This window comes from Cochleicola gelatinilyticus (assembly GCF_001637325.1).
Lineage (GTDB): Bacteria > Bacteroidota > Bacteroidia > Flavobacteriales > Flavobacteriaceae > Cochleicola > Cochleicola gelatinilyticus.
Genome location: NZ_LRXL01000012.1, coordinates 1 through 188392 on the forward strand (window position 1 = coordinate 1; position 188392 = coordinate 188392).

154 protein-coding genes, 2 tRNA genes and 2 pseudogenes are annotated in these 188392 nt (G+C 36.2%); 86 read left to right on the top strand and 72 right to left on the bottom strand.

Annotation, left to right across the window (positions count from 1 at the left end):
- The 11 genes from ULVI_RS00995 to ULVI_RS01045 form a co-directional block, all read left to right on the top strand.
- The coding region (locus tag ULVI_RS00995) for an HNH endonuclease (protein ID WP_068588567.1) at window positions 1-1006 on the top strand (1006 nt) is incomplete at its 5' end.
- 224 nt (window positions 1007-1230) lie between these two features.
- Window positions 1231-1794: a hypothetical protein gene (locus ULVI_RS01000; protein WP_068588570.1), complete on the top strand. Its 564-nt coding sequence runs from the start codon at window positions 1231-1233 to the stop codon at window positions 1792-1794.
- A gap of 312 nt (window positions 1795-2106) precedes the next feature.
- The gene (locus ULVI_RS01005) at window positions 2107-2673 is read left to right on the top strand and encodes a Crp/Fnr family transcriptional regulator (RefSeq protein WP_068588574.1); all 567 of its coding nucleotides are present in this window, start codon (window positions 2107-2109) and stop codon (window positions 2671-2673) included.
- An 83-nt stretch (window positions 2674-2756) separates the two neighbouring features.
- Complete coding sequence (locus ULVI_RS01010; protein ID WP_068588577.1) at window positions 2757-3680, top strand: SDR family NAD(P)-dependent oxidoreductase; 924 nt, start codon at window positions 2757-2759, stop codon at window positions 3678-3680.
- A 227-nt stretch (window positions 3681-3907) separates the two neighbouring features.
- Window positions 3908-4186 carry a hypothetical protein gene (locus ULVI_RS01015; protein ID WP_317039812.1) on the top strand — a complete coding sequence of 93 codons (279 nt, stop codon included), beginning with the start codon at window positions 3908-3910 and terminating at the stop codon, window positions 4184-4186.
- Between the two features lie 379 nt (window positions 4187-4565).
- Window positions 4566-5348, top strand: coding sequence for a hypothetical protein (locus tag ULVI_RS01020; protein WP_068588581.1), 783 nt, complete (start codon window positions 4566-4568; stop codon window positions 5346-5348).
- A 681-nt stretch (window positions 5349-6029) separates the two neighbouring features.
- Window positions 6030-6416: a hypothetical protein gene (locus ULVI_RS01025; RefSeq protein ID WP_068588584.1), complete on the top strand. Its 387-nt coding sequence runs from the start codon at window positions 6030-6032 to the stop codon at window positions 6414-6416.
- 98 nt (window positions 6417-6514) lie between these two features.
- Window positions 6515-7816 carry a hypothetical protein gene (locus ULVI_RS01030; RefSeq protein ID WP_068588585.1) on the top strand — a complete coding sequence of 434 codons (1302 nt, stop codon included), beginning with the start codon at window positions 6515-6517 and terminating at the stop codon, window positions 7814-7816.
- A gap of 2 nt (window positions 7817-7818) precedes the next feature.
- On the top strand, window positions 7819-8769 hold the full coding sequence (locus ULVI_RS01035) for an outer membrane protein assembly factor BamD (RefSeq protein ID WP_068588586.1): 951 nt from the start codon (window positions 7819-7821) through the stop codon (window positions 8767-8769).
- A gap of 303 nt (window positions 8770-9072) precedes the next feature.
- A complete protein-coding gene (locus ULVI_RS01040) occupies window positions 9073-10170 on the top strand; it encodes a hypothetical protein (protein WP_068588587.1) in 1098 nt (365 codons plus the stop codon).
- Between the two features lie 212 nt (window positions 10171-10382).
- Window positions 10383-11183 carry a putative capsular polysaccharide synthesis family protein gene (locus ULVI_RS01045; protein ID WP_068588588.1) on the top strand — a complete coding sequence of 267 codons (801 nt, stop codon included), beginning with the start codon at window positions 10383-10385 and terminating at the stop codon, window positions 11181-11183.
- Between the two features lie 63 nt (window positions 11184-11246).
- Here ULVI_RS01045 and ULVI_RS01050 read toward each other — a convergent pair whose 3' ends face one another.
- The 4 genes from ULVI_RS01050 to ULVI_RS01065 form a co-directional block, all read right to left on the bottom strand.
- Window positions 11247-11660, bottom strand: a complete 414-nt coding sequence (locus ULVI_RS01050; RefSeq protein WP_068588590.1) for a response regulator — start codon at window positions 11658-11660, stop codon at window positions 11247-11249.
- Window positions 11644-12771 carry a sensor histidine kinase gene (locus ULVI_RS01055; RefSeq protein WP_068588593.1) on the bottom strand — a complete coding sequence of 376 codons (1128 nt, stop codon included), beginning with the start codon at window positions 12769-12771 and terminating at the stop codon, window positions 11644-11646. Before ULVI_RS01055 ends, ULVI_RS01050 begins: the two co-directional genes overlap by 17 nt.
- An 85-nt stretch (window positions 12772-12856) precedes the next feature.
- Entirely contained in the window at window positions 12857-15232 is a 2376-nt protein-coding gene (locus ULVI_RS01060) for a PAS domain-containing protein (RefSeq protein ID WP_068588597.1), read from the bottom strand.
- 1124 nt (window positions 15233-16356) lie between these two features.
- On the bottom strand, window positions 16357-17064 hold the full coding sequence (locus ULVI_RS01065; RefSeq protein WP_068588603.1) for a DUF2490 domain-containing protein: 708 nt from the start codon (window positions 17062-17064) through the stop codon (window positions 16357-16359).
- A gap of 433 nt (window positions 17065-17497) precedes the next feature.
- On the opposite strand from ULVI_RS01065, the gene ULVI_RS01070 reads away from it, so the two are divergent.
- A complete protein-coding gene (locus tag ULVI_RS01070; RefSeq protein ID WP_068588606.1) occupies window positions 17498-18499 on the top strand; it encodes an alpha/beta fold hydrolase in 1002 nt (333 codons plus the stop codon).
- A 57-nt stretch (window positions 18500-18556) separates the two neighbouring features.
- Here the strand turns inward: ULVI_RS01070 and ULVI_RS01075 are convergent, their stop codons facing one another.
- The gene (locus tag ULVI_RS01075; protein WP_068588609.1) at window positions 18557-20035 is read right to left on the bottom strand and encodes a helix-turn-helix domain-containing protein; all 1479 of its coding nucleotides are present in this window, start codon (window positions 20033-20035) and stop codon (window positions 18557-18559) included.
- A gap of 126 nt (window positions 20036-20161) precedes the next feature.
- Between ULVI_RS01075 and aceB the strand changes: the two genes are divergently transcribed.
- From aceB to ULVI_RS01100, 5 genes are all read left to right on the top strand, one after another.
- Window positions 20162-21757, top strand: coding sequence for a malate synthase A (aceB, locus tag ULVI_RS01080; RefSeq protein ID WP_068588613.1), 1596 nt, complete (start codon window positions 20162-20164; stop codon window positions 21755-21757).
- Window positions 21758-21884: 127 nt separating this feature from the next.
- Window positions 21885-23492, top strand: a complete 1608-nt coding sequence (locus ULVI_RS01085; protein WP_068588616.1) for an isocitrate lyase — start codon at window positions 21885-21887, stop codon at window positions 23490-23492.
- Window positions 23493-23626: 134 nt separating this feature from the next.
- Window positions 23627-24802: a pyridoxal-phosphate-dependent aminotransferase family protein gene (locus ULVI_RS01090; protein WP_068588618.1), complete on the top strand. Its 1176-nt coding sequence runs from the start codon at window positions 23627-23629 to the stop codon at window positions 24800-24802.
- 129 nt (window positions 24803-24931) lie between these two features.
- Window positions 24932-25693 (top strand): SDR family NAD(P)-dependent oxidoreductase, encoded by a 762-nt coding sequence (locus tag ULVI_RS01095; RefSeq protein WP_068588621.1) that lies wholly within the window; start codon window positions 24932-24934, stop codon window positions 25691-25693.
- Between the two features lie 12 nt (window positions 25694-25705).
- Window positions 25706-26620: a helix-turn-helix domain-containing protein gene (locus ULVI_RS01100; RefSeq protein ID WP_068588624.1), complete on the top strand. Its 915-nt coding sequence runs from the start codon at window positions 25706-25708 to the stop codon at window positions 26618-26620.
- Between the two features lie 113 nt (window positions 26621-26733).
- Here ULVI_RS01100 and ULVI_RS01105 read toward each other — a convergent pair whose 3' ends face one another.
- Entirely contained in the window at window positions 26734-27108 is a 375-nt protein-coding gene (locus tag ULVI_RS01105; protein ID WP_068588626.1) for a SpoIIAA family protein, read from the bottom strand.
- Window positions 27109-27436: 328 nt separating this feature from the next.
- Here ULVI_RS01105 and ULVI_RS01110 point away from each other — a divergent pair, with 328 nt between their 5' ends.
- The 11 genes from ULVI_RS01110 (at window position 27437) to ULVI_RS01155 (ending at window position 40722) form a co-directional block, all read left to right on the top strand.
- Window positions 27437-27808, top strand: a complete 372-nt coding sequence (locus ULVI_RS01110; protein ID WP_068588629.1) for a VOC family protein — start codon at window positions 27437-27439, stop codon at window positions 27806-27808.
- Between the two features lie 72 nt (window positions 27809-27880).
- Window positions 27881-28198: a DUF6660 family protein gene (locus tag ULVI_RS15755; RefSeq protein ID WP_082830750.1), complete on the top strand. Its 318-nt coding sequence runs from the start codon at window positions 27881-27883 to the stop codon at window positions 28196-28198.
- Between the two features lie 138 nt (window positions 28199-28336).
- Entirely contained in the window at window positions 28337-32734 is a 4398-nt protein-coding gene (locus tag ULVI_RS01115) for a CusA/CzcA family heavy metal efflux RND transporter (RefSeq protein ID WP_068588631.1), read from the top strand.
- A gap of 1 nt (window position 32735) precedes the next feature.
- Window positions 32736-33938, top strand: coding sequence for an efflux RND transporter periplasmic adaptor subunit (locus tag ULVI_RS01120; RefSeq protein WP_068588634.1), 1203 nt, complete (start codon window positions 32736-32738; stop codon window positions 33936-33938).
- Between the two features lie 15 nt (window positions 33939-33953).
- A complete protein-coding gene (locus ULVI_RS01125) occupies window positions 33954-34370 on the top strand; it encodes a Fur family transcriptional regulator (RefSeq protein WP_068588637.1) in 417 nt (138 codons plus the stop codon).
- 135 nt (window positions 34371-34505) lie between these two features.
- On the top strand, window positions 34506-36470 hold the full coding sequence (locus ULVI_RS01130) for a heavy metal translocating P-type ATPase (RefSeq protein ID WP_082830751.1): 1965 nt from the start codon (window positions 34506-34508) through the stop codon (window positions 36468-36470).
- 333 nt (window positions 36471-36803) lie between these two features.
- The gene (locus tag ULVI_RS01135; RefSeq protein ID WP_068588640.1) at window positions 36804-37430 is read left to right on the top strand and encodes a Crp/Fnr family transcriptional regulator; all 627 of its coding nucleotides are present in this window, start codon (window positions 36804-36806) and stop codon (window positions 37428-37430) included.
- A gap of 59 nt (window positions 37431-37489) precedes the next feature.
- Window positions 37490-38290: a sulfite exporter TauE/SafE family protein gene (locus ULVI_RS01140; RefSeq protein ID WP_068588644.1), complete on the top strand. Its 801-nt coding sequence runs from the start codon at window positions 37490-37492 to the stop codon at window positions 38288-38290.
- Window positions 38291-38340: 50 nt separating this feature from the next.
- The gene (locus tag ULVI_RS01145; RefSeq protein ID WP_068588646.1) at window positions 38341-39672 is read left to right on the top strand and encodes an MBL fold metallo-hydrolase; all 1332 of its coding nucleotides are present in this window, start codon (window positions 38341-38343) and stop codon (window positions 39670-39672) included.
- 75 nt (window positions 39673-39747) lie between these two features.
- Entirely contained in the window at window positions 39748-40305 is a 558-nt protein-coding gene (locus ULVI_RS01150; RefSeq protein ID WP_068588649.1) for a YeeE/YedE family protein, read from the top strand.
- Window positions 40306-40308: 3 nt separating this feature from the next.
- Entirely contained in the window at window positions 40309-40722 is a 414-nt protein-coding gene (locus ULVI_RS01155) for a DUF6691 family protein (protein WP_068588652.1), read from the top strand.
- Window positions 40723-40866: 144 nt separating this feature from the next.
- Here ULVI_RS01155 and ULVI_RS01160 read toward each other — a convergent pair.
- Window positions 40867-40940 (bottom strand) — tRNA-Pro (locus tag ULVI_RS01160).
- Window positions 40941-41139: 199 nt separating this feature from the next.
- Here ULVI_RS01160 and ULVI_RS01165 point away from each other — a divergent pair.
- On the top strand, window positions 41140-44787 hold the full coding sequence (locus ULVI_RS01165) for a ShlB/FhaC/HecB family hemolysin secretion/activation protein (protein ID WP_068588653.1): 3648 nt from the start codon (window positions 41140-41142) through the stop codon (window positions 44785-44787).
- A 110-nt stretch (window positions 44788-44897) separates the two neighbouring features.
- Here ULVI_RS01165 and ULVI_RS01170 read toward each other — a convergent pair whose 3' ends face one another.
- The 6 genes from ULVI_RS01170 to ULVI_RS01190 form a co-directional block, all read right to left on the bottom strand.
- Window positions 44898-46439: an acyl-CoA carboxylase subunit beta gene (locus ULVI_RS01170; protein WP_068588656.1), complete on the bottom strand. Its 1542-nt coding sequence runs from the start codon at window positions 46437-46439 to the stop codon at window positions 44898-44900.
- Between the two features lie 10 nt (window positions 46440-46449).
- On the bottom strand, window positions 46450-47889 hold the full coding sequence (accC, locus tag ULVI_RS01175) for an acetyl-CoA carboxylase biotin carboxylase subunit (protein ID WP_068588979.1): 1440 nt from the start codon (window positions 47887-47889) through the stop codon (window positions 46450-46452).
- Window positions 47889-48377: an acetyl-CoA carboxylase biotin carboxyl carrier protein subunit gene (locus tag ULVI_RS01180; protein WP_068588658.1), complete on the bottom strand. Its 489-nt coding sequence runs from the start codon at window positions 48375-48377 to the stop codon at window positions 47889-47891. The genes accC and ULVI_RS01180 overlap by 1 nt, the downstream gene beginning before the upstream one ends.
- Before the next feature lie 289 nt (window positions 48378-48666).
- Window positions 48667-48909 carry a GIY-YIG nuclease family protein gene (locus ULVI_RS15260; RefSeq protein WP_082830752.1) on the bottom strand — a complete coding sequence of 81 codons (243 nt, stop codon included), beginning with the start codon at window positions 48907-48909 and terminating at the stop codon, window positions 48667-48669.
- A gap of 39 nt (window positions 48910-48948) precedes the next feature.
- Window positions 48949-49024: transfer RNA gene (locus tag ULVI_RS01185), tRNA-Pro, on the bottom strand.
- Window positions 49025-49126: 102 nt separating this feature from the next.
- The gene (locus ULVI_RS01190) at window positions 49127-54712 is read right to left on the bottom strand and encodes a CHAT domain-containing protein (RefSeq protein WP_068588661.1); all 5586 of its coding nucleotides are present in this window, start codon (window positions 54710-54712) and stop codon (window positions 49127-49129) included.
- Window positions 54713-55212: 500 nt separating this feature from the next.
- Here ULVI_RS01190 and ULVI_RS01195 point away from each other — a divergent pair, with 500 nt between their 5' ends.
- The 15 genes from ULVI_RS01195 (at window position 55213) to ULVI_RS01265 (ending at window position 68472) form a co-directional block, all read left to right on the top strand.
- Window positions 55213-56331, top strand: coding sequence for a PQQ-dependent sugar dehydrogenase (locus ULVI_RS01195; RefSeq protein WP_068588665.1), 1119 nt, complete (start codon window positions 55213-55215; stop codon window positions 56329-56331).
- Window positions 56332-56360: 29 nt separating this feature from the next.
- Complete coding sequence (locus ULVI_RS01200; protein WP_068588668.1) at window positions 56361-56810, top strand: c-type cytochrome; 450 nt, start codon at window positions 56361-56363, stop codon at window positions 56808-56810.
- A 146-nt stretch (window positions 56811-56956) separates the two neighbouring features.
- On the top strand, window positions 56957-57577 hold the full coding sequence (udk, locus tag ULVI_RS01205; RefSeq protein ID WP_068588670.1) for a uridine kinase: 621 nt from the start codon (window positions 56957-56959) through the stop codon (window positions 57575-57577).
- The gene (locus tag ULVI_RS01210; protein WP_068588672.1) at window positions 57574-57900 is read left to right on the top strand and encodes an FtsB family cell division protein; all 327 of its coding nucleotides are present in this window, start codon (window positions 57574-57576) and stop codon (window positions 57898-57900) included. The genes udk and ULVI_RS01210 overlap by 4 nt, the downstream gene beginning before the upstream one ends.
- 2 nt (window positions 57901-57902) lie before the next feature.
- Entirely contained in the window at window positions 57903-59279 is a 1377-nt protein-coding gene (locus tag ULVI_RS01215) for a methylmalonyl-CoA mutase subunit beta (protein WP_068588982.1), read from the top strand.
- Window positions 59276-59458, top strand: a complete 183-nt coding sequence (locus ULVI_RS01220) for a hypothetical protein (RefSeq protein ID WP_068588674.1) — start codon at window positions 59276-59278, stop codon at window positions 59456-59458. The genes ULVI_RS01215 and ULVI_RS01220 overlap by 4 nt, the downstream gene beginning before the upstream one ends.
- A gap of 10 nt (window positions 59459-59468) precedes the next feature.
- Window positions 59469-59930, top strand: coding sequence for a hypothetical protein (locus ULVI_RS01225; protein ID WP_068588677.1), 462 nt, complete (start codon window positions 59469-59471; stop codon window positions 59928-59930).
- Window positions 59927-62074: a methylmalonyl-CoA mutase gene (gene scpA, locus ULVI_RS01230; protein ID WP_068588680.1), complete on the top strand. Its 2148-nt coding sequence runs from the start codon at window positions 59927-59929 to the stop codon at window positions 62072-62074. Before ULVI_RS01225 ends, scpA begins: the two co-directional genes overlap by 4 nt.
- Before the next feature lie 75 nt (window positions 62075-62149).
- The gene (locus ULVI_RS01235; RefSeq protein ID WP_068588683.1) at window positions 62150-63028 is read left to right on the top strand and encodes an SDR family oxidoreductase; all 879 of its coding nucleotides are present in this window, start codon (window positions 62150-62152) and stop codon (window positions 63026-63028) included.
- Between the two features lie 134 nt (window positions 63029-63162).
- Window positions 63163-63924 (top strand): ParA family protein, encoded by a 762-nt coding sequence (locus ULVI_RS01240; RefSeq protein WP_068588686.1) that lies wholly within the window; start codon window positions 63163-63165, stop codon window positions 63922-63924.
- Window positions 63925-63932: 8 nt separating this feature from the next.
- A complete protein-coding gene (locus ULVI_RS01245) occupies window positions 63933-64835 on the top strand; it encodes a ParB/RepB/Spo0J family partition protein (RefSeq protein WP_068588689.1) in 903 nt (300 codons plus the stop codon).
- A 16-nt stretch (window positions 64836-64851) separates the two neighbouring features.
- Window positions 64852-65406, top strand: a complete 555-nt coding sequence (locus ULVI_RS01250; protein ID WP_241780941.1) for a DUF5683 domain-containing protein — start codon at window positions 64852-64854, stop codon at window positions 65404-65406.
- Entirely contained in the window at window positions 65403-66110 is a 708-nt protein-coding gene (dapB, locus tag ULVI_RS01255) for a 4-hydroxy-tetrahydrodipicolinate reductase (protein WP_068588696.1), read from the top strand. Before ULVI_RS01250 ends, dapB begins: the two co-directional genes overlap by 4 nt.
- A gap of 106 nt (window positions 66111-66216) precedes the next feature.
- A complete protein-coding gene (gene lepB, locus ULVI_RS01260; RefSeq protein WP_068588699.1) occupies window positions 66217-67782 on the top strand; it encodes a signal peptidase I in 1566 nt (521 codons plus the stop codon).
- A 66-nt stretch (window positions 67783-67848) separates the two neighbouring features.
- Complete coding sequence (locus ULVI_RS01265) at window positions 67849-68472, top strand: WbqC family protein (protein WP_068588702.1); 624 nt, start codon at window positions 67849-67851, stop codon at window positions 68470-68472.
- Window positions 68473-68507: 35 nt separating this feature from the next.
- On the opposite strand, the gene ULVI_RS01270 is transcribed toward ULVI_RS01265, so the two are convergent.
- From ULVI_RS01270 to ULVI_RS01300, 7 genes are all read right to left on the bottom strand, one after another.
- Window positions 68508-69560 carry an endonuclease/exonuclease/phosphatase family protein gene (locus ULVI_RS01270; protein WP_068588705.1) on the bottom strand — a complete coding sequence of 351 codons (1053 nt, stop codon included), beginning with the start codon at window positions 69558-69560 and terminating at the stop codon, window positions 68508-68510.
- A 20-nt stretch (window positions 69561-69580) separates the two neighbouring features.
- Window positions 69581-70456 carry a rhomboid family intramembrane serine protease gene (locus tag ULVI_RS01275; RefSeq protein WP_068588709.1) on the bottom strand — a complete coding sequence of 292 codons (876 nt, stop codon included), beginning with the start codon at window positions 70454-70456 and terminating at the stop codon, window positions 69581-69583.
- 3 nt (window positions 70457-70459) lie between these two features.
- Window positions 70460-71212 (bottom strand): rhomboid family intramembrane serine protease, encoded by a 753-nt coding sequence (locus ULVI_RS01280; protein ID WP_068588711.1) that lies wholly within the window; start codon window positions 71210-71212, stop codon window positions 70460-70462.
- 5 nt (window positions 71213-71217) lie between these two features.
- Window positions 71218-73110, bottom strand: a complete 1893-nt coding sequence (gene mutL, locus ULVI_RS01285; RefSeq protein ID WP_068588714.1) for a DNA mismatch repair endonuclease MutL — start codon at window positions 73108-73110, stop codon at window positions 71218-71220.
- Complete coding sequence (locus tag ULVI_RS01290) at window positions 73110-73400, bottom strand: riboflavin synthase subunit beta (protein WP_068588717.1); 291 nt, start codon at window positions 73398-73400, stop codon at window positions 73110-73112. Before ULVI_RS01290 ends, mutL begins: the two co-directional genes overlap by 1 nt.
- A gap of 228 nt (window positions 73401-73628) precedes the next feature.
- Window positions 73629-74126: a 6,7-dimethyl-8-ribityllumazine synthase gene (gene ribH / locus ULVI_RS01295; protein ID WP_068588720.1), complete on the bottom strand. Its 498-nt coding sequence runs from the start codon at window positions 74124-74126 to the stop codon at window positions 73629-73631.
- A 29-nt stretch (window positions 74127-74155) separates the two neighbouring features.
- Window positions 74156-74920 (bottom strand): tetratricopeptide repeat protein, encoded by a 765-nt coding sequence (locus ULVI_RS01300; protein WP_068588723.1) that lies wholly within the window; start codon window positions 74918-74920, stop codon window positions 74156-74158.
- Between the two features lie 148 nt (window positions 74921-75068).
- Here ULVI_RS01300 and recF point away from each other — a divergent pair, with 148 nt between their 5' ends.
- Entirely contained in the window at window positions 75069-76148 is a 1080-nt protein-coding gene (gene recF, locus ULVI_RS01305) for a DNA replication/repair protein RecF (RefSeq protein ID WP_068588726.1), read from the top strand.
- A 57-nt stretch (window positions 76149-76205) separates the two neighbouring features.
- On the opposite strand, the gene ULVI_RS01310 is transcribed toward recF, so the two are convergent.
- Window positions 76206-77312: a glycosyltransferase family 4 protein gene (locus ULVI_RS01310; RefSeq protein WP_068588729.1), complete on the bottom strand. Its 1107-nt coding sequence runs from the start codon at window positions 77310-77312 to the stop codon at window positions 76206-76208.
- Window positions 77313-77536: 224 nt separating this feature from the next.
- Here ULVI_RS01310 and ULVI_RS01315 point away from each other — a divergent pair, with 224 nt between their 5' ends.
- The 13 genes from ULVI_RS01315 (at window position 77537) to ULVI_RS01375 (ending at window position 91656) form a co-directional block, all read left to right on the top strand.
- A complete protein-coding gene (locus ULVI_RS01315) occupies window positions 77537-78097 on the top strand; it encodes an L-threonylcarbamoyladenylate synthase (RefSeq protein ID WP_068588733.1) in 561 nt (186 codons plus the stop codon).
- A 141-nt stretch (window positions 78098-78238) separates the two neighbouring features.
- On the top strand, window positions 78239-79669 hold the full coding sequence (locus tag ULVI_RS01320) for a CCA tRNA nucleotidyltransferase (RefSeq protein ID WP_068588737.1): 1431 nt from the start codon (window positions 78239-78241) through the stop codon (window positions 79667-79669).
- Between the two features lie 28 nt (window positions 79670-79697).
- Window positions 79698-80711, top strand: a complete 1014-nt coding sequence (locus ULVI_RS01325) for a COX15/CtaA family protein (RefSeq protein ID WP_068588740.1) — start codon at window positions 79698-79700, stop codon at window positions 80709-80711.
- Window positions 80712-80796: 85 nt separating this feature from the next.
- Window positions 80797-81312 carry an IS1096 element passenger TnpR family protein gene (locus ULVI_RS01330; protein ID WP_068588742.1) on the top strand — a complete coding sequence of 172 codons (516 nt, stop codon included), beginning with the start codon at window positions 80797-80799 and terminating at the stop codon, window positions 81310-81312.
- Window positions 81313-81990, top strand: coding sequence for a hypothetical protein (locus ULVI_RS01335; RefSeq protein WP_068588744.1), 678 nt, complete (start codon window positions 81313-81315; stop codon window positions 81988-81990).
- Window positions 81987-83045, top strand: a complete 1059-nt coding sequence (locus ULVI_RS01340; protein WP_068588747.1) for a nucleoid-associated protein — start codon at window positions 81987-81989, stop codon at window positions 83043-83045. Before ULVI_RS01335 ends, ULVI_RS01340 begins: the two co-directional genes overlap by 4 nt.
- A gap of 211 nt (window positions 83046-83256) precedes the next feature.
- Complete coding sequence (locus ULVI_RS01345) at window positions 83257-83745, top strand: DUF6624 domain-containing protein (RefSeq protein WP_197463465.1); 489 nt, start codon at window positions 83257-83259, stop codon at window positions 83743-83745.
- Window positions 83746-83867: 122 nt separating this feature from the next.
- Window positions 83868-84767: an ABC transporter ATP-binding protein gene (locus ULVI_RS01350; RefSeq protein WP_068588750.1), complete on the top strand. Its 900-nt coding sequence runs from the start codon at window positions 83868-83870 to the stop codon at window positions 84765-84767.
- A 4-nt stretch (window positions 84768-84771) separates the two neighbouring features.
- A complete protein-coding gene (locus ULVI_RS01355) occupies window positions 84772-85608 on the top strand; it encodes an ABC transporter permease (RefSeq protein WP_068588753.1) in 837 nt (278 codons plus the stop codon).
- Between the two features lie 76 nt (window positions 85609-85684).
- The gene (locus tag ULVI_RS01360; protein ID WP_068588756.1) at window positions 85685-88120 is read left to right on the top strand and encodes a T9SS type B sorting domain-containing protein; all 2436 of its coding nucleotides are present in this window, start codon (window positions 85685-85687) and stop codon (window positions 88118-88120) included.
- Window positions 88121-88153: 33 nt separating this feature from the next.
- Window positions 88154-88840, top strand: coding sequence for a hypothetical protein (locus tag ULVI_RS01365; RefSeq protein ID WP_068588759.1), 687 nt, complete (start codon window positions 88154-88156; stop codon window positions 88838-88840).
- Between the two features lie 107 nt (window positions 88841-88947).
- Window positions 88948-90948 (top strand): excinuclease ABC subunit UvrB, encoded by a 2001-nt coding sequence (gene uvrB / locus ULVI_RS01370; protein ID WP_068588985.1) that lies wholly within the window; start codon window positions 88948-88950, stop codon window positions 90946-90948.
- Between the two features lie 111 nt (window positions 90949-91059).
- Window positions 91060-91656: a hypothetical protein gene (locus ULVI_RS01375; protein ID WP_068588988.1), complete on the top strand. Its 597-nt coding sequence runs from the start codon at window positions 91060-91062 to the stop codon at window positions 91654-91656.
- Between the two features lie 83 nt (window positions 91657-91739).
- Here ULVI_RS01375 and ULVI_RS01380 read toward each other — a convergent pair whose 3' ends face one another.
- Entirely contained in the window at window positions 91740-93257 is a 1518-nt protein-coding gene (locus tag ULVI_RS01380; RefSeq protein ID WP_068588762.1) for a GH3 family domain-containing protein, read from the bottom strand.
- A 105-nt stretch (window positions 93258-93362) separates the two neighbouring features.
- Between ULVI_RS01380 and rluF the strand changes: the two genes are divergently transcribed.
- Together rluF and ULVI_RS01390 are read left to right on the top strand one after the other, a co-directional pair.
- On the top strand, window positions 93363-94151 hold the full coding sequence (gene rluF, locus ULVI_RS01385; protein WP_068588765.1) for a 23S rRNA pseudouridine(2604) synthase RluF: 789 nt from the start codon (window positions 93363-93365) through the stop codon (window positions 94149-94151).
- Between the two features lie 564 nt (window positions 94152-94715).
- On the top strand, window positions 94716-96005 hold the full coding sequence (locus tag ULVI_RS01390; protein WP_068588770.1) for a DUF2254 domain-containing protein: 1290 nt from the start codon (window positions 94716-94718) through the stop codon (window positions 96003-96005).
- Here ULVI_RS01390 and ULVI_RS01395 read toward each other — a convergent pair.
- Both ULVI_RS01395 and sucC read right to left on the bottom strand, forming a co-directional pair.
- Window positions 96002-96400, bottom strand: coding sequence for a tellurite resistance TerB family protein (locus ULVI_RS01395; protein WP_068588773.1), 399 nt, complete (start codon window positions 96398-96400; stop codon window positions 96002-96004). The two genes, ULVI_RS01390 and ULVI_RS01395, sit on opposite strands and share 4 nt — an antisense overlap.
- 248 nt (window positions 96401-96648) lie before the next feature.
- Window positions 96649-97839 carry an ADP-forming succinate--CoA ligase subunit beta gene (gene sucC / locus ULVI_RS01400; protein WP_068588776.1) on the bottom strand — a complete coding sequence of 397 codons (1191 nt, stop codon included), beginning with the start codon at window positions 97837-97839 and terminating at the stop codon, window positions 96649-96651.
- 363 nt (window positions 97840-98202) lie between these two features.
- Here sucC and ULVI_RS01405 point away from each other — a divergent pair, with 363 nt between their 5' ends.
- From ULVI_RS01405 to ULVI_RS01420, 4 genes are all read left to right on the top strand, one after another.
- Window positions 98203-100032 carry a PAS domain-containing sensor histidine kinase gene (locus tag ULVI_RS01405; RefSeq protein ID WP_197463466.1) on the top strand — a complete coding sequence of 610 codons (1830 nt, stop codon included), beginning with the start codon at window positions 98203-98205 and terminating at the stop codon, window positions 100030-100032.
- A gap of 5 nt (window positions 100033-100037) precedes the next feature.
- The gene (locus tag ULVI_RS01410; RefSeq protein ID WP_068588781.1) at window positions 100038-100454 is read left to right on the top strand and encodes a response regulator; all 417 of its coding nucleotides are present in this window, start codon (window positions 100038-100040) and stop codon (window positions 100452-100454) included.
- Between the two features lie 116 nt (window positions 100455-100570).
- Window positions 100571-101782 (top strand): diaminopimelate decarboxylase, encoded by a 1212-nt coding sequence (lysA, locus tag ULVI_RS01415; RefSeq protein ID WP_068588784.1) that lies wholly within the window; start codon window positions 100571-100573, stop codon window positions 101780-101782.
- An 89-nt stretch (window positions 101783-101871) separates the two neighbouring features.
- Entirely contained in the window at window positions 101872-102063 is a 192-nt protein-coding gene (locus ULVI_RS01420; RefSeq protein ID WP_068588787.1) for a cold-shock protein, read from the top strand.
- A 532-nt stretch (window positions 102064-102595) separates the two neighbouring features.
- On the opposite strand, the gene ULVI_RS01425 is transcribed toward ULVI_RS01420, so the two are convergent.
- The 11 genes from ULVI_RS01425 to guaA all read right to left on the bottom strand — a co-directional run bounded on the left by ULVI_RS01425 (window position 102596) and on the right by guaA (window position 115991).
- Complete coding sequence (locus ULVI_RS01425; RefSeq protein ID WP_068588790.1) at window positions 102596-103537, bottom strand: NAD(P)H-dependent flavin oxidoreductase; 942 nt, start codon at window positions 103535-103537, stop codon at window positions 102596-102598.
- Window positions 103537-105165, bottom strand: coding sequence for a S8 family serine peptidase (locus ULVI_RS01430; RefSeq protein ID WP_068588792.1), 1629 nt, complete (start codon window positions 105163-105165; stop codon window positions 103537-103539). The genes ULVI_RS01425 and ULVI_RS01430 overlap by 1 nt, the downstream gene beginning before the upstream one ends.
- Before the next feature lie 19 nt (window positions 105166-105184).
- Window positions 105185-106372 carry a tRNA 2-thiouridine(34) synthase MnmA gene (gene mnmA, locus ULVI_RS01435; protein WP_068588794.1) on the bottom strand — a complete coding sequence of 396 codons (1188 nt, stop codon included), beginning with the start codon at window positions 106370-106372 and terminating at the stop codon, window positions 105185-105187.
- Between the two features lie 116 nt (window positions 106373-106488).
- Window positions 106489-107184: a toxin-antitoxin system YwqK family antitoxin gene (locus ULVI_RS01440; RefSeq protein ID WP_068588991.1), complete on the bottom strand. Its 696-nt coding sequence runs from the start codon at window positions 107182-107184 to the stop codon at window positions 106489-106491.
- 119 nt (window positions 107185-107303) lie between these two features.
- On the bottom strand, window positions 107304-109178 hold the full coding sequence (gene yidC, locus ULVI_RS01445; protein ID WP_068588797.1) for a membrane protein insertase YidC: 1875 nt from the start codon (window positions 109176-109178) through the stop codon (window positions 107304-107306).
- A gap of 162 nt (window positions 109179-109340) precedes the next feature.
- Window positions 109341-110957, bottom strand: coding sequence for a CTP synthase (locus ULVI_RS01450; RefSeq protein ID WP_068588801.1), 1617 nt, complete (start codon window positions 110955-110957; stop codon window positions 109341-109343).
- A 177-nt stretch (window positions 110958-111134) separates the two neighbouring features.
- Window positions 111135-111386: a DUF3820 family protein gene (locus ULVI_RS01455; RefSeq protein ID WP_241780942.1), complete on the bottom strand. Its 252-nt coding sequence runs from the start codon at window positions 111384-111386 to the stop codon at window positions 111135-111137.
- The gene (locus tag ULVI_RS01460; protein WP_068588804.1) at window positions 111370-111909 is read right to left on the bottom strand and encodes a DUF922 domain-containing protein; all 540 of its coding nucleotides are present in this window, start codon (window positions 111907-111909) and stop codon (window positions 111370-111372) included. The genes ULVI_RS01455 and ULVI_RS01460 overlap by 17 nt, the downstream gene beginning before the upstream one ends.
- Before the next feature lie 101 nt (window positions 111910-112010).
- Window positions 112011-112415 carry an OsmC family protein gene (locus ULVI_RS01465; protein ID WP_068588806.1) on the bottom strand — a complete coding sequence of 135 codons (405 nt, stop codon included), beginning with the start codon at window positions 112413-112415 and terminating at the stop codon, window positions 112011-112013.
- Window positions 112412-114352, bottom strand: coding sequence for a LysM peptidoglycan-binding domain-containing protein (locus ULVI_RS01470; RefSeq protein ID WP_068588809.1), 1941 nt, complete (start codon window positions 114350-114352; stop codon window positions 112412-112414). Before ULVI_RS01470 ends, ULVI_RS01465 begins: the two co-directional genes overlap by 4 nt.
- Window positions 114353-114461: 109 nt before the next feature.
- Window positions 114462-115991 (bottom strand): glutamine-hydrolyzing GMP synthase, encoded by a 1530-nt coding sequence (gene guaA, locus ULVI_RS01475; RefSeq protein WP_068588813.1) that lies wholly within the window; start codon window positions 115989-115991, stop codon window positions 114462-114464.
- A gap of 186 nt (window positions 115992-116177) precedes the next feature.
- Here guaA and ULVI_RS01480 point away from each other — a divergent pair, with 186 nt between their 5' ends.
- Entirely contained in the window at window positions 116178-118010 is a 1833-nt protein-coding gene (locus ULVI_RS01480; RefSeq protein ID WP_068588816.1) for a flavohemoglobin expression-modulating QEGLA motif protein, read from the top strand.
- Window positions 118011-118013: 3 nt separating this feature from the next.
- Entirely contained in the window at window positions 118014-119057 is a 1044-nt protein-coding gene (locus ULVI_RS01485; protein WP_068588820.1) for a glutathione synthetase, read from the top strand.
- 61 nt (window positions 119058-119118) lie between these two features.
- On the opposite strand, the gene bshC is transcribed toward ULVI_RS01485, so the two are convergent.
- On the bottom strand, window positions 119119-120714 hold the full coding sequence (gene bshC, locus ULVI_RS01490) for a bacillithiol biosynthesis cysteine-adding enzyme BshC (RefSeq protein WP_068588824.1): 1596 nt from the start codon (window positions 120712-120714) through the stop codon (window positions 119119-119121).
- A 196-nt stretch (window positions 120715-120910) separates the two neighbouring features.
- Between bshC and ULVI_RS01495 the strand changes: the two genes are divergently transcribed.
- Entirely contained in the window at window positions 120911-123400 is a 2490-nt protein-coding gene (locus ULVI_RS01495) for a M14 family zinc carboxypeptidase (protein WP_068588827.1), read from the top strand.
- A gap of 16 nt (window positions 123401-123416) precedes the next feature.
- Here the strand turns inward: ULVI_RS01495 and ULVI_RS01500 are convergent, their stop codons facing one another.
- The 13 genes from ULVI_RS01500 to ULVI_RS01560 form a co-directional block, all read right to left on the bottom strand.
- Complete coding sequence (locus ULVI_RS01500) at window positions 123417-124445, bottom strand: helix-turn-helix domain-containing protein (RefSeq protein ID WP_068588830.1); 1029 nt, start codon at window positions 124443-124445, stop codon at window positions 123417-123419.
- A 187-nt stretch (window positions 124446-124632) separates the two neighbouring features.
- Window positions 124633-125865, bottom strand: coding sequence for a glycosyltransferase family 4 protein (locus ULVI_RS01505; RefSeq protein WP_068588832.1), 1233 nt, complete (start codon window positions 125863-125865; stop codon window positions 124633-124635).
- Window positions 125866-125887: 22 nt separating this feature from the next.
- Window positions 125888-127141: a hypothetical protein gene (locus tag ULVI_RS01510; protein WP_068588835.1), complete on the bottom strand. Its 1254-nt coding sequence runs from the start codon at window positions 127139-127141 to the stop codon at window positions 125888-125890.
- A 15-nt stretch (window positions 127142-127156) separates the two neighbouring features.
- A complete protein-coding gene (gene rimO / locus ULVI_RS01515; RefSeq protein ID WP_068588838.1) occupies window positions 127157-128458 on the bottom strand; it encodes a 30S ribosomal protein S12 methylthiotransferase RimO in 1302 nt (433 codons plus the stop codon).
- A gap of 85 nt (window positions 128459-128543) precedes the next feature.
- On the bottom strand, window positions 128544-129131 hold the full coding sequence (locus ULVI_RS01520; RefSeq protein ID WP_068588840.1) for an SET domain-containing protein: 588 nt from the start codon (window positions 129129-129131) through the stop codon (window positions 128544-128546).
- Between the two features lie 101 nt (window positions 129132-129232).
- Window positions 129233-130186 (bottom strand): signal recognition particle-docking protein FtsY, encoded by a 954-nt coding sequence (gene ftsY / locus ULVI_RS01525; protein ID WP_068588843.1) that lies wholly within the window; start codon window positions 130184-130186, stop codon window positions 129233-129235.
- Between the two features lie 182 nt (window positions 130187-130368).
- The gene (locus ULVI_RS15265) at window positions 130369-130521 is read right to left on the bottom strand and encodes a DUF4295 domain-containing protein (RefSeq protein ID WP_082830754.1); all 153 of its coding nucleotides are present in this window, start codon (window positions 130519-130521) and stop codon (window positions 130369-130371) included.
- Between the two features lie 9 nt (window positions 130522-130530).
- Window positions 130531-130713: a 50S ribosomal protein L33 gene (gene rpmG, locus ULVI_RS01535; RefSeq protein ID WP_045081706.1), complete on the bottom strand. Its 183-nt coding sequence runs from the start codon at window positions 130711-130713 to the stop codon at window positions 130531-130533.
- 26 nt (window positions 130714-130739) lie between these two features.
- Window positions 130740-130979, bottom strand: a complete 240-nt coding sequence (rpmB, locus tag ULVI_RS01540) for a 50S ribosomal protein L28 (protein WP_068588851.1) — start codon at window positions 130977-130979, stop codon at window positions 130740-130742.
- Between the two features lie 78 nt (window positions 130980-131057).
- Window positions 131058-132305, bottom strand: a complete 1248-nt coding sequence (locus ULVI_RS01545; protein WP_068588855.1) for a competence/damage-inducible protein A — start codon at window positions 132303-132305, stop codon at window positions 131058-131060.
- Window positions 132306-132308: 3 nt separating this feature from the next.
- Window positions 132309-132647: an Hpt domain-containing protein gene (locus ULVI_RS01550; RefSeq protein ID WP_068588859.1), complete on the bottom strand. Its 339-nt coding sequence runs from the start codon at window positions 132645-132647 to the stop codon at window positions 132309-132311.
- Window positions 132648-133259 (bottom strand): fumarylacetoacetate hydrolase family protein, encoded by a 612-nt coding sequence (locus ULVI_RS01555; RefSeq protein WP_068588862.1) that lies wholly within the window; start codon window positions 133257-133259, stop codon window positions 132648-132650.
- Between the two features lie 67 nt (window positions 133260-133326).
- On the bottom strand, window positions 133327-134100 hold the full coding sequence (locus tag ULVI_RS01560; RefSeq protein ID WP_068588865.1) for a 3'-5' exonuclease: 774 nt from the start codon (window positions 134098-134100) through the stop codon (window positions 133327-133329).
- A gap of 50 nt (window positions 134101-134150) precedes the next feature.
- Between ULVI_RS01560 and ULVI_RS01565 the strand changes: the two genes are divergently transcribed.
- Window positions 134151-134765, top strand: a complete 615-nt coding sequence (locus ULVI_RS01565; RefSeq protein ID WP_068588869.1) for a glutaredoxin family protein — start codon at window positions 134151-134153, stop codon at window positions 134763-134765.
- 54 nt (window positions 134766-134819) lie between these two features.
- Here the strand turns inward: ULVI_RS01565 and ULVI_RS01570 are convergent, their stop codons facing one another.
- The 7 genes and pseudogenes from ULVI_RS01570 to ULVI_RS01595 all read right to left on the bottom strand — a co-directional run bounded on the left by ULVI_RS01570 (window position 134820) and on the right by ULVI_RS01595 (window position 143721).
- Window positions 134820-136121, bottom strand: coding sequence for a hypothetical protein (locus tag ULVI_RS01570; RefSeq protein ID WP_068588872.1), 1302 nt, complete (start codon window positions 136119-136121; stop codon window positions 134820-134822).
- Between the two features lie 134 nt (window positions 136122-136255).
- A pseudogene (locus tag ULVI_RS15270) lies at window positions 136256-136432 on the bottom strand (2-oxo acid dehydrogenase subunit E2); the annotation flags it as partial.
- A 64-nt stretch (window positions 136433-136496) separates the two neighbouring features.
- Window positions 136497-137801, bottom strand: coding sequence for a hypothetical protein (locus tag ULVI_RS01575; RefSeq protein ID WP_068588875.1), 1305 nt, complete (start codon window positions 137799-137801; stop codon window positions 136497-136499).
- Window positions 137802-137940: 139 nt separating this feature from the next.
- Entirely contained in the window at window positions 137941-139281 is a 1341-nt protein-coding gene (locus ULVI_RS01580) for a dihydrolipoamide acetyltransferase family protein (protein ID WP_068588879.1), read from the bottom strand.
- 112 nt (window positions 139282-139393) lie between these two features.
- Entirely contained in the window at window positions 139394-140521 is a 1128-nt protein-coding gene (locus ULVI_RS01585; protein ID WP_068588883.1) for a glycosyltransferase family 2 protein, read from the bottom strand.
- A gap of 3 nt (window positions 140522-140524) precedes the next feature.
- Window positions 140525-141145 carry a recombination mediator RecR gene (gene recR / locus ULVI_RS01590; RefSeq protein WP_068588886.1) on the bottom strand — a complete coding sequence of 207 codons (621 nt, stop codon included), beginning with the start codon at window positions 141143-141145 and terminating at the stop codon, window positions 140525-140527.
- An 86-nt stretch (window positions 141146-141231) separates the two neighbouring features.
- Complete coding sequence (locus ULVI_RS01595) at window positions 141232-143721, bottom strand: T9SS type A sorting domain-containing protein (RefSeq protein WP_068588889.1); 2490 nt, start codon at window positions 143719-143721, stop codon at window positions 141232-141234.
- A gap of 123 nt (window positions 143722-143844) precedes the next feature.
- Here ULVI_RS01595 and ULVI_RS01600 point away from each other — a divergent pair, with 123 nt between their 5' ends.
- Window positions 143845-145290, top strand: a complete 1446-nt coding sequence (locus tag ULVI_RS01600) for a sodium:solute symporter (protein WP_068588892.1) — start codon at window positions 143845-143847, stop codon at window positions 145288-145290.
- Here the strand turns inward: ULVI_RS01600 and ULVI_RS01605 are convergent.
- Together ULVI_RS01605 and ULVI_RS01610 are read right to left on the bottom strand one after the other, a co-directional pair.
- Entirely contained in the window at window positions 145261-145623 is a 363-nt protein-coding gene (locus tag ULVI_RS01605; RefSeq protein ID WP_068588895.1) for a CoA-binding protein, read from the bottom strand. The two genes, ULVI_RS01600 and ULVI_RS01605, sit on opposite strands and share 30 nt — an antisense overlap.
- Before the next feature lie 427 nt (window positions 145624-146050).
- Entirely contained in the window at window positions 146051-147058 is a 1008-nt protein-coding gene (locus ULVI_RS01610; RefSeq protein WP_068588898.1) for a 3-oxoacyl-ACP synthase III family protein, read from the bottom strand.
- 144 nt (window positions 147059-147202) lie between these two features.
- On the opposite strand from ULVI_RS01610, the pseudogene ULVI_RS01615 reads away from it, so the two are divergent.
- Window positions 147203-149678, top strand: a pseudogene (locus ULVI_RS01615) (alpha/beta hydrolase family protein).
- Window positions 149679-149690: 12 nt separating this feature from the next.
- Window positions 149691-150584 (top strand): hypothetical protein, encoded by an 894-nt coding sequence (locus tag ULVI_RS01620; protein WP_068588901.1) that lies wholly within the window; start codon window positions 149691-149693, stop codon window positions 150582-150584.
- Here ULVI_RS01620 and ULVI_RS15375 read toward each other — a convergent pair.
- The 3 genes from ULVI_RS15375 to ULVI_RS01630 all read right to left on the bottom strand — a co-directional run bounded on the left by ULVI_RS15375 (window position 150573) and on the right by ULVI_RS01630 (window position 152826).
- Complete coding sequence (locus ULVI_RS15375) at window positions 150573-150737, bottom strand: hypothetical protein (protein WP_157632544.1); 165 nt, start codon at window positions 150735-150737, stop codon at window positions 150573-150575. The genes ULVI_RS01620 and ULVI_RS15375 overlap by 12 nt on opposite strands.
- Window positions 150738-150827: 90 nt before the next feature.
- Complete coding sequence (locus tag ULVI_RS01625; protein WP_068588904.1) at window positions 150828-152132, bottom strand: ABC1 kinase family protein; 1305 nt, start codon at window positions 152130-152132, stop codon at window positions 150828-150830.
- Window positions 152133-152157: 25 nt separating this feature from the next.
- Window positions 152158-152826, bottom strand: coding sequence for a TetR family transcriptional regulator C-terminal domain-containing protein (locus tag ULVI_RS01630; protein WP_068588907.1), 669 nt, complete (start codon window positions 152824-152826; stop codon window positions 152158-152160).
- A 224-nt stretch (window positions 152827-153050) separates the two neighbouring features.
- On the opposite strand from ULVI_RS01630, the gene htpG reads away from it, so the two are divergent.
- From htpG to ULVI_RS01665, 7 genes are all read left to right on the top strand, one after another.
- Window positions 153051-154940: a molecular chaperone HtpG gene (gene htpG, locus ULVI_RS01635; RefSeq protein ID WP_068588910.1), complete on the top strand. Its 1890-nt coding sequence runs from the start codon at window positions 153051-153053 to the stop codon at window positions 154938-154940.
- A gap of 226 nt (window positions 154941-155166) precedes the next feature.
- Window positions 155167-158988: a M36 family metallopeptidase gene (locus tag ULVI_RS01640; RefSeq protein ID WP_068588912.1), complete on the top strand. Its 3822-nt coding sequence runs from the start codon at window positions 155167-155169 to the stop codon at window positions 158986-158988.
- Window positions 158989-159529: 541 nt separating this feature from the next.
- A complete protein-coding gene (locus ULVI_RS01645; RefSeq protein WP_068588915.1) occupies window positions 159530-160042 on the top strand; it encodes a phage tail protein in 513 nt (170 codons plus the stop codon).
- A 184-nt stretch (window positions 160043-160226) separates the two neighbouring features.
- Window positions 160227-165605, top strand: a complete 5379-nt coding sequence (locus ULVI_RS01650) for a T9SS type A sorting domain-containing protein (RefSeq protein ID WP_082830756.1) — start codon at window positions 160227-160229, stop codon at window positions 165603-165605.
- A 137-nt stretch (window positions 165606-165742) separates the two neighbouring features.
- Window positions 165743-166582 carry a DUF6503 family protein gene (locus ULVI_RS01655; RefSeq protein WP_068588920.1) on the top strand — a complete coding sequence of 280 codons (840 nt, stop codon included), beginning with the start codon at window positions 165743-165745 and terminating at the stop codon, window positions 166580-166582.
- Window positions 166582-166932: a DoxX family protein gene (locus ULVI_RS01660; RefSeq protein WP_068588922.1), complete on the top strand. Its 351-nt coding sequence runs from the start codon at window positions 166582-166584 to the stop codon at window positions 166930-166932. Before ULVI_RS01655 ends, ULVI_RS01660 begins: the two co-directional genes overlap by 1 nt.
- Before the next feature lies 1 nt (window position 166933).
- Window positions 166934-167545 (top strand): alpha-ketoglutarate-dependent dioxygenase AlkB family protein, encoded by a 612-nt coding sequence (locus ULVI_RS01665; protein ID WP_068588924.1) that lies wholly within the window; start codon window positions 166934-166936, stop codon window positions 167543-167545.
- Here the strand turns inward: ULVI_RS01665 and ULVI_RS01670 are convergent.
- On the bottom strand, window positions 167537-167935 hold the full coding sequence (locus tag ULVI_RS01670; RefSeq protein WP_068588927.1) for a hypothetical protein: 399 nt from the start codon (window positions 167933-167935) through the stop codon (window positions 167537-167539). The genes ULVI_RS01665 and ULVI_RS01670 overlap by 9 nt on opposite strands.
- Before the next feature lie 246 nt (window positions 167936-168181).
- Window positions 168182-168961, bottom strand: coding sequence for a S1/P1 nuclease (locus ULVI_RS01675; RefSeq protein ID WP_068588930.1), 780 nt, complete (start codon window positions 168959-168961; stop codon window positions 168182-168184).
- Window positions 168962-169088: 127 nt separating this feature from the next.
- Here ULVI_RS01675 and ULVI_RS01680 point away from each other — a divergent pair, with 127 nt between their 5' ends.
- From ULVI_RS01680 to ULVI_RS01710, 8 genes are all read left to right on the top strand, one after another.
- Window positions 169089-169949 (top strand): SPFH domain-containing protein, encoded by an 861-nt coding sequence (locus ULVI_RS01680; RefSeq protein ID WP_068588935.1) that lies wholly within the window; start codon window positions 169089-169091, stop codon window positions 169947-169949.
- A gap of 2 nt (window positions 169950-169951) precedes the next feature.
- Window positions 169952-170455, top strand: a complete 504-nt coding sequence (locus ULVI_RS15630; RefSeq protein ID WP_068588938.1) for a hypothetical protein — start codon at window positions 169952-169954, stop codon at window positions 170453-170455.
- 58 nt (window positions 170456-170513) lie between these two features.
- Complete coding sequence (locus tag ULVI_RS01690; RefSeq protein ID WP_068588940.1) at window positions 170514-171443, top strand: alpha/beta hydrolase; 930 nt, start codon at window positions 170514-170516, stop codon at window positions 171441-171443.
- Window position 171444: 1 nt separating this feature from the next.
- Window positions 171445-171606, top strand: a complete 162-nt coding sequence (locus ULVI_RS15275; RefSeq protein ID WP_082830757.1) for an Arc family DNA-binding protein — start codon at window positions 171445-171447, stop codon at window positions 171604-171606.
- Window positions 171607-171651: 45 nt separating this feature from the next.
- The gene (locus tag ULVI_RS01695; protein WP_068588943.1) at window positions 171652-172176 is read left to right on the top strand and encodes a hypothetical protein; all 525 of its coding nucleotides are present in this window, start codon (window positions 171652-171654) and stop codon (window positions 172174-172176) included.
- Window positions 172177-172287: 111 nt separating this feature from the next.
- Window positions 172288-173625 carry a DUF819 family protein gene (locus ULVI_RS01700; protein WP_068588946.1) on the top strand — a complete coding sequence of 446 codons (1338 nt, stop codon included), beginning with the start codon at window positions 172288-172290 and terminating at the stop codon, window positions 173623-173625.
- Window positions 173626-173720: 95 nt separating this feature from the next.
- Window positions 173721-174413, top strand: coding sequence for a DUF4369 domain-containing protein (locus ULVI_RS01705; protein WP_068588949.1), 693 nt, complete (start codon window positions 173721-173723; stop codon window positions 174411-174413).
- A gap of 10 nt (window positions 174414-174423) precedes the next feature.
- Window positions 174424-174885 carry a hypothetical protein gene (locus ULVI_RS01710; RefSeq protein WP_068588951.1) on the top strand — a complete coding sequence of 154 codons (462 nt, stop codon included), beginning with the start codon at window positions 174424-174426 and terminating at the stop codon, window positions 174883-174885.
- Between the two features lie 49 nt (window positions 174886-174934).
- Here ULVI_RS01710 and ULVI_RS01715 read toward each other — a convergent pair whose 3' ends face one another.
- From ULVI_RS01715 to ULVI_RS01755, 9 genes are all read right to left on the bottom strand, one after another.
- Window positions 174935-175201 (bottom strand): hypothetical protein, encoded by a 267-nt coding sequence (locus ULVI_RS01715; protein WP_068588954.1) that lies wholly within the window; start codon window positions 175199-175201, stop codon window positions 174935-174937.
- A gap of 69 nt (window positions 175202-175270) precedes the next feature.
- Window positions 175271-176248 (bottom strand): type I phosphomannose isomerase catalytic subunit, encoded by a 978-nt coding sequence (locus ULVI_RS01720; protein WP_068588957.1) that lies wholly within the window; start codon window positions 176246-176248, stop codon window positions 175271-175273.
- Window positions 176248-176685, bottom strand: a complete 438-nt coding sequence (locus ULVI_RS01725; protein WP_068588959.1) for a peroxiredoxin — start codon at window positions 176683-176685, stop codon at window positions 176248-176250. Before ULVI_RS01725 ends, ULVI_RS01720 begins: the two co-directional genes overlap by 1 nt.
- Before the next feature lie 4 nt (window positions 176686-176689).
- Entirely contained in the window at window positions 176690-177097 is a 408-nt protein-coding gene (locus ULVI_RS01730) for a 6-pyruvoyl trahydropterin synthase family protein (protein WP_068588962.1), read from the bottom strand.
- Window positions 177094-177612, bottom strand: a complete 519-nt coding sequence (gene idi / locus ULVI_RS01735; protein WP_068588966.1) for an isopentenyl-diphosphate Delta-isomerase — start codon at window positions 177610-177612, stop codon at window positions 177094-177096. The genes ULVI_RS01730 and idi overlap by 4 nt, the downstream gene beginning before the upstream one ends.
- A gap of 104 nt (window positions 177613-177716) precedes the next feature.
- Window positions 177717-179645: an OmpA family protein gene (locus ULVI_RS01740; protein WP_068588996.1), complete on the bottom strand. Its 1929-nt coding sequence runs from the start codon at window positions 179643-179645 to the stop codon at window positions 177717-177719.
- A 264-nt stretch (window positions 179646-179909) separates the two neighbouring features.
- Complete coding sequence (locus ULVI_RS01745) at window positions 179910-181931, bottom strand: OmpA family protein (RefSeq protein WP_068588969.1); 2022 nt, start codon at window positions 181929-181931, stop codon at window positions 179910-179912.
- 12 nt (window positions 181932-181943) lie between these two features.
- Window positions 181944-182894 carry a PorP/SprF family type IX secretion system membrane protein gene (locus ULVI_RS01750; protein ID WP_068588972.1) on the bottom strand — a complete coding sequence of 317 codons (951 nt, stop codon included), beginning with the start codon at window positions 182892-182894 and terminating at the stop codon, window positions 181944-181946.
- A gap of 53 nt (window positions 182895-182947) precedes the next feature.
- On the bottom strand, window positions 182948-188392 hold a 5445-nt coding region (locus tag ULVI_RS01755; RefSeq protein ID WP_157632545.1), incomplete at its 5' end, for an Ig-like domain-containing protein.

A 188392-nucleotide genomic window follows, 5' to 3' on the forward strand; every position in this document is an offset into this window, starting at 1 on the left:
CTTATGCAAACCGTTGGCAATAATTAAAAAAATTTTAATGCTCGATATTAAGGTTGTTTTACCAACATTTGAAAAATCGCCTCTCCACGAAGCCTATTCTATATCGAAAGTACTTTCAGCTAAGCGAAGTAAAAAAGTGATCCTAGGGAAAAAAAAGGATAAAGTTTGCCGGTTTTGTAGTATGAATGAAAGTCAAACTTCGTTCAAAAATTTAGCTCATCTAATTCCTGAGTTTATGGGAAACAAAACTTTGTTTTCAAATTATGAATGTGACAATTGTAATAACTATTTTGGTAATCTCGAAACTTCACTCTCTGGTTTAGGTGGAGTGTTCAATTCTCTAGCAACACTCAAAGGAAAAAAGGGATTCCCCAAGTTTAAGGACAACTCTGATGAAATAGAAATATTTGCAAGGTCTATTAAAGATATTGTAATTCGTTTTAATAATCCGGAAAAAAAATCCAGAAGTATTCAAAGAGATACAAATAATAAATTATATCATTTTAATATTCAGCAACCTTCCTATATACCGCAAAATGCATTTAAATCACTAATGAAAATCGGTGTCGGGATGATGCCAGAAACTGAATTCAATGATTACAAAAATACAATGGCTTGGCTATTAGATGGAAATAGTGTTGATCAAACCAATAATCCATTGTTTCAAGTATATCGAAAATTAGGAGGTGAAAGAAGATTTCTTCAACCTTGGGCAATTTTGTTCAAGAAAAGAGAATTTAATAATAATTACTTATATCCAAAACATACATTGGTCATTTTTTATGGAATTCTAACATATCAAATTTTTATACCAACTGTCGAGGACAAAGATTTATTATTCAATCAAAATGAAATGATACTGCCGATATCAAAATATCTCGTAGAGTTGAAAAGGAATGACAAAGTAAATAATACAGCTCATGTTGTCCCAATTAATCTTGGCTCAAATTTGAAATTTCGACCAAAACGGATAGAGTTTAGTTCACATTTTCGTACACATGAATAAAATTAACTATTGCCAACAACGGGTATAAGTAATACGGGTGCTCTAGTTTATTCGAAAGTTTCGGTATATTTGGTACGACCGCCAAATCTTCTGATTTGGCTTTTTGAGAAAATAAAATGTAAAAAGAAAAACACAAGATTTGGCTATAGGCTAGACAGAGAGCAAGGTAACTTCCCTCCCGCACTACTCATACCCAAACCGTTGTGCGCAAGCTAAAAAAAACAATGAATATTAATAAAAAATGGTGGAAAGATTTTTATGCTCAACAAGCGCTTTGGTTCGGAATGGCTTGTATTGGTTGTGCTTTCTATTTTTTTGCGCCAACTTTATTCACAACAGAAAAATCTCTGATTGAACGAAACGGCGAAATTGAATTCGTTGAGACTTATTACAATCAAGTAAGTTCAAGAGGACATAAGAGCATAAAATCGGAATTAAGGTTTGCTATTAAAAATGATAATAAAAAATACGGTGTATTTAAAAATATCCAGCAAAGTAGAAGAAATGAAAATTATGAACGTATAAAAAACGAACTGAATAAATCAGGGAAAGTTGCGGTTTGGGTTAAAGAAAATGAACAATCATATGTCGAACCAAAAGTATTCCGAATTGCAAATGGGCAAAACGAAATTTTATATGATATGGACGATGTGAAATCCGAATTAAAATTCCTTTTTCCATTTTTATTAATATTAGGTGTTTTTGGAATTGGACTTTACTTTAATCATAAATATCCAACTCGTATGAAAAGCCTGATTGGAAAAAAGCCAGCGCACAACAAAGTATAAAAACAATAGGGCATTTAGCTGCTTAACCAAATGGTTCGGGTTTATTTGCAAAGTCGCCAAATTTTTAAATTTGGCTTATTGAGAGAAAAAAATAATAAGAAAAATTAAAAAATTCGGCTTGTGTTCAACCGAATGGTTTGCGCTCATTTTCAGCCCTACTGTTCTTATACAGAGCCGTTGCCCACAATTAAAAAAAGGGTCAATCTATTTCAGTATAATACAAAACGTACAAATAATTATAATACAAAAATCGATCAACTTTTTTGCCATTTGACAAATTCCGAATAAAATGCAATGACAACCTTTGTGACTATGGACAAATTAATAAACTATCTGTTGGAATTTGGGCAGTTAAATCAACAGCAAATTGACTTGATAAAAAGAAAAGCACAGGTATTGGTGTTGAAAAAAGGGAATTACTTTTCCGAAGCAGGAAAAATTCCAAAACAAGTAGCTTTTATTGAAGAAGGTATTTTACGGGTATGTTACTATAACAGCAAAAGTGATGAAATCACCAAATACTTTGTTGATGAAAACAATTTTGCAGTGGATATAAACAGCTTCAATCAAAAAATTCCCTCTTCAGAATATGTACAGGCTTTAACAGATTGTTCACTACTTGTATTTTCTACAGAATCACTCAACGATTTGTCAGCTACTATCATTCAGTGGGACAGCATTATCTATAAAATAACAGAAAAAGCATTGGTTGAAAAGGTTAATAAACTAAGTCCAATGTTAGCCGAAGATGCTACAACAAGGTATCTTAGTTTTTTAGAAAAGTTTCCGAATTTAGCCAACAGAATACCGCTTTCCTATCTCGCCTCTTATTTAGGAATCACGCAATCATCGTTAAGCAGGATTCGAAAAAGCATCTGAATTCATTATTTGCCAAATGGCAAAAGTTTTTGCTTTTGAAGTGCTGAACTTTGCTTCAGCATTTTAATAGAAAACAAAAAAGTATGGATTCAATTATTATTACAGGAGCAACCAGTGGAATTGGTTTTGAGTGTGCTTTACAAATGGCTCAAATTGCCAAAAACGAACTAATTATCATTCCTGCCAGAAATATTGGAGCAGGAAAAGACATAATAGAAAAAATAAAAGATAAGACAGGTCATAAAAACCTAAAATGCTTGGAATTGGATTTGGCTTCTTTAGAATCTATACGAAAGTTTTCAGAATCATTTGCCAAAGAAAAAAACAACTCCATTTCTATCTTGATAAATAATGCAGGAGTACAGAATATTGGCGAAACACAATATACGGCCGATGGATTTGAGCAAACATTTGGTGTAAATCATCTTGGTTCGTTTGCCTTGACTATTCAATTGCTACCCTTTATCAAAAATGAAGGCCACATAATATTCACATCTAGCGAAACACACGACCCAGCACTCAAAAAACCAATAGAACCACCAGTTTATACCAGTGTTCAAGAGCTTGCTTTCCCAAAAGACACTTCCGAAAAACCTAACATAGTTGGACAAAGAAGGTATTCTACTTCAAAATTGTGTAACATAATGACTACTTATGAATTACAAGAGCGATTAAAAAAAACAAACATTAGGGTAAATGCCTATGACCCAGGAATGACACCAGGAACAGGACTTGCCAAAACTTATTCACCTGTTATGCGATTTTTATGGAAAAATGTATTCCCTGTTTTGACCTTATTAAAAAGCAACATACACACACCAACTCAAGCAGGAAGAAATTTAGCAAACCTAGCGTATTCTGAAAATTACAAAGACTTGGAGGGAATTTATTTCTCGGATGGGAAAGTTGTTAAAACATCTATTGATTCTTATAACAAGGTTTTTCAAAAAAGTCTGTGGAATGATAGCCTGGAATTGACAAAAACCACATTTAACAAAATAACATAAAGGAACTTCTGAAAAAAATGGCAGCAGGTAACAATGTATAAAAATAATATCGGCTTTGGTGCTTAATCAAAGTCGCTTTTTTATATTTACTGTCGGTTCTACAGTAGAAGGTTAGCGATTCTAAATCCGCTACTATTCTTATACTAAACGTAAGTGGTGATTTTTAAAGATATCTAGAATTAAATAAATGAATAAGAACGAATTAACAACTTTTTTTTGAAAGAGACTTGAACAAATTAATTACTGAAATAGAACTATACAAAAAAGAAGAAAATATTTGGCGAGTAGAAAAAGGTGTTTCTAATTCTGCAGGAAATTTAACGCTACATTTAATTGGTAACTTACACACATTTATTGGAAAAGAAATTGGTAAAACAAACTATGTTAGAAATAGAGAACTTGAATTTACTCAAAAAAATGTTCCAAGAAAAGAGTTGATCGAAAGTATAAATGACACAATAGAAATGGTTAAAAATCACTTAATTCTATTACAAACGAAGAATTAAAAAAAGATTATCCAATTTTAAAGTTTCCTAAAGTAGAAACAAATGAATATTTACTAGTTCATTTGATAAACCATTTAACTTATCATCTTGGACAAATAAATTATCATAGAAGGCTAATAGAGGAATAAAAACTTCCACTAACATGGTATAAAAATCATGGCTCTTGCAATAATAGTTTAATATTCTCTGCAAATAATTAACTATATTGGTATCTGACAATTTCGTGGAGGCTTGCCTTTCTGAGACTCACGCATCGTCGAATAATTTGGTGCCGAGGCAAAGGCTAAAGTTCAAGCTGCTTCAAGCCGCACGCTGCGCCAAGCACCACGATTGTTATACTTAACCGTTGTATTTAATTTTACCGGCCTATCCAGAAATCATGGAAATACAGTATAAAAAATGGTTTGAATTAAGAATATTTCATCAATACTATAATGATGGTAAGATTCCAATATCTTTAGTTCCTACACAAGAATCTACTATAATAATGCAAAAAAATAAAATTCTTATAAGTAAAAGCGAGGGGCTATTTGAATTTTATATTGGGTTGGATTCTGTCAATTTAGACCATGCTTCTCTAATTCAAAATATAGAAGATATCGAGTTCAAGATTATAATAGATCATCATTCATTTTTCTATTACACAGATTTGTCAACAAAAAATTCAGAAGAATATTTCTTATTCCGAAATATAGTAAGCACACCTGATTTAATAAAGGAAAAATATTCTTCTGAAACTCTAGTAGAACAACTTGAAGAGAACGTTATAGGGATGCTTCAAATTAATGTTAAAAATTTACAAACGGACTATCTAACTTTATCATTTGAAGCACGGAAAGTCTTTTTCGAATATCAAGTTATAATTCCAACTCACCACAATTGGGAAATTATTGATTTAAAGGTATTGGGTTATCAGAATGAAAAATATTATGGCCCTATTGAAAAATTGATTGATGGTGTTCAAAAGGCCCATGTCTTTATAAGTACTGAAACGTTACCTCTTAGTCAAGACTATCCTGTACCTGCTGAGTTAATTTTGCAATATAAACACGGTTCCTCTGATATAAAAGAATTGAACATGCAACTGCCAAATGCTTCATTCAACAACTTACATTATAATGATGATGACCAACCAGTTTATTCTGCGATTATATACGTCTAGTAGTTACCTATAAAACAATCAAAGCAGTATTACATACACTTAACTATCATTAAGAACATATACAATTCATTCTGCAAAGCGTTTATCATAAAAATTAGATGACATTAATCTTGATCACTTACGATGATAAAGAAACTGTAGCTTCGCTCAAAAGACGGACGAACAACCCATATGGTTTCGCTGTCTGAGTAAAACAATTTTTATACAAACCCCTTCGCAATAATTTAAACAGTGTACTTTCCTAAATTTGAGAGCCCTTTTGGAATTAATAAAGTTTTGTCCAAATTGTAACGAATATATTTTGGTACTGCTCTAGGGGTTGGGTATAATTTTGTAAATCAATTCAGAGTAAATGCCCGATCATTTTGCAGAATTAATCTAAAAGTCCGTACCTGTTAACACGCTATGAGTCATATACAAACATGTTGGCAATAAATAAAGTTAGGTTAAATATCGAAAAGTTTGTCTTTGGCACAGCAACCGTAGCTGGCATCGCATTTCCCTATCCTTAAATACGGAAATTCAGCACTAAAAAAAGCTACATCAAAAAAAGTAGAAGATTATACATTTGAAAGTGAGGTTTTAAATCCGCATATAATCAATTTCAAAAAACTTAAGGACAGCTTGTGGGTAATAAAGGTTAAGAGCTTTTTCTACCCAAGAAGCGCGTCTGGACAAACTATGACTACCTACGATTTTGATTTTACCATTGAAAATAATTTTCTTAATATTAAACTCTCAAATATTGAACAAGAATATATTTCCGTAAAAATTCATAGAAATTATAATTTTATTTTGAGCAATTTTAATATAACCATAAGTACATTAGTTAGGGAGCATTTGAAGGAAAATGAAACTGTACAGGAAGAAAAAATGATAGATTTAGGAGCATCAACTATCAATATATATAATAGAAGTTTGCAAGCAAAAAAAGTAGAAGCAAAAAATGAAGCACAATTTTTTATACCGTCATTGACCAAAGAAGTTCAAAATATAAAAAGTCATTTCGTAAATAGTAAAATTAAAGGTACGACCAGCAGTATTTTAAATGAATTCTTACAAACATAATCTGAAACAAACGAAAGTCTTTTAAACAAGATATTCATTAAAGAAAATAAGGCTGATGAAGAATAGCACTATCGCTATTTTAATCTAAAAACCCAATTATGAAAATTAAAAGCTTATTATTATTCTTATCATTAATTTCAGTTTCTGCTTTTTCACAAGACAAAACAATAGCATATCGCAACGCAGATAATGAGTTTATAGGTAAATTTTCCAGTAAAGAAAACACGGCACCACTTCCTCCACCAAGCGAGACATTTCACTTTCTTAAAAGCTATTCGTTAAATATTAGATGGCGTACGTATATGGGCGAACCACTAGAGCGATATAAATTTAATTGGGAGCGCAGTGACGGCTACACTATTAAGGTTGATGGAATTAAGAGGTCGATAAAAAGCGAAGATTTAAAAGAGTATCCAGATTTATTGAAACGTTTCGAAGAAATCAGGCCTACACGAGTAGATTTAAAATTGTATGGTACTGCTGGTGGTCGTACTAAAGATGAATTGGGAGCTTTTAGTGTAGGTAAAATAACGATCCCTAGCGAACAGACTGTTAATTTTGTATCATACACTTATATTGTTAAAGATGATGACCTACTTATTGGTCGTTCTGGGTATTCAAGATCGCAATGGGTAGATAGTGCTCCCGAAACTTGGAATGAATTTTTAAATTGGACAGGTGGTTTTAAATCCTTTAATATACCTACAAACGAATTTAAAAGGTTACCAAGTGAAGACCAATCCAAGCGAATTAAAGATATAAAGTCTATCTGGAAACAAATTAATGCCATACAAATGCAGGGTGAGATTGAGAACATAGAATGGCCAGAGCTGGAAATGATAAATATCATTAAAACCTACGACCGCTATAAAAACAAAAAAAAATCAAAAAAAACTGAAAGTGATGATGATTTTTGGAACGGAGAAGATGAGAAGGTCACAAAAAAAACTGAAAATGATGATTTTTGGAGTGGTGAATCTAAAAAAAATACGACAGTTGATTTTTGGAGTGGAAAAGGGTCTACAGAGGAAGAAGTCAATGTCCAAAAAAGTATAGCGACTGCAACAGGAAACCAGTACATAGGTCAAAAAGAAGTATTAACTAAAAGAATTACTATTTCGTACTATGACCACGGTGAAATAGATGGTGACAGAATAAATATAAAACATAATGGAAAAACGAAAGCTAATAATGTTACTCTCAGATCTTACGATGAAAATTTAAGTTTAGATTTAGAGGAAGGAGTAAATAGAATAAGTTTTGAAGCGTTAAATCAAGGAAGCGCAGGACAAAATACAGCTTCATTCACCGTTTATGATGCGAATAAAAACGTATTGTATACTAACGAATGGAAAATAAATACAGGATTCAAAGGCACATTATTATTAATTAAACTATAAAGATGAAAAGAATTATAATACTTATTACAGTAATGCTATTTTCTATGCTAAATCTTGCTGCTCAGAGCAAAAATGACCAAGCAAAAGCGTATTATATAGAGGCTGAAAAAAATTATGGATTAGAAAACTATCAATCTGCATTAAATAATTTAAGTAAGGTTGAAGAAATATTGGGCAGTACCAACGCTCGTGTTATAGCTCTCAAAGTAAAATCTTACTTTGAGATGGGAGATTTTAATAACGCCAAGAAAAATCTCAATAAATTTTCTAATTACAGTTCTTCAGAAGCATTAAAAAATGAGATTTTGTCTTACATAGTAAAAATCGAAACTAAATTAGAAGAAGCTAAAATAAATGCTGAACGAGAAAGAAACGAAGATGAAAAAAACTACTTAAGGGCTAAGACTACGCATACTATAGAATCATACAATACGTACTTAAATAATCCTAAAAATTCCATTTATCGCTCTGAAGCAAAAAAAATTCTAGATGAAGATGAAGGTTTTAAGCAAATTCGCTTGGCTAAAAAACAATTAGCAACACCCGAAGGTTTAACTGTTTTTTACTTTAAAGAAAAAACATATCCATCGCCTACAGATTTTGAATTTTTAAAAACTTCTAATATTTTAAAATTAGGAAAATATGAAAATTACAGGCAAGGAAGAATATACGAAGTTCACCAAATTCATTTGAGCGAATTAAACACAATAAAAATTTACAAGGAAGATAATTTTTTTGGTATAAAATTATATGGTGGGGTGGATAGAATAGGATATAAAATTAAGAAAAAAGGAAAGGTCTTCGATTTTAAATATCGCTTAAATTCAGATTCAGAAAAATATTATACTTTTTCTCTCAGCTTTAAAAGTTTAGAAAGTCTTAATCAATTTATTGAAGGTTTCAAAGCGTATTTAAACAACCAAGGATATAAACCAAGGTTTACTAATGAATAAGTGTTTATCCTAAGTATTTATGTCAATTTAAAAAAAATCAACGAATAAGTTAAAATCACTAAGGCATATAATTTAGATAAAACTAGAGAGATTTTTCAGAAAAAAATAAAAACCTCTTTTGTGGCAGACAGGATAATAAAGTCAAAAATCGTTTGCCAACAGCGACCACTTGAAGGAATAGACTCAAATAGTTTATTTGATGACGTGGAAGATTATATTAAAAACAATACTAAGAAGTATAAAAACTCTAAACTAAAAAAACCTTCAACAATAGGCGTTAAAGGGTGAATTGTATTAATAACTATGAAATTTTTAAACTTACTTGGAATATTATTTATAACAATCACAACTCAGGCTCAACAGCTTAAAATAAATCCCGAACTTATTGCACAAAGCGTAGAAGAGGTTGTATTGCCAGTTTCAGAAGATGCGTATGTCCTTGTAAAAGATAGTATAGCCTATGCCTATAAGATAGATGCTGTATTGCCCTATAAAAAACAAAATCTTAAAAATAGTTACATTTTAGATGTTGTAAATAACAGGGTATACTCCTTAGCATTAGTTTCTAAGAAGGTCGATCAGGTAGATGAGTTTTTAAATACAACAACGCTTGTTTATTACAAATATGAATTTAATTACTGCGAGATTGAAAGTGCTAAGACAACTACATTGATGAATACCTATGGTTATTTTATTCCAAAAATAGTTGTTTCAGAATTTGCTCCATTTAACGGCACATTGAACGCAGATGATTTATATACGACAAGTATTTATGAATCATCAGATCATTTAGCACTACCTTCACATTACTTGAGAATTGATAAAAATAATGTATTAGCAGTTCTTAACAATGGATATCTTGTACTGTCTGAAGCAAAGAACCACAAGGTAGCTCAAAAAAAATATTGGGGAAATTTTAATGGAACTCTAAGCTTACAACGTAGTGTGAAAATTGGGGATTTTGCACGTATTACATTTCAACGCTATAGGGAAGATATAGATGATTTGGAAACGTTTTGGAGTATATTAGATCTTAAGAAACAAATCTTTGTACCTATAAATTTAGAGCAATTTTACAGTAATCTAGAAAATATTGAGGAGCAGGATATCAGCTTGCTAAATAGCACACCCTTATTTTATAAGGCTTTAAACAGTACAAATATTAGAATGTTTGTCCTGCCAGACAACAATTATGTTTGGGTAAACGACCAGTCTTATTATTACGGTTCCAAAGAGCTCTCTAAATATGCTATTTTAAAAAAAGATGTCATAAACTATAACCTTAACGTGCACACACACATTTACGACCATCCCGCTCGTATATTGAGAGCCATTGCACCACAAGAAACTGAAAAAATTAAAGCATTCTCTAAGTCTTATGAATTAAAAAAAAGACAGTAAAAATTAATCTATATATTACTATAAACCATTGAAGTGTAGATTCCAGAAATAGCTTAACTAAAAATTTAATCTTTTAGGACTATACGTGAATAAAGACAAAAAACAACTCTGCTGAAAAACTTTCTACAATAAAGTAAGTTTCAATTAAAGATTTTAATGGAGGAAATGAACCTATAGTTGCGTATTTTGCTACCCTTTAAATTTAGAATTATATGATTACCAAAAAACAATTAAAGAATAAGGTAAAGCAAATTCCTTTTGTTCAAAAAATATTGTTTCAAAGAAATAAAAAACGTTTCCAATTAAATTTCAAAAAAGAAGTATATAAAAACCCGCCGGCATATATTTTTCAAATGGGAAAGGTGGGCTCTAGTTCTGCTTTTCATTCAATAAAAAACCAATATCATGGTATGTGCATACGCTCCCACTGGTTTTCAGATAAGGAATCCGATTTACATGTAAAGGCATTGTATAATTTGTATCAAAAAGAAAAGTTTCCAATTAAAATTATTTCAATGGTAAGAGAGCCAATCTCAAGAAATATTTCTGCATTTTTCCAAAACTTTGAGCGCGATACTGGAACTAAATACAAAGATCATAATTTTTCATTACAGCAATTACAAGAATTATTTTTGAAAAACTACAAACATGAAATGCCTTTAACCTGGCTCGATGATACTATAAAAGCGATCTTCGGAATCGATGTTTATGAAATGCCGTTCCCAGAATCTGGATATAAAACCTACCAAAATGGTCCTATCGAATTATTGCTTTATAAACATGATGTTGATGATGCAACCAAAGAAAAAATTATATCTGATTATCTTCAAATTCCAAATTTTAAGCTGTCAAATATTAATATGGGAGCTGCTAAAGAATATGCTGTTACCTATAAAGAATTTATAAATTTAAAAATGCCTCACTCCTACTTAGATGCTATGTTAAATTCAAAATATACCAAACATTTCTATACCAGTGACATATATAAAATTCGGCAAAAGTGGTCGAGTTAATAGTAGGTAATAGTGTGTATATAGCTAAGCAAAAAAATATAACACGGAACTTAAATTCTGAAACTAACTTATATTCCTTCGAAAAGATTCTACAATTTCTACAAGTTCCCCAGGTTCTATTGGTTTTATAATATAATCAGAAATTTCGGAAATCATTTCAGCTCTACGTATATCGCTCGGATCTACTGAAGAAGAAACCATATAAATTAATATCTTCTTTCCTACTCTAGGCTTCAGCTTTATGTATTCTTCCATAAATTGGAACCCATCCATGATTGGCATATTGATATCTAACAATATTATATCGGGAAGATCCTTAGTATTATCGATATTCTTAATGAAAAAATCTAATGCTTCTTCTCCATCTGAAAAAATTAAAATTTCATTCGCTAAGTCATACACTTTTATAGTTTTAGAAATAGTAAATTGATAAATCTTATCATCATCAATAACGCAAATGTTATAAAGGTTCTTCATGCCTATTTTCATTAAAAATTACTGTAAAGACACTCCCTTTGTTAACTTCACTCGTTGCGTAAATTTTTCCACCCATCGATTCGATCTGTACCTTTGTTAAATACAGCCCTACTCCTTTAGCCTCTGGGTGTCTATGGAATGTTTTGTTTAAACCAAATAATTTATGACCATGCTTTTTTAAATCGATTCCCAATCCATTATCTTGAAATGTTAGTTTAATTTTACCATCGATAATTTCTGTCTTGATGTGTACTTCTGGGGCTCTATTTGGAGACCGATATTTAACAGCATTTGATACTAAGTTAAGAAAAATACTCTCTAAATATGTTTTATCATATTTAATTTTAGGTGTTTTTGAAAAATCACTAGTAATGATCGCATTTGTACCTGAAATTTTTTGTGAGATTATTTCTTTTGTTTTCCTTAGAATATGATCAAATTCTAAAATTTCAAGCTCTTTCTCACATTCCTTCTTTGTTTTTAAAGCTTCAATTAATGTATTTAAAGTAGTTGTAAGGTGGCTAATAACAGTTTCAAACTTTTCGAATAATTCTTCCCTCTCTTCTTCCGTTTCAGAAATTCTATACAAATGAAGCAACGCATTTAGATTACTAACTGGTGAACGCAAATTATGAGAAGATATATGAGCAAAATCTTCGAGCTGCTTGTTTTGTCCAGATAAATGCTGTGTTAGTACTATTAAATTTTCTTTAGCTTGAATGATTTTTTGCTCTGAAGCTTTTTGTTCTGTGATATCCTGACATGTACCTATTATATCAATTATATCACCAAATTCATTTACATTAATATTGGCTCTAACGCGAACAATTTTTACGGTTCCGTCTTGTAATTTAATACGGTGTACCAAATCTTCAAACTTATTATTTTTTAGGGTATTCTGCTGATGTAATTTTACTCTTTCAATATCTTCTGGATGAACGTGCTCAAGGTAGGTATTAAACGTTACCTCAGTGTTTTCTTCAAGGCCCATGATGCGGTAAAAATTAGCAGACCATTTTACAGTTTTTGTAATAACATTGGTTTGCCAATTCCCAGTCATAGTAATCTTCTCCGCAAAATTTAATAAGTATTTTTTTTTGCAACAATTCATGCTTAGCTAATTTTTGGACTGTAATATCACGAATCGCAGCTGAAACCAATATACCTTCTTCTGTTTGAAGGGGACTTAGACTTATTTAAACCGGAATTTCCAATCCTTCTTTGCTTAATCCAAAGAGTTCCCTTTCAACACCTACGGCACTATACATAGGGCTGCCAAAATAATTATCTAAATACGAGTCGTATGCTTCAAAAAAACGTTCTGGAATCAACTTATTTGCTGGTTTGTCCATTAGTTCTTTAGTAGAATATCCAAACAGTTTTTCGGCCTGTTTATTAATAAGTTGAATTTTTCCTTCTTCATTCAAGATTATCATAGCATCGGGAGCGGACTCTAACAATCCTCGAAATTTGTTCTCAGCCATTCGTTGCTGGGTAATATCTTGACAGGTCCCGATAATTTCTATTATTTCGCCATCTTTATTGGTAATGACTTCACCTAAAGATAAAATTGTTTTTATAGTGCCGTTCTTCAATATAATTCGATTCATTAAATCATCGAAGACTTTACTTTCATTTAATTTTATTTGATGTTCATGCACTATTTTTAAATCTTCGGGATGCACAAAACTTAAAAACCTATCGAACGTAATTTCTTCCCGAATATCTAATTCGTATATTTTATAAAGATTATCAGACCATTTTACTTTTCTGGTTAGCATATTTAATTGCCAATTCCCCATCATAGTAATTTGTTCTGCAAAGTTTAGCAATTGATTTTTTTTCAGTAATTCATCTTTCGTGTTATTTCGTTCGGTAATGTCGACCGAGACACCTAGAAAACCAATATTTTCTCCTAATTCATTCTTAACACTCGATAGTGTTAGCTGAACGGGAAACGTAGAGCCATCTTTTCTAACATATGTCCATTCTCTGGTGTCGTATAGATCTCGTTTTGCTAAATATTCATAAAAATTAAATTCATGTGGTACAGTACCATTTATTGCTGCTATGTCAATTATAAATCTTTGAATTTCACTTTTTAAATGAAAAATTTCAGCCGTTTCTATTCCAACTACTTCAGAAGAGGTATACCCTAATAAATGCTCCGCTCCATGATTAAAGTGATTTATTAAACCGTTATTGTCTATAGATACTATTCCGATAGGACCAGAATTTAAAACTGCTTTTAACTCAGAATTAGCCTTACTTAAAGCTAACTCTGACCGTTTTATATGATCAATATCCTGAAACATTCCGAAGAGTCGCACACACTTACCGTCTACCATTTGTGCTTGACCTATAGAACGTGTCCATCTGGTAGCACCTTTTGCAGTTGTAAGTTCTACCTCTAACTCGAAAGGAACACCATCTTCCATTGCAGCTTTAACAGCACTTTCTACTAAATCTCTATTTTTCCCTTTTTTATAAAAATTAATGCTTGTTTCAAGATCTGGTTCATATCCCTCTGGAACTTCGTGTATTTCACAGACCATTTTACTCCAATATACTTTCCCTTTTAGAAGGTCTAAATCCCAAGTACCAATTCGGGCGACTTCATTTGTCTTGTTTAATATTTTCTGAATACGAATATTTTCTTCTTCTTTTTCTTTTGCATGCGTGATATCACCTGTATGCATTAAGATCCCTCCAATTTTACCTTCTGCAATATACCATGGCCGAACATCCCAATAAATCCATTGCACGGTTCCATCGGCACGTACAAATGGTGCTTCATCACAAATATTTACAGCTCCGTTTAAACATTTTTTGTTAATTTCTTTCCAATCATCCCCTATTTCTGGAAAAACATCATAATGAGAGCGACCTATAACCTCTTGGCCTTCCATTTTATAATCTGTTATCCATCGTCGGGATACTGCCATGTAATGCATATTATTATCAAGCATTGCAATAGCTGTTGGTGCTTGTTCAATAAATATTTTGTTAATAGAATCTTTCACTTTTAGATCGGTTCTAAGTTTTGTTTGTTCCAACATACTTGTCTTCAATCTATTTTCAGAAATAGCTAATTCTTTATTAATTTGTGACAGCTCTCTATTCTTAGTGAACAATTGTTTTAACACTGGAATTAAAACAAAAACAAGTTCGCCTAACAAGATCAAAAAAGTTATAATGGCAAGGAGGTATACCGTGTTCTTTAACCTGTTAATAGTATTTGTAGAGGTATTAAAATAATGATTTGAAAGAGCGTTAAGGATTTTAAAATAGGAACTTTCTACAGCGTTTACCTTTTCTATAGCAGCTTTTGTTACAAGTAAGTTGGTACTTTGAACAATGGTTTTAGAAGAAGCAACAATTATATTTACATAACGTTCACTAGCCTGAAGTAAAGAATCTGCAGTTAAATCTGCTCTATTAGTATTATTGTGATTTTCACGAAGTTCAGTTTGTGAATGTTCGAAAAGGGAGATCGTTTCTTTTAATTCCTCAATTGCATTGCGATAATCTGTCCTGTCATTTCTATCGTCTATAACAGAAATTAAATGCACAATGCGGTGACTAAGTAGGCTATGATGACCAGCTATTCTAATTGCATCTGCATTAGAATTTTGAAAACTAATACTTCGCTGAAGTATAAATACAACACTTATTAGAACTATTAGTATAGTGATAATAAATATCTATTTTTAATAGACCGAGTAAGTTTCTGAATTACCAAGTTATTAATTTTTTAATGTTTAATAAACAGAGAGAAACTTTTAAAATACACCATAAAGAAATAGAGTTAAGTTTCTTACTATTCATAAAACACTTTTTTACTAAGCTAAAATAAGTTTGTATTAAATATCGATATTGAACTCTACGACTTAAAAAAGATAAAAAATGTAAACTGGTACTTAAACACCAGTTTAAACTTGGGGATTTATGCTGAATCAATCAATTTAGAGGCGATATTTTTCAAATATAGTTTAATTAAATTTAAGAAAACTTTTTTATTTTTTTACCGAACTTAAAACCTAAGTGCTGTATTTCAGTAGAAAGCCTTTCCATATTTTTAAAAATTTATAGTATTCTGCCCCTTCTCAAATAGAACCTTGGAAGTTCAAAAAAAATTAAGATTGCTCAAAAATTAATGATCGAAGGTTCTAGTGTTTACAGGAATTTCTTATTTCTTTAAAATAAATAAACACTAAGAATCTGTATATTCTAAAACATATGAATGCCTAAAAAATAAGAACCAGCTATAAAGTAGCTAGCAATTTTTTTAGGAGTTTTAAACTGTAGTTAGAGGCGGTCTATTCAATGAAAACAGATTTCGAAAAAGAATAAATTTAATTAGAACGAACTATTATTGTTCGTTAATAATGAGTTTTGTGTCTCAAAATGCTAGTATCAAAATATTTTAATTGTGCTTATGTAAGAATCTATACACCCACCATCAATAAATGATTATACATACTATCACAGGGTAATTTTTTAGTGTAAATATATTACTTCGGAAGTAGTTCTAAACATGTCGCTAGCCCATATATATTATATTTAAAGGGGTTTAAGTATAACTAAAGTTACTTCTGAAACTATTCAATTTTTTAAAGCATTTTCCGTCTTATTATGAATGAACTTTGACAAAAAAATCACAAAGTAAATAATGAGATTCTAAACATTCTCATTTTTAATTAATTGAATATTTTAATGTAGTTTGTAATACGTGATTACTTCTATATTGATTTGCTCCTAATGGTGCATAATCATTCATATATCCAAGTTCGAAAGCGGCATTATTAGAAATAGGATACGCCAGACCTATATAGAACCAATTTTGATTTAACGACCTAGGTACAATCCCTTCATCTGCATTCAGCCAAATTTCATCAAATACCGAAATACTTATTTTCTTACCTTCTTGAACAGTTATTAAGGGCATAGACCACGTAAAGCGATACCTAAAGCGGTGTAAATAATCGGTTTCATCTTTTAAAAATTCACCCGTTGGTTGTTGTGTAAATTCATCGACAAACCGTTGTTCGAATCTAAAACGATGCTTAAAACTTGATGTACCCGAGCTATGGGAAAGCATAACTTGTTCCCAGGCGTTATGCTCATTAAAATCAAATTCATTTCTGTAATTTTTAGCATAGGTATAGCCTACCGAAAAAGATACAACTTCGTTTAATTTATAATTTACAGAGGGTCGAATTAATAATTGCTGCCAATCACTTAAAAAATTAGTTCTCCTAAAATGAACTTCATTTTTTAAATAAAATTGATCGTTTAAATCGTAATCTAAAAGTAGTGTACTCCAAGAACCATAACTTTCCTCGGTACTTTGACTAAACATGTAAAAAGGTAAAATAAATAATAAAGATAAAAGGTATTTCAAAATAAGATATTTTTAGTGTGTCTGAAAAAGCTAACTAAATGTTAGAAATTTTTGAATTTTCAAATTTATCTAACCCTCTACGATATCACAACATTTTGTTTATAAAGAAAGGTTAAGAATTTCCTTTATCAACTGTAAAGGCTAAAGCTTACTTTTAACGTTAACAGAAGGACTATAGTTTTATACATGTAAGATAGTATATGCTCCATTGGACGCAGTGGAACCTTAAAACATCATTTATTGACACTACATTTTGTTAACTGTAAAATATAAATCTTACTACGCGACCCAAATAATAAATATAACATTCACATTATGCATACCAATATATGCAGGTGTATGTTTAAAATGCTAAAGTTATCAGAAATCTAGAGAGCTATTTTCTTATAACTTTTCATATTCGTAAATTTATAGAAAACAGAAAATTCTCTCCATGAAAAAAATCGGAATACTTTTATTCGCTCTTCTATGCACGCATCAGACCATTAAAGCACAAACAGATTCGTTACAATGGCTCGATATTCAACTTTCTAATTATACCTATCCTTATCCGGTATCTACTATCGAAATATCCGTCCAAGAACAAACACTAACCATGGCTTATATGGATGTTAAACCAGATAATTATAACGGAAAAAATGTGGTTTTACTTCATGGAAAGAATTTTAATGGTGCGTATTGGGAAACAACAATCGCCAGTTTAACCAAAGAAGGATTTCGGGTAATCGTCCCAGACCAAATTGGTTTTGGAAAATCTGAAAAACCAAAACACTTCCATTACACCTTTCAACAACTTGCTCAAAACACCAAAAAAGTTCTTGATACGCTAAACATTACAAAAACTGCTATTTTAGGACATTCAATGGGCGGAATGCTTGCTACTCGCTTTGCATTAATGTATCCAGAAGTGACCGAAAAACTCATACTTGAAAATCCTATCGGTCTCGAAGACTGGAAATTAAAAGTTCCTTATAAACCAGTAGAATGGTGGTACAAAAATGAACTTAAGAAAAATTATGAAAGCATTAAAAATTACCAATTAGAGAATTATTACGACAACAGCTGGAAGCCCGAATACGATCAATGGGTAAATTTACTGGCGGGGTGGACACTCAACTCATCGTACGAAACCATCGCCTGGAATGCAGCACTTACTTACGACATGATCTTTACGCAACCCGTAGTATATGAATTTAAGAATATCACTTCGCCCACACTTCTCATTATAGGTACTAGGGATCGAACTGCCCTTGGAAAACCTTTAGTTTCAGAAGAAGTGAGAAAAACAATGGGACTTTACAGCCAATTAGGTAAAACAACAAAAGAACGAATTCCCAATGCAAAACTAGTAGAAATTGAAAACACCGGACATTTACCTCACATTGAAAGTTTTGATCAATTTATTAAACCGTTAATTCTGTTTTTAAAAGAATAATAATGCACATTAAATTAAATGTAGAAAACCCTTATTAAAGCTTCCATTAAAGATGGTTTAACCATTATATTTTTCATTTAATTCCGCTACGATTGTTTCAATTTTTTTGTTCTTTGCGGCTTTGTTCAAAGCGATCGGAGGGGCTTGCCGTACTTCACAGTCCTCTATCGAACAACGTTCACACGTAACTCCAACATTTCGAACGGGAATGGTAGGGTCTTTTAAAAAAGCTATTTTACGCTGCAATTGCTTATTTATAAGTAGCCCTACGCTAATACTTCGATATTGACCTTCTTTAAAAGGGTCTTTAGTGGCAGAAGACAATACCAGATACTTCACTCCTTCATTTTTATAGTTTGAAATTTGAATATCAAACTCATGTTCTTTTTCACTTAAACTAATATCCTCTAAAACCTGTAAAGAAACCCATCTTCTGCAATAATGCTCATTTGTTTCATTAGCATGAGGTGCATGTTGATGAGATAAATGAAGTTCTTTGTTAAGGTAAAATTTATTTGTATGTGACCTATGAGTGAATCGTAAAAAAAATAAATTCTGAATATTAAATTCCTTCGGAAGCACATTCGTTAACCGCTGATAAAATGACTCGGGTGAAGCATTAAACTTTTGGATCGCACTTAAAAATAGTGAGGAATCAAAGGTTTTATTTTCAAAAAAACGTGTCATTTCTGAAGTGATCTTTTTCTTCGGAAGAAGTAGTGCCCCCGCAAAATAAGAAGCATAGAAGTTGGTTAATACTTGATCGAAAGATTCAAATTTTATCCACGGAAATGTATAGAGTCGGTCCTTAAAATCTAAAAAATTACAAGCGAGTTCTTTCGCATATATAAATGTTCTTTGCGCTTCATCAATTTCTTCAGCGAGCAATAGTGTTTTGGTTTTGGGAACAAACATAGAGCGTAATGTTCCTAAAGCTTCGTATTTACTTAATTCATCATTTTTAATTTCATAGTTATATTCTTCGATAAGTATTTCTTCGAGATCCTTAGACGAAATTTTGTTCTTTAAATCAATTTGATATGCTTCAGAAAATTTTAAAACTTGCGCTTCTAAATCATCAAAATAATTATTGTTAGCCTCTTGAAAGGAACGCACCGATGCTAAGAAAAAGTTTTCTCTACTAAAATTATAATGCTGTGCAATTTCAATTATGGTGCTTATAAAAGCAGTTACTTTTGCTGGAGCATTCGCTACGATATCGATTAAAGTACTTTCTTTTATTCCGAAGAGCTCTAACGGAATTTCTTTTAAAACCTTCGAACGTAATAAATCCCCAATTGGTGCTAAGTTTTTATCAAGTTTCAAAGAAACCATCTGGTCGTAAGGAACATCAAGTTTTTCAGAAAGAATAGAAATTTTATCGGGTTTAGGATATTTTTTTCCATTCTCGATTTCATTTAAATACGACTTCGATAATCCCGAAAGTTTCGATAAACCAAACAACGATAAATTCTTCTCAGTTCGTATCTGCTTTAGCTTTAAGCCAAAAATAAGTTTAATATAATCTTCTTCCATAAAAACAAATATACGGCTTTTAGTGAACTTCTATATTTTGCGAATTTAATTTTTTAGCGAACGTTCGCTTGTTTTTATAAAAAGTTTGTCCTAATATTGCAGTGTATTATTTAACAACATCTCAATATGTCTTTATTATTAAATCAACACACCTTAAGTTTTAGCAATGATGTTACTAACTATCACAGCGATTTACTTACCGATGAAGCGCTAGATTTTATTACAGCACTCCACGAAAATTTTAATAAGTCCCGATTAAACCTATTAGAAAACCGCGTACAACAACAATGTCTTTTCGATGCTGGTGAGAAACCAGAATTTCCAGAAGCAACAAAAACGATTAGAGATCAAGAATGGACAGCAGCAACAATCCCTCATGATCTATTGGACCGTCGTGTAGAAATTACAGGTCCGACCGACAGAAAAATGATGATCAATGCACTCAATTCTGGGGCAAAAACATTTATGGCCGATTTAGAAGATAGCACGGCACCGACGTGGAAAAATGTTATTCAAGGACAAATTAACTTGAGAGATGCCGTAAATAGAACCATTTCTTTTACCCATCCAATAAAAAAGAAAAAATACACGCTAAATAAACACATAGCTACTTTACTAGTTCGACCTAGAGGGTGGCATTTAAATGAAAAACATATTCTCGTTAACAATGAAGAAGTATCTGCCTCTCTAGTAGATTTTGGTCTTTACTTCTTTACCAATGTTCAACAATTAATCGAAAATAAATCAGGTGCTTATTTCTACCTTCCTAAACTCGAGCACTATTTAGAAGCTAGACTATGGAATGAAGTATTTTTATTTGCCGAAGAGTATCTAAAGGTACCAAAGAACACTATTAAATGTACGGCGCTAGTAGAAACAATTACAGCGAGTCATCAATTAGATGAACTAATTTACGAGCTAAAAGATTATATCGTTGGTTTAAATTGTGGTCGCTGGGATTATATCTTTTCCTACATAAAGAAATTCAGAAACCAGCCCGGATTTATTGTGCCAAACAGAGACCAGGTGACAATGACCTCCCCTTTTATGGATGCGTATTCGAAGCTGGTAATTCAACGTTGCCACAAACGCGGTATTCATGCAATTGGTGGAATGGCAGCACAAATTCCAATTAAGAATAATAAAACGGCAAACGATGCTGCACTCGAAAAAGTAAGGGCAGATAAAGAGCGTGAAGTTAAAAACGGACATGACGGCACGTGGGTAGCACATCCAGATCTAGTAGCTATTGCACTATCTGAATTCGACAAACACATGCCCACTGCAAATCAAATAGAAAGAACTTGTGATAAAGTAGTTATTTCTGAAGCAGATCTAATAGAAATTCCTAATGGTACCGTAACCGAAGAAGGCATAAGAAAGAATATAAATGTTGGCGTATTATATACTGAAGCTTGGCTACGAGGACACGGCGCGGTCGCTCTATACAACCTTATGGAAGATGCAGCAACAGCAGAAATATCAAGAACACAACTGTGGCATTGGTTAAAAAATAAAGTATGCCTAGAAGATGGTCGCCTATTTACGATAGATTTATACAAGGAAATTTTCGATGATGAGATAGAAAAATTAATCATTGAATACGGGAAAGGTGGCATAAAAAACACGAAACTTAAACTCGCAACCGAACTTTTCGACACGCTTGTTACTTCAGAAAAATTTGAGGAGTTTCTAACCCTTCCTGCCTATAAACATATTTAAATAATTCATTTAAAATACATCGATTATAAACCTCGGTTTTTTTCCGAAGCAGGCTCTTTATATCCAAATTCAAAACATTCATTCACACACGAATAATCTTAAATAACCATAATCTCAATTTAGTATCATGACAAATTATAATTCAGCTTTAGACGTAGTTCGTAAATTAAAAGCCAAGCACGGTAGTACCTGGGCAACGATTAGCCCAGGAAACACAGCACGTATGGTAGTTCAAAACCGATTTAAAACGGGATTAGATATCGCCAAATATACTGCAGGTATCATGCGCAAAGACATGGCAGAGTATGACAAAGACCCTAAGAATTACACACAATCGTTAGGTTGTTGGCATGGGTTTGTCGCCCAGCAAAAAATGATCGCTGTAAAAAAACACCACGGCACTACAAACAAAAAGTATTTGTATCTATCGGGATGGATGGTTGCGGCCCTTCGCTCAGAATTAGGTCCCTTACCAGACCAGTCTATGCACGAAAAAACAGCGGTACCAAAACTCATTGAAGAAATCTATACCTTTTTACGTCAAGCAGATGCGGTTGAATTAAACGATCTTTTTCGTCGTTTGGATGCAGGAGAAGATGTACAAGCCGCAATAGACAACTTCGAAACACATGTAGTTCCAATTATAGCAGACATCGATGCAGGCTTCGGTAACGAAGAAGCTACCTATTTACTCGCAAAAAAAATGATCGAAGCAGGTGCTTGTGCCCTTCAAATTGAAAATCAAGTATCCGATGCAAAACAATGCGGTCATCAAGATGGTAAAGTAACTGTTCCTCATGAAGATTACATCGCTAAATTAAATGCCTTACGGTACGCGTTTTTAGAATTGGGAATCGATGAAGGAATTATAGTTGCCAGAACAGACTCTGAAGGTGCTGGTCTCACTCAAAAATTACCCGTTAGTCAAGAACAGGGAGATCTTGCTTCAAAATACTTGGCCTTTATTGAAGCAGAAGAAATTACGGTCGAGGATGCTAAAGAAGATGATGTTTTATTAAAAAGAGATGGAAAATTAGTGCGCCCAGTACGTTTGGCTAATGGACTGTACAAATTCAAAGAGGGCTCTAATATAGATAGAGTAGTACTAGATTGTATTACCAGTCTTCAAAATGGAGCCGATCTTTTGTGGATCGAAACGCCTACACCTAATGTGCAACAAATAGCTCATATGGTAAACAGAGTAAGAGAAGTGGAGCCTAGTGCTAAATTAGTGTACAACAATTCGCCTTCATTTAACTGGACTTTAAATTTCCGCAATCAGGCCTATCAGGAAATGTTAGTGTCGGGTAAAGATGTATCGATCTATAATGAAAATAGTTTAATGGACGCCACCTACGACGGATCTGAACTTTGTAAACTGGCGGATCATAAAATTAAAACCTTCCAAATGGATGGGGCTATGGAAGCAGGAATTTTTCACCACTTAATCACATTGCCTACCTATCATACCACCGCACTACATATGAATGACCTTACTGAAGGCTATTTTGGAGAAGATGGTATGTTGGCCTATGTAAAAGGAGTTCAAAGACAGGAGATTCGTAAAGGTGTCGCTTGTGTAAAGCACCAACGCATGGCAGGATCAGACCTTGGAGATGATCACAAAACTTTTTACGCAGGAGATAAAGCTCTTAAAGCTGGAGGAGAAAATAATACGAGCAATCAGTTTGAAACGAACAAAAAAGTAACCAGTCCGGAACCAATGCTCAATTAATACGGTAAATTATTTTTTATGGAAAAAAGGCGGTCTTAAACAGTATCGCCTTTTTTAAGTAAAATAAACAATAAAGCGTTTCAGAAGTAATACTTTTGAATATAAAATCCCAGAACATTAGAAACAGCACTCTTATGAAGCGAAGAAAATTACTCATGATTCCTGGTCCTATCGAATTTGAACCAGACGTTTTACAAGCCATGGCAACACCTACTCCAAGCCACGTAGCTCCCAACTTTATTGAAGTTTTTGGAAACAGTCTTGAGCTAATGAAAAAAGTATGGATGGCCCCAACAGGGCAGCCCTTTATCGTAGCAGGAAGTGGGACGTTGGCAATGGATATGGCAGCAGCCAATCTCATAGAAAAAGGGGATGACGCTTTGGTTATTTCTACCGGATATTTCGGAGATCGATTTAAAGATATTTTAGAACGGTACGGAGCAAATACGACACTATTAAAAGCAACAATCGGAGATGTTGTTTCTCTGGAAACCATCGAACAGGAGCTTCAAAAAAAACAATACAAAGTAGTTGCATTTACACATGTTGACACCTCTACAGGGGTATTGGTAGCTCCAGAACCTATTTCAAAATTAGCTAAAAAATACAATGCATTAAGCATTTTAGATGGGGTATGCTCCGTAGCTGGTGAAATAATTAAACAGGAAGATTGGGGAGTAGATGTCGTTTTAACAGGATCTCAAAAAGCCATTGGTGTACCACCCGGTTTGGCATTATTAGTAGCGTCTCAAAAAGCAATGAACGCGTGGAAGGATCGAAAATCTCCTGTTGGTAATTATTATGCAGATTGGAATAACTGGCTTCCTATAATGACTGCGTACAAAAAAAGACAGCCTTCCTATTTTGGGACTCCCCCAGTTAATTTAATTGTAGCACTAGAAGCAAGTTTAAAAATTATTTGTACTGAAGGTATAACCATACGTGTAAAGAAACATAAAAAGCTAGCGAAAGCATTTCAAGCTGCTATTAATGCATTGAACCTAAAAAAAATACCTAAAACTGATGCAATTGCTGCCCATACGTTATCCGCAGTGTACTTTCCTGAAGGTATCGATGGGGCGGCAATGCGCGCAAAAATGATAGAGAGTGATGTGATTATTGCCGGCGGATTACTACCTGAAATAAAATCCACCTATTTTAGAGTTGGTCACATGGGATCGGTTTCGGCAAACGACCTTTTAGCTGTACTAGGGGCTTTAGAGCGTGCTTTAGTAGAATTAGGGCATTCGTTCGAGCCCGGAAAAAGTCTACAAGCTTTTCAAAGCACCTATTTACAGCCCAATACTTAAAAGTAGTTAATTTCGTCTTTTAATGTATCTTTCTAAACTATCGCAAATTTCAACTACAACAAACTCGGATTTGGCTACATCAAATTTTAAGTTTATAATGACCTTTGTAAGACATATAAAACTAACGTTATGTCAAAAACAAAAATCGCATTAGTAACAGGTGGAAGCCGTGGTCTGGGAAGAGACATGGCGCTTTCACTCGCTAAAAAAGGCATTGATGTCTTATTTACTTATCATTCTAACACCTCAGCAGCTGACAAGGTGGTCGCTGAAATTGAACAACTAGGGCAACAAGCTAAGGCCTTTCAATTAGATACTCGTTCTCTTAAAAACTTCGATCCTTTTTTTGAACAAGTCACTTCGTATTTAAACACGACCTACGGAAATCCAAATTTCGATTTTCTTATTAACAATGCAGGAACCGGAATTTACCAACCGTTTTTAGAAACGACCGAAGCACAATTCGACGAAATGATGAATATTCATTATAAAGGAGTCTATTTTTTAACACAAAAAGCTGTTCCTTTTTTACGGGATGCAGGAAGAATTATTAATATTTCATCGGGTCTCGCAAGGTTTTCATTTCCTAATTCTTCTGCCTATGCTTCTGCAAAAGGAGCAATAGATGTGTTTACACGCTATCTTGCAAAAGAATTAGCCGGCAGAAAAATTACCGCAAATAGTGTGGCTCCCGGTGCCGTCGGGACCGATTTTGGAGGCGGGGAAAATAAAAACAACGAAACGAAACGAAAAAATGTGGCCAATGGTACTGCCTTAGGAAGAATGGGAGAACCGGAAGATATTGGAGGCGTAGTCGCTTTTCTATGTACTGCGGAAGCTGGCTGGATCAACGGACAACGTATTGAGATTTCTGGAGGAATTTTTCTTTAATGTATAAATACCATGACACAACATTCAATTCGTGCTGTAGAAACCATCACAGAGTTTCATCGAATAAGAGGCCTGTCTAGTCCCCTACACCCATTAGTGAGTTTAGTAGATTACGGGACCACAACCATACTTCCAGAATACATAGGCGAACACTGGAATTTTAGCTTTTATTCTATTGGAATTAAAAGAGATGTTGGAACACTGCGGTACGGACAACAAAAATATGATTTCGATGAAGGACTTATGTCATTCATTTCTCCCGGACAACTTCTTAGCATCGAACCAAGTCAAAAAGCCAATCGTACCCCTTCCGGTTGGCTTCTTTTAATTCATCCCGATTTTTTGTGGGGCACGTCACTTTCAAAAAAAATTGAACGATACGATTTCTTTAAATATGCCATTCATGAAGCCTTGTTCATGTCAGAAAAAGAAGAGCAAGTCATGGAAGGTATTATTCAAAATATTAAAATGGAGATCGAAAAAAACATCGATCATTTTAGTCAGAATATTATTATTGCACACATTGAATTATTACTAAATTATGCAGAACGTTTTTATGAAAGACAATTTATAACTCGTAAAAAAAGTAATCACGAAATACTAACACGCCTAGAACAATTACTTACTGAATATTTTGATGGGGATCTCATTTCTGAAGGTGTTCCCACCGTACATGAGATAGCTGAAAAACTGCAACTTACTCCAGATTACTTAAGTAGGTTGCTTAAAAATCTTACCGGACAAAACACCCAACAACACATTCACGACAAATTAATTGCAAAGGCAAAAGAGAAACTTTCCACTACCCACCTTTCTGTAAGTGAAATTGCTTACGAACTAGGATTCGAACATTCACAGTCTTTCAGTAAATTATTTAAAAACAAAGTAAAAGTTTCTCCCTTAAAATTTAGAGCCTCTTTCCAATAAAAAACCACATACTAAAATTAAGAGGTTTTCAATCAACTTCATTCCCTTTCATTACAAATAGAAATGTTCCTAATTTTACCATGTGGTCATGTAATACATCTGTTGCAGAAAACTTATTTCTCTGCTAATTCTAAATTTTTCAACCATGCCAGCGCTTTCTCACGTTCATTCTCTTGAAAACCTTCCATTTTTAAGTTGGGGACAAGCGCTCCAAAAGCTTCCATCGCTTTTTCTATCCACTCTTTTTTGGTTACCAATGCAATTGCACTGATAGCTTCTAAATAATTAATACTAAATTTAAAATCTTCCCAAAAAGCCCCTGCTGTATATTCAAAATCTTTTAAATCTACAAACATCTTAATGGTCTCATTCTTCTCTTTATGGGCTTTCATGATTGGATTAAGAAGATTGTAATCAGCCTTCGTCGTTTTTCCAAAGATGGTAATTCCTAAAATATCGTTTGGCAAATCATTAATATGGCTAAACATAACTCGTTTTTATAATTAAAATTTCAGTGTTTTTAGTTTAAGTTCATACTCAAAAACTACATATAAATTTACAAAGGAATAGGTACCTATAAAAAATAGCAATCTTAATTGATTGTTAATTAACGATTTGTTATAAATAGAGTGCTTTTGGTGAGTCTTTTTTAGTACTTCGGAAAAATACGCCTATCGGAAAATCCTTCAGAAGAAAAACAACCTCAACTGAAGCAAAAGAGGTTCTTTTAATTCCAACACTACTGAAGGTTTAAAATAAAAAACAATCCGTATCTTAGATTCAAAATAAATCGTTTAAATAAATACCTAAAACAACATGAAATTAGGAGCTTTTTCCATTAGTCTAAACGTAAAAGACATTCACGCCTCTAAAGCGTTTTATGAAGCTGTTGGCTTTACTATTTTCGCAGGAGATATTGAAAAAAACTACCTTATCATGAAAAATGAAAATACGCTTATCGGGTTATTTCAAGGCATGTTTCCAACCAATATTCTAACCTTTAATCCGGGATGGGATCAAGACGCTAACACGTTAAAAAACTTTGATGATATTCGTACTATTCAGAAAGAATTAAAACAAAAAGGAATTTCATTTCAGACCGAAGTAGCTGCAGATTCTTCGGGACCCGCACATTTTACGCTTGTCGATCCCGACGGAAATGCAATCTTATTCGATCAGCATATATAACTATTAAAAGATAGCTTTTTGAATCTTAGTATTTGCAACCCGATTGCATCTTAATTCTTTTATATTTGTATCGTGAAACTATTTACAATCATATTCTCTCTTTATCTTCTGGCGCTCAACTTTTCGCCGTGTAGCGATATGGTCACAGCGGGTGAATCTGACACGGTTCAAATTGAGGTTTCACAAACTACAGATAGCGATCACAATCATACTTCGAGTGATCTTTGCTCCCCATTTTGTAACTGCCACTGCTGCCACGTTCATACTATCGATAGCGGCATAATGGCTTTCGAACTTATTCAACCAGCCATTTCTAACGAAGTCTTTTCGCGGTTTCAAAATGCCGGCAACGAATATTTCAATTCTATTCTACAACCGCCACGGGCATAATTCAGTTTTCATAGGATAACTACATCCTTTTCTATGGTAGGAACTTTTAAGTAGCTTCATTTCGCTCAAATTTATAGGGAGCGGAGTCGCAACATAAAAGCAGATACCAATTTATTAACTGCATTAATGCCTTGATCTATGATTAACAAAATCATTGATTTTTCAATCAATAACAAATTTATTATTGGGCTGCTCACCCTTGCACTTATAGGTGCCGGTATTTGGAGTTTGGCCCAAGTTCCCATCGATGCCGTTCCGGATATTACAAATAATCAGGTACAAATCATCACACAATCGCCCAATTTAGGTACAGAAGATATCGAACAATTTGTCACCTATCCTGTCGAGCTAGCGATGAGCAATCTTCCTAAGGTTAAAGAAATTCGTTCGGTATCCCGTTTTGGCTTATCGGTTGTAACTGTGGTCTTTGATGATGCCATGGGAACTTATTTACCCCGACAACTCGTTTCTGAAAAGTTGAATGAAGTTCGACAAGAAATTCCCGATGGCTTTGGAGTCCCTTCAATGGGACCTATTTCAACAGGATTAGGAGAAGTATATCAATACACCCTAAAAGTAAGCCCCGAATTTAAAGACACTTATTCCTTGTCAGATTTACGTACCATGCAGGACTGGATTGTACAACGACAAATGGCTATGGTTCCGGGTGTTGTAGAAATTAATGCCATTGGCGGAAAAATTAAACAGTACGAAGTTGCGATAGATCCCAATGAACTAAAGGCAATTGGTCTTACAATTACCGATGTTTTTGAAGCATTGGAAATGAACAACCAAAATACGGGTGGTGCTTACATTGAAAAAAATCATCAGGCCAACTTTATTCGCGGTGAAGGCTTGGTGAGAAATTTAGACGACATTAGAAAAATAGTCGTAAAAAACGACGCCGGTGTTCCTATTACAATTAACGATGTTGCAACTGTGGGGTATGGATCTGCAGTTCGTTATGGAGCATTAACACAAGATGGGGAAGGCGAAGTCGTAGGGGGCTTGGTGATGATGCTTAAAGGAGCCAACTCGAATGATGTAATCGATCGTGTAAAAAAACGTATGGCTGAAATTCAAAAATCATTGCCGGAAGGTGTTGTTATAGAACCACTTTTAGACAGAAGTAAACTTATAGCAAAAACGACCGGAACTGTTCGTAACAATTTATTAGAAGGGGCGCTAATTGTAATTTTTGTATTGGTCTTTCTTTTGGGTAATTGGCGTGGGGGGCTTATTGTAGCCTCCACTATTCCACTTTCGCTATTGTTTGCGTTTATATTAATGAACGTTTTCGATGTATGGGCCAATCTAATGAGTTTAGGAGCGATCGATTTTGGAATTATTGTAGACGGTGCTGTGATTATAGTAGAAGCTTGTGTCTTTATGATGACAGGATATATGGTTAAGAAAAAGGTAGTCGACAAGAAAAAACGGAATGACATTTCAGCCAATGCTTCCAAAAAAATGATGAATGCCGCTTTCTTTGGTCAGCTTATCATTCTTATTGTATTCTTACCCATTTTGGCATTGGAAGGTGTAGAAGGAAAAATGTTCCGGCCCATGGCACTTACGTTCATTTTCGCAATGATCGGCGCCATGTTCTTATGTCTCACGTATGTGCCAATGATGTCTGCACTTTTTCTGAAACTCCCTAAAAAAGATAAAAAATCTTGGGGAGATCGTTTTGTATACTGGGTACAGTGTAAGTATGAACCACTATTGATAAAGACATTACAAAAAGGAAAATGGATCGTGGGTAGTGCCATAGCCATATTTGTATTGACGGCATGTATGTTTACGAGAATGGGAGGCGAATTCATCCCACAATTAGACGAAGGAGACATCGCCTTTCATGCTATTCTTACACCGGGAAGTTCTTTAACTGAAACTATAGAAACTACGACTAAGATTGAACAAATTGTAAAAGCAGAATTTCCGGAGGTAGCTAAAGTAGTGAGTCGCATAGGGGTTGCTGAAGTTCCTACAGATCCTATGCCCTTCGATTTTGCAGATGTTATTGTGATTTTAAAACCAAGTGAAGAGTGGGTTTCTGCTGAATCTAAAGATGAACTCATTGAAAAAATGAAAGAAGCTTTAAGCATTGTGCCAGGTGTAAATTATGAATTTACACAGCCTATCGAAATGCGTTTTAATGAATTACTTGAAGGAATACGGGAAGACGTCGCAATTAAAATCTACGGAGAGGATATCAACGTACTTTCTGCGAAAGCTGAAGAAATCACTAAGATTATTGCAGATACTCCCGGAATAGGCGATATGAGAGCGGAAGCTACAACAGGACTCCCGCAAATGACCATTAAATACAACCGAAACAAGCTGGCACAATATGGAGTAAGTATAAACCAACTTAATATGACAGTGCAATCCGCCTTTGCAGGTGGTTACGCTGGAGTTATTTTTGAAGGGGAAAAACGTTTCGATTTAGTGGTTCGATTAAACGAACAAAACCGGAAAGACATAAGTGATATTAAAAACCTCTACATAAACCTACCCGGAGGATCACAAATTCCACTTCAGGAATTAGCACATATAGAATATGCACCCGGCCCTATGCAGATAAGCCGTGATAATACAAATCGTAGAACCTACGTGGGGCTAAATGTGCGCGGTCGGGATGTTGAATCATTAGTAAATGAAATAAAAGAAAAACTGGAGGCAAATCTTAACCTTCCTTCCGGATACTTTATACGCTATGGTGGTGCCTTTGAGAATCTGGAACGAGCTAGCAGTAAATTACAAACGGTAGTTCCTATTGCCTTGTTACTCATATTTGTTCTAATTTATTTCGCGTTAAAATCATTCCCCCAAACCTTAATGATTTACCTCGCTATTCCAATGGCAACGATCGGTGGCGTGTTCGCCCTTTGGTTGCGGGATATGCCCTTTAGTATATCGGCAGGTGTAGGATTTATTGTCTTGTTTGGTGTAGCCGTTTTAAATGGGTTGGTTATGATAAGTGGCTTGAATGAACTAAAAGAGGAAGGTGTAACAAATCTCAAGGATAGAATTATTCAAGGAACGAAAAGAAGAATACGGCCTATTATGCTTACCGCCTTAACAGATGTTTTAGGATTTTTACCAATGGCCATTTCAGCGTCTGCCGGTGCTGAAGTACAACGCCCCCTTGCAACTGTAGTTATCGGTGGGTTACTTACCTCAACATTCTTAACGCTTTTTATTCTCCCTATTTTTTATGAGTGGATGGAAAAGCGTTCTCAACGTAAACTGAAACTCAATCCTAACTATATTACGGCTACAGCTGTCGCTTGTTTATTTTTCATCCTTCCTGTTGGAGTGTTTGCTCAGGAACGTCCTGTACCTCCTAATAAAAATGAAGATTGGAAAACAGCAGTGCGACATTTGCAAATAGCTCGTGACAGCCTTCCTGTTATCCCATTGGAGCAAGCTATTACATTATCTCAGAAAAACTACCCTCTATTACAACAGAGTCAGCTTGAAATCAATCGACAGAATGCACTCACAGGAACAGCTTATGATTTTGGGAATACACAAGTCTTTACCGGCGGAGAAGAAATTTCAGATGGAAGAGGAGTTTACACTTTACTAGGAATCGGACAGCAAAATATTGAAGTATTCGGTATAGGTGCTAAAAAACGCTTACAACAAAAACGAATTGCTATTGCTGAAACTGCTTATGACCTTTCGGAATTACAAGTAGAAAATGAGGTTAGGAATGCCTGGTCTGAAGCATTTCAGCAAAAACGAAAAATGAAGCTCTACAAGCAATTGGATTCAATTTATAATCAGTTCTCGAAAGCTGTTGAACTTAACTTTGAAGTAGAAGCAATTTCTAAACTGGAATTTGCATCCGCGAAGAATCAAGCATTACAGATTAGAAACAAATACCAACAATCGCAGCGTGATTATAACATCGCATTGCAAAAGCTCAACCTCTGGTTAGGTACAGACACGTTTTATACAGTCCCGGATGAATTTGAAGCAACGGTAATTGATTTGAATATCGAGGGAAACACCAATGAACATCCAGAAGTTTTACTTTCACAAAAACGGACAGAAGAAGCGGAAGCCACGTATGATGCAGCACGCTCAAAGTTACTTCCTAAACTAAATGTGCAAGGTGGTTTGCAGCGCGTAAATGGTGATAGCGGCTTTTATAGTTATCAGGCAGGTTTTTCCATACCGTTGCTTTCAGGCTCAGCTCACAGCAAGGCAAAAGCGGCTAAAATTGAACGTGAGATCGCACGATCGAATGCCGATTTTAAAGAAAAACAACTTCAATCTGAATACCAACAGGCTATAGAATCTTTTCTAAAATGGCAGGAAGCCTGGCAGTTCTATAAAAAGGAATCATTACCACTTGCTGAAGAACAACGAAAAGGCGCCCTACTCGCCTATCGTGAAGGTGCAGTAGACTATGCTGCGTTTACACAAATTATTCGTGATGCCATACAAATCGAAATGGATGCGCTGGACGCACTCGACAATTACTTAACCGCATTATTTAAATTACACTATTATACCCTATAATATGAGAACAATAAAAATATATAAATGGATGGGATTGATGCTGTTATTTTTCAGCCTCACGTCCTGTGGTGATTCAAAATCGGAGGACACCCACAAAACTGATGCAACTTCAGAAAAAAAAGACACCCATACTGAAGGAGAAACGGAAGAAGTTATGCTCACGCCCAGACAATACGAGGCGCTAAAAATTAAAATAGACACATTACAAACCCGTAACATGAGCGGGTATGTAGAAGCCAACGGACAACTTGAAGTACCTCCACAAAATGAAGCTACTATTACTTCAGTAGTAGGCGCAAATGTGGTTGCAATCGAGGTAATAGAAGGCGATAAAGTGAGCAAGGGACAAACTGTTGCTTACCTCTCTCATCCCAATATAATCGAAAAACAGACATACTATCTAAACGCCTTCAGTAATAGTCAATTCTTAAAAAAATCATTCGATCGTCAAAAAACCTTATACGATGCCGGTGTGGGAAGCGGTGCAAATTACCAAAAAGCGGAAGCAGAATATCAGGCATCTTTAGGTAGGGTAAATGGACTGGAAGCACAATTAAAACAGCTTAATATAAATGCAGCAGGCGTTAGAAGTGGCACCATATATCAACGCGTTGCTTTACGAAGTCCCATAGAAGGTTTTGTACAGAAAGTGGAAGTAAAAACGGGTCAGTATGTAGAACCCCAGACAGATGTGATGGAAGTGGTAAATACGCACCACGTACACGCAGATCTTATGGTATTTGAGAAAGATGTTTATAAAATTGAAAAAGGACAAAAAGTAACTTTCAGTGTACAATCAATTCCAGGAAAAGAACTTACTGCGGAAATCTATTCCATAAGCAAAACGTTTGAACAAAATCCAAAGGCATTGCATGTTCATGCAGAGATCGAAAACAAGGAAGGCAATCTCATACCAGGCATGTACATTCAAGGTCGCATCCAAACCGAAGAAAATAGGACGCCTGCTTTTCCTGAAAGTGCTATCGCAAAAAACGGGGATCGTTCTTTTGTTTTTAAAGCCAAAAAGGAAGGTGATGACTGGAGTTTTACTCCTATAGAAATTACAACTAGTACACAGGATGGAGAATGGGTTGCTGTTACCTTTTTGACAACTTATGATCCTACTACGAAATTCGCAATGAATAATGCCTATTATCTTATGGCAGAAATGAAAAAAGGAGAAGGTGGAGGACACGCACACTAATACTGTAATTACATGATGACTGAAATTGAAAAAACATTACAAGCCCACAAAGTACGTCCAACGGCAATGCGTATCTTAATCTATAAGTATATGGCAGAAAGAACTAACGCATTGGCTTTAACAGATATTGAATATGCTTTCGCAAAAGCGGAACGCACAACATTATATCGCACGCTTAAAACTTTTGAAGAAAAGGGAATCGTGCACCAAATAGACGATGGAACAGGCATTTCGAAATATGCTTTATGTGAGCCTGGTTGCAATTGCGAGATCGATCAGGATTTACATTTACACTTTCATTGCAATAACTGCCATGAGACTGTTTGCATAACAGAACATAAAATACCCCACATCAATTTACCCAAAGGCTATATTGCTGAAGACGTAAACCTTGTCGTTAAAGGAATTTGCGACACGTGTAGCGGACAATAATTGCACTTCTGTTGCACTTCAATTTCTGGTATATTGAATACGTAAAATTAAAAATTACGATGCCCTTGTGCATTTCAGAAGAAAAGAAAAAAAGTAAATTTCTATTCTGAAAAAAAACATAAATCTAATACTTAAATGAAGAAGAAAGTTAATCTTGAAGATATCGATACCAATACACATTCTGGAGTGCACAGTCACGACGATGGTCACAATCATAGCAGCCCGGAAAGTGTATCGAATTTTAAAACCTATATTCCTGCCATTTTTAGTTTTGTACTGCTCATCGTAGGTATTGCAATTGACTATTTTGAGGTCCTTCCTTTTTTTAAAAACGGGATACGTGTCGTTTGGTATACGATCGCTTACATTCCGGTGGGGCTACCCGTGATAAAAGAAGGATGGAACAGTATTAAAAATGGAGATTTCTTTACGGAGTTTCTATTAATGTCCATAGCAACCCTAGGAGCATTTGCGATAGGTGAATACCCCGAAGGTGTGGCAGTAATGTTATTCTACGCGGTAGGTGAGCTTTTTCAAAGCGCAGCTGTAAATCGTGCTAAAAGAAATATTAAAGCCCTATTAGATGTACGCCCAAACGAAGCGTTAGTATATCGCAACGGGGACTTTGTTTCGCTTAATCCCGAACAAGTAAAAATAGGCGAAAAAATTCAAATTCGTGTGGGAGAAAAAGTTCCGTTGGATGGCACCTTACTTTCAGAAAAAGGATCGTTTAATACCGCTGCCTTAACAGGAGAAAGTAAACCAGACACCATACAAAAGGGTGCTTCGGTATTTGCAGGAAGCATAAATCTTGACGGGGTAGTAGAAATTGAGACCCAAAAAAAATTTAAGGACAGCTCCATTGCCCGCATTCTCGATATGGTGCAGAATGCTACCGCTCGAAAGTCTAAAACCGAACTATTCATCCGCAAGTTTGCTAGAATCTATACTCCAATTGTTGTTTTTCTTGCTATTGGTGTAACGCTTTTACCCTACTTTTTTGTTACAGACTATGAGTTTAGAGACTGGCTTTACAGAGCATTGATATTTCTCGTAATTTCTTGTCCGTGTGCTTTGGTAATTTCTATTCCGCTCGGCTATTTTGGTGGATTAGGTGCTGCATCCCGTAATGGAATTTTATTTAAAGGTGCCTCATTTCTGGATGCTATGACCAAGGTAAACACGGTTGTAATGGACAAAACTGGAACGGTTACAAAAGGTGTTTTCAAAATCAAAGAAGTGGTTAGTAATGACGCTTTTGCAAACGTAGAATTTATGAAATATCTCATGGCGATGGAAGAACAATCCACGCATCCCATTGCGAAAGCAATATTGGAATATAAAGCCGAAGGGGAAGATTTTAAAGCCACCGATGTTTTTGAAATTGCAGGAAAAGGGCTAAAAGGAACTGTCAACAACAAGGCGGTATTGGTAGGAAATAAAGCACTAATGACCAGTAATGGTATAGAAGTTACTTCGGACACTGAAACTATAGTTGAATCTATTGTTATGGTTGGTATCGATGGTATGTTTGCGGGATATGTAACCATTGCAGATGAATTGAAGGAGGATGCCCATGACGCTATTAAAGGAATTCGTGCATCGGGAATTTCAAAAATTATCATGTTATCGGGAGATAAGGACTCTATCACACAGGAAGTGGCTAAAGAATTAGGGATCGATTGGGCAAAAGGGGGGTTATTACCAGAAGATAAACTTAATGAGGTAGAACAACTAAAGAAACAACCTAACACAAAAGTTGCTTTTATTGGTGATGGTATCAACGATGCACCGGTTTTGGCGACCAGTGATGTGGGTATTGCCATGGGAGGCTTAGGAAGTGATGTCGCTATTGAAACCGCAGATATAATTATACAGACCGATCAGCCTTCAAAAATTTCTAGAGCTATTAAAATTGGCCGATCAACTCGTCGCATTGTATGGCAAAACATCGCACTTGCATTTGGAGTAAAAATAATTGTTCTAATTCTAGGCGCAGGAGGTTTAGCAACCATGTGGGAAGCGGTATTTGCAGATGTTGGTGTAGCTCTTTTGGCCATTTTAAATGCCGTTCGCCTTCAGAAAATGAAATGGAATTAATAAAAAAAGTAGTTTAAACAATTCTAAAGCATCACCAAGAACTGTCCTAATACGAAAGCAATCTTATTTGCATAAGAGGACATGTTAACCAGAAACATTTTGTTGATATTGCGATAACAGGATATCCCATTAACCTTCCGTGCTATTCATTTTTAATTATATTAAAAGACCAAAACACGATAAAAAACTTTCTTACTTATTTTTAAAAAGATTTAATATTTTAGAAGTGATAAGACATAAAATTAAATTTGAATATATTATTTATGAAATTATGTTTTAAGTAGTATAATTCCGTGGTTTCTAAACACCTTTGTCAAATATAATTAACACTCAATGATCCAAGAACTTAAACAATATTACGGTTCACAATTTGAACCTCAGTTAATTGAGGAAATAATAAATGTTGCAAATTATATAGAAGTTCCGGAGGGAGAAGATCTTATGAAACCTGGTCAATACATTAAATCTATGCCCTTGTTGCTTTCAGGAAGTATAAAAATAATGCGTCCCGATAAAGAAGGGGACGAACTTTTGCTCTACTATCTTGAAAAGGGAGAAACATGTGCCATGACATTGACCTGTTGTCTAGGGACAACCAAAAGTGAAATACATGCGGTTGCAGAAACCGACGCCAGATTGCTGCTCATTCCTATAGGAAAAATGGAAGAATGGTCGACGAATTACAAAACATGGCGGAATTTTGTTTTCTCAAACTACCACACACGAATGATGGAGCTCTTGGAGAGTATGGATAACATCGTATTCAATAACATGGACGAACGATTGGAAAACTATATTACCGATAAGATCAAAATTTTGAATAGCAAGCACATTTATAAAACCCATAAAGAAATTTCGGCAGACCTTCATACTAGCCGGGTTGTCATTTCCAGATTACTTAAAAAAATGGAAAACAATCATAAAATAAAATTGCACCGCAATTTTATTGAAGTCCTGTAACATTGGTTACCAAACTTCTCTAAGATACCCTTTACTTTTGCCCTATATAAAACTTATAAATGGAAATTTTAGAGGTGTTTGGATATATGGGAGCATTGTTAATTGGCTTGGTACTCGGGCTAATTGGCGGTGGTGGTTCTATTCTTACTGTTCCTATTCTAGTATACACACTCTCTCTCAGCCCCGTTACGGCAACAGCCTATTCCCTATTCGTCGTAGGTACTACATCCCTGATTGGGGCTCTGAAAAATATGAAGAAAAAAATGGTGGACTTTAAAACAGCCATTATTTTTGCGATCCCTGCTTTCATTGCCGTTTATCTTACCAGAGCTTTTTTAATTACTGCGATTCCAAATCAACTTTTTCAGATATCTGGTTTTATAGTCAGTAAGAATTTAGCGATCATGCTTTTCTTTGCTGTAATTATGGTGCTCGCATCCATATCAATGATCCGAAATAAGGAAAATGAAAAAGAATTAGATGCAGTTATTAGGTATAATTATCCGCTAATAATTATTGAAGGTTTTGTAGTTGGAGTAATCACAGGACTTGTAGGTGCAGGTGGCGGATTTTTAATTATTCCCGCATTGGTTTTATTGGCTAAATTACCCATGAAAAAGGCGGTCGCTACTTCCCTATTTATTATTGCGATCAAATCACTAATTGGTTTTATAGGCGATGTGCAAAATATTGAAATAGACTGGAGTTTCTTGCTCATTTTTACAGCAATTTCAGTCGTCGGAATATTTATAGGAATCTGGCTAAACAAGTTTATTGATGGAAAAAAACTTAAAAAAACATTCGGATGGTTCGTTTTAATCATGGGAATTTATATCATTTTTAAAGAACTTACCCTATAATTATACATTCCGTATTAATAAAAACAGAATAGCTTTTAAATTAAGAAATTATGAATATTAAACAATTTGAATACAAACCCCTCTCCCACTATTCGTACGCTATAATCAGTGACGGTAAAATGGCTGTAATAGATCCTGAAAGAAACCCCGAGCAGTATTATACATACGCGAAAGAAAACAGTGCAGAGATTGTTGCGGTCATCGAAACTCATCCCCACGCCGACTTTGTAAGTTCTCATCTTGAAATTCATAAAAAAACGGGGGCAACTATTTACAATAGTGAAAAACTGGGAGCTGAGTATCCTTACAAATCTTTTGATGAAGGAGATAACATCGTTCTGGGAAGTATTACCTTAAAAGCAATAAATACACCTGGGCATTCCCCCGATAGTATTACAATTATTGCTACTGAAAAAAATAAAACCGCTCTTTTTACAGGAGACACGCTATTTATTGGAGATATTGGCCGACCAGACTTACGTGAAAAAGCTGGTAATCTGAAAGCTAAAAGAGAAGAACTTGCCGAGATGATGTTCGATACAATTCAAAATAAGTTCAATGCATTACCAGATGATGCCGTAGTTTATCCTGCGCATGGAGCAGGCTCTTTATGTGGCAAAAGCCTAAGTGACGCCAATAGCAGTACGCTTGGAAATGAACGAATGGGAAATTGGGCATTTAAAGATCAAACTAAAGAAGAATTTATAGATACTCTGCTCGAGGGTCAGCCGTTTATCCCTTCGTATTTTGGATTTGATGTTGCTATTAATAAACGAGGTGCAGACAATTTGAAATCGGCAGTCACAAATATTCCATTTAGTGAAAATTCCACAGCCCAAGGACTTAGTATCGATATTCGTGATGAAAAAACATTTAAGAAAGGACACTTAAAAGGAAGTATTAATATTCAGGCCGTTTCCAATACAGCTAAATTTGAAACGTGGTTGGGATCTATTGTTAAACCTGAAGAGGCATTTACTCTTATTATTGACAGCAAAGAGAACAAAGAAAAACTAATACATCGGGTAGCGAAAATCGGGTATGAAAAACAACTCGAACAGGTAATCACCCTTTCTGAAGCGAATCTGGAAACTACGAAAAAACTGGACCTAAACGATTTCAAAGAAAATCCAGAAACGTATACCATTGTTGATATTCGAAATGAGAGCGAAGTAGCAGAAGGCAAGTTCTTTCAGAATGCCATAGCGCTTCCTTTACATGATTTACGCAACACCGCTAAAGATATACCCACCAATAAACCTATCGTAGTTCATTGTGCTGGAGGATATCGAAGCGCGGCGGGAAGTAGTATTGTTCAGAAAAAATTAAATAATGTCGTCGTGTATGATCTGAGTGACGATGTAAAACAGTTTCAAAACTAGAAGTAAAACGCAGCATTCTAAATCATTAATCACTGCAGGGGCCAAAATGGCTTCTACTCCCTAAAAATTATCGTTATGAATTGGATATATGATCCGTGGCCCTGGTATGTTGCCGGCCCCCTTATAGCACTAATAATGTTTTTATTATTGTTCGTCGGAAAGCAATTCGGTATGTCATCTAACCTTCGAACTGCTTGTGCAGCAATAGGTGCCGGAAAAGCATCAGATTTCTTCAATTTTGAATGGAAAGCTGAACGCTGGAATCTAATGGTCGTCTTAGGTGCTATCATCGGTGGATTTATTGCTTCCAACTATATGAGCGACAACACCGTTGAGATCAATCCCGAAATTGCCCGGCAACTTGCAACAGATTACAACATCACCAGTGCAGGAACCAGTTATCTGCCCCCGGAACTATTCTCAACGGAAGCTATATCGCATCCGTTTATTGTGATCATTCTATTAATAGGTGGCGGCCTAGTAGGTTTTGGAGCCAGGTATGCCGGAGGTTGTACTTCAGGACATGCGATTTCTGGATTAAGCAATTTACAACTCCCCTCACTCATTGCCGTAATCGGATTCTTTATTGGGGGACTAGTAATGGTTCATTTAGTATATCCTTTAATTTTTTAGAGCATGAAATACATCACATATTTAGCAATAGGTATTTTCTTCGGAATCGTAATGTTCAAATCGGAAGCTGCTTCTTGGTTTCGTATCTATGAAATGTTTCAGTTTGGAAGCTTTCACATGTATGGAATTATTGGTTCAGCACTCGTACTGGGCATTATCGGAATTCAAATCATAAAACGAAAAAACATTCAACCCATCGACGGAAGCAAAATGAGCTTGCAACCCAAAAGTAAAAGTGTTGCTCGGTATCTAATAGGTGGCATACTTTTCGGTCTAGGGTGGGCACTTACCGGCGCTTGTCCAGGTCCGTTGTATGTTCTTGCTGGTGCAGGCTACATCTCAATTTTAATTGTAATATTTGGAGCCCTTGCAGGTACATTTCTTTATGGACTGGTTAAGAAGTATTTACCACATTAGCAATATTGAGGCATCTGTGTTATTAGCTAAGGTGAGATATTTAAAATTTACTTTTAAAGACGAGGATTACTGGTAATATAGAAACAAAAAAAAACACTGAAAACCAATAGATTAACAGTGTTTTTATTCATTTAAAATAGCTTGTCGGGATGACAGGATTTGAACCTGCGACCACTTGACCCCCAGCCAAGTACGCTACCGGACTGCGCTACATCCCGATGATAACATCATGCTCCTGTACAGTGCTACAGAGCGGCGACAAAAATAACTTAATTTAAAAACAACTAAAACAAAATACGGTTAAAATAGCCGCTTCGATTATAGATATTGAAAGCATAAAGTATTCCTAAAGGGTTCTCAAATGTTAAAATCCTTGCTTATTTTTATACCCAAATAAGATTTTAGCGACAATAACATATGAACTATTCTACTTCAAAGAAAATACTTTTTACCTCTTTTTCCCTTTCATTTATCCTTCTTATCTTTTCAGCCTGTGGTTCTTACGAACCTCAAACGCTTGCCAATGTTAAAACGGTAAGTAATGCTTCAAAAGATCCTATTCATACATTTTATATAGCAGGAGGTGCGGGAAATGCAATTACTTCAGAAGTGAAAACACAACAACTTTTACAATCCTACCTTGATAAAGCTAAAAAAGAAAGCACTTTATTATATGTAGGAGATTACACTTCCGAAGTAAACGAAAATGAAGCTATCAACAAAGCGTTACTTCAGAAACATCTCGACCTCACCAAAAATTTTAAAGGAAAAACCTATTTCACTCTAGGCGATAATGAATGGGCAAGTTTCGATGCAGAAACTATCGAATGGGTAGAAAATTATATTAAAGACAACGACATTAAACGTACCGAAGTGGAGCCCAATAATGTATGCCCACTTGAATATCGTGAAATTTCAGACAATCTCGATATGATCTTAGTAGACTCTCAATGGTATATTTCTAATTGGGATCGTGTAGAAGATATTAATAGAAAATGTACCGATATTACAACCCGTCGTAGATTCGTAGAAGAACTCGAAGGTGCCATTAAAGATGCGCGTGGAAAAAATTTAATTATTGTAATGCATCACCCGTTATTCAGTAATGGAACCTACGCTAGTGCCATTGGAGGATTCTCTCCTAAATACGGTAATTTCGATCGCTATTACGATTTGCGTATACAAGTAAGTTCGTTAGCACAGGAATTAGACAATGTGACTGTTGTTTCTGGTCACGATGAAAGTTTACAATATTTAAAGGGAGGTGGCATCCACCAGATTATTAGTGGTTCTATGGGAGGTACAAAAATTGCGAACCTCGGAAAAGGAGATATTACCGCAATGGGAGGACAAATAAAATTCGAAGGACAATACGCCCACCCTAAAGAAGGATTTGCTGTATTAAATTATTTCGAAAATGGAACTTCTACAGTGACTTTTGTTACTTCTGAAGGTGAAAAAACTTTAGCAGTCACTCCTCCTCTTCCAAAGGATCCCGATCCCCTTACAACACCCAATAATATTCAAAATACCATAGTAACACCTGTTACTGCAAATGAAGATAAGACAAACAAAACAGGCTTCTATAACTTTATTTGGGGAAAAAGATACCGTTCTTATTTTGGTAAACCCGTTACAGCGAAAGTTGGAATTTTAGAAAACCTATACGAAGGTCTAGAGGTGGCTAAAGCAGGTGGTGGTCACCAGTCGTATTCTGCCCGCTTAAGAGATGCTGAAGGTAGAGATTATGCTTTACGTGGACTCGAGAAGAATGCACTAAAGTTCCTTAAGTTTAAAGTTAAAGGTATTGCCTATACCGACGATGATTATGAAGGTACGTTCGCCGAAGAAGTTGTATATGATTTTTTTAGTACTACCCATCCTTTTATGCAATTAGTGATTTATCCTCTCGCGCAGGCTGGACAGATCAATCATGCGAATACGCAATTATATTATGTGCCGAAGCAAAAAGGTTTCGAAATACTTGACGATGCATATGGCGACGGACTCTACTATATCGAGGAACGTCCCAATACCGAACAAAAAGATTTTGTAGGATATAACGCTGCACGACCAAATGCAAAAGGAGAGGTTGTGAACGATGAAAGCACCACCGATGTGCTCGAAAAATTAAAAGAAGATGAAAAATACACCATCGATCAAAAAGCATATTTACGGGCACGTATTTTCGACATGTTAATTGGTGACTGGGATCGGCATGAAGATCAATGGCGATGGTTGGCATACGAACAAGATAATGAAGACATCGAATTTGTTCCCGTTCCAAGAGATCGTGATGCTGCGTTCTCAAAATTTGACGGAATTGCAATTCCTATTATTCAACTGTTTTTACCCGATGTTCGTTTTTGGCAATCGTACGCCTCCGATATCAAAAATGTAAAATGGTTTAACGGAGAGGGGAATAACCTAGACCGCGCATTCATAAATAAATACGGAGTAGATACGTGGGTTGAAGAAGCTACTTTCTTAAAAAATAATATTACAGATGACATCGTAGAGGAAGCCTTCCTTAGATTACCTATTGAAGTGCAGGATGAAAATTCTGAAGCCATCAAGGAAAATTTTAAAGCAAGACTGCAGAATCTTCCAGAGATCGCAAAACGCTATGCTGAATATTTAAATCAGACCGTTTCGGTTCATGGAACTAACAAAGATGATAAATTTACCATTACCCGTCTTCCGCAGGGAAAAACAAAGGTAGTGATCGAACGAAAACTGAAAGACGAAAAAAATGAAGTAATTTTCGACCGTACTTTTAATGCTTCGGAAACCGATGAGATCTGGCTGTATGGTTTAGACGATAAAGATGAGTTTGAAATACAAGGAGGTGCATCAGCAAAAACAATGATTCGCATTATTGGTGGCTACGGAAAAGACACCTATACCGTAACAAACCGAAGCAAACTGAAGGTATACGACTGGAAACACGAAGAATCTACTTTTGATGAAAAAACTCCAGCAAAGCAACTCACTAACAAATACGAAACCAATACATTTCACTGGCGCTATTTTAAAGAAAATAACAATATTTTAGTCCCCAGTGTCGGTTTTAGAACCGATGACGGATTATTTATTGGCGCAAGTGACACCTACACTAATTACGGTTTTAACGGGAACCCATTCCGCTACCAGCATAGTTTAACTGCAAATTATTATTTCGATTTTCAAGCGATCGAACTTGATTATTTAGGGACATTCGCTAATGTATTTCCTAATGTAAATCTAGAAATAGGTGGTTATTTTACAAATAACGGGTATGCAAAGAACTTCTTCGGATTTGGAAACGATACACAATACGATGATGATGCTGTAGAAAGAGACTTTAACCGTGCCCGCACTAAACAACTAAAAGGAAGTCTTGGAATTGCGGGGAAATACGCAAAGATAAAAGCTCTATTCGAATCGTATGAAGTAGACCGTGATACCACGCGTTTTCTAAGACCCGGAAATGTGAGTCCAGCCGTTTTTGAAAATCAGAATTATGCAGGGGCTGAAGCTAGTGTAGCATACAAAAATCAGGATGCTGCCGATTTTCCTACCAAAGCATTGTATTTAGGTGCTACTTTAGGGTATAAAGGAAATTTGGATTTGGAGGATAATACATTCGGATATGCTTCTGCGACTATCGGATTTCAACAAAAATTAATTCCGTCAGGAAACTTGGTTTTTGGAACTACTGTTGAAGGAAAAACAAATTTTGGAGATGATTATTTCTTCTATCACGCCCCTTCATTAGGAGGTAATAATGGATTGAGAGGATTTAGAGATGAGCGGTTTACAGGTAAAACGTATTTCTATCAGAGTTCCGATCTTAAAGTACGCCTAGCCCGAATAGTTACCGCAGTGGTACCTATTACAATAGGAGCCTACGGTGGATTCGACTACGGAAGAGTATGGTTGGATAATGATACTTCTGACACTTGGCACACCTCAACTGGTGGTGGTGTTTGGGTGAGTGGATTAAATTCACTAGCATTGAATCTTGGTTACTTCGTTTCTGATGAAGACCAGATTATTCAAGTTGGATTCGGTTTCGGGTTTTAAACCAACACATCTAATTGCAAAAAGAAAAAGCCGAAACGAATGTTTCGGCTTTTTCTTTTTACAATCTCTTCAGTTCTTATCTGTTCTTACACGATAATTATCAATCATTCTTATAATGGAATGTTTCCATGCTTTCTGTCGGGTCGAACTACTGTTTTATTTTCAAGCATCGAAAAAGCTTTTAATAATTTTCTACGAGTATCTTTCGGAAGGATCACCTCATCGATAAACCCACGTTCAGCCGCTCTAAAGGGGTTGGCAAATTTTTCTGCGTATTCTGCTTCTTTCTCCGTTAATTTCAACTCTGGATCTTCAGCAGCCGCAATTTCTCTTCGGAAGATAATTTCACTGGCACCCTTCGCTCCCATTACTGCAATTTCAGCCGTAGGCCAAGCATAATTCATATCTGCTCCAATGTGTTTGCTATTCATTACATCGTAAGCACCTCCATACGCTTTACGAGTAATTACGGTAACTCTTGGCACAGTAGCTTCGCTCAAGGCGTATAATAATTTGGCACCATTCAGAATAATTCCATTCCATTCCTGATCGGTTCCAGGCAAAAATCCAGGAACATCAACTAAAACAAGCAACGGAATATTAAATGCATCACAAAAACGCGTAAAACGAGCTCCTTTAATAGAACTATCCACATCTAACACCCCAGCAAGGCTCATCGGTTGATTGGCGACAATACCAATGCTTCTTCCTCCCAATCTTGCAAAACCAACAATAATATTATCGGCATAGTCTTTATGAACTTCAAAAAAAGAATCGGTGTCGATAATTCCATTGATCACCGCATGCATATCGTAGGGTTTATTCGACGAATCGGGTACAATAGATTCCAATTCTTCCCGAATTTCATCTCCTAAAGTAAACGGTAGTTTTTCGGTAGTGGTCTTGTTGTTCTGAGGAAGATAGCTCAACAACGATTTTATTTGTTCTAGACACACAATATCATTACTCGCTGTAAAATGAGTTACCCCACTTTTTGTGGCATGCGTTCTTGCTCCCCCTAATTCTTCTGAAGTTACATTTTCGTTGGTCACGGTTTTTACCACATTAGGGCCCGTAACAAACATATAACTACTGTCTTGAACCATTAGCGTAAAGTCGGTCATCGCTGGAGAATACACAGCACCACCGGCACAAGGTCCCATAATTGCCGACAACTGCGGAATAACCCCAGATGCCTGTACATTTCGATAAAAGATATCGGCATATCCTCCCAGCGAACGTACACCTTCTTGTATACGGGCTCCTCCTGAATCGTTTAATCCGATTAAAGGTGCGCCTACTCGCAAGGCATGATCCATTACTTTGCAGATTTTTTCGGCATGTGTTTCCGATAATGCTCCACCAAATACGGTGAAATCTTGTGCAAAAATATAGATGAGTCGGCCATTAATAGTACCATATCCTGTAACCACCCCGTCTCCGTAGAATTTTTGTTTTTCCATTCCGAAATCGGTGGTACGATGTGTTACCAAAATGCCCATTTCCTCGAACGATCCTTCATCTAATAAATATTCAACACGTTCTCGTGCAGTAAGTTTATTCTTGGCATGTTGCTTTTTTATGCGTGCTTCTCCTCCACCTAATTTGGCTTCAGCGATTTTATCTTTTAATTTATTGGTAGTATCACTCATTGAATTTTCTTTATTTTGGCAACCTTAGTAATTCGGCGTCTTTCAAATACATGGCAAAGGCTACTTTGGCAGCTATCTCTGCTTCTGCTTTCATTTGATCTTTCAGTTTTTCTTCGGAATAATAATTCTTTACAAAATGCGTGTCGAAATTTCCACTTCGGAAGGCTTCATGCGCAAAGACAAACTTTCCGAAGGGCAATGTCGTACTCACTCCTAAAACTTCATAATTTGCTATAGCTTCTTCCATTTTCTGAAGCGCTGCATTTCGCGAAGTACCCCAAACGATTAGTTTAGACAGCATTGGGTCATATTGTATAGGAACTTCCATTCCTTCTTCAAAACCGTCATCTACTCGTATGTGTTCTCCCTTGGGCGGTTGATATATCTCCAAGGTTCCTACACTCGGCATAAAGTTCGCCAAAGAATCTTCAGCGTATACCCGGAGTTCAAATGCATGTCCGTTGATAGTGAGGTCATCTTGTTTAAAAGAAAGTGTTTCTCCCTGTGCCACTTTAATTTGCTGCTCCACCAGATCGATACCAGTAATAAGTTCGGTTACGGGGTGCTCCACTTGGAGGCGTGTATTCATTTCTAGGAAATAGAAATTGAGTGACTCATCTAAAAGAAATTCAACCGTACCAGCCCCCACATAATCACAGGCTTTGGCTACTTTTACAGCAGCGGCTCCCATTTCACTTCGCAATTTGGGAGTTAACACCGCCGAAGGAGCTTCTTCCACCACTTTCTGATGTCTTCGTTGTACACTGCAGTCACGCTCAAAAAGATGAACGGTATTACCAAAACTATCTGCAAGCACTTGAATTTCAATATGGCGTGGTGAGGCGACATATTTTTCTATAAAAACAGAACCATCGCCGAAAGCAGATTCGGCCTCACTTATGGCGCGTTTCATTTGTTCAGCGAGTTCTTTTTCCTCTTCGACAATACGCATTCCCTTTCCACCACCCCCAGCAGAGGCTTTAATTAGAATTGGGAATCCGATATCTTTTGCGATCTCTTTTGCTTTTTCAACATCGGTAATCGCTTCATCAATACCTGGCACCATAGGAATGTCATAGGCTTTAACGGCATCTTTAGCGGCTAACTTACTTCCCATCACACGAATGGCGTGTGGTCTAGGACCAATAAATACAAGTCCGTTAGTGACCACCTGCTCTGCAAATTCTGCATTCTCGCTTAAAAAACCATAGCCGGGATGAATCGCATCAACGCCTAGTTCTTTCGCGACTTTAATAATATGTTTTCCTCTTAAATAAGATTCTGACGAAGGTGGTGGACCAATACATACGGCTTCGTCTGCGAAACGTACATGTGGCGCATTCCTATCAGCTTCAGAATAGACTGCAACTGTTTGTATGCCCATTTTTCGGGCTGTTTTCATAACTCGGAGTGCAATTTCTCCTCGGTTGGCAACTAATATTTTTTGTATCATTCTGCTTCCAATTCAATAAGTAAAATTCCTTTATCTACTGTCTGTCCTTGTTCTATTCGTACACTTCTTATTGTTCCCGATCTAGGAGCAGTGAGGGCATTTTCCATTTTCATAGCTTCAAGGACACAAAGATGATCTCCCGCTTCAACAACGTCTCCTTCAGAAACGCTTACTTCCAGAATAAGCCCTGGCATGGGTGCATGAATTTCGTTCTCTACAGACTCACTTCCGAGAAATAATCCCATTGCTGCGATACGCGCGTCAAGTTCATTTTCGATATGCACGTTGAAACGGTTTCCGTTAATTTTGATAGTATACGCTCGGTTTTGAAAGTCGCGATGAAGTACTTCAACATTTAAAGAGTGATCATTTATAATAAGGTGATTTGAATGGGAATTCGAAACAAGGTCAAGTGCTGCAGCATCTTTTTGAAATAATGAAAATTCGAACCCTTCATTTACGGTAGCTTTGTATTTAATTGACATAAATTTGAATGTATCTGTTGCTGCTATATTTAACAAGCTATTTCAGCAACGTATTAACACCCTACTTACACGCATAGTTCTACTAAGAAATGTAAATAGTGATATTCAAAAATAAGAACTTTTACAGAGATTCCTCACGATAGTGCTTATAATCCGACAACAAGAAAATGAAAGTACTATATAAAATATAAACTAAAAAGACCATCTCGAAAGGAGATGGTCTTTTAGTCGGGGTAGCAAGATTCGAACTTGCGACCTTCCCGCCATAAAGCGGGACGCAATAACCGAACTATTCGGGATTAGCTTCTAGCCATCTCGAAATACCTCGTTTTTTGATTCGGGATTCTAAAATTCTTGCGTCTGAACGATCTATGCAATCTATTGTTCTTATTAGAACCCAAGGGATACCGCGCTTAGTAGATTTTGACCTTCCTCCATTATGACGTAGAAGCCTATCCTCAATATTCGAGGTCTCCCCGCAATAATATTGTGAAATCGAACTACTATATAAAATATAAACCAAATGTGACATAAACTAAAAAGACCATCTCGAAAGGAGATGGTCTTTTAGTCGGGGTAGCAAGATTCGAACTTGCGACCTCCTGCTCCCAAAGCAGGACGCAATAACCGGGCTACGCTATACCCCGAAATTGGACTGCAAAAATAAGAAAATTCTATTGTCCTGCAAGAAACATTCATCTTTTTATAGCAGCCTATTATTAAAGCCTTGATAGGTATTGCTATAGCTATTATTTTTTCTTGTTTTTTGTAGCTTTTTTTGGTTTAGTTGCTGGCTTTTTTTTCGTAATTGTGGTTGTAACTCGTTTCGATTTACTGGTCTTTTCAACAGATTCATCTTTTAATTGTTTTCTCACTTTGCTCAATGTATTTCTAAGAATATTAATTTGCTTTTCTAGATCTTTTACTGTTGGAGAATTGGTTAATTTAGCATTTTCGGAAAGGGGTTCATGGAGCGCATAATTTAAGGAACAATTTAAAAATTGAAGGTGCTCCATCTCTGCTTTCTTTTTAGCTTCAGATCCAACTTTTTTCCAAATCTTATTAAAATTTAATACAATATCTTTCCAACGGTCTTCCATTTTTGCTTCATTATTTTCTCCTGGGTCTAGATCATCTTCAATAATTAATAAAAGACAGAGATCGATATTTAAGAAAGCTACCATGTCCCAATAGTTTAAGTTATCGTACTCCGATCGCTCTGGTAATTTTTTCAATTCTTCTTTCAGTTTATCTTGTGCTTCTTCCACTAACTCAATATGACGCATCACCCCCTTTACCTCTTTTTTATTTATAGATTCGGAAGAATTAAATACCAGCAAACAAGCCAACTCGATTGCATTGACCAAAGAATAGACTTTATTTTTGTTATTCGGACTTTCATAAGCCATCTCGTATGTCTCCATGGCAGTTCTATAGGCCTCCAATCGTTCATTTTTTGAAGGCGACAATAAGGCCAATCGCTTGTAAGAACTACCTAATAAGTTAAGTCTTTCGGCGGTTTTTCCAGCAATTAATAATACTTTTAGATCCCCTATAACCCTTTCTATTGCATTATGTGCTTCTTTTTTATCCTTAAGTGTTGGATTTGATTTTTCAAAATAATTTTGAATGTAATATTTAGAACGTGTGTTGCAAAAACGTTCCATACAATTGAAAGAAAATCCTGCATCTTCCATATTAAGTAACTCTTCATATTTTTCGATCGCTTCTTTATACATTGCAAGTTCCTGATAAATTTTAGCGATTCGTTCACTAATGTGTGGAGTCATAAAAACATCACGGTCTACCGCATCGATGATCGTTTGTAATTCCGACAGATAATCATTTTCGGTATCGGTAGCCATCTCTAATTGGTTGAGTAAATTATCTAAATGAATTTCAGCCTCTTGCGGAACAATATAATTAGGTGACCATACACGTTTGCCAGAAGTAGCCCCTTTTAATTTAAAAAATGGATCACCATAACATTGGTACGCGCCCCAAGTATTGTTTTCCGGGTATTTTTCATAAAGAGTATGTCGTGCTTTTTTTACTGAATTCCCGAAAGTATCGCCACTAAACATGGCATCATAAAAAACGGATGAAAAGTCTAAGGCTGCTTCGTCGTTTACAGCCCAACCTGCTGCAATCACTGCTCTTACTCCAATCTTAATAAGTTGTGTTCCGATATTGGCTGCTAGCTTGTAACGATCTAGATAGAATTTTTCGTCCTCTGCATTAGTAGCTCCTAGATGACAGCAATTAACAAAAACCAATTCGGGTACCACTGGCATCTGCTCTATCTCAAAGACAGATAAAAAGCTCTCTTTACCTATAACCATTCCTGACTTGTTAGGATACTTCGGATTATAAATACCGTGACCTGCCATGTGTATAATTGTATAATCTTGACAGAAAAAACTTTTTATAATACTCGCCGCACTTTTTCCTATAAGTGAATTAACAGGATAACCAACATTCTCCATGACCTCTTTTACTAAAGTTCCTTCTCTTTTGGCTCCAGGTAGCTGAGAAATATAACCCTCTAAGATTGGATCTGCTATGACAAGCGCACCTCTTTCTGCTACCCGTTTTATATTAACGCGATACTCTTTGGTTGAAAGTTGACGAATCATACCAGCGTTTATACATAAAGGCTTTGCATTAGTTGTACTATCCTGCAACAATTCCCATGGATAGGATGCTGTTTTGGTATCTAAGATCCATGAAATGTTGCCTTTTCGTTTAAGTTTTTCTTTTAATGCATTGGGAATTAACAACTCAAATAAAGTTTTGGCTGTACACGGGTTCCATTGATTATTTGTGGACACTTCAGAAATAAAAAGATCTATCAAGGTAGTGCTACTAAACAATTGATTTTCCTCTTCTCTAGAATCGTTCGTAGATGCTCCAAAGATTAGGCTAGCAGGTTCGTTGGTTTCTTTGTTTTCGGGTTTGTGCTTCACATTAATTCTATTCCACCAGTCTTCAGAAGTATCTAACGGAGTTCTTTTACGAATTCCCAATAAGTTCTTAATACGTTTATTCCCAATAATGACATTTAATGTTGCATTTTCATTTTGTACAATCTTATTAAGCACATACATACAATTTAGAGCTCGGTTTGCGTAAAGCTCAACAAATTCAAGATTTTGAACGGTTCGATACCCTTCATTAAACAGCATTTTTATTTTCTCGTTCGCTGCATTCACCCCTTCTATAACTGCTTTAATAGATCCTTCTACTGAAAGACCTCCATATCCAGAACCAATTATGAGCGACGATACCCCTATCGTTTTTTTAGATGGTTGTGAATTACGTATACTTAATAAATAATTAAGTACACCCTGCTCAACCGTTTTAGCTAGTTGATGTGAAGTTAATTGATCGGGTTCTCCCAACCCTACGATAATTGCTCCTGCAAAATCGGTTCCTTGCATTTGATTAAAAAAAGCATTACTACCTATTTCTCCAGGATACAAGCCTAGTCTATGTTTAGAGACAAGGCTTCCTTGAAGATAATTGTTAATCGCTTGTTCTGCATGCAATACCCCATCATTCATAAAATGTCCTGCAAGTATGGGGTGGGCTGCATAACGCAAATCACCATTACTCACAGTAATGGTTAATGGAATTTGACTTCCTACAGGGTTTTCTTTATTACTTAATCCAAGTACGGTTCTTTCGAGTCCACTTTCAGAAAGATCGAAATCGATATCTGGTTCTGCTCTAAATACTTGTTCTTCTCCTCGTAATAGCGGTTTATTATTGGAAAGTAATTTTGTTGTTCCTGTTAAAAGAATCTCTTCAATTGCATCGAAAAGTTCGGGGTCATTAGCTAAAGCACCATGCGTGACGCGACTATAATAAACCGATTCTTTCGCCATTTCTTTAGGTATGCCTAACTCCCAAGTTACACTTTGATCTCCCTCCCCAGTGTATAGAAACTGAAGCTTCTTTTTTGTTTTTCTTTTATCCTTTCCAGTTGGAAAGTCTTCTGTATAATATCCAGTTGGTGTCATTTTATCTTTCCCTGCGATATAAACCATTTTTGAATAATCGATATGTACTCTTTTCTTCAAAATATTATCTCGATATATTCTAAATTCATTAAGGAGTGCCTTTGAAGGAAGTGGCCAATCTGAAGTACCGTGATAAGTCCTCATTTTTTGCCAAGTGTTTATATCCGCAAAATCATTTTCAGAATCGGTCGTAAGTGGTAATAAGCTCAAAATTCCTGGAAATTTGCTAAACATCTTCAACAAACCTTTTTTAGTATGAAACAAATCGAGCTTGCTTAATTTATTTATAATCGCATCTTCCCCGAATAATACTGCTGGAATTCTATGTGAGCCTCCTAATGGTGATCCTAAAAAGACCATTCTAAAATCTTTCGAATTATTTAATTCCCTCCAAGTATCCGGGTGATTAATCAAAAAATCTCTTACCAATACACCACCCATAGAATGTCCGATAATTTTTATAGGCTGTTTAAATGTGAGTAGTTCCTTTACCTTTAAATTAAATTTTGCAGCACTTACTGGTAATGGTTCGCGCCAATCAAACGGATAAATCACCACGTCGTATTTAGTTGACAACCATTTATACATTTTATAATAAGAAGTTTTTACTACAGATTCTGCACTAATTCTATTTACATTACTATACCCTAATTTTGTTAAACCACCTGTTAGAATGCGTCCGTAATGCAACCAGATTTCTTTCTTTTTTTCATTTAAATTAGACCCCATAATTCCTGGAAGCAGTATTACGATGGGTTTATTTCCAGAAGGAATCGTATCGTCTGGATACAATTCTCCGTGCTCGATACCACGATCACTCCCCGGAATTTCATATTGAGCAATCATTTTGAAACCAGGAACTGGTTCACCCGAAGCTGTTAATAACACTAATTCTATGGCTTCACGAGTCGTTTCGTTTTCAAAATAATTTACGTGATTCACCTCTGCACTTTGGTCGAAAAAGTATTGGATTTTTCCATTGCGTAGGGCTCCTAAATACATTGAGTCGGTATTTACTACCAAATCGTTTCTTTGGGAAAAGAATAATTTTCCTAATATTACGAGTAGTCCGTGGCAAGAAAAATTAACTCTACCATTACCTGATATAACTAGTAATGGAGCGCCTTGTATTGCAACAGTAGGTGTTGGATCGTTTAAAATTTTAATGAAAGGAGAATCGGGTCTCATGGCTTCAATCCCTGGTAATACCTTCGTATTATCTTTACTCTCGATAGCTGCCGAAAGTAGTTCTTTTAGAACATCTCCAAAAACACCTGGAATTAAATTAAAAAAAACATTAAGAACTTGATCCAGCCTTTTTGAAGCTAACTTAGTACCCGCTGCAGGAGAAGCCACCCTAATGAACTTTGTAACTTTGATTTTCTTTTCTTTAAAAATCTTATTCAGTTGTTCAATCGCCACAATATCATCTTCTCTTCCCTCTTTTTCCAATAACTCAATATGGTTTTCTGTAAATCCAGTCGGGGTTTCTTCATTGTTACAATATTTGTTCAGGATGTCTCCTATAATCCCCCCACGCGAATGGCTGAGAATATGAAGTTCACTATTATTAGGTAACAATTCTGCTAACTTTACCGTGTTTTGCAAAGGACTTTCGGTAAGTGTTCTATGTTGAAAAGCAATTACATTCGTTTTATAAATATCGTGTAAAGTACTCCAAGTTCGTGAATTCATCAAGGATTCGAACGCTCCTTTGGTATCCGAATTAGTTCCATGAATGAAAAGAAAATAAGGTGAATTAGACGTTTTTTCGTTAAATACTTCAAAATTAAAATGAGAGTCAATTTTTAATAAACCAGCTCCAAATTCAAGGAATTTTGTTTTTTCCAATTCATTTGCTACCGCACTATTTTCTAGAATTCCGTTTAATAAATGTTTGTCCTCTAGTTTTCTTGCAACGGTAACAATTCCCCTATCCAGAGCTTTTTTTGCAAATAACTTTAAAACCTTAACTACGAACTTTCCTATTATTCCTCGCTCTGTAATAGGGGCATCAATAGTTCCAGGTAGTACAAATTCTTCAGGGGTATTACTACGAGTTGCTTTAGGTTTTAAAGCAGGGTCGAGTTCAGGGTAAATTTCGTGCAAGGTTGATGCATCACACATCCAGACAGTTCCGTCTTCCAGTACAAGTTCAATTATTTTGTTCTCAAGAGACACTTTATGTTGGTTGGAGCTATCCCGATTGCTTGATTCAAGATTATAAACTAGGACTTCCTCATTCTCATCTCCTATTTTTTCTTCAACAAGTACTTTTTTGCCATATACAACAAGCGTATTAATTGGTTTCATATAATTTCATTATTTGGTTGGTATCAATTAAAATTTGTCGCAGGTTGTCTTTCAAATCTTTTATGTCAATTTTAACAGTAACATTAGATTCAAACGCAATTAAATCTTTTATGCATTATAGCAACAAACTCACTATAAGAATAAAAAGACAAAAAAAGGGGCTTAACTATAAGGAGATGAAAAAGATACGACAATTTATTAAAAGGTAACTAACCAAAAAAAAATATTGCCGTTTCAAAGTTTTTCTAATGAGTGGATAATCATAAATGCACTGAAAAGCAGCACAACATACTGTTTATAAGGTTTTTAAAAAATAATTAATGTTTAAGCAAACCATCCCTAACAATTTATCGTACATAATTATAAGTCAGAGACCCACGGCGGTAGTAAGTTAGTGGATAGACTTCAACTAATTACCCCGCAAAGCCTCACTTACAATTTGTTTGTGGGGCTTTTTATTATCTTTCCATTTTCAGTACCTTTCAGAATAAATAAATATTATGCTCAAATTCATATCACTTACTCTTATTTTTTCATTTTTAACCACCTGCGGACAACCTGTAAAAGAAAATGATATAGCGATAGATATTGAAGAACGCACCTACTCGATCGAGGATGTAGTAAATAACATTTCTAACCCTTGGGGTATGGTTTGGTTGCCCGACAATAGCATGCTTATTACTGAAAAAAGCGGAACTATTATTCATTTTAAAGACGGAATTAAAACGAATATTACCAATGTTCCAGAAGTATATAATCGTGGACAAGGTGGGTTGTTAGATATTGAAATACACCCAAATTATAGTAAGAATGGCTGGATTTATATAACCTATGCTTCTTCTGAAGGCACTAAAGAAGGAGGTAACACCGCATTAATTCGATGCAAACTCGAAAATAATTCACTTACCAATATTGAAAAACTTTATAAAGCAACTCCCAATACAACTAGAGGGCAACATTTTGGTTCTCGAATAGAATTTGATAATGAAGGGTACTTGTATTTTACGATTGGGGAACGTGGAAATCGAGATGTAAATCCGCAGGACATTACGCGAGATGGAGGAAAAGTCTACCGACTCAATGACGATGGAAGTATTCCTAGTGACAACCCTTTTATTAACGAAGCAGCTGCAAAAAAAGCTATTTATACCTACGGAAACAGGAATCCACAAGGAATGGCGAAACACCCCGTAACAGGAGCGATCTGGATTCACGAACACGGACCAAAAGGTGGTGACGAGGTAAACATTCTAAAATCTGGTGCTAATTATGGCTGGCCCGTTATTTCTTACGGAATTAATTACAGCGGAACAAAATTCACAGAAAAAACCGAACATCCCGACATGGAACAACCTATATATTATTGGGTTCCTTCAATTGCGCCCAGTGGAATGACTTTTGTTACTGGTAATAAATATCCAGATTGGAAAGGAAGTTTACTCGTTGGCTCTCTTAAATTTAATTATGTTGAGATGTTAACATTAGATGATAATAAGGTAATTGCACGAGAAAAAATAGCAGTAGATGTTGGTCGCGTTAGAAACGTAAAAATGGGACCCGACGGCTATATTTACATTGGCGTTGAAGGCAGAGGTATTGTAAAAATAATTCCTAACTAATTTTCAAAACAAAAAAACGGTAACTAAATATGTATAAAATCAGCTTTTTATTATTTGTAATTTTTATGGGTTGTACTAATGCAACAAAAAAAACTCAAGCAAAAGAATCCGTTAAAATTGGACAAGATAAAAACATTATGCAGTCCGATCTTGAAAAAAGTATGGAACGGGGAGCTACGGTTTATTCAGATTTTTGTGTACAGTGCCACCTACCAAACGGAAAAGGAATTCCAAATAACTTTCCTCCCTTAGCAGGATCGAATTGGCTTACCGAAAAACGAACCGAAAGTATTCATGCAGTGAAATACGGTCAAACCGGCAAAATTGAAGTGAATGGAATTACCTACAACGGAGTTATGACACCAATGGGACTAAGCGAACAGGAAGTTGCAGATGTACTTAATTATGTAATGAATTCTTGGGGCAACACTCAAAAAGAAATGGTCACAAAAGACGAGGTAAACGCAGTGTCTAAATAACCTGTCGCAACACAACTATCTTAAAATTCTGTAAGGGTGTAGAATTATTTCTCGAGCTATTTTGAGTAATAAATTTGAACAATACTCAATTCACAATTCTGAATTCTCAATTTTAAATACCTATTTTTGCAGTAAACAGTTACAACATGCTTATTATTGGTATCGCCGGAGGTACGGGAAGTGGTAAAACCACCGTCGTAGATCAGATCGTTGCAGAATTACCGGCCGACGAGGTCTGTGTAATTTCTCAAGACTCATATTATAAAGATACGAGTCATTTAGATTTTTCGCAGCGAGTAAAAATCAATTTCGACCATCCCAATTCCATCGATTTCGAATTACTTGTTTCGCATTTAGAACTACTTCGAAAAGACCGTTCTTTCGAACAACCCGTCTACTCATTTGTAGATCATAATCGTACTGGAGAAACAGTTACCACACACCCAAGAAAGGTAATTATCGTAGAAGGAATTTTAATTCTTACGCACCCAGAAATACGCGAAATGTTCGATATTAAAGTGTATGTTCATGCCGATAGTGACGAACGATTAATACGTAGGTTAAAACGCGATATCGCAGAACGTGGTAGAGATCTAGAAGAAGTACTAAACAGATATCAAACTACGTTAAAACCAATGCATCAGCAATTTATAGAACCCACGAAAGAGTTTGCAGATATTATCATACCAACGAACCGATATAACACCGTGGCAGTAAATGTTATTAGAAGTATCATCAATCAGAAATTAGCACACACAGAAGAGTGAAGTTTTCAGAAATAAAAAAGCAGCGATGGTTTAAGATTGTAAGCAATACGTATGTGCTTATCTTACTACTTTTTCTAATCTGGATGTTTTTTTTCGACACCAATTCGTTTCTTATTCATAAGGAGCTAAGTGATGACATTGATGCTTTAGAGAACAACAAAGAATTTTATTCCGAAGAAATAAAAAAAGACAAAACGTTCATCGATAAAATGAAAGATAGTAACGAAGTCGAGAAATTTGCCCGAGAAAAATACTACCTTAAAAAAGAAAACGAAGATATTTATATTATTGAACACGAGGATAGTTTAAAAAAACCAAAATGAAGATGAGTAATTCCTTGTTTAAAGATTTCGATGCCGTTTCCGCCAAACAATGGAAACAAAAAATACAAGTCGACCTTAAAGGTGCCGATTACAATGACACCTTGATTTGGCAAAGTCCAGAAGGCATTCACGTTAAGCCTTTTTACCATCAAGACGAACTTAAATCTCCCTTCCCACCTATTCCTGGTCATCCCGAATCGTGGCGAATAGCACAATCAATTTTTATTGATGATGAAACTATCGCTAACAAACTGGCTTTAGATGCCATAGATAGAGGTGCAGAAGCCATTTGGTTTACTTCGGAAAAAGAATTCGATATGAAAGTATTTTCTAATTTTCCTTTCGAAACTACTCCAATTTACATCGACTTACAGTTTCTTTCTGAAGCATTTAACCAACAACTGAAGCACTTTCTTGAAACCAAAAAAGCAACATTCTTTTGGGCGCCCGATCCTATTGCTCATCTAGCTTCAGACGGAAATTGGTTTCATTCGTTACAAGAAGATCATGCCCAGTTAAATGCCTTTCATTCTTCTACAACGAGACCGCTTCAAATAAGTATCGACACTACAACGTATCAAAATTCGGGTGCTAACATGGTACAACAACTCGCATATGCACTTGCACATGCTAACGAATACCTAAATCATTTTGCTTCCGAAGAAAAAAACAAGACCATACAAACAACCTTTAAAGTAGCGATAGGAGGAAATTATTTTTTTGAAATTGCAAAAATTCGTGCCCTAAGAAGGATCTATGCTATACTTGCTGCCGAATATAACTGTGTAGAAACATGTCATATTCTGGCGACTCCGTCTAAACGGAATAAAACACTGTACGATTATAATGTAAATATGTTGCGTACAACCACCGAATGTATGAGTGCAGTATTGGGAGGAGCCGACACCGTTTGCAACATACCATACGACGCCCTTTACCATAAAAGTAACGAATTTGGAGAACGTATTTCGAGGAATCAATTGCTTATTCTAAAAAAAGAAAGTTATTTCGACACCGTTTCAAACCCTTCCGATGGATCGTATTATATTGAGAGCATCACAGAGGAACTTGCCGAAAAAGCGTTAGAACTCTTTAAAGATATCGAGAAAAACGGCGGATTTCTTTCTCAATTAAAAGAAGGAACGATTCAACGAAAAATAAAAGATTCTGCGGAAAAAGAACAGGAACTTTTCGATGCTGGAGAAGTAAAATTGTTGGGGACAAATTATCACCCTAATCCACAAGATAGTATGAACAATGATCTTGAACTGTATCCATTTGTAAAAACAAAACCACGGAAAACACTTTTAGAACCCATCATCGAAAAACGCCTATCTGAGAAACTGGAACAAGAACGATTAAAAGCTGAAACCTTATGAGTGAAGAAGCATTACAAATTATCTTAGGGATTGTATTTGCAATTTTAGGTCTGGCAATACTATTCCGATTAAAGAAACTCACAACGTCGAAGTATTTTAAAATTTTGTTTGCTTTCGTTGCATTATTATTAATAGGTTTTGGCGTGTATTTAGCTATATTAAGTGTGCAAACGAGTTAATTTAAAATATATGAAATTTAGTCTATTATTTATCATTTTCTTAGTATTTGGAGCAACTTCTATGCTAGCTCAAAATGATTACTTAGAGCTAATCAAAACCAAGAACGGAAAAGTAAAAACTATAAAAGAAGGTAAAAGAGTCCGAGTAGTGCTCCTTGACGGAACTGCTTATAAAGGAATCTTAAACATTTCAGACCCTAATGGAATTTACATCAACGAAGATTATGCCGCTTTCGAAACCATTGCAAGCATTCAACGCAATCAATTATTCGAAAGAATTGCGGGTATATTCCTCATTTCTGCAGGAGGGTTAACTTTAGGAATTGCAGGTATAGTTGCGCTCGTAGACACCTCAGTAGCAGGGACTCTTGCGCTCTCATCGGCAGGACTTATTGGAGGTGGTTTTTTTGCCCTTCTATTACAACCCAAGCATAAAAATTCACGGTGGACCTATCAAAACATACTAGAATGAACCGAAAAAACGTACAACATCTCACATTAAATACTTCGGAAACCATTAGTGCAACTAAAAAGACTTTTTCTTCTGAAACTAAAACGCATGCAACGGCAGAAAATATCGACGTTAAAAATCGCTATTCTGAAGCAGATATAGCATCATTAAAACATCTCGACTTTATTGCAGGCATAGCGCCTAATCTTCGGGGCCCCTATTCTACCATGTACGTTCGTAGACCTTGGACCATTCGCCAATATGCTGGTTTCTCCACCGCTGAAGAAAGCAACGCCTTCTACCGTCGTAATCTAGCGGCCGGACAAAAAGGGCTTTCGGTAGCTTTCGATCTTGCCACCCATCGTGGATACGATAGCGATCACGATCGAGTACAAGGTGATGTAGGTAAAGCTGGAGTAGCTATCGATAGTGTGGAAGATATGAAGATTCTGTTCGACCAGATCCCACTCGATAAAATGAGTGTTTCAATGACCATGAACGGGGCTGTTTTACCCATTATGGCATTTTACATTGTAGCCGCTGAAGAACAAGGCGTTGCGCTTGAAGCATTAGCGGGAACCATTCAGAATGATATTTTAAAAGAATTCATGGTGCGAAATACCTACATCTATCCTCCAAAGCCTTCCATGAAGATCATTAGTGACATTTTTGAATTTACTTCTCGAAAAATGCCGAAATTTAATTCCATTTCGATCTCCGGATACCACATGCAGGAAGCCGGAGCGACCTGCGATATTGAACTTGCTTATACGCTAGCCGATGGCCTTGAATACATCCGCACGGGAATTGCCGCTGGAATGGACATCGATACCTTTGCTCCTAGGCTTTCGTTCTTTTGGGCAATTGGAATGAATCATTTTATGGAGATTGCAAAAATGCGGGCAGCACGAATGCTTTGGGCGAAATTAGTAAAACAATTTAATCCTAAAAACACGAAATCACTCTCCTTACGAACCCACTGTCAAACCAGCGGATGGAGCCTTACCGCGCAAGATCCTTTTAATAATGTCGCACGAACCTGCATTGAGGCTTCTGCAGCAGCATTTGGAGGAACACAGTCGTTACACACCAATGCGCTCGACGAGGCCATTGCACTACCCACCGATTTTTCAGCCCGTATTGCTCGTAACACACAAATTTATTTACAACAGGAAACAAGGATTACCAAAACAGTAGACCCTTGGGCAGGAAGCTACTACGTTGAAAAGCTAACCCACGACATAGCAGAAAGTGCTTGGAAACTAATTGAAGAAGTTGAAGAACTGGGAGGAATGACCAAAGCGATTGAAGCTGGAATTCCAAAATTAAGAATCGAGGAAGCCGCTGCACGAAAGCAAGCCCGTATCGATAGCGGACAAGATATTATTGTTGGAGTAAATAAATACCAACTCGAAAAAGAAGATCCGCTTCAAATATTAGATGTTGACAATCAAAAAGTACGTGCTGGCCAGATTGAATTACTCACAAAGATTAAGGCAGAACGAAATGCCAAAAAAGTTTCCGAAGCTCTTTCAGAATTAACACGCTGCGCAAAGACAGGTGAGGGAAATTTATTAGCTTTAGCTGTAGAAGCTGCCAGAGAAAGAGCTACATTGGGTGAGATAAGTGATGCAATGGAGAGCGTCTTTGGAAGGTACAAAGCACAAATTAAATCATTTAGCGGAGTGTATAGCAAAGAAATTAAAAAAGATCCGTCGTTTGCGAAAGCACGGGAAATGGCCGATACCTTTTCAGAAATGGAAGGCCGTCGACCACGAATTATGATCGCAAAAATGGGACAGGATGGTCATGACCGAGGCGCCAAAGTAGTTGCGACCGGATATGCCGATGTAGGATTCGATGTGGATATTGGTCCGTTGTTTCAAACCCCGGCAGAAGCGGCAAAACAAGCTGTTGAGAACGACGTTCATATTTTAGGGATCTCGTCGCTGGCTGCTGGACACAAAACCTTGGTACCTCAAGTAATTTCAGAAATGAAAAAACTGGGACGTGAAGACATTATGGTGATCGTAGGAGGTGTAATTCCGCCGCAGGATTATCAATTTCTTTTTGATGCCGGTGCGGTTGCAGTCTATGGGCCTGGAACCCGAATTAGTGATGCGGCCATTGAAATGCTTCAAATATTGATGGATTCGGTTGCGTGATATTAAAAATGTTATGCATGCATACTAAATCGATTTCTTTCCTTATTTTTACTGCATTAACTAAACTAAAGAAAAATGGATCTTAAAGCAAAAATGTTACGCGACGACGCACTAAAAGGAAAAACAATTGTAGTAACCGGTGGTGGTAGTGGATTGGGAAAATCGATGACCACCTACTTTCTGGAATTAGGTGCTAACGTGGTTATCACATCCCGTAACATGGAAAAGCTTCAAAATGTCAAGACAGAATTAGAAGCACAGACCGGGGGTAATGTACTTCCCGTTCAATGTGATGTACGAAACTATGATGAAGTGGAAGCGATGGTTGCGGCTTCGGTTGCAGAATTTGGTACCGTAGATGTGCTGTTAAATAATGCTGCTGGAAATTTCATCTCCCCTACCGAACGCCTTTCCGCAAATGCCTTCGATACCATTATCGATATTGTATTAAAGGGTACAAAAAATTGCACGTTGGCTTTTGGGAAACACTGGATCGATAAAAAAGAAACGAATAAATCGATTGTAAATATCGTAACCACATACGCTTTTACAGGATCTGCCTATGTAGTGCCAAGTGCTACAGCGAAAGCAGGTGTATTAGCTTTAACAAGATCGTTAGCAGTAGAATGGGCAAAATACGGAATGCGATTTAACGCAATTGCTCCAGGACCATTCCCAACCAAAGGAGCGTGGGATCGTTTACTTCCAGGTGACTTAAAAGAAAAATTTAATCCGGCGAAAAAAGTTCCAGTAAAACGTGTGGGAGATCATCAAGAACTAGCAAATCTAGCTGCGTATTTAGTGTCTGATTTTTCAGGATATGTAAACGGAGAAGTGATCGTGATCGACGGTGGAGAATGGCTGCAAGGTGCCGGGCAAATGAATCAGCTTCAGCAAGTCCCTAAAGAAATGTGGGATATGATGGAAGCAATGATTCGTTCGAAGAAAAAGTAATAACCCGCTTAGTATCATTTTAAAACCAAATTTTTCAATTTTATTTTAAATATTTGTTCACTTCCTGTTAACAAAAATCATTTTCATTCCGCATAATTAATCGTAATTTTAGCATCCTAATCTATCTGAAATTAATGGGTAAAATAATCGCTATTGCTAATCAAAAAGGAGGTGTTGGGAAAACCACTACGTCTGTTAACTTAGCCGCTTCTTTGGGCGTTTTAGAAAAGAAAGTTTTGTTAATTGACGCTGATCCCCAAGCAAATGCTACTTCGGGTTTAGGAATCGATGTGGAAACCGTTGAATATGGTACATATCAACTACTTGAGCACACTATAAATGCTAAAGAAGCGATTGTTACTACGACGTCTCCAAATGTCGATGTTATTCCCTCGCATATTGACCTTGTAGCCATTGAGATTGAACTTGTAGATAAGGAGTCACGAGAATACATGTTAAAAAAAGCAATCGAACCTCTTAAAAAAGAGTACGATTATATTTTAATAGACTGTGCTCCTTCCCTTGGTCTATTAACTCTTAATGCACTTACGGCTGCAGATTCGGTGATTATTCCTATTCAATGCGAATATTTTGCGTTAGAAGGATTGGGAAAATTACTTAATACAGTAAAAAGCGTTCAAAAGATACATAACAGCAATCTTGATATTGAAGGATTACTGCTTACTATGTACGATTCTAGATTACGTTTAAGCAATCAAGTAGTAGATGAAGTAAAGAAACATTTCGATGCAATGGTCTTTAAAACAATCATTCAAAGAAATGTACGTTTAAGTGAAGCACCAAGTTACGGAGAAAGTATTATTAGTTACGATGCAGGAAGCAAAGGTGCCAATAATTATTTAAGTTTGGCGCAGGAATTAATTGAGAAAAATTAGAAGTGAACATGGCGAAAGCAACTAAAAAACAAGCATTAGGCCGCGGTCTTTCTGCTTTACTGAAAGACCCTTCGAACGACATACAATCGGTTGCCGATAAAAATGCAGATAAAGTTGTAGGAAGTATCGTGGAGCTTGAATTAACGGCTATTGAAGTAAATCCGTTTCAGCCACGTACCAGCTTCAATGAAGAATCGTTACGTGAACTTGCCTCTTCCATTAAAGAATTAGGAGTTATTCAGCCTATCACGGTTCGAAAACTCGATTTTAACAAATACCAATTAGTAAGTGGGGAGCGTCGTTTTCGAGCTTCAAAATTAATAGGTCTTGAAACCGTACCAGCCTATATTCGTATTGCGAACGACCAGGAATCACTGGAAATGGCATTGGTTGAAAATATTCAACGACAAGATCTTGACCCTATCGAAATTGCTCTTTCATACCAGCGCCTTATTGAAGAAATTGATATTACCCAAGAAGAATTAAGTGATCGGGTGGGTAAAAACCGTTCAACGATTACTAATTACCTGCGCTTGTTAAAATTGGATCCTATCATTCAAACCGGCATGCGTGACGGTTTTATCTCAATGGGACACGGTCGGGCACTCATTAATATTGAAGATACCGATGAGCAACTTTCTATTTATGAAAAAGTGCTAGGTAAAAAATTATCGGTTCGGGATACAGAAGCATTAGTACGGGATATGAAGTCTTCAACACCCACAAAAACGCCTTCAGCAAAAAAAACAATTCCATCCTACGCTAAAGACGCTAAAAAGGAACTTTCTACCTTACTTGATAGAAAAATCGATGTTAAAATAGGCTCTTCAGGAAAAGGACAATTTGTGGTGCCTTTCGCAGACAAAGAAGACCTTTCTCGTCTTTTGAAGCTTATTAAAAGTGAAAAATAACCTCTTATATATACTCTTGTTTTTACCGATAGTTTTTCTTTCGGCACAGACAAGCGATACCATTCCGGTGACTAAAACCGAAACGATTGTAGTTACAAAAGACTCCATTAGTAATTTAGAACCTTACGATCCGCTAGCTCCTTCTCGAGCAGCATTTTATTCTGCTGTGGTTCCAGGGCTAGGACAAGCCTACAATAAAAAATATTGGAAGATTCCCTTAATTTATGCAGGAATGGCTTCAGGAGTATATTTTTATCTTAGAAATGATAAAGACTATAATTTATTTCGAGATGCTTATAAACGAAGACTTGCCGGCTTTAACGACGATGAATTTCAAGGAATTTCTGACCAACGTTTAATTGATGCCCAAAAAAATGCCCAGAAAAACAAAGACGTAAGCATCATTGTAGCACTTGCTTTTTATATGGTGAATATTATCGATGCCAATGTAGACGCTCATTTACGGCAATACAATGTGAGTGAAGATATTTCTTTACAACCAAATTTTGAAGTAAATCCAATTAATACACAAGCCAATTACGGACTATCATTAACCTTTAGATTGAAATGAAAATTGCACTCTTAGGCTACGGAAAAATGGGAAAGACCATTGAAGCGCTTGCCATACAAAAAGGACATACTGTCGTATATAAAAGTACGAGTACTACTTCGGAAGGAATTCTTTCTGAAGCCAATGTCGCTATCGAATTTTCATCACCCGACATTGCGATAAAAAACATTGCAAAATCCTTTGAAGCTGGAGTTCCTGTAGTATGCGGTACGACAGGATGGCTTGATCGCTACGAAGAAATATTAAAATTATGTGAACAGCGTAACGGAAGCTTCCTCTATGCGTCAAACTTCAGTGTAGGAGTAAATTTGTTTTTCAAACTTAATGCATACGCTGCCTCTCTTTTTGAGGATTGGAAAGAGTATATGCCCGCAATTGAAGAAGTTCATCACACACAAAAAAAAGATGCTCCAAGCGGAACGGCCATTACACTTGCTGAAGGGGTTTTAAAGCACCGCAACGAAACCGATTGGGTTTTAGACAAACAGCAAAAAGATAAAGTAACCATTAAAGCACAACGTATCGATGATGTAAAAGGTACACATACTGTGACCTATGCTTCAGATATTGATACGGTATCACTAAAGCACGAAGCACATTCTCGCGACGGATTTGCATTAGGAGCTATACTTGCAGCTGAGTGGCTTCAGAACAAGGAAGGAGTTTTTACTATGGAAGATGTACTGTTCCGAAGTAATTCTTAAAATGAGACCTAACGAAACACGAATATAAAAATAGGGCTTCAGAACTTTTAGTACATTTGATCTCTATATAACAAAAAGTTTTTCTTCGGAATAAAAATTATAAAACATGAGTTGGACAGGTTGGTTAATATTCATTCTTATCATTCAAGTAATCCATTTTTTAGGAACTTGGAAATTGTACATCAAAGCTGGAAGACAGGCTTGGGAAGCAGCTATTCCCGTGTACAATGCAGTTGTTTTAATGAAAATTATAAATCGCCCTTGGTGGTGGACGATTCTGTTATTTGTTCCTATTGTAAACCTTATTATGTTCCCGGTAGTGTGGGTAGAAACCATTCGTAGTTTTGGAAAAAACAATGCGACCGATACTTTTCTCGTACTTATTACTTTCGGATTATATATCTACTATATTAATTATACACAAGACGTTACCTATATAAATGATCGAAGTTTAAAACCCCGTACCAGTACGGGTGAATGGGTAAGCTCTGTCTTATTTGCAGTTGTTGCCGCGACTATTGTTCATACGTATTTTATTCAACCTTTTACTATTCCTACTTCCTCGTTAGAAAAAACATTACTTGTAGGTGATTTTCTCTTTGTAAGTAAATTTCATTATGGAGCGAGAACCCCTATGACACCACTTTCATTTCCAATGGTTCACGATACTATCCCGGTAGTAAAAAGTAAATCGTACTTAAAGAAACCACAAATTCCATATTTTAGATTACCAGGGTTTCAGAAAATAAAAAGAAATGATATTGTGGTTTTTAGTTGGCCACCAGATACTTTAACAAATATTACGAATCCTAATAGCAAGGTTGACATAAAGCCACTCGATAAAAAATCGAACTATGTAAAACGTTGTGTAGGATTGCCTGGTGATTCTCTTGAAGTTCGGGACGGTTATGTTTATATTAACGGAACACAAACCCAATTGCCAGATCGAGCGAAGGTTCAATTCATGTATTTCGCTCAGTTCTCAAAACCTTTCAACCCAAGATATGCGTATGAAAGATTCGATATTACAGATATTAACGGCAATCAATCAAGAACAGCTTTTCAATTTCATGCTACTAATGAAGTAGCCGATCGGTTTAAAAAACTACCTAATTTAGACACTATTTACAGGATTCGACCTGAAAAAGGTCAAGCTACCGGAGGCATGTTTCCACATACTCCAGACCACCCTTGGAATGTTAATTACTATGGTCCATTATACATACCACAACAAGGCGCTACGGTCGAAATTACTCAAGAAACACTACCCTTATATCGTCGCATTATAGAAGTCTATGAAGGCAGCGAGCTTGGTATTACTAACGACATCTCCCTAAATGGAAATCAGGTATTATTAAATGGTAGCCCAATTACCGAATATACCTTTAGACAAGATTATTACTGGATGATGGGTGACAATCGAAACAATTCTCAAGATGCTCGTTCATGGGGGTTTGTTCCATTTACACATGTAGTTGGAAAACCTGTATTTATTTGGATGAGTTGGGACTCTAACGCCCAAGGGTTTGCTAATAAAATTCGATGGGAACGCATGTTTACCACCGTAGGCGGAAGTGGAGAACCGGTATCTTATTTTAAATACTTCTTAATACTCTTAGTCGGGTGGTTTGCATTCGATTTCTACAGAAAGCGTAAAAAGAAAACAACATAAATTTGTTTTAGAGACAATCTTTTAACCCGTTAAATAATACGTTCGTAACACGCCGAATTCTAAAAAATGAAGTCTGTTTTACTCTACCCAGCTTATTTTCCATGCATAGTACAAATGGTTGCGGTAGTTCAATCTTCTAATATAACCTTTGAGGTAGAAGACAATTACCAAAAGCAAACCTATCGAAATAGAGCATATATTGCCCATACTAATGGAAGGTTATTACTTAACGCTCCCATAAAACATTCAAAGAACGGAAGACACCAAAAAACTAGCGATGTACAATTTGAAAAAGCATTTCCTTGGCGCGAAGAACATTGGAAGTCAATTCAAAATGCATATCGAACGTCTCCTTTTTTCGAATACTACGAAGACGATTTAGCACCACTTTTTAAACAACCAGAATCCTTTTTATTGAAGCATAATTTCACAATTTTTGAAACAATTTGTGAACTAATTGGTTTTGATCCTATCTATTCTAAAACTACGGTTTTTGAAAAAGAACCTACTTATACTGATCTTCGTTATTTGGTAAATGCAAAATTGAAAAAGACATTTCAATTACAACCCTATACTCAAGTCTTTGAAGCTGGTCATGGTTTTTTACCTAACCTTTCTATTTTAGATTTAGTATTTAACGAAGGTCCAAATACACTTAACTATCTTGAATCACAAGAATTGAATTTTTAATTTTTATAGAACACTAATCTATTTCAAATAGTTTATTACTCATCCTTTTCTATCCATCCCACAGTGGCACTTATTGGATAATGATCTGAAAAAGAATTTTGAATAGTTTCAAAATCGATTACATTGAAGTCAGGGTCTGTAAAAATAAAATCGATACGCATAGGATACGAGTCGAATAAAAAGGTAGTTCCTATTCCATTACCACGCTCTAAGAAAGCGTCTGAATATGTTTCCTGTATGGTTTTATAATTATACGAAAAAGGAGTATTGTTAAAGTCTCCAGCAAAAATAACTGGATATTTTGATTGTTTAGCGTGTTTTAAAATTTCCGAAAGTTGATCCTGCTGTTTCGAAAAAGCATAAGAAATTCGTTGTCGCAAACGATCTTTATTTCCTTCCTGCAAATAGCTTACTTGAGGTTGTATTCCTAGTGATTGTAAATGTAAATTATAGATGCGTATGGTATCTGCCCCCTTTACTATATCTACATATAGTGCATTATTATAAGTTCCGTCAAAATTAAAAGCCCCTTGTCGTGCCATGGGGTATTTTGAAAAGATTGCATGACCTAATTTTGTCTTATCATCTTTAAAATGAATGTATTTATACGGATATGCCGAAAAATCTACGGTTTCTTTTCTGTAATATTCCTGAATACAAAGCACATCCGGATCTTCCTCTTTCAATATAGATGCAACCGTTGAAGCGACTTTATTAGAAGCTTCAGAATTGTCTCCGTCTTTTTCGTACGCATTAAAAAGACGCACATTATAACTTAATAGTTTTAATGATTGCTCGTATTCTGAAGCATCTCCTTCCGAAGAAAATTGTACAAACTCATTAAAATGAAAATATGCAATGGCAAGTACTAATATTGACAATAACATTTGGCGGCGCATTCTAACTAACCAATACACTGCAAATAATGCGTTAATCACTAATAATGGAGATACAGCTAAGCTTAATAATGAAAGATTAGGATAGGATTTAGGGGGTACATATGGCAATACAAAAGAAAGCACTAAAAGAAATGCTGCTACAGAATTGAGCCAGAATATGAGCTTTCCAAAAAAACCTATTTTTTTCAACCGTTAGTGTTTAGTGGTATTTATTCTTCTTTACCCGCTTTAAAAAGAAAGTCTTTTTCTGTTTTTGTTAAACTGTCATAACCGCTTTTACCAATTTTATCTAAAATAGCATCTATCTTTTTTTGATGATCGTTTTTTCCAGTTGTTTTTGAAGTTCGGGTTGTAGTTGTTTTTTTTGTTCGGTGTACGGTCTTAAATGGTTTTTTTGATCTGGGTTTTAAAAGATTTTCAACCCAATCGATAATTTTTTCGAACCAAAGTCCAATATCTTTCCCTTTAGCTAATTGTGTAGCATAGACATACCCAAACAGTCCTCCACCAACATGAGCTAATAAACCACCAGCATTCCCACTAGAAGGCAGTCGCACTAAGTCAAGTATAAAAAGTACGGCAGCAATTTGCCATAATTTAATCGTCCATGAAAAAATTCGAAATGCAGTATTAGGTGTGTACGTTGCGATAAAAACCATGATGGCCGTTACCGCTCCAGATGCACCAATAAGAAATGATCTGCTGTTAATAAACGCAGGAAAAACATTATACGACACCACAAACAATAATCCTCCAAAAAAGGCACCAAGTAAATAGACCGTTAAAAACCGCTTTTCACTAAAAAGAGTCAAAATAAACTTTCCGAAGAAATGCAACCAAAGCATATTAAATAGAATATGGAAGAAGCCGAAATGCAGAAAGCTATACGTAATTAAAGACCACGGCTGAAGTATTAATTGCCCCAAATCCTCTGGTAATGAAAACCATGAAGTTATCGCTGCTTGTGAACTATCAAATAAAAATGCAGCCAATCCAACTACAATAAATATAATTGCATTAATAGCAATTATCTTTATAATGATGTTTGCCGTTTTATACTGATATGCAAGGTTGTTTGCCGCCATAAGTTAATTCCAACGATGTTTGTCCATACTATTTCGTTTCCAGTAATAAGCCATAATAAACCCGAATAAAGCTCCTCCTAAGTGTGCCCAGTTGGCGATATTCTGACCAAATAAAGAAAATCCAGTTAATCCCGAAAATAAATCTAAAAGCAATAACCCAGGTATAAAATACTTTGCCTTTATAGGAATTGGTAAAAAGATAAGCATTAATTCCATATTAGGATACATTAACCCAAACGCCACAAGAACCCCATAAATTGCACCTGAAGCTCCAACAGCAGGAGTATGAAATGCGGCATACATTGAGTCTATTTTTTCTTTTGAAACAAAATCTAGAACAGCGGTACTACCCCCAGAACCTGTTTCGAAATAATTTGTAATATCTAAAGGACTCCAACCACCAGAGATAAGCGCGTCCATCGTGCTATGAATCTGAATATACCCTACGAGATTGTGAATTAAAGCAGCACCAATCCCTGCTGAAAAATAAAAGAAAAGAAACTTATTTCTACCCCAAATAGTTTCCAAAGGAGATCCAAACATATACAACCCAAACATATTGAAAAGAATATGCATAAAACTCGATTGATCGTGCATAAACATATGCGTAATGGGCTGCCATATCTTAAAATTCGGATTCTCAAAATAATACAATGAAAACAAACGATAGGCAACATCTCCAGTTAGCAACGATCCAATATAAACTAATACATTAATTATAATTAATGCCTTTACAGTATCTGTGATTCTTCCCATGTAATTTACATAAATTTTTTATCGAAGTCAGACGTATCCATCGTTATTAAGACGGGACGGTTTGCAGGCGAAACACTAGGCTCCTTACAAGCAAATAACTGATGTATTAAATGTTCCTGTTCTTCTTTATTGAGTGAAGTTCCCGATTTAATGGCCATGCTTTTTGCCATCGATTTCGCTAATACATCATTCTGACTAAACCCAGCGTCGGGGACTTCATTTTTAATATCGTTTAATAATTGCTCTAGCACTAATTCGGCATGACTTTCCACGACCGAAACCGGTATTCCGCTAATTTCAATGCGATCTTCTTCTATTGCTGAAAACACAAAGCCGGTATGTTCTAGTTGTTCACGAATCTTTTGTATTATTTCGATGTCTGGTTTCGTAAAATGCAGCAACAACGGAAATAACAACTGTTGACTCACTGCTTCTTGAACCGTAATATTTTTTAATAATTCCTCATATAGAATACGTTGGTGTGCCAGATGCTGGTGTACGACCATCATTCCATTTTTCAAGGGAGTAATTATGTATTTATTCTGAAGCTGAAAAGTGGTTTGTCCCGTCTTTTGAATTGTATCTCCAAACAAACTTCCGGTCACCGAGTCGCTTTCCATATGAATCGAACTTTCATCTGAAGCCCAAGAGCTATGTGACACGTCTGGCAATTCACTTCCACCCGAAGTTCGTGCCTCAAAACCATCTTTTAAACCTACATACAACGATTCCCATGCAGGTTGTTTTTCTTTACGATACGAACTTCCACCTCCCGAAATCTTAGCTTCTTTCTGAAATGGATTAAAATCGCGATCCACTTCAACTGTAGGTGCCACTGGAGTTTTTTTACTGTATTCGTACGGAGTTTCAAATCCAGAATCTTTATTAAAATCTAGTACAGGAGCGATACTAAACTGTCCTAAACTGTGCTTTATAGTTGCCCGAAGCATCGCATACATGGCGTGTTCATCGTCGAATTTAATTTCCGTTTTGGTAGGATGAATATTAATATCGATCGATTTGGGGTCTACGTTCAAAAATAAAAAATAGCCCGGATGCGTTCCGGGTTTTATCAATCCTTCAAAAGCGGAAAGTACTGCATGGTGCAGGTAGGGGCTTTTCACAAATCGATTGTTTACGAAAAAGAATTGCTCCCCTCTACTCTTCCGTGCGAATTCAGGTTTAAAGACAAATCCGTCGATTGTTAGAATTTCTGTTTCTTCAGTAACAGGAACCAGTTTTTCATTTGTTTTTGTTCCGAAGATATTTACAATACGCTGCCGTTCGTTGCTTTCTGGCAGATTAAACACGTCATTTCCGTTGTGTGTCATTGTGAACGCCACAGAAGGATGTGCTAATGCAACCCGATGAAACTCATCGATAATATGCCGTGTTTCTACTGTATCGCTTTTCAGAAAATTTCTCCGTGCGGGAATGTTGTAAAATAAATTTTTTACTGAAATAGTGGTTCCTTGAGGCACAACTGCAGGTTCTTGTTCGGTTACAGTACTGCCTTCAATACTAATCTTTGTCCCAATTTCTGAAGCTTCTGTCTTTGTTTTTAATTCTACATGAGCAATGGCAGCTATGGAAGCTAAAGCCTCTCCGCGAAACCCTTTTGTATGTAAATTAAAGAGATCTTCGGCCGCTTTAATTTTAGAAGTGGCATGACGTTCAAAAGACAGTCGAGCATCTGTAGTACTCATCCCCATACCTGTATCGATTACCTGTATTAAGGTTTTACCAGCATCTTTTACTATAAGTTTAATGGAAGTAGCTCCTGCGTCTATGGCATTTTCCAACAATTCTTTCACTACGGAAGCAGGACGCTGAACGACCTCTCCAGCAGCGATCTGATTCGCTACATGATCTGGTAAAAGTTGAATGATGTCTTTCATTAAGGTTGCTGCACAAAAATGGATAGATCGAAATCGATAATGTACAGGAATATTAGAATAAATAAGGCGACTACGAAGAATATAATTCTATTAGGACTTTTAGATTTTGATTCGCGAAGTTCTTCCCAGGCATTCTTAAAGTTTCCTTTCATACCTTTATTCGAACCTACTGTCTTTCTGTATTTATCGAATTTATGCTCGATTTGATACGGACTTCCTTCTCCGTCGTTCTTGTAATAACGCGGTTCATACCCAAACTTTTTGTTCTGTCTTGTTTTTAAAATTCCCATAACGCTTGTGTTTTCAAAGTTACTTAAAATACAGCAGTTTTTGAAACGATACTGCTGCGGAATTATAAACAATTATTATTCCATTTTTTTAGCAGCAGTCGTGATACAAATCCATTTAAGAAGGACTCATAGGCTACATTTAAAAACGTCCTAGCTTGTTTTTTTTTAAGAATGGGTAAGAACTATCTCGTTCAAATAAATTATGTAAAGGCTTAAAAAAAGGAAGTATTAGAACTTGGCGTCTTTTCTTAGTTGTGCCATTTTAATTGCAGCAATAGCAGCTTCAGAGCCTTTATTACCGTGTTTTCCACCACTTCGATCTATCGCTTGTTGCATGGTATTATCGGTTAAAACGCAAAAGATAACAGGAATATCATTGTGAACATTGAGGTCTTTAATGCCTTGGGCTACAGCTTCACAAACATAATCGAAATGTTTTGTTTCGCCTTGTATCACGCTTCCAATAACAACGATTGCATCGAGCATATCGAAACTCTGTTGCATTTTTTTAGCTCCGTAAATTAATTCGAAACTTCCGGGGACATTCCAACGTACAATATTTTCTTTAATACCACCACAATCGAGAATGGTGTCGAAGGCTCCTTGAAACATCCCTTGGGTAATGTCTGGATTCCATTCTGAAACAACAATCCCAAACCGAAAATCTTTCGCATTTGGGATTGTTGTTTTATCGTACGCTGATAAATTCTTTGTAGCTGTTGCCATTATTGATATCCTAAAGAACGGACAATTTTTTAGTTCATTGCTTCTGCTTCACCTGTATAGACAACTGCTTTAGTAGCTTCAGGAGATGTTGGATATTCATCAGAAATTTCAGTGAAATGCTTTAATGCTTTATCTTTATTTCCAACTTTCAATGCCATCACACCCGCTTTCAGAAGAAAACGTGGCGCTGTAAATTCGTTTGCACGCATGGTTGCAGCTTCCTCATAATATTTTAAGGCTTCTTCATTTTGATCTAATTGTGCAAAAGCATCTCCAATTCCTCCTTTTGCTAAAGGAGCTAAAATTGCATCGTCACTTTTAAAGTCATCTAAATAATCGATCGCTTTTTGGTAATCACCAGAATTTAAGTAAGACATTCCTGCATAATAATTTGCAAGATTACCCGCCTTTGTTCCGCTGTATTCATCTGCGATATCTACAAATCCGTATTTTCCTTCTCCACCATTCAATGCTAGTGTATATAGCGAATCACTTTCTGTACCGCTCAACGCTTGTTCGAAATAGGTCTGCGCCTGAAACATTTCGTTCATAGCTTCGGTTTCTTTTGGCTTCTGTATAAATTGCTCATACGCCAAATATCCTAATACACAAACTGCTACAATCCCAATAAATCCTAGAATGAATTTTTGGTTTTTTTCTACCCATGCTTCGGTCTTGGAAGCTCCTTCATCTAAGGTATTAAATACCTCTGCTGTTGTGCTTTCTTCTTCGATTTGCGATTCCTTTTCAACTTTCGTTCTTGGTTTACCGCCACGTTTCTTATAGGTTGCCATAGTTTTATTTCTTGAAGCGCAAAAATAAAATATTTATTAGAATTTTAAAGGGAAAAGATTCCTTATTTTTCGATAATTTGCAGGTTCGTATTTTGTGTTTTTCTGAAGCAATAATACGACCTAAAAAATATGTAATAAATTCATTTACATGATCTTAGAAAAAATATCATTACTTAACTATAAAAACTTTGAAGCAGCCTCTTTCGATTTCGATCCAAAGATCAATTGTTTTGTGGGCCATAATGGTGTAGGAAAAACCAACGTATTAGACGCAATCTACCATTTGTCTTTCGGAAAAAGCTATTTCAACCCCATTACGAGTCAGAACATGAAACACGGCACCGATTTTTTTGTTGTGGATGGTCTCTATGAAAAAGCAGAACGCCCCGAGAAGATTATCGTAAGCGCTAAAAAAGGACAAAAAAAAATTATTAAGCGCAATGGGAAAGCGTACGATAAATTTAGTGAGCATATTGGTTTTTTACCCTTAGTTATTATCTCTCCGGCTGATCGGGATTTAATTATCGAAGGCAGTGACACGCGCAGAAAATTTATAGATGGAGTGATCTCACAAGGGGATGCCACTTATTTAAATACCTTAATTAAGTATAACAAAGTATTGGCCCAACGTAACTCGTTACTAAAGTATTTTGCCGCAAACAATACGTTCGCTACCGATACGCTAGATATTTATAATGAACAACTGCATGAATTCGGAACCTTATTATATGGCAAAAGAACTGCATTTCTGGAAGACTTTTTACCCATTTTTCTAGAACGCTATCAATCGATTAGTAGTGGTGATGAAACTGTAGGACTCACCTATCAGAGTCAGTTATCCGAGAGCGACCTGCTTACTTTGCTTCAAAAAAACATACACAAAGATAAAATTACGCAATACACAAATTTCGGGATTCATAAAGACGATCTAGTTTTTGAGATCGATGGGCATCCAATTAAGAAGTTCGGTTCGCAGGGACAACAAAAATCGTATCTTATTGCTTTAAAATTAGCACAATTCGATTTCATTAAAAAACAAAATAAGGTAACTCCAATTTTGCTATTAGATGACATTTTCGATAAATTAGATGAGCAACGCGTAGAGCATATTATTACTTTAGTAGATAATGAGAACTTCGGACAATTATTTATAAGTGACACCCATGCCGAACGCACCGAACAAGTCATAAAAAAAGTACATCAAACCTATAAAATGTTTCCTTTGTAAAAGAAATAGCCGTTTTATTAATTACAATTCTATATGAATGGTCTTAAAGGAAAAACCTTATTTCATAAGTGCTTGATAGATCTTTAAAGTTTTTACTGCCGTTACATCTGCATTAAATTTATCCTCGAAAAGCGCATACGATTGTTCTTTAAATTGTTTCTGAAGCATAGGATCTTCCAACAAAGTCTTCGTCTTTTCAGCAAGTGATTTATAGTCTTTCACTTCGGCTGAAAATCCATTAACCCCATCTTCAATTACTTCTGGGACTACACCTACGCGTGTACTTACAACTGGAATTTTTTTATAAAAAGATTCATAAACAGTGAGGGGACCTCCTTCGCGTTGAGAAGACATTATAAAAACATCGAATTGTGCCATAAGATCTGTAGCATGATCTTGATAGCCTGCTAGAGTTACATAATTGCTAATTTCTAAGGCTTCGATCTGCGCTTTAAAGCCGTCGGTTAGGTTTGTAAATTTTCCTATTTGCAGTAAATGAACATCTTTGTAATTCAATTCATGAACCAAATAGTGCATCATATTAAACAATGTTGAAAGGTCTTTAGCATCAAATTGGTTAGCGATGTTACCAATAATCTTTAGGTGCTTCGGAATATTGAACAGCTCGCGAACCGAATCTGTTCGCTTTGGCACTAACCGCTCCACGTTAATTCCATCGTAAACCACCTCCAATTTCGAATGATTCTTTGGTTTAATTACCCCATCTTTCATAAAAGTGCGAACTGCTTCAGAAATACAAATTATCTTATGAAGATTTTTATAATTGTATTTGTAACGACTTAAAAAACTCATGCTACTACCCATCCCCTTTTTTGAAAATACGGTAGGTTTCTTTAAACCGTACAAAAGATCAGAAATTACATAGGTAGTCACTGCATTACTGGAATGAAGGTGCAATATATCGGTTTCGGTATTTTTCAGAATAGTTTTAAGAAATTTATAATTGGCGAACGTATTCATTTTTTCACCTTGTGCTTCAATAAAAGGAATTCTATGTGTTGCAGCATATGTATGTAAAGCACCATCTGTTACCCCAAAAATAGCATTCTGAACTCCTATTTTTTCCAATTCAGGAATAAGATCGACCATTTGCTGTTCATTTCCTCCCCAACTTCCAGATCCAGAAATATGTAATACCTTCATGTGTGCTGCCTTAGTTTGTCACAAATATATAGTAATTTTGCGGCAAAGAATTTTGCAGATAAGTTTGATACTATTTATACAACAGAATAGTAATTTTTAAACCATTAAGCCAGTTAAACGGGCGGTTTATGTAAAGATTAATCTTTTCAAAATGAGATATGCATAACGAAGTAACAATATTCAATCCTCACGAACGGAAAGGAACAACTTAGAAACACAAACACATGAATACTGAAATACACAATTGCTTAGAGACATTAAAACGTGGCGGACTCATTCTCTATCCTACCGATACTGTTTGGGGGATTGGCTGCGATGTAACTCATCCCGAAGCAATAGAACGCATTTATAAACTTAAACAACGGGTTGATAGTAAAGCACTCATTTGTTTGGTTTCCGATTTTAAAATGTTGAATCAGTTTGTGGAAGAGATTCCTGAAGTGGCGTACGATATTCTTAAATATGCTGTACAACCCACCACTATTATTTACGACGATCCAATACGAGTGGCTGAAAATTTAATTGCAAATGACAATACCCTGGCATTTCGAGTGACACAAGATGAATTCTGCAAAAAATTACTTCGAAAATTCCGCCGTCCTATTGTATCTACTTCGGCTAATATTAGTGGTCAAAAAACACCGGGAAGTTTTAAAGAAATCCCAAAAGAGATTTTGGAAGGCGTGGACTATGTCGTAAATTTGCATCGCGATAAAAGAAGCGAAAAACCTTCGGCTATTATTAAGCTAGGGAAAGATGGAGGCGTTAAAATTATTCGGAAATAAATCGCTTTTTAAAGTTTTTAATAGTCGATATAAATCTTAAAATATCATTGTTAAAGCTTTAAAAAGTTATACAAAACAACGAACCAAATATTACGCTGAGTCTATTTAATCAGCCAAATTGATTTTAAAAGTTACATATTTTTGACAACACAAAACTACAAAACCGCCCTCCAAAACCCAGTATTTAGAACGGTTTCGAAAGCTACCTCAAAATTACAATTCGATAGCTACGTGATTGGTGGTTTTGTACGTGATTTTATATTACAACGGGGGGATGCAAAAGACATAGATATTGTAACGGTAGGAAATGGTATCGAATTAGCACAAGAGGTTGCTCTTTTACTTCCTGGTAAACCAAAAGTGTCTGTTTTTAAAAACTACGGTACTGCCATGTTAAAAACCGCCGGTATCGAACTGGAGTTTGTAGGGGCTCGAAAAGAATCGTATTCTGAAGAAAGCCGAAATCCAGAAGTAGAAACTGGAACGTTAGAAGATGACCAAAACCGTCGTGATTTTACAATTAATGCGCTTGCCTTAAGTTTAAACGAAGACACCTTTGGAGACCTTCTCGATCCTTTTAATGGTATTGAAGACCTTAAGAAGAAAATTATTCGTACTCCGTTGGATCCAGATATTACTTATAGCGACGATCCCTTACGAATGATGCGGGCTATTCGGTTTGCAACACAGTTAGATTTTACAATAGAGGCAAAATCGTTAGCGGCAATTACTAAAAATGCCGACCGTATCAAGATTATTTCGAAAGAACGTATTGTAGATGAACTTCATAAAATACTTGCTTCGGAAGTTCCCTCGAAAGGATTTGCGTTGTTACATAAAACAAAATTGCTCCCATACATACTACCCGAATTAGTAGCATTACAGGGAATTGACGAAAAAGAAGGACAACGACATAAAGATAATTTCTGGCATACACTGGAAGTGGTTGATAATATTGCGCAAACTACCGATAATCTTTGGTTGCGATGGGCAGCATTGTTACACGATATTGGGAAGGCGCCTACGAAACGCTTCGATAAGAAAATCGGTTGGACGTTTCATGCACACGAATTTGTAGGTTCGAAAATGGTGTATAAATTATTCAAGCGTTTAAAAATGCCGTTAAATGACAAGATGAAATTTGTTCAGAAAATGGTGTTGATGAGCTCGAGACCTATCGTTTTGGCTTCAGAAGTGACCGACAGTGCCGTCCGCCGTCTCATCTTCGATGCGGGGGAATATGTGGAGGATTTAATGACGTTATGTGAAGCGGATATCACGACAAAGAATCCCAAGAAATTCAGAAAATATCACAATAATTTTCAATTGGTACGCGACAAAATAGTTGAAGTAGAAGAACGAGATCATGTACGTACTTTTCAACCGCCAGTGAGTGGGGAAGAAATTATGAAAACCTTCGGACTAAAACCATCTCGGGAAATTGGGGTTATTAAAGAAGCGATCAAAGAAGCGATTTTAGAAGGTGAAATTCCTAATGAATACGAAGCCGCAAAAGCGTTTATGCTACAAAAAGGAACTGCTATTGGATTAGAAGTTGTGAGTACTGAGTAGTGAAAAGAAAATTGGAAATTCTAAAGAGATGAAAGACAACAAAAAAGTTATCTATTGGTTGCTCACTGGATGTGTTTTAATTTTTATTATGGTCGTTGTTGGTGGAATTACCAGACTAACTCACTCCGGACTTTCCATTTCAAATTATAAATTAATTAGTGGTACCATCCCTCCAATGAATGAAGTGGAATGGCAGGAAGCCTTCGACCTATATAAACAATATCCAGAATATCAGAAACTCAACAATCATTTCGGACTTGAAGATTTTAAAGACATCTACTTCTGGGAATGGTTTCATCGCGTAATTGGTAGATTTATAGGAGTTGTATTTATAATTCCATTTCTCTACTTTTTAATACGCAAACAGCTTACAAAACCGACAATTAAAAAATGTATTGTTCTATTGCTTTTAGGTGGATTCCAAGGGTTTTTAGGATGGTATATGGTATCTAGCGGACTGGTCGATCGTCCCGACGTGAGTCATTATCGTCTTGCCATGCACCTTACTACAGCATTTATTACTTTTGCTTATACTCTTTGGGTAGCACTCGACCTGTGGTATCCTGTTAAAAAAGAAATTGACACAGGATTTAGAAATTTGATACGATGGGGGTTAGTTGTATTAATAATTCAAATAATTTGGGGTGCATTTGTTGCTGGTTTGGACGCAGGTTGGATTCACAACCACTGGCCCTTAATGAACGATGGAAAACTAATTCATGAAACCGTTACTATCGAACAACAACCTGTCTGGAAAAACTTTGTAGAAGGCAAAAGTGGAGTTCAATTTGTGCACCGTTATTTGGCATATATTGTTGTTGCCTTTATTGCAGTAATTGGGTATCGCTCTAGAAAACATACAAAAACACTTCAGCAAAAAACAGGAATACAACTCTTAGTGGCACTCGTAGTACTACAATTTCTATTAGGTGTGTGTACGCTCATTTTTCAAGTACCTGTAGTGTTGGGTGTTTTGCATCAAGTCGTCGCTTTTTTCCTACTTGCAGCCATGACATTTAGCTTACATCGCTTTAGTAGATAATACATAAAACTACTATTGAAAATTCATTAGGATTCGTTTCCAAAGAGACAATAAATTGTAACTTTGTACTCTTATATTTTTACCTATGATTTATCGTTTTAGAATAATACTGGATGCAACTGAAGACATTTTTCGAGACATCGAAATAGAAGCTTCTAGCACATTAGAGGAATTTCACAACGTAATTACACAATCCTTTGGATTTGCCGGACAGGAAATGGCATCTTTTTATGTAAGTAATGAAAAATGGGAACAAGGAGAAGAAATCGCTTTATTCGATCTAAGTGAAGGAGAGAATACAGTTCGAATTATGAGCGACACATTACTAGAAGATACAGTTTGGAAAGAACAAACTAAATTAATTTATGTGTACGACTTTCTTACTATGTGGACCTTTCTAGTAGAGCTTGCAGAAATTACCGATTACGAAGAAGGACAAACGTACCCCAATTTAATGTTTGCCGTAGGGGAAATTCCCGAATATGCTCCAGACAAAGAATTTATTGGTGACGATCCCGAACTAGATGCCGAATTTTCGGAAGATTTCGATCTAGACCCAGAAGATTACGACGAATTAGATTTTGACGAAAACTGGAACTAAGTGGGCCTATTTACTTCCTTTTCTAAACGATTCTTTCTGAAGGGCTTTTTTCTGAAATGCCTCTCATCAGCTGTATTCGTATGCTTTAGCGTCACAGTTTTTTCGCAAGTTCCAGAAAATCACACCATCACGATTAATGGTGAAACGTTCGAATACACTTTGGGAACCCCATTTAATTATGAATCTAAGAAAAAAGGAACGATCAACATTAAGGTAGACCAAAAACCCATGCAAACCTATAATGATGGCATCATACAGTTTCAATATGGTATTAATTTTCCTGTTTCTGAAACTTTGCTAGATGAAGGCGTAAAACAAATTTCATCGATAAGCTCATCTGGCCTAGGTGTTTTTATTCAAGAATATGAAGGCATAGATCCCTCGTTAATGCTTGACCTCATGCTAAATGAAGTTACTAAGGAAAGTGTAGAATATGGTTATTCACAAACTGTAACTCCTGTTGAGATCATCTCAAAAAACGGAAAAAAACTCACTGGAAAAAAAGCAATTCTAGAATATCAAGGAATGACAGACGAATGGACCGTGGTCACCTATAGCTGGAAAGATGCTGGCGTGCTTATTGTTAGCATGGCAACCGATGTAAACAATACAAATAAAAGTTCCGATTATATAAACTCATTTTTTAATTCATTAGAAATACTAGCAGAAACCCCATGATCAACTTATATAGTACTCATATATCGTCCCTTTCCATTCATCGCGTAGGTAACAAGAGTCGTAACGAATCGTTGCTACTTTCCTCAGAGCCTTATAAAATGGATGACGAGATCACACCGCTATTAAAAGAATTTTTTCTGAAACCGTTTCGCGATAAAGAAGAGAACTACTACCATTTTGAACATGAAAGCGATTTAGAATTTCACGAATTGTACAGGGCCGCTTCTAAAATTTTTTCGAATCCAGATACCATTCATGAACAAAGTAAAAAAATAACAAGACACTTATTCGACCAATCGAATCATCCGCACATTAAAAGCGGAGAAGTTTATGTTGCCTTTCTTGAAGGAGTTCAGATCGACAATGTAAAAATGAATGCAATAGGCATCTTTAAATCGGAATTAAAACAAGATTTCCTTAAATTTTCAGAAAAAGAACATCAATTAGAAGCCTACCTTCAGCAAGGGGTTAACTTAAACAAACTTGACAAAGGATGTCTTATTTTTGAAGCAAATAAAGAAGAAGGATATAGAATACTCTCTATAGACAGCAATCGCTACGATACCAAATACTGGCTGGAAAGCTTTTTAAATGTAGCAGCTTCCGAAGACGACAATTTCTACACCAAAAAATATTTAAAATTCTGTCAGGATTTCGCCAAAGATGTCGTACTTCCTGCTGAAGATAAAAAAGAAGAAGTAATGTTCATGAACCGCGCGGTTAATCATTTCGCAAAAAATGACAACTTCGAGGAAACCGCTTTTATGAATGAGGTGATCGATAATCCAGATCTCATTCCAGAATTTAATAATTACAAATTCGAAAAAGCCCCCAAATACAGCATCGAAGACCTTACCACCTTCCCTATCGCCAATACTGCAGTAACGGCAGCACGTAAAAAAATAAAGAATGTAATTCAGTTGGATACAAACATTCAGATTAAAATGGATTTCATCAATCCCGAAAGTGCCGATAAATTTGTGGAAAAAGGATGGGACGAAGAAAAACAAATGTATTACTATTTGGTGTATTTCAATAAAGAGCAGAAATCGTAAAGAGTGGATTTTTAAAAAATGTGACAATTCAATTGCTGCATGTATCGAAAACTAGTGTGAGCGATCATCTTGTTGGAACACCACAATAGAACTACCACATACCAATGTATTCTGAATTTGCTAAAAAAATACTAGAGCTTCAAAAGAGAGACCTTGAATTAAGAGAACTCCTTATAAAAAAGGGACACTTTCTGAAGGCTACCATCAGGAAATGGAAGCGGTGCACCTACAGAATGCAAAGCAGTTGAACGAGATCATAAAAACCATCGGATTCCCCACGATTGAAGCTGTAGGAAAAGAGGCAAACGAAGCCGCATGGTTAATTATTCAGCATGCTATAAGTGACCCCGCATTTATGAAAAAATGCTTGAAACTTCTAGAACAAGCAGTTAACGAAAACAAAGCCAATCCCATTCACTTAGCGTATTTAAGTGATCGTATTGCTGTATTGGAAGGCAACCCACAGCAATACGGTACTCAGTTCGATTGGGATAAGAATTATCAGCTCAGTCCAAACAAATACGACGACCTACTAAAAGTAAACGAGAGAAGAAAGTCTCTTGGCCTTAATTCGCTCGAGACTCAAACCCTTCAAATACGTGAGCGGGCTCTTCACGAAAATCAATCACCCCCAAAAGATCTCCATAAAAGAAATGCAGAGAGAAACACGTGGTTAAAACGAGTGGGATGGTTAAAATAATATAATTTTACAGGGAACCTCATTACCTTACAAATTCGAGTCCGATAATGTAACTATGATGTAAAGATGTAACAAAACTAAGCTTCACTCGTCATACAGATACAACCACCAAAACTTTTCTTTTGAATACAATTCTCACAATCAATAATCTCACCAAACGATTTGGCACTTTAACTGCAGTCGACGATCTTTCTTTTACGATTGAAAAAGGAAATGTCTACGGAATTCTAGGCCCTAACGGAAGCGGAAAATCTACAACCCTCGGCATCGTACTCAATGTTGTGAATAAAACTGCCGGGAACTTTCATTGGTTCGACGGAAGCAGCACCACGCATGAAGCTCTTAAAAATGTGGGTGCCATTATTGAGCATCCCAATTTCTATCCATATATGACGGCGGTTCAGAATTTAGAACTCGTCTGTAAAATAAAAGGAGTTGCTAAAGAAAAAGTGGAAGAAAAGTTAGCAATCGTAGATCTTTTAGAACGAAAGGATAGTAAATTCAAGGAGTTTTCACTGGGAATGAAACAGCGATTAGCGATTGCTTCCGCCCTTTTAAATGATCCGGAAATTTTAATCCTCGATGAACCAACCAACGGACTCGACCCACAAGGAATTCATCAAATTCGAGGCATTATAAAAAACATTGCTTCTCAAGGAACTACTATTTTACTGGCTTCACACCTCTTAGATGAAGTTGAAAAAGTATGCACGCATGTGGTTATTCTTCGGAAAGGAAAAAGTTTGTATACCGGCACTGTCGATGGAATGAATGCAAGTCACGGATTTTTAACGCTTCAAAGCAACGACATGAATGCTTTAGAGGCAGCGATGCAAGGACACCCTTCATTTGGCACCATGAAACGGGAGGCAGATTCATTAATCGTATATCTGAAGGAACCGATGGATGCTTCCGAAGTAAACCGCTTGCTATTCGAAAAAGGAATAAGTCTTTCTCACCTCGTAAAACGAAAAGAAAGTCTGGAAGAACAATTTTTGGAACTGACTAAAAAACAAAACTAACGCCATGCTTCGACTCCTTTCTATAGAATTACATAAATTACGATTCAGCAGATCTACGAAAATAATTTCGGCGGTCTATTTTATATTAATCACCTTTATCGCATTGATCGCCTCCATTGAATTTAGCTTTGGAGGTGTCAACTTTCGAATCGCCGATCAAGGAATTTTTAATTTTCCTTTTATCTGGCACTTTAACACGTACATTGCTGCAATTCTCAAATTTTTTCTTGCCATTGTTATCGTTTCCATGGTTTCGAACGAATACAGCTTTCGTACCCTAAAACAGAACCTCATCGACGGATTGAGTAAAAAAGAATTTATTCTTTCTAAATTTCTTACGGTGTTATTATTTGCTGTGATCTCTACACTATTTGTGCTAATTGTATCGATAATTTTAGGGATGAGCTTTTCAGACAAGTTAGAATGGGATGTTATTTTTTATGACCTGGATTATTTAGGTGCTTATTTTCTTAAACTTGTGGGCTTCTTTTCTTTTTGTTTATTCTTAGCGGTATTAATAAAGCGGTCTGCTTTTGCACTTGGTTTCTTATTTATTTGGTTCATTCTCGAACAAATAACCTATGCGATGATGAAATGGTGGATCTTTAAAGGAACCGATATTGCCGACACCATTACACAATTTTATCCGCTGGAAGCCATGTCTAACCTTATTAAAGAACCTTGGACCCGACTAGGTTTGGTGCAAACCGCTGCAAGTCAGTTAGGAGAAAGTTTCACTAAAAACTACGAGGTGCAGCTGTTGCCTATTATTGTAGTTTCAGTTTGGACTGTTATTTTTATCTACGGTGCGTATGCGCTATTGAAAAAACGTGATTTATAGGAGTAAGGATTCAACCGCAACAGACACGCTTCAGAAGTAAATAATACTTATATTTAACTTCATTTCCAGCGTCTGAATGATGTTAAAGAACATACTTTACTTATTATTTATTTTAACCCCACTCCTTGGTTGGGCGCAAGAAGTGAGTTTGTTTCAGCAATTTAACGGTCAGTTCGACTATACCGCTTTTGGAAATACTTTAAATCCAGATGAAAACGGCAGTACGGAAGAATGCATGATTTTTACTGAAAGCAGTGCCGATTTTCAATTAGAAGCTGGGCAGCAAGTTGTGGCAGCTTATTTATATTGGGCGGGTTCTGGCAGCGGTGATTTTGAAGTTGAATTGAATGGCAGCCCTATTACTTCGGAACGGAATTTCAGTTATATTTTCACGGCAACAAGCGGAAATATCTACGAATATTTTGCGGCTTTTGCAGACGTCACCAATATCATTACGACCACTGGAAATGCCAATTATACACTTTCAGAATTAGACCTCACCGAAGTCATTCCCTTGTATTGTAATCCGATAGGAAACAGCACCAACTTTGGAGGCTGGGCGATCACGGTAATTTACGAAGATGCTTCGCTACCACTGAATCAAGTAAATATTTTTGACGGACTCGAAGGAGTTTCAGCAACCAATACGGTAATCACGATAGAATTAAACAACCTCAACGTACTTGATAATGAGGGTGCAAAGATTGGTTTTCTTGCTTGGGAAGGCGACAGCACACTTGCTAATAATGAAACACTCCGGGTAAATGGAAATACCATTAGTAACCCTCCATTAAATCCTGCCGATAACGCATTTAATAGCACCAATAGTTTTACGAATTCTTCGGAATTGTATAATATGGACATCGATTTTTATAACATCGAAAACAACATCAGTCCCGGAGATACTAGCGCTACTATAACGTTAACTTCAAACCAGGATCTGGTAATGATCAACAACATTGTAACGGTACTTAACTCTGAATTGCCCGATGCTACTATAGAAATTGATGAAGCAACGGTTCCGGACGAATGCGGTAACAGAGTGATAGAAATCAACTATACGGTTTACAACTTAAATAGCACCGATGAATTACCATCGAACACTCCCATCGCTTTTTATGCAGATACAACACTGGTAGGGCAATCGCAAACTACGACACCTCTCCCTATTGACGGATCGGAATCTGGTACGATCACACTTACCATTCCCGAAAGTCTTCCACCCGACTTTACGCTGCGGGCCGTCGTAGATGACAACGGTACTGGTACTGGAATTATAAACGAAAGCAATGAAATTAATAACGATTTTACTATTGAAATTTCATTAACCGTCTTTCCTGTTATTACTTCATTAATAAATCTTACAGAGTGCGATGTAGAAGGGATTGAATTATTTAACCTTACGGAAGCAATTACTACTACGAATAATACTGATAGTATTTCTTTTTACCTATCGGAAGAAGATGCAATGAGCGAAAATGACCCCATCAATACAACGGAAGCTTATGAAAATACATCAAATCCTCAGACTATCTTTTTCAGGGCAGAAAATGAAGATTGTTTTTTAATAGATAGTTTTCAAATTGAAGTGATTACTTGCCCATTACCCGACGGCATTATTGCGATAGACAATAATTTAAATGCCTGCCGAAGAAGAGACCTCACGATACAATATACTGTAAGAAATATTGGAACGGCCCCATTGCCTGCAACAACGCCCATTACCTTTTATGCCAATTCAGAGTTGATCGCACAAGCGCAAACACAAAACAGCATTCCGGCAGGTGGTAGTGAACCGGGTGTAGTAATGGCTGTACTTCCCGAAGAAATTTCCGATGATTTTATAGTCACTGCTGTAATTGATGATGACGGTACCGGAAACGGACAAGTCATAGAACTGATAGAATCTAACAATACGGTTAATTTACCGGTTAGCTTTGGCAGCATCCCTCCTATTTCAATGCTTCCCGATCTTTTACTTTGTGATACTGGCGGGAATTCTGCCGTTTTCGATTTAACGGTGCAATCACCTCTTATTGTAAATACTGATACCGATGGGGTACAGTATTACCGAACGTTGGATGATGCAATTTCAAACACAAATGCCATTGTAAATACAGAAAGCTATCAGAATATTTCAGATCCACAAACCATCTATGTACGACTCGAAAATGAGATATGTTTCACAACTGCCTCCTTTTTGCTCTCTACCGAAAATTGTGCTCCTTTTGTACCTCAGGGGTTCTCCCCCAATGGAGATCGCATTAACGACCTATTTGAAATCACAGGACTAATCAATGTGTTTGATGAGTTCGAATTATTTATTTACACCCGAGAAGGAAATCTTATTCATACCGCTACAAATAAAGATGGATTTTGGAATGGCATCGCCACGCAAGGACTTTTATTCACAGGAAATGTAGTGCCTGTAGGAACCTATTATTATGTACTTATTCTTAACGATGCAGAATTTAAAGCACCCTTAACAGGGTTTGTTTACATCAATTATTAAAAAAGTGGTACATTTCGCACTTAATCTTCTTTTATGAAATACATATTATCGGTACTGCTTTTACTTTTTATTTTTACAGTTCATGCACAAGAAAATAGTTCCGAGAACTCAATACAGAATACTGCTCAATCTTATATTACAGCAAATTTATTAGTCCCTTTTGGTCCCTATACTCCAAGATTTCGGGTAGGGTATATTCAGGTCCTATCACCCCGTTACCGAGCAGGTATCGATATTGGCTACGGAAATGAATCGCTGAGCTTCTTAGCTATTGGAGATAATGCAGGAAACGATTATAAGCTATTCGAAATACGACCGGAATTTTATTTTATACTGAATCCTACCCGAAAAGGGAATCATTACATTTCTGCGGAAGCATTTTATCTTTATCAAGAAGAAACCCCCATCGACGACAATTACCAATCTGAAGCTACTGGCAATTACGTCCAATTTGATAGAGCTGATTTTGAACGAAAAAAATACGGGCTACACATAAAATACGGTGTATTTTTTCCGTTTACTGAAAGTTTTGGTGGCAATGCCTACGCAGGAGTTGGCTTTAAGGTACGTGATAACACCTATAGCAATGTGATAAATCCGCGTAGTAATGAAGATTATTTTAATGATTTTGCAGTTTTTGAAAGATATAGGGAGTATGAAGGGGTTGAGACAAACATAGATTTCTCTTTGGGCTTTAAATTATATTATAGCTTTAACTAACAGAATCATACCATTCTCAATTTCTATTAACACCCCATAGTTTATAATTTCTTTACAACAATTCTGTTGTGCTTTTCCTTATTTTTACCAAGCAAGGAAGCATACGTATGAAATTTAAAATAAAATCAGAATTTAAGCCTACTGGTGACCAACCTGCTGCCATTAAGTCGTTAGTGCAAGGTATTGAGGCAAATGATAAATACCAGACCCTTTTGGGAGTAACAGGAAGTGGAAAAACCTTTACAGTTGCCAATGTGGTTGAGGAAATTCAAAAACCCACACTAGTACTAGCGCATAACAAAACACTCGCTGCACAGCTCTATACGGAGTTCAAAAATCTATTTCCAGATAATGCGGTAGAGTACTTTGTTTCTTACTACGATTATTACCAACCAGAAGCATTTATTCCTACCAGTGGGACCTATATAGAAAAAGATCTTTCGATTAACGAAGAAATTGAAGTAATGCGACTTAGTACGACTTCTTCCTTACTTTCCGGGCGTCGTGATGTACTTGTTGTAGCTTCAGTAAGTTGTTTATATGGTATTGGGAATCCGGTGGAATTTCAAAAGAATGTAATTAGTTTAAAAAAAGGCGAGGTCATTTCTCGAACAAAACTCTTGCATCAACTCGTACAAAGTTTGTATTCAAGGACCGAGGCAGAATTTAGTCACGGTCGTTTCAGAATAAAAGGAGATACGGTAGATGTATTCCCAGGGTATGCAGACCATGCTTTTAGAATACATTTTTTCGGAGATGAAATTGAAGAAATTGAGGCATTCGACCCCAAGAATAATGAGGTGGTGGAAAAATACGATCGCTTAAATATTTATCCGGCGAATATGTTTGTGACCTCCCCAGAAGTATTACAAGGTGCGATTAAAGAAATTCAAGACGACCTTGTTAAGCAAGTGGATTATTTTAAAGAAATTGGGAAACATCTGGAAGCAAAACGTCTTTTAGAGCGTACCGAATTTGATTTGGAAATGATTCGTGAATTGGGTTATTGCAGCGGAATCGAGAACTATTCCCGATATCTTGATGGTAGATTACCCGGAACACGTCCCTTTTGTTTGCTAGATTTCTTTCCAGACGATTATTTAATGATCGTAGACGAGAGTCATGTTTCTATTCCACAAGTGGGTGCGATGTATGGTGGGGACCGATCACGAAAAGAAAATTTGGTAGAGTATGGATTCCGTTTGCCAGCGGCAATGGATAACCGCCCGTTGAAGTTCGAAGAGTTTGAAGCCATGCAAAATCAAGTGATCTACGTAAGTGCCACTCCAGCAGATTACGAGCTTGAAAAAAGTGATGGAGTCTATGTAGAGCAAATTATTCGTCCGACAGGATTGTTAGATCCACCCATTGAAGTCCGTCCAAGTTTGAACCAAATTGATGACCTTTTAGAAGAAATTCATTTACGCATCGAAAAAGACGAACGCGTATTAGTTACCACCCTAACCAAACGAATGGCTGAAGAACTAACAAAATACTTAACTCGTGTACAAGTTCGCACTCGTTATATTCATAGCGATGTGGACACCTTAGAGCGGGTAGAGATCATGCAAGATCTGCGCTTGGGCTTATTCGATGTGTTGGTTGGAGTAAACTTATTAAGAGAAGGGCTCGATCTACCAGAAGTATCGTTGGTTGCAATTTTAGATGCGGATAAGGAAGGTTTTTTAAGAAGCAATCGTTCCCTGACTCAAACCGTGGGCCGAGCTGCGAGAAACTTGAACGGACGAGCAATTATGTATGCCGATAAGATTACTCGAAGCATGCAGGAAACTATCGATGCGACCAATTATAAACGAGAAAAACAAATCGCATATAATAAAGAACACAATATCACTCCAACCGCTATTAAAAAATCGTTCGAAAATTCCTTGACGAAATCGAAGCAGGAAGCGTACATGCTTGAAACCATCGATTCGTTAGCGGCGGCTGAACCAGAAGATCAATATTTAACAAAGCCTCAGGTTGAGAAGAAGATCCGCGATACTCGAAAAGCGATGGAAAAAGCAGCTAAAGAACTTGATTTTATGATGGCAGCCAAATTGCGGGATAAAATTAAAACGCTTCAGAAGAATTTAGAAGAAGTGTAAGGCTTCGGAAAGTTTAAAGACCGAATACCTACCCTACACGTCGTTTTTAAAAATTATTTTACAATGACCTTAACACAGATTTTATTTTCATTCCTTTATTTTCCGTTATTCATGAACACTACACACGACATCACTTTAGAGAATAAAGTCATTCCTGAAAGTATAAAAACTGAAGCCTTAACAGCCCTTTCCTATTACCCCGAATTAAAAGATGCGGAGATTACTTTTCAGTTTAAGGATAATATTAAAAAATCTACCATGCAGGCACAGCCTAAATTTGCTAGTTTTTTTAAATCGAAAAAAAATCGCGGGTACATTATACTCATCAGTAAACGAATTCAGATTGAAGACGAGGAATTTACCATTGAAGACATTCCCAGTGATGTTATTGTAGGGTGGTTGGGGCATGAACTTGGCCATGTGATGGATTATAGAGATCGTAGTGCTTTTGGAATGATTATCTTCGGAATAAAATATCTATTTTCTGAAGGACATATTAAAGAGGTAGAACGCGCTGCAGATACCTATGCCATTCAACATGGAATGGGCGATTACATTTTGGAAACTAAAAACTTTATTCTAGAACATGCCAATATTTCTGAAGTCTATAAAAACCGAATACGTTCTTTCTATATGTCTCCGGAAGAAGTCATGCATCTTATAGAAAAAGGAGATGGTAAACTGGAAGAAGCTGTGAGCAATGAATAATAAAAATTAGATAAGCAGCGTCGATTTTAAAACTCTTGCAACACTATCTTATCACTTGATTATACATTTTACCCCCTTGAGAGCTATCCTTTCACAAAATCTTCCCATTCTGCAAATTTCTCTTCGTTCATTACACGTGCCATTTTTACTTGCCCACCTTTCTTTTTACTTTTTGCATTCCATTCATAAAAAACATCGGGAGCTACGGTAGTCACTTTTACTCCTTTTAATGCTTTCGAACGGGCAACTTTATAATTTTTATTAGCACCTTTTAATGCCTCATCTAGTGCACTAGAGAGTTGTTCTGCATCTATAGAGGCCTCGGTTCCTAAATACCAATGATGGTAAAATTCATCTTTAATTTTAACTGCGGCAAGTGTAAATTCGGGTATTTCAATATCGAATTGTTGTTCTAATTCTCTAAGTGCGGTGTCCATTTTGTTTACTGAAAGTTGAGATCCCACAACATTTAAAAAGAATTTTGTTCTTCCAGTAATTTTTATTTCGGCACGTTCTATATCGGTAAAAGCGATGGTATCTCCAATAATATAGCGCCATGCACCCGAAACACTGCTCATTATAAGTACATAATCCTGATCTTTTTTTACTTCGGAAAGTGGTATGGAAGGAGCTTCCTGTGAGATCGATCCGTCTTCGTTGATGTATTCGGGTTTAAAAGGAACAAACTCAAAATAGATCCCATTGTCGGTTACCAATTTCATTGAGGTTGTATCGGGTCGTTGTTGAAAAGCAATAAATCCTTCGGAAGCTAAATACGTATCGATTACCGTGACCTCTTTGTTCAACAATTTTCTGAAGCTTTTTTCGTAGGGTTGAAACGCCACTCCCCCACTTGTATACACTTGTAAATTTGGCCAGACATCGTGTATAGAATCGGCTTTATGATATTCGATAACTTTCTTCATCATTAATTCCATCCAAGAAGGAATTCCACTTAAAGCTCCAATATCCCATGTTTTTGCGCGTTCGGCAATGGTTTGCACGCGTTCGTCCCAATCGTCTATTTTTGAAATATCTTCACCAGGTTTGTAATATCCTTGAAACCAAAACGGAATGTTACTAGCACTTATACCACTTATTTCGCCTTCTAAGAATTCGTCTCGTTCTTGCAGATCGGTCGAGCTTCCCAGCATCATAATTTCTTTTTCAAAAAAATCGGAAGGAAGATCAAAATTAGACAACGCACTTACTTGTTGAATTCCTGCATCACGAATTGCCGTGATCATCTCATCTGTAACTGGGATACGCTTGCTTGATTTTCCAGTTGTTCCACTGCTAAGCGCAAAATAAGAAGGTTTTCCTGGCCAGGTAATATTCTTTAAGCCCTTTTCGGTTCGACTCCACCACATGTCACGCATTTTAATGTAATCGTAATATGGAATTGCTTCAGAAAAGGCTTTTTGTATATCATCTGATTGCAAAATTTGCTCGAAACCATAATACGTTCCAAAAGCTGTTGCTGATGCTTTTTCGAGTAGCTGCTTTAGAACCTCTTCTTGTTCTTTTACCGGATCTGTTTCCGAAGTAAAAGATCCCTTTAAATCGATTGCGCTTTTAATAATAGCACCTAATATGGCCATGAGTTTTCGTTTTCCACTAAATTACTATTTTATAATACGGTCTCAGTGCTCTTTAAAAGAAGTTTAACCATTTTACGAGAACCTAGTATTCCTTATCTTTGCACTATGACGCATCATCCCGATTCTACTCGATTAAATAAGGCCATTAGCGATAGTGGTTATTGCTCCCGAAGACAAGCAGACAAGCTCATTGAACAAGGCGTAGTTACTGTTAATGGCACTGTAGCGACCCTTGGTGATCGTGCCATGCCAGAAGACGAGATACGTGTTGAAGGAAAACTTATTAAAGAAAATGATACGCTTGTATATATTGCTTTAAACAAACCGGTGGGTATTACGTGTACAACCGATCAACGTGTAGAAGGAAATGTAGTAGACTTTATAAATCATAAAGAGCGTATCTTCCACGTAGGGCGATTAGATAAACCCAGCGAAGGTCTTTTGTTAATGACCAATGACGGAGACATTGTAAATAAAATTTTACGCGCAGGAAACAAACATGAAAAGGAATATATCGTAAAAGTGGATCGGCCAATTACGGCTGATTTTATTCAAAAAATGGGGAATGGGATTCCATTGCATGAACTGGAAACTACGACCAAAAGATGCGAAGTAACTCAATTAAGTCGTTTTGTGTTTAAAATAATCCTTGTACAAGGGTTAAATCGACAAATACGTAGAATGTGCGAATATTTGGGGTATGATGTAGTGGAGTTAAAACGTGTTAGAATTATGAATATTGAGTTAGGCGAGCTGCCTACTGGGAAATGGAGGTCTTTAACGCAAATGGAATTGAATGAATTAAAAAATGCGGTATCAGAAAGCGATAATACTCCAGCGATGTTGAAACCGCAACGTACCGAGGGGAAACGCAGAAGAGGAAGAAGTTCGTAATCTATATTGTTAGATTCTTCTTTAAAAAAAATCGCGCACCGATTGAGTAGCACGCGACCATTTCAACTAACTAACCAAATTAAATTTCAATTATGAAATCTCAACCATTTCTTTAATATTGTGAACAAAGTGATTGTCAACATTCGTGTTCTAAATTTTACCTATCGTGCTTTAAACAGCACTTCAAAATCTTTAAACATTTAGATTAAATAAATGAGTTATCAATGAACTTTAATTGATCAATTGCTTAATTGAGGAATATGTGTTAAAACTTTATTATTTACCCTTCAATGTAAGGACCAATACGGAATATAAAATTCGTGAATTTTTATTGATTTAACTCAATCGGGCATTAAAAATATCTAACAATATCTTTAAGTTTAACTGATTTTTAAGACTTTTCGACGAAAACACTTCTATGATAACATTAAATTTTTGATTCTACCTCCCATAAGCATAAATAACTGAAAACAATTTAGTTACAAATTCTCCAACCATATTTAAGTATCTTTTTGTTTAATGATGATTATTAAGTAATTATCTTTAATAATCGATACAACTTTCATGAAAACATTATTTATACGCATTATTACTTTCTTTAATACTGTACGAAGCAAAATCGCTTTTTACCCAACCCTCGTCGCTTTAGGTGGAGTTATAACAGCATTCGGGATGATGATCATAGAAAATGAAGGCGTCTCTAGAGCTCTTGTAGAGTCGTTTCCTAAACTATTAATAGAGGATGGTGATACTGCATTAACTATAATGAGCGCTTGTATTGGAGGACTTATTTCAATGATGGTATTTAGTTTTTCCATGGTAATGCTGTTATTGAGTCAAGCTTCAAGTAACTTCTCTCCTCGATTATTACCTGGGCTTATTTCAGATAAAACACATCAAATTATTTTAGGGTTGTATCTGGGTACTATTATGTATAACATCTTTACATTGTTTTCGATCGAGCCCACAGATGAAAAATATACCCTTCCTGGCCTCTCTATACTGTTTGGAATTTTTCTTACCATTTTATGTTTATGTGCTTTTATTTATTTTATCCATAACATTTCACAAAGCATTCAAATTAATAATATATTAGATACTATTTATGATACCTCGAAAGAGCGTCTAAATGCCATTATTGAAAAAGAAAAAAGTAAAGACACATCACTAATTGAAAATTTCCCAGACACAGAAAACTGGCATTCTTACACGGCTCCCGAAACGGGATATTTTCAAAATATATCATTTTCAAATATTCAAGATATATGTGAAGAGCAAAAAACCAAATTGCATGTGACAGTGCCTCAAGGAGTATTTGCATTACAGCATAGAACTTTCTTTAAGTCTGAAAAAGAATTAGATGAAGAAACAATTAATAAAATTTTCTCGAATATTAATTTCGCTAGAGGAGAACTAATTGGAGACAATTATATTCTTGCTTTTAAGCAAATGACAGAGATTATTGTAAAGGCGATGTCACCAGGTATAAACGACCCAGGAACAGCTATTAATGCTATAGATTATATAACAGAGCTATTTGCCTTACGCATGAAAAAAAGAGATTCTGGAATTCTTATAAGTAATGATGTAGCATTTTTAAAGATGGCCATTGTAACTTTTAGAGAGTTGCTATATAACGTAATGGCATCTATAAGAACTTACTGTAAGCACGATCCCATTATTGTGCAAAAGTTAATTTTAATGCTTACCTATTTAAAAGAACAAAAAGGGTGTGATGCATCGTATACTGAAGCAATTACGACAGAATTAGAAAATCTTATAATAGATGCTGAACGTTCTTTTGAAAATGAATACGACATTCAAGCCATTAGAAACTTAAGTGAATTAAATTAATTGTAGTACGTCTGAAATATCTTAATTAATTCATCTGAAGGAATAATATTATTATCATATTCTTTCATTCGAAGAAGTATTTGATCCACGGCTCCTGGACGAATCCCCATTTTTAGACCAAAATTCTTGACCGTAATCACTTCTTTTTCATGCGTTTCGTTATCTACATTCATTACGAGCACGAGCTTATAAAAATGTGTAATACGTTCTAATTCTGTAAAAAGCGTTTTTGAAGGAACAGGTGCTTCAAATAATGCATCCAATTCTTTTTTAGATAATCCCATTCGGTCGGCAATTCGAAGAATAAATTCGTATTCGGAATCGGTTACTTTATTATCGGCATTTGCTAGAACGATAAGATCGCTTACAAGGGCATATGTTTTCTCTGTATTCATTTCACAATTTTACTATAAAAGATTCAGAATTAAAAGTAGGCTGGTAATTTTCTATGCATAGCGAATGCGTATATTCCGATAGTTATAGTGATAAATGATGAGTTTAGAAGCTCTGTTATTAACTATAATTTAGATTTAAAAGAAATATTTTTCCGAAGCAATAAGTGATCTTGAGCCTATATATAATTGAATAAAAAAAGCTCTGAAATAAACATCAGAGCTTTTTTTAAAAAATTTATTGTTTTAGATTAGGATAAAACTTCCTGAACTTTATCGGCAGCTTCCTGAAACTCGATCACACTATGCACATCTAATCCGCTATCATCGATAAGCTTCTTTGCAATATCTGCATTCGTTCCTTGCAGACGTACGATGATTGGTACACGAACAGTTCCTATGCTTTTATATGCATCTACAATACCTTGTGCTACACGGTCGCAACGTACGATACCACCAAATATATTCACTAAGATCGCTTTTACATTAGGATCCTTTAAAATTAGGTTAAAAGCAGCTTCAACACGTTCTGCATCTGCTGTTCCTCCTACGTCTAGAAAGTTAGCTGGTTCACCACCTGCTTGCTTGATTAAATCCATAGTAGCCATTGCAAGACCAGCTCCATTTACCATACACCCAACGTTCCCATCAAGATCAACGTAATTTAAGCCCACCGCTTTTGCTTCTACTTCAGCTTCGTTTTCTTCACGGATATCGCGCATTGCCTCATAATCTTTATGACGAAATAAAGCATTATCGTCTAAGGTTACCTTTGCATCTACAGCAATAATTTTGTCGTCACTCGTTTTAAGTACTGGGTTAATTTCAAATAACGAAGAGTCACTATTTGTGTACGCTTTATAAAGTGCGCTCACAAATTTTGTCATTTCTTTAAAAGCTTTTCCGCTAAGTCCTAAATTAAAAGCAATTTTTCTTGCTTGGAACCCCATTAGGCCTAAAGAAGGGTCTATCTCTTCATGGAAAATTAAATGTGGAGTATCTTCTGCCACTTTTTCGATATCCATTCCACCTTCAGTAGAATACATAATCATGTTTTTTCCGTTGGCTCTATTTAATAAAACACTCATATAGTATTCTTCCGGCTCACTATCTCCTGGATAGTAAACATCTTCAGTTACTAAAACCTGATGTACTTTTTTACCTTCAGCACTTGTTTGAGGGGTTATTAAGTTCATTCCAATAATATCTCCAGCAATCTGCTCTACTTCCTGTAAATTCTTGGCAAGTTTTACACCACCTCCTTTACCACGTCCTCCAGCATGGACTTGGGCTTTAATGACGTGCCATCCAGTTCCGGTCTCTTCGGTTAATTTTTTAGCTGCTTCTACTGCTTCGGCAGGAGTTTGCGCAACAATTCCTCTTTGGATTTCAACTCCAAAGCTGTTTAATATTTCTTTTCCTTGATATTCGTGTAAATTCATAATGGAATGTTATTCGTTTTCAGACTGCAAAAATAACAAATGTTCAAGGATTGCACTAATCTTTTTTAAAGAGGTTAGGAGAGCACATTTAAGACTTGATTATTTTACAAAAAGCGTAACTTAATTTATCTGATAATAGGAAAAATTATGTACCTTTATCATACTCCCTTTTTTTAATTACGCACTTTAAACGTGTCGACTTTTCAAGAGATTACAGATTCATCGACATTGATTTTAAAATTAGTTAACCCCAAGTTTAAAATATATCCTCAAATTAATAAAAAGGTTTTAATACAAGGCAGTGCCATTTTTATTTTAGTGGTAAGCGTATTAGTTATCATAGGTTGGTTGTTTAAGATTAGAATGCTTTTAAGCATTGTTCCTGGAGCTCCTACAATGAAATTTAATACAGCTCTTTCATTTTTAATTGTTGGCACCATTATTTTTCTTTATTTAAAAAAGAAAAAGTCTTCTATGGTGATTACACTCCTCAGCATATTTTTATGTTCAGTTAGTATTTTTACATTGTTTCCTTATTTTTTTGAATTAAGTTTCAACATAGATAATTTAATTGTTTCCGATCGTTACTCTAGAAAATTCCCTGGAAGGATGTCGATTGCCACAACTATTTGTTTTTTAGTGTTTTCAACTGCAAGCTTAGGAAAACTTTCAAAAGTAAAATCATTTCAAAAAATTAGTGATCTCTTAGTTCTTGGAATAGGAATCGTTTCTTTACAAGTAATTGTTACGTACATTTTACAAATTCTTGCGAAAAGCAGCGTATTAGTCTTTAACTCTATGGCAATTCACACGGCAATTCTTTTCTTGCTCATTTCGATTGCTTTTTCAGCGATGAGCTCAAAAGGAGGATATACTTATCTTCTTTATGAAAATCACACTGGTAGTAAATTAGCAAGAACCTTAGTGCCATTTGTAATTATGCTTCCTATTTGTTTAAGCTTTTTATTACTATTTGTACTTAATAATGAATGGATTACGACAGATGTAAGCATTTCTCTTTATACTATAGCATATACTGTACTCAGCTTACTGTATTTATATCACCTTACAAATCGCCTTAACAAGGCCGACATTAAGAAAAAGCAATTGGAAAGCTCGCTATATAACACAAATCAAGAGTTAATGCAATTTAAATATGCTTTGGACAAAAGTTCTATTGTAATGATAAATGATCCGCGAGGAATTATTGAGTACGTAAATGACAAATTTTGTGAAATCTCTAAATTTACAAGAGAGGAAATACTTGGTAAATCAGAAAAAGTTTTAAGATCGGGCCATCATTCAAAAAATTTTCACCGAAAAATGTACGAAACGATATCTAACGGAGAAGTATGGTTAGGGGGCGTAAAGAAAATGGACAAATATGGTGTTTATTACTGGGTACAAACAGCAGTAATTCCTTTTAAGAATAAAAGCGGAGACATTTACCAATACCTTACTATTGGACAGGATATTACCCGTCATAAGTGGCTTTCATCCCAATATGAAAATTTAAAATTGAAAACTAAGGAAATGGAGCAATTTACATATATTGCATCTCATGATCTTCAGGAACCTCTACGTACAGTTAAAGGAATGTCTAATATTCTTCAACAAGAATATTCTAACAAGTTGGATAAAGACGGAAATGCCTGTTTAGAATATATTACTTCAGCTACCGACCGAATGAGTCATTTAATTAAAGCGTTGCTTGATTATTCTAGAATTGGGATTCATCAGAAAAGAGAAAAAATAGATTGTAATGAAGTGATCGACATCGTATGTAAAGATCTTGCTATAATCATTAAGGAAACTAAAACTGTCATTACTGTAGATCCGTTACCAACTTTATTAGTTTATCCAATGGAATTTAGACTTCTACTTCAAAATTTAGTTAGTAACGCTATAAAATTTAGACAAGAGAACAAAACCCCAAAGATTCATATCGGTTCAGAAAAAAAAGATAAAATAATTCTTTTTTCGGTAAAGGATAATGGTATAGGAATCGAGAAAAAACATAAGCGAATAATTTTTGCTATCTTTAAAAGGCTACATTCTTTAGATGAATTTGAAGGAACTGGTATTGGTTTGGCCCATTCTGAAAAAATTGTCCATTTGCATGGAGGTGAAATTTGGGTCGACTCTAAACTTGGAGAAGGCAGCACCTTTTATTTTACCATCCCTTTAATCTAGATGTTATGAAGAAAAAACTTTCATGTGTATTATTAATCGATGATGACAAAGGAATAAACTTTATACACCACCGTGTAATTAGTAATGCGAATTGTGCCGAAGAAATTGTTATTAAAAAAGACGGTAAAGAAGCTTTAAAGTTTTTAAAAACACAAGTTAATGGAGCGTGTCCGCAACCTGAGCTTATATTTCTTGATATTAATATGCCCAAAATGGATGGCTGGGAATTTCTAAATGAATACAGTAAATTATCCAATCTTGAGAAAGGTGAAATCGTATTACTAATGCTTACTACGTCGTTAAATCCCGATGATATCAAACAGGCAGAAGATAATAGTAACGTTGATGATTTTATCAACAAACCGCTAACTCCAGCTATGTTACAAATAATTCTTAAAAAACATTTTGCTGAGTTTTTTTAAATTTTATTGGTGTAAATCCTTTAGAAAATAATGTGAAAATTTCACATTATTTATGATTTCTTTTCCCTCATAACCGTTTATTTTTACCAGCTTAATTAATTTTTAAATATTATATCATGACACACAAAGACCTGTTGGCGGTGGTAAGCCAATTCGAAAGCCCAATTTATGTTTACGACGCTGCTAAAATAGAATCGCAGTATAAACGATTGCGTGATGCTTTTAAGAAGGTCAAACAGGTCAAGATCAACTATGCTGTAAAAGCACTTTCAAACCTATCGGTAATTAAACTACTTAATTCACTGGGCTCAGGAATGGATACCGTTTCAATACAAGAGGTAAAATTAGCCTTAGAAGCGGGCGTTGCTCCGGGAGATATAATCTATACTCCCAATGGAGTTTCGTTAGCTGAGATTGAAAAAGCAGCAGAATTAGGCGTTCAAATTAATATCGACAACCTATCTATTTTGGAGCAATTTGGTACAAAGCATCCAAAAACTCCAGTTTGCATTCGAATTAATCCTCACGTTATGGCGGGAGGAAATACTAATATTTCTGTGGGACACATCGATAGTAAATTCGGAATCTCAATTCACCAAATGCCTCACATCGAGCGCATCGTCGAAAATACTAAGATGACCATTAACGGGATTCATATGCATACAGGTAGTGATATTCTCGATATTGAAGTCTTTTTATATGCTTCTGAAATATTATTCGAATCGGCCACTCATTTCTCTGATTTGGAATTTATCGATTTCGGAAGTGGTTTTAAAGTCCCTTATAAAGAAGGTGATATCGAAACTAATGTAGAAGAATTAGGAAAAAAACTAAGCAAACGGTTTAATGAATTTTGTGTTTCTTATGGGAAAGAAATTACACTTGCATTCGAGCCAGGGAAATTTTTGGTGAGTGAAGCAGGGAAATTTTTAGTTCAAGTAAATGTTGTTAAACAAACTACTTCAACGGTGTTTGCCCAAGTTGATAGTGGGTTTAACCATTTAATTCGTCCTATGCTTTATGGTTCACAACACGAAATAGAAAATATCTCTAATCCAAATGGACGAGAACGTTTTTATAGTGTTGTAGGGTATATTTGTGAAACAGATACCTTTGCTAATAACCGGAGGATTGCTGAAATACGTGAAGGAGATATCCTGTCCTTTAGTAATGCAGGAGCTTACTGTGCTACAATGGCGAGTAATTACAACTCAAGATACCGACCAGCAGAGGTGCTATTTTATAACGGAAAACCGCATTTAATAAGACAACGAGAGACCTTTGAAGACATCTTAAGGAATCAAGTTATATTTGATGTAAACGCCTGAAAGTAAATTTTTTACTAAATAAATGATAAAAAAAGGTATCCTCTCATTTATTCTTTTACCTTTGCAACTTAATTTAATAATTTATTACAATGAATAAAGGAACAGTAAAATTCTTCAATGACACTAAAGGTTTTGGTTTTATCACTGAAGAAGGATCTAACAAAGAACATTTTGTACACATCTCAGGTTTAATCGACGAAGTTCGTGAAGGTGATGAAGTAGAATTTGATTTAACCGAAGGAAAAAAAGGATTAAACGCAGTAAACGTAAGAGTACTATAATATAAATCACTTTTTTATTACAAAAAGCTTCCCTATTGGGAGGCTTTTTTTATTTAGGCAGATCTTGAATAAATAAATAATGAACTGTCTTATAGAATAAATTTCTATTTGAAATATTTTTTCCCGAAAGTCGTGCAAGTTTTATTTTATAAATAGAATAGATAATCAAAACGACCAGTAAAGACACAGCAAGGACGATGCAGATGTACAAGAGCATAAGTAGATAATTAAAAGAGTTAGTTTATAAGTATAGCTAAAAATAAATACCAATTAATGTACGAAATTTCTTTCTTTTTGGTTTTTGTAACTTTCTATTTTGCGCGAAAATTTATAATTAGATAGCAATTTAAATAAAATATACTAATCTTATTCGAGCTTAGCGCGAGATTTGGTTTAATGGAAAGGTTTTTAATTGTTTATAAAGGCTTCAGAAATAAACCAGTCAGTTTCAAAAGCATATTTTTATCTAATTTCAACTTTAAAACTGAATAATAAAATACTCCTTTAAACTTTTTCAGAAGTAATTAATAAACTAAAGTTTTGAAACTTCTTTTTTAGATGCTTCAAATTCTAGAAGCATTTCCCTCACAATCTGTGCTGCGGGTTTTATATCATGTATTAAGCCAGCAATCTGACCAATCTCAAGTTCTCCTTCTTCTAAATCACCCTCGAACATACCTCTCTTTGCTCTTGCACGCCCTAAGTGTTTTATGAGGTCTTCCTTTGTTGGGTGCTGTGTATATAATTCCATAACACTCTCAAAAAACTTATTTTTAAGCATGCGAACAGGTGCTAGTTCTTTTAAGGTTAATAAGGTGTCACCTTCTTTTGCATCTACTACCATTTTCTTAAAGGCACGATGTGCACTAGATTCTTCACTTGCAACAAAGCGACTCCCAACTTGCACCCCGTCGGCGCCCAATATCATGGCAGCAAGCATTCCTTGACCATTAGCAATTCCTCCCGCAGCAATTAAGGGAATATCTAATTGTTCCTTTACCATAGGAATAAGTGTGAACGTTGTGGTTTCTTCGCGACCATTATGTCCCCCAGCTTCAAATCCTTCAGCAACCACAGCATCAACTCCTGCATCTTGTGCTTTTAATGCAAATTTTACACTACTTACCACATGTACCACGGTGATTCCATGTTCTTTTAATCTGGCAGTGTGTGTTTTGGGGTTCCCAGCGGAAGTAAATACAATTTTCACTCCTTCTTTAATAATGATCTCTATGATCTCCTCAATGTTCGGATATAACATCGGAACATTTACACCAAAGGGCTTGTTTGTTGCTTTCTGGCATTTAATAATATGTTCTCGTAGTACATCAGGATACATGGAGCCTGCGCCTAATAAACCAAGACCGCCTTCATTACTTACAGCACTTGCTAATCGCCAACCACTGTTCCAAATCATTCCGGCTTGAATAATAGGATGTTCTATTCCAAAAAGTGTTGTAATTCTATTGTTCACTATTGTTTAATAATTTTAAAACTATTCGATTTGTTCTCGGAAGTAATTTTAGCAATGTAAACACCGCTACTTAAATGTGAAACATCCAATCCTCTAGATACAGAGGAAATTTCAGTTTCCAATATTTTTTTACCTAACACATTATAAAGTACAACCTGTGCTCTTCTACTATTCTTAGGAAAAACAACGTTCAACGTGGTAGTTACGGGATTAGGATAAATCGCAAACTGATCCTTTAATTGTTGTTCCTGAACTCCTAAAAGAATTGCAGCATTAACGGCATCTTCAAAATTTGGAATTCCGTATCCATATTCATCGTTCGGATTAGAAAAACGATCTGCCGACTCTCTTACTATTTGCATAATTTGCATGTTAGTAAGCTCTGGGCTTGCTTGCCATAATGAAGCTACAGCTCCTGCCATAATTGGAGAACTAAATGAAGTTCCACTATTGGTTTCTACTTGTCCATTTTCACTTACCACAGCTGCAGATGATCCTTGTGCCATTACGTCTGGCTTAATTCTTCCATCAACTGTTGGCCCGATTGAGCTAAATCCCGACTTAATTTCTTCACTATTTACAGATCCTACCGTAAGAACTCCTGGAGCATCTGCAGGGGTTGCGACATAAAGAAAATTCCCAGGATTTCCGTCATTTCCAGCGGAAGTAACATTCAACATTCCTTTATCGAAAGCAAGATTTGCTCCACGGGCTGCAATCGTTGTTTGCCCATCAAGATCTTCATAAGAATGATCGTAACTTGGATTAACAAAATCTTGATAACCTAGTGAAGTATTTGTAACATATACCCCTAAGCTATCTGCTCTTTCTAAGGCTTCTACCCAGTAGGCTTCTTCTACAGGACTTTCTCGATCTGGTCTTGCATCTTCAGTAACATATAAATAATAGGATGCTTTAGGAGCTGTCCCTACAAATTGTCCATCTAAAAAACCTCCCATATCGCTAAATGTTCTGGCTCCGTGAGATCCAAATCCATCACCATTTTCTATTCTTCGCACGAAATCATAGGTTCCCAATAATCGTCCTTCGTCTCTCATTTCTTGATAGGCAGGATTTGTATTAACATTTGGAAAACCACTATCCATAACAGCTACAGTAATGTTTTCTCCTGTATAATCTTGTTCATGTAAATAATCTACAGAAAGCATTTCCACTTGATTCAAAGCGGCACCGTAGTCGTAAATAATACTTGATTGTTCTCCCTCAAAATTAAATTTATCTTCTAGTGATCTTGTGGTTCGGAAAAAATTTAAACTTGAGTCTGAAAATTCAATTTCTGTAACAAAATCAAGATTGAGTAAATTGTTAATATTTGTTTCTGAACCTACTACATATACTGCATTCATCCATTTCGATTTAGCCAATACTTCTATTCCTGAAGTTGATTTTAGTTGCGCAATATAATTTTCATTTACGGGTACATCTCGTTCATCGATAGGGGTACTATGTAATGTTTTTCTATCGATCGCATCTTGCGTAAGAATTGTAATAGGATTTTCTAAAGAAGCCGCTACATTTTCTTTATCGGCCAGAAAAACCAAAGCCTCTTCTTGTCCGAAAGACCATTGAGAAACAATTAGTACACAAATAATTAGTATTTTTTTCATCATAGTTTTTTTAAAAAAATTAAGAAATAACACCGCTTCCTATTAACTCATCATCTAGATACCAAGCTACAAATTGTCCTTCAGAAATAGCGGATTGTAGTTCATTAAAAATTACGTAAAGTCCCGATTCGGTTCGATGTAGGGTTGCAGCTTCTAATGGCTGTCTGTATCTAATGCGAGCCATGACTTGCATCGATTCATCTTCTTCAATGGCAAGATCTGGGCGAACCCAGTGAATTTCATTACTTTTCACAAAAAGTCCACGTCGATATAAGCCAGGGTGATCTTTTCCTTGTCCGGTATAAATTACATTTTCTTTTACATCGGTATCGATTACAAATAGGGGTTCTTTCGTACCGCCAACCGCTAATCCTTTTCGTTGCCCTTTTGTAAAATAGTGTGCTCCTTGATGCATACCTACCTGTTTTCCATCGGTAATTTGATAGGCAGGTTTTTTAGATAGGTACGCTAGTTTTTCTACTTCGGAAGTAAAAGTGGGTTCGTCTTCTTCATACCCCGAAAACGTTGAGGGTACTTCAACAATCGCTCCTTCTTTTGGTGCCAGTTGTTGCTGAAGAAAGTCAGGAAGCCGTACTTTACCAATAAAGCAAAGTCCTTGAGAGTCTCTTTTTTCCGCAGTAATAAGTCCTTGCTCTGAAGCAATTTTACGAACTTCAGGCTTTAAAAGTTCTCCAACTGGAAACAAAGTTTTTTCAAGTTGTTCTTGAGATAATTGACACAAGAAATAACTTTGATCTTTATTTGGGTCTTTACCTGAAAGTAACTGATACGATGTTGCTCCATCTTTTTGAAGCGTACCCTTTCTACAATAATGTCCTGTAGCTACGAAGTCGGCTCCCAATTCAAGAGCGATTTTCATAAATACGTCAAATTTAATCTCACGATTACAAAGAACATCTGGATTTGGAGTACGTCCCATTTGGTATTCATGAAACATATAATCTACAATACGTTCTTTGTATTGTTCACTAAGGTCGACTGTTTGAAAAGGAATACCCAACTTATCTGCAACTAGCATAGCATCGTTGCTATCTTCTAACCAAGGGCAATCATCACTTATTGTCACCGAGTCATCGTGCCAATTCTTCATGAATAAACCAATAACTTCATAACCTTGCTCTTTTAGAAGATAGGCTGCCACACTAGAATCTACTCCTCCGCTAAGTCCGACTACAACACGTTTCATAATTTATTTTGAGATATTAAATTTACAACAAAAACACTTTATATTTTGTAAAGACACCTGATAGTAACAGAACTTTAAGATTTTCTATGACAGGTCTATTTCTTCTTCTCTAAGAATTAATCTTCAATTTTTTTAAGGGGCTTCGGGTAAGTTTCTTCCAAGGCTATTTTTCCATTTTGGTAATACACCCAAAGGCCGTTTTTTCTGCCCTGCTTGTAGCTACCTTCAATAGTCTTTGCCCCATTTCCGTCATAATATACAGAAGGTCCGTGAAGTTTGTCGTTGGCGTATTGAAGTTCTTTCAGAAGGATTCCTTTTTCTGTATAATATACATTTTTACCTTCCTTCATTCCATCAACATAATGGATCTCTTCCGTGATTTTTCCACTAGGGTAATAGATGGTTTTTTTTCCGTCAAGAACACCGTTTTTATAAAACTCACGTGTCATGACCTTATTAGATTTTTTATGGAAATACAACCATTCGCCAGTTCTCAATTTACCGTCCATCATCCCCTGACTCACGACATCTCCTTTTGAAGTAAGATATTTAACTTCGGAAAGAGAAGAGTTTGGTTGAAAATTTTTAACGACATTCGGAGTTTTCCCGCACTTCTCACAATAGAATTTAAAAGTGCCGATCTCTTTCCCATGATCAAATTCACCTTCATAGCGAAGTTGCTTAGTTCCTGAGTAATATTTTTTCCAAACGCCATGACGCGCTCCGTTGGTATCAGATTGGTTTACGACTTCTTGAGCCATTAACGTCGCTGTGGAATAAAGAATTCCGAAGAAAAATAACACGTGTCTCATCTTCATAGGAGGTTTTCTTAGATTAACGAAAAAAACGTAAAACTATTGAAGCATAAACTCAAAAAGAATGCCATTACAACAAAACAATGAAATCTATTGGCTAATTTATTTCAGATTATTTATCGCTTTTTCCCTGCATTTTTCTGCTGCTCTGCCTGCTCCATCATTTCTGCCATTTTCTTCTGAAAGCGATTCTGCTTCTTAGGCTGCTTCTTTTTTACTTGAATCTTAGCATGGATTTTATCTTCATCGATGATAAAGTTTTTAATCACCAACATAATTCCAATGGTAATAAGGTTCGAAACAAAGTAGTACAGTGATAATCCACTTGCATAGTTGTTAAAGAAAACCAACATAAATAGTGGCGACAAGTACATTAAGAATTTCATATTTGGCATTCCCGGTTGCTGCTGTGCCTGCATACTTTGTCCTGTAGTCATCATCATGTAGACAAAGATCGCAATCGATGCCAAAATTGGAAATAAACTCACATGATCCCCATAGAAAGGAATATGGAAAGGTAATTCTGCAATAGTATCGTAGCTAGAAAGATCGTCTGCCCACAAGAAACTCTTTTGCCTTAGATCGAATGCCGTTGGAAAAAATGTAAATAACGCATAGAACACCGGAATTTGAAGCAATGCTGGCAAACATCCTTTCAAAGGACTCGCACCCGCAGCATTTTGAAGTTTCATGGTTTCTTGCTGAATCTTCATTTTATTTTCTCCGTATTTCTCACGAATCGCATCGATCTCAGGCTTTAACACCTTCATTTTTGCCTGTGAAACATACTGCTTGTATTGTACAGGAGACAACATTAATTTAATAAGTACCGTTAGTGCGATAATCGCAATTCCGGCAGGTAAGAACCCACTTAAAAATCCGAATAACGGAATAATTAAATACTTATTCAGCATACCGAAGATCCCCCAACCTAATGGCATAGCTTCATCCAGATTACGATCGTATTCTTTAAAAAGCTTGTAATCGGTTGGTCCGTAATACATGTTCATGTTGTACGATAATGCACCTGCTTTAGGCTCCAATAACATTTTCGCCCCGTATTGTTTTGTAAACACAGTATCAATTTCTTCATCCTCAACAAGATCTATAGAAGTTAAGGCCACTTCTTTAAATGGCGTGTCGGTCAAGAGCATCGAACTAAAGAAATGCTGACGGAAATTCATCCAAGTCACATCCTTTTCTAATTCATCATCTTCTCCCGTTGGAGATAATTTACTGTGATCACCATCATCGTATTCGTAAGTAAGTCGCGTATATCGGTTTTCATACGAAATACTTTTTGCATGTCTATATCCTTTTAATTTCCAGTCAAGATACATTGGTTGTGATGTATCAAGCACCCCGTCTAGTCCTTTAGAAGTTACACTAAAATCGAGCATGTAATCTCCTTCCTTTAAAGCGTAGCGATATTCTAAATAAGAATCGGCTGCGGTTTTTAATCGCATGGTAAGAACGTTTCCAGAAAGTGAGGGTTCAAAATAAAGGTCTTTGGTATTCAATAACCTGTTTTCTGAAGAGAATTGCAAATTCAACGAAGCGTTCCCATCTTTTATAAGATACACTGGAAGCGAATCGTAGGTGGTATGTTGTTTTAGTTTTGCTTCGGAAATATATCCTCCTTTGTTACTCACAGTTAAGGAAAGTACATCATTTTCTATAGTGGTAGTGGCTCCTGAAGCTGACGGTAACGTCCCTGAGTAAGCAAAGGACCCTAGTTTATTCTTCAATTTCTCTATTGCTAACGAATCCTGTGCATTGGTAGCCGCATAATCTTCGGTAGCTTCAGTTAACGGAAGATCTTGTTTTGAAGCTTTTTCTGAAGCTGCTTTTTCTGCTGCCGCTTCAGTCTTCGCCTTTTCAGCTTGAATCTCCTCTTCGCTTGGTTTGTTCATATACAACATCCAAACTAGAATTCCTCCAATTAATACAAATCCAATAAGGGAGTTTACGTCGAATTTCTTTTCTTCCATATTCACTGTCCGTCGCAACGGATCACTTTAAAATTCCGGGTCCATACCCGAAACTGATTATTTGTTACTTTTTTTATGAACTTTCGTTGAACTGTAAAAATTCACACCTACTTGTTCTTTTCAACAATCCCGCCTAGTTTATAATTGCGCCAGATTGTCTTATTATCTTGTAGCGGCGTGATGGTGCGCTGCTTTTACAAATGCCACAAATAAAGGATGTGGATTTGCAACTGTACTTTTATATTCTGGGTGGTATTGTACTCCTATAAACCAAGGGTGATTTTCTAATTCAATTATTTCCACTAAACCAGTTTCTGGATTTATCCCAGTAGATTTCATTCCTGCTGCTTCTAATTGATCTTTATATGCGTTGTTATATTCATAACGATGACGGTGGCGTTCATTAATTGTATTAGAACTATAGATCTCAGCGACTTTGCTGCCAGGTTCAAGATCACATTTCCATGACCCCAAACGCATAGTACCTCCCATGTCTGTAATATTCTTTTGATCTTCCATCAAACTAATTACCGGGTCTGGTGTATTAGCATCCATTTCGATAGAATTTGCATCTTTCAGTTTTAATACATTTCTACTATATTCGATTACTGCCATTTGCATTCCTAAACAAATCCCTAAAAAAGGAATTTTATTCTCTCGCGCATATCGCACGGCATCTACTTTTCCTTCAATACCACGTTCTCCAAATCCAGGGGCTACCAAAATAGCGTCAAGTCCAGCCATTTCTTCTGTCATATTGTCCGCATTAATATGCTCTGAGTGGATTGGTTTTACCTTTACTCTAACTTCATTCTCGGCTCCTGCATGTATAAAAGATTCTAAAATAGATTTATAACTATCTTGAAGTTCTACATACTTTCCTATAAGCCCAATATGCACCGTACTTTTCGGGTTTTTATGTCGTTGTAAAAACTGATTCCAGCGTGTAAGGTCAGGATTGGTTGTTTCTTCTATCTGTAGCTTTTGAAGGGTAACGGTATCTAAGCCTTCTTTCAGCATCATATTTGGAACATCATAAATTGTCGAAGCATCTATAGATTGTATGACCGCTTCTTGTTTTACATTACAGAATAACGCTAATTTTTTACGAAGATCTTCAGAAAGTTCATGTTCGGTCCTACAGACCAGGATATCGGCTTTAATTCCACTTTCCATTAATGTTTTTACCGAATGCTGGGTAGGTTTTGTTTTTAATTCTCCAGCCGCAGAAAGATAAGGCACTAAGGTTAAATGTATAACCAACGCATTTTCATCACCCAACTCCCATTTTAACTGTCGTACAGATTCTATATAAGGCAGCGACTCTATATCTCCTACGGTACCTCCAATTTCGGTGATAATTATATCGTATTCGCCTGTATTACCAAGCATCTGTATACGTTCTTTAATTTCATTAGTAATATGAGGAACCACCTGTACGGTTTTTCCTAAGAATTCACCGCGACGCTCTTTCTGAATCACACTTTGATAAATACGTCCAGTTGTAACATTATTAGCTTGTGAAGTTTTTACATTTAAGAAGCGCTCGTAGTGTCCTAAATCTAAATCGGTTTCAGCACCATCTTCGGTTACATAACATTCTCCGTGCTCGTACGGATTTAAAGTTCCCGGATCGACATTAATATATGGATCTAGTTTTTGAATTGTGACACGAAACCCTCTGGCCTGCAACAGTTTTGCCAGTGAAGCTGCGATGATTCCTTTTCCTAAAGATGAAGAGACTCCGCCCGTTACGAAGATGTATTTTGTAGTACCCATGAATGACTTTGCTATGTTAGCTATACGGGATGCAAAGGTACGTTTTTATGTGTGAACTATTAAAATTAAATGAAGGTCAATTTATAGGAGATTTATAAATGCGGTTCTTATTAATTAAATAACAGAAGTAGTTAAAACTAAAGAATGAAAAATAGATGTTAAGAGATAAAAATTCTACTATCGTTCAATTAATTTTTTAAGCAACCCTTCTAAGCCGTTCACCTTCAATTCGTCCATTTCACGCATCATACGGCCTAATTTCCCATCGGGAAACCCTTTTTGTTTGAACCAAGTAAAATAGGGTTCTGGAATATTTACGAGATACTGCCCTTTGTATTTACCAAAAGGCATTTTATAATTAGCTAATTCGATGAGATGTTTTGGGTCGGGGCCATTGGGTAATGGCATGTTTTTATTTCCAGCGTTCATAACTTCTTAGTTGTTCTGCTACAAATAATTCCCATTGTATTTCGTTTTTTCTAATATTAGAGTGTACTGTTTCAACATCAAAACGATTTTGCATATCACGGCGTTCTTGTTCTGTTTTTTCGTAAATAACTTTTATTTCTGCTTTAATAGCATCACTAAAGGTTGCTTCAGAAAGCCGCTTTTTTAAAATACGCGCATGTAATTCAGAAATATCAAAATGAGTCTGTTCGTGCCCCAAAATATAATCGTTCACTTGTCCTTTCCGATACCAAGACAATTTTGGATAAAAATGACTTTCTACCGTAAAGTTAAAATCTTTAACTCCATTTTTAAAAGATATAGAATACGAAAAAGAAACGCCCGAGTTTGTGCTTGCTACATAATCATCCCCTGCATTAGGTATCCCTTGAAAGTCTGACCAAGTAAGTGTTCTAGAATCACTCCAAGGCATTTTTTCTTTATCTACTTCCGTAGAAGGAAACGATGAAACCAAACATAGTAAAACGAAAGAAATTAATTTCATGAAAGCATAACGCCACAAAAAGCATTTTATTTTTTAGATCTTCGTATGAAGGGATGAAGCTTTAGAATGTGTTCGGGAAGTAGTTAATTTCACTATTAATATTACCCCCAATTAAATTTCACTAGTTTTTCAATATCAGGGTGCAAACTATGATGCACCGGACAAGTACTGGCAGTTTTTTCGAGAATTTTTTGATTCTTTAAAGCAACCCCATTTGGCAGCGTAAATACCACTTCTATCTTCGAGATACGGCGGGGATTAGACGTCATTTCTTTAGTAACCAAAGCGGTAGAACCCTCTAAATCTACATTCAAATCTTTGGCTTTAATTCCCATAACGGTAAGCATACAATTTGCCAACCCTGTTGCTACAGTATCGGTTGGAAAAAAAGCTTCTCCTTTACCATTATTATCTGTGGGAGCATCTGTAATGAATGTACTACCCGACTTTAGATGCTCACATTTAGTTCTTAAATTGCCTAAATACGTGACTTTTGCTGTGCTCATTCTATTACTTCGTATTGAAGGTCGTCTTTAAATTTTATTATATAACTCGCTTCATTTTGATATCCTGAAAGAAGTTTTTTAGAATACCTAAATTTGTTCTCCACGTATTCTGTTTCATAATCACTTGAAGTTGCATCGTATACGTCATCCGCAGAAGCCAATCTTAACAAAACATCGTAGGTAATATCGAAACCACGCACTGCAAATCTGTTGGGAAGTACTCCATATTTGTTTTTATAACTTGTAACAAAAGCGGTTCTTTTATTATAGTCATACGTTCTTTTAACAGACGGAAATGTAAAACCTAATTTTGCCAAGTGCATATTAGAAACATCATGATAATCGTACGCATCATTTTTATCTAAGGTAAATAATCGAAGCTTGTATTTAGGCGACATACCGTTTAAAACTCCTACGACATTACTTACTAGTACAGGATCTTGTGATTCTAATATCACCCAGTTTTCCTGTCCATCCACTACTTTCGAAGCAATATCGTTTACATATAAAAACCCTTCATTTCTTGGAGTGAGATTCTTTGCCTGCGGAAGAACAGAAAGCACAGCATCCTTTTGTGTTCTACGTTTACCATCGGCAATAACTATAAAATTTTTACCAGCTTCATTTTGTTTTAAATAATTGAGCATCGATTTTTCAAGCATTTCATCTGTGGGAAGTGTTTGAAATAAATTAGAAGAAATTTTTATTGCCCGGTTGCTCAAAGGAGAAAATACAGGTACATCGCTTCGTTTTAAATCAGAGGCAGCGCGTTCAACATTTTTACGTAATAAGGGTCCTATAACAGCATGTGTATCGTCAAAATTATTTTGTGAAATGATGCTACCTACTTTACTATCGCTTGCTTCGGTATCGTACACATTTAAATTAACCGAAATACCTTTGTCTTTAGCGAATTCTGTAGCCATTAACACACCGCTATAAAAATCAAGCGCTACACGCAGCGTACCATCTTCTTTAATAAGGTTTTCATTTCCCTCGGTAGAATCTCCTTGTGCACGATTTAAACGAAAAGGTAATAGTACAGCTATGTTCTTTTTGCTCCGATTTGTAATAGAACGTTCAAGATCGACTTTAGTAGCCTTCGAGCCTTTTATAATTTCTGAATTTCCCTTCGGAATTTTTAATATCATTCCTTCTTTTAATCCGTCTTTTGCATATGGATTAAGTGCTACGATCTCTTCTTCTGAAAGTCCTAATTTCACTTTCAATCTGAAAAATCCTTCTTTAGATTGAACTTCATAAAAATCGTAGGCTTCATCTTCAATCGTTGCAGATCCAATAACAGATTTCTTCGGAACGTTTAATACAATACCTATAGGAAGATTTGCTGGAAGGTTGGGATTTAACGACTCTAATTCAGCCATTGTTATACCGTACTTTCGGGCAATCCCGAACTTAGTTTCTTTTGCCACGACCGTATGCATCCCTTCTCCAGAAACCGAACCGCTGTTGTTCGAATTTCCAGAACCATAAGAAGCAACTTTTTTAACAATAGGAATTCTTATTTTTTCTCCTTTTTTTAATTCTCTAGAGTAGAGCTCCTTGTTGTATTTTTTAAGTTCATCTACCGAAACACCATATTGTTGAGAAATACCGAACAAGGTTTCTTTTCGTTTTACCCTGTGCATTTTAAACTTGTCGGTAAGTGTTTCTGTAATATCACTTGAAGAACTTCCTGCATTAATTAAATCTTTCGCAGGTAAAATTAAGACCGTATTTTCTTTAAGTCCATTTTTAGCTTCGGGGTTTAATCGATATAATTCATCGGCAGTAATCCCATATTCTTTAGAAACACTATAAGCAGTATCACCTTTAGCTACTGTATGACTGGCATATTGTTGTTGTATTGTAGCTCCACAGCCTAAACTGAAAAGACTAACAAGAAGGATGTAAATAAAACTTTTCAAACTATACATATGAGGTTGTGTTACTTGTGATTACTTTTAAAATTACATGTTTCAGGTAGAATTCCTCTTAAAAAATTCCCAATTCGTTTTTAATAGAACAAGTAACGGTTCGCAAAAATTATTCCCATTCGATGGTAGCGGGTGGCTTCGAACTAATGTCGTATACCACTCTATTAACGCCTTTTACTCGGTTTATTATATAATTAGAGGTTTCTTGCAAAAATTCATAAGGTAAATTTACCCAATCTGCCGTCATTCCGTCTGTTGATTCCACAGCACGTAAAGCTACTACTTTTTCGTAGGTGCGCTCATCTCCCATTACTCCTACACTGTTTACTGGCAGCAAGATGGCCCCTGCTTGCCATACCTTATCGTACAAGTCCCATTTTCGTAAACCTTCTATAAAGATCGCATCAACTTCTTGAAGAATACGAACTTTTTCTGCTGTAATATCTCCTAGAATACGAATTGCTAATCCTGGACCTGGAAATGGATGTCTTCCTAATAACTTTTTATCGATTCCCATCTCTGCGCCTACTCTTCGCACCTCATCTTTAAACAGCATTCGAAGTGGCTCTACTACTTTTAATTTCATGAAATCGGGCAATCCTCCCACATTGTGATGGGATTTAATAGTCACGGAAGGACCATTTACAGAAACACTTTCAATTACATCAGGGTAAATAGTTCCTTGTGCCAGCCAATTTACATTAGTTACTTGATGCGCTTCATCATCGAAAACTTCAATAAAAGCGTTTCCAATAGCTTTTCTTTTTGCTTCTGGATCACTAATGTCTTTTAAAGCATTCAAAAACCGAGCTGAAGCATCTACTCCTTTTACATTAAGCCCCATATCTTTGTATTGAGCTAAAACTTCATCGAATTCATTTTTCCGAAGTAAACCATTATTAACAAAAATACAATAGAGGTTTTTCCCTATTGCTTTGTGCAATAATATAGCGGCAACCGTACTGTCCACTCCTCCACTTAAACCTAATACTACTTTATCATCGCCCAACTGTTCTTTAAGTCCATCTACTGTTGTATCTACAAAAGCAGCCGGAGTCCATGATTGTGCTACTCCAGCTATATGAACTAAGAAGTTTTCAAGCAGCTGTTTTCCATCGGTTGTATGGTATACTTCTGGATGAAATTGAATCGCATACGTATCTTCGTCTTTAAAACGATATGCTGCATTCAATACATCGGGAGTACTTGCCAAACGCACCGCACCTTCTGGCAAACTAGCAATTGTATCACTATGGCTCATCCAGACTTGAGTACCTTCAGCAATAGAAGCGAATAAAGGCTCTTTATCTTTTATCATCGATAATTTTGCCCGACCATATTCCCGAATATTACTTGGTGCCACGCTTCCACCGTTAAAATGCGCCAAATATTGTGCACCATAGCACACTCCCAATACTGGAAGAATACCTTTAATCTTTGAAAGATCTGGGTGAGCAGCTTCGTCGGATCGAACTGAAAGTGGACTTCCCGATAAAATCACGGCTTTAAAACTTGAAAGATCTTCTGGTACTTTGTGAAAAGGATGAATTTCGCAGTAGATATTTAATTCTCGAACACGTCTTGCTATAAGCTGTGTATACTGCGATCCAAAATCTAAAATGAGGACGTTATTTTGCATGTGCAAAAATAGTTAAAAATTTAGTGTATAAAAGTGGCAAATGAAAAAAAGTAAAAGAACTTTCAACAGGTTGTTTGCCAATGAGCCTTGTAAAATTGGCTTCAGAAATAAAATCTAAATTACCGTTAAACATATCCTAAACACAGGAACTATCGTAACACACATCGCTAAAATATAGTATTTTTAATGACAATGATAACAACTGAATTAATTGATAGTGTTTGTGAAAATCTGGAAGAAAATCTTCCTATAACTAAAACATTGCCGGAAGAAGGAATTCTTCACATCGATAAATTACTACCTTATATTTGTGTTTATCGATATAAAAAAAAAGACCGATATTTCTCTGGACTATTAAAAACGCAAGGATCCTACCTTATTGTTAAAGACACAGTAGATATTTCAAACCTACTTACTTGTTTATCGAGTGCTATAGCTTCAAAACTTAATGCTTGTCTTATTTTAGAAATGTGGCCCGTACGAAAAGACCATAAAGCAGATTTTGAAATATCGTGCCCAAAGGGAAAAGCTCCCGCTACAGTGGCAGCTTTTGAAGAAGGAATTAATGAGTTGCGTGTATTGTATCCAGAAGTTTCGGTGACAGTTTCAGATACGCATAAAAGACATCCTGAACGATTAGAACCGTTAATGAATGTTGATTCCTCTAAAGAAACCGGAAACCTTATTATTGGTTTGGCAGTTCCTACCATTTATGAACGCCCGGAAGAACATCATGTATATTCTATTTTTTATAGAAAATTTACCACACAATTATCGGCTATTATTAAACGAGCCGTATATGAGTTTATTAGGGTACAAACCTCAAATCCATTCGATCATTATTTGATGCTCGGAAAAACACATTTAGATCGACTTACATTAGAAGCAGATGCTGCCTTGGCCGAAATTAGTGAGGGCATGTCCTTTCTACTACGAACTACTCCCGTAAACAGTTCTCAAGAATGGGTAAAGTTTAAGGAAAATGATTTTACTAAAACACCATCTTTTAATTACCGCCTCATCGCATTAGATCCCGAAAAAGAAAAAAGAAAACTCTTCGGAATACAAATAGATAAAGTGGATGACCCTACAATTTCTTTTATTTTAAGAGACAAGCGCCTCGAGATTGAAAAGCAACTTACCATGCTAGAGGAAAGGGAAACGGACAGCTTTAGGTTTATTGGAGAGAGTTTGTATGGTAGCATCGAAGAAAAAGTAATTAAAGGCGCAGATGCTATTCTGAAGACGTATCCTTCGGGAAAAGATCCCGACAATATTGTAAAATTCGATTGCCATGAATTTGCAGAGCATGCACAAAAAGAGATAGATTTTTACCAAGAAAAATTTCCCCATCTTAAACTCTCTCTCGAAATAAGAAAAGATGTGGCTGGTATTATGGTGTCAGAATCTACGCTGCTTATAAGCACCGAATTATCGATGGATTCGGCTCGATGTGATGCTTTAATCCAACATGAGGTTGCGACGCATATTCTTACTTATTGCAACGGAAAAAGTCAACCTATAAAACAAATGTATACTGGTTTTTCGGGATACGATCAATTGCAAGAAGGGCTCGCAGTACTAGCTGAATATCTAGTTGACGGACTCACGGTTAACAGGTTACGACTCCTAGCAGGAAGAGTACTTGCAGCCAATGCAATGGTGGGAGGGGCTACTTTTATTGAAACATTTGAGCTTCTTCGTCGAACTCATAATTTCCCTGAAAAAACTGCTTATTATGTCACCATGCGTATTTTTCGAGGTGGCGGACTTACCAAAGATGCCGTGTATCTCGCAGGATTAATGCAGGTAATGGATTATTTAAAAGATGGAGGAAAACTTGAAACTCTATATACAGGGAAATTTAACACCAATCATGTAGCATTAATAGAAGAACTACTACATAGAAAGGTTTTAAAACAACCCCAATTACCTCGTTTTCTTGAACGAGACATTGCAAAAGAACGCTTAAAGAAATTACGACACGGAATTTCTATTACAGAACTAATAAATAAATAAACTATGAAAATTGCTTTTATAATAAACGATCACGCTACCGAATCTCCCAACTATACAACTCCTGCGTTGGGTTTTGCAGCCTATAAACGAGACCATGAAGTCTACTTTATTGGCGTTGGAGAATTAGCATACGCTAGTGATGGTCACCTCTCAGCACGCTGTAAGACCATTAAAGGAAAGAACTTTAAAACTCAGGAAACTTTTTTTAAAGCCGTACAAAAAGAAGAACTTACTCGCATTACTTCCGAGGAGCTTGATGTTCTTTTTTTACGGAATGATCCTAGTGATGAGATCGGAGAACGGGACTGGGCACAAAACGCTGCCTTTATATTCGGAGAGATTGCAACCAGAGATAATGTAATTGTTCTAAATCACCCTAGTAGTTTGGCGGGAGCAGTAAACAAAATGTATTTTCAGCATTTTCCAGAAATCTTACGCCCAAAGACGATCATTACACGAGATCAAAAAGAAATTAAAGACTTCTTTGCTGAGCAAAAACAAAAAATGATTTTAAAGCCACTACAAGGTTCGGGAGGGAAAAATGTGTTTATGATGGACAAACAGAACGAACATAATTTATCGCAAACCATCGATGCTATTTGCCGTGATGGATATGTTATCGCCCAAGAATATTTACCAAAAGCGAAAGATGGAGATACGCGTTTGTTTTTAATGAATGGGGTGCCATTAAAATCTAAAGATGGAAAATATGCCATGATGCAGCGGGTAAATGCAAGTGGCGATATTAGAAGTAATATTCATGCAGGAGGAATGCCGCAAAAAGTAAAAATGACCGATCAAATTATGGAGCTCGCAGAAATTGTTCGTCCAAAATTAGTACAGGATGGAATGTTTCTCGTAGGAATCGATATTGTAGGTGATAAGCTTATGGAAATAAATGTTTTTAGTCCCGGCGGATTAAACGTTATGGGAGAAATGTACGAAACCGATTTTGCGACTGTCGTAATCGAATCGATCGAAAAGAAAGTCCACTATAATAAAACCTATGAAGATTACCTTTTTAACAGTCGATTGGCTACGTTGTAACTTTAAAAGAAAAGCAAATAGGCGCATAGAATCTTGTATTTTATGCGCCTATTTTTTTTAGCTATAACTCAATTACTGTAAATTGATGGCGCAAAGGATCAAGTTCCTCTTTTAAGGTGTCGAGTAAAACTTCTCCATATTCAAGATACCATTCCGAAAAATTAATTGTTCGTTCTTGTAGGCTTTGCTTCGGAAACAATTCATCTTGAATTAACGTAACACGCTCTAAAGAATCTGCTAGCTTGCGTTTCTGGGCTTTCAACAACCTTTTTTCAAGGTGTGACAATCCATTAATTTGCTTTTTCTCTTGTGCTCCTACAGCTCCTACAAAAGAGGCATCGGTTTTCTTTGCGAGTTCATATAATGCTTCAAATTGTTTCTGAAGGTGTTCTTTTTGTGCTGTAAAATCGATTGCAATGTTTGAAACTTTCTTCGTGTATAACGTTCTTAGATCAGACTGTTTCAGGAATAAATCGTTAAGCGATACTTGTAACTGCTTCAGTTTTTCTGAAAATTCTAAAGGCATGAGCAATACCGAATTCCGAAGTAATAATATAGGAAAAAGAACTTCTACGGCTTCAAAATAATCTTTTAACTGAAACCAATAGGCCAATTCTCCACCGCCACCCACATAGCAAAGATTGGGTAATATTACCTCTTGATATAATGGACGTAACAAGGCGTTTGGTGAAAATCGTTCCGGATGAGATTCAAGTTCTTTAAGAAGTTCTTCTTCAGAAAAAGACAAGTTAGTGTCATTAATGTAAAAGATTCCTTCTTTTTCAACAATGCGTTCACGAATCCCTTCTAGCAGGTAAAACAAATTAATTTCACGCGGATGTACCTGCTCTGGGTATCCTAATTTTGTTAGCTTATTTGTGGTTTTTGTAATGGTTGTATACGAAATTCCCGACCGTAGTTCTTTTTCAGCAAAAGGAACAAACGCCCGTTTTAAATCGGCATCGTCTCCATCGATTACGACAAGACCATAGTCTGAAAACAAAGCATTGGCAAGGTATCGGGTCGCTTCCGTTAAGGTAGCGTGTTTTGTATAAGCATCTTCAAATAATTGAAGAAGCTGCTTTGCATGGTGACTATTTCCTAAAGTTTTCTTTAAAGCTTTATGTACTTCTTCAAGTCCTTCTGTAGAAAGTGCGCCCACAGCGCCCCCCGAAGCATGATCCCACTGCACTTTTTTTCCGAAGAGATTAAAATAATTAATTTCTTCAAAATCGTGGTCTTCTGTTGCCATCCAATACACAGGCACAAAATGATTGTTGGAATGTGTCTTATTAAGTTTCTCTGATAAATTGATCACCGAAAAAATCTTGTACAGAAAATACAAAGGCCCAGTAAACATATTTAATTGGTGCCCTGTAGTAATGGTAAACGTAGTTGCTTCGGAAAGTGAATCGATATTAATTTGAGTGGCTTGAGAAACATTTATCCCTTTATACTGATTGGTAAGTGCTGCGACTAATGTTTTTCTTTGAACAGAACTAAACGTCTTTTGCTTTTCTTGAAGCTGTGGTTCAAAATTTTCTAACTTCGGAAACCGATGGTAAAAAGATTGTAACTCCTCTTTTTCTGCAAGATAGTCACAGATTAATTGCGAGAAATATTGGGTTTCGGAATACGGAAGGTAATGTACCGGCATAAAGGCTTCAGAAATTGAAGGATAAAAATACGGGTATTATTATGATTTCAGAATAGGCAATTCAGATTTTAGGAAAAGTTTTGGAAAATGTACTTGTAAATGCGCAACATTCGCTTAAGGAGACGAGTCTTCATTTTCCAATTTATACTTCTAAATTTCCACTATATTTGATTTCGATTTTTAAAACACCATTCTAATGACCCGCATTCTTTCGATAGCCCTTTTGCTTATTTCTACTGTCCTTTCCGCACAGGTACAATCTCCCGCCGAATTTTTGGGGTATGAGATGGGAACACAGTTTACGCGCCATGCCGATGTTGTTTCTTATTTCGAACATGTTGCTGAAAATAGTGCGATGGTCACATTCGATACCTACGGAAAAACCAACGAGCGACGCCCACTTACCTACGCGATTATTTCTTCTGAAGGCAATATTTCTACTATTAAAACCCTGCGTACCAATCACCTAACAAATGCCGGAATACAAAAAGGAACGGCAACTTCAAACACTGCGATTGTTTGGATGAGCTACAACGTACATGGAAATGAAGCTTCCAGTACCGAAGCAGCGATGAATACGATATACAAACTAATTACCGAAAAGAAAGATTATTTACAAAACACCGTAGTGCTCATAGATCCTTGTGTAAATCCCGATGGCCGTGATCGCTATGTAAACTGGTACAATCAGGTAAAATCAACTCCTTATAACAAACTACAAGATGCTGCAGAACACCACGAACCTTGGCCCGGAGGACGTCCCAACCATTATCTCTTCGATTTAAACCGCGATTGGGCATGGGCGACGCAGGTTGAAAGTCAGCAGCGTTTAAAAATTTACAATCAATGGATGCCACATGTGCATGTCGATTTTCATGAACAAGGCATTAACAATCCGTATTATTTTGCACCTGCTGCCGAACCTTTCCATGAGATCATAACCGATTTTCAACGGGACTTTCAAACAGAGATTGGGAAAAACCACGCTCGATACTTCGATAAGGAAGGTTGGTTGTTCTTTACGCGAGAAAGTTTCGACCTATTATATCCTAGTTATGGAGACACCTACCCCATGTTCATGGGTGCCATAGGAATGACATACGAGCAAGCAGGTCACGGACGTGCTGGTTTAGGCATTGATACCGATGAAGGATACGAACTTACCTTAGTTGATCGTGTGGCGCATCACACAACTACTGGATTATCGACAATTGAAGTTGCTTCAAAAAACGCAAACAAACTTGTTACAGAGTTTAAAAATTATTTTTCGAAAACCAATTTTACATACAAAAGCTACGTTTTAAAAGGGCATCCCGATAAATTAAAAGCACTTACCACTCTTTTAGATCGACATGAGATTGTCTATGGATATACGAACAGTGGCACCGTAAATGGGTATAATTATACTACGGCGACCAAAAGTTCTATGGATGCTACCGGGGCACTTGTTGTAAGTACCAACCAGCCAAAAGGAAACATGGTAAAAGTACTGTTTGAACCAGATGCTAAACTAAGTGATCCTTTAACCTACGATATTACGGCGTGGAGCATTCCGCATGCCTATGGATTAGAAGCCTTAGCAAGTACGAGTTTAATAAATGCTACAGCGACTACACCTAACAAATTTAAGAATACAAGTGCAGCTACTCCTTCTGCGGCAGGGTATATCGCAGATTGGAACAGCGTATACGATGCGGCCTTTCTTTCTGAATTACTAAAACAGGATATTCGAGTTCGGTTTTCTGAAAAAGAACTTCAGTTTAATGGAAAAACATTTAATCGGGGTAGTTTAATTATTACAAAAAGTGACAATCGAACCAATAACGAGTTTGATCAAAAAGTAATTAAAATAGCAAAGAAACACCAACGAAACTTATATGCTGCCACAACAAGCTTTAGTGATAATGGAACCGATTTTGGTTCTCCCGATCTCAAATTAATCAACACACCACGTGTCGCCATGTTAAAAGGAAAGGGAGTGTCCTCACTAAGCTATGGCACCTTATGGCACTTTTTTGAAACCCAGTTACAATATCCAATAACTTCTGTAGACACCGATTATTTTGATTCGGTTTCATTAAATACATTCGACATTCTCGTCCTCCCCGATGGATGGTACTCTAGTGTTATTAATGAAGAAAGACTAAAAGAGATCACAGCTTGGGTTCGACGTGGAGGAAAAATAATTTCATTGGGAAATGCGGTACGCTTTTTTGAAGGTAAAGAAGGTTTTGATCTAACAGAAAACAAACCCGATACTACCGAAACGAATGAAGCTTCGAAAGCAGAAAAATTAATTCCCTACGATCAACGCGAACGAAACGGAGTAACCGACCTTATAACAGGAAGTATTTACAAAATTAAGTTAGACCCTTCGCACCCCATGGCATTTGGTTATGGTGATTCTTATTTTAGTTTAAAACTTGGTAGTGATTCGTATCAGTTCTTAGAAAATGGCTACAATGTAGGGTATATACAAGATGAGCCTATCTCCGTTTCAGGTTTCTCTGGAAAGAATGCAAAAGCAAAGCTTAAAAATTCTATGGTATTTGGAGAAGCAAGAATGGGACGTGGGAGTATGATCTATATAGTAGACGATGTGTTATTTCGTTCTTTTTGGGAAAACGGAAAATTACTCTTTGTAAATAGTTTGTTCTTTGTAAATCCAAATCGCTTTCGCGAGTAATATTTTCGACTAAACCTTACTCTTGACCTTCGTGTAATTTTTTTCGATAGGCTGTGGGTAAAATTCCAAAACGCTCAAAAAAGATTTTAGAAAAATAACTCCTACTTTTAAAACCAATGTTATAAACAATTTCCGACACAGAATCGTCGGTTTCTTTGAGCATATCCCTAGCAATGTCTAGTTTTTTCTCGCGAATATATACATTTACAGATTTTGAGTACAATGCATTAAAACCTGCCTGCATTTTTTTGGCGCTCAATCCAGATTCAGTTACTAGGTCTGAGACTGGAAGGGGTTCAGAAATATTCTCTTCAATAAATTCGGTGAGTTTATTTATTTTCTTAATGTCGTGAATAGAGATCGACTTTGGAAGGTGAATTTGATTCACGAAATTTTCATGATCTAACAATTGCATTGCTAAAACAAGATTTACTTGAGCTTCTAAGGAAAGTGCTTTTATAATTCCTTTCCCGTGAATCTCGCTTATTTTTTTAATTTGTTGCGCGATCTCGAGATTGTAATTTCCTAAATGAGAATACACAAATTTAGATTCAGAATTCTTAACTATAGGTATAAATCGCTTTGTAATGCAGTGTTCTGAATTATCCTTTAGTTTTAAATAATCTTCTCTTCCTACTTGTATAAAGTTAACTTTTACATGTAGACCTGTTTTAAACTTTAACGAAGTATGCGAATATTTTTTATTATTTATAATGATATTTTGAAACTGATTCAACTTTAATTGCTCCCCATCATCATCACAGCAATACTCTAAATTACCTTCTGTGATATAGAAAAAAACCAACGGATTAGATTCCTGTCGTTTAAAAATTAAAATTGTTTCTTCAGAAAAAGTTACATCATAATCGATTAAAGAAACACCCGAATCAAAATCAATGGTTTTAATAATTCCATTACCGTATTCATTATCGAATGTTAACACATGTTCTCCCCATTCTTTCTTTTCAATTTCCCCTCCTATTCTGCTTTTAATCTTTTCAAGTAAATTTTTGTCATATTCTGTATCTATGGTAATTGATGGCATAATGTTTATTGACTTTTTACAGTTTTAAAAATAAAAAATAATATAGTACAAATTAATTACTATCTATAAGAAGCGATTAACCTATATGATGTTTCTATTAACTCAAATGAGTTTTAGAAGGATACGCTCTATAAATAATACATGAACACAAACCACAGCTACTCACATCTAACTGACAAATAGAAGATTACCTGCCATTTTTAGCTTCGATCCATCGACTTAAATATTTAGAACTTTTTAATGTATGATGCTGAAACACCTGTCCGAGAAAAAAAGAGTTACGATGTGCGCCAAGATTTCCTTGAAGCCATATAACTTTTTTTATAAATTTTTCTGAAAATAATTGTTTCTGAAACCGCTTTTCTATGAGGTCAAATCCGTTTTTTTGTGCCCGAATCCATTTTGATTTTTCAGTGTACAATTGAATTGCTTCTGAAGCAAAATCGTAAGGTTCATCTTTTATCGAGCCATTAAAAGGAAATATTCCACACATACCTTCAGCACCAACGGTAGTAGTAACTGATGGTGTACCATATTGCATTGCATCGAGCAATTTCCCTTTTAACCCTGCTCCAAAACGTAGCGGAGCCAAGCAAACTCGTGCAGATTGAAAAACATGCCCTGCATCTTCGGCCCATCCTTTTAAGAGAAAACCTTCTTTTTTATTATTTAATTCACGAATTTGTTGTGGAGCATAAGCCCCAAAGACCTGTAATGTTGCTTGCGGAAGCTCTCTTTTTATTAAAGGCCATATTTTATTCTTTAATTCTAAAACAGCATCAACGTTAGGAGCATGTAGAAAATTTCCAATCGTCATAAAATCGATTCGTGCTTCAAAAGGAGGGAGTTGTTCTATGAAATCTTCAGTAAGTTCATCTAGTAACAATGGAAGATAGAACAATATTCCAAAAGGAACTTGAAAGGTTTTTTGCAGAAGTTCTATTTCAAATTCAGAAATAATTAAGGAGACATCACATCGAAATATACTTGCCAATTCCCGTTTTGCAATATCTGTGTAAAGATCAGCTTCAGAAACTGGTATCCCTTGCTTAACAGCTTTGGCTCTTGCTTTCCGAAGAAAATGAAGATCCTCGGTGTCTAAAATCCGTAAAGCATTCGGACAATGTTCTGCCACGCGCCAACCAAATTGCTCTTCAGTAATAAAACGATCAAACAACACGACCGACGGATTCAACGTTGAAATAAATACATCGAAACTAGGATCGTTTAACTGTATTGCTTCGTAAGTAATCCCCAGTATATCGAGATTTACAGAACGTTCAGAAATGCTTGCGGTACTGGCAAAAACAATAGTGTACTCATTTTGGGAAAATAATTTGATCAACTGCATCATCCGTCCACCTGCTGCAGTAGTTGCAGGTTCTGGAATTGTATGACCAATAATAAGAAGTGTTTTCAAAAAAAATTAAAATGAATGTTTTTTACAACTGTTCAATAGCAAGATAGCTCATTTTAATGAACGGCTGCTTTTCTTTGCTAAATTCTGTCCAAGCAAAATACAACTTGTCATTGTACAATTCCATTTGAGGGAATCCGCTGGAGCGACCACTTTCAATATTAGCGATTTCAATTGCCTCGCCTTTTTCTCCATCATCACTAATTTTCGAAGCCATAATATACGTTTGTGCCCCATCGGTCTCTAACCAACACACTACTGCTTCGGTTGCCGTAATTAGCGCTATGTCTACTCTCCCGACAGCTTCAGAACTATCCATGCGTATAGGATTCTTAAAAGTTGCTCCGTTATCTTCAGAAAAAGCAGCATAGACTTTAGGGAGTTCATTTGCTCCAGTGAACCAAGCTACAGCAACAGACGCGTCTATAGCAGAAATAGCTGGACCATTTACGGGACAACCGGCAATTTTCCACGCATCGTTCCCAAGAGTTTGTGGTGCAGTCCATTTATTATTTTCCCATCGAAGAATTGAAACATCCCTAATCTCCTCATCACTCCGATCACGATAGGCAACAATGGGTCCTTTAGAAGTAATTGCTGCCGCTGTATTACAACAGTCGCACACCTTTGAATCGAGTTCTGTCTCGTTTGCGATACTTCCATCTGTATGCACTACAGCACTTCGAAGCGTCATTGCTCCCGCACTCGAGTGCTGATCGTGACCTTCATGTCCTCCGGTCGTATTTCTACCATCCAACCAAGTTATAAAAAATGATTCTTCTCCATAAGGTTGCATAGAAACAAACCCGTGCTCACTCTTCGTTCCATCTTTATGAAGGATGAAGTTTTTATTCCACCGTTGAGTTTCAGAAGAAAAAAGGTTTAATTTAATGTCGTAGGTGTAGGTACCGTTAGCAGAGCGTTGCAGGATGTTTGTTAAAATAGATCCGTTGTTTTCAGCGATTACGGGGAAATCGGCCCAGTTGGTAAACCAATCGGTTCCGGAAGTTACCGTCTCCACAGACTCCCATGAAGCATCTTTAAGAACGCTATATTTTAGAAAATCGGTCGTGTCTTTTGTTTCAACCCAACTAAAGAACAATCCATTTTCACTACCGAATAAACGTGGGAGTGCGCTGTTTTCTTCGGAAGGATTTTCTATGAATTCAACCTTTGTAGTTTCAGAAGAAACAGACGAATCTTTATTATTTTTTTGTTTGCAGCTTACGCAAAAAACTACAACACTCCATAATAGTATTGTTCTTAATAATAAAAACATATCCAGTAATTATAATTAAACTACCTCTGCGTACAAGTCGAAATCTTCTGCTGCTGTTACGCGCACTGTAGCAAATTCACCCGTTCGTAGGTAGCCGTTTTCAGCATTGATTAAAACTTCATTATCCACATCGGGACTATCAAATTCGGTACGACCTACAAAATAGGTCCCTTCCTTCCGATCGATAATCACTCTAAATTCTTTCCCAATTTTTTGCTGATTTAACTCCCAAGAGATCTGTGACTGAATTTCCATGATCTTATTAGCACGTTCCATCTTAACCTCTTCGGGCACATCATCTACTAAATTATACGCATGTGTGTTCTCTTCGTGAGAGTAGGTAAAGCAGCCCAAACGCTCAAAACGCATTTCGGTTACCCAATCTCTTAGAGTTTCAAAATCTTCTTGCGTTTCACCCGGATACCCAACGATAAGTGTGGTACGAATCGCCATTTCAGGTACGGCTTCACGAAATTCTTTTAATAATTTCGTGGTTTTTGCTTTGGTAGTTCCACGGCGCATGGATTTAAGGATAGGATCTGCAATGTGTTGCAGCGGAATATCCATGTAATTACAGAGCTTCGGTTCCTTGCGCATCACTTCGAGCACATCCATTGGGAACCCTGTGGGAAAGGCATAATGCAACCGAATCCACTCAATCCCCTCAACTTTTACTAATTTCTGAAGCAATTCAGCAAGGTTACGTTTTTTGTATAGATCGAGTCCGTAATAGGTAAGATCTTGCGCAATAAGAATAAGTTCTTTTACACCATTCGCTGCAAGCTTTTCCGCTTCGGTCACCAAATCTTCCATGGGAGTGGATCGGTGTTTTCCCCGCATGATCGGGATGGCACAGAACGAACACGGACGGTCACATCCTTCAGCAATCTTTAGATATGCGTAATTTTTAGGCGTGGTAGTAAGACGTTCTCCAATTAATTCGTGCTTATAATCGGCGCCGAGGGCTTTTAGCAGTCCTGGTAATTCTGTGGTACCGAAGTACTGATCGACATCGGGAATTTCTTTTTGAAGATCTGGTTTGTAGCGCTCGGAAAGGCATCCTGTTACAAAAACTTTATCTACAACCCCGTCCTGTTTTTTCTGAACGTATTCTAAGATAGTATTTACACTTTCCTCTTTTGCGTTTGCGATGAAACCGCAGGTGTTAATCACCACTACATTTCCTTCTTCTTCGTGTACTACTTCTTTATTGTTGGCGCGGAGTTGCCCCATGAGTACTTCACTGTCGTATACATTCTTGGAGCATCCAAGGGTAACTACATTGATCTTATTCTTTTTTAGTGTTTTTGTTCTCATAGTGCATTCCGTACCTACGGCTGTTTATAAAGGGGTGCAAAGATACCTCTTATATTTCGGAAAACAATAGTTTGTATTTACCGGTTTAGTTCCGCTTAAAATAAAGGGTTAGGATAGACTCTAGTTCTTCGTTGCCCGCATTAATTGCTTCAATACGTTCTTTTGTTTTCTTCGGAAGGAGTTCTGCTAAGGGTTGTGGCAGCGTAGCAATCTTCGGAAACACTGCTGCTATTTTTTTATCCCATTTTTTATGATGGTGCTCTAGGTCATCGGGATATACGATTTTACGTTTTGTTCCTTCTTCTGAAGGTTGAAAAGGAGTATCCACATTGAGATACCCATAATCGTCTGTGAGTTGTTCTCCGGGATGAATATCGCGCACAGCAATTTCAAAATCGTAAGCTGTCGAAAGGCAATTCGATTTAAAGCTATGATTTACAAAACGTCCGTGATCCCAGCAAAGCACATAATTGCCTTTACTGTTACGATACGAATAGGTGTCTAAAATATTTTGAAACGGTGGTGCCATTTCAGAAAATTGTTGTGTAGTAAATTCTCGGTCTAATTCGTCCAGCACCCAAGTAATGGTACCCGCAGGGATGAATTGAGTTGCAACAACTCCATGTCCTATTTCATTGTTAATAAAGCGTAATTCGGTATGTGGATGGATCATATATTTTATTGATTTTTTTATTACCTAGTGGATAGCCACCAGATATACTATCAATTAAATATACTGAGTTGCACAAATGATTTTGAAAAAGTAATGTTAAACTATTTGAAGAAACTATCTACAAATTCAAACTTATTAAATACCTGCAGATCTTCCATCCCTTCTCCTACTCCAATGTATTTTACTGGGATCTGAAACTGATCGCTAATACCTATAACAACACCCCCTTTAGCAGTTCCGTCAAGTTTAGTGACAGCTAAAGAAGTTACTTCGGTTGCTGCTGTAAATTGTTTCGCTTGCTCAAAAGCATTTTGCCCAGTAGAACCATCAAGAACCAACAAGACTTCGTGTGGTGCATCGGGAATCACTTTTTGCATAACTCTTTTTACCTTGGTAAGTTCGTTCATTAAGTTTACTTTGTTGTGCAACCTTCCTGCTGTGTCGATAATCACTACATCTGCATTTTGTTTTACAGCACTTTCTAACGTATCGAAAGCGACACTGGCAGGATCACTTCCCATACTTTGCTTTACAATAGGAACTTCGGTACGATCTGCCCATATTTGTAATTGATCGATGGCTGCAGCACGAAACGTATCTGCGGCTCCTAAAACAACTTTCTTTCCTGCTTTTTTAAATTGAAATGCAAGCTTCCCTATGGTGGTTGTTTTACCAACTCCATTTACACCTACCACCATAATGACATGTGGTGTATTTTTTTCGGGGATTTCGAATTTGGTTTCGTTTCCTACATTAGTTTCACTTAAAAGTCCGGCAATCTCTTCGCGAAGAATCTGGTTAAGCTCGTCGGTTCCTACATATTTATCCGTAGCAACACGAGCTTCGATACGTTTAATAATTTTCAATGTGGTATTTACACCAACATCACTAGATACGAGCACTTCTTCTAAATTATCTAGAACATCGTCGTCTACCTTGCTTTTCCCAGCAACTGCTTTACTTAATTTGTCGAAAAAAGTCGATTTTGATTTTTCGAGTCCTTTGTCGAGGGTTTCTTTTTTTTCTTTGGAGAATATTTTTTTAAAAAAGCTCATTAAACAAGTGAATTAGTCTGTGATTGAGTTTGTTAGTTTTATTTGCGTTAGGGATTGCGGATGCTACCGTGTAGCGACAAAAGCCCGACCTTTTTTGCCCTAGGCGAAAAAAGAGTAACGCCCAAAAATACAAAAAGCCACTCTCGTAAAAAAGTGGCTTGTATACTATATGTTACGATGGGTTATTTTTTGTTTAACCAATCGTTTACTAAATCCGGTGCCATAATGGCTTCGGAGAAAGTATATGCTCCTGTTTTAGGCGACTTTACCATTTTAACTGCTTTGGTAAGACGCTTCGATCCTGTTTGTAACGATGCTACTGATTTCTTTGCCATGGCCTATCCTTATTTAATTTCTTTATGAACCGTCATTTTTTTCAAGATTGGGTTGAATTTTTTCAACTCCATTCTATCCGGCGTGTTCTTTTTGTTCTTTGTGGTGATGTAACGAGATGTTCCCGGCTTTCCCGACTCTTTGTGCTCGGTGCACTCTAAGATCACTTGTACTCTATTTCCTTTTTTAGCCATTGTAACAGACTTTATTCGTTATCTAATTATTTATTCAAAAAGCCTTTTTCGCGCGCTTCTTTAATCACGGCAGAAATTCCTTTTTTATTGATGTTTTTTAAAGCGGAGGTAGAAACCTTTAAGGTTAACCACTTGTCCTCTTCAGGAATGTAAAAACGTTTTTTAACTAAGTTCACATTGAACTTTCGTTTTGTTTTATTCATCGCGTGCGACACGTTATTTCCAACCATCGCTCTTTTACCTGTAAGCTCACAAACTCTTGACATTACTTCAACTATTAATTAGTTATTTTAAAACAGGCTGCAAATTTAAGACATTTTATCCTCATACACAACAAAAGGAAATCAGTTTTTTGAAATTTCTTTTAGAAGCATTTCAAAAGCCTTGTTTGTTGCTCTTTTTATAACGCGTTCTCTGGCCTCTCCAAAACTAAATTTTTCTGAAAAAACTCCTTCCGGACTGGCAATTGCAATATAAACAGTTCCGATATCGGCATCGGCATCTCCTTTTGTAGGCCCAGCGTTTCCAGTAGTTGCGATGGCATAATCGGTTTTAAAGACTTTGGTGCATTGTGTAGCCATGGCCTCTGCAACTTCCCCACTCACTACAGAATACTTTTCAATAAGCGCGGCACTTACCCCTAATAATTCGGTTTTTAATGTTGTTTTATAGGGTACCATGCTACCCATTAAAAATTTTGAAGCCCCTGAATTTTGGGTAATATGTTGTACAAGCGCCCCTCCCGTGCAACTTTCTGCCAAACTTAATGTTTGATTTTTTTGTGTTAACAAAGAAGCGATGCGTAATTCGATGCTGGTTTCATCTTCAAACCCTACTGCAATGTCTTGCAATAAGTTTTGCAGATTTTCCATTTGTGCATCGACTCGATCTACTAAAATTTTCTGATTTATATTCGTAGATGATAACCGCAAGCGAACTCTCCCTAAAGAAGGTAAATACGCTAGTTTAATATCTTTTGGAAGATTGTTTTCCCAATCGGTAATAATTTCCTGTATCTCGCTTTCACCTTTTCCGTAGGTAAGCAATGTTTTATGGTAAATGTGTGGCCGATTAAATCGTTTAATCACCCGAGGAAGCACCTCATCTTGTAGTAGATACTTCATTTCGTATGGAACACCAGGCATGGAAACAAAAACCACATTATCTTTTTCGAACCACATACCTGGAGCAGTACCGTGTTGGTTTTTTAAAACTGTAGCTGTTGAAGGAACCATCGCTTGACTTAAATTCGATGGAAGCGTAGGACGTTTTACATAATTCTCGAAAATAAATTTTATATGCGCTAAGACCTCCGCATTCTCAACGAGATGATCGTCTAGAAATTCGCAAAATGTTTCTTTAGTAATATCATCTTTAGTAGGACCTAACCCACCAGTAACTAATACTAAATCTACTCGATTCTTAGCATCCTCTAATGCATGTAATATATGAGCACGTTCATCTTGTACCGAAGTGATCTGGTACACCTTTACTCCTATCGCATTAAGTTGTTTTGATATATAAGCAGAATTTGTGTCTACAATTTGTCCGATGAGTATTTCATCTCCAATGGTGATTATTTCCGCCAGCATATATTATGAATAATCTTCTTCTAGCTGCTTAAACACCTTATGTAAGGTAGCACTTAGGTGCTTAACGCTAGGAGCTATTACCGAATTACTTTTGCTTGTTTTGGTCCATGCTTCGACAGCTGCAACTTCTTTCATAAGATCAATACCGAACATCTCGATATTTGGTTTCATTTTATGAGCGAATTGATAGGCCAATTCCTTATTATCGTTTGATACTGCTTCTTCTAAAGAAGCTAAATCTGGTGGGATCTCTTCTAAAAATGTTTGTGCCACCACAGCCATAAAATCCTGATCTCCACCAGCAATTTCGTTTAAACTTTCGGTTGAATAAATTTTACTCATTTATTTTATTTTAACGGAAAAAACTTCCTTATCTTCTATATAACCCGTTAAGGTTTCGTTGGGACTTACTCTGCCAACTCCTGATGGAGTGCCTGTAAATATAATATCTCCGATCTTTAAAGTAAAATATTTAGAGATATATTCGATTATTTCATCAATCTTATACAACTGTAATGCCGTATTACCTTCTTGGACAAGTACTCCGTCTTTTTGTAAAGAAAAATTGATAGCATCAATATTTTCAAATTGTGTCTTCGGAAGAAATTTACCCACTACAGCCGATCCATCGAAGGCTTTAGCTTTTTCCCACGGAAGTCCTTTTTCTTTTAATTGCTGCTGAAGGTCACGAGCGGTAAAATCGATCCCCAAACCAATCTCATCGTAATATTTATGGGCAAATTTTCGATTAATATGTTTTCCTATTTTTTTTATTTTAACCAAAATTTCAACTTCGTGATGAACGTCGTTCGAAAAATCTGGGATAAAAAAGGGTTGATTTTTAAGCACAATTGCTGTATCGGGCTTAAGGAAAATTACGGGATCGCTCGGTTTTTCATTATTTAATTCCTTTATATGGTCAGCGTAGTTTCGACCAATGCAAATTATCTTCATAGATTACGTATTCAACGATTTAGGCAATAGTATAAATTTAGAAAAATCAAAAATTCTTATGACACTCCTAGGCCTTTGTGTTAAGCTTACTTAATTTAATTCGGGTTAAAACCTTCTTGGTGTAAAGAGGAAAATCCGCATTTAACAACCAACCAAAGTAACCGGGTTCTTTTTCTAAGACATCTTCAACTTTTGCTCCTCGGTGTTTTCCAAAGGCAAAAACCTCTTCTTCATTTTTATTATACCCAATATAACCCGCAAAATCTGCAAATTTTTTATGCGAACTAAATGTTGCTAATGTGGCCATATCATTCTCAAGATCGTCGTATTTATCAAGCTGTGCTTTTAACACTTCGTACGTTGCGTTGGTGTCTGCCTCTGCACTGTGAGCATTTGTGAGATCTTTATCACAATAAAATTTATACGCTGCCTCTAGCGTTCGTTTTTCTTTTTTATGAAAAATAGTTTGCACATCGACCGACAGGGCTTTTTTCATATCGAAATCGATATCTGACCGCAGCATCGCTTCTGCTAACAACGGAATATCGAACCGATTGGAGTTAAATCCTCCTAAATCACTGTCTTTAATTAACGCATACACCTTTGGCGCCAATTCTTTAAAAGTAGGTTCGTTCGCAACCATATCATCTGTAATTCCATGGATGGCAGAAGTCGCTGCCGGAATAGGAACCTCTGGGTTGACACGCCACGTATGACTTTCTTTATTTCCATTGGGAAAGACTTTCAGAATAGAAATCTCTACAATTCGATCGGTAGCTACATTGGTCCCAGTTGTTTCCAGATCGAAAAAACAGATAGGTTTTTTTAAATTCAATTCCATTGGTATAGTTTGTGTAACAAAGGTAGTAATTCATACTTTTGTGATACACTATGAAACAGAAAATCTTACTTGTCCTTACACTGCTTATAACATTCACTGCAATTTGTCAAGATGAACGTGTACTTATTTCTGAAAAAAAATCAGGGAAACGAATTATCCTGTCTGCCGAAAACACCACAAATGCAACATTAAATGTTTTCTTTATGGTTATTTCTGAAGGTTTTCGCAGAAGCGCTTCTAAACCTATGATTAAAGATTTACCGCCTAAAAGCAAAACTCACATGATCACATTGATCGAATTAGAAGAAAACCCTACGTACACCTACGAGCTTATCATTAACGATCAAGCAAGTCCGATTTCGATATCGTATGAAAATCAAACCAAAGATCTTCGCCGCGTCATCGACGGAAAACTCGTATTATTCTCTGAACCAGGTTGTGAGAAATGCACACTGTTGGAAAACGCCCTTAGGCAGCGACGCATAGAACACCGAAATGTTAACTTAAAAGAGGATCCCAAAACACACAAGCAATATCTCGAGTTATTGCAGAACATGCATCCCGATGTTCAAATTCAAAAACTCCCTACAATTTGGAATAGAGATCATTTTATATTTGGATACGAAGAACTGGAACAGATTTTAAAAGAACTGAAGGTTATATAAGTTGATAACTGTCAATTAATGAAATACGCTTCCTACCTACTAAACCTTCCCCTATTACTCTGTACACGTACCATCAAGTAAATCCTGATAAGTAGGATTAAACTGGTTACCAGTTATCTCAAAATTAGTATCTTCACTATCTTGAATTGCATCGATAATACCACAAAAATCTACTAAAGCTTCATTAGACACAATTTGAACCGTACCTGATATTTCCTGTAAATTATAAAAATCATCTAAGTTAAAGAGATTGTCGTTGTTTTTAATAAGGACATTTTGAGTAAGGTTAGTAATATTTTGTAACCCAGAAAAATCTAAAAGACTTTCATTATTTGTAAGTCTAAAACTATCATTAACACCTGTAATAGAAGTTATTCCATCTATATTTTGTAAATTATCCATATAGCTAATTTCCAACGTACTTAATTTCCCTGAAATTTGAGAAAAGACATCTAGATTAGTAATTAACGGCAATGTATGCACCATTAAAGTTCCATTTTCATCTTCAAAAGTTATTTCATCTAAACCGGAAAGAGAGGTCAAACTATCGGCACCCCCTACCTTTAAATAAGGTCCTCTTCCGTCCTTTTCTACCAAACGATTGATATTTGACAAACCATTAACATTAGTAAGGCGAAAATTTTGATTTAATAATATTGAATGAAGTGAAGAAGATATGTTACTAAGATCATCAATTTGTATTAATAAATTGTTGCGATCAATAAAAATATTACTAGACACAATGCTCAAGTTTTGCATACCTTCCAAACTTTCCAAATTAGTATTGACAACTGCAAAGGAATCCACAGAACGAATATTACTCATGGCACTAATATCTACAATTGGATCTTGCGAATCGTTCTCCTGCGAAAAACTTAAATATCCAGTAATTCTACAATAATTATTGGACGCAAAATCATCAACCTCTGTCTGTGTCGTCAAGGTAACATCTCCCTCAAAAACATTTAAAGTACATTCGTTAGTCGTTGTAAATGCAACCTCATCACTATAAAAAATATCGTTTGTAGTTTCAGCAAAAGCTCTTGCGTAATAAACAGTATTGAACTCTAAATTCTCAAGATTTACTTCAAAAGAGGTAGCTACACCTTCATGTTCAATTAGTAGATCATTTACTGTTGGAGCAGCTGTTAGACTATAACAAACTCCTTTTCTTAGAATAGTATGATCATCTTCATTAATAATATTCCCACCAGATGAAGCGATATCACCTTTAATATCGAAAGGTGAGGTTATTTCTATGGATAGATTAAAAATATCTTCCTCTACAACAGAATTATCGTCTGAACAACCTGCTAGGAGACAAAAAAGGACAATTAAAGTGGAAAATTTAATCATAATATGTTTAGTTTAGTTATTGAATTTTAATAAAATCTTAAAATTAAAGACATTCATTAAAAAAACCACAACTTTTATACCAAAAATATTAATTATAATTATACTTTAACCTAAACTAATTAGAATAACACATATTACACCTCACGATTTACATCCCATGCTTCTAGGTAATCTGCTACCTGTTTTACAAATTGTCCTCCAAGCGCTCCATTTACTACACGATGATCGTAGCTATGCGATAAGAACATTTTGTACCGAATTCCAATAAAATCACCCTCGGGAGTTTCGATGACTGCAGGTACTTCTCGAATTAAATGTTGATAAGGATTAAATAATAGAGATCAATTATATAGCATCTGGTTCTAACCAAAACATTTATTCTGCGCAGTTCCCATTTAATAAATCTTCTAATGTAGGGTTAAACCCATTTTGATATACCGAAAAGTCATCCAAATTATTTTCGTCGAGGGCATCTACAATACCACAAAAGTCAAATAATGAAGCATTTCCGACAATTTCTAACTCGCCAGAAATTTGAGTAACATTTTCGAAAGCATCCAAATTATATAATAAATCATTATTAAAAATACTTATAAAACCACTAAGAGTTGTGATGGATTGAAATCCCAAAATATTATTTAAACTTTCATTATTACTAAGATACAACCTCCCATTTACACTAGTTATAGAATAAATACCATTGATATTTTGTAGTGACGTCATGTTGAAAATATCTAACACATCAATACTTCCAGAAATGTTTGAAAGCGCATCGATATTGGTAATGAATGGTAACCCATGAATTGAAATCCCACTAATTCCATCGTTAGCAGTAATCCCTTCTAGTGGATCGAGAGAATTTAGGAGCGGACAGTCACTTATTTTTAAATATGGCAAATTATCTTCATATTTAACTAATTCCTTAATATTCGAAATTCCTTCTATAGAGTTTAAATTCGCATTATCAAATACAGTGATACTGCGTACAGGTGTATCGATTTTGATAAATTCGTCAATATTTATAACTTGTTCATTTCCAACAACAGCCAAACTATTAGAAATGCTATCGATATTATGAAGTCCTTCTAATGACTCTATGAGTGTTGTATTACTTACTATAATAGATCCCAAGGATCGCAAATTATATAATCCAGAGATATCAACTATAGGATCAGCAGTAGCATCACCTTCAGAAATACGCAAATCTCCCGTAACGGAACAATAATTATTTATGGCAAAATTATCAACCTCTGTCTGTGTCGTCAAGGTAACATCTCCCTCAAAAACATTTAAAGTACATTCGTTAGTCGTTGTAAATGAAACCTCATCACTATAAAAAATATCGTTTGTAGTTTCAGCAAAAGCTCTTGCGTAATAAACAGTATTGAACTCTAAATTCTCAAGATTTACTTCAAAAGAGGTAGCTACACCTTCATGTTCAATTAGTAGATCATTTACTGTTGGAGCAGCTGTTAGACTATAACAAACTCCTTTTCTTAGAATAGTATGATCATCTTCATTAATAATATTCCCACCAGATGAAGCGATATCACCTTTAATATCGAAAGGTGAGGTTATTTCTATTGATAGATCAAAAACATCTTCCTCTACAACAGAATTATCGTCTGAACAACCTGCTAGGAAACAAAAAAGGACAATTAAAGTGGAAAATTTAATCATAATATGTTTAGTTTAGTTTAGTTATTGAATTTTAATAAAATCTTAAAATTAAAGACATTCATTAAAAAAACCACAACTTTTATACCAAAAATATTAATTATAATTACACTTTAGCCTAAACTAATTAGAATAACACATATTACACCTCACGATTTACATCCCATGCTTCTAGGTAATCTGCTACCTGTTTTACAAATTGTCCTCCAAGCGCTCCATTTACTACACGATGATCGTAACTATGCGATAAGAACATTTTGTACCGAATTCCAATAAAATCACCCTCGGGAGTTTCGATGACTGCAGGTACTTTTCGAATCGCTCCTAATGCAAGAATACCAACCTGTGGCTGATTGATGATGGGAGTTCCCATAATACTTCCAAAAGTTCCTACATTGGTTACAGTATATGTACCCCCTTGGATGTCGTCTGGTTTTAATTTATTATCACGAGCACGACTAGCAAGATCGTTTACCGCTTTACTCATTCCTACCAGATTTAACTGATCTGCGTTTTTAATAACAGGAACAATTAAATTACCGTCGGGTAATGCAGCGGCCATTCCTAAATTAATGTTTTTTCGTTTAATAATTCTATCACCATCTAAGGCAATATTCATCATTGGAAAATCTTTTAAAGCTTTAGCTACAGCTTCCATAAAAATAGGAGTAAACGTAAGGTTTTCACCTTCTCGTTTCATAAAACCATCTTTATTTTTCTTTCTCCAATTCCAAATATTGGTAACGTCTGCTTCAATAAAGGACTGCACATGTGCTGAAGTACTTACGCTCTCTACCATGTGATGCGCAATGAGTTTCCCCATGCGAGTCATTTCAATAATTTCATCCCCACCATTCACAGAAACAGGGGCCTTTGGTTTCGAGGCATTTGCAGCAGATGCCGAAGCAATAGCAGGGTTTTTCGCTTCAATAGCAGTTGCTGGTTGTTTATTAGATTGTTGTGATGCATTTCCTCGACTCTCGATATAAGCAACCATATCGTTTTTTGTAACTCGTCCATCTTTACCTGTTCCAGAAATAGCATCGAGTTCGCTTTGAGAAATTCCTTCTTCCGAAGCCATATTTTTCACCAGCGGGGAATAAAAACGTCCGTCGTTACTTGTAATAGTAGATTTTTCAGTTTCTTTTGAAGCAGTAACTGGAGCAGCAACTTCTTTTAAAACTTCCTTAGAAGGAGTTTCTGTATGCTGCGATGATCCTTCTGTAGTTGCCCCATCATCTCCATCTGTTTCAATAATAGCGATCGTTTGTCCTACTTGTACAATGTCATCGGCATTAAATAGTTTTTCAACTAAAATTCCATCTACCTCGCTAGGCACTTCGCTATCTACCTTATCGGTTGCGATTTCAAGTACGGGCTCGTCTGCTTCGATGGTGTCACCAATTTCTTTCAACCAATTTGTGAGCGTTGCTTCTGCGACACTCTCCCCCATTTTTGGTAGCTTTAATTCAAATTTTGCCATAATTCAATATCTTACAAGTAGCGATTTGTTTTTTAACGGTGCAAAATTAGGTAAAAATTCATACAACTTGCTTCAATTTTTACAAAAGGTTACTTCCTAAAGCTGCAAACAATTAGTCTCCAAAACAGACAACAGTCCCCCTATCATCACTCGCATCACTTCCCAAGATGAAATTACAGTGTGGAGGGCGTATTCGAAAGGTATTATTGCGGTTCTTTAATTTGTTCATTACTGAAAATATTTGCTCATAAGGCATGTATTCCGCATCGAAGATAAATAGCGTATTGTGTAAAGAGCCATCATCGAATATTTGTTTTGAAGCAGATTTTAAAGAAATATTCATTACTTCTGAAAGCTTTCCGTAGAAATTTAAATTTTCAGTTAATACATAAGCATGCTTGGTTTCTGAAGCTCTTTTTTTTCGAACTTTAAAACTGAACTGTTTTTTTAGTTTTGCTAAAATTACTCCTAATGTTACTGAAACATCTAGGAAGGTATTTGTTTTAAAATGTTTTTTATAGAAAATTCGCATAGCCCCATAAAATCGGTTTAAATACACCAAGTCTTTTTCGGTGCTTTCGCCTTTATAATGCAGCGTGTCTGTTGTTCCTAAATAATGATTAAAATATCCAGCTTTAATTACTTTGTAAGAAAGATCGATATCCTCTCCATACATAAAATAGGCCTCATCGAAACCATTTACTTCTTTATACACGGCTCGTTTCATAAACATAAAAGCTCCTGCTAGCACAGAAACTTCTCCCGAATCTTGTTGGTTAAGATGATTTGCATAATACCACTTTTTTAAACCTACCATTTTAAAAAAAGAAGCCTTTGGAGTAGGAATATTTCGTTTGCTTTCGGGGAGAAAATTCCCAGTACCATCTAATAAGGAAACTCCTAAAATCCCTATTCTATTTATAGACTCAGCATATTTAATACAATTTAAAAAGGTGTTTTCTCCTACTGCTGTATCGGGATTAAGAATGCAGACATATTCCCCTTTAGCAACTGCTACCGCTTGATTGTTTGCTTTACTGAAACCCACATTCTCTTTATTCTCAATAAGTCTAACTTTAGGAAACAGTTGCTTTACCATAGCACAACTATCATCTTCAGAATTATTATCGATCACAATAATCTCGGCATCGATTGAAGTAATTGCACGTTCTACACTTCTAATACATTGTTCTAAAAAATAACGTACGTTGTAATTTAAGATGACGATAGAAACTTTCAAATATTAAGTGCTTTTTAAAGAATTTTCAAAAGGGATTCTATTCACGATACTACGACCTAGTGTCACCTCATCTGCATACTCCAGTTCATCTCCTACCGAAATTCCACGTGCTATCGTAGTAGTTGTTATATGGTATGGTTCTATTTGTTTAAAGATATAAAAGTTTGTTGTATCTCCTTCCATTGTAGAGCTTAGGGCAAAAATCAACTCTTCAATTTTGCCTTCTTTAACTTTATCAACCAAACTCTGAATAGTTAATTCTCCTGGTCCAATACCATCCATAGGAGAAATTTTTCCTCCTAACACATGATAATGCCCCCGAAACTGACTCGTATTTTCGATTGCCATTACATCTCTTATATCCTCCACTACACATACAATCTTTTCATTACGATTGGGATTAGCGCAAATCTCGCAGAGCTTAGTATCGCTTATATTATGACAATTACTACAAAAATTAATATCGGTTCGCATTTGATTTAAACTATTTGCTAGCCGATGTGTTTGATCTTCGGGTTGTTTTAGCAAATGAAGTACCAAACGCAATGCTGTTCGCTTTCCGATGCCTGGTAGCTGTGACATTTCATTGACAGCGTTTTCAAGTAATTTTGATGAAAATTCCATACTAATTTATAGGGGGTCAAGATAAAAAAAATGCTTCAGAAATTATCTTTATTTTCTGAAGCATTCTCTATTAAAAATAATTTAATCTATTGAATTAAGAGCTTTTTCGTCACAGTTCCTGCTTCCGAATTAATTCGTACAAAGTAGGTTCCTGAAGCTAAATTTTCAATTTGTAATGTATGTCTTTGAGCAATAAAAAGATCAGGTTGATATAGTACAATTTTACCTGTTATATCAAATACTCGTATAGTTGTATTTTGTGCGTTCTTTAATGCTATGGTCACTTGAGAATTGGCAGGGTTAGGGAATATCGAGACTGTACTTTCAGAGAAACGATCTTCAACATTCAGGGTTGTTTCTTGAAGAGGTGATGCCCATAATCCACGCCCATAAGAACCAGCATATAACATATTAGTTGTATTGTTAATTTCTAATTCGTTGATAATTACATTAGGAATACCGTTGCTGTACGGAAGCCAATCTTCCATTTCGTTATTTATATAAAAAACTCCTGTCTCCATTCCTAGATAAAGTCCGTCTTTACCATCACGATGCCAGATCAATGTTAATGCACCAAAATCGGGTAAGTTTTTTCTATAACTTATCCAAGTTTCTCCTCCATCTTCAGAAACGAAAACTCGATTACTACTTGTTGTTGCTGCAGCAATTAAATTAGGATTATCGGGGTGTATCGCTATATCGTTGATAATTCCGCCGGGAATTGCGATTAATTCCCAATCGCTAGCTCCTCCATCGATAGTTTTGTAAATAAACGTTCCACGAGTTCCAACTAATATTTGGTTATTAGACTTTGCAATTTTTATGTTTGTGAAGTTAGTTGGAAATTGTTGTGAAATAGGGGTCCATGATCCTCCACGATTTGAAGATTTGTACACTCTATTATACCCAACATAAATTGTATTTATAGTTTCGGGGTCCTGTATAAATGGAGTTACCCACTCCCCGCTTCCTATTCCAGGCTCATTTAAATTAAAAATAGAATTCCCTGCATTATCAGTTCTGTACATCGCTCCAAATTGTATCATACCATACATGATATTACTATTATTTCTATCTACAAATCCCTCCATTCCATCGGCTCCCAACCAATCACGCCAGCCATCGGCTTCGGTATAAAAGGATGTTCCATTATCTTGAGAACCTCCAGTGATCACGACTTCTTCTGTTTGTGATACCCCAATTTTATAAAATTGACGAATTCCCATACCTTCGGTTAAATTTTCGTAATAGTTTGCAGTTACATTTCCAGTGTCGGCAGCTTTATAAATTCCTCCATCGGTACCTACAAATAATGTGGTCCCCACAAATTCCATAAAATCCACATCGGCATGGCAATAACCAATATTTGCATTAGCGGCATCTTGTGGTATCCAGTCTGCTGTACAGGTAAAGTTTGCTCCGGCATCTGTAGATCTCCATGTTAATATTCCTGCAATATGAACCTCATCTGCATTTTCAGGATTCACGGCGATGTCCATATCTCGAGGTGCTTGTCCACTATTATCGTTTGCCGTTGTACTGTACCCAAAGTAATTGTTTCCTCCATGAGGTAATTCAGAGAAAGTAGTTCCGCTATTGCTCGAGCTATAAAATCCATTGAATATTCCGTTGAATGCTTCAACTACATATACACGATCTGCATCATTAGGCGACACTCCAATCATTTTTGGTCCATTTCCGAAACCACTTATAGTTGCGAACGTTTCCCCTCCATCGATTGATTTTTGAAAAGTGTATCCAGATATATATACCACAGAAGGATCTCCCGGTTTAAATTCCACATCGTAAGCTTGTTGCTCATTACTAACAAGCTCCCAAGTAAGCCCTCCATTTATTGTTCTATATGTTCCTGCATTTTCACTTGAGGCGAACATAATTTCACTATTATCTGGGTGGATTGTTAATTTAATAATTCTTGAATTACTAATATCATTTAATTGATTCCAAGTAGCTCCAGAATCTTCAGACTTATAAATTACTCCACTTGATGAACCATAAAAATAAATTTCTGAATTTTGTGGATCTATCGCTACAGAATACACCTCCATATTCACAAAATTATCATTTAAAGGTGTCCATGTTGTTCCTTCATCTGTTGTTCTCCAAACTCCACCTGTATTTGCACCAACTATAATATGATCTGTGTTAGTTCTGTCAACTGCGATACCGGTAATTCTACCCACACCAGGATTCCAACCTGTAGTAGCGGTATAACTCGTTGGACCTAATTCTTCCCAATTGTCCATTAATTGCTGCCTATTACTCGCAGTTTCATTTAAATAAGCATTATATCGTTGCAACTCTGCGATTCGCTCTGTTGCTGTTGGAAGAAAACCATCTTCATTCATTAATCTTTCAGCGTTATATTGCCAACGCTTAAATTGTTTATATCCTGAACCTCGCCCAAGATCTTTGTCTTCGAAATAGGCTTTAGCACTCTCTACAATTTCTGAAACCTTGTAGGTTCCATTGTCGATCATTTTTAGATATTCTTGTGCTTGAAGGTTAAAACTAAAAATTAAAAAAAATACAGTGAGGGTTAATTTAAATCGCATAGATGATGTTTTTAAAGAGTATACAACTGGTATTCAAAGAAATCAAAAGTATCAAAAATATCTAGTTGATGAGATAACAATCTTTGTATTTTTGCTCAATTAATAATTTAAGCCAAAAATTTTATGCAACCCTTACACATCTTACTTTTAATCGCAGGATATTTTGGTGTTTTATTATTAATCTCTTACCTAACAAATAAAGGGGGTAGCAATGCCGATTTTTTTAAAGCAGGAAAACAATCTCCTTGGTATCTTGTTGCTTTTGGAATGATAGGTGCCTCTTTAAGTGGTGTTACATTTGTATCTGCACCAGGCTGGGTAGAGGCATCGCAGTTTAGTTATTTCCAAGTGGTTTTAGGCTATACTGTTGGATATGCTGTAATAGGCTTGGTTTTGCTTCCTTTGTACTATAGGCTAAATTTAACCTCTATTTACACCTATCTCGAAGGGCGTTTTGGAAATAACGCTTATAAGACTGGAGCCTCATTTTTTCTATTATCACGCATTGTTGGCGCTAGTTTTAGGTTGTATCTGGTAGCAATTGTATTACAATACTTAGTTTTCGATGCTATGGGAGTTCCTTTTTGGGCAACCGTAACTATGACTATTCTCTTGATATGGTTATATACGTTTAAAAGCGGCATCAAAACCATTGTATGGACAGATACCCTTCAGACCTTATTTATGTTAATTGCTGTTGGGGTTGCCGTCTATTACGTGGCTACAGATTTAGGTCTTTCAGGTAGTTCTCTTTTTACATTTATTGCTGACAGTGATTATTCTAAAATGTTCTTCTTTGAAGATTGGAAGTCGGGAGATCATTTTGTTAAACAGTTTATAAGTGGAGCATTTATAGCAATTGTAATGACTGGTCTCGATCAAGATATGATGCAAAAGAATCTTACCTGTAGAAATTTAAAAGATGCACAAAAAAACATGTTCTGGTTTACTATCGTTTTAACGATTGTAAATTTTGTTTTTTTAGCCTTGGGTTTACTACTTACCGTATATGCTCAGCAAAATGGAATCGACGCACACAAAGATCAACTATTTCCCGAGATCGCAACTCAATCTGGGTTAGGATTAGGAATTGCAATTTTCTTCTTACTTGGATTAATTGCAGCAGCTTATTCGAGCGCAGATAGTGCACTTACCGCACTCACGACTTCTTTTAGTATAGACATTCTTGATATTGAAAAAAAATATGACGCGGCAAAACAGGTTCGGGTTCGAAAACGCATTCATATCATGATGTCGGTGGTACTCATTTTAGTTATCATAATTTTTAAATATGTAATTGCAGATGCTTCAGTAATTGCTAAGCTATTTGTATTTGCAGGATATACCTATGGACCACTCTTAGGACTTTACGCATTTGGGTTATTTACTACGTGGAAGGTAAAAGATTCTTTAGTACCCCTAATTGCAATTTTAACTCCTTTTCTTGGATGGACCATTAGCTACTTGAGTGCGCTTTGGTTTGGATTTGAATTTGGATTTTTCATTCTTATCCTTAACGGACTTATCACCTTTACTGGTTTAATATTGATTCGAAGCAAGCAACACTAGCGTACAAGCAACATCCACCTCAATGTTATTTTCTTGAAGAATTTTATAAAATGTTGGATTTTCGGTTCCAGGATTAAAAATCACTCGTTGAGGCTTCAGTGATACGATATAGTCGTAATACTCCTCTTGTCGTTTTGGGTTAAGATACAAAGTCACTGTATGTATATTTTCAAAAGACTTTTTTTCCGTAGCAATATCTACACCTGCTACAACTCCGTTTCGTAACCCGACCGCTTCTACTGGATGATCATAATTATTTAGGCGGTTTATCGCAAGATTCGAATATCGGTTCGGTTTTAAACTAGCTCCAAGTACTAATGTCTTCTTTTTCATCTACTTATTTTTGTTACTGTTTCAATTTATCTATACCAAAATACAAGTCCTATTTTCCTGCTTTGCCCAAAAGAATGTTAAAAAATAAAAATGCTGTAACAATACTAAAAAGCATCCGTCTATTGTATAGAAATGTTTCTCTCTTTACTGCGAAGATTTTTACGTTGATGGTTAGTGTTAATAAGAGCAGTAAAGTGTAAACCCGAAGTTCTAGAGCTTCGGGTTTGTTTTTTTAATTAGTTTGTTATCTTATTGTTAAATGCAAAAAATTCTGAAACATTTAAAAAAAAGATTCGTCTTATAGATGTACCTGTTTTTAGGTATATAATTTGTTTTAGTAATTAGCCTTTCTAAAAAATTATACGTTTGTTAAGTTTAAAAGCCTCCTGTCTCATTGCTATCGAGATTTTGGGAGGTTTTTTTTATACTACCAACGTATAATTACACTTCCCCAAGTAAAGCCACTACCAAATGCGGCGAGTACTACTAGATCGCCTTTTTTAATTTTTCCTTTCTCCCAAGCTTCAGTAAGTGCGATGGGGATAGAGGCAGCTGTTGTATTCCCATAGCTTTGAATATTATTATAAACTTGATCATCTGAAAGTTTTAATTTTTTCTGAATGAATTGAGAAATGCGCAAATTTGCTTGATGTGGAATAAACATATCAATATCTTCAACCTTTAAACCATTTGCATCTAATCCTTCTTTTATTACTTCAGAAAAACGAACAATAGCATGTTTAAATACAAATTGACCATTCATTGTTGGGTAATACGGAATGTTTTCCTGCGGATTGTCAGCGATAATTTCTGGCACCCAGTACCCAGTACTAGGACCTTGTAACGCTAATTCATCTTTATGTTTTCCTTCGCTATGAAGATGTGTCGATAGAATTCCACCTTCGTTATTTTCGTTTCTTGAAACTACAGCAGCTCCTGCTCCATCCCCAAAAATTACCGAAACACTTCTTCCTCTTGTACTAAAATCCAATCCACCACTGTGGTTTTCGGCACCAATCACCAAGACATGTTTATACATTCCAGTCTTAATAAATTGATCGGCTACAGACATAGCGTAAACAAAACCGCTGCATTGATTTCGAACATCTAATGCAGGTATCGTACGCATGCCCATCATTTCTTGTACTTGTACACCACCTCCTGGAAAATACATCTCCGGACTAAGCGTAGCAAACACAATCATGTCGATATCTTTAGGTTTTAATTCTGCTCTTTCTAAAGCAATGGTCGCAGCTTTTACTCCCATTATTGACGTGGAATTACCATCGCCTTTTTTAATGTGTCTCCGTTCTTGTATTCCTGTTCGCTCTTGGATCCAAGCATCGTTGGTATCCATAACTTTCGAAAGGTCGTCGTTAGTAACAATATTTTCGGGCACGTAAAAACCCAGCCCACTAATCTTCGAGGTATGCATGTAGCTTAATGTTTTATTAGGCAAGCAAGATAGGGAAACCCATAAACCAACCGAAATATTTTAGCAACATCTCCTATGCATGCATAACAATCGAATTGGACAAGGAGAAAGAATTAAGTATCTTTTCCAAAAAAATAGCACTTTATGAAATATTCTTATTCTAACCTCATTCTTTTTTTCTTCTTCGGAAGCTTTTTCGTTTCAATTTCTAATTGCTGTGCGCAAGAAAATCTCACGTATCAAAAACCTCCTAAAGAAATTCTTGAGTTGGTAGATGCTCCATTGGCTCCTATTGTACGTATAGATAGTAAGGGAGAATATGCTTTGTTAATATATCGAGATGCATTTAAATCTATAGCCGAACTTTCGGAAACCGAACTTCGTCTAGCTGGTTTACGTATAAACCCAAAGACGAATATTGGTAGTCGTACTACATTCTACAATAATTTAAAAGTTAAGCGTGCTTCGGCTGAAACAGCATCTCAAGTAACAGGACTTCCTAAAAACCCAAGACTTTCTAATTTCAGTTTTTCTCCAAACGAAAAAATGATCGCTTGTTTAAACACCACATCTGAAGGTGTCGAAGTTTGGGTGGTAGATATTGCTAAAGGAACTGCTAAAAAAATCACTCCGGCTACAGTAAATGCGAATATGGGAGATGCGATTAGTTGGTTTTCAGACAACAACTCTTTGTTAGTTAAAATGCTTCCGACAGATCGAAAAACATTAATAAACCCATTGGAGGCAGTTCCAGAAGGGCCCACGGTTTCAGTCAGTAACGGAGAAAAAGCACAAAATAGAACGTATCAAGATCTATTGAAAAATCCGAACGATGAACAAAATTTCGAGCAATTAGCTTATTCAGAAATAAAAAAGGTCAGCATTGGTGGTACTATTTCCGATTTTCTTCCGAAGGCAATGTACGATGATATTAGTTTCTCTCCCGACGGAAAATATCTAATGGTTACGAAATTAAAGCGACCTTTCTCATACATTGTACCTTATTACAGATTTCCGTTTGAAAGTTCAATTTATTCTCCAAAAGGAACACTGATAGCTACAGTAAATGATGTTCCGTTAAATGAAGTTCAGCCTAAGGGTTTTATGGCTACACGGAAAGGGAAACGCCGCATGTCATGGCGTGATGATGTTCCAGCTACCTTGGTTTGGGCAGAAGCACTAGACGAGGGAGACCCAGAAATTGAAGTGTCGCATCGCGATGCCGTTTATACATTAGATGCACCTTTCACCGGAGAACCAAAGTTAATTCTTAAAACCATAAATAGATATTCGGGAATCGATTGGGGAACAAACTCTATGGCGGTTGCTTACGATTATTGGTGGAATGACCGGAATACTAAAACTTATTTGTTCGACCCTTCGGATGCTTCAAAAACTCCTGGTGTTTTATACGATCGCAACTATCAAGATCAATACAGTGACCCAGGATCTTTTGTTACTACTAAAAATAAATACAACCGGGAGATTTTAGAAATTGAAGATGGACAATTATTTTTAATGGGAGATGGGTATTCAGAAAAAGGACAATTTCCGTTTATTGACGCCTTTAATATTGCCACTAAAAAAACAGAACGTATTTACGAATCTTCCTATACCGATAAAATGGAAGAGTTAAATTCGGCGATCGACATGAAAGAAGGTAAAATTTTGGTCCGCATCGAATCTCAAAATGAATATCCTAATTATTACTTCAGAAATATTTATAAAAAAGACGATCTAACTCCGCTTACTTCTTTCGAGAATCCTTTTAAAAGTTTACAGAATGTGCATAAGGAAGTGATCACTTATAAAAGAGATGACGGATTAGAATTAGAGGGTACGTTATACTTGCCAGTAGGATACGACATGAAGAAAAAAGAAAAAATGCCGATGGTACTCTGGGCATATCCAAGAGAGTTTAAAGACAAAAACAGTGCGTCGCAGAATACCACAAATCCGAATGAATTTATCTACCCCTAGATCCCCTATTTATTGGGTAACACAAGGGTATGTTGTGTTGGATGATGCGGCATTCCCTATTGTGGGTGAAGGAGATGATGAACCAAACGACACCTTTAGAAAACAATTAGTCGCCAACGGAAAAGCGGCTATTGATGCTGTGGATGAGTTGGGTTATATTGACCGAAATCGTGTAGGCGTTGGCGGACATAGTTACGGTGCATTTATGGTAGCGAATCTGCTAAGCCATAGTGATCTTTTTGCTGCAGGAATTGCACGAAGTGGTGCGTATAACAGAACATTAACTCCGTTCGGATTTCAAAGCGAAGAGCGAAGTTACTGGGATTCTCCCGAAACATATAATACCATGTCGCCATTTATGCATGCGGATAAAATGAAAACACCGCTTTTACTCGTACACGGAGAAGCTGATAATAATTCGGGAACCTATCCACTACAGAGTGAGCGCTATTTTAATGCGCTTAAGGGATTAGGAGCACCAACACGATTGGTAATGCTTCCAAAAGAAAGTCATGGGTATCGTGCGAAAGAAAGCATTCTTCATTTATTATGGGAACAAGATACTTGGTTAGATACTTATGTGAAAAATAAGAGTCAATCTTCTTTAGAGACTAATCCTAATACAATAAGGAAAATTTAGTAAATTTATACTATGAAAAAATTTATCTTCCTCTTCATTTTAGCTTTAGTAATACTAATGGGGTGTAGTTCTGATGATACTCCAACAGAACCGGACGAACAAAATGATTTAATTCTGAAAAAGATTGAATTCTCTAATGAGGCTACAAATGGATTCGAGGGTTTGTTTTTCGATACTAAAATTGATTTGGATTTTAATGAAGATGATATTTTAACCTTAATAAATACGGATGTACATGAATCCACACTCGCTCTTACTTTTGAAAACGATGAAAATAAAATTTCAATGTTTCAATATAGTTTTGCAATTTCGGGAGGATACATAAGGACTACATTTAACTTCAGTTATTCCAGCGATGACAAAATTTCTTCTTTAGAGCGTATTGTAGAGGGCAGTTTTGTAAATGAAGAAGACACCTATTCTATTGCATATTTAGAAAATACAAGAGAACTCACAAACAATGGGAGCGGTGAATTATATACCGTAATTTTAACTGAAGAAGGTCTGCTTAGTAGCATTACAAATGGAAATCGTTCTTATGAGTATGAATATGATGCTGACGGAAATCTACTAATTAAAACCGATGAACAGGGGAAACAGCTCGCTTTTTCTTATGACGATAAACGAAATCCTTTTGTAGAAATATCTCCATTCAATTGGAATGAAGTATTGCCCATCGTTCTTTCTTCCTATCTAGATTTACCCGAATATACATTTCCACATTCTATAGAAAATGGCGTATGGAATAGTCCCAACAACATTCTTAGTGTAGATGCTTCTCAGTGCGATAACGGTACTAGTTGTATGGAATCGAGAACCTATATATATGACTATAATAGTGATGACTATCCAAAATTCAAAACAATAGTTGACAAAAATAGAACATTCGAATATTTATACGAATAAAAGATCTTCATCTATCGAATTTTGAATAATCCCATATTTATCTAAATTATATTTTATCTTTCCATAGATTGATACATCATATAAAAAGGGGTGCGTTAGCACCCCTTCTAAACAACCTAACCAATAAAATAATAGAATAATATACTTTTTCATAGCAATTTCTATTATCCCACTTTCAATACTTAAAGATACATTTTTTGTTTAAGCATAGTTTGTTAAAATTGAACAATGTTTTGTTAAATATTACACATATTTTTTATAGGCATTAACTTCAATTGTTGCTCCGAGATCGTTCAATAAATTATAAAGACCGAAAAATGTTCTATTGATATATAGAAAATGTTTAGAGCCACGATTTCCGTTCATTTTTCTAAGTTCAGTATCTTTTGAAAATTTATCACTTAAATCGGCAATTTTTCCGAAAAATTCTTTGTTCGAAAAATCAAATATTTCTCCATGAAAGGGTTGTGTAAATAAACTAAGCATTTCGTGAAATAATTCGGTAAAAAATTTTGTTTCCTCGGGAGTATCCTCCGGCTTTAATATTTCTAATTCGTACATTTTTTGTACAAACACACTAGAATTATTTATGTTCTTTGGTTTTGCTAATTCGAAATAAGGTACATAAAATGTTTGCGGAACTTCTTTTACACATCCAAAGTCGATTGCAACAAGAGTATCACCCTCGATTAAAAAGTTACCTGGATGTGGATCGGCATGTACTCGCTTTAATATATGCATCTGGAACATGTAAAAATCCCATAATGCCTGTCCTATTTTATTTGCCTTTTCTAAATCATTATTTTTCGACGAAAATTCTGAGAGGTGATAACCATTCATCCAGTCCATTGTAATAATACGTTCACCCGAGAGCTTTGGGTAGTATTTAGGAAATTTTAAATTTGGAATAAGAGCGCAAGCCTCTGTTATTTCTATACTTTGAGCAACTTCAAGAATATAATCGGTTTCTTCTAGTAATTTGTCTTCTACTTCTTGAAAATACTTATCACTATCTTTTCCTTTTATATTAAACATTTTCATCGCAAAAGGCTTTACCATTGCTAAATCGCTACTAATGCTTTGGGCCACTCCAGGATATTGTATTTTTACTGCTAATTCTTTCCCATCCTTCGTCGCTTTATGCACTTGACCAATACTTGCTGCGGCTACAGAATTTTCATTAAAAGTATCGTATAGTGATTCGGGGGTACCTCCAAAATAACGCTGAAAGGTCTTGCGAACTAAGGGTGCTGACAATGGTGGTACTTGAAACTGAGACAAAGAAAATTTTTCAACATATGCTTTCGGCATAATATTTTTTTCCATGCTAAGCATTTGAGCAACTTTTAAAGCACTTCCCTTTAAATTTTTTAGTCCGTCGTATATATCTTCAGCATTATTCTCATTTAATTTTTCTCTCGAAAGTTCTGGATTAATTAATTTTTCACCATAATACTTTAAGTAATTACCTCCCACTTTTACCCCTGTAGTAACAAGTTTGGAAGCCCTTTGAATTTTATTGGTAGGAATTTTATCTATTGTTTTCATAAAGATTCTAATTAGAGAAAAATATTTAGTTCATTTTTTCTTTCCATAGAAATTTTCCAAAATCTAATACACTCTCTAAAGGAGTTGTTTCAAAGACATCAAAAATAGCTCGCACAGATTTTTCAATTACCACATCGGTTTTTTCGAAGGAAGGTGAGGTATCTTCCATCCAATATTTTAAAATGAATAATGTTTGCAACCAAGTTCCTTCAGAAAAGACTGAAACTGGTTGTTTCAGTAACTTAAAGGATTTTTGGTCATTGGTTTCTTCAATTAGTTCTCCCGAAAATTCTTTGATATGTTTTCGAAGTCCTTTTAATTGACCAAGATTTTTCATAATATCTTGATGCTCTTTCAGTGCAAACAAAACATAACTCCTATTTGCTGTTAATAATTCAAAGAAAGTATAGAAAAAGGTGAGCATTTTGTCCTTATTTGAATAGGAATTATAGTTTTCAATTTTATGTACCATGCTCATTGCGTGATCAAAAAACGTATTCCAAATTTCTTTCTGTAATCCTTCGAAAGACCCAAAAAATTTATAAAATTCAGTCTCAGTAATAGAATGTTCTTTTGCAAATTTGTAAACACTTTTAGGAGTTCGTTCACTTTCTAGAACTTGATTCATGTAGTCTGAAATAATTCCTTCCCTTGTTACTGCTTTCTTTTTAGTAACTGCTTTTTTTTCTGCCATGATATAAAAATTAGTATTGTGTATCTATCTAAATAAGAGATGTAAAGGTACGCTTGTTTATCTTTTATTGAAAATCATTAAACAAAATGTTGTGTTAAAATATCATTTATCAATTTATGTGACAAGCTGTCAGCATACACATAAGTGGTACTTTATTTGTCTTAAAACATTTAGAAACGAAATTCAATAACATTTCCGAATATTCGGAATAAAAACTATAACACATGAGTCAAGGAACTATTAATGTATCGGTCGAGAACATTTTTCCGCTGATTAAAAAATTTCTTTACAGCGATCACGAGATTTTCTTACGTGAGTTAATATCAAATGCAACAGATGCTACTTTGAAACTAAAGCATCTTACTAGCATTGGTGAAGCGAAAGTTACTTACGGAAACCCCGTAATTGAAGTAAAGATCGACAAAGAAAACAAACAACTTCATATCATCGATCAAGGTATCGGGATGACCAAAGAGGAAGTGGAAAAGTATATTAACCAGATTGCTTTTTCGGGTGCTGAAGAGTTCATTGAAAAATACAAAGACAAGCAAGGTGATGAAACAGGAATTATAGGACATTTTGGTCTTGGTTTTTACTCTGCTTTTATGGTAGCGAACAAGGTTGAAATTATCACGAAAAGTTATAAGGACGAACCTGCTGCACATTGGACTTGTGATGGATCTCCAAATTACACCCTAGAAGAAGCTGATAAAAAAGAACGTGGAACAGAGATTATTTTACATATTTCTGAAGACGAAACTGAATTTTTAGAAGAAGGAAAAATTAGTGGTTTATTATCTAAGTATAATAAATTTATGCCGATTCCAATCAAGTTTGGAACGCGTACTGAAACTCTTCCAAAACCACAAGACGCTAAAGAAGACGACGAAGCTCCTACCCAAGAAGTAGATAATATTATAAATAATCCAAATCCGGCGTGGACAAAACAACCTGCCGATCTCGAAGATAAGGATTACAAAAGTTTTTACCGTGAATTGTATCCAAGTCAGTTCGAGGAGCCTTTATTCAATATTCATTTAAATGTTGACTATCCTTTTAACTTAACTGGAATTTTATACTTTCCGAAGTTAACGAATGATATGAGCGTTCAAAAAGATCGCATTCAATTATATCAAAATCAAGTATTTGTTACCGATAATGTAGAAGGTATTGTACCAGAATTTTTAACAATGCTCCGCGGAGTAATTGATAGCCCAGATATTCCCTTAAATGTTTCAAGAAGTTATCTTCAAGCAGACGGTGCAGTTAAGAAGATTTCTAGTTACATAACACGAAAAGTAGCAGATAAATTAAAAAGTCTATTCAATGAAAACCGTAAAGACTTTGAAGCGAAATGGAACGATATCAAAATTGTAATTGAATACGGAATGCTTTCTGAAGACAAATTCTTTGATAAGTCTAAAGATTTTGCATTATATCCAACAGTAGATGGAAGCTTTTTCACTTTTGAAGAATTAAAAGATAAGATTAAAGATGCTCAAACCGATAAGGATGATAATCTTGTGATCTTGTATGCTTCAGACAAAGAAGCACAGCACAGCTACATCGAAACTGCAAAAGATAAAGGATACGAAGTTTTATTATTAGATTCTCCAATTGTTTCGCATCTTATTCAAAAACTAGAAGGAGCTAATGAGAAAACACAATTTGTACGTGTAGATGGTGATCATATCGATAACCTTATAAAAAAGGAAGATGCATCGATTTCGAAACTTTCAGAAGAAGAAAAAGAAACATTAAAAACATTTTTAACGGAAACTATTCCTTCAGAAAAATTTACCGTTCAATTGGAAGCAATGGACAGCTCTGCAAATCCATTTATTATTACAGAACCTGAATTTATGCGCCGTATGAAAGAGATGCAACAATCTGGTGGTGGAGGTATGTTCGGTATGGGGAATATGCCAGAAATGTATAACCTTGTAGTGAATACAAATAATGAATTGGTAACTGAAATTCTTAACACGAAAACGAAAAAGAAGAAAGAGCGTTTAGTAACTCAAGCACTCGATCTTGCCAAATTAAGTAAGAATCTTTTAAAAGGTGAAGATTTAACTGCTTTTATAAAACGAAGCTACGAAATGATCAAATAACACCTTAATAATGTTAAATGTAGCCCTCCTATTCGTTTAGGAGGGCTTTTTTTTGTCTTATCAATATGTAATTAAAAATAAAGATATTATCTTCGGGTTCTTAAAATTTTAACATCTCTTGTAAAGGAACGAATCTCGCCCTCCCATAACCTTGTAAAGAGACTAACTAAAAGTACATTTTACTATGATGAAAAAAAACAACTTCTTTCTTTTACTTTTCTGCATAATGACATTACAACTGTCTGCACAGAAATTATCGAAAGACAACCAGAAAGGGATGGAACAATCTTCAGTTTCATTAGAAAACCTTGTAAAACAACAGAGCCCGGATTATGTGATCTATAAAGAACATGTAAGCCGCACCAGTGGGATTCGTCACGTATATTTACGTCAAGCAATTAACGGACTGGAAATTTATGGAACAGAGTCTAGCGTGCACTTTAAGCAAGATGGCACTCATTTTTTAACGCATAATAAATTTTTAAGCGATGCCCAAGCAACCGTACAAAATGCTGCTGTAAGCATTAACGCACAACAGGCAATACAATCTGTTGCGAATCAAATGGGGTATCAAGTAACTACATTGCAACAACTTCGTAGCGAAGGTGGTGAAAACCAAAAGACAGTATTTAACAAAGCTGGAATTTCTGAAAGAGAGATACCAGTAAAATTAATGTATTACTACCGAGAAGGAGTTGGCACAACTAAGGTTTGGGAACTTTCTATTAACGAAACCGATTCTTCAGATTGGTGGAATTTTCGGGTAGATGCTGGATCGGGACAAATTATCGATAAAGATAACTGGACCGTTTCTTGTAATATAATGGGCAGTCATGAAGATCATGCTCATGAAACTTCTCCTACAGAGTTTGTAGGTCCTTTAGAGGAAGCAGTAACTGAAAAAAATGTTCCAGCGCCGCATATTGCTGGACAAGAAGCTGCACTAGTAGGTAGCTACAATGTATTTCCTTATCCAATCGAATCTCCAAACTTTGGTTCTAGAGCAATTGTCGCGAATCCAGATGATGCCGTTGCATCACCTTTTGGATGGCATGATACAAATGGAGCACCAGGACCAGAATTTACCGATACAAGAGGAAATAATGTAAACACTTATGAAGCTGGTAATAACTTTGGTTTTAGACCAGATGGTGGTGCTGGATTAAGTTTCGACTTTCCTCTAAACCTTGTTTATTCAAATGGAGATCAATCGGAATCTGCAATTTTAACAAACCTTTTCTATCAAAATAACTTTATCCATGATGTACTATATCACTATGGTTTTGATGAAGCAGCAGGAAACTTTCAAGAAAATAATTACGGAAACGGCGGAGCAGGAAGTGACTCTGTAAATGCTGAAGGACAAAAAGGATTGGTATGTAATGCCTTTTTCTCTACCCCACCCGACGGACAAAACCCAACGATGGAAATGTACGTTTGTGGAAATCGTGATGGGGATCTTGATAACGGTGTGATTTTTCATGAATTTGGTCATGGTGTATCGAATAGATTGTCAAGCCTAGGTGGTCAAGAACAAATGGGTGAAGGATGGAGTGATTACTTCGGATTAATATTATCCATCGAGCCTGGTGATGCTGGAACAGACTCAAGAGGGATTGGTACTTGGTTATTTGGAGAAGGTCCTAACGGAGGTGGAATTAGAACATTTCCTTACAGTACAGATTTTGGTGTAAACCCACATACATACGATGACATTAAAACAGAATCTGTGCCACACGGTGTTGGTTCTGTATGGAATGCAGTGTTATGGGACATGACTTGGTTACTCATCGACAAATATGGTTTCGACCAAGATATTTACCAAGGTACTGGTGGAAATAATATTGCATTAGCTTTAGTAATGGAAGGTTTAAAATTGCAAGCAGCACAACCTGGTTTTGTAGATGGTAGAGATGGAATTTTAGCAGCCGATATGGCTCTGTATGGTGGTGCAAACCAATGTGAAATTTGGGAAGCTTTTGCTGGAAGAGGTGTAGGATTTAGTGCAGATCAAGGAAGTTCAGGAAGTCGAAGTGACGGAACTGAAGCATTCGATTTACCACCAACATTCTCAAGTCTAATTTTAGATTATGAAGTATGCTTAGCAGATGGTGTTCAAACTGGACTATCTGGAGGTTCACCAGAAGGTGGAGTTTACAGTGGTGATGGAGTTACCGATGACGGCAATGGTATGACGTTTACGTTCGATCCAACGGTAAATGGAGCTGGAACAACTACAGTTTCTTATGCTGTGAATGATTTCTGTACTGGCGACCCAATCACCTTAACAGAAGATTTATTAGTAACCGACAACCCTCCTGTAATTGTTTGTAGAGGTAGCGGAACGATCGATATGACGGGAATGGAAGAAGACAATCCAGGAACAATTATTAACGATAACGTTTCTATTAGTACCACTATCGATATCGCAGAAGATGTGGTTATTTCAGACCTAAATGTAGGTCTTAATATAACGCATACTTGGATGGCCGATGTAACTCTTGTATTAGAATCTCCTGCTGGAACTCAAGTAACAATTTACGATGATGCAGATGGCTGTAGTGCAAATGATATGGTTACCCTTCTTGATGACGAGTCACCAAATGCATTAGATTGTGACCCTAATGGATCTGGATCTGGTGGTGAAGCTTTCCCTTTAGATAGCTATATCCCAAGTAATTTATTAGATGCTTTTGACGGCGAAAACACGTCAGGAACATGGACACTTACGATCACAGATGATGCAGGCGGAGATCAAGGAACATTAAATTCGTGGTCACTTAACTATACCCATCAAGTAGTATCAGAACCTTTAACGGTTTTATTAGATTCGAGTGGAAATGCCACGATAGATGCTGAAGATTTACTTCTTAGTGTTGAAGTAGATTGTGGAGGATATACCGTTGAAGCTGGATCACCTCTTGCTGAAACAGTATCGTTTACTTCAGCCGATGTAGGAACGAACAATATTGATGTTGTTGTTACTACAGATACTGGCATGACAGCAACTTGTACTGCCGTTGCTATCGTAATGGAAACTGTTGGGCTTAATATTCTATGTCCTGCCGATGCAACTGTAGAATGTGGAGAAAGTACCGATCCTGATGCAACTGGAATGGCTACCGCTACTTCAGATTGTGATAATGATCCAGATATTACCTTCTCTGATACTTCAGTAGCGGGTTGTGGAAATACCGAAGTAATTACTAGAACATGGACCGTTGTTGATGATTGTGAAAACCCAGTTGCTTCATGTACGCAAACAATTACTGTGGTTGATACTACAGACCCAACAACAGTTTGTCCCGATGATGTAATCGTAGATGCGACTGCAGGAACATGTAGTGCTGTTGTTACTTACGATGCCGTTACAGGTACCGACACCTGTGGAACTGTAACAGTTACACAAACTTCCGGATTAGCTTCTGGCTCAGAATTCCCTGTGGGAACTACAACAAACGAGTTTACTATAGAAGATGAATGTGGTAATATTACTACGTGCTCTTTTACAGTACTTGTGGAAGACGGAGAAGATCCTGTAGTTACCTGTCCAGATGACCTAACGGTTACCGTAGAAGGTGCAGATATGTACACTTTCCCAGATTATTTTGCTAGTGGCGATGCTACAGCAACAGATAATTGTACAGGAGTAACTACAACGCAAGATCCTGCTCCTGGAGCTCAAGTTGGAGAAGGAACAACTGTGGTTACGTTAACAGCGACAGATGCTTCAGGGAATGAAGTTTCTTGTAATTTTAATGTTGAAGTAATTATTGTATTGGGTGTTGATGATAATGCCTTAAGTAATTCTAAGATTACATTATATCCAAACCCTGCAACGAAAGAGTTATACCTTTCAAATCCAAATCAGGTAGATCTTGAAAATGTTTCCCTTTATGACTTAACTGGTCGTTTAATTAAATCGGTTAATCTTAATGATATGGGAACTGAAATTAGAATGGATATTTCTGAATTAGCTACTGCAACTTACATGGTGGTAATTAAATCTCAGAACGACCTTATTACAAAACAGTTAATTAAGCAATAAAACGTTTATTACGTTAAGAGAAGAAGTCTTCCGGTAATCCGGGAGACTTTTTTTTTTGCGCTACAATGAAAGTTTGAGCTTAAGAACTACATTTCAATAGGCCTTCTTTTTACGGGATTTCTATAACAGCTTCAATAAATAAAATGAGGTACAAAACAATCTTAATACAAATTTTTCTTCGGAAGCTTTCTTTCCTAAAAAAAAACATAATGAACAAGTTACGAGATGAAAAATACGGTAGTATCATTTCAATTTCAGAAGTACGAAGATCGCCTTTCCCCTAACTCGATACTATTTTATAATGAAGAGTTTATTTTTCGGAAGGTGTAGTTACTCATGCTATTCCTATTCAGTAATGATGAGAATAAATTAGCTATAGTCTTAGAACAAAAGAAAAAGGAGTCAATTTTAAAACCAAATAAAACACAACATTCAAGCAAATTTAAAATACTGAAAATTAAGTAATTATACGTATTGGATGGTCTGTGTTAGCGATATACCTTAGTCGTATAAATAAACTAATCAATAAAACTTTAAAATTATGGAACCATTTCTTGGACAAATTCAAGCATTCGGATTTAATTTTGCACCACGTGGATGGGCGAAATGCGAAGGACAATTATTACCCATTTCACAAAACACAGCCTTATTCTCTTTATTAGGGACTACCTATGGAGGGGATGGAAGAACCACATTCGGTTTACCCGATCTTAGATCACGATCTATTGTTGGAATGGGCAATGGCCCTGGATTAGACACCATAACCTGGGGTGAAAAAGCAGGTAATTACACTACAACGTTACAAACACAAAACCTTCCTCCTCATAATCATCCTACTTTTGTGAACGTAAATACCAGTCCGGGATCAGAAACAAACCCTACCACTTTTCTTTCGGCACATTCAGGATTTAGTGAAGAAGGTTCTTCGGGATCGAATTTAGGCGGAGTAACCTCTGGCAACACCGGTGGTGGTATCCCAATAAATACTAGAAATCCATTTTTAGGAATGAACTATTGCATAGCCCTTCAAGGTATTTACCCTTCAAGAAGTTAACTACTAACATTTTACACTTTAAAAATGAACTTCTTCAACGAGGTTCATTTTTTTTTTGCATTTAAAATTTACGTAAAACTACGTAGTATGCCTTTAAAAGATTAAGCCTACATTTAAACTCTCAAAAAAACCTCCCCTTTCTTTAAGCACCCTTATAAAGTATCCATCTTTAAAGTTCTATGTTATGAAAAAAAATACACTACTATTAATGTTACTAATGAGCTGCATTTCGCTATCCGCAGTCTTTGCTCAAAAAGTAGTCGTAATGGGAATGAATGTTATTTCCTCCAGTCCAAATACTGATGGATTTGCTTTTGTTGCTACGGAAAACATTCCGAACGGAGAAGTCATTTATTTTACATCAAACGAATATAATGCAGCCGGAAATGTATTTACAAATAACGGAAGCGGTGCTGGTGAAGGTGTTGTAATTTTTACTGCTACCTCTGCCATTTCGACTGGAACCGTAATCTTTGTAAACGAAACTTCAACCTCTTCAGATATTTTTACTGTAAGTTGCTCCGGCGGCAGTACCTGCGGACAAGCAGTTTTTGATGATCCTGCAGGAACTAGTTTCTCGCTTTCAACCAATGGAGATTCTATCTATGCGTATTCAGACACGAATGCCAATCCTTTTGATAGTATTGGGCAGATCTATTCGGTAATGTATACCGGTACCGGAGAAGCTCCCTCTCAAAATGGAGGTGATATTCCTGCAAATGAAAACCCAATAAGTGATTTCCCTAATGCAATTGTGGTCGACGGTTTTCCAGACGATGGTGATGATTTTAATGGCCCCGGTAGAGTTGAATTTATGTTCAACCCAGCATCTTTACGTGATGGCGTGAGTCAAATAGGCCTTGAAAATCCAAATAGTTATTTAAGTTATGCTGCACCACAAGCTCTTTCGATTGTTCCTTTTACCAATTTAAATTTATCGGGGGCAGACCCTCTATTAACTCTTACTGCTACTCCTGTTGCTTTTTCTGAAAATAATTCTGGAGTGTTCACTTATACCTTTAATCTAGCCGCTACGGCTTCTGGAAATCTCACTGTAAATTTTGCGGTCGGTGGCAGTGCCGTATTTAATAATGACTATACAGTTAGTGGCGCCAATACTTTCAACGGAACTACCGGCTCGGTAGTAATCCCTAATGGTAGCAACACTGCTTCTTTTACCATTGACCCTACCGGAGATATAATCTTGGAGCCAGACGAAACTATAAGCATTACTATTATTAATGGAACTGGTTACGACCCAGGAACCCCAAGTAGTGCTACTACTACAATTGTAAACGATGATACCGACGCTACCCAACCGTTAGTAGCAATTACTGGTTTAAATCATGAATCGACTGCCCCTGACGTGGATGGTTTTTCCTTTGTAGCCCTGGAAGATATTCCGGGAGGCACTACAATTTACTTTACGGAAAGAGAATACAGCACAACATCGTTAACATTTTCAGGAGTCGAAGGTGTTATGCAAACACAAACAACCGGAGTAGGTCTTTCTCGCGGTGATGTTGTTGTTTTTACAGAAACTGGTACAGGCACCGATACGTTTACAGTAACTTGTAATGGCGGAAGCTGTAGCACAATTACAGTGGTAAGTGGAAATTTTGCAGTGGATTCTGGTGGGGAATCTTTTTATGCTTATTCCGATGCAAATACAAATCCCAATGATGGTGTTACTGCTGTATATGCATTATTGTATACCGGAGAATCTTTTTCTACAGGCGGAAATGTCCCTTCAAACGAAGATCCTCAATTGGTGTATTCGAATGCAGTTGTTGTAGATGGTTTTCCGAGCAATCCCGTTCCTGGAAGAACAGAATACAATCCCTCATTAAGAAACGTCAATGTAGATCAAGCTAACTTTCAGAATACTACCAACTGGATTTTTGGCGGAAATAATCAAACGCTATCCGACACTCCTTTCTCAAACATCATTATTACTACTGGTTCAGCAGATCCATCTTTAAGTATTACCGTTTCTCCTTCAAATGTTATAGAAGACAGTGGAAATTCATTCACCTATACCTTTACACTTTCCGAAGCAGCTACTCAAGATATAACAGCAAATTTCACAGTTGGAGGAAATGCAACATTTGGTTCAGATTATACGGTGACTGGAGCATCTTCATTTACTACCACCAATGGAAATGTATTGATCGCTACTGGAAATACTTCAGCTACGATTACAATTACCCCCACCACAGATACAACCGTTGAACCTTTAGAAAACATCTTACTTCAAATTGATTCTGGAATAGGATATATTGGAGGTTCTCCTAATTCGGCAAATGTCACTATTACAAACGACGATGCTTTTGCTGGCAATCCTATAGTTGCAGTAACAGGATTAAATCACCTATCACCTGATGGTTTTTCGTTTGTTGCAGCAGATGAACTTCTTGGCGGAACAAGTGTTTATTTTACAGAAAATAAATACAATACGAACACACTCCAATTTGAAAATGATGGTGAAGGAGTGGTTGTATTTACAGCCGCTGCAGGGGCTATTGCAAAAGGAGACGTTATTGTTATAAAAGAAACAAGTCCTGATGTATTCTCTATTTCTTGTAATGGAAATACCGATGCCGCCTGTGGAACTTTTTCATTGTTAAGTGGGAATCTGGCAGTAGATTCTGCTGGAGAATCGTTTTATGCATACGCAGATACAGACAACGATCCATTCAATGGAATCACAGAAATATATGCAGTACTCTATACCGGAGACAGTGGAGGTCCTTCTGGCGGAGATATCCCTGCACTATTGGATCCATCTTTAATTTATGCCAATGCAATAGTAGTGGATGGATTTCCTGCAGTATCTCCTGACAAGGTAGAGTACGATCCTGCTCTTAGAAATGTAACCGTAGATCAAGCTAATTTTGAAAACCCATCAAACTGGATTTTCGGGCAGGCAAATACAGATCTTTCAACCGTTCCTTTTGCAGATATAGCCATTATAGATGAGGATCCTATTGCTGTTTGTCAGGATGCAACAGTACAATTAGACGCTAATGGGATTGCAAGTGTAACAGCGGCACAAATTGATGGGGGAAGCAACGATGTAGAAGGACCTGTCACTTTAACGTTATTACCAACGGAAACAATTTCACAGCCTGCTCACGACACAAATAATTTATCTCTCGGTCATGGGCAATCTTTTACCCCTACCACGTCGGGAAGTATCGATAAAATACGGTTTTACGTAAACGGAAATACATCGGGTAGAAACATTCATTTTTACAATAGTGGAACTGGTAGTGGTGCTGCAGGAAGTGTTGGAACTCCAGCATATACCGAAACAAATGTCGATTTTGTGGATAGTGCTGGTGGAACTATTTGGACAGAAGTAACCCTTACCACTTCGTTCCCTGTTATTGCCGGAAACACCTATAGTTTTATTCTTGAAGGGACCACCGATATTTATTATGCAGGTTCAAATTTATATCCTGATGGTGATTTTATTTTTAACTACGATCTTTCTTCAGGCTGTTGTACTTTCGGCGACATCGCTTTCGAAATCGATTTTGTTGAAACTTTAGATTGCAGTTCCATTGGAACTCCTGTTTCTGTAGGGCTATTAGTGACAGATACCGCTGGGAACACCGCTACCTGTACAGCAATGGTTACCGTTGAAGACAATGTCGCTCCTGTTTTAGCCTGTACAGATTATACAGTCCAGTTAGACGAAACAGGTCAATATTTCCAAAATTTTGAAAACTTACTTGCAGCCAGTGGAGCGACAGACAATTGTGGTATCATGTCTTTTAATTTTACAGGCCCAAACATTTTAACTTGTGCGCAGGCTGGAACATTCCCAATTACCATTTTTGCAAATGATATTAATGGAAACCAAAGTCAATGTACGGTAAATATAACCGTCATAGGCAATCCTACGGAGTATGTTGGTGGTACATGGTCTAATGGAGATCCTACTCCTAATTCACATGCTTTAATCACTGACAATTATTCTACCGCAGCTGGAAGCATCGACGCCTGTACCTGTGAAGTTTCCGAAGCCGCTGAGCTTACTGTAGCTCCTGCAACATTTCTAAAAATTCAAGGTGATATTATGGTACGTTCAGGTGGATCGCTAACCGTGGAGCATGAAGGAAGTGTGGTACAAATTAACGATGCTGCTGTTACGATTAATGAAGGTGCTATCTCGGTACTAAAAAACATAACCAATATCGACAATAGGGCATTTATGATTGGATCAAGTCCGATGACCGCCTCCACAAAAGCCGCTTACGGAGCTCCAATACAATTTAGAAACCACCTCACTGGAAATTTTAGTCCGAACCAAGATGTTGTAGACGAATTTCCTTTGGCAGAGAATTTTGCTGATGATAATGGTGATAACTGGCAACATTATAATGGAACAATGAATCCAGGAGAAGGCTATTTAATCATGCCACAAACCATCCCGACCATTCCAGCTCCTGAAGATTATACTTTTAATTTTACTGAAGGAACCTTAAATAACGGTACAATTAATTTTAATGTTGTTTACAACGGAACACAAAATGCGAGTCCGAATATGCTAGGAAATCCGTATGCTTCAGCCATTGATGCCGATGTGTTTATTGGAGCTAATTCAATGTTAGATGTAGTGTATTTTTGGGAACACCTTACCTCACCTTTCCAACCAGTAGATCCATATCCTGGATATAACAACAACAATTACGACATGGGGGATATTTCAATGTACAGTGCAGTGATAGGAGGAAATCCAGCTGCAAATGGTGGAGCAACTCCTAACCAATACATAGCTTCAGGACAAGGCTTCGGAATTAAAGCACTTTCAGCAGGAATGGCAGAATTTAACAACTCAATGCGTGTAACCGACAATAATGATACCTTCCGAAGAAATACAGCAACGAGAGATCGTGTGTGGTTAACCGTGTATAATAACACCTATGAATTAGGAAGCACAACACTCATTGGTTTTTCTGAAACTACAACCGATGCATTCGATGCTGGTGCCGATATTAAACGTCTTGCTACCGCAGTATCTCTATATACCGAACTGGAAACAGGAGAACAACTAGGAATTCAAGGGAGAAAACCTTTTGAAACCTCCGCAGAAGTACCAGTAAGTTTCGGAACTCAGATCGATGAAACACAATCGTATACCATTTCCATTCGAGAAGTGGATGGCGAGTTATTGCAAAACGAAATGGTATACTTAATCGATCATCAAACAGGAACATTTACCAACCTTGTTTTAGGAAATTATACATTTGTAGCTAATGCAGGAGATTATTCAAATCGGTTTTCGGTAGTTTTCGAAGATCGTACACTTGCAGTTGAAGAGAATGTTCTTGAGACCATTTCGATCTATCCAAACCCTACCAAAAATATACTGTATGTTGTGTCTCCACATCTTGAGATTACTCATATCGAAGTGGTAGATATTCGGGGCAGAATAATTATAAAAGATAATAGCGGCTCGAACCAAATAGATCTGTCATCACTTGACTCAGCAGTCTATTTTATTAAAATTACTACTGAAAATGGTACGCTTACAAAAAGAGTCATTAAATCCTAAGAATACATAAAACCTAACTTAGTGTAGAAAAGATCTTCGGTGCAGTACTGAAGGTCTTTTCTTTTTTATTCGAAAGTTTCTTCATTTGAAATTATATACGGTATTTTTGAGTTTCAGAAATAAAAAATATCCTCAAAATGAAAAAAATGATCTATGTGTTTTTTGTAGCAGCACTAATTACAGGCTGTAAAGAATCCAAGGAAAATAACGATGAAATGATGCCTGTGGAAACCGATGGTGGCATTGGTGATGGAGCTCCTTCGCTCGAAAATGCCTTTGCACAAAGTGTCGAAAAGGCTCATAATAAACAAGCATTTCTAGAACACGATATCATCTCTTATGACATTCAAATTAATTTTGGAGGAAATCCTCGCCTAGATGGGCATGTGGTAATGAAAACAAATTCCACTAAAATCGAGATCAACATAGAAGACGGAACTAAAATAATGTATGATGGAACCGATGTTTTTCTTAGTCCTTCCACTTCAGAAATGAAAAGTGCCCGGTTCGATATTTTTACTTGGCCCTATTTTATGGCGATGCCATTTAAACTTTCAGATCCTGGAACGAAATGGAGCGATCTAAAACAAATCACTGTAAATAACAATGAATACTCTAAAGCGAAACTTAGCTTCGAAAATGAGATTGGTGATACTTCCGACGATTGGTATCAAGTATACGTTGACAATACCACCAATTTATTGAGTTATGCAGCCTATATTGTTACTTTCGGAAAAACCAAAGAGAAAGCAGAAGCCGAACCACATGCCATTGTGTATGCTAATTATGAAGTTATCGACGGAATTGCCATTGCCGACCAATGGAAATTTTACAATTGGAGTGAAGAAAAAGAACTATTTGGAGAACCAATTGGCAACGCTACTTTAACAAATATTAAATTTATGGATGCATACGATTTTAAAGTCCCTACAGACGCAAAAAAAATTGAATCTCCAGCCAACACCCCCAAACAATAATGCTACCCTGGCACCAATATTTATTAGGCGTGATTCTCATTGTAGCCGGTGTGAATCATTTTAGAAAACCCAAAATGTACGAACGTATTATGCCTCCGTATATTCCAGCTCATAAAACCATGGTAATGGTTAGCGGGATTGCTGAAATGGCACTTGGTTTGTTATTGCTTAACCCCGAAACACAATCGGTTGCCGCATGGCTTATTATAGCAATGTTTGCCGTTTTTTTAACGGTGCACGTTTATATGTTACAAAATGAGCGTGCTGCAATGAAACTTCCTAAATGGGTCTTGTGGATACGTCTTCCGTTACAGTTTGTTTTAATGTATTGGGCGTATTTATACGTGTAGTATGAATTTATTTTTTTCCGAAGAAAATCTAGAATTCATTCAACCGGACCTACCCGACGCTGATGTTTTGTACTACCCTTCCTTTTTTTCCGAGAAGGAAGCAACTACGTATTTTAAAATGCTTCAGAAAGAAACTGTTTGGCGGCAGGATGACATTAAACTTTTCGGAAAAACATATCCTCAACCCCGACTTACTGCATTATACGGAAGCGATACAAAGTCTTATTCATATTCGGGAATAACGATGTTCCCAACACCCTTCACTCCTACCCTTTTAGAAATTAAAACAAGAATAGAGACTGTTGTAGAAAAAAAATTCAACACGGTATTGCTTAACTTATATCGTGATGGTAACGATAGTAATGGATGGCATAGTGATGACGAACAGGAGTTAGGGAAGAACCCCTGTATCGCATCAGTCAGTCTTGGAGTTGAAAGACCTTTTCATTTAAAACACAAGCAGGAAAAAAATCTTACGTATAAAATACCATTATCACACGGTAGTTTATTTATTATGAGAGGAACTACTCAACATTTCTGGAAACATCAACTTCCAAAGTCTAAAAGAATTATTACACCCCGTATCAACCTTACTTTTAGAACCTTAATTTAATTCGGATCTATTTTTTCTATTTTGACTAAACTTTCTCCCCAATTCTGCCAAACCAATTAATACTAAACCACAACCAATTGAAAGAGGATACAATTGTCCTACAAGCGTTGCGATTGCTAAAACACTTACAATGATCAGCGCTAATTGTATGCTACGTCTCACCGAAGTATTTAATAATAATTGAAGTCCGCTAAAAAAAGCAAGAAATGGAATAAATGAGGCCCCTACTGTAATTAAAATATCATTGGGAATATGTTTATTAAGTACATCGTAGGCGTATTCTGTATACGAAATAATATTAAATATGGAAAAAACACTGTACCCAAGAAAAATAATTCCTAGAATCATTCTTAAAAAATCGTACTTATTTTTATGTAATTTTTCAATCATATACTTCTACTAACAAAGTAAAAGTATTTAGTTTCAGTCGATTAAAAAAGCAAAGTTCGTCTCGAAAACGTTGTAGTTCTGCAAAAAAATTGTGTTTTCGATATGATACATTCCTCGTAAGTTGTACAACCTTTTTGAAAAAGATCAAAATAGCGTGATGTTTAGAAATCTGACTCAATTACGACACCAAAAAAAGCTTTTAGTTTTTTTTAATATTAAGAATACCCTCACATTTTAGTATTACAATTAGCTAAAAATAGAGTTTAATAATGCTGCAAGTCGAATGCCTCCTTTTTGTAATTGGTCACGGAGTACAGGTACATAATCGTACATATAGCTATAGCCTAATTTATCTCCAGATTTTGTCGTTGCATAAATCTTTTCACAAAGTGATCTACTTTCGTACATCCAATCTGTAATTTCTCCCTGCTGTATCATTTGTAATTGAGCTTTAGAAAGTTGATCACTATTTTGGGCTAGTTCAGAATAGGTCATCTCATAGCTTTCAAGCATTTTTGTATCCCAAACCGAATGTAAATTAGTCCCCTCTCCAAACCATTGCACTTGAAAATCGTTTCCTCCTTTATCATCTGCCATTCCAACATGAAGTGGTTGGTGTAAATCTCCAATAAAATGAACTAATAATTTTAAATGAAACACTTTGTTTTCTTTTGTTTCAGTAGCATCTTTTAATACAGAAATGCATGTGTTGATGGCTTGAATCAAGTCTCCTTTATCACTTTTATCGTGAGCTTCGTAAGTTGCCCCAAAAGGGAAATTTACATAATGCCATGGACCGTAAGCTCGGTACGCTTTATCACTTTTAATCTCATCTGCATAGGTAGACATTAACGCAAGTGATTCCCCATTCATCAATTCAGCAATAGCACGTTTTGCTTTTTTCGTTAAATGTTTTTCTGCAATTTCACCAGTAGCTCTATGTCCATTTCTTCCCCAATCTTCGCTTGCAGAAAGCGTAAAACTAGCTAATACTAAAAAGATAAAAATATATGGAAAACGTTTCATCGCTGTAAATTTTTCACAAAGATACCATTCCTGTTTTGATTGAAAACGAAAAAAAAATTGGAAAATTCAGAAAGAAAAACATATATTTGTTTAATATCATAATAATATCACTTTAAATCAACCAACTATGTCTAACGAAAAAAGTAGTACTCCGCCAAACGGCTACACTATGCTGTTTCTTTTTCTTCTAATATTTTTTGGAAGCATTGCCGCCCTTGTAATCACAAAACAATTCTGGTTTATTTTTTTAATTGTTGCCTCTTTGGTCATGCTTCCAGGTTTTGTTTTGGTTAATCCAAATGGCTCTCGAGTATTATTGCTCTTCGGAAAGTACATTGGAACTATACGAAAAAACGGATTGTTTTGGGTGAATCCGTTCTTTACGAAAACAAAAATTTCATTACGAGCTCGAAACTTCGATAGTGAGCGTCTTAAAGTAAATGATAAATTAGGAAACCCGATTATTATTAGTACGATTCTAGTTTGGCGGGTTAGAGACACCCATAAAGCCGCTTTCGACGTGGATAATTACGAAAATTTTGTACGTATTCAAACCGATGCAGCGGTTCGCGAACTTGCCAGTAAATATCCTTACGATAATTTTGCCGACGAAGGATTGGACGAAGACATTACTCTTCGATCTAGCATGGCAGAAGTTAATGAAGCCTTAGAAAAAGAATTGGAAGAACGTCTAGCAATTGCCGGTATCGAGGTATTAGAATCGAGAATTGGATACCTCGCTTATTCGAACGAAATTGCAAGTGCCATGCTAAAACGACAACAAGCAACGGCTATCGTTGCTGCACGGCATAAAATTGTAGAGGGTGCTGTAAGTATGGTAGAAATGGCATTAAATGAATTAAATAAAAAGCAAATAGTCGATCTCGATGAAGATAAAAAAGCTGCAATGGTTAGTAATCTAATGGTCATTTTATGTAGCGACAAAGATGCTTCACCTGTTGTAAATGCAGGAACTCTAAACACATAATCATGAAAGTTTTTAAAGAAACACAGCGATTCGATCAATGGTGGTTACGAGCAATTCTCGCAATCGTTGTACTCTTTTTATTGTACTCTATGTATTCTGAATATATAACCGCTTTAGAAACACGCACAGAACTATCCCTTGCGCTAATGTTTTCTAATCTTTTCGGGATCCTCATTATTTTCTTTCTACTGTTCTTCTTAAAACTGGAGACTAGAATCGACGAACAAGGCATTCATTACGCCTTTTGGCCCTTTCAAAGAACCCTTAAAAAATTCCCGTGGAGCAGCATTAAAAAATGTTATGTTCGTGATTACAGTCCGATTGGTGAATACGGGGGTTGGGGATATCGTGCTGGGTTTAAAGGTACCTCTGGAGCTATGAACGTAAAGGGAACGACTGGAATTCAGTTAGAATTTAAAAACGGTAAAAAATTATTAGTAGGCACGCAAAAAGAAAATGAAGCAAAATCCGTTATAGCTACCTACGCACATAAAATAACGTCTTAAATAAATACAGTGCCTTGCTTATCATTTTAAACTCATTGTTTCAGAAAAAAAATAACTCATGAAAAAAATCTTTCTAATACTACTTATAAGTTGCTTCGGAATAGTAGCTGCACAAGAGAACACATTTGTTTCCGAAGAACTATCAATTACGCCCTTGGTGGATGGTACACTTTTACTTCCAGACACTTCTGAAGCAATACCGCTAGTGATCATTATTGCAGGCTCTGGTCCTACCGATCGAAACGGTAATCAGCAAATGGCGAAAAACAATGCTCTAAAATTTCTGGCAGAAGGTTTATATAAAGAAGATATAGCCAGCTTTCGGTATGACAAAAGAATTTTAAAAATCATGAAATCGGGAAATATAGATGAAACGAAAATAAAATTCGACGCATTTATGGAAGATGCGATTGCTGTATTAAATTTCTTTAAAAATGATAAGAGATTTTCAAAAATACACATTGCAGGACATAGTCAAGGCTCATTAATTGGTATGGTCGCAGCGCAAAAAGGCGCCGACGGATTTATTTCTATCGCTGGTGCGGGACAAGAGATCGATGATGTAATTGTAGATCAATTAGGCAAACAAGCCCCTGCTTTACAAGAGAGTGCTAGAAAAGCATTCGACGATTTAAGAGTGAACGGAGTTACCACCAATTACAGTCCCGGGCTAGCATCTATTTTTCGTCCTGCGATTCAACCATTTCTAGCCAATTGGATGCAATATGACCCCAAAGTTGAAATTTCAAAACTAACGATTCCTGTGCTCATTATTCAGGGAGACAAGGATGTTCAAGTACAAGTTTCGGAAGCGGAGTTGTTAAAACAAGCAGCTCCAGAGGCAAGTTATGAACTCATTACTAATATGAACCATATTTTGAAAGAGATTAAAGGAGACAATCTAGAAAATCAAAAATCGTACAACGAGTACAACCGCCCGGTCATGCCGGAAGTAATAACTGCGGTAGCTACTTTTGTAAAAAAATAACATGGCAAAGAAAAAAGCATTCGCATTACGGGTAAATGAAGATATGATGAAAGCCATCGAGAAATGGGCTGCAGATGAATTTCGCAGTACCAATGGGCAGATCGAATGGATGCTTAATGAAGCACTTAAAAAATCGGGAAGGCATCCAAAAAGCAACTCCTAAAATTGCTCCAAAGCACTATCGTTTTGAGAAAATAAATTAATTACTATGTTTAAAAAGGAGTTTAAGAGGATTGCCTCCCTAGAAAATGGAACATTCTATTATCACGACAAAAATATTGCAGTTGGTGGTGGCGTTCGAAGTCCGCGAATTATTTATTTATTAATGGTCGATTACAAAGGATACACGATAAAAATTAAAAATGAAACTGGTTTTTCATATCACGGAATTATAACGTGTGAAATGAAAACAAATGGAAAACCACTTGAGTTCGAATTAACGACTAGGAGTAATTTCTCATCTCTCTTCCGAAGAAATAAAGAACGCTTTCAAATTAACGCCCGACATCTTAACGTAGAGGCATTCTTAAAACAAAGTGACATCTTGAAAGAGCTAGAACAAGTTGCTCGAAAAGACCTTTTTGAGCCCACTATAACTGGAGTATATGATGGCTCCATTTTTAGACTAACTACAAAATACCATTTACAGTTTTCCGATTGGACGCAAGTTCTCGAGCCTTTTATTTCTTTTTATAAACAATGGATTGATAAGTACACGGAAACAAAACACTAAGATTTCCACAAATCTATTTATATAAAATAGCGGAAAAATTAGAAAAAAAAATTGAATTCTGAATTCTGAATTCAGCCGTAGAAAACGTATTTTGCAGCAAAACAATCAACCATGCAGGATACACTTAACACAATCGTTGAAGACACCTCTCCTTTTTTTGAAAATGACACCATTGTTTTTGGTGTTTTAATGGTCTGTTTAGGACTTATATTTTATACTTCTCATAAAGAAACTGGCTTTTGGAGCAAATTCTATAAAATTGTTCCAGCCCTTTTCATGGCGTATTTTCTTCCGGCAATTCTTACGACGTTTGGTGTTATTGCTCCAGAATGGGTTAGCGTAACAGACAGTGGCGAAGTGGTTGAAAAAAGTTCGAGCCTTTATTATATGTCAAGTCGGTATTTATTACCCGCTGCATTGGTTTTAATGACGTTAAGCATCGACCTTAAAGCCGTATTTAACTTAGGTCCCAAAGCACTTATTATGTTCTTAACAGGAACAGTAGGTATTATAATTGGAGGCCCCGTTGCTGTATTGTTAGTGGGTACTTTCTTTCCAGAAGCTGTTGGTGGCGCAGGTGCAGATGCCGTGTGGCGTGGACTTTCGACCTTAGCAGGAAGTTGGATCGGCGGAGGCGCCAATCAAACAGCCATGCTCGAAATTTATGGCTATAATCAAGCACTCTACGGCGGAATGGTCTTCGTAGATATTGTAGTAGCGAATATTTGGATGGCAATTATTCTTATCGGTATTGGTAAATCTGCCCGTATCGACAAATGGTTAGGGGCTGATACGTCTGCTATTGAAAGTTTAAAAGAAAAGGTGTCTAGCTATTCTTTAAGTGTAGATCGAAATCCAAGCTTAACCGACCTAATGATTCTTGCTGCCATTGCATTCGGAACGGTGAGTTTTGCACATTTTGGAGCAGGTTATATGAGTAGTTTTTTCGAGGGGTGGGTAGCTGGTTTACCTAAAGGACTCTACCGAAATATGTTTACATTTCTAAGTTCCTCATTTTTCTGGATGATCTCAATTACTACGATTATAGGAATTCTTTTATCCTACACAAAATTACGTAGCTATGAGGGTGCTGGGGCCAGTAAATTTGGAAGTGTATTTATATATATCCTTGTTGCAAGTATTGGGATGAAAATGGACCTAACACTAATATTCGAAAATAAATTATTAATTGTAATCGGCTTGGTTTGGATGTTAATTCATGCAGGACTTTTAATTTTGGTGGCCAAATTAATAAAAGCTCCCTATTTCTTTCTTGCTGTAGGAAGTCAAGCCAATGTTGGAGGTGCAGCCTCTGCCCCTATTGTAGCATCGGCATTTCATCCTTCGTTAGCAACAGTAGGTGTTTTATTAGCAGTTTTCGGATATGCAATTGGAACTTTAGGGGCAGTATTATGTACAGTATTAATGCAATTGGCTTCAGGCGCTTAAGGAACAGGTGTGTTTTTATGTCTTATAATCGGAATAAATAGTTCTTTCAGTTCTAATTTTTTCTGCATCTTTGCGGCCTTATAAAAAGATTTTCTATGAATAAATTACTTGTCTTTCTTTCTGCTTTATTAGTGATAACTGCCTGTTCTAATAATGAGAATGAAATGGTACTAACTGGTCATGTAAAAGGATTAAAAAAGGGAACGATATTACTTCAGAAGGTAGAAGATTCTGTATTGGTTTCTGTAGACTCTGTACGAGTAGATGGAGATGCTAATTTCCGTTTTAAGGAAGTTATCGAAAGTCCTGAGATTTACTATATATATCTTCGGTTAAAAGATGGTACTCTTATGGACGATCGTATTCCATTCTTTGCTGAAGCTAACGAAATAAATATAACAACAACGTTAAAAAGTTTCAGTTTAAAAGCTACTGTAACGGGTTCTGAAAATGAGAATTTATATCAAAATTACGTTTCACAAATAAAACGGTATTCAGATAAAAATCTTGATCTTATCGAACAACGTTTTAAAGCACAACAAGAAGGAAATGACTCAATAATAACTGCTTTAGAACAACAGCAAACTTCCTTAAAAAAAAGCCGGTATTTAGCTACAGTAAATTTTGCGAAGAACCACAAAGAATTTGAAATTGCCCCTTATTTAATGCTTACACAATTAGGAAGTTTTAAATCTGCCTTCGCCGATTCTGTTTATAATTCACTTCCAAAACGAATTAAAGATTCTAAATACGGAAAAGAATTAGCGTTAGAATTGAAAAATAAATAAACTTCACTCCATGAAAAATTTACTTTTAATATGTTGTTGTCTTACGCTCTGTATTGCAACTTCATGCTTTACCGACGATGAAACTCCTGGACCAGTAGATTCTTTTATGGAAGTAACTATAGATGGGGAAACTGTAAGGTTTGATCAAATGCTCCTCACCGAAGTCACTACAGCAGACGAAACGCTAACCTATCGCCGTATTACAGCATCAATTCGAGATGATGGGTCAAAAAAAATAAATATCCATCTCAATGAAAATGGAACTGGAGAAACAACCATTTTTTACATAGGGTATGTCTTAAACGGGACATTGTTTTCTTCGGAAGATGATGGCGCTACTTTTAATGCAACTGTTTTAGAAAATGAGACTGCAACTATAATCGGAACATTTAATGCGACCCTACTGAATGAAGGTCTTGAAGAAACCGAGAATGCAATTCTAGCAAACGGAGCTTTCGAAATGTATAATTAAATAAATACTAAAAATAAAAAAGCCTCTTAGTAAGAGGCTTTTTTATTTTTTACAAGGCGTTAATCTTATCGATTAATTTCCTTCCGCGTTCTTCCAATTCTTGGTTCACAGCTTTAAAATGTTTCTTTTTATTCTCAACATCGTTTTCGTTCACCTTTACAATAAGTTCATCGAAAGTAACAATTGCTTCGTCTATAATAGCCTCTGCTTCTTTGTTGTCTTTTTCAGGATTTGTAAGTTCCCAAATGTACACTGCTTCAATAATATCTCCTAATACATAGTTGATATCCTTTTTTAAATCTCTTATACTAGCCATAGGTTGCTTCCGTAATTAACGGAAATTTTAATTTGTATTCTATTTTTTAATCTTGCAAAGGTACAATACTTATGGGATATATATCTCTAAAAGTTTGGCCCCTTTGGTTTTAAAATGAATATTTCGAATGGAAGCAGGCACTAATATAGTTTCCCCTTTAATAAGTTTTTCTGAAAATCCTTCGGAATGCAATTCAGTATTACCCTCCACACACATATATACCACAAATGAAGAAATAGTAGAAAGATCTGGTATAAAGTCTTGCGTTAACTGAAGCGTATTTACTTCAAAATATGGAGTGCTTTTTAATTGAACTCTTGCATCTTTTTCTTTAGAGTACGAAAGTTTTGCATCTGGTTTATCGTAGTCGATTGCATCGAGCGCTTCTTCGATATGTAACTGGCGTAACTTTCCATTAATATCTGGGCGATCCCAATCGTAAATTCTATAAGTAATATCTGAGGTCTGTTGAATTTCTGCTAGCACAACTCCTGCTCCAATGGCGTGAACGGTTCCTGGAGCAATAAAGAAACTATCTCCTTTTTGAACTTTCTCATGATGTAATATGGCGGCTAGATTATTTTCTGAAAGTTCTTTCGTGTAGGTATCAAGGTCCATGGGCTTGTTAAAACCAAGAATTAAATCTGCATCTGGTTCGGCTTCCATTATGTACCACATTTCTGTTTTACCGAAAGAATCATGACGTTCTTTGGCTAATGTTTCGTTGGGATGCAATTGTACTGAAAGAGTTTCTCGAGCATCAATAAATTTGAATAACAAAGGAAATTCATTTCCAAAGTTTTTATAGATAGTAGCTCCAACAATTTCTTCTTTATACTGTATAAGTAGTTTGGTAATCTCTTTTCCTTTTAAAGCACCATTGCTAACTTCAGAAATCGCACCTCGCACTCCAGAAATTTCCCAGCTTTCTCCTAAAAGTCCCTCTCCCCTTTTGTGTAAATGGGTCGCTAATTTTCTTCCTCCCCAAACTTTTTCTTTAAGGATTGGCGTGAATTTTAACGGATATAATTTAGGAGTATTATTCATTATAAGTGCTTTAAAGCTTTACCTATGTGATTTTTAGCGTTCATAGATTCAAATTTATAAACCAATTCCCTTTCCTTATTAAAAACGAATGTTTCTCTACCAGGTAATAGACCGAGTAAAGTGCTCTTAACTCCGAACTTCTTTCGTACTACTCCATTTGTATCGGCTAATAAGATAAATGGTAGCTTATAACGAGCTGCAAACTTTTGGTGTGAGGCTTCAGAATCGGAACTAATTCCGATGACTTGAGCTCCTTTTTCTGTAAATTCTTCAAAAGCATCTCTAAATCCACACGCTTCTTTGGTGCATCCTGGCGTGAAATTTTTTGGATAAAAATAAATTACTGCCGATCCGCTAATAGATTCCGAAGTAAATACCTCACCATTTTTGTCATTTAATTTAAATTTCGGAATAGGTTCTCCTATTTTCAAGCTCATAGTTTTATCCGTTATACACGACAAAATTTCGTGGAGTTTCATATAATTTCACTGAAATTTCGTATTTGCTGTCTAGCCTAACGCGTAATTTATTCCAAATGACCATTGCTATATTTTCTACTGTAGGGTTTAATTTTTGGAATTCTGTTACTTCAATATTGAGGTTTTTGTGATCGAAAGGCTCTTCTACTTCTTTTTCAATAAGTTCTTTGAGAATTTTAAGATCGATGACAAATCCTGTTTCGGGGTCAATGGGTCCACAAATACCAACCACTAATTCATAGTTATGACCATGATAATTAGGGTTGCTGCATTTTCCAAAAACTTCTAAATTCTTTTCATCACTCCACTCTTTTTTAAATAAGCGGTGTGCTGCATTGAAGTGAGCCTTTCTATAAACCGTTACACTCATACGCTTAGATGTTGATGAAATTTTTCGAAAATAATCTTAAACCAAGCTGTATAATTCTCTGGGTGCGCCTCTATATCTTTTTCAATTTCAGCAATAGAAATCCATTTCCATTCGGCAACTTCATCTTCATTAATAGTAGGTTCATCGTTATATACACCTACTAAAATATGATCAAATTCATGTTCGGTAAGTCCATTATCGAACGGCGCCTTATAAATAAATGAAGTAGTTTCTTTAAGAGGTGCGGTAAAGCCCATTTCTTCCATAAGACGACGTTTACCAGCCGCTAATGAAGTTTCTCCGTCTCGTTGGTGGCTACAGCAGGTATTAGTCCATAACCCTGGAGAATGATACTTATGTAACGCTCTTCGTTGAAGCATTAATTCATTATCATTATTAAATATAAAAACTGAAAAAGCTCGATGAAGTAATGCTTTCTCATGCGCTTCCTGCTTATTCATTAATCCAATTTTTTCGTCTTTTTCATTGACAAGAATCACTTGTTCTTCAATCATAACTCCGTACTATTTTTTTTCAAAAATACGAAATACCGAGGTGTATTAAAACTCAAATGATCGCAAAGTTAAATGCATGTTTTGAGAAGGCAGAAATGAAGTTCTTAATCTTGAATAATGAACATGGAACGGCGATTTAATTGATGTTCTTCTTCAGAACATTCAGCATCGTCATCACACAGATTGATTAACTGGGACTCTCCATAACCTTTCGCTGAAATTCTAGAACCCTCAATGCCCCTATCAACAATCCAAGATCGAGTGGATTGCGCTCTTCTTTCTGAAAGTTTTTCATTATATCTGGCAGATCCTCTTGAATCTGTATGTGATTCAATATGTATGACAAGGTCGGGGTACAATCGCATAGCTGCGAGAATTTTCGCCAATTCGACAGCTGCATCAGGTCGAATATAATCTTCATCGTAATCGAAATATATTGGTTGTAAGCTTAATCGACACCCTAAATCATTAGGTGGACAAGGGTCTTCTTTTTTTAATTCAAGAATTATGTCTACTACCCCACCTTCATCTGGGGTTTCTACAATTTTTTCTTTAGGATAATAGCTCTTTTTATTTCCTATCACTTTATATTTTGTATCACATTCTACAGTAAAGCTAAAGGCAGCATCCTCATTAACGATCACTTTTTCCATTACATTATTGTTCTCATCCAGTAGTGTAACTTCCGAATTAGGTAACAGTTCATCGGTATCGATATCTTTCACAACACCGTTAATCGTCATGACACAAACCTCTACAAAATGATAAATTTCATCATCGATACTTCCACGTCCTCCTGTTCTGTTAGAGGTGAAATATCCGCTTTTGGTACTCTCTTTTGTGATAAACCCAAAATCGTCTTTATTCGTGTTAATTGGTGTGCCAAAATTTGAAATTTTATCTACTTTGCCTTCTTCCGTAAGAGGTGCGATATAAACGTCTAAACCTCCATAACCACCATGTCCATCTCCTGAAAAATATAGAATATTATTCTCACTAATAAAAGGAAATGTCTCTCTTGCTTTTGTATTGATGAGAGGTCCTAAATTAACTGGTGGACCGTATTTATTATCTCCCACAATATCTACATACCAAATATCAGATCGACCAAATGTACCTGGCATGTCTGAGGAGAAATAGAGACGTTTTTCATTAAGACTTAATGCAGGGTGAGCCACGCTGTATTCATTATCATTAAAAGGAATTTCTACTACATTCCCCCATGTATTTTCAGTGGTTTTGGTTGCTCTATACAGTTTTAGACGAATGGTTCTGTCTTTGTCGTGATCCTTTCTATTATTTGTGAAATTATTTCGAGTAAAATACATTGTACTCCCATCTTTAGTGATAGTTGAGGATGATTCATGATATTTAGTATTTACATCACCCTGTAAGGTTTTAACATCGTAAAGTCCTCCTTCTCCATCTACTTTGGCTATAAACAAATCTAAATACGGTAGATTATTCCAATTATGAGTATCGAAATTTGAGAGATCTTTTGTTGAAGCTGCAAATATTAATTGATCATTATCTGCATATGAAGGACCAAAATCTGAAAATTTAGAATTTATTGCTGCTTCAGTTATTACATATTTAAAAGGTTGTATTCCCAAGGTTTTCAAATAAGCTGGATCATTATCGAAAACTTCTACTACCCTATCTTCTCCTCCTTTGGAATAGTAGGTATTCATTAATTTTTCTGAAGCTTCTAAATCATCAACCGTTTTATAAGATTGTGCTGCCCTATAATAATATTCGGTTTCTATAGCATTTGGATATTTATCGAAAAGTCTTTGATACCATTTTACAGCACTTCCATAATCACTATTATAATAATAAGTATCTCCTAGTTTTTTCAAAATCTCAGCAGAATCGAACCCTTCATTAATAACTTCAAGATAAATTTCTCGGGCATCAATGAAATCATATTTATCAAATTCTTCGTCAGCTTTATCAACTTTATACTTTTGAGAAAAAGAAGAACTTACACTCGCACCAATAAATAATAATAGTAATAGGTATTTTAATTTCATCCACATAATTTCTACATTTAATAATCTATAACTTAATTTTTTCCAAATAATAACTTACATATAAATGATAAGTACTATTAGACATAAAACTAATTATTGAGGAGTACTGATAAATAAATGGGGATAAAATTTACTTAGAGGGGAGAGTATAAAAGTAATAAAGCTTTACAAAGATGTAAATTTTCAAAGTAATTACTAATGATTATAATTTATTAAAAGCGTTCAATAAAATATCGAACGCTTTTAATAAGTAATTTAGAACTTTTAGTTTTGAATAATAAACATAGATCTTCTATTTCGTTGATGTTCGTCTTCTGTACATTTAACGCCATCACTACATTTTTCTTGAACAGTTGCGCCATCATAGCATGCGGATCTAACTTCTCTTCCACATTCATCTAATGTTACACAACGATCTAACAACTGGGTTTCTCCATATCCTTTAGCAGATAATCTACTTCGACTTATGTTACCTACATTAACCAGCCAATTTAAGGTTGCTTGTGCCCTTTTATCTGAAAGTGTTTCATTGTAACTGTTAGGTGCTCTAGAATCTGTATGCGACTCTATATGAATGATCAACTCTGGATTTTGTCGCATAGCGGCTGCAATTTGAGCTAATTCAATCTCTGCATCTGGTCGAATATTATATCGATCGAAATCGAAGAAAATGGGCTGTAAACACAATCTACAACCAAGATCATCTGGTGGGCATGTGCGTACTAATGGTATAGGCACTACAATTTCACCAGTTTTATCGGGCGTCATAACAACTTTCTCTCGGGGCTTATAATTAGGTTCATTTGCACCTCTAACCGAATATTGCTTACTACAATCAGCTACAAATTTATAAGCTGCGTCGGCCCCCACAGTATCTCGCATCACCTCTTTATTATTTTCATCTAAAAGTGTAACGATAGATCCTGGTAACAATGCGTTAGATTCTTCATCGAAAACAGTTCCCTCTATACTAATGACACATTTTTCAACAATTCGGTAAATTTGATCTGCGACACTACCTCCTTGGTTATTATTGCCCTCGGCATCTAAACCACGATTCGAAGAAAGAAAGCCAATTCCTTCATCATCTTTGACGATAAAGCCAAAGTCATCAAGAACACTATTTGCTGGTTCTCCTAGATTTGAAATCTTCTGTGGCATTCCATCTGCATCTAAAGGAGTTACGTATATATCGAACCCTCCTAAACCAGCTCGGCCATCACTTGAAAAATATAAATTATTTCTACTTCCTATAAAGGGGAAAGACTCCCGCGTTTCTGTATTTATTGAAGGACCTAAATTTACCGGAGCACTATACGTGTTATCTCCCGTTATATCCACATACCAAAGATCTGACATCCCAATTGTACCTGGCATATCTGAAGAAAAGTAAAGCCGTTTTTCATCTACACTAAGAGCAGGGTGAGCAGTTGAATACTCTTTGCTGTTAAATGGGAGCTCAACTACATTAGTCCATGTATTATCCCCTGTGAGAGTTGCTCTGTATAATTTTAAACGAATTGTTTTATCTTTATCTTTTCCTTTTTTTCCTTCGTAAAAATTATTTCTTGTAAAATAAACAGTATTTCCATCTTTAGTAAAGGTAGTAGAAGATTCATGATATTTTGTATTAATATCACCTCCTAAACGCTTAGAGTTTGATAGTTTTCCATTTTCATCCATATCGGCGATGAACAGATCAAGGAAAGGTTGCTGTGTCCATTCATAAATTTCTCCGCCTTGTGAGTTCTTTGCTGAAGCATATACGAGTTTATCGAGATAATAGGAAGGACCAAAGTCTGATAAATTAGTATTTACACTCACCTCTTCTAGTGTATACTCTTTAGCCATAAGAGAGATACTTTTTAGATAATCTGGATCTTCCTTAAAATTCTTTAAAAGCATACCACTTCCTCCTTTTGCAACAAATTGTTCCATCATCGCATCGGATTCTGCGTACTTTCGTAAACTTTTCAAAGATTGTGCAGCTCTATAGTAATATTCTGAATCGGTTTGGTCGGGAAATTTTTCTATAAGTTCTCCATACCATTTCGAAGCATTGTCATAATCACTATTCCAATAATAGGTATCTCCTAATTTTTTAAAAATTTCGGCAGATTCGTATCCATCTTTAACTACTTCTAAATAGATCTTTCTAGCATCTATATATGAGAATTTGTCAAAATTATCGTTGGCTTTCTTTATTTGTCGTTTTTGAGCTAAAGAGGAACAACTAATAAGAACAACAAGTATAGAGAGGAATATTTTTTGTAATGGTGTATTCATATTAATTATATTTTAGAAGAACCTTGGTGTTAGTACGCGTTCTGGTTGTTTAAACAACTCAAAACGTAAAAAGACTTCGTAAGATCCATCACTATACCGCTCAATGTCGGTTGTTTGATAGTCGTAACCAAAGCCAATAAATATTTGATCTGTTGCCTGAAAACCGACCATAGCTGTTACAGCAGCACTCCATCGGTATGCTGCCCCAAGTGTAAGTTTATCATACAATAGAAAGTTGGCAGAAGCATCCCACTGTAGTGGAGAACCACTTACTGCTTTCACTAATGTAGCCGGCTTAAATTTTACTGCGTCACTTATATCGAACACATACCCTGCAATTAAGAAATAGTGTAGTCTTTCAGCAGCAGTAGTTTCTATATCCAGATTATCTAAGTCGTTAATTACGTTTTCATTAAAATGATTGGTAGTAAGAAAGTTAGGAACAGAAAGTCCTGCATAAAATTTATCGGTATTATAATATACCCCAGCACCAATTTGAGGCTGTAACTTATTATCTATGTTATTTTGAAACCTTGGATCATTTTGATCGAAAATATTAAGTTTGGTATAATCTACATCTAATAAATCGAGACCTGCTTTTAATCCAAAAGAAACTTCTCCAGTTTCTGAAGTACTAATACTATAGGAGTAATCTACATTGATATTAGATTCGATTGCAGGACCTAATTCATCATGGACTATAGAGAGTCCTAGACCCATGTTTTCTAAAGCTCCTATTGGAGAATTCACTGTAAATGTTCCCGTTTGTGGTGCACCTTCAAAGCCAACCCATTGTGATCGAAGTAATAGACCAAAATTGAGTGCGTCTCTAGAACCAGCATACGCAGGATTAACTACTTGTGTATTGTACATATACTGCGTGTACTGTGGGTCCTGTTGTGCATTACTTGAAAACGTACCAAGTAAAACCAAAATTATAATTGCTAAATAACTGTGTTTCATAGTTACATATTTTAAACCCGGGAAGGAATTTGCTTCCCGGGATTTTGATTCTTCTATCGATTAATGTATAAGTATCCTGAATTTTTAAGAGTCTCTCCATTAACAGGTTCGGTTCTTACTAATACATAGTAATAGGTTCCTGTTGGAAGTTCTTCTCCTTCTCTTATCGTTGATCTACCATTCGAGATACCTTCAAAGACATTTTGTTTACCATCGGTTCCACCATATCCATCAGTTTCCCATACAAGTACACCCCATCTGTTAAAGATCTTCATGTTGTTATCTGGGAAGTTTTCAATTCCCATTACATTGAAGAAATCGTTAAGACCATCACCATCTGGTGTAATACCATTGTAAATTACTAAGTCATCTTCACCCCCAACACCTGGAATAATTGTAACGGTAGGATCATCTGGTTCACCATCACCTTCAAGATCTTCGTTTGTTCCGTTATTAGGATCATCTGAAAGATCTGTAACTCCTTCGTCTGAAATTGCTAAAGCTTGATTTACAACCTCAAGATTATCAATATCCTCCTGAGTTATGGTATAGACGGCTGTAAATGTGCTATCATCTACTTCACCTGGTAACAATACCGCTATTGGTCCTCCCATTAGTTCAATACCCGGAAGTTCATCTTCAATAACAATGTTTGTTAGTGTTACATCTCCAGTGTTGGTTACAATAAATTGGTAATCTATATGCTCTCCAACTTCAGAGAAACCGTCTCCATTATCGTCTCTAAACAATCCAATTTTCTGAACTTCCATCATTGGCATATTACAGATTCCAGTTACTGTTGGAGCATCTGCCGTATACGATGTTGGATGAGATAAATCGGTTACTGCTTCGTTATCGGACACAGTGAATGCATTTGCTGTAGCCTGATTTACGATTTCTCCCGCATCTACATCAGCTTGCGTAACGACATATTCTGCTGTATATGTCCAAGTCTCATCGAAATCTAATACATCATCACCGTCGGTATCTCCATCAACGAATTCGATAGTCACTACCGGATTCGGAGCTTCTAACAATGGATCTGTTATAGAAATGTTTGTTAACTCTCTGTTTCCAGTATTTCTCACGCTAAACGTATAGGTAACAGTTTCATCAACATCTGCACAACCATCTCCATTATCATCGTTGATTGTTGCTGATTTTACAATTCCTATTGTATTACACTGAGAAAGATCGGTTTCAGTAGGATTATTATCAAACTCACTCACTGGGTCTGAAAGATCCGTTATTTCGGTAATTCCATCAGGAAGTGTTGCCGTAACAGTCGCTTGATTTATAACCAATCCTGCATCAATATCAGCTTGTGTAATTGTATACACTGCTGAGAAAGAAGTATCATCGTTAGTTTGCGGCGCAAGAGTTATTGGACCTCCTAATACAGCTACTAAATCATCAGTGATAGTTATGTCTGACAATGTTATGTTTCCTAAATTAAATACTGTGAATGAGTATAGAATTTCTTCACCAACATTTGCACAACCATCTCCATTATTGTCCATAAACTGTCCTTCTTTGATAAGACCTACAAATGGAGTTTGACAAAGCTCAACAATAGTTGGAGCATCATCTGTATATAATGTCGGATGAGATAAATCACTTGCTACTTCATCCGCAGGAGAAAGTCCTGTAGCTGTTGCTTGATTTATTACTTCACCAGCATCAATATCCGCTTGAGTAAGTACATAATCTGCAGTATAAGTCCAGATTTCATCATCCTCTAAGATGTCATTTGCATTTGTATCACCTCCTACAAAATCGATAGGTACTACTGGATTTGGTGCTTCCAATAATGGATCTGTCAATTCTATAGTATCTAATGGAACATCGCCAAGGTTTCGAACCATGAATGTATAGGTAACAATATCACCCACATTAGGACATCCACCACCGAATCCATCTACCAACTCTCCTTCTTTCACAATTGCGATTGATGGGTTTGGTGTATCGATAATAGTAATGTAAACCGTTGCTTGATCTGTTGCAACATCAGCATTATCATCTTCTATTGCGTATACAAATTGATCGGTTCCTGTGAAGTCTGCATTTGGTGTGTATGTAAAACTTCCGTCAGGATTTATTACAACCGTACCATTTGATGGACCACTCACTGGAGACAATGTAACATCTACAATTTGAGTATCCCCTTCTGGATCGTTATCGTTATCTAATACATTACCAGTAATATCTGTATTGAATTCACCATTATAAGCATCATCGTTTGCTACAGTAATATTTCCATTATCAGGAATGATCTGGATGTATACTGTCGCTGTATCACACAATGCAGGCGTTCCATTGTCACAGATTGTATATTCAAAACTATCCTCTCCTGAATATCCAGGGTTTGGTGTATATGTATACGTTCCGTCGGTATTTACTACTACTGTACCATTAGATGGTTGAGTATTATCAGTAACTGTTATTGGGTCACCATCAGGATCAAAATCATTTGAAAGAACAGTTCCCGTTACTGGTACGTCTATTTCAGTAACATTTGTATCGTTATTTGCGATTGGCGGATCGTTCGCTGCAAGTGGATCTCCAATTACTTCAATAGTAACTGTTGCTTGATCACATGCGATCGGGTTTCCTGCATCACAAACTTCATATATAAATACATCCTCCCCTACAAAGTCGGTGTCTGGTGTATATGTATAAGTTCCGTTAGGATTCAATACAAGTGTTCCGTTTGTAGGACCACTAACTAAAGTAACTGTTTCTGTTCCTTCAGGACCATCAATGTTATCATCATTTGTTAGAACGTTTCCATCTACTGGAAGGTTTACAAAAGTATCGTTAATGTCATCGATTGCTAAAATCTCATTTCCATTAGAAGCTGCAATTGTGATGTACACGGTAGCTTGATCTGTTGCTATAGGACCTCCATTATCTTGAATTGCATATACAAATTGATCTGTTCCAAAGAAACCAGGATTCGGGGTATATTCAAATTCACCGTCCGCTGTTATAATCACAGTTCCACTTGTAGGACCGCTTACAGGTGTTAATGCAACATCTACTGTTTGAAGATTTCCTTCTGGGTCTGAATCATTATCCAAAACATTTCCTGCAATTACCATATCTAAAATACCGTTATAGGCATCGTCGTTTGCTATCGTAATATTTCCGGTATCTGGAATTACCGTAATTGTTACTGTAGTGGTATCACATAATGCTGGAGTTCCATTATCACAAATTGTATACTCAAAGCTATCTTCTCCTTCAAAACCGGTATTCGGTGTATAGGTGTAGCTTCCGTCAGGATTCAATACGACAGTACCATTGGATGGCTGTGTATTTCCTGTTATTGTAATTGGGTCTCCATCAGGGTCGAAATCGTTTGGCAATACATTTCCATCGATAGGTACACCTACTTCAGTAGTGTTTGTGTCTGCATTCGCAATTGGCGCCTCATTTGCAGGCGAATTAATCGGAAGGATCTCAATATAAACTGTTGCAGTATCACATGCTACCGGGTTACCAGCATCACATATTTGATATACAAAAGTATCTTCACCTATATAACCTGAGTTTGGAGTGTATGTATATGTTCCGTCAAGATTTAATACTACTGTACCATTTATTGTTCCAGTTATTAGAGTGAATTCTTCTGTACCGTCAGGACCATCAGGATTCTCATCATTAGTACTAACATCTCCACTTACAGGAAGATCTATATACGTGTTGTTGATATCATCGATTGCTAAAATTTCATTACCTGCTCCATTAGGTGGAATAGTAATATAAACTGTTGCTTGATCACATGCACTTGGTGTACCATCATCACACACTTCATATACAAACTGATCCGTACCAGTTGCACCAGGGTTTGGAGTGTATACAAATGTTCCGTCAGCATTCAGTACGACAGTACCGTTACTTGGCCCACTTACAGGAGTGGTATTGACCATTTGTGTATCACCCTCTGGATCATTGTCGTTATCTAATACATTACCTGTGATATCTTCATCAGGTAACCCATTGTATGCATCATCGTTCGCTACTGTGATGTTTTCACCATCATTATCGACAATTGTAATAATTACTGTAGCAGTATCGCATAGTGCAGGGGTACCATCATCACAGATTGTGTACTCAAAGGTATCCTCGCCAGTATATCCTGGGTTTGGAGTATACGTGTACGTCCCGTCAGGATTCACAACAACAGTTCCGTTAGCAGGATCCGTATTATCTGTAACTATAATTTCATCCCCATCAGGGTCAAAATCATTTGAGATTACGGTACCATTCACTGGCACATCAACTTCGGTAACATTTGTATCTGCATTTGCAACTGGTGGCTCATTTCCAGGCGTTGTATCCGGTAATATTTCAATATAAACCGTTGCTTGATCACATGCTATTGGGTTTCCACCATCACACACTTCATAGACAAAGGTATCCTCGCCTACATAATTCGCATTCGGAGTGTACGTGTACGTTCCATCAGGATTTAAAGTTACAGTTCCCTCTGAAGGAGCTGTTACAAGCGTGTAGACTTCAGTTCCAGCAGGACCATCAGTATTATCATCGTTCGTACCCACATCTCCACTTACAGGAGTATTGACATAGGTATTATTGATATCATCGATCGCTAAGATCTCATTTCCATCTCCATTTGGTGAAATAGTAATATAAACTGTTGCTTGATCTGTAGCTATAGGCCCACCATTGTCTTGAATTGCATATACAAACTGATCTGTCCCAGTATATCCATCATTCGGAGTATATGTAAAAGTTCCATCTTCATTAATAACGATACTTCCATTTGAAGGTCCGCTAACTGGACTTAATATAACATTTACTACTTGAAGGTTACCTTCAGGGTCAGAATCATTATCTAACACATTACCAGTGATGTCTTCATTCGGTAAACCATTATAAGCATCATCATTTGCTATAGTTATATTTCCTGTATCTGGAATCACGGTTATTGTAACCGTAGCAGTATCGCATAAAGCAGGGTTTCCATTATCACAAATTGTGTATTCAAAACTATCCTCTCCTTCAAATCCAGTATTTGGAATATATGTGTATGTTCCGTCAGGATTCATAACAACAGTTCCGTTAGCAGGATCCGTATTGTCAGTAACCGTGATTGGATCTCCATCTGGGTCGAAATCGTTAGGTAATACATTCCCATCTATTGGCACACCAACTTCTGTTGTGTTCGTGTCTGCATTAGCAATAGGTGCTTCGTTCGCTGAACTATTCAATGGCAGTACTTCAATATAAACCGTTGCCTGGTCACATGCCGATGGGTTTCCACCATCACACACTTCATACACAAAGGTATCCTCGCCTACATAATCAGCATTCGGAGTGTACGTATACGTTCCGTCAGGATTTAAGGTGACAGAACCATTAGTTGCGCCAGTAATTAAAGTATACGTCTCACTATCGGCAGGACCATCAGGATTCTCATCATTAGTTCCTACATCTCCACTTACAGGAGTATTGACATACGTATTGTTAAT

Coding starts and splice junctions, on each gene's coding strand:
- ULVI_RS01465 (WP_068588806.1), bottom strand. CDS start 112,415: ATGAGCACAGCAAAAGTCACGTATTTAGGCAATTTAAGAACTAAATGT.
- ULVI_RS01090 (WP_068588618.1), top strand. CDS start 23,627: ATGAAGCGAAGAAAATTACTCATGATTCCTGGTCCTATCGAATTTGAA.
- ULVI_RS01430 (WP_068588792.1), bottom strand. CDS start 105,165: ATGAAAAAAATACTAATTATTTGTGTACTAATTGTTTCTCAATGGTCT.
- ULVI_RS01145 (WP_068588646.1), top strand. CDS start 38,341: ATGAATATTAAACAATTTGAATACAAACCCCTCTCCCACTATTCGTAC.
- ULVI_RS01390 (WP_068588770.1), top strand. CDS start 94,716: ATGAAAACATTATTTATACGCATTATTACTTTCTTTAATACTGTACGA.
- ULVI_RS01675 (WP_068588930.1), bottom strand. CDS start 168,961: ATGAAACGTTTTCCATATATTTTTATCTTTTTAGTATTAGCTAGTTTT.
- ULVI_RS01220 (WP_068588674.1), top strand. CDS start 59,276: ATGAGTGAAGAAGCATTACAAATTATCTTAGGGATTGTATTTGCAATT.
- ULVI_RS01570 (WP_068588872.1), bottom strand. CDS start 136,121: ATGATTAAATTTTCCACTTTAATTGTCCTTTTTTGTCTCCTAGCAGGT.
- ULVI_RS01120 (WP_068588634.1), top strand. CDS start 32,736: ATGAGAACAATAAAAATATATAAATGGATGGGATTGATGCTGTTATTT.
- ftsY (WP_068588843.1), bottom strand. CDS start 130,186: ATGAGCTTTTTTAAAAAAATATTCTCCAAAGAAAAAAAAGAAACCCTC.
- mutL (WP_068588714.1), bottom strand. CDS start 73,110: ATGAAAGACATCATTCAACTTTTACCAGATCATGTAGCGAATCAGATC.
- ULVI_RS01380 (WP_068588762.1), bottom strand. CDS start 93,257: ATGGCCATATTAGGTGCTATTATTAAAAGCGCAATCGATTTAAAGGGA.
- ULVI_RS01700 (WP_068588946.1), top strand. CDS start 172,288: ATGCAGGATACACTTAACACAATCGTTGAAGACACCTCTCCTTTTTTT.
- bshC (WP_068588824.1), bottom strand. CDS start 120,714: ATGCCGGTACATTACCTTCCGTATTCCGAAACCCAATATTTCTCGCAA.
- ULVI_RS15375 (WP_157632544.1), bottom strand. CDS start 150,737: ATGAAAAAGTATATTATTCTATTATTTTATTGGTTAGGTTGTTTAGAA.
- ULVI_RS01610 (WP_068588898.1), bottom strand. CDS start 147,058: ATGCATACCTCGAAGATTAGTGGGCTGGGTTTTTACGTGCCCGAAAAT.
- ULVI_RS01630 (WP_068588907.1), bottom strand. CDS start 152,826: ATGGCAGAAAAAAAAGCAGTTACTAAAAAGAAAGCAGTAACAAGGGAA.
- idi (WP_068588966.1), bottom strand. CDS start 177,612: ATGATTGAAGAACAAGTGATTCTTGTCAATGAAAAAGACGAAAAAATT.
- ULVI_RS01110 (WP_068588629.1), top strand. CDS start 27,437: ATGAAATTAGGAGCTTTTTCCATTAGTCTAAACGTAAAAGACATTCAC.
- ULVI_RS01045 (WP_068588588.1), top strand. CDS start 10,383: ATGATTACCAAAAAACAATTAAAGAATAAGGTAAAGCAAATTCCTTTT.
- ULVI_RS01345 (WP_197463465.1), top strand. CDS start 83,257: ATGGAAGCGGTGCACCTACAGAATGCAAAGCAGTTGAACGAGATCATA.
- ULVI_RS01235 (WP_068588683.1), top strand. CDS start 62,150: ATGGATCTTAAAGCAAAAATGTTACGCGACGACGCACTAAAAGGAAAA.
- ULVI_RS01625 (WP_068588904.1), bottom strand. CDS start 152,132: ATGAAAACAATAGATAAAATTCCTACCAATAAAATTCAAAGGGCTTCC.
- ULVI_RS01095 (WP_068588621.1), top strand. CDS start 24,932: ATGTCAAAAACAAAAATCGCATTAGTAACAGGTGGAAGCCGTGGTCTG.
- ULVI_RS01740 (WP_068588996.1), bottom strand. CDS start 179,645: ATGAAATTAAAATACCTATTACTATTATTATTTATTGGTGCGAGTGTA.
- ULVI_RS01375 (WP_068588988.1), top strand. CDS start 91,060: ATGAACACTACACACGACATCACTTTAGAGAATAAAGTCATTCCTGAA.
- ULVI_RS01680 (WP_068588935.1), top strand. CDS start 169,089: ATGTCTAACGAAAAAAGTAGTACTCCGCCAAACGGCTACACTATGCTG.
- sucC (WP_068588776.1), bottom strand. CDS start 97,839: ATGAATTTACACGAATATCAAGGAAAAGAAATATTAAACAGCTTTGGA.
- ULVI_RS01165 (WP_068588653.1), top strand. CDS start 41,140: ATGAACTATTCTACTTCAAAGAAAATACTTTTTACCTCTTTTTCCCTT.
- ULVI_RS01330 (WP_068588742.1), top strand. CDS start 80,797: ATGATTTATCGTTTTAGAATAATACTGGATGCAACTGAAGACATTTTT.
- ULVI_RS01405 (WP_197463466.1), top strand. CDS start 98,203: ATGCTTTTAAGCATTGTTCCTGGAGCTCCTACAATGAAATTTAATACA.
- ULVI_RS01665 (WP_068588924.1), top strand. CDS start 166,934: ATGAATTTATTTTTTTCCGAAGAAAATCTAGAATTCATTCAACCGGAC.
- ULVI_RS01645 (WP_068588915.1), top strand. CDS start 159,530: ATGGAACCATTTCTTGGACAAATTCAAGCATTCGGATTTAATTTTGCA.
- ULVI_RS01355 (WP_068588753.1), top strand. CDS start 84,772: ATGCTTCGACTCCTTTCTATAGAATTACATAAATTACGATTCAGCAGA.
- scpA (WP_068588680.1), top strand. CDS start 59,927: ATGAACCGAAAAAACGTACAACATCTCACATTAAATACTTCGGAAACC.
- ULVI_RS01025 (WP_068588584.1), top strand. CDS start 6,030: ATGACTACCTACGATTTTGATTTTACCATTGAAAATAATTTTCTTAAT.
- ULVI_RS01560 (WP_068588865.1), bottom strand. CDS start 134,100: ATGGAATTGAATTTAAAAAAACCTATCTGTTTTTTCGATCTGGAAACA.
- ULVI_RS01725 (WP_068588959.1), bottom strand. CDS start 176,685: ATGAGCTTGAAAATAGGAGAACCTATTCCGAAATTTAAATTAAATGAC.
- ULVI_RS01745 (WP_068588969.1), bottom strand. CDS start 181,931: ATGAATACACCATTACAAAAAATATTCCTCTCTATACTTGTTGTTCTT.
- ULVI_RS01325 (WP_068588740.1), top strand. CDS start 79,698: ATGAAAGACAACAAAAAAGTTATCTATTGGTTGCTCACTGGATGTGTT.
- rluF (WP_068588765.1), top strand. CDS start 93,363: ATGACGCATCATCCCGATTCTACTCGATTAAATAAGGCCATTAGCGAT.
- ULVI_RS01050 (WP_068588590.1), bottom strand. CDS start 11,660: ATGAAGAACCTTTATAACATTTGCGTTATTGATGATGATAAGATTTAT.
- uvrB (WP_068588985.1), top strand. CDS start 88,948: ATGAAATTTAAAATAAAATCAGAATTTAAGCCTACTGGTGACCAACCT.
- ULVI_RS01125 (WP_068588637.1), top strand. CDS start 33,954: ATGACTGAAATTGAAAAAACATTACAAGCCCACAAAGTACGTCCAACG.
- ULVI_RS01070 (WP_068588606.1), top strand. CDS start 17,498: ATGAAAAAAATCGGAATACTTTTATTCGCTCTTCTATGCACGCATCAG.
- ULVI_RS01440 (WP_068588991.1), bottom strand. CDS start 107,184: ATGAGACACGTGTTATTTTTCTTCGGAATTCTTTATTCCACAGCGACG.
- ULVI_RS01040 (WP_068588587.1), top strand. CDS start 9,073: ATGAAATTTTTAAACTTACTTGGAATATTATTTATAACAATCACAACT.
- lepB (WP_068588699.1), top strand. CDS start 66,217: ATGAGTTGGACAGGTTGGTTAATATTCATTCTTATCATTCAAGTAATC.
- ULVI_RS01190 (WP_068588661.1), bottom strand. CDS start 54,712: ATGAAACCAATTAATACGCTTGTTGTATATGGCAAAAAAGTACTTGTT.
- aceB (WP_068588613.1), top strand. CDS start 20,162: ATGTCTTTATTATTAAATCAACACACCTTAAGTTTTAGCAATGATGTT.
- ULVI_RS01605 (WP_068588895.1), bottom strand. CDS start 145,623: ATGAAAAAGAAGACATTAGTACTTGGAGCTAGTTTAAAACCGAACCGA.
- ULVI_RS01245 (WP_068588689.1), top strand. CDS start 63,933: ATGGCGAAAGCAACTAAAAAACAAGCATTAGGCCGCGGTCTTTCTGCT.
- lysA (WP_068588784.1), top strand. CDS start 100,571: ATGACACACAAAGACCTGTTGGCGGTGGTAAGCCAATTCGAAAGCCCA.
- ULVI_RS01005 (WP_068588574.1), top strand. CDS start 2,107: ATGGACAAATTAATAAACTATCTGTTGGAATTTGGGCAGTTAAATCAA.
- ULVI_RS01155 (WP_068588652.1), top strand. CDS start 40,309: ATGAAATACATCACATATTTAGCAATAGGTATTTTCTTCGGAATCGTA.
- ULVI_RS01055 (WP_068588593.1), bottom strand. CDS start 12,771: ATGAATTGTTGCAAAAAAAAATACTTATTAAATTTTGCGGAGAAGATT.
- rimO (WP_068588838.1), bottom strand. CDS start 128,458: ATGAGAACAAAAACACTAAAAAAGAATAAGATCAATGTAGTTACCCTT.
- ULVI_RS01710 (WP_068588951.1), top strand. CDS start 174,424: ATGAAAAATTTACTTTTAATATGTTGTTGTCTTACGCTCTGTATTGCA.
- ULVI_RS01315 (WP_068588733.1), top strand. CDS start 77,537: ATGAATACTGAAATACACAATTGCTTAGAGACATTAAAACGTGGCGGA.
- ULVI_RS01600 (WP_068588892.1), top strand. CDS start 143,845: ATGCAACCCTTACACATCTTACTTTTAATCGCAGGATATTTTGGTGTT.
- ULVI_RS15260 (WP_082830752.1), bottom strand. CDS start 48,909: ATGTCACATTTGGTTTATATTTTATATAGTAGTTCGATTTCACAATAT.
- ULVI_RS01555 (WP_068588862.1), bottom strand. CDS start 133,259: ATGAAGATAATTTGCATTGGTCGAAACTACGCTGACCATATAAAGGAA.
- ULVI_RS01450 (WP_068588801.1), bottom strand. CDS start 110,957: ATGGGTACTACAAAATACATCTTCGTAACGGGCGGAGTCTCTTCATCT.
- ULVI_RS01395 (WP_068588773.1), bottom strand. CDS start 96,400: ATGAATACAGAGAAAACATATGCCCTTGTAAGCGATCTTATCGTTCTA.
- ULVI_RS01140 (WP_068588644.1), top strand. CDS start 37,490: ATGGAAATTTTAGAGGTGTTTGGATATATGGGAGCATTGTTAATTGGC.
- htpG (WP_068588910.1), top strand. CDS start 153,051: ATGAGTCAAGGAACTATTAATGTATCGGTCGAGAACATTTTTCCGCTG.
- guaA (WP_068588813.1), bottom strand. CDS start 115,991: ATGCAAAATAACGTCCTCATTTTAGATTTTGGATCGCAGTATACACAG.
- ULVI_RS01135 (WP_068588640.1), top strand. CDS start 36,804: ATGATCCAAGAACTTAAACAATATTACGGTTCACAATTTGAACCTCAG.
- ULVI_RS01115 (WP_068588631.1), top strand. CDS start 28,337: ATGATTAACAAAATCATTGATTTTTCAATCAATAACAAATTTATTATT.
- ULVI_RS01640 (WP_068588912.1), top strand. CDS start 155,167: ATGACATTACAACTGTCTGCACAGAAATTATCGAAAGACAACCAGAAA.
- mnmA (WP_068588794.1), bottom strand. CDS start 106,372: ATGAAACGTGTTGTAGTCGGACTTAGCGGAGGAGTAGATTCTAGTGTG.
- ULVI_RS01705 (WP_068588949.1), top strand. CDS start 173,721: ATGAATAAATTACTTGTCTTTCTTTCTGCTTTATTAGTGATAACTGCC.
- ULVI_RS01460 (WP_068588804.1), bottom strand. CDS start 111,909: ATGAAATTAATTTCTTTCGTTTTACTATGTTTGGTTTCATCGTTTCCT.
- ULVI_RS01720 (WP_068588957.1), bottom strand. CDS start 176,248: ATGAATAATACTCCTAAATTATATCCGTTAAAATTCACGCCAATCCTT.
- ULVI_RS01455 (WP_241780942.1), bottom strand. CDS start 111,386: ATGAACGCTGGAAATAAAAACATGCCATTACCCAATGGCCCCGACCCA.
- ULVI_RS01280 (WP_068588711.1), bottom strand. CDS start 71,212: ATGGGAAGAATCACAGATACTGTAAAGGCATTAATTATAATTAATGTA.
- ULVI_RS01495 (WP_068588827.1), top strand. CDS start 120,911: ATGACCCGCATTCTTTCGATAGCCCTTTTGCTTATTTCTACTGTCCTT.
- ULVI_RS01300 (WP_068588723.1), bottom strand. CDS start 74,920: ATGGCAACCTATAAGAAACGTGGCGGTAAACCAAGAACGAAAGTTGAA.
- yidC (WP_068588797.1), bottom strand. CDS start 109,178: ATGGAAGAAAAGAAATTCGACGTAAACTCCCTTATTGGATTTGTATTA.
- ULVI_RS01750 (WP_068588972.1), bottom strand. CDS start 182,894: ATGAAACACAGTTATTTAGCAATTATAATTTTGGTTTTACTTGGTACG.
- ULVI_RS01215 (WP_068588982.1), top strand. CDS start 57,903: ATGAGTAATTCCTTGTTTAAAGATTTCGATGCCGTTTCCGCCAAACAA.
- ULVI_RS01030 (WP_068588585.1), top strand. CDS start 6,515: ATGAAAATTAAAAGCTTATTATTATTCTTATCATTAATTTCAGTTTCT.
- ULVI_RS01105 (WP_068588626.1), bottom strand. CDS start 27,108: ATGTTTAGCCATATTAATGATTTGCCAAACGATATTTTAGGAATTACC.
- ULVI_RS01650 (WP_082830756.1), top strand. CDS start 160,227: ATGAAAAAAAATACACTACTATTAATGTTACTAATGAGCTGCATTTCG.
- ULVI_RS01470 (WP_068588809.1), bottom strand. CDS start 114,352: ATGTATAGTTTGAAAAGTTTTATTTACATCCTTCTTGTTAGTCTTTTC.
- ULVI_RS01180 (WP_068588658.1), bottom strand. CDS start 48,377: ATGTCAATTAAATACAAAGCTACCGTAAATGAAGGGTTCGAATTTTCA.
- ULVI_RS01000 (WP_068588570.1), top strand. CDS start 1,231: ATGAATATTAATAAAAAATGGTGGAAAGATTTTTATGCTCAACAAGCG.
- ULVI_RS01200 (WP_068588668.1), top strand. CDS start 56,361: ATGTATAAAATCAGCTTTTTATTATTTGTAATTTTTATGGGTTGTACT.
- ULVI_RS01620 (WP_068588901.1), top strand. CDS start 149,691: ATGAAAAAATTTATCTTCCTCTTCATTTTAGCTTTAGTAATACTAATG.
- ULVI_RS01500 (WP_068588830.1), bottom strand. CDS start 124,445: ATGCCATCAATTACCATAGATACAGAATATGACAAAAATTTACTTGAA.
- ULVI_RS01240 (WP_068588686.1), top strand. CDS start 63,163: ATGGGTAAAATAATCGCTATTGCTAATCAAAAAGGAGGTGTTGGGAAA.
- ULVI_RS15630 (WP_068588938.1), top strand. CDS start 169,952: ATGAAAGTTTTTAAAGAAACACAGCGATTCGATCAATGGTGGTTACGA.
- ULVI_RS01520 (WP_068588840.1), bottom strand. CDS start 129,131: ATGATCCATCCACATACCGAATTACGCTTTATTAACAATGAAATAGGA.
- rpmG (WP_045081706.1), bottom strand. CDS start 130,713: ATGGCTAAAAAAGGAAATAGAGTACAAGTGATCTTAGAGTGCACCGAG.
- ULVI_RS01170 (WP_068588656.1), bottom strand. CDS start 46,439: ATGAGTGATACTACCAATAAATTAAAAGATAAAATCGCTGAAGCCAAA.
- recF (WP_068588726.1), top strand. CDS start 75,069: ATGATCTTAGAAAAAATATCATTACTTAACTATAAAAACTTTGAAGCA.
- ULVI_RS01580 (WP_068588879.1), bottom strand. CDS start 139,281: ATGGCAAAATTTGAATTAAAGCTACCAAAAATGGGGGAGAGTGTCGCA.
- recR (WP_068588886.1), bottom strand. CDS start 141,145: ATGGAATTTTCATCAAAATTACTTGAAAACGCTGTCAATGAAATGTCA.
- ULVI_RS01565 (WP_068588869.1), top strand. CDS start 134,151: ATGAAACAGAAAATCTTACTTGTCCTTACACTGCTTATAACATTCACT.
- ULVI_RS01485 (WP_068588820.1), top strand. CDS start 118,014: ATGAAAATTGCTTTTATAATAAACGATCACGCTACCGAATCTCCCAAC.
- rpmB (WP_068588851.1), bottom strand. CDS start 130,979: ATGTCAAGAGTTTGTGAGCTTACAGGTAAAAGAGCGATGGTTGGAAAT.
- ULVI_RS15265 (WP_082830754.1), bottom strand. CDS start 130,521: ATGGCAAAGAAATCAGTAGCATCGTTACAAACAGGATCGAAGCGTCTT.
- ULVI_RS01340 (WP_068588747.1), top strand. CDS start 81,987: ATGATCAACTTATATAGTACTCATATATCGTCCCTTTCCATTCATCGC.
- dapB (WP_068588696.1), top strand. CDS start 65,403: ATGAAAATTGCACTCTTAGGCTACGGAAAAATGGGAAAGACCATTGAA.
- ULVI_RS15275 (WP_082830757.1), top strand. CDS start 171,445: ATGGCAAAGAAAAAAGCATTCGCATTACGGGTAAATGAAGATATGATG.
- ULVI_RS01150 (WP_068588649.1), top strand. CDS start 39,748: ATGAATTGGATATATGATCCGTGGCCCTGGTATGTTGCCGGCCCCCTT.
- ULVI_RS01695 (WP_068588943.1), top strand. CDS start 171,652: ATGTTTAAAAAGGAGTTTAAGAGGATTGCCTCCCTAGAAAATGGAACA.
- ULVI_RS01655 (WP_068588920.1), top strand. CDS start 165,743: ATGAAAAAAATGATCTATGTGTTTTTTGTAGCAGCACTAATTACAGGC.
- ULVI_RS01595 (WP_068588889.1), bottom strand. CDS start 143,721: ATGCGATTTAAATTAACCCTCACTGTATTTTTTTTAATTTTTAGTTTT.
- ULVI_RS01480 (WP_068588816.1), top strand. CDS start 116,178: ATGACAATGATAACAACTGAATTAATTGATAGTGTTTGTGAAAATCTG.
- ULVI_RS01290 (WP_068588717.1), bottom strand. CDS start 73,400: ATGGGAATTTTAAAAACAAGACAGAACAAAAAGTTTGGGTATGAACCG.
- udk (WP_068588670.1), top strand. CDS start 56,957: ATGCTTATTATTGGTATCGCCGGAGGTACGGGAAGTGGTAAAACCACC.
- ULVI_RS01410 (WP_068588781.1), top strand. CDS start 100,038: ATGAAGAAAAAACTTTCATGTGTATTATTAATCGATGATGACAAAGGA.
- ULVI_RS01545 (WP_068588855.1), bottom strand. CDS start 132,305: ATGCTGGCGGAAATAATCACCATTGGAGATGAAATACTCATCGGACAA.
- ULVI_RS01365 (WP_068588759.1), top strand. CDS start 88,154: ATGAAATACATATTATCGGTACTGCTTTTACTTTTTATTTTTACAGTT.
- ULVI_RS01130 (WP_082830751.1), top strand. CDS start 34,506: ATGAAGAAGAAAGTTAATCTTGAAGATATCGATACCAATACACATTCT.
- ULVI_RS01085 (WP_068588616.1), top strand. CDS start 21,885: ATGACAAATTATAATTCAGCTTTAGACGTAGTTCGTAAATTAAAAGCC.
- ULVI_RS01075 (WP_068588609.1), bottom strand. CDS start 20,035: ATGGAAGAAGATTATATTAAACTTATTTTTGGCTTAAAGCTAAAGCAG.
- ULVI_RS01575 (WP_068588875.1), bottom strand. CDS start 137,801: ATGATTAAATTTTCCACTTTAATTGTCCTTTTTTGTTTCCTAGCAGGT.
- ULVI_RS01360 (WP_068588756.1), top strand. CDS start 85,685: ATGATGTTAAAGAACATACTTTACTTATTATTTATTTTAACCCCACTC.
- ULVI_RS01660 (WP_068588922.1), top strand. CDS start 166,582: ATGCTACCCTGGCACCAATATTTATTAGGCGTGATTCTCATTGTAGCC.
- ULVI_RS01730 (WP_068588962.1), bottom strand. CDS start 177,097: ATGAGTGTAACGGTTTATAGAAAGGCTCACTTCAATGCAGCACACCGC.
- ribH (WP_068588720.1), bottom strand. CDS start 74,126: ATGGCAACAGCTACAAAGAATTTATCAGCGTACGATAAAACAACAATC.
- ULVI_RS01010 (WP_068588577.1), top strand. CDS start 2,757: ATGGATTCAATTATTATTACAGGAGCAACCAGTGGAATTGGTTTTGAG.
- ULVI_RS01275 (WP_068588709.1), bottom strand. CDS start 70,456: ATGGCGGCAAACAACCTTGCATATCAGTATAAAACGGCAAACATCATT.
- ULVI_RS01265 (WP_068588702.1), top strand. CDS start 67,849: ATGAAGTCTGTTTTACTCTACCCAGCTTATTTTCCATGCATAGTACAA.
- ULVI_RS01670 (WP_068588927.1), bottom strand. CDS start 167,935: ATGATTGAAAAATTACATAAAAATAAGTACGATTTTTTAAGAATGATT.
- ULVI_RS01690 (WP_068588940.1), top strand. CDS start 170,514: ATGAAAAAAATCTTTCTAATACTACTTATAAGTTGCTTCGGAATAGTA.
- ULVI_RS01715 (WP_068588954.1), bottom strand. CDS start 175,201: ATGGCTAGTATAAGAGATTTAAAAAAGGATATCAACTATGTATTAGGA.
- ULVI_RS01035 (WP_068588586.1), top strand. CDS start 7,819: ATGAAAAGAATTATAATACTTATTACAGTAATGCTATTTTCTATGCTA.
- ULVI_RS01510 (WP_068588835.1), bottom strand. CDS start 127,141: ATGTTTTTATTATTAAGAACAATACTATTATGGAGTGTTGTAGTTTTT.
- ULVI_RS01225 (WP_068588677.1), top strand. CDS start 59,469: ATGAAATTTAGTCTATTATTTATCATTTTCTTAGTATTTGGAGCAACT.
- ULVI_RS01310 (WP_068588729.1), bottom strand. CDS start 77,312: ATGAAGGTATTACATATTTCTGGATCTGGAAGTTGGGGAGGAAATGAA.
- ULVI_RS01420 (WP_068588787.1), top strand. CDS start 101,872: ATGAATAAAGGAACAGTAAAATTCTTCAATGACACTAAAGGTTTTGGT.
- ULVI_RS01020 (WP_068588581.1), top strand. CDS start 4,566: ATGGAAATACAGTATAAAAAATGGTTTGAATTAAGAATATTTCATCAA.
- ULVI_RS01195 (WP_068588665.1), top strand. CDS start 55,213: ATGCTCAAATTCATATCACTTACTCTTATTTTTTCATTTTTAACCACC.
- ULVI_RS01550 (WP_068588859.1), bottom strand. CDS start 132,647: ATGAGTAAAATTTATTCAACCGAAAGTTTAAACGAAATTGCTGGTGGA.
- ULVI_RS01100 (WP_068588624.1), top strand. CDS start 25,706: ATGACACAACATTCAATTCGTGCTGTAGAAACCATCACAGAGTTTCAT.